The 230,686-nt window shown below is 51.1% G+C and carries 183 protein-coding genes, 3 tRNA genes and 1 pseudogene (1 of these 187 running past the window's edge); 77 read left to right on the top strand and 110 right to left on the bottom strand.

The features are described from left to right. Positions 1–6: 6 nt before the first annotated feature. A complete protein-coding gene (locus tag D4L85_RS01240) occupies positions 7–1,056 on the bottom strand; it encodes an aminopeptidase (RefSeq protein WP_119752609.1) in 1,050 nt (349 codons plus the stop codon). Positions 1,057–1,449: 393 nt separating this feature from the next. Between D4L85_RS01240 and recA the strand changes: the two genes are divergently transcribed. Further along, positions 1,450–2,496: a recombinase RecA gene (recA, locus tag D4L85_RS01245; protein ID WP_119752610.1), complete on the top strand. Its 1,047-nt coding sequence runs from the start codon at positions 1,450–1,452 to the stop codon at positions 2,494–2,496. Between the two features lie 65 nt (positions 2,497–2,561). Here recA and D4L85_RS01250 read toward each other — a convergent pair whose 3' ends face one another. Together D4L85_RS01250 and D4L85_RS01255 are read right to left on the bottom strand one after the other, a co-directional pair. Then, entirely contained in the window at positions 2,562–5,846 is a 3,285-nt protein-coding gene (locus tag D4L85_RS01250; RefSeq protein WP_119752611.1) for an amidohydrolase family protein, read from the bottom strand. Between the two features lie 155 nt (positions 5,847–6,001). Continuing rightward, a complete protein-coding gene (locus tag D4L85_RS01255; protein ID WP_119752612.1) occupies positions 6,002–7,267 on the bottom strand; it encodes an ABC transporter permease in 1,266 nt (421 codons plus the stop codon). A 202-nt stretch (positions 7,268–7,469) separates the two neighbouring features. On the opposite strand from D4L85_RS01255, the gene queA reads away from it, so the two are divergent. Both queA and D4L85_RS01265 read left to right on the top strand, forming a co-directional pair. Beyond that, complete coding sequence (gene queA, locus D4L85_RS01260; RefSeq protein WP_119752613.1) at positions 7,470–8,516, top strand: tRNA preQ1(34) S-adenosylmethionine ribosyltransferase-isomerase QueA; 1,047 nt, start codon at positions 7,470–7,472, stop codon at positions 8,514–8,516. Between the two features lie 81 nt (positions 8,517–8,597). Next, a complete protein-coding gene (locus tag D4L85_RS01265) occupies positions 8,598–9,278 on the top strand; it encodes a 2-C-methyl-D-erythritol 4-phosphate cytidylyltransferase (protein ID WP_119752614.1) in 681 nt (226 codons plus the stop codon). A 59-nt stretch (positions 9,279–9,337) separates the two neighbouring features. Here D4L85_RS01265 and D4L85_RS01270 read toward each other — a convergent pair whose 3' ends face one another. Continuing rightward, on the bottom strand, positions 9,338–9,559 hold the full coding sequence (locus D4L85_RS01270; RefSeq protein ID WP_039751840.1) for a DUF2795 domain-containing protein: 222 nt from the start codon (positions 9,557–9,559) through the stop codon (positions 9,338–9,340). A gap of 404 nt (positions 9,560–9,963) precedes the next feature. Here D4L85_RS01270 and ettA point away from each other — a divergent pair, with 404 nt between their 5' ends. Together ettA and D4L85_RS01280 are read left to right on the top strand one after the other, a co-directional pair. After that, positions 9,964–11,646: an energy-dependent translational throttle protein EttA gene (ettA, locus tag D4L85_RS01275; RefSeq protein WP_119752615.1), complete on the top strand. Its 1,683-nt coding sequence runs from the start codon at positions 9,964–9,966 to the stop codon at positions 11,644–11,646. Between the two features lie 117 nt (positions 11,647–11,763). Continuing rightward, the gene (locus D4L85_RS01280) at positions 11,764–12,132 is read left to right on the top strand and encodes a DMT family protein (RefSeq protein WP_119752616.1); all 369 of its coding nucleotides are present in this window, start codon (positions 11,764–11,766) and stop codon (positions 12,130–12,132) included. A 21-nt stretch (positions 12,133–12,153) separates the two neighbouring features. Here the strand turns inward: D4L85_RS01280 and D4L85_RS01285 are convergent, their stop codons facing one another. Continuing rightward, a complete protein-coding gene (locus D4L85_RS01285; RefSeq protein ID WP_236849096.1) occupies positions 12,154–13,011 on the bottom strand; it encodes a lysophospholipid acyltransferase family protein in 858 nt (285 codons plus the stop codon). Between the two features lie 112 nt (positions 13,012–13,123). On the opposite strand from D4L85_RS01285, the gene D4L85_RS01290 reads away from it, so the two are divergent. After that, a complete protein-coding gene (locus D4L85_RS01290; protein ID WP_119752618.1) occupies positions 13,124–13,627 on the top strand; it encodes a SixA phosphatase family protein in 504 nt (167 codons plus the stop codon). On the opposite strand, the gene D4L85_RS01295 is transcribed toward D4L85_RS01290, so the two are convergent. From D4L85_RS01295 to lon, 4 genes are all read right to left on the bottom strand, one after another. After that, positions 13,624–14,691 carry a DUF4421 family protein gene (locus tag D4L85_RS01295; protein WP_119752619.1) on the bottom strand — a complete coding sequence of 356 codons (1,068 nt, stop codon included), beginning with the start codon at positions 14,689–14,691 and terminating at the stop codon, positions 13,624–13,626. The genes D4L85_RS01290 and D4L85_RS01295 overlap by 4 nt on opposite strands. Positions 14,692–14,772: 81 nt before the next feature. After that, positions 14,773–16,179, bottom strand: a complete 1,407-nt coding sequence (gene hslU, locus D4L85_RS01300) for an ATP-dependent protease ATPase subunit HslU (RefSeq protein WP_119752620.1) — start codon at positions 16,177–16,179, stop codon at positions 14,773–14,775. Beyond that, positions 16,176–17,180, bottom strand: a complete 1,005-nt coding sequence (porQ, locus tag D4L85_RS01305; protein WP_160143470.1) for a type IX secretion system protein PorQ — start codon at positions 17,178–17,180, stop codon at positions 16,176–16,178. Before porQ ends, hslU begins: the two co-directional genes overlap by 4 nt. A 56-nt stretch (positions 17,181–17,236) precedes the next feature. Beyond that, on the bottom strand, positions 17,237–19,696 hold the full coding sequence (gene lon / locus D4L85_RS01310; protein WP_119752622.1) for an endopeptidase La: 2,460 nt from the start codon (positions 19,694–19,696) through the stop codon (positions 17,237–17,239). A 159-nt stretch (positions 19,697–19,855) separates the two neighbouring features. On the opposite strand from lon, the gene D4L85_RS01315 reads away from it, so the two are divergent. Further along, the gene (locus D4L85_RS01315) at positions 19,856–21,826 is read left to right on the top strand and encodes an OmpA family protein (RefSeq protein WP_228450737.1); all 1,971 of its coding nucleotides are present in this window, start codon (positions 19,856–19,858) and stop codon (positions 21,824–21,826) included. A gap of 102 nt (positions 21,827–21,928) precedes the next feature. Here D4L85_RS01315 and D4L85_RS01320 read toward each other — a convergent pair whose 3' ends face one another. The 4 genes from D4L85_RS01320 to D4L85_RS01335 form a co-directional block, all read right to left on the bottom strand. Further along, complete coding sequence (locus tag D4L85_RS01320; protein ID WP_119752623.1) at positions 21,929–22,759, bottom strand: DUF4097 family beta strand repeat-containing protein; 831 nt, start codon at positions 22,757–22,759, stop codon at positions 21,929–21,931. Between the two features lie 174 nt (positions 22,760–22,933). Further along, on the bottom strand, positions 22,934–23,821 hold the full coding sequence (locus D4L85_RS01325; RefSeq protein ID WP_119752624.1) for a hypothetical protein: 888 nt from the start codon (positions 23,819–23,821) through the stop codon (positions 22,934–22,936). A gap of 31 nt (positions 23,822–23,852) precedes the next feature. After that, complete coding sequence (locus D4L85_RS01330; protein WP_119752625.1) at positions 23,853–24,638, bottom strand: HEAT repeat domain-containing protein; 786 nt, start codon at positions 24,636–24,638, stop codon at positions 23,853–23,855. Positions 24,639–24,640: 2 nt separating this feature from the next. Then, a complete protein-coding gene (locus D4L85_RS01335; RefSeq protein ID WP_228450738.1) occupies positions 24,641–25,216 on the bottom strand; it encodes an RNA polymerase sigma factor in 576 nt (191 codons plus the stop codon). A gap of 366 nt (positions 25,217–25,582) precedes the next feature. Here D4L85_RS01335 and D4L85_RS01340 point away from each other — a divergent pair, with 366 nt between their 5' ends. Then, positions 25,583–27,490: a CHASE3 domain-containing protein gene (locus D4L85_RS01340; RefSeq protein ID WP_119752627.1), complete on the top strand. Its 1,908-nt coding sequence runs from the start codon at positions 25,583–25,585 to the stop codon at positions 27,488–27,490. Between the two features lie 52 nt (positions 27,491–27,542). Here the strand turns inward: D4L85_RS01340 and D4L85_RS01345 are convergent, their stop codons facing one another. The 6 genes from D4L85_RS01345 to D4L85_RS01370 all read right to left on the bottom strand — a co-directional run bounded on the left by D4L85_RS01345 (position 27,543) and on the right by D4L85_RS01370 (position 39,793). Beyond that, positions 27,543–28,139 (bottom strand): hypothetical protein, encoded by a 597-nt coding sequence (locus D4L85_RS01345; RefSeq protein WP_119752628.1) that lies wholly within the window; start codon positions 28,137–28,139, stop codon positions 27,543–27,545. 132 nt (positions 28,140–28,271) lie between these two features. Beyond that, positions 28,272–30,233 (bottom strand): DUF3857 domain-containing protein, encoded by a 1,962-nt coding sequence (locus D4L85_RS01350; protein ID WP_119752629.1) that lies wholly within the window; start codon positions 30,231–30,233, stop codon positions 28,272–28,274. 52 nt (positions 30,234–30,285) lie between these two features. Continuing rightward, a complete protein-coding gene (locus D4L85_RS01355) occupies positions 30,286–31,362 on the bottom strand; it encodes an amidohydrolase family protein (protein WP_228450739.1) in 1,077 nt (358 codons plus the stop codon). A gap of 69 nt (positions 31,363–31,431) precedes the next feature. After that, entirely contained in the window at positions 31,432–34,914 is a 3,483-nt protein-coding gene (locus D4L85_RS01360; RefSeq protein WP_119752630.1) for a VCBS repeat-containing protein, read from the bottom strand. Between the two features lie 187 nt (positions 34,915–35,101). Next, on the bottom strand, positions 35,102–36,676 hold the full coding sequence (locus D4L85_RS01365; RefSeq protein ID WP_119752631.1) for a RagB/SusD family nutrient uptake outer membrane protein: 1,575 nt from the start codon (positions 36,674–36,676) through the stop codon (positions 35,102–35,104). 18 nt (positions 36,677–36,694) lie between these two features. After that, positions 36,695–39,793, bottom strand: a complete 3,099-nt coding sequence (locus tag D4L85_RS01370; RefSeq protein ID WP_119752632.1) for a SusC/RagA family TonB-linked outer membrane protein — start codon at positions 39,791–39,793, stop codon at positions 36,695–36,697. Between the two features lie 197 nt (positions 39,794–39,990). Here D4L85_RS01370 and D4L85_RS01375 point away from each other — a divergent pair, with 197 nt between their 5' ends. From D4L85_RS01375 to D4L85_RS01385, 3 genes are all read left to right on the top strand, one after another. After that, entirely contained in the window at positions 39,991–41,094 is a 1,104-nt protein-coding gene (locus tag D4L85_RS01375; RefSeq protein ID WP_174236140.1) for an acyltransferase family protein, read from the top strand. 440 nt (positions 41,095–41,534) lie between these two features. Then, positions 41,535–41,981, top strand: coding sequence for a transposase (locus D4L85_RS01380; protein WP_119752633.1), 447 nt, complete (start codon positions 41,535–41,537; stop codon positions 41,979–41,981). A 369-nt stretch (positions 41,982–42,350) separates the two neighbouring features. Then, positions 42,351–42,998 carry an NADPH-dependent F420 reductase gene (locus D4L85_RS01385; protein ID WP_119752634.1) on the top strand — a complete coding sequence of 216 codons (648 nt, stop codon included), beginning with the start codon at positions 42,351–42,353 and terminating at the stop codon, positions 42,996–42,998. A 34-nt stretch (positions 42,999–43,032) separates the two neighbouring features. Here the strand turns inward: D4L85_RS01385 and D4L85_RS01390 are convergent, their stop codons facing one another. The 4 genes from D4L85_RS01390 to D4L85_RS01405 all read right to left on the bottom strand — a co-directional run bounded on the left by D4L85_RS01390 (position 43,033) and on the right by D4L85_RS01405 (position 46,244). Beyond that, entirely contained in the window at positions 43,033–43,419 is a 387-nt protein-coding gene (locus D4L85_RS01390) for a hypothetical protein (protein WP_160143471.1), read from the bottom strand. 18 nt (positions 43,420–43,437) lie between these two features. Continuing rightward, entirely contained in the window at positions 43,438–43,977 is a 540-nt protein-coding gene (locus D4L85_RS01395; RefSeq protein WP_119752636.1) for a hypothetical protein, read from the bottom strand. A gap of 6 nt (positions 43,978–43,983) precedes the next feature. Further along, complete coding sequence (locus tag D4L85_RS01400) at positions 43,984–44,520, bottom strand: hypothetical protein (protein WP_119752637.1); 537 nt, start codon at positions 44,518–44,520, stop codon at positions 43,984–43,986. A 341-nt stretch (positions 44,521–44,861) separates the two neighbouring features. Further along, positions 44,862–46,244: a Gfo/Idh/MocA family protein gene (locus D4L85_RS01405; RefSeq protein WP_228450740.1), complete on the bottom strand. Its 1,383-nt coding sequence runs from the start codon at positions 46,242–46,244 to the stop codon at positions 44,862–44,864. Positions 46,245–46,686: 442 nt separating this feature from the next. Between D4L85_RS01405 and D4L85_RS01410 the strand changes: the two genes are divergently transcribed. From D4L85_RS01410 to D4L85_RS01440, 7 genes are all read left to right on the top strand, one after another. Continuing rightward, on the top strand, positions 46,687–47,703 hold the full coding sequence (locus D4L85_RS01410) for a LacI family DNA-binding transcriptional regulator (RefSeq protein ID WP_119752638.1): 1,017 nt from the start codon (positions 46,687–46,689) through the stop codon (positions 47,701–47,703). A 28-nt stretch (positions 47,704–47,731) separates the two neighbouring features. After that, positions 47,732–48,814 carry a phosphotransferase enzyme family protein gene (locus tag D4L85_RS01415; RefSeq protein ID WP_119752639.1) on the top strand — a complete coding sequence of 361 codons (1,083 nt, stop codon included), beginning with the start codon at positions 47,732–47,734 and terminating at the stop codon, positions 48,812–48,814. Further along, the gene (locus D4L85_RS01420; protein ID WP_119752640.1) at positions 48,811–49,902 is read left to right on the top strand and encodes an aldose epimerase family protein; all 1,092 of its coding nucleotides are present in this window, start codon (positions 48,811–48,813) and stop codon (positions 49,900–49,902) included. The genes D4L85_RS01415 and D4L85_RS01420 overlap by 4 nt, the downstream gene beginning before the upstream one ends. A gap of 90 nt (positions 49,903–49,992) precedes the next feature. Next, positions 49,993–50,394, top strand: coding sequence for a DUF3592 domain-containing protein (locus D4L85_RS01425; RefSeq protein WP_119752641.1), 402 nt, complete (start codon positions 49,993–49,995; stop codon positions 50,392–50,394). 168 nt (positions 50,395–50,562) lie between these two features. Beyond that, entirely contained in the window at positions 50,563–50,970 is a 408-nt protein-coding gene (locus D4L85_RS01430; protein ID WP_160143472.1) for a DUF3592 domain-containing protein, read from the top strand. Positions 50,971–51,026: 56 nt separating this feature from the next. After that, the gene (locus tag D4L85_RS01435; RefSeq protein WP_119752643.1) at positions 51,027–51,641 is read left to right on the top strand and encodes an RDD family protein; all 615 of its coding nucleotides are present in this window, start codon (positions 51,027–51,029) and stop codon (positions 51,639–51,641) included. A 221-nt stretch (positions 51,642–51,862) separates the two neighbouring features. Further along, a complete protein-coding gene (locus D4L85_RS01440) occupies positions 51,863–52,276 on the top strand; it encodes a DUF3592 domain-containing protein (protein ID WP_160143473.1) in 414 nt (137 codons plus the stop codon). A 52-nt stretch (positions 52,277–52,328) separates the two neighbouring features. Here the strand turns inward: D4L85_RS01440 and D4L85_RS01445 are convergent, their stop codons facing one another. Together D4L85_RS01445 and D4L85_RS01450 are read right to left on the bottom strand one after the other, a co-directional pair. Continuing rightward, positions 52,329–53,012 carry a hypothetical protein gene (locus tag D4L85_RS01445; protein WP_160143474.1) on the bottom strand — a complete coding sequence of 228 codons (684 nt, stop codon included), beginning with the start codon at positions 53,010–53,012 and terminating at the stop codon, positions 52,329–52,331. A 71-nt stretch (positions 53,013–53,083) separates the two neighbouring features. Beyond that, complete coding sequence (locus D4L85_RS01450) at positions 53,084–53,539, bottom strand: hypothetical protein (protein ID WP_160143475.1); 456 nt, start codon at positions 53,537–53,539, stop codon at positions 53,084–53,086. A gap of 198 nt (positions 53,540–53,737) precedes the next feature. Here D4L85_RS01450 and D4L85_RS01455 point away from each other — a divergent pair, with 198 nt between their 5' ends. Beyond that, positions 53,738–54,034: a DUF1330 domain-containing protein gene (locus D4L85_RS01455; RefSeq protein WP_119752647.1), complete on the top strand. Its 297-nt coding sequence runs from the start codon at positions 53,738–53,740 to the stop codon at positions 54,032–54,034. A gap of 19 nt (positions 54,035–54,053) precedes the next feature. Here D4L85_RS01455 and D4L85_RS01460 read toward each other — a convergent pair whose 3' ends face one another. The 4 genes from D4L85_RS01460 to D4L85_RS01475 form a co-directional block, all read right to left on the bottom strand. Beyond that, entirely contained in the window at positions 54,054–54,584 is a 531-nt protein-coding gene (locus D4L85_RS01460) for a hypothetical protein (RefSeq protein ID WP_119752648.1), read from the bottom strand. A 12-nt stretch (positions 54,585–54,596) separates the two neighbouring features. Then, the gene (locus D4L85_RS01465; RefSeq protein ID WP_119752649.1) at positions 54,597–55,331 is read right to left on the bottom strand and encodes a hypothetical protein; all 735 of its coding nucleotides are present in this window, start codon (positions 55,329–55,331) and stop codon (positions 54,597–54,599) included. Between the two features lie 56 nt (positions 55,332–55,387). Further along, positions 55,388–56,350 (bottom strand): rod shape-determining protein, encoded by a 963-nt coding sequence (locus D4L85_RS01470; protein WP_119752650.1) that lies wholly within the window; start codon positions 56,348–56,350, stop codon positions 55,388–55,390. A 329-nt stretch (positions 56,351–56,679) separates the two neighbouring features. Continuing rightward, positions 56,680–56,898, bottom strand: coding sequence for a hypothetical protein (locus D4L85_RS01475; RefSeq protein ID WP_119752651.1), 219 nt, complete (start codon positions 56,896–56,898; stop codon positions 56,680–56,682). A gap of 274 nt (positions 56,899–57,172) precedes the next feature. Between D4L85_RS01475 and D4L85_RS01480 the strand changes: the two genes are divergently transcribed. After that, positions 57,173–57,793: a hypothetical protein gene (locus tag D4L85_RS01480; protein ID WP_119752652.1), complete on the top strand. Its 621-nt coding sequence runs from the start codon at positions 57,173–57,175 to the stop codon at positions 57,791–57,793. Between the two features lie 131 nt (positions 57,794–57,924). Next, positions 57,925–58,617 carry a hypothetical protein gene (locus D4L85_RS01485; RefSeq protein WP_119752653.1) on the top strand — a complete coding sequence of 231 codons (693 nt, stop codon included), beginning with the start codon at positions 57,925–57,927 and terminating at the stop codon, positions 58,615–58,617. Positions 58,618–58,779: 162 nt separating this feature from the next. Here the strand turns inward: D4L85_RS01485 and D4L85_RS01490 are convergent, their stop codons facing one another. After that, positions 58,780–59,715, bottom strand: coding sequence for a hypothetical protein (locus D4L85_RS01490; protein ID WP_119752654.1), 936 nt, complete (start codon positions 59,713–59,715; stop codon positions 58,780–58,782). A 713-nt stretch (positions 59,716–60,428) separates the two neighbouring features. Here D4L85_RS01490 and D4L85_RS01495 point away from each other — a divergent pair. Continuing rightward, complete coding sequence (locus tag D4L85_RS01495) at positions 60,429–61,013, top strand: hypothetical protein (RefSeq protein WP_119752655.1); 585 nt, start codon at positions 60,429–60,431, stop codon at positions 61,011–61,013. Beyond that, the gene (locus tag D4L85_RS01500) at positions 61,013–61,264 is read left to right on the top strand and encodes an MBT domain-containing protein (protein WP_119752656.1); all 252 of its coding nucleotides are present in this window, start codon (positions 61,013–61,015) and stop codon (positions 61,262–61,264) included. Before D4L85_RS01495 ends, D4L85_RS01500 begins: the two co-directional genes overlap by 1 nt. A gap of 107 nt (positions 61,265–61,371) precedes the next feature. On the opposite strand, the gene D4L85_RS01505 is transcribed toward D4L85_RS01500, so the two are convergent. Next, a complete protein-coding gene (locus tag D4L85_RS01505) occupies positions 61,372–61,971 on the bottom strand; it encodes a CDP-alcohol phosphatidyltransferase family protein (RefSeq protein ID WP_119752657.1) in 600 nt (199 codons plus the stop codon). 590 nt (positions 61,972–62,561) lie between these two features. Between D4L85_RS01505 and D4L85_RS01510 the strand changes: the two genes are divergently transcribed. The 7 genes from D4L85_RS01510 (at position 62,562) to D4L85_RS01545 (ending at position 71,893) form a co-directional block, all read left to right on the top strand. Then, positions 62,562–63,209: a hypothetical protein gene (locus D4L85_RS01510; protein ID WP_119752658.1), complete on the top strand. Its 648-nt coding sequence runs from the start codon at positions 62,562–62,564 to the stop codon at positions 63,207–63,209. 712 nt (positions 63,210–63,921) lie between these two features. Further along, positions 63,922–65,328: an alpha/beta hydrolase-fold protein gene (locus D4L85_RS01520; protein ID WP_119752660.1), complete on the top strand. Its 1,407-nt coding sequence runs from the start codon at positions 63,922–63,924 to the stop codon at positions 65,326–65,328. Positions 65,329–65,461: 133 nt separating this feature from the next. After that, positions 65,462–66,154: a hypothetical protein gene (locus D4L85_RS01525; protein ID WP_160143476.1), complete on the top strand. Its 693-nt coding sequence runs from the start codon at positions 65,462–65,464 to the stop codon at positions 66,152–66,154. Between the two features lie 514 nt (positions 66,155–66,668). Continuing rightward, the gene (locus D4L85_RS01530) at positions 66,669–69,659 is read left to right on the top strand and encodes a PVC-type heme-binding CxxCH protein (protein WP_119752662.1); all 2,991 of its coding nucleotides are present in this window, start codon (positions 66,669–66,671) and stop codon (positions 69,657–69,659) included. Positions 69,660–69,759: 100 nt separating this feature from the next. Next, on the top strand, positions 69,760–70,302 hold the full coding sequence (locus D4L85_RS01535) for a Panacea domain-containing protein (protein WP_119752663.1): 543 nt from the start codon (positions 69,760–69,762) through the stop codon (positions 70,300–70,302). Between the two features lie 564 nt (positions 70,303–70,866). Further along, the gene (locus D4L85_RS01540; protein WP_119752664.1) at positions 70,867–71,184 is read left to right on the top strand and encodes an SdpI family protein; all 318 of its coding nucleotides are present in this window, start codon (positions 70,867–70,869) and stop codon (positions 71,182–71,184) included. Positions 71,185–71,314: 130 nt separating this feature from the next. After that, a complete protein-coding gene (locus D4L85_RS01545; protein WP_119752665.1) occupies positions 71,315–71,893 on the top strand; it encodes a dihydrofolate reductase family protein in 579 nt (192 codons plus the stop codon). Between the two features lie 53 nt (positions 71,894–71,946). Here the strand turns inward: D4L85_RS01545 and D4L85_RS01550 are convergent, their stop codons facing one another. Beyond that, positions 71,947–72,792 carry a helix-turn-helix domain-containing protein gene (locus D4L85_RS01550; protein ID WP_119752666.1) on the bottom strand — a complete coding sequence of 282 codons (846 nt, stop codon included), beginning with the start codon at positions 72,790–72,792 and terminating at the stop codon, positions 71,947–71,949. 94 nt (positions 72,793–72,886) lie between these two features. Continuing rightward, positions 72,887–73,783, bottom strand: coding sequence for an oxidoreductase (locus D4L85_RS01555; protein ID WP_119752667.1), 897 nt, complete (start codon positions 73,781–73,783; stop codon positions 72,887–72,889). A gap of 154 nt (positions 73,784–73,937) precedes the next feature. On the opposite strand from D4L85_RS01555, the gene D4L85_RS01560 reads away from it, so the two are divergent. Further along, on the top strand, positions 73,938–74,447 hold the full coding sequence (locus tag D4L85_RS01560; protein ID WP_119752668.1) for a metallophosphoesterase family protein: 510 nt from the start codon (positions 73,938–73,940) through the stop codon (positions 74,445–74,447). Between the two features lie 75 nt (positions 74,448–74,522). Here the strand turns inward: D4L85_RS01560 and D4L85_RS01565 are convergent, their stop codons facing one another. The 6 genes from D4L85_RS01565 to gldA form a co-directional block, all read right to left on the bottom strand. Then, positions 74,523–74,981, bottom strand: coding sequence for a hypothetical protein (locus tag D4L85_RS01565; RefSeq protein WP_119752669.1), 459 nt, complete (start codon positions 74,979–74,981; stop codon positions 74,523–74,525). Positions 74,982–75,017: 36 nt separating this feature from the next. After that, positions 75,018–76,142 (bottom strand): DNA polymerase III subunit beta, encoded by a 1,125-nt coding sequence (gene dnaN / locus D4L85_RS01570; RefSeq protein ID WP_119752670.1) that lies wholly within the window; start codon positions 76,140–76,142, stop codon positions 75,018–75,020. 99 nt (positions 76,143–76,241) lie between these two features. Next, the gene (locus D4L85_RS01575) at positions 76,242–77,171 is read right to left on the bottom strand and encodes a DUF4340 domain-containing protein (protein WP_119752671.1); all 930 of its coding nucleotides are present in this window, start codon (positions 77,169–77,171) and stop codon (positions 76,242–76,244) included. Between the two features lie 2 nt (positions 77,172–77,173). Continuing rightward, positions 77,174–78,859 (bottom strand): gliding motility-associated ABC transporter substrate-binding protein GldG, encoded by a 1,686-nt coding sequence (gene gldG / locus D4L85_RS01580; RefSeq protein ID WP_119752672.1) that lies wholly within the window; start codon positions 78,857–78,859, stop codon positions 77,174–77,176. Beyond that, positions 78,853–79,581, bottom strand: a complete 729-nt coding sequence (gene gldF / locus D4L85_RS01585; protein WP_119752673.1) for a gliding motility-associated ABC transporter permease subunit GldF — start codon at positions 79,579–79,581, stop codon at positions 78,853–78,855. The genes gldG and gldF overlap by 7 nt, the downstream gene beginning before the upstream one ends. Before the next feature lie 38 nt (positions 79,582–79,619). Then, positions 79,620–80,549 (bottom strand): gliding motility-associated ABC transporter ATP-binding subunit GldA, encoded by a 930-nt coding sequence (gene gldA / locus D4L85_RS01590; protein ID WP_119752674.1) that lies wholly within the window; start codon positions 80,547–80,549, stop codon positions 79,620–79,622. Positions 80,550–80,903: 354 nt separating this feature from the next. On the opposite strand from gldA, the gene D4L85_RS01600 reads away from it, so the two are divergent. Further along, on the top strand, positions 80,904–82,349 hold the full coding sequence (locus tag D4L85_RS01600; protein WP_119752676.1) for a redoxin domain-containing protein: 1,446 nt from the start codon (positions 80,904–80,906) through the stop codon (positions 82,347–82,349). A 185-nt stretch (positions 82,350–82,534) separates the two neighbouring features. Next, complete coding sequence (locus tag D4L85_RS01605) at positions 82,535–83,005, top strand: hypothetical protein (protein WP_119752677.1); 471 nt, start codon at positions 82,535–82,537, stop codon at positions 83,003–83,005. A gap of 142 nt (positions 83,006–83,147) precedes the next feature. On the opposite strand, the gene D4L85_RS01610 is transcribed toward D4L85_RS01605, so the two are convergent. Continuing rightward, positions 83,148–83,498 (bottom strand): winged helix-turn-helix transcriptional regulator, encoded by a 351-nt coding sequence (locus D4L85_RS01610; RefSeq protein WP_119752678.1) that lies wholly within the window; start codon positions 83,496–83,498, stop codon positions 83,148–83,150. Between the two features lie 107 nt (positions 83,499–83,605). Here D4L85_RS01610 and D4L85_RS01615 point away from each other — a divergent pair, with 107 nt between their 5' ends. Continuing rightward, complete coding sequence (locus D4L85_RS01615) at positions 83,606–84,289, top strand: VOC family protein (RefSeq protein ID WP_160143477.1); 684 nt, start codon at positions 83,606–83,608, stop codon at positions 84,287–84,289. Positions 84,290–84,351: 62 nt separating this feature from the next. On the opposite strand, the gene D4L85_RS01620 is transcribed toward D4L85_RS01615, so the two are convergent. Then, positions 84,352–84,786 carry a DUF6194 family protein gene (locus tag D4L85_RS01620; protein WP_119752680.1) on the bottom strand — a complete coding sequence of 145 codons (435 nt, stop codon included), beginning with the start codon at positions 84,784–84,786 and terminating at the stop codon, positions 84,352–84,354. A 239-nt stretch (positions 84,787–85,025) separates the two neighbouring features. On the opposite strand from D4L85_RS01620, the gene D4L85_RS01625 reads away from it, so the two are divergent. From D4L85_RS01625 to tamL, 3 genes are all read left to right on the top strand, one after another. After that, entirely contained in the window at positions 85,026–85,655 is a 630-nt protein-coding gene (locus D4L85_RS01625) for an endonuclease III domain-containing protein (protein WP_119752681.1), read from the top strand. Between the two features lie 224 nt (positions 85,656–85,879). After that, the gene (locus D4L85_RS01630; RefSeq protein WP_160143478.1) at positions 85,880–90,430 is read left to right on the top strand and encodes a translocation/assembly module TamB domain-containing protein; all 4,551 of its coding nucleotides are present in this window, start codon (positions 85,880–85,882) and stop codon (positions 90,428–90,430) included. Between the two features lie 62 nt (positions 90,431–90,492). After that, complete coding sequence (gene tamL / locus D4L85_RS01635) at positions 90,493–92,655, top strand: translocation and assembly module lipoprotein TamL (RefSeq protein ID WP_160143479.1); 2,163 nt, start codon at positions 90,493–90,495, stop codon at positions 92,653–92,655. 5 nt (positions 92,656–92,660) lie between these two features. On the opposite strand, the gene D4L85_RS01640 is transcribed toward tamL, so the two are convergent. The 7 genes from D4L85_RS01640 to D4L85_RS01670 form a co-directional block, all read right to left on the bottom strand. Continuing rightward, positions 92,661–93,143 (bottom strand): cytochrome P460 family protein, encoded by a 483-nt coding sequence (locus D4L85_RS01640; RefSeq protein ID WP_119752684.1) that lies wholly within the window; start codon positions 93,141–93,143, stop codon positions 92,661–92,663. A 291-nt stretch (positions 93,144–93,434) separates the two neighbouring features. Then, positions 93,435–95,231 carry a PQQ-dependent sugar dehydrogenase gene (locus tag D4L85_RS01645; protein WP_228450741.1) on the bottom strand — a complete coding sequence of 599 codons (1,797 nt, stop codon included), beginning with the start codon at positions 95,229–95,231 and terminating at the stop codon, positions 93,435–93,437. A gap of 16 nt (positions 95,232–95,247) precedes the next feature. Continuing rightward, the gene (locus tag D4L85_RS01650) at positions 95,248–96,459 is read right to left on the bottom strand and encodes an aminotransferase class V-fold PLP-dependent enzyme (RefSeq protein ID WP_119752685.1); all 1,212 of its coding nucleotides are present in this window, start codon (positions 96,457–96,459) and stop codon (positions 95,248–95,250) included. A 24-nt stretch (positions 96,460–96,483) separates the two neighbouring features. Further along, a complete protein-coding gene (locus D4L85_RS01655) occupies positions 96,484–96,663 on the bottom strand; it encodes a hypothetical protein (protein WP_119752686.1) in 180 nt (59 codons plus the stop codon). Between the two features lie 245 nt (positions 96,664–96,908). Further along, positions 96,909–97,115, bottom strand: coding sequence for an exodeoxyribonuclease VII small subunit (xseB, locus tag D4L85_RS01660; protein WP_119752687.1), 207 nt, complete (start codon positions 97,113–97,115; stop codon positions 96,909–96,911). Continuing rightward, entirely contained in the window at positions 97,112–98,518 is a 1,407-nt protein-coding gene (gene xseA / locus D4L85_RS01665; protein ID WP_119752688.1) for an exodeoxyribonuclease VII large subunit, read from the bottom strand. The genes xseB and xseA overlap by 4 nt, the downstream gene beginning before the upstream one ends. A gap of 255 nt (positions 98,519–98,773) precedes the next feature. Next, positions 98,774–99,748 (bottom strand): polyprenyl synthetase family protein, encoded by a 975-nt coding sequence (locus tag D4L85_RS01670; RefSeq protein ID WP_119752689.1) that lies wholly within the window; start codon positions 99,746–99,748, stop codon positions 98,774–98,776. 193 nt (positions 99,749–99,941) lie between these two features. On the opposite strand from D4L85_RS01670, the gene corA reads away from it, so the two are divergent. Beyond that, the gene (gene corA, locus D4L85_RS01675; protein WP_119752690.1) at positions 99,942–100,958 is read left to right on the top strand and encodes a magnesium/cobalt transporter CorA; all 1,017 of its coding nucleotides are present in this window, start codon (positions 99,942–99,944) and stop codon (positions 100,956–100,958) included. On the opposite strand, the gene D4L85_RS01680 is transcribed toward corA, so the two are convergent. Both D4L85_RS01680 and D4L85_RS01685 read right to left on the bottom strand, forming a co-directional pair. Continuing rightward, the gene (locus D4L85_RS01680) at positions 100,955–102,196 is read right to left on the bottom strand and encodes a hemolysin family protein (protein WP_236849097.1); all 1,242 of its coding nucleotides are present in this window, start codon (positions 102,194–102,196) and stop codon (positions 100,955–100,957) included. The two genes, corA and D4L85_RS01680, sit on opposite strands and share 4 nt — an antisense overlap. A 191-nt stretch (positions 102,197–102,387) precedes the next feature. After that, on the bottom strand, positions 102,388–103,134 hold the full coding sequence (locus tag D4L85_RS01685) for a GumC domain-containing protein (protein WP_119752692.1): 747 nt from the start codon (positions 103,132–103,134) through the stop codon (positions 102,388–102,390). Between the two features lie 478 nt (positions 103,135–103,612). Here D4L85_RS01685 and D4L85_RS01690 point away from each other — a divergent pair, with 478 nt between their 5' ends. The 4 genes from D4L85_RS01690 to D4L85_RS01705 all read left to right on the top strand — a co-directional run bounded on the left by D4L85_RS01690 (position 103,613) and on the right by D4L85_RS01705 (position 111,038). After that, a complete protein-coding gene (locus D4L85_RS01690) occupies positions 103,613–105,568 on the top strand; it encodes a KUP/HAK/KT family potassium transporter (protein WP_119752693.1) in 1,956 nt (651 codons plus the stop codon). A gap of 150 nt (positions 105,569–105,718) precedes the next feature. After that, the gene (locus D4L85_RS01695; RefSeq protein ID WP_119752694.1) at positions 105,719–106,090 is read left to right on the top strand and encodes a VOC family protein; all 372 of its coding nucleotides are present in this window, start codon (positions 105,719–105,721) and stop codon (positions 106,088–106,090) included. A 135-nt stretch (positions 106,091–106,225) separates the two neighbouring features. After that, positions 106,226–108,649 (top strand): ABC transporter permease, encoded by a 2,424-nt coding sequence (locus D4L85_RS01700; protein WP_119752695.1) that lies wholly within the window; start codon positions 106,226–106,228, stop codon positions 108,647–108,649. Between the two features lie 31 nt (positions 108,650–108,680). Then, positions 108,681–111,038, top strand: a complete 2,358-nt coding sequence (locus D4L85_RS01705; RefSeq protein WP_160143480.1) for an ABC transporter permease — start codon at positions 108,681–108,683, stop codon at positions 111,036–111,038. A gap of 37 nt (positions 111,039–111,075) precedes the next feature. On the opposite strand, the gene D4L85_RS01710 is transcribed toward D4L85_RS01705, so the two are convergent. Together D4L85_RS01710 and D4L85_RS01715 are read right to left on the bottom strand one after the other, a co-directional pair. Then, complete coding sequence (locus tag D4L85_RS01710) at positions 111,076–111,684, bottom strand: hypothetical protein (protein WP_119752697.1); 609 nt, start codon at positions 111,682–111,684, stop codon at positions 111,076–111,078. 339 nt (positions 111,685–112,023) lie between these two features. Continuing rightward, positions 112,024–112,584: a nuclear transport factor 2 family protein gene (locus tag D4L85_RS01715; RefSeq protein ID WP_160143481.1), complete on the bottom strand. Its 561-nt coding sequence runs from the start codon at positions 112,582–112,584 to the stop codon at positions 112,024–112,026. Positions 112,585–112,909: 325 nt separating this feature from the next. Between D4L85_RS01715 and D4L85_RS01720 the strand changes: the two genes are divergently transcribed. From D4L85_RS01720 to D4L85_RS01730, 3 genes are all read left to right on the top strand, one after another. Continuing rightward, on the top strand, positions 112,910–115,297 hold the full coding sequence (locus tag D4L85_RS01720; protein ID WP_119752699.1) for an ABC transporter permease: 2,388 nt from the start codon (positions 112,910–112,912) through the stop codon (positions 115,295–115,297). 423 nt (positions 115,298–115,720) lie between these two features. Continuing rightward, positions 115,721–118,669: a hypothetical protein gene (locus D4L85_RS01725; protein WP_119752700.1), complete on the top strand. Its 2,949-nt coding sequence runs from the start codon at positions 115,721–115,723 to the stop codon at positions 118,667–118,669. Beyond that, positions 118,669–119,742 (top strand): hypothetical protein, encoded by a 1,074-nt coding sequence (locus tag D4L85_RS01730; RefSeq protein WP_119752701.1) that lies wholly within the window; start codon positions 118,669–118,671, stop codon positions 119,740–119,742. Before D4L85_RS01725 ends, D4L85_RS01730 begins: the two co-directional genes overlap by 1 nt. Positions 119,743–119,822: 80 nt before the next feature. Here D4L85_RS01730 and D4L85_RS01735 read toward each other — a convergent pair whose 3' ends face one another. After that, the gene (locus D4L85_RS01735; protein ID WP_228450742.1) at positions 119,823–122,102 is read right to left on the bottom strand and encodes a patatin-like phospholipase family protein; all 2,280 of its coding nucleotides are present in this window, start codon (positions 122,100–122,102) and stop codon (positions 119,823–119,825) included. Positions 122,103–122,243: 141 nt separating this feature from the next. Here D4L85_RS01735 and D4L85_RS01740 point away from each other — a divergent pair, with 141 nt between their 5' ends. Continuing rightward, positions 122,244–125,522, top strand: a complete 3,279-nt coding sequence (locus D4L85_RS01740; RefSeq protein WP_160143482.1) for a UvrD-helicase domain-containing protein — start codon at positions 122,244–122,246, stop codon at positions 125,520–125,522. Positions 125,523–125,587: 65 nt separating this feature from the next. Here D4L85_RS01740 and D4L85_RS01745 read toward each other — a convergent pair whose 3' ends face one another. The 4 genes from D4L85_RS01745 to D4L85_RS01760 all read right to left on the bottom strand — a co-directional run bounded on the left by D4L85_RS01745 (position 125,588) and on the right by D4L85_RS01760 (position 131,125). Further along, positions 125,588–126,337, bottom strand: coding sequence for a GIN domain-containing protein (locus tag D4L85_RS01745; protein ID WP_119752703.1), 750 nt, complete (start codon positions 126,335–126,337; stop codon positions 125,588–125,590). A 152-nt stretch (positions 126,338–126,489) separates the two neighbouring features. Further along, a complete protein-coding gene (locus D4L85_RS01750) occupies positions 126,490–128,910 on the bottom strand; it encodes an ABC transporter permease (RefSeq protein WP_119752704.1) in 2,421 nt (806 codons plus the stop codon). A 102-nt stretch (positions 128,911–129,012) separates the two neighbouring features. Beyond that, positions 129,013–129,447, bottom strand: coding sequence for a PH domain-containing protein (locus D4L85_RS01755; protein ID WP_119752705.1), 435 nt, complete (start codon positions 129,445–129,447; stop codon positions 129,013–129,015). A 91-nt stretch (positions 129,448–129,538) separates the two neighbouring features. Next, positions 129,539–131,125, bottom strand: coding sequence for an N-acyl-D-amino-acid deacylase family protein (locus D4L85_RS01760; RefSeq protein ID WP_119752706.1), 1,587 nt, complete (start codon positions 131,123–131,125; stop codon positions 129,539–129,541). Between the two features lie 81 nt (positions 131,126–131,206). On the opposite strand from D4L85_RS01760, the gene D4L85_RS01765 reads away from it, so the two are divergent. The 3 genes from D4L85_RS01765 (at position 131,207) to D4L85_RS01775 (ending at position 135,596) form a co-directional block, all read left to right on the top strand. Next, positions 131,207–133,132, top strand: coding sequence for an AAA domain-containing protein (locus D4L85_RS01765; RefSeq protein WP_119752707.1), 1,926 nt, complete (start codon positions 131,207–131,209; stop codon positions 133,130–133,132). Positions 133,133–133,230: 98 nt separating this feature from the next. Beyond that, complete coding sequence (locus D4L85_RS01770) at positions 133,231–134,880, top strand: M28 family metallopeptidase (protein WP_228450743.1); 1,650 nt, start codon at positions 133,231–133,233, stop codon at positions 134,878–134,880. Positions 134,881–134,927: 47 nt separating this feature from the next. Continuing rightward, entirely contained in the window at positions 134,928–135,596 is a 669-nt protein-coding gene (locus D4L85_RS01775) for a uracil-DNA glycosylase family protein (RefSeq protein ID WP_119752708.1), read from the top strand. An 11-nt stretch (positions 135,597–135,607) separates the two neighbouring features. On the opposite strand, the gene hrpB is transcribed toward D4L85_RS01775, so the two are convergent. From hrpB to D4L85_RS01790, 3 genes are all read right to left on the bottom strand, one after another. Further along, positions 135,608–138,085 (bottom strand): ATP-dependent helicase HrpB, encoded by a 2,478-nt coding sequence (gene hrpB / locus D4L85_RS01780; protein ID WP_119752709.1) that lies wholly within the window; start codon positions 138,083–138,085, stop codon positions 135,608–135,610. Between the two features lie 75 nt (positions 138,086–138,160). Further along, positions 138,161–138,556 (bottom strand): hypothetical protein, encoded by a 396-nt coding sequence (locus tag D4L85_RS01785; RefSeq protein WP_119752710.1) that lies wholly within the window; start codon positions 138,554–138,556, stop codon positions 138,161–138,163. A gap of 256 nt (positions 138,557–138,812) precedes the next feature. After that, complete coding sequence (locus D4L85_RS01790) at positions 138,813–139,190, bottom strand: SRPBCC domain-containing protein (RefSeq protein WP_119752711.1); 378 nt, start codon at positions 139,188–139,190, stop codon at positions 138,813–138,815. 101 nt (positions 139,191–139,291) lie between these two features. On the opposite strand from D4L85_RS01790, the gene D4L85_RS01795 reads away from it, so the two are divergent. After that, positions 139,292–139,945: a rhomboid family intramembrane serine protease gene (locus D4L85_RS01795; protein ID WP_119752712.1), complete on the top strand. Its 654-nt coding sequence runs from the start codon at positions 139,292–139,294 to the stop codon at positions 139,943–139,945. Positions 139,946–139,962: 17 nt separating this feature from the next. Here D4L85_RS01795 and D4L85_RS01800 read toward each other — a convergent pair whose 3' ends face one another. The 5 genes from D4L85_RS01800 to D4L85_RS01820 form a co-directional block, all read right to left on the bottom strand. Then, complete coding sequence (locus D4L85_RS01800) at positions 139,963–140,715, bottom strand: class I SAM-dependent methyltransferase (protein ID WP_119752713.1); 753 nt, start codon at positions 140,713–140,715, stop codon at positions 139,963–139,965. A 99-nt stretch (positions 140,716–140,814) separates the two neighbouring features. Beyond that, positions 140,815–141,036 (bottom strand): VF530 family protein, encoded by a 222-nt coding sequence (locus D4L85_RS01805; protein ID WP_119752714.1) that lies wholly within the window; start codon positions 141,034–141,036, stop codon positions 140,815–140,817. Continuing rightward, the gene (locus tag D4L85_RS01810) at positions 141,014–141,511 is read right to left on the bottom strand and encodes a hypothetical protein (protein WP_119752715.1); all 498 of its coding nucleotides are present in this window, start codon (positions 141,509–141,511) and stop codon (positions 141,014–141,016) included. The genes D4L85_RS01805 and D4L85_RS01810 overlap by 23 nt, the downstream gene beginning before the upstream one ends. 97 nt (positions 141,512–141,608) lie before the next feature. Beyond that, positions 141,609–143,762 carry a TonB-dependent receptor plug domain-containing protein gene (locus D4L85_RS01815; RefSeq protein ID WP_160143483.1) on the bottom strand — a complete coding sequence of 718 codons (2,154 nt, stop codon included), beginning with the start codon at positions 143,760–143,762 and terminating at the stop codon, positions 141,609–141,611. Between the two features lie 14 nt (positions 143,763–143,776). Continuing rightward, positions 143,777–144,316, bottom strand: coding sequence for a YfiR family protein (locus D4L85_RS01820; RefSeq protein WP_119752717.1), 540 nt, complete (start codon positions 144,314–144,316; stop codon positions 143,777–143,779). A gap of 441 nt (positions 144,317–144,757) precedes the next feature. On the opposite strand from D4L85_RS01820, the gene D4L85_RS01825 reads away from it, so the two are divergent. After that, positions 144,758–145,630, top strand: a complete 873-nt coding sequence (locus tag D4L85_RS01825) for a DMT family transporter (protein ID WP_119752718.1) — start codon at positions 144,758–144,760, stop codon at positions 145,628–145,630. Between the two features lie 5 nt (positions 145,631–145,635). On the opposite strand, the gene D4L85_RS01830 is transcribed toward D4L85_RS01825, so the two are convergent. Further along, a complete protein-coding gene (locus D4L85_RS01830) occupies positions 145,636–146,985 on the bottom strand; it encodes a neutral/alkaline non-lysosomal ceramidase N-terminal domain-containing protein (protein WP_119752719.1) in 1,350 nt (449 codons plus the stop codon). A gap of 151 nt (positions 146,986–147,136) precedes the next feature. On the opposite strand from D4L85_RS01830, the gene D4L85_RS01835 reads away from it, so the two are divergent. Further along, positions 147,137–150,544 carry a methylmalonyl-CoA mutase family protein gene (locus D4L85_RS01835; protein ID WP_119758616.1) on the top strand — a complete coding sequence of 1,136 codons (3,408 nt, stop codon included), beginning with the start codon at positions 147,137–147,139 and terminating at the stop codon, positions 150,542–150,544. Between the two features lie 82 nt (positions 150,545–150,626). Here the strand turns inward: D4L85_RS01835 and D4L85_RS01840 are convergent, their stop codons facing one another. The 6 genes from D4L85_RS01840 to D4L85_RS01860 form a co-directional block, all read right to left on the bottom strand. Beyond that, positions 150,627–151,460 (bottom strand): universal stress protein, encoded by an 834-nt coding sequence (locus D4L85_RS01840; RefSeq protein ID WP_119752720.1) that lies wholly within the window; start codon positions 151,458–151,460, stop codon positions 150,627–150,629. A 109-nt stretch (positions 151,461–151,569) separates the two neighbouring features. Further along, complete coding sequence (locus D4L85_RS01845; RefSeq protein WP_160143484.1) at positions 151,570–152,424, bottom strand: tetratricopeptide repeat protein; 855 nt, start codon at positions 152,422–152,424, stop codon at positions 151,570–151,572. A gap of 11 nt (positions 152,425–152,435) precedes the next feature. Next, positions 152,436–154,241, bottom strand: coding sequence for a translational GTPase TypA (gene typA / locus D4L85_RS01850; protein WP_119752722.1), 1,806 nt, complete (start codon positions 154,239–154,241; stop codon positions 152,436–152,438). 107 nt (positions 154,242–154,348) lie between these two features. After that, a complete protein-coding gene (locus D4L85_RS01855; RefSeq protein ID WP_228450972.1) occupies positions 154,349–154,627 on the bottom strand; it encodes a Uma2 family endonuclease in 279 nt (92 codons plus the stop codon). Between the two features lie 82 nt (positions 154,628–154,709). Beyond that, positions 154,710–154,877, bottom strand: a complete 168-nt coding sequence (locus D4L85_RS34300) for a hypothetical protein (protein ID WP_160143486.1) — start codon at positions 154,875–154,877, stop codon at positions 154,710–154,712. A 38-nt stretch (positions 154,878–154,915) separates the two neighbouring features. Beyond that, positions 154,916–155,812 carry a class I SAM-dependent methyltransferase gene (locus D4L85_RS01860; protein WP_119752724.1) on the bottom strand — a complete coding sequence of 299 codons (897 nt, stop codon included), beginning with the start codon at positions 155,810–155,812 and terminating at the stop codon, positions 154,916–154,918. A 366-nt stretch (positions 155,813–156,178) separates the two neighbouring features. Between D4L85_RS01860 and D4L85_RS01865 the strand changes: the two genes are divergently transcribed. Both D4L85_RS01865 and D4L85_RS01870 read left to right on the top strand, forming a co-directional pair. Then, entirely contained in the window at positions 156,179–156,973 is a 795-nt protein-coding gene (locus D4L85_RS01865) for a TrmH family RNA methyltransferase (RefSeq protein ID WP_119752725.1), read from the top strand. A 78-nt stretch (positions 156,974–157,051) separates the two neighbouring features. After that, positions 157,052–159,376, top strand: a complete 2,325-nt coding sequence (locus tag D4L85_RS01870) for a PAS domain-containing sensor histidine kinase (protein WP_119752726.1) — start codon at positions 157,052–157,054, stop codon at positions 159,374–159,376. A 482-nt stretch (positions 159,377–159,858) separates the two neighbouring features. On the opposite strand, the gene D4L85_RS01875 is transcribed toward D4L85_RS01870, so the two are convergent. The 8 genes from D4L85_RS01875 to D4L85_RS01910 form a co-directional block, all read right to left on the bottom strand. After that, on the bottom strand, positions 159,859–160,227 hold the full coding sequence (locus tag D4L85_RS01875; RefSeq protein ID WP_119752727.1) for a VOC family protein: 369 nt from the start codon (positions 160,225–160,227) through the stop codon (positions 159,859–159,861). Next, the gene (locus D4L85_RS01880) at positions 160,224–160,589 is read right to left on the bottom strand and encodes a hypothetical protein (RefSeq protein WP_119752728.1); all 366 of its coding nucleotides are present in this window, start codon (positions 160,587–160,589) and stop codon (positions 160,224–160,226) included. Before D4L85_RS01880 ends, D4L85_RS01875 begins: the two co-directional genes overlap by 4 nt. A gap of 4 nt (positions 160,590–160,593) precedes the next feature. Beyond that, complete coding sequence (locus D4L85_RS01885; RefSeq protein ID WP_119752729.1) at positions 160,594–161,130, bottom strand: DUF4199 domain-containing protein; 537 nt, start codon at positions 161,128–161,130, stop codon at positions 160,594–160,596. Positions 161,131–161,268: 138 nt separating this feature from the next. After that, positions 161,269–161,700, bottom strand: coding sequence for a response regulator transcription factor (locus D4L85_RS01890; RefSeq protein ID WP_174236142.1), 432 nt, complete (start codon positions 161,698–161,700; stop codon positions 161,269–161,271). 52 nt (positions 161,701–161,752) lie between these two features. After that, on the bottom strand, positions 161,753–163,291 hold the full coding sequence (locus tag D4L85_RS01895) for a YifB family Mg chelatase-like AAA ATPase (RefSeq protein ID WP_119752730.1): 1,539 nt from the start codon (positions 163,289–163,291) through the stop codon (positions 161,753–161,755). 34 nt (positions 163,292–163,325) lie between these two features. Then, on the bottom strand, positions 163,326–163,640 hold the full coding sequence (locus D4L85_RS01900) for a hypothetical protein (RefSeq protein WP_119752731.1): 315 nt from the start codon (positions 163,638–163,640) through the stop codon (positions 163,326–163,328). Between the two features lie 136 nt (positions 163,641–163,776). Beyond that, a complete protein-coding gene (locus D4L85_RS01905) occupies positions 163,777–165,603 on the bottom strand; it encodes an ABC transporter ATP-binding protein (protein ID WP_119752732.1) in 1,827 nt (608 codons plus the stop codon). An 8-nt stretch (positions 165,604–165,611) separates the two neighbouring features. Further along, the gene (locus D4L85_RS01910) at positions 165,612–167,303 is read right to left on the bottom strand and encodes a hypothetical protein (RefSeq protein ID WP_228450744.1); all 1,692 of its coding nucleotides are present in this window, start codon (positions 167,301–167,303) and stop codon (positions 165,612–165,614) included. Positions 167,304–167,523: 220 nt separating this feature from the next. On the opposite strand from D4L85_RS01910, the gene D4L85_RS01915 reads away from it, so the two are divergent. The 6 genes from D4L85_RS01915 to D4L85_RS01940 all read left to right on the top strand — a co-directional run bounded on the left by D4L85_RS01915 (position 167,524) and on the right by D4L85_RS01940 (position 172,994). Next, on the top strand, positions 167,524–167,772 hold the full coding sequence (locus D4L85_RS01915) for a type B 50S ribosomal protein L31 (RefSeq protein ID WP_073136631.1): 249 nt from the start codon (positions 167,524–167,526) through the stop codon (positions 167,770–167,772). 131 nt (positions 167,773–167,903) lie between these two features. After that, complete coding sequence (locus D4L85_RS01920; RefSeq protein WP_119752733.1) at positions 167,904–169,082, top strand: GlmU family protein; 1,179 nt, start codon at positions 167,904–167,906, stop codon at positions 169,080–169,082. A gap of 1 nt (position 169,083) precedes the next feature. Further along, complete coding sequence (locus D4L85_RS01925; RefSeq protein ID WP_119752734.1) at positions 169,084–170,202, top strand: DNA polymerase III subunit; 1,119 nt, start codon at positions 169,084–169,086, stop codon at positions 170,200–170,202. 3 nt (positions 170,203–170,205) lie between these two features. Beyond that, positions 170,206–171,135: a hydroxymethylbilane synthase gene (gene hemC / locus D4L85_RS01930; protein WP_119752735.1), complete on the top strand. Its 930-nt coding sequence runs from the start codon at positions 170,206–170,208 to the stop codon at positions 171,133–171,135. Positions 171,136–171,186: 51 nt separating this feature from the next. Beyond that, positions 171,187–172,050 (top strand): peptidylprolyl isomerase, encoded by an 864-nt coding sequence (locus tag D4L85_RS01935; RefSeq protein WP_119752736.1) that lies wholly within the window; start codon positions 171,187–171,189, stop codon positions 172,048–172,050. Between the two features lie 47 nt (positions 172,051–172,097). After that, positions 172,098–172,994, top strand: a complete 897-nt coding sequence (locus D4L85_RS01940; protein WP_119752737.1) for an SDR family oxidoreductase — start codon at positions 172,098–172,100, stop codon at positions 172,992–172,994. A gap of 2 nt (positions 172,995–172,996) precedes the next feature. Here the strand turns inward: D4L85_RS01940 and D4L85_RS01945 are convergent, their stop codons facing one another. From D4L85_RS01945 to D4L85_RS01970, 6 genes are all read right to left on the bottom strand, one after another. Next, on the bottom strand, positions 172,997–174,400 hold the full coding sequence (locus tag D4L85_RS01945) for an APC family permease (protein WP_119752738.1): 1,404 nt from the start codon (positions 174,398–174,400) through the stop codon (positions 172,997–172,999). Positions 174,401–174,535: 135 nt separating this feature from the next. Next, complete coding sequence (locus D4L85_RS01950; protein WP_119752739.1) at positions 174,536–175,672, bottom strand: sensor histidine kinase; 1,137 nt, start codon at positions 175,670–175,672, stop codon at positions 174,536–174,538. A 53-nt stretch (positions 175,673–175,725) separates the two neighbouring features. Next, positions 175,726–176,148 carry a response regulator gene (locus D4L85_RS01955; protein WP_221408738.1) on the bottom strand — a complete coding sequence of 141 codons (423 nt, stop codon included), beginning with the start codon at positions 176,146–176,148 and terminating at the stop codon, positions 175,726–175,728. Then, entirely contained in the window at positions 176,126–177,874 is a 1,749-nt protein-coding gene (locus tag D4L85_RS01960) for a sensor histidine kinase (RefSeq protein WP_160143487.1), read from the bottom strand. The genes D4L85_RS01955 and D4L85_RS01960 overlap by 23 nt, the downstream gene beginning before the upstream one ends. A 291-nt stretch (positions 177,875–178,165) precedes the next feature. Further along, positions 178,166–179,830 carry an alkaline phosphatase PafA gene (gene pafA, locus D4L85_RS01965; protein WP_119752741.1) on the bottom strand — a complete coding sequence of 555 codons (1,665 nt, stop codon included), beginning with the start codon at positions 179,828–179,830 and terminating at the stop codon, positions 178,166–178,168. A gap of 68 nt (positions 179,831–179,898) precedes the next feature. Next, the gene (locus D4L85_RS01970; RefSeq protein ID WP_119752742.1) at positions 179,899–182,478 is read right to left on the bottom strand and encodes a WG repeat-containing protein; all 2,580 of its coding nucleotides are present in this window, start codon (positions 182,476–182,478) and stop codon (positions 179,899–179,901) included. 118 nt (positions 182,479–182,596) lie between these two features. Between D4L85_RS01970 and D4L85_RS01975 the strand changes: the two genes are divergently transcribed. Next, positions 182,597–184,042: a hypothetical protein gene (locus D4L85_RS01975; protein WP_119752743.1), complete on the top strand. Its 1,446-nt coding sequence runs from the start codon at positions 182,597–182,599 to the stop codon at positions 184,040–184,042. Between the two features lie 64 nt (positions 184,043–184,106). On the opposite strand, the gene D4L85_RS01980 is transcribed toward D4L85_RS01975, so the two are convergent. The 5 genes from D4L85_RS01980 to D4L85_RS02000 form a co-directional block, all read right to left on the bottom strand. Then, positions 184,107–184,514 carry a response regulator gene (locus tag D4L85_RS01980; protein ID WP_073136657.1) on the bottom strand — a complete coding sequence of 136 codons (408 nt, stop codon included), beginning with the start codon at positions 184,512–184,514 and terminating at the stop codon, positions 184,107–184,109. Positions 184,515–184,574: 60 nt separating this feature from the next. Beyond that, on the bottom strand, positions 184,575–186,116 hold the full coding sequence (gene amaB / locus D4L85_RS01985) for an L-piperidine-6-carboxylate dehydrogenase (RefSeq protein ID WP_119758619.1): 1,542 nt from the start codon (positions 186,114–186,116) through the stop codon (positions 184,575–184,577). An 88-nt stretch (positions 186,117–186,204) separates the two neighbouring features. Beyond that, entirely contained in the window at positions 186,205–187,638 is a 1,434-nt protein-coding gene (locus D4L85_RS01990) for a S1C family serine protease (protein ID WP_174236143.1), read from the bottom strand. Between the two features lie 253 nt (positions 187,639–187,891). After that, positions 187,892–188,329 carry an Hsp20/alpha crystallin family protein gene (locus tag D4L85_RS01995; RefSeq protein ID WP_119752745.1) on the bottom strand — a complete coding sequence of 146 codons (438 nt, stop codon included), beginning with the start codon at positions 188,327–188,329 and terminating at the stop codon, positions 187,892–187,894. A gap of 361 nt (positions 188,330–188,690) precedes the next feature. Next, positions 188,691–188,764, bottom strand: a tRNA-Asn gene (locus tag D4L85_RS02000). A gap of 167 nt (positions 188,765–188,931) precedes the next feature. Between D4L85_RS02000 and D4L85_RS02005 the strand changes: the two genes are divergently transcribed. Genes D4L85_RS02005 through creD form a run of 5 tightly spaced genes read left to right on the top strand, consistent with a single transcriptional unit; the run spans position 188,932 to position 193,742 of the window. Then, a complete protein-coding gene (locus tag D4L85_RS02005) occupies positions 188,932–189,555 on the top strand; it encodes a hypothetical protein (RefSeq protein WP_119752746.1) in 624 nt (207 codons plus the stop codon). Then, positions 189,552–189,851, top strand: coding sequence for a winged helix-turn-helix domain-containing protein (locus tag D4L85_RS02010; RefSeq protein WP_119752747.1), 300 nt, complete (start codon positions 189,552–189,554; stop codon positions 189,849–189,851). Before D4L85_RS02005 ends, D4L85_RS02010 begins: the two co-directional genes overlap by 4 nt. 43 nt (positions 189,852–189,894) lie before the next feature. Further along, positions 189,895–190,728, top strand: coding sequence for a hypothetical protein (locus D4L85_RS02015; protein ID WP_119752748.1), 834 nt, complete (start codon positions 189,895–189,897; stop codon positions 190,726–190,728). Between the two features lie 28 nt (positions 190,729–190,756). Continuing rightward, positions 190,757–192,265: a B12-binding domain-containing radical SAM protein gene (locus D4L85_RS02020; RefSeq protein WP_119752749.1), complete on the top strand. Its 1,509-nt coding sequence runs from the start codon at positions 190,757–190,759 to the stop codon at positions 192,263–192,265. A gap of 43 nt (positions 192,266–192,308) precedes the next feature. Further along, positions 192,309–193,742 (top strand): cell envelope integrity protein CreD, encoded by a 1,434-nt coding sequence (gene creD, locus D4L85_RS02025; RefSeq protein ID WP_119752750.1) that lies wholly within the window; start codon positions 192,309–192,311, stop codon positions 193,740–193,742. 98 nt (positions 193,743–193,840) lie between these two features. Here the strand turns inward: creD and pruA are convergent, their stop codons facing one another. The 3 genes from pruA to D4L85_RS02040 form a co-directional block, all read right to left on the bottom strand. Then, a complete protein-coding gene (gene pruA / locus D4L85_RS02030) occupies positions 193,841–195,472 on the bottom strand; it encodes an L-glutamate gamma-semialdehyde dehydrogenase (RefSeq protein WP_119752751.1) in 1,632 nt (543 codons plus the stop codon). Between the two features lie 84 nt (positions 195,473–195,556). After that, positions 195,557–196,276, bottom strand: coding sequence for a YjjG family noncanonical pyrimidine nucleotidase (locus D4L85_RS02035; RefSeq protein WP_119752752.1), 720 nt, complete (start codon positions 196,274–196,276; stop codon positions 195,557–195,559). Positions 196,277–196,280: 4 nt separating this feature from the next. Continuing rightward, the gene (locus D4L85_RS02040) at positions 196,281–196,691 is read right to left on the bottom strand and encodes an ArsR/SmtB family transcription factor (protein WP_119752753.1); all 411 of its coding nucleotides are present in this window, start codon (positions 196,689–196,691) and stop codon (positions 196,281–196,283) included. Between the two features lie 92 nt (positions 196,692–196,783). Between D4L85_RS02040 and D4L85_RS02045 the strand changes: the two genes are divergently transcribed. Then, positions 196,784–197,440: a carboxypeptidase-like regulatory domain-containing protein gene (locus tag D4L85_RS02045; RefSeq protein WP_160143488.1), complete on the top strand. Its 657-nt coding sequence runs from the start codon at positions 196,784–196,786 to the stop codon at positions 197,438–197,440. A 4-nt stretch (positions 197,441–197,444) separates the two neighbouring features. On the opposite strand, the gene D4L85_RS02050 is transcribed toward D4L85_RS02045, so the two are convergent. The 5 genes from D4L85_RS02050 to D4L85_RS02070 form a co-directional block, all read right to left on the bottom strand. Continuing rightward, complete coding sequence (locus D4L85_RS02050; RefSeq protein WP_119752755.1) at positions 197,445–197,864, bottom strand: carboxypeptidase-like regulatory domain-containing protein; 420 nt, start codon at positions 197,862–197,864, stop codon at positions 197,445–197,447. A 268-nt stretch (positions 197,865–198,132) separates the two neighbouring features. Then, the gene (locus tag D4L85_RS02055) at positions 198,133–198,846 is read right to left on the bottom strand and encodes a LytR/AlgR family response regulator transcription factor (protein ID WP_335621957.1); all 714 of its coding nucleotides are present in this window, start codon (positions 198,844–198,846) and stop codon (positions 198,133–198,135) included. Further along, positions 198,843–199,937, bottom strand: coding sequence for a sensor histidine kinase (locus D4L85_RS02060; RefSeq protein WP_119752756.1), 1,095 nt, complete (start codon positions 199,935–199,937; stop codon positions 198,843–198,845). The genes D4L85_RS02055 and D4L85_RS02060 overlap by 4 nt, the downstream gene beginning before the upstream one ends. Before the next feature lie 41 nt (positions 199,938–199,978). Continuing rightward, positions 199,979–201,034, bottom strand: coding sequence for a Kelch repeat-containing protein (locus tag D4L85_RS02065; RefSeq protein ID WP_228450745.1), 1,056 nt, complete (start codon positions 201,032–201,034; stop codon positions 199,979–199,981). A gap of 22 nt (positions 201,035–201,056) precedes the next feature. Beyond that, entirely contained in the window at positions 201,057–202,427 is a 1,371-nt protein-coding gene (locus D4L85_RS02070) for a DUF4270 family protein (protein WP_119752757.1), read from the bottom strand. 186 nt (positions 202,428–202,613) lie between these two features. Between D4L85_RS02070 and D4L85_RS02075 the strand changes: the two genes are divergently transcribed. The 3 genes from D4L85_RS02075 to D4L85_RS02090 all read left to right on the top strand — a co-directional run bounded on the left by D4L85_RS02075 (position 202,614) and on the right by D4L85_RS02090 (position 205,156). After that, a tRNA-Pro gene (locus D4L85_RS02075) sits at positions 202,614–202,688 on the top strand. Positions 202,689–203,375: 687 nt separating this feature from the next. Further along, the gene (locus D4L85_RS02080) at positions 203,376–203,735 is read left to right on the top strand and encodes a hypothetical protein (RefSeq protein WP_160143489.1); all 360 of its coding nucleotides are present in this window, start codon (positions 203,376–203,378) and stop codon (positions 203,733–203,735) included. An 878-nt stretch (positions 203,736–204,613) separates the two neighbouring features. Next, positions 204,614–205,156, top strand: coding sequence for a DinB family protein (locus tag D4L85_RS02090; protein ID WP_119752760.1), 543 nt, complete (start codon positions 204,614–204,616; stop codon positions 205,154–205,156). 653 nt (positions 205,157–205,809) lie between these two features. Here D4L85_RS02090 and D4L85_RS02095 read toward each other — a convergent pair. From D4L85_RS02095 to D4L85_RS02100, 3 genes and pseudogenes are all read right to left on the bottom strand, one after another. After that, positions 205,810–208,194, bottom strand: a complete 2,385-nt coding sequence (locus tag D4L85_RS02095; RefSeq protein WP_160143490.1) for an ABC transporter permease — start codon at positions 208,192–208,194, stop codon at positions 205,810–205,812. Positions 208,195–208,287: 93 nt separating this feature from the next. Further along, positions 208,288–208,419 (bottom strand): annotated as a pseudogene (locus D4L85_RS35080) (hypothetical protein); the annotation flags it as partial. Positions 208,420–208,421: 2 nt separating this feature from the next. After that, a complete protein-coding gene (locus D4L85_RS02100; protein ID WP_119752762.1) occupies positions 208,422–208,763 on the bottom strand; it encodes a PadR family transcriptional regulator in 342 nt (113 codons plus the stop codon). A gap of 1,627 nt (positions 208,764–210,390) precedes the next feature. Between D4L85_RS02100 and D4L85_RS02110 the strand changes: the two genes are divergently transcribed. Beyond that, complete coding sequence (locus tag D4L85_RS02110) at positions 210,391–210,915, top strand: hypothetical protein (RefSeq protein ID WP_119752764.1); 525 nt, start codon at positions 210,391–210,393, stop codon at positions 210,913–210,915. Positions 210,916–210,951: 36 nt separating this feature from the next. Here the strand turns inward: D4L85_RS02110 and D4L85_RS02115 are convergent, their stop codons facing one another. From D4L85_RS02115 to D4L85_RS02125, 3 genes are all read right to left on the bottom strand, one after another. Continuing rightward, positions 210,952–211,770, bottom strand: a complete 819-nt coding sequence (locus D4L85_RS02115) for a hypothetical protein (protein ID WP_119752765.1) — start codon at positions 211,768–211,770, stop codon at positions 210,952–210,954. Positions 211,771–211,777: 7 nt separating this feature from the next. Then, positions 211,778–212,662: a DUF488 domain-containing protein gene (locus D4L85_RS02120; protein WP_119752766.1), complete on the bottom strand. Its 885-nt coding sequence runs from the start codon at positions 212,660–212,662 to the stop codon at positions 211,778–211,780. A gap of 100 nt (positions 212,663–212,762) precedes the next feature. Next, positions 212,763–213,164 carry a hypothetical protein gene (locus D4L85_RS02125; RefSeq protein WP_119752767.1) on the bottom strand — a complete coding sequence of 134 codons (402 nt, stop codon included), beginning with the start codon at positions 213,162–213,164 and terminating at the stop codon, positions 212,763–212,765. 49 nt (positions 213,165–213,213) lie between these two features. Between D4L85_RS02125 and D4L85_RS02130 the strand changes: the two genes are divergently transcribed. Together D4L85_RS02130 and D4L85_RS02135 are read left to right on the top strand one after the other, a co-directional pair. Beyond that, on the top strand, positions 213,214–213,978 hold the full coding sequence (locus tag D4L85_RS02130; protein WP_119752768.1) for a hypothetical protein: 765 nt from the start codon (positions 213,214–213,216) through the stop codon (positions 213,976–213,978). Between the two features lie 483 nt (positions 213,979–214,461). After that, positions 214,462–216,849 carry an ABC transporter permease gene (locus D4L85_RS02135; RefSeq protein WP_119752769.1) on the top strand — a complete coding sequence of 796 codons (2,388 nt, stop codon included), beginning with the start codon at positions 214,462–214,464 and terminating at the stop codon, positions 216,847–216,849. A gap of 448 nt (positions 216,850–217,297) precedes the next feature. On the opposite strand, the gene D4L85_RS02140 is transcribed toward D4L85_RS02135, so the two are convergent. Continuing rightward, the gene (locus tag D4L85_RS02140) at positions 217,298–218,431 is read right to left on the bottom strand and encodes a DUF6563 family protein (RefSeq protein WP_119752770.1); all 1,134 of its coding nucleotides are present in this window, start codon (positions 218,429–218,431) and stop codon (positions 217,298–217,300) included. A 356-nt stretch (positions 218,432–218,787) separates the two neighbouring features. On the opposite strand from D4L85_RS02140, the gene D4L85_RS02145 reads away from it, so the two are divergent. Both D4L85_RS02145 and D4L85_RS02150 read left to right on the top strand, forming a co-directional pair. Beyond that, a complete protein-coding gene (locus D4L85_RS02145) occupies positions 218,788–221,115 on the top strand; it encodes a T9SS type B sorting domain-containing protein (RefSeq protein ID WP_160143491.1) in 2,328 nt (775 codons plus the stop codon). Positions 221,116–221,496: 381 nt separating this feature from the next. After that, the gene (locus D4L85_RS02150; protein WP_119752772.1) at positions 221,497–222,111 is read left to right on the top strand and encodes a hypothetical protein; all 615 of its coding nucleotides are present in this window, start codon (positions 221,497–221,499) and stop codon (positions 222,109–222,111) included. 525 nt (positions 222,112–222,636) lie between these two features. On the opposite strand, the gene D4L85_RS02155 is transcribed toward D4L85_RS02150, so the two are convergent. Beyond that, positions 222,637–224,361 (bottom strand): DEAD/DEAH box helicase, encoded by a 1,725-nt coding sequence (locus tag D4L85_RS02155; protein ID WP_119752773.1) that lies wholly within the window; start codon positions 224,359–224,361, stop codon positions 222,637–222,639. Positions 224,362–224,545: 184 nt separating this feature from the next. Between D4L85_RS02155 and D4L85_RS02160 the strand changes: the two genes are divergently transcribed. Further along, positions 224,546–224,619: transfer RNA gene (locus tag D4L85_RS02160), tRNA-Ala, on the top strand. A 577-nt stretch (positions 224,620–225,196) separates the two neighbouring features. Here D4L85_RS02160 and D4L85_RS02175 read toward each other — a convergent pair. The 3 genes from D4L85_RS02175 to D4L85_RS02185 all read right to left on the bottom strand — a co-directional run bounded on the left by D4L85_RS02175 (position 225,197) and on the right by D4L85_RS02185 (position 227,596). Beyond that, complete coding sequence (locus D4L85_RS02175) at positions 225,197–225,664, bottom strand: peroxiredoxin (protein ID WP_119752776.1); 468 nt, start codon at positions 225,662–225,664, stop codon at positions 225,197–225,199. 163 nt (positions 225,665–225,827) lie between these two features. Continuing rightward, positions 225,828–226,559, bottom strand: a complete 732-nt coding sequence (locus tag D4L85_RS02180) for a LytR/AlgR family response regulator transcription factor (protein ID WP_119752777.1) — start codon at positions 226,557–226,559, stop codon at positions 225,828–225,830. Then, a complete protein-coding gene (locus D4L85_RS02185) occupies positions 226,556–227,596 on the bottom strand; it encodes a sensor histidine kinase (protein WP_119752778.1) in 1,041 nt (346 codons plus the stop codon). The genes D4L85_RS02180 and D4L85_RS02185 overlap by 4 nt, the downstream gene beginning before the upstream one ends. A 285-nt stretch (positions 227,597–227,881) precedes the next feature. On the opposite strand from D4L85_RS02185, the gene D4L85_RS02190 reads away from it, so the two are divergent. After that, a protein-coding gene (locus D4L85_RS02190; protein WP_160143492.1) for a TonB-dependent receptor crosses the window boundary here: on the top strand, positions 227,882–230,686 show its 5' portion. Its footprint extends 123 nt past the window's final position; only the first 2,805 of its 2,928 coding nucleotides appear in the window; it begins with the start codon at positions 227,882–227,884; the stop codon falls past the right edge of the window.

Below are 230,686 nucleotides of genomic sequence, written 5' to 3' on the forward strand. Positions count from 1 at the left end.
TGATTTCTACAGAAACGGATACTTTTCAGAGAGAAATTTGATGTAGGCCTTCAAATCGCTATGGAATCGTGTGCGCCATTCATCGCCAAAGATGTCTTGTTTGGCCTGGTATTGTCTGAAATTCATGAAATAGGCATTATTGGGCAACCGGTCCTTGTAGCGCTGGCTGGGCCGGGACGTCAACGCCAGCGAAAGCGTGTCCAGGTTGAAGACGATGCGGCGGATCTCGTTTTCCTTCATCATCCGTTTATAGGCCAGCGAATCGGTTTTTTGAAAGGTGCTGTAGAGACTATCCAGTGCGAGTGCGCCGCGCAGCATGTGGTCGACAAACTTGAGATAGTCTTCGTCTTCGTCCATGTAGGTGCGGTATTCCTTCCCCTCGACGCCGTATTTGTCGATGAGGAATTTCTCTGTGCCGCGGTCGCCGATGAACGTGGCCAGGTTTTCATTGAATTCGATGCTGTCTTTCACAAAAATGGTGGCGTGCGACATTTCGTGAATGATGAGGTTGGCCAGGTCGCCTTCCGAACGGTTCAGCATTTTACTGAGGATGGGGTCGGTGAACCACCCCAGCGTTGACCATCCACCCGGATTCCGAATGATGACATCATACCCTTCTGCCTCCAGTTCCTTTTTCAGGGCCAGCGCTTTTGCCTTGTCGAAGAATCCTTTGTAGGGCACCGCGCCTACCACGGGAAATGTCCATTCCTTGGGCTTCAGCTGGAACGGTTCGCAGGCCAGCACCACCCACATCACCTCCTCACCTTTTTGGTCGTAGAGGGTTTTGTAGTTTTTGGTGTCTTTCAATCCCAGCGAATCGATCGCGTATTTGCGCACCTCTTCGATGAGGTGAAGCTGTGCTTTGAGCGAATCGGGGAACTGAGGGTCGGTCAGAAATTCCTCCACCGGCCGGGCATTCCACACGATGTGCCACTGGCCATAGCCTTGTTCGGCGCCATAGCGCACCAGGTCCCAGAAGACTACCGCCAACACGGTGATCACGGCCAACAGACTCAGGAGAGTCCACTTGATTATTTTACCAACGCGCTTTCGCATTTATTCGGAATTTAGTCCTTCGTCATGAGTCTTTAGTCCTTCGTCCAACCATTGATCTCAGGACTAAAGACTCAGGACTCACTACTATCCTATCGGATCAACCCTGCAATATAAAGGGTTTGGAGAATTATTACGGCATTCCTGAAAAACGTCAACTCATTGAAACAAATTTGCTTAGCTCCATCGCCTTAAAGCAAAGCAAACATCAGCGCATTTTTTCTGTTGATATACTTGTGCATGACGTTTTTAAATTAGGGTCAGAGTCGTAATTTCACCCATCTGTAAACGTTTGGCAAGTTGGTCGTAACCCTGAGGGAGTTATCTGAGTTTAACTCCACGTTTATCCTGCTACCCCAAATCATTTTTTGTAACTATTAAACACGAACGAATAGAATGAGTGATGCAAAAGAAAAATTGAAGGCGCTTCAATTGACCCTCGACAAATTGGATAAGACCTACGGCAAAGGAACGGTCATGAAACTGAGCGACGACAAGATTGCCGACGTCGCTGCCATTTCCACCGGCTCCCTGGGGCTGGACATTGCCCTGGGTATCGGTGGAATTCCCCGCGGAAGAGTGACGGAGATTTACGGCCCGGAATCGTCTGGTAAAACTACGCTAACCCTGCATTGTATCGCCGAAGCCCAAAAAGCCGGCGGTTTGGCGGCCTTCATCGACGCCGAGCACGCTTTCGATAAAGCCTACGCCGAAAAGCTGGGCATCGATACCGAAAATTTATTGATCTCCCAGCCCGACAACGGCGAGCAAGCCCTGGAGATCGCCGACCACCTGATCCGCTCCGGTGCCATCGACATTATTGTGATCGACTCCGTAGCGGCCTTGGTACCCAAAGGTGAATTGGAAGGCGAAATGGGCGAAAGCAAAATGGGTCTTCAGGCCCGCCTGATGTCTCAAGCCCTGCGCAAGCTCACCGGTACCATCAGCAAAACCGGCTGTGCCTGCGTTTTCATCAACCAGTTGCGCGAAAAGATCGGCGTGATGTTCGGAAACCCCGAAACCACCACCGGTGGTAATGCCCTGAAATTCTATGCTTCGGTGCGCCTCGACATTCGCCGCATTGGTCAAATCAAGGAAGCTGCCGACGATATCACCGGTAACCGTGTAAAGGTGAAAGTGGTGAAGAATAAAGTTGCGCCCCCCTTCAAAGTGGTAGAGTTCGACATTATGTATGGCCGCGGCATTTCCAAGTCGGGCGAGATCGTCGACCTTGGCGTTGAATTGAATGTGATCCAGAAATCCGGTTCATGGTTTTCCTACAGCGGCAATAAACTCGGCCAGGGCCGCGACGCCGTGAAGCAATTGATCGAAGACAATCCAGAACTGATGGAAGATTTGGAAAAGCGGATCAAAGAGAAACTTGCAGGTCCGGAAGCCGCGAAGGTTTTGGAGGGCAAGGAATTGAAGGAAGTGAAGGATTAATTATTATACTATCCCAAATAAAAAACCTCCAGGAAATCCTGGAGGTTTTTTGTTGACTTTGAATTTTAGTGCATGGTCTGACAACTGCAGTGCAACGACTGGAAGCTGTGCGTCTCTTCATGCCAGGGGAAATTCTGGCTGTATTTGTTTTGCTCCCAATAGAATTTCTTCCGCGGCGTGGTGTAGTTGCCCGTTTCGTTCAGGGTGTTAGCGTCATAAACCCGGCCGTTGATCACGGTGTACACCAGCGTGTTTGAATTCGCGATGTCGTCGAGGGGATTTTTGTCCAGCACGATGAGGTCGGCGAGTTTGCCGGCTTTGAGCGAGCCGATCTGGTCGTCCATGCCCAGGTAGGCAGCCCCGTTGATGGTGGCGGAGTGCAAGGCTTCGAGCGGTTTCATACCTCCCTGCACCAGCATCCACAATTCCCAATGCGCACCCATGCCTTGCAACTGGCCGTGCGCGCCAAGATTGATCTTTACACCGGCATCGCTCAGCGTCTTGCAGGCGCGCGACGTGAGCATGTGGCCGTTCTCATATTCCTTGGGAGGCACCATGGTGCGGTGACGCGAGCGCGCATCGATGATGCCGCGGGGCGTAAAGGTGAGCAGCTTGGTGTTTTCCCACACGTTGTTGTTTTGATAGAAATAATATTCACCCGTGAGGCCCGCATAGTTCACAATGAGCGTGGGCGTGTAGCCGGTCTTGCTGTTTTTCCAAAGGGTGATCACATCGTTGTAGAGCGGCGCCACAGGAATGTTGTGCTCGATGCCCGTGTGGCCGTCCATGATCATGCTGATGTTGTGATAGAAAGTAGATCCTCCCTCAGGAACCACTTCGATACCTAATTCACGCGACGCCTGGATGATCTGTTGGCGTTGCTCGCGGCGGGGTTGGTTATAGCTTTTCACCGAGAAGGCACCAAAGGCTTTGGTTCTGCGGATGGCGCTGCGGGCATCGTCGAGGCTGTTCACCACGGCTTTGAAGTCGCCATCGGCGCCATAGAGGATCACACCCGTGGAAAATACGCGCGGGCCCATCATGTTGCCGGCCTTGATCATTTCGCTTTGGCTGAAGATCATTTCCGTGTTCGACGACGGATCGTGCGCTGTGGTCACGCCGTAGGCGAGGTTGGCAAAATACTCCCACTGCTGTTGCGGGCTCAGGCCATAGCGAAAGTTGCCCAGGTGAGCATGCACATCGATGATGCCGGGCATGATGGTCTTGCCTTTGGCGTCGATCACCTTTGTCCCTGCTGGAATAGAGACCTCACCGCTCTTACCGAGGGCTTCGATCTTGTTTTTGTTGATGACGATGGTGCCGTCCTCGATCACGCCGTCGCCTTCCATGGTGATGAGGCGCGCGCCGGTGAAGGCCACGCGGCCGTCGGGTGTGTTCGATTTTATTTTGAGACCGATCTTAATACCGGTGGTGTCCACGGGAGGCAACGTGTCGGGAGCGCCGGCCAGGAACTTGAAGCGCTTGTTCAGGTCGTTGCCAAAGTATTCTTCACCCAGTGTCCAGAAAACTTTTTTACTGTCGCGCGACCAATGCAGGCTGATGCCGGCGTCGCGGGAAAGCTGTGTCACCGGGAAGCCGGTGGACTTGGAGTCGAGGTCGATCGTTTGGCCCACGGCCGGCATGGCGGCCACAAACGCTTTGTGGAGTTGCGTGAAGGCAATCCACTTTTCGTCGGGACTGGGCACCAGGCGGTTGGCATATTTGGAAGTGACCAGCGTGCGCTCGTCACCGCCGTCGAGACGAACGCTCTTCAACGTTTTGGTGAGGTCTCCGAAGAGGTATCCGCCGGTTTGGTAGAAGATGCGCGTACCGTTGGCGTTGAACTGCGGGTATTCTCCCTGCGACACGATCCGTTTCATCTCCCCTCCTCCTGCGGGCATCCAATAGAGGCCCGGATTTTTTGTGAAGGTATAGCCTTGATGATCGTTGCCTTCTTCTTTGGCAAAAACAAGCTTACTGCCGTCGGGCGAGAAAGCAGGTGTGCGGTAGATCCCCTTTTCGGTGGTGACCTTTTTCGGGGCGGCACCTTTTGTTTTCAGGTTCAGGGTGTAGATGGCGCCCGATGTTTCGTCGCCCCAGGTCACGTAGGCGATGTCGTTGCCATTCGCGGAGAAGGCCGGCTCGAATTCAAAGTCTTTGGAGGCCGTGAGGCGTTGGGGTGTTCCGTTGGGAAGTTCCTTGCGCCAGAGGTAACCTACGGCATTGAAGAGCAAAGTTTTTCCATCGGATGATGTCACCGCGTGGCGGATAGCCTTGCTTGTAAATTCATCCGCGAAAGCGGCGTTCTTGAAATGTAAGGCTTCTGAGATCTTCAAGGTGGCCTCCACATGGAAAGGGATGTCGGTCACTTTCTGAGAGGCTACGTCGATGTTTTTGATCTTTCCTTTCGACCAGATCACAATAGCGGCATCGTTGGGTGTCCAGCTAAAGCCTGGATACACACCGTAGATGGCCCACGCTTCCTGTTGATCTTTGTTGAGGTCGTCATAGATGGGCCACTCCTCTCCCGTTTTCAGGTCGTGGATGTAGAGCACTGATTTCTCGCGCACGCGTTTCACAAAGGCCAGCTTCGATCCATCGCGCGACACCTGCGGGCGGGCCGCGCCGCCGGGGCCACCCGTTAGCACTTCCGTTTCGCCTTTCTGAAAATCGTAGCGCTTGATGACATAGATCTGGCTGTTGGGGTCCTTGTTGTATTGGAAGAATCCCCCGGGGTACATGTCCTCGCTGAAATACAGATAATGGCCATCGGGAGAAACGGAAGGTTCGTTCACGTCCTGCTGATCGTTCTTGCGTTTTGTCAGTTGAAGCCCTGTGCCCCCGGCGATGTGATACATCCACATTTCGCCGGCGCCCAGCGAGCGTTGCGAGGTGAAGTGCTTGCGGGCCACGAGATAGTTTCCATCGGGTGTCCACGCCACATTGTTGAGCAAGCGAAAGTCTTCTTTGGTCACCTGGTGGGCGTCGCTGCCGTCGCGTTTCATCACCCAGATGTTGTCGCCACCGCCGGCGTCGCTGGTGAAGGCGATGAATTTTCCATCGGGGCTAAAGCGGGGTTGCACTTCCATGGGCAAGCCGCTGCGCAGGGCTTTGGCGGTGCCGCCCTGGATAGGGAGCGTGTAAATGTCGCCCAGCAAGTCGAATACGATCTCTTTTCCGTCGGGGCTCACGTCAACGTTCAGCCAGGTGCCTTCGTCGGTGGTGAGCTTGATCTCTTTGGTGTGGGCGGCGGCGGGTGGTGTGGCCACGTCCCATTTTTTGTCTTTGTCCTGTGCCCATAACGGCAAACATCCTCCGAGGAGGACGAGGAGGGTAAACCATACTTTCATTCGGATAGGGTTAATGAGTTACTAGGCTTGAAGATAGAAAAGGTTGGGGAGGATTCAAGTGGGGCATGCATCCCGCGAAGCCCATAAAAAAAGAAATCCCGAAAGGTTCTTGCCTTCCGGGATTTAAAAGTTTTATACCTGCCGGTTTTACTTTTCTAGTTTGCACGAATGGCCAACACGGGATCCAACCGCGCAGCCAGGGCGGCCGGTATGATCCCCGAGATCAACCCGATGGCGGATGACACGCCAAGGCCGAGGGCAATATTCTTGATCGTGAGCGTCACCACCAGAGTTCCCATCGGGATGAAGGTGATGAGGAAGACGAGGAACAATCCCGCGAGCCCTCCGATCAAGCTCAGAAAGATAGCCTCGAACAAAAACTGGAAGAGAATGAAATAGTTTTTTGCACCCAATGATTTTTGTAGTCCAATAATGCTGGTGCGTTCCTTCACCGACACAAACATGATGTTGGCGATACCGAATCCGCCCACCAAAATCGAGAAGCCCCCGATGATCCAGCCGGCGACGCCCACGATATCGAAGAGTTGGCCGATCACGCTGGCAATGGCTTCGGGGCGGTTCATGGCAAAGTTATCTTTCTCGCTGGGCTTCAGCCCGCGGCGTGTGCGCAGAATACCCCGGGCTTCGTTCTCCAGTTCCACCAGGCCCACATCGGACTCGTAGCCTTTCAAGCCGATGCGCGAGGTAATTTCTTGGGGGAGACCGGTGCCGGTTTGGTATAGTCTCCGAAAGGACTGATAAGGAACGAAGGCCATGTAGTCTTTGCTGGGCGTGCCCAGGAAGCTCTGGCCCTCCTTGCGAACAACACCGATCACGGTGTATTTCAGGTCCTTGATCTTGACCAACTCGCCGACCGGATCCTTGCCGTTGGTAAATAGTGCTGCGGCAACTTCATTGCCGAGGATGACAACGTTGCGCCCTGATTCAATCTCTTCAAGGGTAAAATATCGGCCCTTTTCGATGTTTACTTCCTGGACCGCATCATAGCCTTCGCTGCCACCCAGCAGACGGATCTGGCTAATGCTGTTGCTGCCGTATTTCAGGACGACGTTACCCTTAATGGCAAAGATGGCCATGCCGCTCTCGTGCTTGAGGTTGGCTTGCAAAAATTTGAATTCGGCATAAGAGGAGTTGGGCCGGTTCCAGAAATCCCACCACCGGTATTCGCCATCGGCGTCGGCTACGAACGGCCATTTTTCGATATAAATAACCCCTGTACCGAGGAAATTGAGGCTGTCTTTGATGTTTTTCTCCAGCGAATCCACGATGGTGAGCACGGCAATGATGGCAAAGATGCCGACGGTTACCCCCAGCAAAGAAAGGATGGTGCGCAGCACGTTGGATTTGAGCGCTCTCCAGGCGAAGCGAAAACTTTCGTAAATCTGGGCTAAGGTCTTCATTCAGGAACTATTAACGCGGTTGATAGACTTTGGGTTTGTCGGCAGTTTTGTGCTCGAATTACGCCTTATAGACTTAAAAACCGCTTTTTTGTTACAGCCCCGAAAAAAGAGGGGTCTTTTGTCGAAAAGGCCAATTCTTGACTTATTTTTGCCCCTCATAAAAAAAATTACCCTTTATTGGGCTCCTTTTGCTTTCACGAATATGAAGTTATCAGAATTCAAGTTTGAACTCCCGAACAATCTTATCGCCCTCGACCCTGCCGAAAACAGGGATGAATCGCGCCTGATGGTGGTGCATAAGGATACTGGCAAAATCGAGCACAAGATCTTCAAAGATGTGGTAGACTACTTCAAAGAAGGCGATGTGATGGTCGGCAACGACACCATGGTGTTCCCCGCACGCCTTTATGGACGCAAGGAAAAGACCGGCGCCAAGATCGAAGTATTCCTCCTTCGCGAGCTCAACGCCGAAATGCATTTGTGGGATGTGCTGGTAGACCCTGCCCGCAAGATCCGCGTAGGCAACAAACTCTATTTTGGCAACGGCGACCTGGTGGCCGAAGTGATCGACAACACTACTTCCCGCGGCCGCACCATCCGCTTCCTGTTCGATGGCGACTCTGCCGCGTTCGACAAAGTGGTGGAAACTTTGGGCGAAACGCCGCTCCCCAAATACATCAAACGCAAGATCAAACCCGAAGATAAAGAGCGTTTCCAAACCATCTTCGCCAAACATAAGGGCGCGGTTTCGGCGCCGACGGCCGGCATGCACTTTACACGTCAGTTGCTGAAACGCCTCCAGATCAAAGGTGTGGATATGACATACGTGACGCTGCACATCGGCTTGGGAACATTCCGTCCCGTAGATGTTGAAGATCTCACCAAACACAAAATGGATTCCGAGAACTTCATCGTCGGCCAGGAGGCAGTAGACATCGTGAACAAGGCACTCGACAACAAAAATCACGTGTGCGCCATTGGCACGACCACGATGCGGGCATTGGAATCGGCCGTGTCGGCCACGAACCGCCTGAAGGCCCGCGAAGGCTGGACGGACAAGTTCATTTTCCCGCCCTATGACTTCAAGATCTGCAACGCCATGATCACCAACTTCCACATGCCCGAGTCGACGCTGCTCATGATGGCTTCCGCTTTCGCGGGATACGACCTGGCGATGGAAGCCTACAAAGTGGCCAAGAAGGAGAAGTATAAGTTCCTCACGTATGGCGATGCCATGCTGATCATCTAACTACGGTTTTGTTTGTTTGTTCATAATTCGGGGATCGTGCTCAGTCACGATCCTTTTTTGTTTTCTTATTTTTAGGAGATCATGAAAGAATACGCCCTCATCGTAGCCGGTGGCAAAGGCACGCGCATAAAAAGTAACACGCCAAAGCAATTCCTGGAATTGGATGGGATGCCGGTGCTGATGCATACGCTCGAGGCGTTCTACCGCTACAGCAAAAACATCCAAATCATCCTCGTGCTCCCCGCCGACGATTTTGCCACGTGGGAGATGCTGTGCACCCGCCACAAGTTCCATAAGCCCTTACTTCTCCAGCGCGGGGGTGATTCCCGTTTTCAGTCGGTGAAGAATGGGCTGGATAAAATCGAGGGCGACGGGTTGGTGGCCATCCACGACGGGGTGAGGCCGTTGATCCATGAAGACATTATCGGCGCCTCGTTCCGGCTGGCGGCCGTTCATAAGTCGGCGGTGGCGGCGGTGAGATTGAAAGAATCCATCCGGATGACCGACCAGGACACGACCAAGGCGATGGACCGGTCGCGGTTCCGGCTCATCCAGACGCCGCAGACTTTCCAGGTGGACCTCATCAAAAAAGCATACGCCCTGAAAGAAGACGACACCCTCACCGACGACGCCAGCGTGGCCGAACGGGCGGGACATGCCATTTCCTTGTTTGAGGGAAGCTACGAGAACATCAAGATCACTACGCCGGAAGACCTGGTGGTGGCCGAGGCGCTGCTGCTGTCCCGCAAAGGGCGGGGCTAGAAAAGACAAAAGCCGGCTATCGCCGGCTTTCTTGTTATGGTTGTCTCCCGTGGAGCGGATCAGTATTCGTCTTCGTTAAAGAAAAAGTCTTCTTTCGTCGGATAGTCGGGCCAAATCTCTTCGATGCTTTCGTAGGGTTGTCCGTCATCTTCAAGTTCCTGGAGGTTTTCGACAACTTCCAGTGGCGCGCCGGAGCGGATGGAATAATCTATCAACTCATCTTTTGTAGCCGGCCAAGGCGCATCTTCTAAGTAAGAGGCAAGTTCAAGCGTCCAATACATAGTTTTAGTCCTCCGTTAATTTCCCGCAAAAATAGAATTTAATTGATCAAAACAAACTTTATTTCCCTTATCGTTATCCAGGCCCCAAAAGTTCAATTTTAAATCGATTTCTTCTTCCATAGGTAACCTCCTCCGCTGAAGCTCCCGCCTTCGCTAAAGCTCCCGCCTTCGCTAAAGCTACGGCGGGCAAGACGGCGGGCAAGACGGCGGGCAAGACGGCGGGCCCACCTTCATTAAAGCTATGGCGGGCAAGCGAGAGGCGCATTTCCTGCCGCCTGTGTTACACCTGAGAATGTTTTTTTGCCATATTTGCGCCCACCAAGGCATATGCTGGTTGAACGTTTGAGACCTCGCGCGTATTGCCCTGCGCTCTCCCTGCAATCATTTTCAACAACCCGATAACAATGGCCGACGAAAAAATTATCTTTTCTATGGCGGGGGTCAACAAGATCTATCCGCCCAGTAAACAAGTACTTAAGAACATTTACCTCTCTTTTTTCTATGGCGCCAAGATCGGCGTGCTGGGGTTGAACGGCTCCGGTAAGTCGTCGTTGCTGCGCATCATTGCGGGCATCGACAAGGAATTCCAGGGCGAAGTGGTGTCCGACCTCAGCTTTAGCGTGGGCCTGCTGGAGCAGGAGCCACTGCTCGATAAGACCAAGACCGTGAAGGAGATCGTGGAAGAAGGTGTGAAGGATGTTGTGGCGCTGCTGAAAGAATTCGAAGCGATCAACGAAAAATTTGCCGACCCTGCCGTCATGGACGATCCCGACGCCATGGACAAGCTCATCACCAAACAAGGCGAGATCCAGGAAAAGCTCGATGCCACCAACGCCTGGGAACTGGACAACAAGCTGGAACGCGCCATGGATGCCCTCCGTTGCCCGCCTCCCGATTCGAAAGTGGAATTTCTTTCGGGTGGTGAAAAACGCCGTGTAGCCCTGTGCCGCCTGTTGCTGCAGGAACCCGACGTGCTCCTCCTCGACGAACCCACCAACCACCTGGACGCCGAATCGGTCTACTGGCTGGAACAACACTTGAAACAATACAAAGGCACCGTCATCGCCGTGACCCACGACCGCTACTTCCTCGACAACGTGGCCGGCTGGATCCTTGAACTGGACCGCGGCGAAGGCATTCCCTGGAAAGGAAATTACTCGTCGTGGCTGGAACAAAAACAGAAACGCCTCGCTCAGGAAGAGAAATCGGAGTCTAAACGCCAAAAAGCGTTGGAACGCGAATTGGAGTGGGTGCGCATGAATCCAAAAGGACGGCAAGCCAAAGGAAAGGCCCGCCTCAGCGCCTATGAAAAATTATTGAGCCAGGAAACGCGCGAGAAAGAAGAGAAACTGGAACTCTTCATCCCGCCCGGACCGCGCTTGGGTAACAAAGTGATCGAAGCCAACGGAGTGGCCAAAGGCTATGGCGACAAGCTGCTCTACGAAAACCTCACCTTCTCCCTGCCCCCGGCGGGCATTGTGGGCATCATCGGCCCCAACGGTGCGGGTAAGACCACGTTGTTCAAGATGATCATCGGCAAGGAGAAACCGGATGCCGGTTCGTTCACAGTGGGCGAAACTGTGAAGATCGCCTACGTGGACCAGGAGCACGACGACCTGAAACCGGACGACACCGTTTGGCAGGCCATCACCGGGGGCAACGAGTTGATGGAGCTTGGCGGCAAACAAACGAACTCCCGCGCGTATGTGGGTAAGTTCAACTTCAACGGCACGGATCAGCAGAAGAAGGTGAAGGAGCTTTCAGGGGGCATGCGCAACCGCGTGCACCTGGCCATTGCGTTGAAGCAGGGCGGCAACCTGCTTTTGTTGGATGAGCCTACCAACGATCTTGACGTGAACACGCTGCGTGCGTTGGAAGAAGCATTGGACAACTTTGGCGGTTGTGCAGTGATCATTTCTCACGACCGGTGGTTTTTGGATCGCGTTTGCACGCACATCCTCGCTTTTGAAGGCGACTCTCAGGTGTTTTGGTTTGAGGGTGGGTTCAGCGAATACGAAGAGAATAAGCGGAAGCGGCTTGGCGATGAGCAGCCGCACCGGATCAAGTATAAGAAGCTGGTGAAGTAATTTTTCACCGCCTGACCTCCGCTAAAGCTTCGGCGAGCAAAGAAAGGCGCAAAGTCGGCGCAAAGAACATTGCGTTTAACTTTGCGCCTTAGCGTCTTTGCGGTTTAATATGATTTTATGCGAAGTATCTACACCATCATCCTTCTCGTCCTCTCCAACACGTTTATGACGTTGGCCTGGTATGGTCACCTTAAATTCAAGGAGATGAAATGGAGCCAGCATCTGCCCATCATCACGGTGATCCTCATCAGCTGGGGCATCGCGTTCTTTGAGTACATGCTGCAGGTGCCGGCGAACCGGTTGGGATTCAAGGAATATGGCGGGCCTTTCACGTTGTTGCAACTCAAGATTATCCAGGAGGTGATCACACTGGTAGTGTTTGTAGGCTTCTCGTTGCTGTTGTTTAAAACGGAGACTTTCCGGCTCAACCACCTCATCGGGTTTGTGTTCCTGATCCTGGCGGTGTATTTTATTTTCAAGAAGTGACCGGTTGAATCAACCGATCCATCAGGCAATTTCTTCTCCCGGTTTTGTTTTCCACCGCTCGTGCATCCACACCCATTGGTCGGGATGTTTGCGTATGGTGGCTTCGATGAAGTTGGTGAGCACTTGCGTGTTGTAGACCATGTCCACTTCGTCGTCGCCGGTGATGACCATGGGGACTTCCGGGAGGATGTGCATGTGCTGCAGTTTGTCCTCGCCCAGATAAACGTAGGTGGGCACGACGGCCGCGCCGGTCTTTAGTGCTAACACGGTGGCACCTACCGGGGTGGCTGCCGGTTTTCCAAAGAAATTCACAAAACGGCTTTTCACTTTTGTGTCCTGATCGATCAGCAGGGCCACGGAACCACCCGACTTCAGGACTTTGATCAGCCGAAAGGTTTCCCTCCCTCTTTCGATGGCGATCGCGCCATATTTATTGCGATAGTCCCACAACAGGGCGTTGAGCCGTTCGTCTTTTAGGGGTGTGCCGATGATGTTCGGGTTAAGGCCGCGCAAGGCCATGTTGCTCACTTGCAGATCGAATGCGCCCAGGTGGAGGGTGAGGAAGATGACGCCTTTTCCTTTTTTGATGGCCTTTTCATAGTGCTCCAGACCTTCGGTTTTTAAGAATTCTTCCAGGCCGGCGAGGTCTTTTACGCGGGTGGCGCGGAGCATTTCACCGGTATTGGTGCCGAGCATTTTAAAAACGCTCCACGACAGCTTCTTTACCTCTTTCGGGGTCATTTCGGGGCCGTAGGCGAAGGCAAGATGGTCCAGTACCTGGTTGCGGGTTTTGGTGGCGAAAACGCGGGCCAGTTTCCCCAGGCCACCGCAGAATGCCAGCCACCAGGTGCGGGGCATGGCCCGGGAGAGGGAGATCAAAAACTTAACAAATCGGTAAACGATGGCATACCGGATTTTCCTTCTTATTTCTTTAGCATTCGCCATGAAGCCGCTAAGATAAGATTAAGATTTTTGGAAGTAAATTTACCCGGTGAAAACACTGTACATAATCCGTCATGCCAAGTCCAGTTGGGAGAACCCGATGATGAGCGACCTGGACCGCCCGTTGAACGAGCGCGGCAAACGCGATGCGCCCCGCATGGGTAAACGCCTCAAAGAAAAAGCCATCCACCCCAGCGTGATGATCTCCAGCCCGGCCAAACGCGCTTTCGGCACCGCCAAACGCATCGCCGAAGCGCTGGACTACCCCAAGGAAAAGATCAAAAAAGAGAAATCGCTGTATCACGGCGACGAAGTAGGCATGCTCTCGGCCGTACAAGACATCAACGACAAACACGACGTAGCGATCGTGTTTGGTCACAATCCCGGCCTGACCGATTTTGTGAACTCCCTCATGGATGGCGAGATGGACATCGACAATGTGCCCACCTGTGGTGTGGTGGCCTTTGAACTCGATCTCGATCATTGGAAAGATGCCGCATGGGGCAAAGGCAAGATGCTTTTCTTTGATTATCCCAAAAGCAAGGAAGACTAGTTGCCGAAGCCAAGCGCTTTGGGCAGATCACGCACGCGCTTCGTCAAAATGCCGAACTCCCTGAAGCGGTAGCCAAAAAGAATTTTGAACGTGCCCGTAGAGCTCGTCAGCTTTACGTGGTCGAACTGCGCCGTGCTGTTTTGTGTCACAAAGCTAAGCCCTCCAAAAAAACGATCGCCGCTGTAGCCCATGGCGATACGCCCCACGATGAAGGCCGAGAACTTGATATCGTTCTTTGTGCCGCCGTTCTCCAACCGGTAGTATAACCAGTTGTGTGCGGGCCCCACGGCAAGCGTTCCGTTCAAAAAGAAACCGCGCTGGATGAAGCTGTAGGTGTAGCCCGGTGCAATGGCAAACGTGGTGGACTTGATCTGTTGGATGCCCGAGTCTCCACCAAATTCAGACGCGTAGTGTTTGCCGAGAATGGCCGAGTCGCCTTGCGCCTTGAAGGAACTGATGGAAGTGAACAACAGGAACGATCCCGCGCTGTGCAGTTGCCGGTCGGCAAAGTTGTAGGCCGAGCGAAAAGAGAATTTCTTGTTGTTGAAAACATAGTTCCCGGTGAAGCCGAGGTTGCGCGTCGTGATGTCGGGACGTTGGGGATAGGGCTTGCCGGCGGGCACTTTCGCTGAAGGGTCGTCGATGTAGAAGCCGTCGTAACGCTGGTGATAGACATCCAATCCCCATTGTTTACCCAGCATGTTCAACTGGAGGTCGCGGGCTTTCGATTCGCCGTAAAGGTCTTTTTGTTTTTCATCTACCGGGATGGAGAAGGCCAGCTCGGCCGCCACTTCAAAAAGATAAACGCCAAATCCAAACCCATAGGGCCGGTTGGAGCGGTAGGCAATTTTCCGGTCACGTGCCGGCAGGTCTTCCATTTCGAAATCGAGACGGCGCTGCTTCAGTACGGGCCATACAAAAAAATGATCGGGATAGGGTTTGATGTTGATCGCCCGTATGGAATCGTATTTGCGCTGTGGAGGCACCACGGAAACTTCAGCGTCGGTTTGCGCGAAAGTGCCGTAGGCCAGACAGCAAAATAATATTCCAATCCAAAGTTTCATCTGCACACCAGGCTACCGTTCAGAAGAGAAAAAGGCTTCCTGTAGCAAACATCTGGAAAGTGATCAATGGAAGTCATGACATCAGAGAATATATTGGCTCAGGTCTTTGTTCTTCACCAGGTCGTTCAACTTGGTGCGCACCATGTCGGCATTGATGCTGATATGCGCGTTCGTGGAGATCTTGTCGGGCACGTCGAAGAGGAATTCGTTCAGCAATTTGCTCATCACCGTGTGCAGGCGTCGCGCGCCGATGTTTTCCATTTCGGTGTTGATGGCAAAGGCCGTGCTGGCAATCTCTTCGATGGCGTCGTCGGTGAACGTGACGTCTACGTCTTCTGCAGCGAAGAGCGCCTGGTATTGTTTGGTCAGTGCGTTGCGGGGTTCTTTCAGGATCCGGATGAAATCCTCTTTGGTCAGGTTATTCAATTCCACGCGGATGGGGAACCGTCCTTGCAACTCAGGGATGAGGTCCGATGGTTTTGAAATGTGGAATGCCCCTGCGGCGATGAACAGCACGTGGTCGGTTTTGATGACGCCGTGTTTGGTGTTCACCGTGCTGCCTTCCACGATGGGCAGCAGGTCGCGTTGCACGCCTTCGCGGCTCACGTCGGGTCCGCCGCCACCACCCTTTTTGCCAGAAGCGATCTTGTCGATCTCGTCGATGAAGATGATGCCGGCGTCTTCGGCGCGGTGGATAGCTTCCTCTTTCACTTCGTCCATGTCGATGAGCTTGGCGGCCTCTTCTTCCAGCAGAATGCGACGGGCTTCGGCCACGGTCACTTTCCGTTTCTTGCTTTTCTTGGGCATCATGCCGTTGATCATCTCCTGCAAGTTCATCATCGACACCTCGTCTACCATGCCGCCGCCCACCATGCCAATGTTGGGACCGGACGCGCCCTTGATGTTGATGTCGATCTTGCGGTCTTCCAATTCACCGTTTCTGATCTTCTCCCGAAAGTGCTGGCGCGTGCGCTCGTTCAACTCCACATCGCTCGTCGGTTCGCCATCGGTCACGTCGTGATTGCCCGTAGCAAATCCGGCCGACTTCGGCGACGACGATCGCATGGGCGGGATAAGTGCATCCAGGATTATTTCTTCGACGGCATTGGCCGCCTTTTCTTTCACTTCTTCTTTCTTCTTGGCTTTCACCAGGTTCACGGATTGCTCCACCAGGTCGCGCACCATGCTTTCGACGTCGCGGCCCACGTAGCCCACTTCCGTAAATTTCGAAGCCTCCACTTTCACAAAGGGAGCATCGGCGATCTTCGCCAGGCGTCGCGCAATTTCAGTTTTACCCACGCCGGTGGCTCCGATCATGAGAATATTGTTGGGAACAATTTCACCCTGGATGTCGCTCTTCACATTCATGCGGCGCCAGCGGTTGCGCAGCGCGATGGCCACGTTTCGTTTGGCCTCGTATTGGCCGATGATATATTTATCAAGTTCCTCTACGATCTGTTTCGGTGTCAAATACTTCGGATCCATCATAACTGTCTTCGCTTCATCAGTGTATCGATATTTTTGGAAAGGGTAAACGTGTACCCTGCATTGCCCACGACATAGCCGCCACGGCTAAACACAAATTCGAACGACTTTATGCGGGCAGAAAAGCCGAATGTTATCCCCGCGCCTCCGCCGGCGTTGGCCAGTTTCAGCTCCTGGTGAACGAGATAGTTATATCCCACGAGCACATTCACATTCCGGTGCAGCAGCACCTCGGCCCCAAAGGTAAGACGCCGCATGACCTTATCAAATGCACCGGGGGCCGGATCGGGAGGAACGGCATAGTCAACGTTTGTGCGGGCCAGATTGTAGCCGGTAATGGAAAAGCGCAACGGCATGTGCTCCGGTTTGAACGTTACACCCAACTGCACATCAAAGGGAAGTTTGGCGCGGCTGGTCTCCGTGTATTGCGACAGCACGGCGCCGAGGTTCTTCACCACCATGCCCACGCGCAGATCCTGTGTGGGGTGAACAAATAATCCACCGATGTCGACCATCAGCGCGCTGGCGCGATAGCCGGCAATGTTGGAGAAAGCCATTTTCAGGTTCACACCAATTCTGAAATGCGATACCTGGTGACTTTTGCTCACGGCCAGCACCGTTTCTCCCGATTTAAAATCCTGCGTAGCCTGCCCGGTAGCGTCATAGCCCTTGATGGTGCCGTAGCTCAGATGCTGCAGACCGAACGTCAGCGTTCCCCATTTTTTGAATTGGTGGGAATAGGCTGCCGACGCCTGGCCAACGCTGGCCACATAAAACTGGTAGGAGGCCGAAGCCGTTCCTGCCAGCGAATCGCTGTTCAATGCCGGGTTGCTGAAAAAGAAATTGACGTCGCGGTCGGCCAGGGATGTATTCACTCCCCCCAGGCCACCCAACCGGGCATGGCCAGGCATGTTGAGAAATTCAAAGGATTGTCGAACACCGTTCTGCGCGAAGGCCGTTGCAGGAACGGCCATCAAGAAATAAAGCAAAAGTTTTCTCCGCACGGGTATGCCTTGATTTTACGATGAGTGAGGGGTTATCACCTTCAAAAATAGGCATTTCAGGCGTGAATCTTTTGCTCGGCAAAAACAAACTTCATGGGCTTGTCCACCTGGTCTTTGAGCAGTGCGATCTTCATCACTTCTTCCACCGAATCGACGTAGTGGAACACCAGTCCTTTCAGATAATGCTTTTCGATTTCTTCAATATCGCGGCGGTTCTTGGAGCTCAGCACCAATTCTTTTATGCCACTGCGCTTAGCCGCCAGTATTTTTTCCTTGATGCCTCCCACCGGCAGCACTTTTCCGCGGAGCGTGATTTCGCCCGTCATGGCCAGCTTGGCTTTTACTTTCCGCTGCGTGTAGATCGAGGCCAGCGACGTGAACATGGTGATGCCCGCCGAGGGTCCGTCTTTGGGAACGGCACCGGCCGGCACGTGGATATGGAGATCGTATTGCTGAAACACGCGGTGATCGATCTGCAACGCGTCGGCATTGGACTTGAGATAAGAAAGCGCAGCCATGGCCGACTCTTTCATCACATCGCCCAACTGTCCGGAGATCGTGAGGCCGCCTTTACCTTTGCTGAGGCTCGATTCCACAAAAAGAATTTCGCCACCCACTTGCGTCCATGCCAGGCCGGTCACTACGCCGGCGATGTCGTTGCCTTGATATAATTCTTCGTCAAAAATTTCGGCGCCCAGCACCTTCGTTACGGTTTCCTCGGTCACCGTTTTGTCGAACGGCTCTTCCATGGCCACCGACTTGGCAATGCTTCTCACCAAGGTGCCGATCTTGCGTTCGAGGTTGCGCACACCCGACTCGCGCGTGTAGCTATTCACCACCTTCGCGATGGCAGCCCGCGATATTTTCACATCGGACGTTTTCAAGCCGTGTTCCTTCAGTTGTTTGGGAACAAGGTGTTTGAGCGCGATCTCTACTTTTTCTTCAAGCGTATAGCCCGACACTTCGATCACTTCCATGCGATCGCGCAGCGCGGGATGGATGGTGTCGAGTGCGTTGGCGGTGGCGATGAACAATACTTTCGAGAGATCGTATTCCACTTCCAGGTAGTTGTCGCCGAAGGTATTGTTTTGTTCGGGATCCAATACTTCCAGCATGGCCGATGAAGGATCGCCACGAAAATCGGCTTTCACTTTGTCGATCTCATCGAGAATAAATACAGGATTCGATGATTGTGCTTTCTTTAAATTTTGCAGGATCTTACCGGGCATAGCGCCGACATAGGTCTTGCGATGGCCGCGGATCTCCGCTTCATCATGCACACCGCCCAGCGACATGCGCACATACTTGCGCTGCAACGCTTTGGCTATAGAGCGTCCCAAGGAGGTCTTGCCCACACCGGGAGGGCCATAGAGACACAAGATGGGGCCGCGCATGTCTTGTTTCAATTTCAGCACGGCCAGATATTCCAGGATGCGCGTCTTCACTTTTTCCAAACCGAAATGATCCTGGTCCAGAATTTTCTTGGCGCGTTTCAAATCAAAATCGTCCAGCGTATACTCGCCCCAGGGCAGGTCGAGCATGAACTCCACATAGTTCATGGCCACGGGATATTCGGCGGCCATTGGGTTGATGCGCAAAAGTTTGTCGAGTTCTTTGCTGAAGTGGTCGGCCACGGGTTGCGGCCACGATTTGTTCTCGGCGCGCTTGCGCAGCTTTTCTACTTCCTTATCCGGACCGTCGTAACCCAATTCGTCTTGCAGCACTTTGATCTGCTGACGCAGGAAATAGTCGCGTTGTTGCTGATCGATGTCGGTGTGCACCTTCTTTTGGATCTCATGCTTGATCTCCAGCATCTGGATGTCTTTCAGCATGTACTGCAACAGCAGCGTGCCCCGGTCGACGAGGTTTTGTGTTTCTAAGATCTTTTGCTTCTCGGCGACCTCCACGTTGAGGTTCGATGCCAGGAAGTGGACCAGGAAGGCCATGCTGGAAATGTTGTCCAATGCCACCTGCGCCTCGATGGGAATTTCGGGATTGAGCTTTAATATTTTTGTGGCCGCATCCTTCAGCGACTGCACCAGCGCTTTGGTTTCCTTGCCGTTGGCGTTGAGCTTGGGTTCGGATTGAAGCTGAATGCGGGCCGTGAGGTACGGTTCTTCCTGTACAAATTCCTTGATAGCAAAACGATTCTTTCCCTGGATGATGATCGTTGTGTTTCCATCGGGCAGCACGAGCATTTTGATGATGCGGGCCACGGTGCCGGCGCGATAAAGGTCTTCAACGGTCGGTTCTTCGGCCTGGGAATTCTTTTGGGCCACCACACCAATGATCCGGTTGCCCTGGTAAGCCTTTTTCACCAGTTTGATGGATTTCTGACGCCCTACCGTGATGGGAATCACCACGCCCGGGAACAATACGGTGTTTTTGATGGGAAGTATGGAAAGTTCTTCGGGCAGGTCTTCGGGTTTGAGGTCCGAATCCTGTTCCGGATTGATCATTTGAATAAGGTCGTCCGATTCTTCTTGTACGAGTTGTATGGGCAAACTTTTAAACATGGTCTCCTTCTTATGTCAAACTGACGCAACTTACACGGGGCTGCCGGGTGTTTGACAGGCGTGGGTAAAGGACAATAGTAGTGCCAACAGAGTTGTAAAAGAAGCAAAATTGTCTCAACTTTATCCGGTTGGCGTGAATTTTTTACCAAACGAGGTTACGTGAAAACCTACTTTTTGATCTTTGTCACAGCCTTTTGGCTGTTGGCGCACGCCCCCCTGATGGCCCAAAAGCCAAAGAAAAAATTCAAGAAGGGCGGGGTTGTTCAGTTGGAGGATAGCCTGACAAGCTACAGCCAATCTGACATCTTCCTATTCCCCAACCTCACTACGGTCAGATACTACAAAAACGACGAGAAGTTACAGCACATCAAGCAATTAGCGGCCGTGGGGGCCTACGAAGAGGAGTACGCCGAATTGAAGGCTTTTGTCAAGAATTTCGGCCCCGACAATTTTTCCCGCGACGCCCAATTGCTCTGGGACCTGGCCCGCCTCTCCCAAAAAATGGGTCCTCCCGGCGAATCGGTATTGCTCTACAAACTCGTGCTCAAACACCTCCCTCAAACCCTCGACGGCAAGGAGGTGAAAAGGGAATTCGACACGCTGACGCGAAATGAGAAGGATCTTTACGTACCACTCAAAGAATATTATGAGCTTGTGGCGTATCGAAAAGAGATCGACACGCTCCGCCCGCCGCAGGGTGTGCTGCTCAACATGGGCGAAGCGATCAACTCCGACAAGGAAGATTACGGCCCCACCATCGGCAACGTCGACAATGTGCTGCTGTTCACGTCCAAGCGCAACGTGAACGCCGACCCGATGAACAAATCCTATAACGAAGACTTGTTCTACACCCTCAAGAGCGACAGCACGTGGGGATTTGCCGAGCCTTTCAAAAACGTGAACACGCCCTACAATGAGGGGTCTGCTTGTCTTAGCCAGGATGGCAAGCTCCTCTACTTCGCCCGCTGCAACTCGCCCGATTCTTATGGCAGTTGCGACCTGTTTGTCGCCGTGCTCCGGTCCGACAGTACGTGGGGCAACGTAAAAAACCTCGGGCCCGCCGTCAACAGCAATGCCTGGGATTCGCAACCCTCGCTTTCACACAGCGGCGACACATTGTTCTTTGCCTCCGACCGCATTGGAGGCTTTGGCTATTCGGATATTTATTTTTCCGTAAAAGATAAAAAAACGGGCCTCTGGCAAAAAGCAGAAAACCTGGGACCGATCATCAACACACGCGGCTTTGAAGTGAGTCCTTTCTTTCACCATGCTTTCAACGTGCTCTACTTCAGCTCCAATGGCCAGCCCCTCACCTTTGGCGACTTCGACATCTACAAGTCGCGCAAACTGGGTCCAGCCTGGGAAGAACCGAAGAACATTGGGCCGCTGGTGAACGGACCGGGCAGCGAATATTATTTCACCATCGATTCGGAATCGCACTATCTATACTACGCGCGGTCGGCAGAAGAGAGCATCAACAATCTCGATCTTCACTCCTTCCCCGTGCCCATGGAGGCACAACCCAATGCCACGGCGCACCTCAAGGGATCGCTCATCAATTCGGAAACCAAAAAGCCTTTCAAAGGCATCGTGTCTGTGATCGATTTGGATAAAGGTGTGGAGGTAGCGCCAAAATTTTTACGCGAAGACGGCTCGTTTGATTTTAACCTCATCAACAAACGGAACTATTTGCTCATCATCCAGGGCGACGACTTCTTCCGCATCGAGGAGCTTTTCTTCATGGACGGCGACACGGAGATGAACCGGGAAGCCGAACCGATCGAAAGCAAGATCGCCTTCAAGTCGCTGGAGTTCGAGAACGGCAAGGCCGATATTCTCCCGTCGATGCACCAGGACCTCGACAAGCTGGCCAACTTCCTCATCGACCATCCTAAATTCAAGCTCGACATTTCCGGTCACACCGATTCGCAGGGAAAAGAAGAAGCCAATCTCCGGTTGTCGCAGGCGCGGGCCGATGCCATCAAAGCTTATCTGATTTACCAATTCAAGATCGAATCGCGGCGAATCGAAGCCCATGGCTTCGGCAGCGCGAAACCGATCGTGAACGAAAAAGACGAGGAAGACCGGAAGGTGAACCGCCGCGTAGAATTCGGCATCTCACGGGAATAAAAAAACTTTGCGCCTTTCCTTGCGCCTCTGCGCCTTTGCGGTAGAAGTTGAACCGCGGAGACGAAAAGGCGCAAGGAAAGGCGCAAAGCTTAAAGGCTGATGCTATTTCCGGCGGACGTAGATGTCACCGTTGTAGTTCTTCATGGTGATCTCAGGGCCGCCACCATTCACGTCACCGCGTTTCCATTCGTCGACGATCACTTTGTAGACACCCGACTTCGAGTCGCTCTTTTGCACCGGGCCGGTGCTCTTGAAATCCACTTCGAAGTTGGAGTAAATGTCGCCCTGTTCTGTTTTCATTTTTAGCGTGGCCTTCAGCGCGGCGGGGAAAGTCAGGTCGATGTCGCCGTTGTAGGTAGAGTATGACATCGGTGTTCCGTCCGTCACTTTGTCGAAGGTCACCTTAACGTCGCCGTTGTAGGTGGTGGCCACCACGGAGCCCGAGATGTTCAGCGCCGTGATCTCGCCGTTGTAGTTGGTCAGCTCCAATTCGCCCTGCACGTTGGTCACCATGAGGTCGCCGTCGTTGTAGGTTTTCACTTCCAGGTCCATGTTGGAGGGGATCTCGATCTCCAGATTCAGTTTGTTGTTCCAGGAGTCGGAGCCCACCTTCACGGTGTTGCCGCTCACCGACACTTCCAGGTCCATGCCCCCACCACCGATGCGGCGCATGCCGTCTTTGGTGGAACTCTTCTTGTCCTGCTCCTCATTGTTGGGGGCGGTGTATTTCACCAGGATGTCCTTTCGTGCCGTGCCCTTCACCGTGATGGAGCCGAAGTTGATCTGGGCTTTCAATTTTCCTTTTTTGCCGGGCTCACCCAACGGCACCGTGAATTCGTTCGAGGCTTGCGTTTGCGCCGATGTGATCGATGTGGTGATGAGCAGGAGCCCGAGACTTACGAGGGTGATCGCGATTATCAATTGCTTTTTCATAGTACGTTCTATCTTAAAAATGTTGTCGTTTCTTTACCAGTGTCCTCTTTGCCATCCACCGAAGGGCGAAAGACAAGCGAGGTCATTTTTTTGTGTTAAAAATATTTTTTGATGTGTGCCTTCTTGTTGTTCATCCGCCGAAAGGCGAGCATGATAGGAAGCACGATGATTCAATCAATTTGTTTTTTCCTTGAGATACACGTTGCCGTTAAACGTTTCGAAGTCCAGCAGGGCGCCGCCTGCGCCTACTTTGAAGCGGTTGTCGTTCACTTTGTATTTCATGCCTTTGTTGGATTCTTTTTTCTCCACCGTAACGGGCATCGACTCGAGTTTGTCGATGTTGGTGTAGAAGCTGCCGTTGAAGCTTTCAAAGCTCAGGTCGGCGGCAAGACCTTTTTGGAACCAGGCATTGATGTCGCCGTTCAGCGTGTAGAAGCGGCAATCCTGCGGGGGATTTTTGGCGTACTCAATGTCCACGTCACCGTTGATGGTGCTGGCTTCGGTTCCGCGCACCAGGTTCTTCATGCGGATGCTGCCGTTCACGTTGTTGGCGATGACCACGCCGTTCACATTTTCCACTTGCACGTCGCCATCGTTCACGGTGCTCACGGTAAGGTTCACGCCGTTGGGGATCTTCACCGTGAAATCCATTTTGTAGCTGTATTCCTGGTGACAGTCCTGGCAGCCGTTGTTCCAGCTATAGCCCCAGTATCTCCGGTTGTGGTGGCCGTTGCGGGAGGTTTGTTTTGTGAAATTTCCGCACTCACCGCTCACGTAGAGGATCAGCGAATCGGCCAGGTCGATCACGCCAAGCTGAATGTCGGTCTTTCCTTTCTCCAGCCGGGCCTGCGTTTTCGCGTTGATGGTTTTGGTGACTTCCACCATGATCTTGTCGCCCTCGTAGCCCTGCACGGAGATGTTGCCGTTGATGTTGGCGATCATCAGTGCATTGTCGGCACTTTTCTTTTCGAACGTGAAATCCCTCACGATCTTTTCCGAAAAACTCTGTGCGACCAGCTGTGCTGCAACGAACAGGAAGGCTATGGTCAAATACTTTTTCATTTTCTTTCTGGTTTACGTTTTAAAGCCATTACTATATGATCACCTGGATGCTTTCGCGGATCTTCTTCTTCACATCGGTCGGTGTGTTCTCGTTGCGAAGGATCTTCTCCAATTCTTTCACCGATGACTTCGCCTGCAATTCGACCATCAACTCTGCCAGCGAGATCTGCACGAGGGGCGAGTCCTGTTTGCTGATGGAGCGGATCAGTTCTTCGCGCACCTTGCTGTCTTTGCTGTAGGCCTTCAAGACATCGAGGGCGGCGAGGCGCACGTTCACGTTGTCGTCGTGGTTGAGCGTTTGCAACAAGGCGCTGGTCACTTTCTGACTGGCTTGTCCCATGTCTTCGCTCAGGCTCACGGCCTTGAGACGATCGGTGGCCGATTCTTTTTCCAGAAGCGACAACATCATCATCTCTTTGAGGTCACTTACTTCTTGTGTCAGTACTCCAATCTGTTGGTCCTTTTGTGGTTGAGGAGCTCGCAGGAAAAATCCGGCGGCCAATCCCAACAACAAGGTCACCGATGCAAAGGCAAGGCGTGGTGCAAACTCCGGCCAGGCAAAGAAAGCCTTCCACGAAAAGCCGCTACTCTTTCTTTTTTCTTCCGCCAGCATGTGATAGAAGGCGTCGTCCAACTTCAGGGAAGGCTGGGGAAGGTCCATACGCACCAGCTGATCTTCCATTTCCTGCAACCCGTGCAACTCGGCAATGTCGACGAGTCCTTCCTCGATGAGCTTTTCGATGAGCTTCATCTCGGCGGGGTCGGCCTGTTGGGCGTTGTATTTTTCGATCAGTTCTTGTATTCTTTCCGTACTCATAATCACATGTGTTTTTCCAGTTCTTTATAAACCGCCTTCAGATCCTGCAGGGCCCTGAAGACCTTTACTTTGACGGCGCCCTCGGAACATCCCAGGATCTCGCCGATCTCTTTGTACTTCTTGTCCTGAAACTTGCTGAGCAGCAAGATCTCCCGTTTGTCGTCCGGCAATCTGTCCATGGCCATGGAGAGAAGTTGCAATTCTTCATCTTTCTGATACTCGGTCGACCGGTTCTCGTCGCTGCCCAGCCGTTCCTGCCAGTGTTCCAGGGAATCCTTTGCCTTCAGTTTGTTCTTGCGGAAGTGGTCGTGGTTCACATTGCGCGCGATGTGATACATCCATGTTCTGAAGTCGCCCTCGCCGCGAAAGAGGTAACGATACTTCAGGATCCGCAGGAAGACGTTCTGCACGAGGTCCTCGCTGAGGTCCGCATCTTTGTTCATGCCATAGAAAAAACCGTATAAAGGCTTCTTATAGCGCTCAAAAAGCAGTCCCAGCTTGTCGAGGTCGTTGTCCTTGACCTTGAGCATCAAGGCGTTGTCGGTCAGTGCTTCCAATTCCGGAGGTAAAGTTTTCAAGATGGGAAACTTCGGGTTTTCGAGATGGTTACAGGATAAAGGTAAGGTTTCCTGAAATTCTGCGGACAGGGGGTGTTTTTGGTATTTCCCTGGCAGAAGAGCGAATAGGCAGGAGCCTTTTTTCACGGTCCCTACTTTTTGCTAAAGCTTCATCGGGCACCAGAAAGGCGCCCTCCTTCGCTGAAGCGTCTGCGGGCAGACGAAATTGACGCAAAGAAATACCTGGAGACAGGGATTAACCTTTGAGTGTAAGGTTATCGGCCAAAACCTGAAAACCCGTTCAAGCCAGATGGCCGGGCGCGAAACGGCACGGTTTTATAGCATGGGGTCTGTAAATTTCTTAACTTAATAAAAGGAGCCCATTGTATGAAAACACCGCATCGTGTTGCCAACTATTTGGTAGTATCGATCCTACTCACCCTGCTGAGTGGTGCCATTAAATACTATAATGTCTCGGAGAAAAAAGAGACGACATACTTGCTGATGCACGAGCAAAACATCATCCGCGAATCTTATTCCCTGCTCACCAGCATGCTCGATGCCGAAACCGGGCAGCGCGGCTTTATCCTCACCAACGATTCGGCCTATTTGCATCCGTATCAAAACTCCATCGCCGTCGTCGATCAAAAGCTAAAGGCGCTCACGTTGCTGGCTTCCGACAATGCATCTCAACGCGCACTGGTGAATGATAAAATCGCCCCCGTCGTCAACGAAAAGCTGGAGGAGCTGAAGCGATCGCTCGAGATCTATGCCCGCGAAGGGCAGGTCCCCGCGACTGTCTTTGTTAAGAAAGGCACGGGGCGTTTGAGCATGGAGCATTTGCGCAGCCTGCTGGAGGAATTCCGTCAGTATCATGAAGCCATGCTGCAAAAACGCGACGCAAGGTTGCGCACCATCTATGTCATTAATGATACGATCCACTACATAAGTTTCGCCCTGATCTGTCTCGTATCGGGCTATGCGTTGTATGTGCTGCTTCAACAAAGCAAACGAAACAACGAACTGGTGGCCAGCCTGCAAGACGTCAACCGGACCCTCGAACAAAAAGTACAGGACCGCACGCTGGAGTTGGAACGAAAAACCCAACAGACCGAGAAACTGAACCAGGACCTGCAGGATAATTTTGAAGAGCTACAATCTTTTTACGACGTGCTCCAAACCAACAGCGCCAGCGCCGAAGAAGCGCTCCTGGAGATCCGCGACCTATACGACAACGCGCCGTGCGGCTATCACTCCGTCGCACCCGACACCACCATCACGCGCATCAACTCCACCGAACTGCGCTGGCTAGGCTACACCCGCGAGGAAGTAGTGGGCAAGTTGAAGGTCAGGGACATCATTGGCGAGCAGAGCGTCGGCATCTTCGCGGAGAACTTTCCCCGGTTTGTGAAGGAGGGTCATCTAAACAACCTGGAGTTTGACATGAAACGCAAAGACGGCACGACCTTTCCCGCATTGCTCAACTCCACGGCCATCTACAACACGCGGGGAGAATTCGTATCAAGCCGCAGCATCGTCGTCGATAACAGCGAGCGAAAAACGCTGGAGCAACAGCTGCGCGATGTCAATGCGCGGCTGCTTCGCCTCAACGAAGAAAAGAACCATTTCCTGGGCATCGCCACCCACGACCTGAAGAGTCCCCTCAACGGTGTGTTGGGATTGGTCAACCTGATGAAGCTTCAGCACTCGAACCTCACGCCCGACCAATTGCAATACCTCAACCTCATGGAGGGCTCGTGTGTGAACATGCATATGCTGATCCAAAATCTGTTGGATGTGAACCGTATCGAGCAGGGCAAAAACGGCATCAATAAAGAATATATCGCCATCAACAGTTTACTGAAAAAACAGTATCACGTGTTCAAGCAAACGGCGGAGAAGAAAAATATTTCGCTGATCCTGGAAGACCACGTACCCGATTTCAATATCCACACCGACCCCGCGATGTTGAGCCGCATCCTGGAGAACCTGATCTCGAACGCCATCAAATTTTCGCCCGCCCACAAAGAAGTCGCCATCAACGTGGTGCGCACGGAGACGCACATCCGCTTTGAAGTGCTGGACCAGGGTCCTGGCCTTTCGGCCGCCGACAAACAAAAGCTCTTTGGGAAATTTCAACGGCTCAGCGCCCGCCCCACCGGTGGCGAAACTTCATCCGGTTTGGGACTGTCGATTGTAAAAGAATTGGTGCTCGCGCTGAACGGCAGCATCGTGGTGGAAAGCGAGGAAAACGGCGGCGCCAAATTCATTGTCCAACTCCCGCTCCAGGAATAGAAATCCGGCACTTGAATGTATATAGATGCCCTTTTGGGGCCTGAAAGGCCTCTCAGGAATGGCGCATCGACGCCAGCTTGTTCCGCTCGTCTTGCAATTCGCGCGAAAGTTTGGTTTGCTTGTCCATGGCGCGGTGCTTATACTCCTCAAATTCGTTGGTGAGGGCGCTCACGGCCAGGTTTCGCTCGCTCAGGGACTTGCTTTGCAGTTGCATACGGCCAAAAATAACGGCCACAAAGGCGATCAGGCCGCCCAACAGGCAGGTGATCACCGTCAGGAACACGCCTTTTGTGAAATCGATGCCCAGCACGGTAATGTGGGTGCTGGCGTATAGAATATCGGCCATGGATTTTTCCTTGGCTTTCAGGGCGTCTTCCGTCTTGGCCAACTGGCCTTTCAGACCATTAATATTGGCCTGGGCACCCCGGATAGCGGCATTTTTGGCGCTCAGGGAGTCATTGATAATCTTCCATACTCCATCCAAAACCGTCTCCTTGATCACCTTATAGTCATTATAGTTCTGCGATTTGCTCTTCATCAGCAGATAGCGATCCCTCAGGGTATAGTTTCCCTGAATTTCAGTGGCTTGCTGAGCGAAGGTTATGGAGGAGGCCAGCAAGCATACCCACAACACCAATGACTTTTTCATAGCTGAGCGTTTATACGTAAGTTAACAATATATCAAAGGTAAGGCAAGCCCCCGGGAAAGGTCTACGATTCCTATATTAATCTCAAAATTATTCGGTTAACGTCCGTTTGCGGGGATTAAAGGCAAAACCCTTCAGGTCTTTTTCTTGAACACGAGATCGGTTTTCTGGACGGCTACCACCCGGTCGTAGAGTTCTCTCAGGTAGTGATATTCCAGCGAGCTGAACACGGTCTTATTGATGGTGAACGAGCTGTTCATGGTCACAGTATGGCCCACATTCTGGACGCTATACATGTAGCGACCCCCTGCATCCGGCAATGTCAGTCCAACCTTGGCCGGGATTTCGGTGATTTCGTATTCTTCGGGGTACTCCAGGATCATCACCACGGTCTGTTCCAACGGCGCCCCGAAATCGACCGGGTACAACCGCTCCTGTGACTTAAAGTGATTTTTTATCTCCTCGTCCAGGAAGAAGGGATTGAACAGAAAATTCTCTGCCGTGGCTTGATCAAACAGTTCGGCTTCCGTTTCAAACTTTATGCTCAATGGTTTTTTCAGATCGTCTAAATTGTCGATGTGCGGTTGAGTCATGGTGACGCCGGGATACTCGCTGCTCAGATACTTTTTCTCATCGCCTTCATTGGCCACATTCTTGCGTTCGTTCAACGCGCTGTAGCCAAAGTGGGAGACCTGCACGGTACCCGACAGGAGCCCTTCCTTGTTGAGCTTCAAATTGAAAATAGAAACTCTGCGGTTCTTCTCGGAAGGTTTGAGGTCGTACCAGAACGACTGTTTCTCACCCAACACGCGTCCCTTTCCATTCAGACAGCGCTCGGGGAGCATGCCGAACGACAGAAACGGGTCCGTGGCATCCAGCAAATAGACCTTGTCCTTTATGGATAAGTAGGCCGCCACATAATCAAATTCGGTGATAACAGGGTAGAGCTCGTTCACCAATCCATTGGAACGCGTGGAGAGGATGATGGGATCGGCATTGAGGCCGGCATATTTCAGCGCCGCCACCAACGACAAATTGATGTCGCCGATGTTACCCGTTTTGGCGTCGAAGGCTTTCTTTATGCCCAGGTCACTCCAGAGACCGTAGACGTGGTTCCAATGATACCAACCCTTGATGAAATCGTAGATCTTGCGCGCCTTGACGAGCTCGTCGGTTTCACCGGCAATAATTTGTTTCACCTCCCGGTCAACGATGTCCTCTCCTCTCCGGAGTTGCACGCCGAAATTGGTCTGCTTTTTCATTTCATCTTCGACGTCCTTCCATTCCTTGGTGATCTTATCTTTTCGCCCGTCGAAATAGAGGTACTCCGAGAGTTCAAAATACACAGCCGATAAAAAGTTGGAACGCGCCGTCATGTACTCCTCTTCCTTGAAAGCGGGAACATCCTTCATCATAAAATCCATCACGGTGCACTCGGCCGAATAGCCTCTCGGTCTGTAGCAATCACGTTCGATCTTGCTCTCGTTTTTGGCAAGCTTCAAATAGCCGCGAAGGGAAATATTGTACCGGTAGTTCGCCGGGATCGTGGCCTTATAAGCGCTGGAAATTTTTGGTATGTCCGACTGAAACTCCCACGAGCGGAAAGTGAATTTGAATGGCGACTCCAAGGTATACTCGACTTCGATCACACTTCCCACGCGCACATTGGGCACGGCGAATTTCCGGTAGTCGCGATACTTGCTGGAGTTTTCAGTGAACTGGTCTTTGGTGTTCAACTTGGTCTCCTTCATCGTTCCGTTCTCGAAGTTGAAGGAAGAGGCGGTCACCGAACGCATAGCTTCCTTGTATATGCCATCGCCCTTTCTCAACGGGATGACAAAGTCTGCCAGCGCCTGACCGGCTTTTTTCAGGATCTTTATTTTAACATGATAGTGAAACACGAGGTAGTTCGGGTCGGCATCCTCGATGTGGGTATCACCTTCTTCCCGCAACACCACGGCAATGGCGGCTGTGTCTTTGGCGTAAGTCTTCATGTCCAGATCGCGGTAGGTGACCTGGCCGAAAGGAAATGAGTCGGATTGGGCTGTGGCAAGGAAATGAATAGCGACAAAAGCTATCCCGAAAACGGTTCGCATGGAGATATCAAAATTACAGGGCGTAATTTAAATAAAAACCGCCAAACCATCTCTAGCCCGGCATCTTGAACCATCGGACGGCATTGTCGTGAAAGATCTTATTCACCACCGTGCGCGGCAACTTCATCCCTTTGAATTCACCATTCACTTCCGGCGAGGTCATCTGGTTGTCGGTTACAAAATATTCCCAGTCGTGCAGCCAGATGTCATGCACGTGTTTTCGCACAGCCTCGGCATCGTAGCTATCTCTTATCTCGGAGTCGGTGGCGTAGATGAGGCGGTCTTGATATTTGATGATAAAATTGCGCACCTTATCATAGTCGGTGAGTGATTGGTGTTGCAAGTGCGAAATGCGCTCGGCCATGTCGACGGCCATGTTGGGAAATTTATCAAGACGTTTCGCGAGTTCGTCCACACTCCACTCCAGGCTGCCGAGGTGGGCGCCGACGAAACGCATGTCGGGATGTTTTTCGATGAAGTGGTCGCGGGCGTTGATCTGGTCTTCGTAGGAGGGATATTCGGGGTGGAGGAACATGTGGTATTCGGGATGTTCCTTGAAGTAATGACGGTCGTTGTTCACCGTCATTTGCTCGATGGGGAGCCAGCAGTTTTTGGGTTCGCCCAGGTGCCCCATGATGGTCTTGTCCTGGTCGATGATGTACTGAACGACGGAGTCGAATTTAGGATCATCCACCATGATGAAGTTACCGGTCGCGTCCTTGTAGGTCATGCCGATGTTCTTCCAGATCTTGATGCCCAGCGCTCCTTGGTCAAATCCTTCTTTCAGCCAGGGAATGGTGCGCTTCGTCCATGCCGAATCCCAGCCCTGCAACGTGAAGGCGGTGAGAAAGCTCACCGTGTTGGGTACGGATTTAATTTGATGCAGGGCGAAGCTTCGTTGTTCCTGCACCGTGGGATAGTCGGGCACATCCACGTTTACGGCCAGCAACGTGAAATTGTCGGCTTTGGCCTGCTCGCCGATGGCGGCGTTGTTGGCGTTGAGGTGCGTGTGCGTGTCGATCTTTTTTACCGAAGCAAAATCGTCGACGGTATAGTATTCCTTTTCGCAGGCTGTCATGCCCAGACCGATAACGAACGCCGCATACCACGCGGCAGCATATTTTTTCATAATCACGATTTTTTAAAGACGAATATCCTCAAGCCGTTTTACTCTCCAGAGCCCGGGACCTTATCCACCTCATCGCTTTTCACCCCGGAAATTATAAACTTCTATATGTTCGGCATCTCCGGTGTACAAGAGGACACGCGACGACTGCGAGAGGTACGTCGAGCCGTAGTAAAACTCGTGTTTGTATTTCCGGCCGTCCTTTAACGTGATGATCGCATAGGCATCGTCGGCACGCGGCGCGTAGTGCTTATCTTGTTTTATGGCAAACGCCTTTAGCCGCGACGAATTGTTGGCCACGATCATCAACGTATTGCCCGAAGGTTGCTGAAGCAAAGCCGCGCCTTTGGCATCGCCGTCGGCATAGAAGCCGCTTTCGCGGGCGTTCACCAACTTGAAATGGCCCTGCCCATCGCCGCGGAGAAACACACCCACAGAGGCGTCGTAGCGGCCGCTGGAGACTTCGGCGGAGAACATATTCCCCGTCATCAGCACATCTGTAAAGCCGTCGCCATCAACGTCGGCGGTGGTCATGCCATACGTTGGGGCGAACTGTGCTTCCATGGGAAGGGCCTTGACCGCGAATTTGCCGTTGCCTTGATTTTCGATGTAGCTGGTTTGAAAATTTTCGGCGCACACCGTATAAGCATTTTCTATTTCCGATTTCAAGAATGAATCGTCAAACGTGGCCTCGGCATATTCGGCATAGTGGACAAACCGGTGGCGCATGGCCGTGATCTGGCTGATGAGTTCATCGCGGGTGTGCACGATGTATTTCCGGCCTTGCAAATAATAGGTCATCACCGGATCGATGGAACCATTTTTGTCATAATCATTGGCGTAGATACAAAGCGGTTCCTGCGGGGTTCCGTGATAGCGCGAATTGAGCCCGAGATTTCCCGCGATGTAATCCATGTCGCCGTCCTGGTCGAAGTCGGCAGCCACAAGGCTGTTCCACCATCCGCTGGTGTGCTGGAAAGCATCGGCTGCAAAGGATGTAAACGATTTTCCATTCTGGTTCTTTAAACACGTGATGGGCATGAACTCGCCGGCGATGAGCAAGTCAACCCAGCCATCATTGTCCACGTCTGTCCATAGCGCGGAGGTGACGAGACCGGCTTTTAACAAGCCCGGTGCCAGTTCTTGTGTGGCATCTGTGAAGTGACATTCACCCGGCTTTGATTCGTTCCGGAAAATATAGCTGGCGGCCGGCAAAGGGTATTCTCCCGGCACCACCCGTCCACCTACAAACAGGTCGAGGTCGCCATCGCGATCGTAGTCGGAGGCGATTACGCTGGAGCCACTTTGAAGATGTTCGGGCAATGCGTCTTTCGCGAGGGTGAACTTTCCTTTGCCATCGTTCAGGTATAAGTAGTCTTTGTAGGCAGGCGAATCTTTTGGTTTCTCCGACCCTCCCGTGGCGATGTATAGATCATCATCTTTGTCGCCATCGGCGTCAAAAAACAAAACACCTAATTCTTCGCCCAAGCTGTCGACGCCCGGTGCCATCCGCTTGAATTTTCGATCTTTCCCTTGCCTGAAAAGTGCACCGGCATGACTGGAAGCACCTCCCACATAAAAATCTTCCAGCCCATCGCCATTCACATCCGCCACGGCAACTCCCGGCCCGTTTCGCGAATGCATGTGCGGCAACAGGGGTTGTACTTTAAAATCGATGAAATCATTTTCCTGGTGTACAAAATCGATTCCCAGTGCGCGCGATACTTCATTGAACAAGGTTGCTTGCTTGGCAACGAGCAGCTCCGTGGTTTTCGCTTTCGCGGCAGCATAATCCAGCGTGAGCAATTGATTGACTTTTACCTGAGTTAAAGTCTCGTGCTTTCCATCGGGCCAGATCACCTTCAGCGAATCGACAACCTCTGCCGAATCTAATCCCACGTGCATCACTCCATCCATGGTGGACTCATAGCCACGGTTCAGGAAGTTTTCCATGTACTGTTCCTGTCCTTTGCAAAACACCCACACCTTGGTGCCGATACCTTCTCCATTTTTTTCGCTGCCGCGGAATTTTATCCGGAGATAGTTCCGGTGAAAAAGTGCCTCGCTGTGGTTGCGATAGACGCGGGCTTCTTCGTTCATCGTGTTCACGACCAGGTCGAGATCGCCATCGTTGTCCAGGTCGGCGTAGGCTGCTCCGTGCGAAAATCCTTCTTCCTGCAAGCCCCAGGCCTGGGTTTGGTTGGTGAAGGTGAGGTCGCCGTTGTTGGAGTAGATATAATTTTTTAGTGCTGCGCCCTTCAATGCTTTGATGGCTTCCAGTTTTTTATCCGTTTTGGCCTGCACGGTTCCCAGCGGCGTGTTGTAAATATTTTGATACGTGATGTAGTCCATGTTGCCCAGGTCGCGCAGAAAGCCGTTCGTGGCAAAAAGATCTTTATCGCCGTCGTTGTCATAATCGGCGAGTAGCGGACTCCAGCTCCAGTCGGTGCTGCTCACACCGGAAAGGAAACTGATCTCGCTAAACGTGTTGTTGCCCCTATTCAGCTGCAAGGTGTTGCGCGTGAATTGGGGGAGATATCCCAGGCGCAACGACAGTTGATACTTGTCGTAGCCCGTGGGTGGAATGATCAGCTTTAATCGTTTGTTGTCTTCCGGACGCATGTCCAGCTCCACGATGTCCACCAACCCGTCGTTGTTCAGGTCGGCCACGTCGTTGCCCATGCCGGCAAAGCTGGTGTGTCTCAAATATTCGGCCGCGCGATCGGTGAAGGTGCCGTCTTGATTGTTGACGTAGAGAATGTCGCTGCCGATAAAATCGTTGGAGATGTATATGTCCGGCCAGCCGTCGTTGTTGATGTCGCTGATGGCGAGGCCGAGGCTATAGCCTTCCACCAAGATGCCGGCTTCTTTTGAAACGTCTGTAAACGTGTGGTCACCGTTGTTCCGGTAGAGCACATCCGTGCTCACACCTGTGCCGTCGAGTTTGCGCGGCTGAATGTGATTCACCATGTTTTCGTACGATGCCGGGTTGGTGATGATGAACACATCGAGGTCGCCATCGCCGTCATAATCAAAAAAGGAAGCATGCATGGCTTGCCGCTTATCGGCCAGCCCGTAGGACCGGGATGATTCGGTGAAGGTTTTGTTTTGATTGTTGATGAACAGCAGGTTTCCCCGCTCCGATTCCGGTCCACCGCCCGAAACGCATTGGTAAATGTCCAACCAGCCGTCGTTGTTCACATCGGCCATGACGGCGCCGGTAGCCCACCGGTGGTTGAGCACGCCCGATGATTCGGTGATGTCTTCAAACGTGAGATCGCCCTTGTTCAAATACAGCCGGCTGCTGGTGGTATTTCCACTAAAGAACAAATCGGTGAGGCCATCGTTGTTGATGTCCCCGGCTGCCACGCCCGCGCCGGTGTAGATGTTCATGTAGTTGTTCACGTTCACCTGCTCGTCTTCCTCCAGCACATTGTTGAAATGAATGCCCGTATGACGCGACGACATCATTTCAAACACGGCGTCGGCTTTGCGTCCGCAGGAACAAACGATCATCAAAAGTAAAATTCCACCTATCGCATCATAGCGCTTCATGAGAACTTTCGTTTACCGGAAAACTATACAAACAAAAAAATGAATGCCTGCATGATCCGCGGGCATTTCACTTCCTGTGCAAAGTCGATCGCTTTGCCTTTCAGCAAGGTAATGGATAACCCTGAAAATAAACAGCGAAGGGTGATCGCCCTTCGCTGTTTTTATTTCACTATAGACACCGGGTATCCTAGTAGTTGGGATTTTGCTTGATCTCGCCTGCAGTTCCCCGGGTACGGTCAATTTCGCTTTGCGGGAAAGGATAGACAACATACTTGTCGTCCCAATCGGTAGGGAAGATCGTGGGACCGAGGCCCCAGCGTACGAGGTCATACCAGCGATGTCCTTCAAAGCAAAGCTCCACGCGTTTCTCGTGTTGCAGGTCCGCCAGTGTTGCCACGCCACCTAGGGGTGCAAGCCCTGCGCGGTCACGGATGTCGTTGATCTGGGTGGTGGCTTCTGCTGCACGGCCTTGGGCCAGCAAGGCTTCAGCATAGAGCAGCTTCAATTCGGCAAAGCGGAACGTGCGCTCGTTGTTGAAGTTACCCTGGTTGTTGCCCGAGAAATCTCCACCCACGGAGTTGCGTTGGCCGGCATATTTTTTCACCACATAGCCCGTCTCCGACCATTGCGGATCGTAAGGAAGCGATTCCACACCACTGTTCCAGATGTAATAGGTGTCACCGTCCTGGTAGATGAAGGCATTGAGTCGTGCGTCGCCGGTTTCAAATTGGTCCACCAGGTCTTGCGTGGGCACCCACCATCCGTTCTTTCCACCGGGAGCGGTTTCCGCGGCGGTGTAGTTCCCGGCATCCCAATACATCGAACGGCCTGTTCCTTGCGATGCTTTGAAACTTTCCGAGTGGGTATCATCAAACACCCAAACGTTGTCGTCGGAGTGTGGTCCGCCAAATTGTACTTCGAAGATCGATTCTTTGTTGTTCTCGTTGTCGAACGCAAAAACATCTTCCAGGTCTTTGGCAGGATCGTCGGTGTCGATCAGTCCGTATTTACCGGCATGGCCTACGCCGTTGTTGATCACATCTTCAAACGCGGTGATCGCGGCCGGCATATCGCCTTTCCAAATGTTCACTTTGCCGATGTAGGCCATGGCAGCCCACTTGGTGGCACGGCCCGTGTTCTCGTCGCCCCATACCTCGGGAAGGTTGGCAAACGCATCGTTGAAATCGCCGAGGATCTGTGCAAACAGCTGATCCTTGGTGGCATTAGGCACCGAGAGTTGTGTGAGGTCCTTGAACGTTTTGGTCACGATGGGCGGTGTGCCGAAAAGTTTTAACGCTTCAAAGTGAAAGAAGGCCCGCAGGAATTTTGCTTCGCTGGTATAGAGTTTCTTCTCGTCGGCCGTCAGATCGTTCTCCAGGTCGATGTGTTCCAGCACCGTGTTGGCGCGATAGATGCCTTCGTACAGCTGTGTGTAGATGGCTGCGAAAGGTTTGTCGCTGGCGCGGATGTTGAGGTTGTCGGCATCCTTGGAGATGTTGTCGGCGTCCGGTTGGGCGCGCACATCGTCGGTGACCACGTCGGTGATCTTCCAGAACTCGCCCGACTCACCGAGGGTTTCCGTACTCGTTCCCCAGAAATCCTGGATCGAAGAGTAGGCAGCAAACATGGCACCATCAAACTCGGCCGCCGTCTTGTAATACGCATCGGCCGTCAATTTGTCGAGGGGCTTTAAGTCCAGATTGTTACAGGAGTTACAAATCAGGAAAGCCGCCACCAGGTATAGTATTTTAATTGGTTTCATACTTTTTTCTTTACGGGGTTAGAACGATACCTGCCATCCGAATTGCACGATGCGAGGCTGGGGTGAGCTACCACCGTCTTGTCCGGTAGCCAACGGTGTTTCACCTTTCTGGAAGCTCTGACCACGGGTCACTTCCGGATCGAAGCCTGTGTACTTCGTGAAGGTGTACAGGTTTTGCGCTGCAACGTAAACGCGGAAACGGGTGATCAAGCCACCGGTCCAGTTCTTCAGTTGCACAGCCGGAATGGCATAGCCGATCTGGATGTTACGGATCCGCATAAAGCTTCCGCTCTCGATCCAACGATCGGAATACCGGTTGTTCTGATTGTCGTCGTTCAAAGAAAGACGCGGCATGGAGTTGCTCGTACCTTCACCCGTCCAGTGGTTCAATGTCGACGCATAGAAGTTGGTCGCGCTCCGCAGATCTTCGCCTTGCGATCTTGCCTGGTTGTATACCTTTTGTCCGGATACACCGGCCAGCAGCAACGAGAAGTCGAAGTTGTGGAAGCGCGCCGAGGCATTGATACCGTAATAAAATTTCGGGATGTAGCTGCCCAGGTTGGTGCGATCGTTGGCATCGATCTGGCCGTCGCCGTTCACGTCCTTGAAACGGATGTCGCCGGGTTTGCGATCGGAAGAGATCCGGTCGGGCACAGCCGCGTCGATTTCGGCCTGGTTTTGAAAAATACCGTCGGTCTTGTAGCCGTAGAAGCTACCGATGGCCTCGCCCACCTTCGTGCGGTGCGTGGAAGCTCCACCTACACCGGCGATGATCTCGGGAATGGTTCCCAGGTCGAGCACTTCGTTGTGCACCGTGGTGATGTTACCGCCTATGCTATATTTCATTTGGCCCACTTGACCATTGTAGGTCACCGCCGCTTCGATGCCGCGGTTCACCATCTTGCCGATGTTGTTGTCGGTGGGAAGGAAGAAACCGGACGTGTATGGCAGCGGGAATCCCAGCAAGATGCCGTTGGATGTTTTATTATAGTAGTCGAACGTGAAATCTACTTTGCCGCTCAGCAATGCGATGTCGGTACCGATATCGAACTGTGTACCGGTCTCCCATTTCACATCGGGGTTGGCCAGGTTGATGGGGGCCGGTCCGCGCACCACCGTTTGATTTCCGGTGCCCACAACATAGAATATAGTGGGTTGCAGGGTGGTGAGGTACGGGAAGTTGGTTCCGGTGAATTGGTTACCGGATTGTCCCCAACCGGCACGGATCTTCACATCGTCGAAGATGCCGCCTTTCGGGAAGAAGTTTTCCTGGCTGATGCGCCATCCTGCCGAGAACGAAGGGAACGCTTGTGAACGCTTGCTCTCTGCAAAACGTGAAGAGAAGTCTTTCCGAATGTTGAACGTGAACAGATATTTGTCGGCGAAGGCATAGTTGATCCGTCCCAAATAGCCGCGCAACGCCCAATGGTCCGCTTCATTGGCGCCGGCCACTTGCACACCGGTCGATGCGAATTTGATCGCCGTGTTGAAGAGGTCGTTACCTTGCAAACGCAATTTGTCATAGCGGAAGTTGGTTTCTTCATGACCTACCAGCACGGTGAGATCGTGTTTGCCAAAGTTCTTTATATAGGTCAGCGTGTTGTTAAAGTTCGTGGTCATTTCGATGGGCCGCTCTTGCACGAGCAGCGATGACTTGGGCAAGCCGTTGAAGCCCACATCGCCCTGGAAGAAGTTACCATCGCCCACGTTGTAGTCCACACCACCGCTGATGCGGTATTTCAATCCTTTGATGATCTCGAGTTCACCGTACACGTTGGCCAACACCTTACGGCTCAACACCGTCGTGTAGCTGTAGGTGGGATCGGTGCGCATGACATAGTTGTTACTGTTACCTGCCGAACCCCGATTCTCCACCGTTTCGGCATTGTAGCCGCCGGGTCCCTTGGGATCGTATACTTTAAAGAAGGGTTGGTTAAGCGCGGAGTTGAAGGCCGCATAGATTGCGTCTTCGGACTGGATCATGCGATCGACCGAACTCAACAGCAAGGACTCCCCTATCTTAATACGGTCGCCCACTTTCACATCCGTGTTGGCTTTGATTGAGTAGCGCTTGAAGCCCTGACCCAATTCAAGGCCTTGTTGATTCATGTAGCCCACGCCCACAAAATAGTTGGCGTTGGGTGTGCCACCGCTCACGCCGATGTTGTGGCTCTGCACCTTGGAAGTGCGGAACACCTGGTCTTGCCAGTTCACATCGGGCATGCCTTTGAATTTACTAAAGTCGCGATTGACCGGATCCAGTTGCGCCTGCATGTCGATATACTGATTCGTGTTGAGGACATCGAGTTTTTTCCAGGGCGTGCCGGCACCGGTGTAGCCATCATACGTTAATGTGGCTTTGCCATCCTTACCGCGTTTTGTGGTAACGATGATCACACCGTTGGCAGCGCGCGCACCATAGATGGCGGCAGCGGATGCATCCTTCAACACGTCGATGGATTCAATGTCGGCGGGGTTGATGCCGGCCAAGGGGTTCGATTCGGTGGTGGAGGATGTGTTTACGGTGATGTTAGACGTTTGCACGATCGGCACACCGTCGATCACCCAAAGGGGAGAGTTCACACCGGCCGTGCCCACACCGCGGATGCGCACATCGATCGGGGCGCCGGGGTCACCGCTGCGGTTGGTGATTTGCACCCCCGCTACACGTCCAGCCAAAAGCTGGTCGGGACTGGTGATGGGTTTGGATCCAATGTCAATGTCTGAGGCACGGAGCGATCCCACCGCACCGGTGAGATCAACTTTGCGTTGGGTTCCATAACCCACCACAACCACTTCTTCCAAAGCTTTTGTGTCTGAAGCCAGGGAGGGGTTGATCACCGTTTGCGTTCCCACCGGCATTTCAATAGTTTGAAAGCCAATGAAGCTGAAGACGAGCACGGCATCGTTGCCTGGTACTGCAAGCGAATACTTACCGTCGGCATCGGCTGTCGTGCCGACGGAGCTTCCCTTGATAACAATGTTTACGCCGGGTAATGCATCTCCCGTGTCAGCATCGGTAACTTTTCCAGTGATGGTTTTTTCCTGCGCAAACGCAGCGGTAGCCACCACCATAAAAAATAGCCAAAGCCATTTTTGAGGGGTAAAATGTTTCATTAAAATGAGGGTTAGAGTGATTCAAAATGACGGACTTTTATTTTCAGTCAATTGAAGTTAGGTAAAGATCAGCGCGAACATCGAAATCAATCGATCTATTTATCCACAAAATGCAGTGCAAACGTTTCGCTAACACTGCCGGGATTTGTCGAAGCTTGTACTTCTGCTTACCATCGTATTCTAAATACCCGCTATAAATGACCTTGCCCCAGACACCTTCCCGCTTGCTTTCGCTCGACTTCATGCGCGGTTTGATCATGATTTTCCTCATGGGCGAAAGCATCGGCCTCTATGAACATTTGTTTGAAGCCACCGAGGGCACCGCACTGTCGCACGTGTTTATTCAATTCTTCCACCACCCTTGGAACGGCTTGCGCTTCTGGGACCTCATCCAACCCGGCTTTATGTTCATGGCCGGCACGGCACTGGCCTATTCGTTGCACCGCCAGCAACAACAAGGCATGGCGTGGAGCGAATCGTTCAAAAAGACATTGAAGCGGTCAGCATGGCTCTTCTTCTGGGGCGTCCTGGACTATGCTGTTCGCAAGGAAGGATTGGCGTTCGAGCTTTGGGATGTGCTCACGCAACTCTCGTTCACTACACTAGTGGCATTTTTAATTTTTAGGTGGTCGATGTCGGCACAACTGGTGTTCAGTTTCGGATTGTTGTTGCTGACGGAGATACTCTATCGCTACACCAACGTGCCCAATTTCGACCAACCGTTCACCGACCAACACAACTTCGGCAACTATGTCGACCTCCTGTTGATGAACAAAATAAACGACGGCGGCTGGGTAGCCATCAATTGCTTGCCCACCGCTGCCCACACCATCTGGGGCGCCATCGCCGGAAAATTATTGCTTTCGGACAAATCTGAAGAACAAAAATTGAAATGGCTTGTTACCGCAGGCGTTGTTGCACTCGTGCTGGGATTCGCGATGGACTTCACGATCACCCCCATCATAAAACGCATCGCCACCAGTTCATTCGTGCTCGCCTCCGGCGGATGGTGCCTGCTCGCATTGGCATTGTTCTATTGGTGGATCGACATCAAAGGCCATCGCAACCACCTCCAATTCTTCACCATCGTGGGCATGAACTCCCTCTTCATCTACCTCTTCATGGAAATCGTCGCCAGCCGCTGGTTCAACGGCTACATCAGCGCCATCACCAACGGACTGATGAGCTTCGTAAACACGCCCGTGTTGTTGATGGGATTCATCACGTCGTTGGTGTTGTTTGCGCTGGAGTGGGGGATGTGTTATTGGCTTTTTAAGAAGAAGATATTTTTTAAGGTCTAGGGCAGCACCAAGGAAAATTTACTTCCGTCAACGCCTGACCTATACATAGCGACAACTTAAAATCGCCCTTTGTTTATAGACAAAGAATAGCACATACTTTTTCTATCGATATTCAGCTCATGCTAAGTCGGATGGCGGATTGATTGATCAGGTATAGTATGACCCTACCGCGAATTTCTGAGGTTGTTCCCGCAAACCAATGCGCGGTTTTAAGATAATTGCATTTTACACATATCGGAAGTAGATTTCACCCTAGAGGTTCGATCTGCTCTCGCGGGCCACAAAGGCAGCGTAGCGTATGATGGGCGGCACGCTGATCTTGTCAGCATTGCATGTCTGAAAATATTTTTGTACTTTTTTAGTGTCGTACGTTTCGGTTTTTTCAATTCAGAGTATTCGTTCTCTAAACGCTATTACCTGTTACATTAAAAACCGTTTCCATGAGCAGCTACCGTCGCGTAATCTATCACATTGTATTTGCCACGATCAATCGACAACCAACAATTAGTGAACAACATTGTCAAGAGTTGTACCGCTACATTGGCGGAGTAATCGCAAAGAGGAATTCCATACCTTATGAAATCAACGGAGTGGGTGATCATATCCACATTCTGTCGGACCTAAATCCCTCCATTTCACTCGCCAACTTTGTCAAAGAGATAAAAATCGCCAGCAATGCCTGGATGAAAGAGAGTGGCAAGTTTCCGCTCTTTGATGGATGGCAAGAAGGTTATAGTGCTTTCACCTATTCGTTACGCGAAAAATCCACGTTGGTCCGCTATGTTCTAAATCAAAAGGTCCACCACAACACCGAGTCTTTAGAAGAAGAATATAAGCGGCTATTAAAAGAGCATCAAATACGTTACGATGACCGATATTTGTTCTAAATGACTTAAGCCCAAAGGGCTTCCCTACCATAGCGCCCGGTGTAAACCGGGCGTGAAGAAATGCATTGTCACAACTCCGAAGGAGTTACCTTTTCGGGCGGTGAACTTTGACGCAACCGAAAGTGTCGCGTCAATGATTTCTTGGGATTCCGTCCAAAAACGTGCCCCTAAGGTAACCCCGTTGGGGTTGTCGTCAATCGTCAATCTACCCCCAGCTGCGCTGGGGGCTATGGTAGGGAAGCCCTTTGGGCTTATTGGTTCTGTGCGGACGAATAGATAAGCTAAAATTAATACTCGTTTCAAAACTTATCCTCCTTCTTTCTAGTTTCACTAGAGAAATTCAATTTTCTCAATTATAAACCTTTCTCTATGAACTCAAAAAAAATCGGCATCCTCGGCTCTGGCGAAGTGGCGCAGTCGCTTGCGGAAGGATTTCTGAAACACGGATTTCAAGTTACGCTGGGTACACGCGACCCGAAAAAACTTGCAGATTTTAAAAGCGAGCACGCTGCCGTCAAAGTGGAGAGCTTTGAAGAGGCGGCCAGGTTTGGGGAGTTGATCGTGTTGGCCGTGAAAGGTACCGGCGCCGAACCGTTGGTGAAATCTGTGGCGCAGGCACTGAGTGGCAAAACCGTGCTGGACACCACCAACCCCATCGCTGACGCTCCTCCTGTGAACGGCGTCTTGAAATGCTTCACTACCCTGGATGAGTCGCTGATGGAGCGGTTGCAAAGACTCGCGCCGGCAGCAAACTTTGTGAAAGCCTTCAATAGTGTGGGTAATACGTTGATGGTGAATCCTGTTTTGCCGGGTGGCAAGCCTTCTATGTTCATTGCTGGGAATAGTGAAGCTGCAAAGAAGGAAGCCAAAGAGATCCTGGACCTGTTTGGCTGGGAGACGGTGGATATGGGTGCCATTGAAGGCACGCGGGCGATTGAACCGTTGTGTGTGTTGTGGTGCATTCCGGGATTCTTGCGGAATGAGTGGTCGCATGCTTTTAAGTTGGTGAAGGCTTGAAAAGCCCGGATGAGTGAGCAGCGGTCTTATTTGTCTAGGGTGATTTGAGCGTCATTCTCCAAATCCCATCGGAATCGGTCATCTCGAAGACTAATTCTTTTTCAGTTAACTTAATAACTTTGGACTTTTCGATTCCATCCCTGTCATTCGTTGTCAGTGTTTGGGTGGCCGGATCAAAGGTCCATTTTCCCGAGTAGGCTTCGCCCTGCTCGACTGCTTTGTAGGTTCCATTGGCTTCGAATGCTGTGGTGTTTTCTCCAAGTTCCGATGACGGAACTTTCATACTGCCAAGTTGCATCTCCGTCATTGTCCATTTTCTACAGATCAGGCGGCTAAATTCTTCATTCGTCAATTTGGTTTGTGCGCAAAGCAGCGACCCCGGCCAAATCGATATTAGAAGAAGGATAGTTGATAATTTCATTGGTGTGGGTTTATAAGTTCAGGACATGATCCTTGGGCTGTGGCGCATCATAAAAAAAAGATCGCGTTCAATTTCATACTTCGCCGTCCGCACGCTCCTGCGGAGTAGTAAGTAGGGTATGCCCAACATGAACGCTGCGTGGAGTATGAGAAATGGCAGGGCGATGACATCCATTTTTCCGGGGCCTCCGGAAAGGAAAAAAGAAGAAAAGGCAATGCCGTAGATGATGACAAAACAAATGAGAAATGGGATCATGACATTATGAAAACCAATCACCTCGATGTCGATGATCAACTTGTCGCCGGTTTGGCTGAAGCTGCCGTTTGTTCTGGCGTTGTTGAAATTGGTTTCAAAGAAACGCACTCTCCGGGCCATCTCGAACCGGTCATTTTTTATCTTTCCTTTGTACCGGTTCTTGCTGCTCGAAAACACTTCAAAGAAACTATATCCCGGTTCGTCCAGGTTGGCGGCGAGGGTGTTGACAAAGTCGGTCTTGTCGATGGGGAGCTCCATTTGAAAGCTATCGGCCAAGCCGATTTTTTTGAGAAATGCGGTCATGGTTTATTAATTGCCTGATGTAAACTTATCTTTCATCATGAAATGCAGATCGCGTTCAAGGTCATATTTTGTTTTGCGCATGCCCCGCCTTATACGGAAATAAGGGACTACGAGCATAAGCGCGGCATGAACTGACAGAAACAGCAATCCAATCATGCGGAATTCCTCCGCGGCGCTTGCGAAAAAGAAAAAGCCAAAAGCAAAAAAATAGACGATCAGCAGAATAATGTAGTACGGAATCATGAGCCAATGAAAACCATTCAACGTGACCTCTGCGATCAAGTTCTTTCCGACCTGTTGAAATTTGCCACGGATGGATAGCGACGTTGCTCTGGCAGTGAGTTTTCGTTTTTGTCTCATTTCGAATCCGTCGTTTTTCACCGTCCCTTTGTAGGCCTTGTTGTTCGTGGAGAACGCTTCAAAAAAGCCGGGGCCCGGTTCGTCCAGGTTTACGATCAGTGTTTCTACAAAGTCGGACTTATCCATGGGCAACTCGATCTGAAAGCTGTCGATTAACCCGATCTTCCTGAGAAATTCGTTCATGCTGAATTCTTGCTAAATGCCTCACAACGTGTAACGGTAGGGGCTCGCCATGCTAATATATAAATAAGGGCATCATAAGGCAAAGCAGGACAGGGACAAATCCTTGCCTGTCGCGAGAGATCATTAAACCGGCAAAGCTTTGGTTCCAGGAAACCTCAATCTCCAATCCGCTCGAAGGATGCAAAGAAGGCAAAAAAAAGGAAATGCGCTGTCCTTTGCGCGGGCGTTGAATTCATTTTAAACCACAAAGACGCAAAGGACGCAAAGAAGACGCAAAGGAGGTTTATATTTCTTTGCGTTTACTTTGCGCTCTTTGCGCCTTTGCGGTGAAATGTATTTTGTCAATACTCGCTCTCCAACCCAAACACAGGCTTCCGCGTCTTCCACGCACCTTTCGTGAAGTCGGGGATGTCCTGCACTTGTCCTTTCTCTGCGATAGATTTTTCGCTCAGTGGTGTGATGGCATACCATGTCGCCAAATCATACACGTCTAGCGGGAAAGGGATGTCGCGTTTGATGCATTCGATGAAGGCGTTGTCGACGAAGAAGTCCATGCCGCCGTGGCCGCTGTCGGCGGCGTTGGTTTCGTATTTTTTCCAGAGCGGGTGGTCGTATTCTTCCATGTACTTCTTGGGGTTCTCCCATTCGTGGTGGGGACTCTTGTCTTCGAAGTGGATGAAGCCTGACTCGGGTTCGCCTGCGCTAAAGTCTTGCCAGATGCCGTTGGTACCTTGCACGCGGAAGCCCAGGTTGTAGGGACGCGGACTCGAGGTGTCGTGCGTGAGCAGGATGGTTTCTTCGTTGGCGGTTTGGATTTGGGTGGTCACAATGTCGCCCAACTTGAAGGTGGCCTTGGCGTTGGGATGGTTGGGGCCGCCTTTGGGATTGTTGACGATGAAGCGGTGCAAGCCCCGCGACTTGGTGGCGATGGACGACAAACGCGTGAGCCGGTTACCGCGGTTGATATCGATCATGTTCGCCACCGGGCCGAGGCCGTGGGTGGGATACAACTCTCCGTTGCGAGCCTGGTGTTGCAGTGTTCTCCACTTGGCTTCGCTAAATCCTTTCTCTCCAAACTCGACGCCTTCGGTGTGGGGTGCGCCGCCGTTGAAGAGCACTTCGCGCAGGTCGTGTTCGTAGCCGCCCTGCACGTGGAGCAGTTCGCCGAAGAGGCCTTTCTTCGCCATGTTGAACACCGCCATGATGTCGCGGCGGTAGCAAACATTTTCGAGGGCCATGAGGGGCACCTTGGTTTTTTCATAGGCGTTCACAAAGTCCCAGCTGTCCTGGAGTTTCATGCCGCCGCACACTTCCATGGCCACGATCTTGCCGGCGTTCATGGCGTCGACACCGTGGGGTAAGTGCCAGTCCCAGGGGGAGGCCACGAAGACGGCGTCGATGTCGTCGCGTTTGAGGAGATTTTTGTAGTCGTTGGGGCCGTTGGTGTATTCCACCGGGGCTTTCCGGTTGTATTTGGCGACCAGGGCCTGGGCCATGGCCATCATTTGTTTGTCGGGGTCGGCCATCGCGATGATTTCCACGTCGGTGCGCTTGAGCATTTCGTGGAGGTGGGTTTGGCCGCGGAGGCCTACGGCGATGAAGCCGAGGCGTACTTTGGTTTTCTTTTCTTCGGCGTAGGCTTTGAGGTCGGCAGCACTAAGGGTGAGGGCGGCGCCGGCCATGAGCGTTTGCTTGATAAATCTTCGGCGGTCTACGGTCATCATAGGAGTAAGATAGGTGTATTTCTATTCGATTTCTATTCAATTTCTTTTCGATTTCTGGCATTTTGCCTGTGAATCAAAATCGTGCAAACGTTTCGCTAGATTTTTGTTGATAAAATAATTCGGTATTGCCGTAACATTGTCCCATAAATGGCAGTCGATTTTGGTGATCTAAAAGGGCCATAGTTTTTCTTCAATTACGGAGTTGCAGCGTTGACCATGCGGGGGATTTATTAACTTTAAGTTATTGCGTGTTTCGAAGGCGATGAGAACGCGTGTTTGTGTGCCTCTATTCGGTTAGGGATAGAAGTGGAAAGCCCGAAGCGCGCTGGACGGCAGCGGCTGGCGGACTTGAAACGGATAGCCCGGCCCGAGGAACGAGGGAACCGCCAAACACACACGGGCACACCACCTTTCCTTACCCCCCAACGTAATCAACGCTTCCATGAAGAAGGCCCCCACCATCAAGGAAATTGCCCGGATGTTAAATTTATCTATCTCGACGGTGTCGCGAGCCTTACACAATAGCGAAGACATTAGTCCGGCCACCACCAAACGCGTGAAGGAGGTAGCCGATGAGCTGGGCTATGAGCCCAACCAAACGGCGCTCTTCCTGAAATCGGGGAAGACCCTCACGCTCGGCGTGATCCTCCCCCACCTGTCGGAAGCCTTTTTCTCGGAAGCCATCAGCGGCATCGAAGACTTTGCCAGCGAGCACAACTACAACGTGCTCATGGGCCAAAGCCACGACGACACCGAGCGCGAAAAAAAGATCGTCGAAGCCATGAAGAACCACCGCGTGGACGGCATCCTGGTTTCCATCGCCAAGAACACAAAAGACTTTACCCATTTTGATAACCTGAAAAAATACGACATCCCCGTCGTGTTCTTCGACCGCGTGCCCGACCGGAAGGAAGCCAACACGGTGACGTGTAAAATGGAAGCCGCCATGCAGGAAGCCGTCGAGTTCCTGGTGAAGAACGGCCACACCCGGATCGCGTTCATCAACGGTCCCAAAGACCTGCTGGCTACCCGCGAACGTTTGCGCGGCTATGAAAACGCACTCAAGAGTTTGCACGTGTCCATGAACAACCAGTTTGTGGTGCATAGCGACTTGTCGGCTGACGCCACCTGCCGCGCCATGCAACACCTGCTCACGCTCAAGCCCGGGCCCAGCGCCGTGATCGCCTTCAACGATTATGTGGCACTCGACGCGATGCAGTATGCGAGAAAAATGAATATTAAAATAAACAAAGACATTAGCTTTGTGAGCTTTGCCAACCTGCCCGTGTGGAGCTACATGGAAAATCCGCCGCTGGCATCGGTGGAACAGTTTCCTTACCGGCAGGGACAGCGCGCCACAGAAATGTTACTCGACATCCTGAACGCGCCACGCACAGCAAAACAGCACGAGAAGTTCAACAAGATCATTCTAGAACCCCGGCTTTTTATACATACATGAAGACGTTAATCTTTCGGCAGCAAACAACATGATCAATTCCATTCTGAGAGCCTATGGCATTGCCGATGAGCAAAGTGTGGTGGAACCCCTGGTGAGCGGACTCATCAACAAGACCTGGAAGGTGACCAGCGCGGGACAGGATTATATCCTGCAGCGCATCAATCATTTTGTTTTCAAGAAGCCCTATGAAGTGGCCACCAACATTCGCCTCGTAGACGAATACCTGGCCCAACACCATCCCGACTATCTATTCGTGGCGCCCGTGAAGACGCTGAGCAACGAGGACATGGTCTATGACAAAAACGATGGCTACTTCCGCATGTTCCCCTACATCAAAGGGTCGCACACCATCAACGTCGTGTCCAGTCCCGACGAGGCCTATGAGGCCGCGTTGCAGTTCGGAACCTTTGCGCGCCTGCTGTCGAACTTCGACGCCGGCAAGCTGCACGACACCATCCCCGACTTCCACAACCTGACGCTGCGCTATTACCAGTTTGACGACTCGTCAAAATACGGCAACGCCAAACGCATCAAGCGCGCCAAGGCCATCATTGAAGATGCGCGCAAACACCTGCACATCGTGGAGCAGTTCGAGACCGTGCGCCTGAACAAGCGCATCAAACGCCGCGTGATGCACCACGACACCAAGATCAGCAACGTGTTGTTCGACGAAAAAGGCAAAGGCCTCTGCATCATCGACCTCGACACGGTGATGCCCGGCTATTTCATCAGCGACGTGGGCGACATGATGCGCACCTACCTCTCGCCCGCCAACGAAGAAGAAACCGACTTCACCAAAATTGAAGTGCGCGACGACTTCTTCCGCGCCATCGTGCACGGCTATGTGAGCAGCATGGGCAACGAACTGATGCCCGAAGAACGCGAACTCATTCTCTACAGTGGATGGTTTCTCATCTACATGCAGGCCATCCGTTTCCTGGCCGACTATTGCAATAACGACGCCTACTACGGCGCCAAATATGAAGACCACAACTTTGTGCGCGCCAGCAACCAATTGATCTTGTTGAAACGCCTCGAAGAAAAAACCGACGTGTTCGAAAAGATCATCGCCGACGAACTGAAACGCAACAACCTCTTCACCCTTTCATGAGCGCCCCCGCAGCAACTCCCACACAACGACACACGATCGAAAAAAGCTACTGGGGCGATGTGGGCGGAAAAGCCATCTGGCTCTACAAGCTTTCGCTCGCCGACGGCTTCCAGGTGTGGGTGACCAACTATGGGGCGATCATTCAATCGCTGCTGGTGCCACGAGCAAACAGCACGACGGTTGACGTTGTGCTCGGCTACGACACGTTGCAGGAATATATCGATGACCCGTTCTATATGGGTTGTGTGGTAGGCCGCGTAGCCAATCGCATCGAGACGGGGAAGGTTTCCATTGAAGGAAGGGATTATCAATTGGCGGTGACCGCCGGAGGCTTTCATCATCATGGAGGTCATATTGGATTTGGGAAAAAGGTGTGGGAGGCGCAAACTTTTAGCACGGCCACTACAGTGGGCATAACGCTTCAATACATGAGCGCCCATTTGGAAGAAGGTTTTCCCGGCAACCTGACTACGCGTGTGAAGTATACGCTGCATCCTGACAACCGTTTGAGTGTTGAGTTCTTTGCCACCACCGATCGCGCTACTTTGGTGAATCTGACGCAGCACAGTTATTTTAACCTGGGTGGTCACGATCATGGAAACATCGGCGGCCATTTATTAGAAGCCCATGCTGATTGGTATCTGCCGGCAACGAATAGACTTGTTCCTACCGGAGAAATTGCGTCTGTGCGTGGCACGCCATTCGACTTCAGGGAAGCCCGTTTCATCGACGAGCAAATCGATGCGGATCACAGTCAGCTTCGGGCAGCGAGTGGATATGATCACTTTTTTGTGTTGGAGAAAAAACATACGAAGGCCCTCAAACCGGCCGTGACCGTCATCGAGCCACGTTCGCGTATGCGGATGGACATTGAGACCACCGAGCCGGGATTTCATTTTTATGCAGGGAATTTTTTGGCGGAGGCGTTTGATGGAAAAAATAAGAGGCAATATCACCACCGGGGTGGGTTGTGTATTGAGACGCATCATTTTCCGGATACGCCGAATCATTCGCATTTTCCTACGACGACGTTGTTGCCTGGGGATGAGTTTAGCAGCAGGACGGAGTTTAGTTTTAAGGAGGCCTAGTCCATTCCTTGCGCCCGGCATTATATTTTGCCATTTTTACAAAACCTGATATGTCCTCACCATTCTTGATGACTTTAAAGATTTTTAACGGTGTTCATTGAAGTTGCCTATCTGCTCCTCTTATCCTCGGGGGTCTGTCTTCTTGTTGGCACATACCTCTTGCGGAAAGGAAATCATTTCCTGAAAAATGGAAAGCGGGCCGAGGCTGTCATCATCTCAAATTATTATGACGGCGACGTGTACTACCCCGTGATTCGTTTTCTCACCGACAAGCAAGAATGGATCACCTATCAATTTGACACTGGCTATCTTCCCAAAAGACGCGAAGGAAAAAAACTCCAGGTCATCTACGACCCCGAAGATCCAACCGATGTTGAAATCTACTCTGTTTTTATGCTGGGAGTGCTGCCCCGGCTTTTCATAGCACTCGCCGTGACGGGGGTTGTGTTTGTTGTTTTAGCTGTTTTGGGCGTTATTAATCCTTGGGCGTAAAATCCCGGTCTCTCTTTGCCTGCGTCAAACTTTCCCATCATGATCGTTTCTGGCATCAGCCGGGTGAGTTCACGTTTTTAAGAAGCAACCCTTGCGTCTTGCATAATCTTTCGACATTTTTGAGCGACCCTTGTTCGTATTGGTAATTCATTGTTAAAAACTGTAGCAGTGTCACCTGAATTGATAATTCTTTTCGTCTCCACGGTTCTTCTTATTATGGGGGTCTATTTCTGGCAAAAGGGAAGTCATTTACTAAAACATGGAAAGAAGGCGCAGGCTGTTGTTTTCTCGAATAATTTTGAAGCCTCCGACAACGGCGGCGTGTATTATCCCGTGGTTCGTTTTCTCACCGACAAGCAAGAATGGATCACACAGGAGCTCAACTTTGGAACCAACCCCAAAAAACCCGAAGGAACAAAACTCCAGGTGATCTACGACCCCGAAAATCCAACCGAGGTACAGATCGACTCTACCTTTATGCTCGAAATACTCCCCCGAATTTTCGCTGCGCTTGGCGTGATGGGTTTGGTGTTCGTTACTTTGGAGGTCTTAGAGATCATAAATACGATACCGTAAGTTGACGGCCACAAAACATTCCTCGAAAATTTAACCGCTAAGAAGCCATTCGCCCCATGTCCACTATTGAGCAAACACCGTTGTCGCCCAAAGAAATTTATGGAGGCTTTTGGATCAGGTTAGGTTCTTTCGCTCTCGACTTCCTGGTGATTATACCTGTGGCCAGTCTTAGCCTTTATTTTTTAAGCGTGAGCAAGATATTGTACTACGCGTTCGTGCTGCCGAATCTTGCCTTTGTCCTGTTCTTCCATGTTTATTGCGTGAAGCAGTGGGGCGGCAGTCCTGGAAAGCTAGCGCTAGGATTGAAGATCGTAAAAGAAAACGGGGAGGATGTTGGCTGGGACGAGGCCGTGACGAGACATGTGGTGATGCTCGCCCTCACGTTGATCACTGCCGTAGTGACGATAATTTCCATTTACCAGGTTCCCAACGACGTTTATTACGCGTCAAATCTCATGAAACGCAGTCAGGCCATTTCGGGAGTTTATCCGAAGTTCTCCTTTTTTCTGTCTGTTTGTACGAATATCTGGATGTATAGCGAATTCCTGGTTTTGCTGACGAATCGTAAAAGAAAAGCCATACATGATTATATGGCGGGGACGGTTGTGATCAGAGCGAAGTATCAGCGGCTTGTAAAGGACAGCGCAAAGGTCGAGACGGTTGGAGTTTAGGTTTATATTTTAAAATCCGGAATATCAGGCCTTCATTCAACTTAGGGCATAAGTCAACGCTACTAATCTTTGGACGTAAAAATCCACGCATGTCGTATATATAAATATCAACGCTGTGTAACACACTAGCTATTTCGTATCTTTAAAAGGCTCCGTCAAAGAATTTAGATCTTTGAACTGCAAATCGCCGGGGTGGATGACCACTGTTAATGCCTTCGATTTTGGATTTCGAGTTATTTATCGTCATTCTATCTTCTGTTCTCCTCATTGTTGGCGCGAAGCTCTGGCAAGACGGAAATCATTTGGTGAAAAATGGAAAGACGGCAACGGCGGTCGTCTTTAGAAACAATTTCAAAACCTACCTGGAGGGCGGCAGCGGACTTTACTATCCCGTGGTCCGTTTTCTTACCGATAAACAAGAATGGATCACGGAGGAGCTGAGTGTAGGATACAATCCCAAAAAACGCGAGGGCGCGAAACTCCGGGTGATCTATGATCCTGAAAATCCTACTGAAGTGGAAATTCACTCCATCCTTCAACTTAGAATATTGCCTTTGCTTTTTATCGTTGCTGGGGTTGCTGGGATGGGGCTCTCTTCTCTGGAGTATTTGGGAATCACGGACATTGTGAAGTGACAAGGACAAAATGCATAACCAAAAATTTGACTCTCCAGGGTTATTCAATTATCTATTTACGCAAAGGCACTTGTGCAATCATATATAAATTAAATCCCTCACCAAAATTGTGATACAGGACCGGTGGATCGACCACCCGGTCTGAAAATCCAAAATTCCAAGTGCGGAAGTCATTAGATCCATCTCCCGGGATCGGAATATCCTCTATTTTCGCCAGACTGGAATCAAAGCATAGGCCCTCACTGAACGAGCCATTTTTTTTAAGGTCGGCTATCTTTGCGCAGCTTACAAGCAAAGTAATCTTAAAGGACTGTTTTTTAATAAAGTTGATTAAGTCTTGGTTTCTCGAGACTACTTCCACTACAAAAGTATCCTTCGGGACAAGTTTTTTCATGCAGACACCATCCATCTCGCCTTCAATAGACGAATAGTATTCTTCACCCGAAAGCTGCTCCATTGGATTGATCGATTTTTCCGAAAAAACCATAAAATTTACATGCTTGCTCATATAAGGAAAGCCCCTGAGTTTTGCCTTCAGGTCCTTCAATATTGCTAATCGCCAATTTTGAATCCAGAAAACGAGCGTATCCGAGGAAGGATTTAGGTATTGGATGGTAAATACCACTTCCTTTTCCAATAATTGATATTCGATGGAGACCTTTAGCTTCTCAGCGTTAGCATTAGACATGCTTAGCGTGATAACAAACAAAATCGCCAAAAACTTTCCTGCTTTCATATTGTTCCTGTTTCGCACCCTTTATTCCTCACATTTCGCCTTACTATTCCAACCCATCCCTATCACTTCCTTCACCTCTTCTCGCATTTTAAAATCGATTCCTGGTTGATTGATTTTAGCTTCTCGTGATACGAAAATTCAATTTCAAATTCCCCTTTTTCATTTTTACCCGCCAACCCAAAATTATCTCCAATCGCCAAAATGTCGCCCTCCTTAACGAATATTTTAAAAAGCCTTCTATAAGCAACGACGGTGGTGTCGTTGACCTTGATTAAAACGCTAATCTGACTATCATATTTATAGGTAAAAATTCTAAATACTTTACCCGTTAAAATCGATCGAACGGAGTCGGTGTCACGCGAATTAATTACAGCGCTGTACTCAGGACTATGATGTGAACTTTGCGCATTAAAATCTTTAAAACGCCCTCCCTTTATGGGGCATTCGCAGGTTTGCGCTAGTGCAGTCTGGGGAAAAGCTAGACCAATCCCAATGGTCAATAAAACTTCAAATATCTGTTTCATCATTCCTTTATAGGTATAGGGAGATCGGTTTAGGATATTTAGCTCAAAACTAAATGGCTCCTGAAATAAAACTAACGCAAAGCGCGGCAAAAACAAACCAGGCGTTTCAAACAATTAAAAAACCAAAGAACAAATCCTCATTCCCACCGTTTTGAATTATATCGGCCTGATCAATAGAGCATAAGTAACCAATACAAAAAAATGGCAGTATACATTGTAAACGCTTACGACATCCACGACTTTGAAACGTTTAGTAAATATCCGCCTCAAGTAGGGCCGTTGCTCGTAAAGCATGGCGCAAAACTTCTTGCCATGGAAACAAACCCAAGAGCATTAGAGGGCACACCCAAAACCATGAATGCCATCGTTGAATTCCCATCGGAAGATGCCGTGAATAATTTTTACAACGATCCGGAATACCAGGCCTTCATCGACTTAAGGCATAAGTCAACGTCAAATTGCACGATGGTGATGCTTCATCAGTTTGAAAGGAGGTGATTGACTCCGTGCTTCAAATCTAAGGATTGGATGAAGTGTTGCGTGCTTTTTCCTTTTTCTCCATTATTTCAAGATAATACTTCTCATCAAATATTATCTTTTCTCCTTTGTTCCTTTTAAACTCATTGAATATGGTTAAGAGCGCTGTGTAATCCCAATTCAAGGAACGATTTATGTCGACTTTTTTGCCGCCTGATACCATTCTTAAAAAGTAATTCACCCTGCCCGGCCCTCTACCCTGTGATTTAATTTGAACAACGGTTGTCCTGATATCGAATTGTTTCTCCCATCGGGTATTATAATGCGATCCGGCGACTAGCAAATTACCATCCAGGAACCGCACCTCATAAATAAACGTCCTTGCACGGACAACGGCAAAGAAACCTATTACTAAACCAATGACGGCGATCGCCCATGCCGTTATTTCAAGGTTGCTTTGTGCTTTTGAAAAATGGGAGATTACCCCCGCAGCTGTTAATAGCAGGAACCGCGGCAAAAACGCTTCCCAAAATCTGGTTCCAAACTTCACGTAATCGGTCGTTAACGTCATAAACTATGCAAATTAAAATCTGATTCCCTGTCCCAGCGTCAAACAAAAGATCAGGTACAAGATCCCAACAACGAGGCCGTAACCATAATGTATGTCGTCATTCCGCTTTATGGGGGAATAGTTGAGTTGTAAAAACAAAATGGGAACTGAAGCCGTCATTTCAAGCAGCCCCTCCACTCCTGCTTGCCATCGGGCTTGCTGAAAGAAGAGGCCGGCCGCAAATGCGGAAAGAGCCGCAAACAAAAATGGCATCACAAGATCCTGCCTTGAAAGGCCGCTTTCTTTCGCCATCGGCGCCAAGGTCCTGCTGAAGAGGCGCACGATGAGAAGATAGCATAAAACTCCAGCCACGATCAGAATAAATCCTTGATAGGCTTCCACATTCAATTCTTTGATGGCAAAGGTCCAATCTCCGTTTAGACCTACCGACGATTGCAGAACCGTCCCGGCAAACCAAAACAAATTGTAGATTGAGATGTGCACGAAAAGCAAAATCGCAAACCGCTGCTTTCTGTTTTTCAGCATCGCGAGTGCCAAAACACCGGTCAGTAGGCTGGCCATTGGTCCACCGAGGTCAACAAAGATGTTTCCCGGAACGCTTTTGAAATAGACGGACGTGAGCAGCGTGATCTTGCTTCCCAAGAGCAGGGCAGTTCCGCCATGGCCTATTACTTCGTGCGCGACATCAGAAACCATGTAGGCCAAAACACCAACGGCAGCCCATAAGGTAAGTTTGCTTTTCGTCATTCGTTTTTCGATGGCCTGTTTTTAGTGTCGTGAATAATTGGAGCGACCCGAATGGGTCACGTCATGAGGTAACTCTTAAACTTCTCCTTATCTGCCATGACCTGCGCAACACCATTGATGCAGTCTAATTGCGGTGTTGAACTCACGGTGGTTTTGATCCTTCCGCCAAGCTCGATCTGTCGTCGCAGGTAAGGAATGGCCGAACCCCCGCCTGTAAAATACACGCCATTGGCGAGGGCTTTTCCCACTTCCGTTTGGTTGGTCACACGCTCGATGGTTTCGCGGATCTCGTCGTTGACAAAAGTGAAATAAGGGCGGAGCACCTCGTGAATTTCGCCTGGGCTAAGCGTGATATGTTGCACCCGGATGCTCTCGTGCGTTGCATCTTTGCCTAGTGTTTCAAAAATATCGGCAACTTCCTGGTCGCTCACATTAATTTTATGCTGGCGAAGCAGGTAGCTTTTCACCATGTGGAAGATCTTTTTGGTACCCGTTTTAAACACACCGACAGAAATGGGTCGGCTCTCTACAAAAACTGCTATCTCCGCTTTGCTTCCGCCAAAGTCTATTAAAATGAAGTCTCTCACCTCAAAGAGGATGTTCAACCCGATGGCGGCGCAACAACTTTGGTGCATCATGTAGACTTCCACAGCGCCGGCGTGTTCACCCGAGTCCCGGTAGGCCCTCATGTCTACCGTCGTTGCGCTTGACGGGATGCAAAAAAATATTTTGAGCGATCTTTGAAGAAACGACCGCTGCTTGAGGCCCTTCTTAATGGCACCACGAAGCAGCATTTCGAACGCGTTAAAATCGCCAATCACAAAATCTACTGGCTCAAAAAGCAAATCGCGTTCAGTCCTCGAAACGGAGTCCCCAATTCCCGAAACGGCATTGGCGGATTGGTCTATGGAAATTTGTGTTCTTTCATTAAACACCAATCCGTCCTTCGCGGCAATTCTTAAAGCGTAGCTGCCGGGGTCAACAGCGATGGTTTCAGTAAAAAAGGTAAGTAAGGCCATAAAGCGTGGTTACACACAACGGCCGAATATACGCAATTGCAGCAATTCGCACGAAAGGTAAGGCCCTCCCTACTGAAAGATTTTGCAGTATCAGTCCAACATTGAAACTTTTGATGGACCAATTTGGAATTTCACACTGCAGATCACATGCTGCTCAAATCCAGGCTCACAAAAATTTCACTGCTATTCTAACGTTCATTCAGAAAAAGATACGCGCTATACTGAAATGGCATTGCAGTATTGTTCATGCATTCCGTTGCAGCGCATGTAAGTTTTGATTTGCAGTCCGTCGACGAGGCTTCATTGTTCATAAGCAATGCGCCATTGTTTTAATAATGTCCGGCGTCGGCAACAAACAATGGGTGTTTTGCATTGACTTTGCGATCGTCTGCCATGAGGTTTGATACCAACTTTGTCGTGAGCGGGGCACCGTCAACAAACAGCTGGGCATTGTTCATGAACTTTGTTCCTCCGTTCGTGCTCGATTGGGAATTGTTAGGGAACCACACGGCGAAGTTTGTTTCAAAGCAAGTAAAAGTGCGTTGCATTTGCTATGGAGTTATAATGCTTTGCTATAAAATGAATTCGTGATCCTGCGTTATTTTATGTGTTTGCTGTCTTTTCAGTATACATTACTACAGTGCATTATGCATTTACAGTGGTCATCGAATGTTGATGGACCATGCACATACTGTCAACACAGAAATTGCTTATTTTTTTTGGCGTTTTAATACATAGCGTATTGCCGTTGCGCAACAACGGGTGAATACGACGGCATTGCAGTTGCCGTTTTGGATGGCATAAACCAAAACTTAAAATGTTATGACCATTCAAAAAGTTATCACCGGGTTTGCTCGTCTGAGAGATGAAGACCTCAACACGTTCACACAAAACATTCTGAACAAGATGACCGGCAACACAAACTTTGTCACCCCCGCGCCGGCGCTGGCCGACGTTGAAACATCACTCAAAGACTACCAGGCTGCCCTGGCACACGCCAAGGGAGGCACCAAAGAAGCCACTTCACTGAAACGCGAAAAGCGCGCAGCATTGGAAGCCCTGTTGCGCGACCTGGCGGCCTATGTGCAGGTGACGGGCAAGAACAACAGCACCGTTTTGTTGAGCTCGGGGTTCGATCTCCGAAAAGCCAGCACACCCATCGGCATCCTGGCCAAGCCGGTGGCGGTGAAGATCGTGCCCGGTCCCAACCCGGGTTCGGTGCGCATCTCGGTGGAGCGCATCGCGGGTGCCGACAGCTACATCTTTCAATATGTGGAAGCCCCCGCATTACCCACGTCGCTGTGGCACACCAAGGCGGCCACCGCCCGCACGATCACAATCGACAACCTGACAATTGGCAAAGAATATGCCTTCCGCATCGGCGCGGTGGGGTCTGATCCTACGATTGTCTATTCGGAGGTATTGACAAAGTTTATCGCTTAACGGCGTACGACACTGGAGCGGTGAAGGCGCAAGGGGGGTAACACCCTTTGCGCCTTTTTTGTATAGTTATCCTTCGACAGGCATTTCATAGTTATTTTCATTAACTTAAGTCACCTCAATAGGCAAACCGAATGGAGTCTCCTTCAGACGATAGCAGTGACCCAAAAAAATACTGGGAAGACGACTTCGAAGGCCTGGGTATTGATAAAATCGTGAAATTCTTTCGAACTATTATTTTCTACTTTTATCCTAAAGAAAACCAGGATCCTGAAATTTGGTACAAAATAAGAGATCATTCCTATTCAGGTATAAGCAAACCGATGACATTTATTACCCTTGCTTTTGCCCTTGCTCTCCTTACCATTACTCTCGGCGAAGACGGATTCAAATTAGAGGGATTTTTGAAATTAGATGTCCCCAAAGAATCATATCTCATTGTTCTTGGCATGGTCTTTCTCGGCGTTGTACCTTATGGATTCATACTCAACAAGTTTCTAAGGGATAAAAATGTGAAACCCATTGAGACTATTAAAGTTTGCGCATATAACGTGGGCGGCGTTTTTGTTCTGCTCAGTATTCTGTTATTTTCGAGACTACTTTTAAATAAGCATTGGGCGCTTGACTTACTTATTTCGCTCCACGCAATTTATTTAGCAATTATGCTACTTAGTCAATTTTTCATGTCGGCTAGAATAGTGCATGATCGAAGTTTATCGGATCCACCATGGGCAGTGATCCTCAGTTTCATTGCCTATTACGTTTCTTTCTACCTCGTTATTTTTCTCTGGGCAGGGCTAATTTTATTAAAGAACTATTTATTTTAATCCTTTTTCACTTGACGCCACGAGCCCATTTAGGTCCTCACGTGAAGCCAGCATCTCTGGCCACAGAGATTCAGCGAAAGTGAGTATTAATAGGTAGACAATATTAGATAGGAATCTCCTCGTCACCCTTACTTAGACATTCCCGCATCCTTATGACAAATCTCACAATTCCCCGATAAAATCTCTACCTTGAATCATCCTCAAGTTCTCGTATTCCGCTAAAAGCTTTGCGTTTTCATGTACATTTTTTTCATCAATTATCTTCTTTGGCAGAACCTTAAGACCAATTAAACTATCTGCCCTTGTTTTAATGATATGCATATATTGCTTCCCCTCATCTTCAGTTATTACCCCCTCTTTAATTTTCTTATCTATCTCGGTCCTAATAACTAGGCTATTTAAGAGAGTCTTACTGTTCTGTTCAAATCTATAATGTCTGTTACTGATAATAAAATCCCAGATCTCCTTAAAGATCATAAAAAGGGACTTAGCTGTCTCTATGCCGGTCTTAACGCCTAAGTTTGTATCGCTTCCACTATCAAATAAAATCACTTCCGTCTTGTTCTGTTCTTCACTCAGGATTTTTTCGACAATTGCAATAAGCTCTTGGAGAGCCGTCAATATGTTGATATATTTTTCAGGTTCTAGTCCCTCCCCTTCGATGGCTATTCGAAAAATAATAACCCCGTCGTTTATATCGCCACGTGATTCCCTTAAAATCTCATCAGAGATCAACATCTCCTTAGATAGCTGTAAGGTCGACAAAAGACTCTTATGAAAATTATAAAGGTTAATCACAGCAGGAAATATCAAAATATCCTTAGCCAGTTGACTCCTTAAATGTACCGTCAATAAGTGCAAATTCTTCTCAGAAAAGATTTCGTCAGCGCTTAAAAGCATTAGCATTGCGCTGTATCTTGAGTTCTGCTTTAGTCTGTCATAATTGCTCTTCGAACGAAACAAAATAGGCACCAGTTGGCCAAAATCGAAAGCCACTCCAGGTTTTGCAAACGAACTGTCAAATTTCTCCACTAAAGATTTTGACTCCAGCTCATTTGCTATGTCCAACAATCCGTTAACAAAATCCAGTTTTTGCATTTACAGTCAGGTTTATAAGTATTAACTCTGATTAAAGAACTCCGACTAATCCTAATCGGAAATTGTGGTACTTGCAAATCTCCAAAATATCAACGAATTCAAAGACTTGACTTCCAAATGAACTCCAGAGCAGCTCTGCGGGTTAAAGACATCATATTTAAGAATTTGATTGGGTAAGGTTAGCAAGGTCTTGATTGCCTCGTCTGTTTGAATTTGAGGAAGCATTTAGCAACACGATCGCCTAGTTGCTTGATCTGATCTTTGAAATCCATAAACTGTCTGGTTAAGGTATAATAGGATAGAATTCTCCTGGGGCAGGAAATTTGAAGCACAGTTCGACGATGCGAATAATTGATTATACAAGCCCACTCCTAAAAAATTAATATCTGGTTCTTTCCAGATTCCGAGTGGGCTGATGCGCAAGAGGACCTTACACATCCAGGGAATCGAGTTTACGAATATATAAATTCGGATTTAAAATGCAAATACACTTATCCCAACCGGGTTACAACCAATTTCTCAAAAATCGACATTTTATACATCTGGAAATTTAAAAAAATCATATCGGAAGCCCTTTCGGCATACTTGAAAATCAATTGGGGTTATTAAATTTACCGACTTGGGTGGATCCAACTCCCGTTTAGCATGTTGCAAAAGATAGCAGAAAAACCGCCTCAGAATAATCCTCAAATATTTTCTCAAATCATAAACCTATGAACTTCGACCTCCAAGATGAATTAAAAGATCTCATCAGCCTTGACAAACTAGACGACGCCATCATCCTGGCAGAACGCAAACTTCAGGCCCAACCATCAACCGCCTTTCATTCGATATTAGGCAAAAACCTCCTGCACCTCGCCACTCCCCTGGCCGATTTCATGGAAGACTTCTACAAGAGCTTAAAACCCACTTTGAAGATCAAGGCCCTCTATGGCGAAATGAACGGCTTCACCATCAACCCCGACCTCTGGTTCCTCCTTATGTTCGCGTACGACACCTACGAAGGCCTCGACGACCTGGACTGGCTCGCCGACTATGAACACTACTCGGAAGACGCCTTCGTCCTCACCGGCTTCGAAGACCTGCAAAACGCCTATAAAGATTACCATAAGAAAAAAAAATACAAAGACGAACACCAACGAGACGCTAACGAGACGTGCGAGCTCATCATCATCCTTCGGCTCCAAGAACTTCTGAGAGCAGCCGTAAAGACCGGGAAGGCAAAAGGCATGAAGTGGGTGAAGGTGCCCGTGCTGGTGACGGCACACGACTATGATCTGATTTACAAAGCATCGTGATGGACAACGCGAGAGAGAAAGAATTACTATACAAACTACTTTACCAGGTTTTGATAGAGATTCGCGAAGAAGCGCACCTAAAAGAGAATAAGAAAATATTCTATTTGAGCGATTTAGTGCATAACGTCCCTTTGCAGCTACGCAACGCGAAGAATGAAAGTGATTATGAACGGATTCTTAAAAAAATTGAGGAACGAGCAGAGAACCGCAACATGGAGAAGTGGTTGAAAAATGCTTTGTCTCAGCTTTGATTTTTTTGGATATATTGAAGTCATTGTGAGGGCGGTCACAAATGATCCCAAGTCAATTTGCAATCCCAAGCTGCTGTTGTTGGTGAAGAACACCAACAACGGCGGGGTTATCCATTCAGGTATTCGTTCCTTTTAAATTTCACACCCTTCCTGATCAGGTAAGCATGATAGGTACTAGGAATATCATGTGTCCATTCAGGCAATATCAAAGTGATGAGAATGCGGTCCACATGCGAGATGAGTCCCATTGTTATCGCCGCAAAAAAAGGAATGCCGGCATGGTTGAAGCCGATGAGGGAGGTGAAGGCGATTAGAAGTGTGATGCCCCAAAGTTTGGAGAGAAAGGCGTGGGTGCAGGTTTCGCGTTTGAATTTCAGGAGGCTGATGGCATAGACCGCGACCTCCATCGCCAAAATGGTGTAGATCGCCAGGGCGTTGTCGCGGATCAACTGGGGATAGAGCATCCAGGTGGCAAAACCGATGGAGAGCCAAAAGATCATATCGGTCTGGCTATCCAACCTTCGCAGCGCCGCCGAAGACACGTTCGTCTTCCTCGCCACAATGCCGTCTAAGATGTCGGAGATCAGGCCTAAATACATCAACACCAAAATGAGGGGCTTGGCCTCTTCTCCTACAAAATAAGCTGCCCCTAAAATGACCGGGGCACAGAGGAAGCGGAAGAGGATGAGGGATTGGGGGATGTTCATGAGTCGGCGGCTCTTCTATTGGTGTTCGTTTTGAACAGATGTCCAACGAAATGAATGAGGGCCGAAAGTGGCTTAAAATACGATTTTAAAGCATCCTTGGCCATTTCATTTGTGACCGACATCAGTGTCGAAATTGTTGGGGGGGTTATATTGTTTTTATCGCTTTCCATAAAGATTTTAGAAAGAACCAGATAAATAGGATAACGTCGCCGATAAACAAAACATATTCAACAACTACTAAAGTCCGCTCCTTGAAAGTAGAAATTTGAAGCTGTCTTTCGATGTAGGCGAATAATGACAAGTCAAAGCACTTCAAGGAATCAGGTATACGAATATATAAATTCGAATCTAAGCGGCAAATCCGCGATCACAAACCGGCCAAGCGCATTCAACCTAAACAAACAACGGCCCTATCCATTCAGGTGCTCATTCCGCCTCTTGAACCGGCACGTCACTGAAAACTGGTTGTATTTTCTTTTCCTGTCTCATTGCAGGCCAGGTGCGAATGAATTAAATTAGGTTAGCCATAATTTGACGATTTTTTACAACGACCAGTTGACCGTGAATTAACAACTTAGCTATTCCTAAGCATGAAGAAGTACTATTTTTTACTCGCCAGCATCGTGCTTCTTTTCCTATCGCTGTGGGGCTTTTCCGACAACCTGGTGACCGATGTGGGTCAGAAAAGTAATAGCGATCCAAAGTTCATCATACACGGCCTATTCTGTTTTGCCTGGTTTATTATCCTGGTCATTCAAACCACCTACATCACGAAAGGGAGCTATCGCGCACACATCAGCCTGGGCGTTGCCGGTATGGTGGCCGCCATCGGCGTGTTGATCACAACGGTTTACATTTTTATTGTTATTTATGACGGGTGGCACAAGCTGGACTACACCGCCCGGTGCAACAGGTTTCTTTTGCCGAGCTTTGCCTTACTGGTATGGCTGGGCTACCGCCATAGAAAGCATGCCGAAACACACAAACGGCTCATGTATGTTGCATCGCTGTACATGCTGGCTCCGATCTTGGGCAGGGCCATGGGCCACTCGATCCTGGACACATTGATCCCCGTAACGGCCCCGATCACTTGGGATGTTACGCTCTTCGGGATCTGGAGTCTTTTTTTCATTTCTCTTTTCCTGTACGACTGGATTACCGCCAGAAAATTTCATAGGGTTAGCAGCTTGGGATTTGTGTGGTTTCTCCTGGTGTGGACCGTTGCCATTCTAACCTGACGGTGGTCGCCACGTCGCTCAAAAAATCATCTCAAAGTCGCCTACGAATTGAAAATTTATTAAATTTATCCATCTCCACGCCCAAAAACCAAAAGGCATACGTTTTCCCTCATGCTTTTTGTTTTATTAATCGAAAACATGCAGGCTAGCCGTTGCCAGAACAAGCCAAACGAGCAGCGCCGTTAGATTCATGGAACGATACCCTTTTAACAAAATAACCGTTATATGGAAGAGAAGGAAATAGACTATTTACTAAACGTTGGGCAATCTCTGTACCACCGTTGCACTGGCCATCGGGGCCTCGGTTTACTTTGACTATCAGCAAATGGGTCACGTCATGCGACCCATCACGTTTTGGGGTGCAGTGTCAATCACTACAGGCATGGGAAGTGTGGCTTGTTACCTTTTTACGACCGCAAATCAACTCATTCAAAAAGGAAAAAAATGAACGCAAACTATCTATTTCTGTTTCCTGTCATCTACATGGCTATGTTTGTCTACTTGGCCATCCTGGTGGCTGTTACCCAAAAAAGAGCTGCGAAAAAAAGACGTTCAAATGTCGCCGCATCAAAAAAGAAAAGCCACTGCGCATATGGCGACGGTGTCCGATCCTAGACATTTTTGGAGTTGAGTGACATTAATCCGGGCGTTAGCCCCGAGCCTCATCGAAGAAATTAATACATTCACAAAACCATACTTCAACCGATACTTTATGCGCCTTCGTTTTTCCGCGATGGTTATACTGACCATTCTTTGCAGTCCCCTGCACGCCCAGTTTGCCACACCACTGAAAGATTCGATTCAATCCACAGTCCTGGACGAACGACGAGACATCGAGATCATCCTGCCCGCGAACTACGGCAACGACACAACACACTACGACGTGTGGTACGTGCTGGACGGCGAGTGGAACACCCATACCTTTACGAATATTTTCAGCTTCCTGGTGGCCATTCAGTTCGCGCCGCCCGCCATCCTTGTGAGCGTACCCAACCGTTACGAGAATGGTTTCAATCTGCGCGACCGCGACTTGACGCCCACTCCCATTGCCTACGTGGATCGTTCCGGTGGTGCCAAAAACTTTCTATCATTTTTTGAGCGGGAGCTGATGCCCTACATCAACGGCAAGTACCGCGTCAGCGGCGAGAGTGGGATCTTCGGATCGTCCTTTGGCGGCCTGTTCACGATCTACGCGATGCTCGAAAGACCTTCACTGTTTCGTTTTTATACAACGGCCGACCCGGCGCTGCATAATGATGGACAGCTGATTCCCCGGCTGGCGGCGCAGCGGTTTCCCGGCATGACGTTCTCCAACACCGTGCTCAATATCGGCGGACGCGAAGGGATCTCTTATCCTGAAATGGCCCGGGACCTCATGGACAGTGTGCTAACGACCTCGGCGCCTGCCGGACTACACTGGCAATCGATGCTCTACCCGAATGAAACACACGGCTCCAGTGTATTCAAATCCAACTACGACGGCCTTAAATATAGTTACCTCGGATACTTTGTCCGCAACGCGCGATGCTATCCCAACCACGGGATCGTATTGAAGGATCGGCCCGTGCGACTTTTCGTGCCGACCGATAATTCCGACATCCGCTACACGATGGATGGAACTGCGCCGAGCCGGTCGAGTAAAAAAATGGATGATCACCTGCAGATCAGCGAACCGGAAAAACTAAAACTCTACTCCTTTTCACCGAGCGGACGCTATGACCACGAAATCCCGGTGGAACTTCGGTCGGGCGACTACCTGCGTCCCAAAAAAGCGGCCGCGAAATTTAAAGCCGATCGCCGGTTGGCCGGAACTTTCAAAGCAAATGCGTCCGGCCTGATGGACGGGTGGGTGCAGATCGACAAAGACGGATACTACGTATTTCAACTCACGCCACCGGCAGGCACAAAGCTTTTCTTCAACGATTCACTGCTGCTTCAAATCGATGAAAAAACGGCGCACACGCGGCAGGCCATCATATTGCCGCTCCGCAGCGGAAAGTATGCGCTGCGAGTCGAACGTCCTGCTGATCCGCGCGACAATTCACCTCTGTATTTCGGCTTGTATTACAGTGAAAACGGTCAGGATGATTGGTGGGCAAACCCGATCGTGAAATGGTAGCGACTATAAACCTTTGCCTATACAAAATCTTCTCAAAGTGTCAATAGTTTAGAATCGCCAAGTGGGCATTTAAATGATTTTTCTGTGACTTTCAGCATCGCGTTGCATTCCTCGATAAGGAACACTTTGCCGTATGCCCATAAAACCAAACCCAATTGCCACGCATTGCTTCATCGGTCTTTGTACTTTAACATTGTTCGCCACTTGCCAGACCGAAAAAATAAAGCAACAACCTGCCACCTTCTACGACGCCATCCTCGGGCAAATCGTTTATGACCGGTACTATTCCTGTCTTGACACCTTCTTAAGAGACAAAAACTTAATGAAAATTGATTCGGCCTATTGGAAAGGATCCGTTTCGGTGTCAACGTTCTCCAGGCTTGTAGCTGCCCTTAAAAGGGAGCGAAAGAATATGAACCAAAAATGCAAGATCACGTTCCATCCCGACCTGGGCCGCTCCTACAGCGCACACACCATACCCGACGTAGCAAAAAAAGAACTGCAACAGATACTAGTGACGGACACCGCGTTCCAACAAACCTTCCCGGGCGATCAAGCACTCGACTCCCTTTTTATCCCTTGCGGTCTTCACGCATCCGATTTTAATATTGATTTTCTTCAAATCGAGCCTCCGCCCCAAAAAAGGCGCGTGCTCTATAGCTCGATAAGTCTTTCCATGCCTGTCTTCAATTCTAACAAAACGCGAGCTGTGCTTTATTGCGAATATCATGGTGATAGTCCGTATGGAGAGGGGGTCTTTGTGTTTGTGGAGAAGCAGGAAGGCGAATGGAAAGTGTATAAGTATTTGGTGAACTGGCAAAGCTAATCCTTCTGAACCCACAAGCCCAAAGGGCTTCTCTGTCATAGCCCCCAGCGAAGCTGGGGGAAGTAGATCAAAATGATTTCCAACCTCGAAGAGGTTACCCCTTAGGCCGGTAGCTCTATTTGCAACCTCAGGTCTATTCGAGTTGAAGGGTATTAAAGCATTTATTGAGATTTAATCATAAACATAATGCATTGCCGAATCCGTGGTGGTCATCCCCAAAAAGGTAACCCTTACAGGGTTGAAATGCACAAATGCCGTTTCGCCCGGTTGCACCGGGCGTTATGATGGGGAAGCCCTACGGGCTTAAATCCAGTTTGAGTTTCATTTGTATCGGCTTGAAATGCAGCTTGAGTTTTTTTGTGCGAGGAGTAACTGTCGTTTGTTGTAGGAATGACAAGATTTTTTTGGGGGAATCATCCGGGGTGCCGATAGTTCGTTTGGGTTTTTATCGCAGAACAAGGACGGCTAAAAATGCAAAACTTTATGGGTATATTGGTTTCAACCCACCGCTCCTATGAAACCTGTTTTCCCCGCACTCATTTTTCTCCTCTTCAGTTGCAACACCGATAAAACCAATTCAGGCCTTTCTCCCCAAGACGCGCTCAAAACCTTTACCCTGGCCGACGGCTTCACGATCGAACTTGTCGCCGCCGAACCCATGATTGCCGACCCCGTGGCGATGGACGTTGACGAACACGGCAACCTTTATGTGGCCGAGATGCATGGCTACCCGCTCGACACCCACGGCTCGGGTGTCATCAAATTGTTGACCGACACCAACGGCGACGGCTTTCCCGACAAGAGCACCGTGTATGCCGACAGTCTCGTGTTGCCCATGGGCGTGATGTGTTGGAAGAAGGGCATCATCGTGGTGGATTCTCCTGATGTGATCTACCTGGAAGATACGGATCGCGATGGAGAAGCCGATCACAAAGAAATTCTTCTGACAGGCTTTGCCTTGTCCAACCCACAACACAACGCCAACACCCCGGTATTTGGCCTCGACAATTGGATCTACATCGCCCACCAGGGAGAAGTGACACCCAAAGTGTATATAAAAGAATTTGGCGACATCGGGGCGGCCATACGGTTCCCTCAATTTTCCAGTGCGCCAACTTTGCCACAGAATGCCAACGGACGAAGCATCCGGTTCAAACCCGATGCAAAAGAAATCGAAATGCTGTCGGGCGAATCGCAATATGGACAAGCGTTTGATCCTTGGGGGCATTTGCTGGGTACCGCCAATGCCAATCATTTATTTCACGAGGTGATTGCCGCCCGTTACCTGAATCGAAACCCCAACTTGCGCCTGGCAACTTCCCTTCAAATGCTTCCCGACCACGGCGACGCCTGCGAAGTTTTTCCCACGACCTTGAATCCCGAACATCAGTTGCTCACCGATGTGGGTGTGATCACGTCGTCGTGCGGTGTCACCTGGTCTGAAGGAGGATTATTTCCCAAACCATTCGACGAGATCACCTTCATCGCCGAGCCGGTTCACAACCTGGTGCACACAGACAAGCTCGCCGACAAAGGAGCAACCTTCACAGCAAGCCGGGTGTATGAAAGAAAAGAATTTCTCACCTCCACGGATGCCTGGTGCCGGCCCGTGAATTTTTATATAGGGCCTGACGGCGCGCTCTACATCATCGACTACTACCGAAAGATCATCGAACATCCCGAATGGATGAGCGAGGAAGTGGCCGCTTCCGGGAAATTATATGAGGGGTCTGACAAAGGAAGGATCTATCGTGTGACGCCGACGGGAACATCGCCGCTTAGTTGGTGCGGTCAAATTAAATTGGGCGACGCATCGACGTCGGAATTGGTGAAACAGCTGGCGAGTCATAACATCTGGTGGCGAAGGACGGCCCAGCGGTTGTTGATGGACCGGCATGATGTGTCGGCCGTTCCTTTTTTGAAGCAAGTCATCGATACAACCAAGTTTGCTCCGGCTGTCGTTCATGCCTTGTGGGCTATGGAAGGACTTGGGGCGACCGATGTGGGTTATTTGCAAAAAGCGTTGAAGCATTCCGTTGGCGGTGTTCGTGAAAATGCCATCAAGATCGCGGAGCTTCATTTGAAAGACATGCCTTCGCTTGAAAATGATTTGCTACCGCTACAAAACGATGCGGACGCCAAGGTGAGGTTTCAACTGCTCTGCACCTTGGGGGATCTGAACACCAAACCCTCGGCGAGCGCACGTCAAAACATTTTACGTCATGACATCGAAGACGAATGGGTGCAAGTGGCCGCGCTCAGTGCGACCCGTGGTCATGAATTGGAAATGCTCGAGGGAGCTGTCAAAGATCTGGCGGGCAAAGAAACTCCGGGCAGGAAGTCCTTCATCGTGAATTGTGCATCGGTTGCCGCATTGTCTAAAGATGAAAACAACATCCGGAAAATGATTTCCCTGGCTACACAAACCAACGCCGCCGCCGATGTGTGGTGGCAAGCCGCCATCCTCCAGGGCGTGGCCGGCGCGGGAGGAGAAGTTGAAATTCCCACCGCCGGGTTGGCAACGTCGCTGTTGACATCGTTCAAAGATCCTGCACCCTCCGAACGCAGAAAAGCAGAAGTCGCACTTCTTTGCAAAAAAGGAATTGAAGATCAAACCCTGAAAAAGAAAATCATCCAGGCCGCTCGCGGCATTGCCGTGGATGAAACAAAAGACATTTCCCTCCGCGAAGATGCCCTTGGCATTTTAGTCCTGGACGCCGACGCTGATTCGCTTTTATATCAAAAGGTCATATCGCCTTCTACTCCCGAAAGTCTCCAGAAAATTGCCGTCAAGGTCTACGCAAAATTTAACGCGACAGCGGCAGGAAAGTATTTCGTTGCCCACTGGAAGACACTGACACCCGCCCTTCGCGACGTGGCGATGGACGCCTTTCTTTCCTCCTCGCAAAGCGCGGTCATTTTGTTGGATGCCATTCAAAGCAAACAAATCCAACCCGCCACGATCGGCTGGCCGCGCATGGTCGAGTTGATGAACAACGACGATGCGGAAATCAAAAAACGTGCGCGCGCATTATTGGCGAATGAACAAACGGATCGAAATGAGATCTTTAAAAAATACGAGCCCGCGCTTTCACTACAAGGCGACGCCGCGAAGGGAGCCATTGTCTTTAAAAATGTTTGTTCGCTTTGCCACCAGATCAACGGCGCAAACGGCCGCGCCTTCGGTCCGGACCTGGCCACGATCAGAAACCGCGACAAACAATTCATCATGGCCGACATCCTCGATCCCAACCGTTCCATCGCCGACGGCTACGAACTCTGGAAAATAGAACGCACCAACGGCGAATCCTTGACCGGAATTATATCTTCCGAAACATCAACGACGCTCACCGTACGCTTCGCCAGCGGGCACGAAACAACCGTTCCCCGCAACGAGATCACCAAACTTGAAGCCATCGAAACCTCCGCCATGCCCAGAGGCCTTGAGAGCGCTGTTTCGATGGAGGAGATGGCGGATCTTATGGCGTTTATCAAGAGTAATTGAAAGTGCTTTTTCGTTTTGTTCGGTAACGAACCATCATCAGCCGAACCTCTTTGGCTTTTCTCCGTTTGATAAAATTGCCTCTTATTTGTAAATTGTCAGTATGTTAGGTTCAACGCAATCCCGAAAAACCAAAGAGCTTATTCTTTACATTGCCAATCGGCTTTCATCAAAGAATAACTATGGCCTCACGCTCCTGAATAAAAGCCTATACTTTATCGATAGCATATCTTATTTAAAAAGGGGAAAGGGCATTTCCAATTTCACCTATGTTAAACAAACTTTTGGCCCCACTCCCGAGCCCCGACAATTTTTGTTCCTAAGAGACACCATGGTCGCGTCGGGAGACATTGAAATAACCGAATCCGAATTCTTTGGTCGGCTTCAGAAAAGATTTGTAGCCAGAAGAGAACCAGAAGTCGACGTATTCAATGTCGAGGAGATTATTATCATCGACGACGTGCTGTCTAACATCGAAGATTTTACTGGCGCCCAAATAAGCGAGATGTCTCACGAGTTTCCGGCCTGGAAAGCAGCTGCCGACCGGGAAGAACTACCCCTCTTCACGTTTCTGTTATCTTCAAAAACCCCAACGGAAAGCGATATCGAATGGGCTAAAGCAGCGATCGAGGAGTGTATCGAATAGCGCAAACTAAAAAAGTTTACTCAACAGTTAGATCTGCTGTATCGTTCTCATTCCAGAATGGAGGAGTTCAACAACGCCATAACCTGGTTTTTAAGCAGGACGCCCGATCCCCATTGTGCTTCGATATCGAACGCGTTGTAAAGTCGATTTCGATTGGCGAGCATATTGATCAGCCTTAACAAATTATGAAACCTACACCCTGAAATGAAAAGAGCAATCGGTACCATAGTCTATTATGCGCTTCTTTATGCTCTGGTCGTCTATCTCCTGAATCATTCCCATTCGTTGGATCTCTCTTTGAATCATATGGTGCTTATGGCCCTTTGCATCGTGGCAATCTCCATTGTTGCCTTTATCCATTCTTGCACCATGGTCGTAAAAGGCAACCGATCACACATTTTCCCATTGATCATTCACTTTTGCGCGGTCTTGGTTGTGGTGTTCGTTCTACGGACCGTATTCTAAAGTGTTACGCCCTGTTTTCCGGGCATCTATCAAACTGCAAAAACATTTCAGTACGCAAGATTACATTGAAGCATAGTCGCCCACCAATCTATCACCACTATGCTACCCTACATTATCGCCTTCTCCTGCCTCATCCCCCTGGGCATCTGGCTCCGCTTCTTCACGCCCCGGCGAAATTTCTGGTTTGGCTACCGGACCGAACGAACCTTGCAAAATGAAGAGGATTGGAAAATGGCGAATAAGCTCTTGGGAATTTGCTCCATCTACTCGGGGTTGGTGCTCACGGCGTCATCCATTAGTGCTATATTCTTTCCCGAACTGCGGGTCGAGTACATTATCCTCATGTTCATTGTCTTTGCAATGGCTTCCATTTTTATTGTGGAATATTTTATGGATTCAAATATCCACTCCGACTGACCCCCTCAGCTCCCCCTACTAGTGTCACAAGGCTCCTGCTTGACACAATCCCCCCTTCACAAAGTCGGAATAACACCCTAAAAAAATAAGATTGGTCGCCTACGTTTGTCTGAAACAACAAAGCGACATCATGCGAAAATTAAAATTGCAAGTACAAATCTCCATCGACGGCTACATCGCCGCCACAAAAGATATTGGCAACTGGATGATCTGGAGCTGGGGTCCGGAATGGACCTGGGATGAGGAGCTCCGCGCCTATTTCAAAGACCTGCATGCCTCCATCGACACCGTGCTGCTCAGCAAAAACATGGCCGAAGAAGGTTTTGTCAACCATTGGGCTAATGTAGCTTCGAACCCGAATGACCCTCAATACGCTTTTGCAAAAAGCATCACCGATGCTGCCAAAGTCGTATTCACAAAAACTTTGAAAAAATCGGAATGGCCCAACACCACGTTGGCCAAAGGCAACTTGATCACCGAAGTGAACAAACTCAAGAACATGCCAGGAAAAGATATTATTGCTTATGGCGGGGCCTCCTTTGTCTCTGCGCTCATCAAAGCAAACCTCATCGACGAGTTCCTGCTCTTTGTGAACCCCACGGCCGTCGGCGAAGGGCTCGCAATCTTTCACGAGCGTCGCGATTTGAAACTGGTCAGCAGCCAAGGCTATGCCTGTGGCGTGACCGTTATGCACTATGCCGCGAAATAAACAGAAACAGAATACGCTGAGCGAACAGCGCGGCGTTCACCGTCAAATTGAGATCAGTTCGCCAATGCGTTCACGGGGATTGCGTTCGGTTCGCTGGCCACCTTTGACGGTGCCACACCGAAGGCTTTCTTGAACGCAAACGAAAAGTGCGAAAGATCTTTGAAGCCCACATCGAGATAGACGTCGCTCACGCGCTGTCCTTTTTCTTTGATGAGATAATAGGCATCCTTGAGGCGTTGTTGTTGCAGCCAACGGTTGGGTGAGGTGTGGAAGATGCGTTCGAAGTCGCGCTTAAAGGTAGCCAGGCTGCGGCCCGTGAGATAGGCAAACCGGCTGAGGTCGACATTGAATTTATAATGTTCGTTCATGTAGGCTTCGAGGTCCACTTTGCCCGGCGTGGAGAAGTCGAACAGTGCGTCTTTCAACTGCGGATTCGTTTGCAGGAGGAGCATGACGGCTTCTTTCACTTTCAACACGGTGATGCTCTTGTTCAGATCGCTCGTGGCGTTCAGATAGGGCGTCAACGAGTCGATAAAGTTTTTGAAAAGCGGGCTGGGGTCCAGCTTCAGCACGTTCTCGCCTTCATAGGGTTTGCTGGCGTGCAGGTCGTGTTCCATGCTGATGGCGCGCAGGGTTTCCTGGTCAATGGCGATGGAGATCGACCGGTATTCGCCGCCGGCCGGTGGGCGCTTCGTGTACTTGGCCAGTTGGTTCCGTCGCAGGAACCTGAAGTCGCCTTCGTTAAAGTTATAAGTCTTTCCTTCCTGGTACAGGTCCGAGCTTCCCGACAAAGTGTAGCCGAAAATATGGTCGGGTACAAATTGTTCGCCTTCACTGCTTTTGTGGGAGTAGCACGAATAGAGGATGTGCGGGAGAGATGTTGATTTTTTTTCAGCCATGGGTCTTCAAATGTTTTGAACCACAGAGGCGCTGAGGGCGCAAAGTCTGGAAGTTTAGTCCTAGCGATCTTGGCGCCTCTGCGGTATAAAGTCCCTAACGTTTATCGATGGCCTTTAAGTTCATCAATGTCCTACCAGCTTCTGTTTCCAGGAAGTTCACCGCGTCGTCGGCATCGGTGGAAACGGTTACGGGAAGCCATTTTTCAAATTCCGCCCTGCGCAATTCCTCGCCGGACTTTACAATGCCGGCCGCTTCACTTCCCAACACCAAGTGCACGGGAGGTTCGGGATGGTCGACAAGGTCGATCAAGGCTTGGGCGGCTTTGTCGGGGTCGCCCATGGGTACGAAGCTACCGCTCGTCAAAAAGCTACGCGCCCGGTCCACTGTATTTTCATAGCCTTCTATGGATGGAGCAAAGCTCATGGAGGCTCCAGCCCAATCCGTCCGGAAGCCACCCGGTTCCACGCTGGTGACCCGGATGCCGAGCGGCGCCACTTCCTTGGCCAACGCTTCGCTAAATCCTCCTAAGCCAAACTTGGCGGTCTGGTACATGCTCAATCCCGAACCGGCCACACGTCCGCCAACCGAACTGATCTGCAAAATTCTTCCCGACCGTTGCTTGCGCATGTGCGGCAGTATGGCACGCGACACTTCGATGGGCGCGTATAGATTTATATCCAGTTGACTGCGCACCTGTTCGTCGGTAAACGCTTCTGTGGCGCCGACAATGCCCACACCGGCGTTGTTCACCAGCACATCGATCCGTCCGAAAAGCCCGATGGTTTCGGCTACGGCATTGCGGATCTCTTCGCGCCTGGTCACGTCCAGCTTTAGGGCGATGATCTTTCCCGGATATTTTTCGACCAGGTCGTTCAATTGCTTCGGGTCTCTGGCGGTGGCGGCCACTTTGTCGCCGTGGGCCAGTACGGCTTCTGTCAGGCTGCGTCCCAATCCACGGGCGCTGCCGGTGATAAACCAAACTTTTGTCATGATTTTGTTTTTTTGTTGAGACAAAGGTATGGCCGGGGGTCGCCCTCTTGTTTTGTTGAATAGCTCAAGTTGCTTTGTTAAAAAGATCATGGTCCAACGACCAAGACGACTCACACCGCTGCGGCATTTATCGGGCAAATATTATTTTAGCGACATGAAAATCGGTCTGCTCTCGGACACACACAATTATCTCGACCCCAAGGTCTTTTCGTATTTCAAGGATTGTGATGAAGTCTGGCATGCCGGCGACATCGGCGATCGTGCGGTGATCGAGCAACTGGAGGCGTTCAAACCCGTGCGCGCCGTTTTTGGCAATGTCGACGACAAAGTTTTGCAGGCCGACTATCCCGAAGACATGCGCACCACCATCGAAGGTGTAAAAGTTTGGATGACACACATCGGCGGCGCGCCACCGAATTATAATCCACGCGTCAAGAAATTTCTAAACGCCGATCCACCCGATGTCTTCATCTGCGGCCACTCCCACATCCTGCGCATCAAACGCGACCCCAAATACAACAACATGCTTTATGTCAACCCGGGGGCTGCGGGCCAGCATGGATTTCATTTGGTGAAAACTATTGTGCGGTTTGAGATCACTGCCGGGAAAGTGCAGAACATGGAAGTGATCGAGTTGGGCAAACGCGGCGCCATCGTCGCATAACAAAAAAAACTCGCCGAACATTTTCGACGAGGCTTTCAGCATTTCAAATCAAATGTTTCTGATTGACAGGACGTACTAGAATCGATACGTCAACCCCACGCCGTTCTTTGTAAAGTTAAATGCAGTTTGCGTTTCGAGGTAGCGTTGGTATTTCTTGTTTCCTTTGGTCCAGAGGATCACACCGGGAACCGTGAGACCTACTCCGGCCACGATACCGAGCACGCCCATCGCTTGATCCACTTCGCCGTCGGTGTAGGTCGATCCGTTGGAATTTACATAGGTTTGACCTGAATTGGGATCTGCGTTGGCCGCGATGATCGCTCCGGCAATGATGAGGCCGCCGCCGCAAATGGTCATGATCGTTCCGGCGCCGCGCATGCGCAAGCCCGGAGGCTTGCTCGCTTCATAGAGGATGCGCTTCGTATTTTTTTGAACCAGGGGACTTACTACAGCTGTGCTCTGGGCCGCGCCGAGGGCGCGGTAATACTGAGCCTGTGCGGTGGCACATACGCTGAGCAGGACAATCAAAGCCATGCAACGTTTCATAACTATAGCAAGCAGGTTAGGTGCTTATACGTACTGGTTCAGCATCACCGGCATCACCAGCATGAGGATGTCTTCGCTGGCGTCTTTTTCTGCCGGAAGGATCACACCTGCTTTGTTCGGGGCCGACATGGTCAGTTTGATCTTGTCGGAATCCATATTGGTGAGCATTTCGATGAGGAACTTGGCGTTGAAGCCGATCTCGATGTCTTCGCCTTCGTGTTCGCAGCTAAGGCGTTCGTTGGCTTCGTTAGAGAAGTCCAAATCCTCTGCGGAGATCTGCAGTTCGCTGCCGGTTATTTTCAAACGCACCTGGTGCGTGGTCTTATTGGCGTAGATGGAAATACGTTTCAAGGCACCCAACAGGTCGCTGCGCTCGATGGTCATCTTAATGTTGTTCACCGTAGGGATCACGTTGTCGTAGTCCGGGAAACGCTCGTCGATGAGGCGGCAGATCATTTTGATGTTGCCAAACTTGAAGTAGGCATTCGACATGTTGAAGTTGAGGCTCACTTCCGTGTTCTCCGATGGCAACGTGGCTTTCAACAAGTTCAAGGCCTTGCGGGGAATGATGATGGAGTTGCCATTCTCGGATTTAACATCCGTTCTTCTGTAGCGCACCAGGCGGTGGCCGTCGGTGGCTACGAAGGTTGTATTCTTTTCGCCGAGGTTCACATACACGCCGGTCATGGCGGGGCGGAGCTCGTCGTTGCTGGTAGCAAAGATGGTGTTGTTCACCGCGCGCGCCAGCACTTCGGTGCTGATCTCGGCCGTGAAGTCGTTCGACACGGAGGGCACTTTGGGGAAGTCGGTGGCGTTTTCGCCGGAAAGTTTATAGCGGCCGTTGTCGGAGATGATCTCTACGCTGTAGGTAGACTCATCGATCGAGAACGTAACGGGCTGTTCGGGGAGGTTTTTGAGGGTATCCAGCAAGATGCGGGCGGGCACGGCAATGCTGCCTTTTTCTTTGGATTCAACCTGAAGTTCGGTGATCATAGACGTCTGCAAGTCCGAAGCCGTCACCGTCAGGCCGCCTTTCTCCAGCTCGAAAAGGAAATTTTCAAGGATCGGCACTACGGGGTTGGTGGTGATCACGCCGTTAATATTGGAGAGTTGCTTAAGCAGGTAAGCAGAGTTTACAATAAACTTCATTCGAAAGAGTGGTTGGTTTTTAAAGCGGGGTAAAGTTAGAAAGAAAACCGAAAAATAAAACCGCCCTTTTGGGTCAAAAAGGGTGCTTCGAAATCGGTACTATTTCCCAAAGAAATGGCGGGGTAGGAAAATGGGAATCACCTTATCCTCAGCGATTAACGCCCACTGTTGCCCATCGATCAACCCCCGGAACGGCCCGCGTGCAGTACGTGGCGCATAGAGGCTCAAAACGTATTCCTTCTTGCCAATGTCCTTCACCCGCACGGTCATCGCCGCCGGCGTTTGCGCAAGACTGTTCAGCGCACTGGTAGCGGGCACAAACTCGTCGACGGTCAAAAGCGAAACGGCGTCCAGATAGTTGTTCAGTTTCGTGGTATCGGCCTGCGAAAGGCCCTGGACCGTAAAAAAGCGGTCTTGTAACGCCACGGCAAAATTATCGGAAGGCTTCGAAGGGAACTCCGTTTCCAGGCGCTGGAAATTGCGCCAGTTAAAGCCAAACACAAACTTGTTGCGCCAGCCACCTTCGGGCAATTCAAAAATTCCCGCCACATAAACGCGGTAGCCTGGAATGGTCACCAGGTAAGGCTCGCCGTTCTCCTTGCTGAAATAGGTTTGATTTTTGGCTTGGATGCCACCCGAATAAAACGTCTCCACCGGTTTTCCCCCGGCCTGTAACGCGATCTTCACCCCCCGGTCTTTCACCAAAGCGCTCACGGAATCTTTCAATGCTGCTGCCACCGGTCGTTTGGGTTCCGCTTGCAACAGCGTGGCCAGCAGCACTTCGATCATGTTGCGGTCGGCATCGTAGCGATCGTTCACTTTCCAGCGGCTGCCATTGTATTTCAATTGTACCGTGCCGGTTTTAGACGTGAGCGTCACCTCATCGATGGTCTTCAGGTCGTAGCCTTTGAAGAGATTCTTGTCCACCTCGAACGTGCGCTCTTCTCTGGTCAGCCATGCGGTGGCTGCGGTGGTCGCCACAAGCACCACCAACAGGATCAACAGCCGTTTATTTCTTTTTTCCTGCATCGCTAGAACTTGGCAAATTTCTTCTTTCTCCAATACGCCCGAAAAACGCCATAGGCGATCAAAAGCAAGATGGGAACCACGAGGTTCACCATCTGCCACTTTGTGCGCTCCGCGGTCACTTTTGTTTTATCCAAAGGCCGGATCGTCACCCGCTTGTTGCGGGCCTGGATCAAGCCGTCGTCCTCGGCCAGGTAGGTCACGGCGTTCATCAGAAAGTCGCGGTTGGCGAAGGTTTGGTTTGTGAACGGGTCGAATCCCAACGCCTGGAGCTGGCGCGTGCGTGGGTTGATGTCGTTGCGCGCCAGGTCGCCGTCGCCAATCACTATCAGTTTCGTGGGCACGCCATCGGCTTTGAATCCCTGTTCCGAAGCACCCTCGGGGAGCAAACGGTTTTTGTAGAGGGAGGTAAATTTTCCTTCCAGCAAATAACCAACGGCAACATCGCCGTCCGAGAAATCTTCCGGTCTCACATTCTTTCGCAGTTCGTTCACGCTCACTTTCACCGGCGCGGTGAACTTTCTCGAATAGGGCGAGGTGGTCATCAACGAAGTTTTCCGGATGCCGGAGGCTTTCACCGTGTCGATGCTGCTCACGAACTTCGTTACGACCGCGTCAAGGTTGCGTGTAACCGGATGCGTCGCATAGCGGTTCAACAACGGAAAGAAGGGCCACTCCATCAATTGCACCTGTGGTTTCCCCCCTACTTGTCCGGTAATGATCGGGTACAAGCCGCACGTGCGGTCCAGTACGAGATCGGGATTGATGCGAACGCCGTATTTGAACAATTGGTCATCCAGCCCCAGATCATAAGGCAACGCAAAATAATTTTCGCTCGAAGCGCTGTCCATGCTGGCGTTCAGCCGGTCGATGAGAAACATCACCTTGCCGCCCCGCATGATGTATTGATCCAGCGCAAATTTATCCAGGGTTGAAAAGGTTGATGTCGGTTTGGCGATCACCAACACGTCTATATTTTGCAACGACTGTGATTGATCAAGTCTCACCCGTCCCACATCATACGCTTCACGCAATGCGCTCTTCAGGCTGGCCACGTGCACAGAGTCCAGCTCACCGTGACCCGTCACAAAACCAATTCGCTTTCTATCTTCGTTGGTAAGCTCGTGGATGGCGCTGGCCACTTCATACTCAATGCCTTCAATCGACTGATTGATCTCCTCCTCCGGCGTTGCCGCCTTGTTTCCCTTCAACAACATCACGCCCTTCTCGCGTCCGCCATAGGAGATCACCACGCCGGGGAAAATGATCTTCTCCACGCGCTGGCCATTCTTATTGTCGATCACATTGGTGGGTTGTATGCCGCGGGCGGCCAGGTCGGCCATGTATTCCTGCCGGGCCTTGTCGCTCAACGCCACACCAGGATCGGTGACGCGGTATTTTATTTTATTGTGCGAGTAGATCCGGAACTCTTCTAATGTTTCCTGTATCGCTTTCTGAAAACGCGTAAAGCCCGCATTCAAATCCCCCGACAAAAAGATCTCCACATACACTTCGTCTTCCAGCGTGTTCAGGATCTCCCTGGTCTGCGGTTTTATACTGTAGCGTTTCTCCTCGGTCAGATCCAAGCGAAAAAAATATTGCGACACCAGGAGGTTGATCAGCACCAATGCCACCACGCCGTTGGCAAACCACAGCACATCGCCCAGCTTTCTACTTTTCCAGTTCACCATTGTCTGCTGCCCAGGATTAGTTTGGTAACGGACAGCATGAGGAAGATCACGCTGATAAAATACACGACATCGCGCGCGTCGATCAACCCGCGGCTCAGGGAGTCGTAATGAAACAGCAACCCCAGTTGCTTTACCCGCAAGGCATTGGCCGACCAAAACTCCAACGTCGACAACGAGTCAAAACCCGAAAACAACAGGAAGCTGAGGAAGGCCGCCACGATAAACGCAACGATCTGGTTAGGCGTAATGCAGGAAGCAAAAATACCCACCGCACAAAACACGGCCGCCAGCAAGGCCAGCCCGATATAGGAACCCATCACCCCCGCCGTGTCGACGTTGCCCACGGGATTGCCCAGGCGATAAATAGAATAGTAATACACCAGCGTCGGGATCAACGCGAACCATACCAGCAGCAGGCTGGCAAAATATTTCCCCAACAGAATATCCCAATCGGTCAGTGGTTTGGTGAACAACAGCTCCATCGTGCCGGCTTTCTTTTCTTCCGCAAAACTGCGCATAGTAATGGCCGGCACCAGGAACACAAACACATAGGGGCCCACGCTGAACAGCGTTTCCATATCGGCATAGCCATAGTCAAGCACCGACGTTTCGGGGAACACCCACACGAGCAATCCCATGCTCAGCAAAAACACACCGATCACCACGTAGGCGATGAGCGAATTGAGAAAGCTGTTAAATTCCTTTGAGAGTACCTGAAGCATACCGCGGGGGTCGTGGCGCAAAAATAGATTTTATTTCCTTATGGCATAGTAGGATCCTGGGCCGTCAGCTCCCGGAAGATGTTCTCCAGCGAGCTTTCCTCCTGCTTCAACCCGATGAGCGATAAATTATTGTCTGCCGCAAAACGGAATATTTCCGGGCGCAGGTCGGTCTCGCCGTCGGTGGCGATCCTGAATTTGAAACCTTCCACCACGGTCACCTGGCGCACGCCTTTGAGCGCGCTCAATTGCTCAGCCGTCACATTCCCTTCAAATTCGGCCAGCAGCATGGTGCCCTTGCCGTCGCGGCGCAGCAGGTTGGTCAGCGTGTCGTCGGCCACCAGTTCGCCTTTGTTGATCACCACCACGCGGTCGCAGAGGGCCTGCACTTCCTGCATGATGTGGGTGGAGAAGATCACGGTCTTGTTGCGGCTAATGTCTTTGATCAGCTTGCGGATCTCCACCAGTTGGTTGGGGTCCAGTCCCGACGTGGGCTCATCCAGGATCAGCACCTTGGGGTCGTGCAACAACGCCTGGGCCAGTCCTACCCGCTGGCGATAGCCTTTCGACAGGGTTTCTATTCTTTTGTTTTGCTCGTTGGTGAGGCCGCAAAGTTCGATCATCTCTCTCGTGCGGTCCTTCAGTCGCGCGCCGCGCAGTCCATACAGACCGCCGATGAAGGACAGATACTCGTGCACGTAGAGGTCCAGGTACAGCGGGTTGTGTTCGGGCAAATAACCCGTGATCTGCTTCACCTGCATGGGTTGTTCCACCACGTCGAATCCCCCCACCAGCACACGTCCCGAGGTTGGAGGCAGGTAGCAGGTGGCGATTTTCATGGTCGACGACTTTCCGGCTCCGTTTGGTCCCAAAAAACCCACGATCTCGCCCGTTTGCACCGTGAACGAGATGTTGTTGATGGCTTTCTGTTCGCCATAAATTTTCGTGAGGTTTTGTATGACAAGCGACATGGAGATCGTTTAAACTGAGGCCTTGGGTTCCGACTTCAAGTTTAGAGGATTGCGCCCGGAAACGCGAATGATCACGGCCGAAACTTTGAATTTTACCACCAAAAGCGATCCGGCCCGACCGAAAAGCGACGACCCCAAAAGCTTTGGCGGCCCCCCTCGTACCTCGGGTCGGGCTCTCCGCTACAAGTCCGTCCGCGCTCCAGACCTGCGCACTTCGGGCTTTCCACTACGATCCCTGGCCGGGATGGGCCTGTTAAAAAGTTGTTAACAGGGATTACTTGCGGTGGTCATTGGGCATGAATGCATTGAATGGTATCCATAAATTATTGAAATTTGGCACCGAAACACACGATTATGCGCCTCACCGTTTTCATTACCTGTCTTTTCTTGTCCACGCTGGCCCTGGGCCAGGGCGGCTACCAGATAAAATTCCAGGTCGCCGGCCTCAAGGACACGACCATGTACCTGGGCAACTATTTTGGCGAAAGCACCTATATCAAGGACACCGCCAAAGTGAACAGCAAGGGCGAGTTCGTGTTCGAAGGCAAAAAGAAACTCGAACGCGGCGTCTACTTCCTGGTCCTCAATAAAATGAAGGTCATGGAATTGGCCATCGGCAAAGACCAGCACTTCAGCATGGTCACCAGCACGGACGACTACGTGAAGAACATGAAGGTGACGGGCGATGTGGACAACAAGCTCTTCTTCGAGAACATGCTCTTCAACATGGACCGCCATCACGAAGCCGAGCCCTTCCTCAAAGTGCTCCAGGACAGCACACTGGCCCCCGACAAGAAGACCACCGCCCGTGAAGCGTTCAACAAAGTGAACGACAAGGTGACGGCCTATCAAATGGATGTCATCAAAAAATACCCCGGCACCATCACGGCCACCGTCCTCAAAACCAGCCAAATCCTCAAAGTGCCCGACGCCCCCAAGAAGTCCGACGGCACCATCGACTCCACCTTCCAACTGCGCTGGTATCGCCAGCACTTCTTCGACAACTTCGACCTGGCCGACAGTGCCCTGCTCCGCATGCCGCGACCGTTGTATCGCGACAAAGTATACGAATACCTCGAAAAACTCTACGCTCCCAACCCCGACACCCTCACCAAGGCCATCGGCCCGATGGTAGACAAGGCCAAGAGCAACAAGGAAACCTACAAATACATCAGCTTCATCCTCCTCATGAAATATCAGCAACCCGAGATCATGGGCCTCGACGAAGTGTATGTGAACGTGTTTGACAAATATTTTGGCTCCGGCGAAATGGACTTCTGGATCAACGCCAAGACCAAGAAAGACCTGAAAGACCACGCCGACCGGCTGCGCAAAAGCCTCGTGGGCCGCAAAGCGCCTAACCTCATCATGCAGGACAGCAACTTCAAGCCGAAGTCGATGTATGACATCAAGAACAAATACACTATCCTCTTCATCTTCGATCCCGACTGTGGCCACTGCCGCGAAGAAACGCCCAAGCTGGTGGACTTCTATAAACTAAAAAAATACAACCTTGAAGTATATGCCGTGAGCGCCGACACGTCTATGGCAAAAATGCGCGACTACATCAAAGAAATGAAAATGCCCTGGATCACCGTCAACGGACCGCGTACGTACGTGGGACCTTACGGCGACCTCTACGACGCCATCACTACGCCCTCGTTGTATGTGATCGACGATAAGAAAATGATCATCGGCAAAAAGATCCCGGTCGAAAAACTGGACGAATTCCTCACGCAATACGAGAAATTCCACAAGACCAAACCGGCAGAAAAGGCGAAACCCACAACGAAGTCATAACCGGACATCGCTGCGTACAGAATCGTACAGTGCGCCTGATTTTGGAGAGCGAGAGGGCCCAAATTAGGCCAAAAATCGCCTTTTGTAACATTTTATAAGAATTATCAGTCTAATATGCAACTATTCACCCCTCGGTGAGTATCTATTGGAAAGAAACGTGAACCGAAACTAAACGAATATAAGTTATGGCATTCCTGGATAAACTTCTCGGCAAAAAGAAAAAGACGACACTAAAGGCGAAGTGTCCCATCACCAAAGAACCCATCGAAGAGGGCTTTGGCTTCATGCTCACAACGGCCCAGGTAGTGACTTCAAAGAAATACTGGGATATGGTGATGACCGAACCCGAAACCATGTCGTACACGGTGTCGCACTTCAAGAACCAGTCCAGCGGCACCCAAATGCGCAACATGATCTTCGAAAAATATAGCAGCATCGAAAAACCCTGGATGATCTCCGATTCCTGCATCAACCTTTTCGAACAAGTAGACAAAAGCTCGGCGCGCGAAAACGCCAAAAAATGGTGGGCCAACGAAGGCAACTTCAACCCCGAAAATTCCGGTCCCGCCACGCTGGCGCTAGACCCCAAGACATATCAGGATCTCAAAGACTACGCCGTGCTCGAAGCCGGCCGGTCAAGAATAGTTTTACAGTAGTTTTAGGTTTAGGTTAGGTAAAGAAGCCGCTCCACAAGAGCGGCTTCTTTTATTTTGGTGGGGCGAATCGCTGAAGACGAATCCGGAAGTTTAGCCAAAACAGTAGTGTAGAGCGATCGTTACGGCTACTTTCCGACGTTCACTATTTTGGCACCGTTATAGACTTCTGTTTTATCAAGTGCTTGCCAAACCTATGCAATGAATCGATTACTTTTAATGATCGCTTCCCCAGTGGGGTAAGTTTGTAGACGACACGTGGCGGCTTCTCTTTATAAATTTTCCGGTCAATCATTCCCGTTTCTTCCAACGCCCTCAATTGGGAGAATAACATTTTATCCGTGATATGCGGAATCGCTTTTTTTAACTCACCGTATCGGAGCGCACCTTTGCGCAGCGACAATATGATGGGCATTTTCCAAGTGCCTCCGATAAACGTCATGGTTAACTCTATTGGAGTATAATAGATACGCCCTTGATATTTGAAGTCTGCCATCCCTAAATGTATTCATAAGTTTTCGTTGCCGTGCTTTACATACAAAGAAGTATGTAAAACGAAATTGACTTTACCCTGCGCTATGTTTGCAAAAAAAGATCATGCAAATGAAGCCAAGGGAATGGTTACCCATTCCTGTTCTTAATTGTGGCCCCCTGGAGCAAACATTTCTATTTTGGGAGAACCTTGGGTTTACAAAAACCTATTCACAAAAGAGTCCCTACCAGTATGGCGTTATGAAGCGAGGCGACTATGAGATTCATTTCCAAGGCGCAAAAGACTCGGCAACCGGTGTTACCTGCCTGATGATCGTTACCGACGTAGAATCGATACATGCAGCGTTTACGCAACGGCTAAAGCAATTCTATGGCAAAGTGCTTTCCGCCGGCGTTCCGCGCATTTCACGTATGAAGCCCGGCCAGACTCGGTTTACGGTCATCGACCCATCCCACAATGCCGTGATCTTTATCAAACGTGGTGGCGAGGACCATGAAGTTTATACGAATGCTGACCGGAAAGAATTGACTCCCCTGCAGAAGTCCCTGGCCCTGGCGATCCGGCTCAGGGATTTAAAACTTGATTACCCGGCGTCGTTCAAAGTAATAAATAATGGACTGCGCAAAGCTCAGGATGAAAAGTCAACTGATTTTGCCAGGGCACTTCATGTAAAAGCGGACCTGGCATTCCTGATGAATGACGTCGATCTCCAGCAAAGGACGCTCGTCGACCTTGCGAAAGTTCAGTTAACCATTGAAGAACAGGAGCTCATTAAAAAGGAATTCCCCCGATGAATGACGCGTTGCCCCCCCTTTTTGCTCGAACGGCACGCTGTCCTTCATGGGTTTCATCCCGTCTAGACTTCCCGCTGGCGGCCCACAGCCTTTTGATAGGAATGGGAAAGCAGGGCGTTCAATTGCGCATACGTCTCCCTTTCCGGATTGATGATGCTGACCCAATACATACTTCCATATACCGGATGAGGAAACAATTTGTTCTTTTCTGTAAAGTCGATCCCAGAATCGAGATACCCACCGATACCGGCCTTAGCCGGTATCGATCCAAACATCGCGGCAAATGTGCCTTTGTCAATACCGATGTTCAGACGAAAGAGTCCTCCCCGATTCAGGTTGGAGACATGGTCGTATTCGTTATCACTGGTAACAATGGTCGCAAAAGGAAATTTCTCTTCCGACCCATAGAAAAAGAAGTAATCCCCGTCCTTTTCCTGAACACGTGTCTTTTCAAAGCCTGCGGTGATCGTGTCTATTAATTCTGTCAGTTGCATCATGCGTTGTTTTGTTCTGTAGATTTACAAGTAGCGATCCGTTTAGTAACGGAACAAAAAGCAAAAGCGTTACTGACGATCAGAGAATTGTGGCAAAAGAAAGTTAGAAATAGCGACGGTTGAGCATCTCCCGCTCCAGATCCGGGGCTAGACGCAAAAAGTATCTTTTCGCAGAAACTCCCGATTCCTTTCACCCGCCTCTTAAAATCCCTATCTTTATTTCACCAAAAAGAAAAAAAGACATGGCAGCCGTCGATTGGCAAAAAGAAATCCAACCCCTGTTAAAAAAATACAAAGGAAAGAAACACCCCCTGGAGTATCACAACACGTATGAGCTACTCGTGATGGTGGTGCTTTCCGCGCAAGACTCCGACGCGCACATAAACAAAATTGCGCCCGATTTTTTCAAAGCCTTTCCCGACATGAAAGCGCTGTCCAAAGCCGACGACACCTCGCTGTATCCCCTCATCGGCAAAGTGCGCAACTTTGGAAACAAGACAAAATGGTTGCTGGCCATTGCGGCCCAGCTCAAAGAAGATAAAAACATTCCCAGAACATTGGACGAGCTGACCGCCCTCCCGGGCATTGGCAGGAAGTCGGCCAACGTGATCATGCGCGAGTCGGGTTTGAAAGCAGAAGGGATCATTGTCGACCTTCACGTGGTGAGAGTAGCTCCGCGCCTGGGCATTGCTACGGGCACCGATCCGAAAAAAATAGAAAAACAAATGATGGAGGTGTTGGATCCCAAAACCTGGGGCGAAGTAGGCATGGCCATCTCCTTCCTGGGAAGAGAAACCTGCCGCCCCACCAATCCCAAACATGCAGATTGTGTAATGAAAACCGCATGTGCTTATTATAAGGGATTGAAATAGTTTTTAAACAGGCCGGCTTGGGTGAAGCCGGCGTTTAGGGAACCGTTTATTCGCACTTCCGCGAGCGCAGATACCACAGTGGGGTCGGATATACATTCGACACCAAAAATGGTTACGGTAACTTGAAATACGATGACGCGTCAAAAAAATCAAAATGCAAATTGATGCTTGCGCGGAGCACGCTTTTACGAGCTTTAAAATTCTCAGCAAAAGCGATATCCGGCTTGCTCGCATTCCTATTGATCGCCATCGTCCTTCTTCACCTTCCCCCTATACAACGTCTCGTCACTCCTTTCATCTCCGACTATTTATCTTCCAAGCTTCACACCCGTGTAGAGATTGAGCGCCTTGAATTTTCGCTGCTGGGCGATATTGGTGTAGAGGACCTCACGGTATGGGGAGCGGACAACGATAAGATCCTCATTGCCAAAAAAATTCAGATCACATCCAATAGCATTGACCTTCTTTTAGGTCATTACATTTTTGAAACGATACGCCTATCCGGTGTGCGCGGTCAATTCGTTGAGCGCGAAGACGGCTGGAATATTCAGGCCATACTGGATGCCTTTCAACCGACGAACAAAAGCGATAGTCCAAAACATCTTGAGCTTCAATTTAATAGTATTACCCTGGAGAACATTTCTGTTTTCTATTCATCTATCGTTAACGGCACAACGGTTACCACGGACCTCGGAACATTTACCATCAGGCATCTCGTATTCACTAATGATCCAAATGCGATCACGGCCGATCATGCTTTGCTTCAACACACGGCGGTGAGCGTGCTGTCCACTGCACAACAAGCTATCGCTAGCCCGCACGATACGACCGGGCAAGTCTTTTCGCTCGCTCCGGGCCTTGGACTAAATATAAATTTGGCCATCACAGCGATCGAGATGAAGGACAATGATTTCTCCTTTCACAAAGGTCAACTCGTGCATACCCCAAAATTTGATCCCGCGCATATTGAGTTAACGCACATCACGGGCGACCTCGCAAACATTCTCGTTCGTGAAGACACCCTCGCGGCGGTTATTACATCGGTCGCTTCCCAGTTCCCTGGGTTTTCGCTCACGCAGGCCAGCTCAACCGTGCGACTGAATCACAACACATTGGCGCTCTCCGGTCTTCATGTGGGCTCGAACGATAATGATCTCCAGGCAGAATTTAAAGGATGGTCTGATAGCTCGCTTCGTGATGATCATTTAGAATGCAAGGCACGGGCACGAGTGGATCCTAATGCGCTGCGCTATTTTATGAGCGATTCGCTCTTGAATCATTTTGCCCACTGGGGTGCCGTTGAGTTGATGCTTGAAGGAAATTATGTCAACGGAAAAGGCGACGTCAAAATGATCGGCTTGAAAACAAAAGACAGTCAGCTTCAGGCAAAAGGCATGGCACACAATGTCCGGGATTATAAAAAGCTGCGCTGGAACGATGTTACGATCAATGCCTCCATAGGTCCGGACCTAGAGAAAACACTAGTTCCTTTTCTTCCGTCCATGAAACTGCCGCCGCGCATCGATGTCAACGTGGCAAGCTCTGGGAACGCGGAGAAAATGTTTGTAGACGGAAAGCTCTACTCGTCATGGGGCAATGTAAACACAGAAGGTTTCGCATCGCTTCGGACGAACGATGTAAAAGTCGACATGAACCTCACGGGGCGAAGGGTGATCGGTGGAAATTTTATAGACATGCCGTGGCTTGGTGCCACCAGTTTATCGATGCATGCCGGCGGGGTGGTGGGCCGCGATCCGGATATCGATGTAAAGGGATTGGTCGACTATGTTGAAATTGAGGAAGAGCCTATTCACAAAATAGCCTTTCAGAGCAAACTCAAACGATCGGGAGCCGTCACCTTCCTCACCGTCGCCGACACAAGCTACCGCGCAAAAATTACTTCCGAAATTTTATATGCCGGTCCGTTGACTACCGTAAATCATATTCAACTGGATAGTTTTCGTCTCGGCAGGCTCTTGCACGGCGACAGCACGCTGTCGGTTTCAGGAGACTTCAACGCCAAGCTAAAAATCGATCAATCGATCCTGGAAGGAGAGCTGAAAGGCAACCGGATCTTATTTAAAAATCACACCCTGGACTATTCGTTAGACACGTTGGCCACCCAGGTGATGATTTCACCAACGGCTAGTCGCGTCGAATATTTTTCAGACGACGGCAAGGGCAGCCTGGCTGCAAACTACGATATCCGCAAATCGTCCGATATCCTGCAGGTCTGGTCAAAGACCATTTTAAATTCTGACACTTCAAACTATCGTCCCACGAAAGACAGGATGGTCCGCTTTGATCTTCAGCTACAAAAAGCCAGTCTCCTTTCACTCCTGGGCATCGCTATCGACGATTTTTCGTCGCTGACCGTGGCCGGGGAATATGATGAGCAAAAACAAGCCACCACACTCCAAGCCTCCTCGGGAAAATTTAAAGGCTATGGCGCATCGATCGACACGTTGTCTACCACGCTTCACTTTCTTCGCGACAACCAAACCCTCCATTTGAATGCCCGGAACTTGTATTATGAAAACGCAGCGATCGGTGATGTGGATTTTGACATGCTCGCAAAACAGGACACCGCCATCACCCAACTGCGTCTATCAAACGACTCTTCCGTGACACTGGCATTCCGTTCGCGGGTTTCGCGATCCGGCCACGGCATTGTTTTGTATCCCGACAACCTTTGGGCATTTGGCAACGACTACTCCATGGACCACAGAAATCCCGTTTACATTGAAAACGGAAATGTGGTGTTTCAGAATTTCATGATCAGTCGCAACACCATGCAGATCCGGGGCGACGGAAATCTCCAGGCTTTTAATCTCGCGCTTACTAATCTGGATCTTAAAACCCTAAACACCATACTCGCTGGAGATTCCACCATCATCAACCAAGGTCGTCTGAATGCCACTATTTCATACATCCAAGGCCAGCAAATAAACCTAAAGGCCAACGTGGACAGCCTTCGCCTTTTCAATTCCAAGCCCTTGACGATCGAGGCAACGGCCGTCAGCGACAAAACGCATGTTCCCTTCGAATTCCTGCTCACCAATGAAGCCAACAAGATCGACATCCGCGGGCAATACCAGTTCGGAAGCGATAAGGTGAATGCCTCCATGTTGGTAGACATTCATAACCTTGAAATATTTGGCTTCCTGTTGTCGGGCATCATCGACCAAATGCGGGGCGCTGTGAAAGGTGAAGCAACGATCGGTGGCTCGATTCAAAAACCGGACATCGACGGGCATCTTCGGTTCCCGGATGCGGTCTTCACCACGTCCAATCCGAGGCTCACGTTCCTGGTTCAGGACGACGTCATCGCGCTGGATGATTCGGTGATCGTATTTAAAGATTTTAAAGTCTATGACCAGCAACATCATCCCCTCACCGTCAACGGTTCGATCGTTTCAAAAGATTATCGATCGCTTCGATACGACCTGCAACTGCATACGGACGACTACGCCCTTCTTAACAACCGTGATTCTGTCGACCGCCCGTTAAGGGGGTTGTTGGTCGTTGCCAGCGACATGAAATTGACGGGTACTGAAAAAGATACGTATGTGAAAGCGGATGTTACGATCAAGGACAAAACATCTCTCATTTTTCAATCCACGACAAACGAAATCAAGCTGCTCACCAGCAACGGCATTGTCGACTTTATTGATCCCGCCCTGCTCACCGACGGCACCTCCAGCGGACAATCTCCAGCTTTTTATGATTCACTCATCGCCACGCTCCCCGACTTCAATTTAAATTCAACGGTCAAGATCGAGGATAACGCCACCCTCCGCGTGGTTATCGACCCGCAGTCGGGCGATTTCATTGAAGCTTCGGGAGGAGGAAATCTGGAAATGGACTATGACCGAACCGGCAACATTCGTCTCTCGGGAAGTTATGCTATAAAAAAAGGTGTTTATCGTGTGTCCTTTTATGAGCTGGCAAAAAAGAATTTTAGCCTGGTTCCGGGATCTACCATCACCTGGAGCGGAAGCCCGGAGAATGGGGACTTGGATATAAGGGCCGTGCACACGATCCGATCGTCTTCCATCGGTCTCATCGGAAATGAAATTGGCGAAAGCGAACAATCGATCTACAAAAGGCCTTTGCCTTACGAAGTTGGCATCACCATAAAAGGGACGATCAAAAAACCATTGGTATCCTTTTCCTTAGATCTGCCCCAAGAAGATAAAGTCAATTATCCGGTGTTGGCTACGAAGCTGGACCGTTTGAAGCAGCCCGAATTTCAATCGGAACTGAACAAACAAGTTTTTGGGATCCTGGTCTTGGGTGGATTCATACCCGAAACCAGCGGTGCCGACATCAGTCAAAATGTGGCCACCACCGCTTTATCCAACAGTGTAAACAGTTTGCTTTCCAACCAGCTCAACCGTTTTGCCAGTCGCTATATCAAGGGGGTCGACATTGATGTCGGCATACAATCGTATAGCGACTACACCGCACCGGGCGGTAAGACACAAACCGCGATGGATTTCCGGGTAACGAAGCGTATGATGAATGAGCGGTTGTCGTTTGAGATCGGTGGCGATTTTAATATCAACCAGGATCAATCCGGTGCCAACACCGGCGATAAAAATTTCAGAGGTGATATTGCGATCATCTACGACCTCACCGGAAACGGAAATAAGAAGTTAAAACTCTTTAACAACGAAACATTCGATATCATTTATCAGGAAGTGAAGAACACGGGGATATCCTTGATTTTCATTCGGGAATTCAATAAGAAGCCTAAGGACGAGGATAAATGACCAGGCCAACAACATATCGATGGATCCTGATTCTTGTGCCCGCTTTGGCAAGTTGCAGCGGGATGAAAAATATTTCGCCACATGATCCGCTCTATACCGGGCATAGCATAAAAGTTGTCGGCCCCGCATCCGAGCGAAAAAAAATGCTGCCCCGCGTTGCCGATGTGCCGAGACCCGAACCCAACACGAAATTCCTGTGGATGCGACCGGCGTTGGCCCGGTACAATATGCTGTCGGATTCCGGGAGAACCCGGAAGTTTTGGAAGAATAAAATCACGGCACCCGTACTGCTCTCACAAACAAAACCCGGCCAGGTTTCCGCGGCCCTTCAAAACAGGATCTTCCACAATGGATACTTCAACAACACCGTTACATTCGATACCTTAATGATAGGTCAACGAAAAGCAGCGTATCAATATACCATCACGCTCCATACACCCTACCGGTTTGATTCCATTGCCTTTCCAAAACCGGTCAATGATCTCACACAAAAAATACAAGCCTCACGCACCGCTTCGTTGCTGAAGAGAGGAGACATCTACTCCTTAGAAACGGCAAAAAATGAAAGACTCCGGATTGATGAAAGCTTAAAGGAAAATGGCTACATCTTTTTTAACGCCGATTTTATTTCCATAAAAGCCGACACGGTAACAGGCGATCACGACATTCGTGCCGAGGTGACCGTGAAGCCTGAAACACCACCCGAATCCAGAATACCCTATACGATCCGGAACGTCTATATCCATGCCGACCATGTGCGCGAGAATGCCGCCACGGATACACTTCAAGTCGGAAACTATTTTTTGATCTCTCAAAACAACGACCTTACTTTTAAAGCGCTTCAAAACGGGATCTTCCTCAAGCCGGGCGAGCTTTATACCAGCTCCAACTACTTGCACTCCGTACGCTACCTGAATGAACTCCCCATCATCCGGAATGCCAATATGAAGTTCGTGCCGCGTGGCCGGAAAGGCGAACTCGATGCTACCGTCTATCTCACGCAACGAAAACGATTGGCTTACAGCGCGGAATTTAATACCGTCTTCCGCTCCACCAATTACTTTGGCCCCGGGATCATCTTCAGTTACACCGACCGCAACCTGAACAAGGGCGCCGAAATGTTGAAGATAAATCTGAGGGGCCGGTTCGAAGTGCAGATCTCACAGGGCAACGTTAATCCCGCCTATGAGCTAGGGCTGGAGTTCAACTATATCGTACCCCGATTTTATCCCGGATTTTTATTTGGCCTGGGCGAAAAACGTTTGCCCAAAACCAACGCCTCCGCCGGATACAATCTCTTTAACCGGCTGGATCTTTATCGCATGAATTCCGTTTTCATAAACTTTGGCTACTTGTGGAGCCAGAAGGATCGCATCACCCATTCCCTTCATCCGCTCGAAGTTATTTTTACTACCGTTCCGGAGTCTTCAAAATCGGAGGCGTTCATGGACTACCTGGCCGAAAATCCCGGCGTGCAAAGAAGCTTTGATGAACAATTTATGGTGGGGTCCGGATATGAATTCACCTACAACCCTTCCCACGGACGCAACAATCTCTTTTTAAGAGCCGGCATCGACATGGCCGGCAACCTGCTCAATGGCATCTACTCCGCATCAAAGGCCTCCAAGGATTCCTTGGGGAGATATATATTATTAGGCGTACCCTTTTCCCAATATATCCGCACGCGCGTCGACTTGCGCTATAGCTTTAATTTCAATCAACGCTCAAAACTTGTTACGCGCTTTATTGTGGGCGTGGGGGTGCCCGTAGGCAATTCAACCACCATGCCGTATATCAAACAATTTTATGTGGGGGGAACCAACAGCTTGCGCTCGTTTGTGGCGCGATCGGTGGGACCCGGAAGCGAAGCACCACCCACCGGATACACTGATTTGACAGGCGACATCCGGCTGGAAGGAAACTTAGAATACAGGTTTGATCTTTCCGGAAAACTCAAGGGCGCACTCTTCATGGATGCAGGCAACATTTGGTTATTCAACGACGACGAGGCACGGCCCCACGGTGCTTTTCACCTCGACACTTTTCTGCAAGACATTGCCGTTAGTTCAGGATGGGGATTGCGATGGGACTTCGATTTCATCGTGGCCCGTCTTGATTTTGCCTACACCTTGCGTACGCCTTACCTGCCGGCGGGAGAACGGTGGGCCACCAACATTCAATTCTGGGATCCAACGATCAACATTGCCATTGGCTATCCTTTCTGAGGCTTTCACTTTCTAAACTCGCTGAACACGTGATCGCTTTGCTTCAGGTGACACTGGTAGCATTTTGTTGTCGTCTCGGCCGTTAGTATTCTTGCCGAACCGTCTGCTTCAAACTGAGCGTAGCCCCAGCCCCCGGTGGTCGCAAATTTAGCAGCATCTTTCACCATGACATCAATATGATTTCGCTTTGTTTCGGCAGTGTAGTGGTCGTTTGTAGCCGCTTCGATCACATCAAAAACAATTACCGATCCTTCCGGAAAAATTCCGGACTCATACCCTTGAAAGGCTTTGTCGTTTGCATACACGTGATTGAAACCGCGATATTTTACGTTGGGATGTTCCGGGCCAACAATGCCTGATTTAATGTGCGTCCACCTTCTATATCCTTCCGGATAAGGTATCGCATTGTCGATGGGCTCATCGTACGTAAAACTGGTAACACCGATAAAGGCAACCGTAGCCAAGCTGATGACAGAATACCATTTCATATCCGTAGAATTTAATATTTAGGAATTGTCTCTTCTTTTTTTTTACAAACCAGATCTACTCTGAACAGCAGATCTAAACGTGATCAAAACGAAAGTAAAATACAGTTTAATACGAGAATAACAGACAACAAGATGCTGATCAGGTCTGCATTTGAGAAGTTTGCCGCAAATCGGGTTACTGAAGATTCAAAAATCTTGCCGTGTGATGCGAAACATCACCGTAACCAGATCGCAGCAAAAAAAGAAAAAACAGGAATTAGTTTTTCAACATCGCCTAACGCAATGGTCCGGTCATTGTTGCGAGCGCACGGTCCGCACTTCTTCGGCGGAAACCGGTGCTCCCCCGTGTGTCATTCTTGTTCTGACATACGAGAGGATCTCCGCGACTTGCTCATCGCTGAGGAAGGCATGCGATGGCATCACACCATCGTACGATTTGCCTCTTATCGTTATCGGGCCCGACATCCCTTTCAGCACCACTTCAATCAGTCGCTGGTTTGGACCGCTCACCCAAGGTGAACCGAACAACGGAGGATACCGGTTCCCATCGCCTTGTCCTCCCGGGAGGTGACAAGAAGAACAATAGCGCGTGTAGGCTACAGACCCTGTAGATTCCTTGCCCTCGAAGAGGTTGTCCTTCACCTGGTCGGGATCCTTGACGTTGGTGCGCATCTTTCGCTGCTCCATTCCGGCAAGCTGTTTGGCTCCAAACTCCTCCTTGTTGCCCTTGAACATGATCCTCCAGATCTTTCCCTTCACACTTTCTGTGACGTACAACGAACCATCCGGTCCCACCGAAAGTCCCATGGGGCGTGCCTTTGCGTCGGAGGTATTGACGATGGTGTCCTGCTGCGCGAATCCGTCTGCAAATACTTCCCAGGGGCCAGAGGGTTTTCCCTCCTTGAAGGGTACAAAGGCCACAAAATATCCTGCTTGCGGGTAGGGCGCGCGTATAGTCGATCCGTGAAACGCTATGAATGCGCCATTCTTATAGCGCGCGGGAAATTGGTCGCCTTTATAGAAAAGGAGATCATTGGGCGAAAAGTGTCCGGGAAAACCAATGAGGGGCATGGCGACCGTATCGGCGCCGACGTTCTTCTTGCCGTCGCCGCCATACTCCGGGTTCAGAACTTTTTTGTTCTGCATCTGGTCAAAATAGAAGTAGGGCCAGCCACCATTGGTGCCTTCGGTGATCCGGAAGAACTCTTCGGCGGGCAGCAAGGCGCTTTGGTAGGCGGTGTAAAGGTCAGGCCAGGTGCGAAAAAAATCATCGCGTCCGTGTTGAACGGCGAACAGGTTTCCGTCTTCGAAATTCCAGGCCATCGCCACCAGACTGCGTATACCCGTAGCGTAGCGCTTTCCATCGGACTGGATCTGGCCGGGCTTGTTGGCATCAAACTGCCATACACCCGCGTGAAGATCGAGTTGGGGACAAGGAAGCATGCCGGGAGATCCGGGCGTTCTGTTTTCAACCTGGCACACGTCGCCGGGCGCACCAAAGGGCACGTAGATATGTCCTTTGTCATCGAAGGTGATAGGCTTGGTGATGTGTTCTGTTCCACGGGGATTTTGGCGGTATGCATCATCGATCACGATGGCCTCGGCTGCCGTATCGGGTAAGAGTTGTCCTGGAATGAGTTTGCTCCTGTACACCACACCCGTCGTGCTATAATAGATGTAGCCGTTGTATATGCGCATCGCGGTGCCGTATGAGCCCCGGTCCTGGTACGTGCCAAAATATTTTATGATATCGGCTTTGCCGTCGCCGGTGGTATCGCGAAGGGCCACTGCGCCGCCCTGTGGTGTCACGCCGCGGAGCTTCACGTAGATGTCGCCATTTTCGTTTACGGCAAGGTGCCTGGACCTTCCCACGCTGTCTACTACGACAACGGCCTCGAAGCCGTCGGCCAGCGTGAGCTTTCCATTGTCGGGATCGCCTTTCGGAAGCGGGGCCAGGGCATCGCTTTGTTTACATTGGCTGCACAGCAGCAGCAGGGTCATGCCGGCGCCTGCGTAGGCTATACGCCGGAGGTTTGAAAAAAAGAATCGCTTCATATAATAGGTCTGGAAGTATTTTGGATTCAGCATTACATTAAAACTCGTATTACGCTTTACTCGCTTTTTCGAGCTCTTCTCTGAGCCTCTTCGCCACAATTTCATCTTCTCCTGTCTTCAACATAAACACCGTCACCTTCACGCTGTCCTTGTCTTCCCACGAAACGATCTCTATCGACGGTGATCCCGTGCGCAGTTGTTTACCCAGTGCTTCGCTGGTGAGCTTGGTGACATTCGGGTCCCAGGTGATCTTCAGCGACGGCGTGTGGTTGGCAACCGGCGGCACGATCACTTCCGTCTTTACCCCCTTCACTTTCTTCACCGCCGTGTCGATAACACCGATCTTTTGTTCCCACGCTTTCCACTCCTTTGTGTGATCCAGTTTCACGTAGCGGTCAAGGGCGGCATACATGCCGATGATCTCTTCTTTGTTTACTTTATGGCCCCTCGCGATGCCCGAACGCGGCGGAGCGCTCAACCGGGCAGCGGCGATCAACTGTTTTTTACCCATCAACACGCCCGCACTTTGCGGTCCCTGCAGCGCCTTGCCGCCGGAAATACAAACGAGATCAAATCCCATTTCATTGAACCGCCACAAATTTTCAACCGGTGGCACATCGGCCGCAATATCGATCATGGTAGGAATGCCAAATTCTTTGGCCAGGCTTAACCACTCTTCATGCTTAATGGCGCCCACCGGGGCTTCGCGGTTGAGAAACCAGAGGCATGCTGTTTTTTCATTCACAGCCTTTCGTAGTTCTTCACGCGTTTCCACGGTCACGATCTTCACGCCCGTGTGGGTCAAAGCCATGTGATATCCGTTTGCGTGTGATTTCTGTACGATCACTTCCGACTTCATGCCCGATCCTTCGAGGAAGGGCAGCAGGGCTACTTTCTTGTCGTCCACACCTGTGAGGATACCGGCCATGCCGAGAACCAAGGCCGACCAGCATCCGGCGGTGACCATGGCGGCTTCGGCTTTGCAGAGCTTTGCGATCTGTTCTCCGACCTTGTCCTGAACATCATCGAGGATGGCGAATTGTTTCGCGCTTACGCGGATGGCTTCGACCACTTCCGGTGGCATCAGCGAGGCGGTCATGAAAGTATAAGTACCCGCTGCGTTTATAAATACCCGAATGCCAAGCTCTTTAAAAAAATCGCGCTCCGGTGGCGGCGTGGCCGTTGAAGCGGCGAGCGATACCGTCGATCCACCCACGAGGGGGAACAGGGTAATGCCTTTAACTAAATCTCTTCTGTTCATAGGGTTGATTGGATGGTTTCATGATCATGGATGCCGGAAGCGATGGTTCTCGATCTTTATAGACTCGACTTTTTTCCAGGCGGGCTTGTCCCATTTTCCATCGATCGTGATCGCTTCATGGGTGACCATCACCCGGTACGTTAGTTGAGCGTGCCCCGCATCGCACACGCACACCGTCAGCAGTAAGAAGCAAAGTCTAAACATCAAAAGCTGATATTACGAATATGATATATTCGAAAAAGATAAGCAACCCATGCCAAAATTCATTGCACTTTTGTTCTGCATGGTTAGAAGTAAGGATTGAGTGGCAAATGCCCGAAAGCACATCACACACATCGATACGGTGCAATAACGTGCGCAGTCGATAACGACCAAATCCGTTTGGATCGTCAGGTTCTACCCATAATAAATTGTTTCGAGCCAGCTGGAAATACAGAGAAGGCCATTCTCTATTCTTCCGTCCCCTCCAGGTCTTTCAGGATCTTGTTCACGTTTTCTTCCGTGGTGGTGAGCTTGGTCTTGCAGATGCGGATCAATTCGGTGGCCCGTTTTACTTTGTCCGACAGTTCGTCGACAGAGATCTCGCCGCTTTCAATTTCGGTGACGATGACTTGCAGTTCATCAAAGGCGTCGGTATAGCTGGTGTTGTTGCTCATGGGTTCGCGTTGGGTTGAGTTGAGCTGGTCGTCGTGCTGGTAATTTGGCCTTCCGCCAGTTGCGTGGTGATGACGTCGCCGGGTCTGACGTCGGCAGCGTTCTTCAAGGCTTTGCCATCTTTCAAGGTGATGGTGAAGCCACGACGCAAGATATGAATCGGGTCCAATATGCGCACTTGCGCTTCCAGGTGTTGAAGCGACACTTTGTTTTTATTCAGACTGGCTTGGGTTTGCCGCACCAGGTTGGCTGCTGTCCGCGCTAAGGCTTCGCCGCTTTCGTGCAAGCCATTCAAGGCGTCGCCTTGCATCCGGCTCGCAGCTGCGCTGAGTGTGCGGGCTTCCTGCTTCATGAGAAACCTTGATTGTTGCACCAGCGATTTCGTTTGGCCTTCAATATCGTGGTGGCTGCGAAGCAACCGGTTGTGCGTCACCGACTGAAAATATCGCACCGCATGATGCAACCGCTGGTTTTCATCCTTCACGATCCGGATGGCCCGTTCGCTGATCAGCTTCTCCGCTTCGCGCACCGGCACCGAAAAATTGTGAAAGGCCTGGATCAAAAAATCGGCAAGCTCTGTCGGGGTGATGGCATTCCGGTGCGACACCATCTCTGCTACGGTCTCGTTGGTGGAGTGGCCGATGCCCGTGATCACCGGAATGGGAAACAAAGCGATCTCCCGCGCCAGGATGTAGTTGTTAAACGACGACAACCCCACATCGCCCCCACCGCCGCGAATGATGGCCACCACATCAAAATGGTGGAGCACTTTTTTTATCCTCCTCAACTGATAGATGATAGACGAAACCGATTTATCGCCCTGCAGCAACGATGGAAAGAGCAGGTTAAAAAACGCATAGCCCCAGGGGTTGTGATCGATGATCTTGAGATAATCGGAATACCCCTTGCTGGTTTCTACAGAGATCACGGCAATGCGTTGTGGAAGGCGTGGAAAATTGAGCCGCTTGTTCTGGTGGAAGATGCCTTCGCGGGTTAGCTTTTCGATGGTCTCTTGTTTCTCCCTTTCCAGTTCGCCCAGCGAGAACACGGGGTCAATGTCGAGGATGTTCAGGCTCAGTCCATGCGAGGGATCAAAGATGATCGAAGCGCAAAACAAGATCTTGATGCCGTCTTTGATGGGCTCTTTCAGGGTCTCTAAAAAAGCAGCGTTCACGCGCAGGTAGTCCGTTCGCCACAAGATGGATTTCATCTGGGCGATCACCTTGCCGTCTTTCTTCTCCACCAACTCCGGGTAGCAATGGCCGGAGTGCGAGTAATGATTGAGCTTGTTCATTTCGGCTTTCACCCAGAACGTGCTTTTGTAGCGCTCGGCCAACGTCTTCTGGATGCTTTGAGCAACTTCCAGGAGCGAGAACACTTGTTTTTGGCTGATGATTTCCGGCATGATTTCGAGGATCTAAAAGCCTGCGGCGGAGGTAAAGTTATCGAGATATTCGAAATATCCGAGAAGGGTGTGGTGATACTTGGGGGATAGTGTTGGGGTGGGTTGTGTGAATCTTTGTTAGTGGGACACCAACAAAGGGTGGGCAGGTGTCCTTGGTGTGCGTGTATGTGAATGGGTGGCGAGTCACCAATGGGCAGTACTAGTGTAGTGTGTGGTGTCTGAATCTTGTTGGTGAAGAATACCAACACGGGCGGGTCAGTTGCTGCGGTCGATCGTGAATTGGACCAGTTGGATGAGCGACGTTTTGTAGGGCGATTCGGGGAAGTCTTTCAGAAGGTTGAGGGCGTCCTGGTGATAGCGGTCCATGACCTGTTGGGCGTAATCGATGCCGCCTGATTTTTTTACAAAGGCGATGACCTCTTTTACTTTTTTTGGTTTGTCGCCATCGTTTTTTACGATCCCGATGATGCGGCGCTTCGTGAGCCAATCGGCTTTGCTGAGGGCGTGGATGAGGGGCAAAGTCATCTTCTTTTCCTTGATGTCGATACCCAGCGGTTTGCCGATCTCGTCTTCGCCATAATCGAATAAATCGTCTTTGATCTGGAAGGCCATGCCGATGTTTTCGCCAAAGCGGTGCATCCTTTTCACCACATCGTCGGGGGCGCCGCTGGAGCTAGCGCCCACAGCGCAACAGGAGGCAATAAGGGAGGCCGTCTTCTGGCGAATGATGTCGTAGTAGACGGCTTCGTTGATGTCAAGACGACGCGACTTTTCCATTTGCAGAAGCTCTCCTTCGCTCATCTCGCGTACGGCTTCCGTGACAATGCTCAGCAGGTTAAAATCTTTGTTTTCCAGGGAAAGGATCATGCCTCGGGAGAGCAGGAAATCGCCAACCAATACAGCGATCTTGTTTTTCCAAAGGGCATTTACGGAAAAGAACCCCCGGCGGTAGTTGGCCTCGTCCACCACGTCGTCGTGCACCAGTGTGGCCGTGTGGAGGAGCTCGATCAGGGAGGCGCCGCGATAGGTGGAGTCGTTTATGGTACCGCTCACGCCGGCGCTGAGAAACACGAACATGGGGCGCATTTGCTTGCCCTTGCGTTTCACGATATAGCCCATGATCTTATCCAGCAGGAGAACACGGGTTTTCATGGAGGCCCGGAATTTTTGTTCGAATTCTTCCATCTCACGGGCGATGGGAATCTTAATATCATCCAGGCGTAAAGGCATCGCCGCAATAATACGCATTGATTTCAAAGCGTTGAAGTATTTTAGTGTATTAAGTATCGCCCAACCTAACCCCGGCGGAAACCCAAAACAAAGAATACCACGCCGTGCCTATATTTACTATTTTAGAAGAACTTTTACCCCCCGGCCCCCATAAAACAACCCTCATAGATACCTGTTTTAAAGCATAAGACCCATGGTGACCAAAGCAATCGACATGTCTCCCACGACCAAGCCCGGAGTGATCCTTGAACTGATCTCCTACAATCGCGAAAAATATAACAAGATCGACAGCACCGATCCCGACGAGCTGCTCACCCACCTCCAACCCGACCAGGTGAACTGGGTCAACCTCGACGGCCTGGGCAACATCGATATCATCGAAAAGCTCCAGGCCTACTTCTGCCTGCACCCCCTTTTGGTGGACGATGTGCTGGCCGACCAGCGCCCCAAAGCCGAGGAATATGACGACTACCTGTTCTTTACCCTGAAGATGCTCTACAAGATCGATGGCACCTCCATCGACTACGAACAGATCAGCTTTGTGCTGGGCAGCAACTTCCTGGTTTCCTTCCAGGAAAAAGAGGGCGACCTCTTTGAAGGCTTCCGCGAACGGATCCGGCTGGACCTGGGCAAAGTGAGAAAGAAACACGCCGACTACCTGCTCTACCGCCTCATCGATATCATTGTCGACAACTACTACAACGTGCTGGACCGCGTGGGCGACATCATCGACGAGATCGAAGAGACCGTCTACGAGAATCCCAGCAACGAAACCTTCTACAAGATCCAATCCCTCAAAAAGGAATTGATCTACCTCCGCAAGGCCCTCTACCCGCTGCGCGACGCACTGAGCAAGATCGTGAAGGGTGAATCGGAATACGTGAAAGAGGAGAACATCCGCTACTTCAGCGACGTCTATGATCACGTTTCTCACATCATCGATTCCATGGACACCTTCAAGGACCTTACCTCCAGCCTCATGGACATTCACATCAACGCCATGAACACCAAGATGAACGAGGTCATGAAAGTGCTCACGGTGATCTCCACCATCTTCATGCCGTTGACCTTCATCGTGGGCGTGTACGGGATGAACTTCAAATTTATGCCGGAGCTGGATTGGAAGTATGGCTACTATGTTGTGTGGGGCATCATGGGCCTTATTTTTATTTCCATGATGATCTACTTCCGAAAAAAGAAATGGTTCTAGTCGACGGGGCTTTCACCTTCCCAGGTGGCTTCCACCAACTCGGGCAGGGTCTTGTTCAATTTCAGGATCTTGAATTTATAACCGAAAAGAACAAACGTATCGCCTTCTTTCAACGACGGCTTGTGAAAGGTTAACAAGCCCGACAGGGTCTCGTATTCTTCGGATTCCGGGAATGGATCTTCGACAAATTTATTGATATCGTGCAACGACGACTGGGCCACGATCTGGTACACGCCCTTGTCCTGGGGGGTCACGATCTGTGCCTCGTGATCGTGTTCGTCCTGGATCTCGCCCACCAATTCTTCGATGATATCTTCCAAGGTCACAATGCCGATGGTGCCGCCAAATTCGCTCACCACGATGGCCATTTGTGTTTTGCGCCGCTGGAATTCGCGGAGCAACACGTCGATCGGCTTGGCTTCCGGGATGAAGTGCGCCGGACGCATCACATCCTTCAGGCCCTTGCTGCCTTTTTGCACATACACCGCAATGATGTCTTTGGCGTGTACGATACCAATGATCTCGTCCAATGAGCTTTCGTAGACGGGGTAACGCGAATAGCCTTCTTTCAGCACGTGGTCCATGGCTTCCTGGATGGACAGGCTGGCGTGCATGCCGGTGATCTTCACGCGGGGCACCATCACCTGGCGCACGACGCGGTCGTCGAAGTCGAACACATTTTGGATCAGTTCGCGTTCGTTGGGTTCGATGGCACCGCCTTCCTCGCTTTCGGCAATGATCAGTTTCAATTCATCTTCGGAGTGGATCTCCTGTTCGGTGATCGGCTTCACGCCAAACACTTTCAGGATGATGTTCGCCATGCCGTTCAACAACCAAATGAAGGGGCGGAACACGTAATAGAAAATGCGCAAAGGAACCGATACCCGCAGCGTGGTGGAGGTGGAATAGCGAATGGCCAGCGACTTGGGTGCCAGCTCTCCAAACACGATGTGCAAAATGGTGAGCATAGCAAACGCAACGGGCAACGCTATGCGATGGGCCAACGCTTCGCTGAGTGTCAATCCAAGCCCCGACATGGCATTTAAAATGATTTGCGACATCACGTCCTCTCCTACCCAGCCCAAACCGAGGCTGGCCAGGGTGATGCCCAGCTGCGTGGCCGCCAGGTAGCCATCGAGGTTGTTGATGATGTTTTGAGCGGCCCGTTTAGACAAGTTTCCTTTCTCCAGCGCGATCTGCGAAGAGCGCACCTTCACGATGGCGAATTCGGCTGCCACGAAGAAACCATTTAATAAAACGAGGAGTAAGGTTACAATAACATCAAAGGCCATACAGGGATTGAGAATTGCAAAGGTAGTAAGAAACTGAGGGTTGTATTGCGATATTTTTTATGAAGGGATCTTTGGGGAGTAGAAACAAAAAAGACCCCTGCAACATCGCAGGGGTCTTTTTTTGGGGTTGGGGGTGATTATAATTTCGCCTCCAGCGTGGTGATCTTTTCCTGTGCTTCGGCTTTGCCGAGCGACAGGGCTTTCTTATAAAGCTCGATCGCTTCTCTGTAGGTATCTTTTTTCTTGCGGGGAGCCAGTTTGGTGCGGGCGGCAGCTTCTTCCACAGCCTGTCCACGGGCGTAGTAGGCGTCGGCTTCCGTCATTTTGCTTTGGATCATCAACTCTTGCACGCGGGCTTCGATGAGGGCAAGCTCCTGCGTTTTGGTTTCGATCTGGGTCTGTTTGTCGGTCAGCTCAGCTTCCTGCATCCCTACCGTGGTGATGAGGTTCGCGTTCTCGTTGCGATATTTATCTACCTGCTCCTGGAGGCCGGCAATTTCCTGTGTTTTTGCTTCCAGGTCGGCTTTCAACTTCTTGATGGTCTTGGAGAAGGCGTTGGCGTTAGACTTGGAGGTCTTCAATGATTTTTCGAGGTCGTCGATCTTCTTTTGGGTATCGCGCACATAACCGTTGATGTCCTTCATGCGGGTCTTGTAGTCATCGTAGGTTGTTCCTTCCACCATGTTCACCCTTAGCAGTTGACGGCTGGCATCGATAGAATCCATCATGGCGCCGACTTCGGTCAACGTTTGCGCCATCTTTTGACTGGTTTCCAGTTCAATTTTCAGGGAATCTACCTGCGATTGCAGTTGTTCCTTTTCTTTGGCTCCACAGCCAGCAAGAAGGGCAGCTACAGGTATAATAAAAGCAAGCTTTCTAGTCATAAAGGATTGGTTTTGGGGTTATTGAACAAAAATACCATTGATTTCGATGCTAAAAGAGGCGGTCTGGCAAATTATTTTTTTTAACGGTTAAGGTGCGTATTGAGCCGTTAACCCACCCCAGCGGGCGAGAACAAGCCCAACATTATCTTGTTTTACTTTTGGTATTATTTAAAGGAAGTTAAATTTGCGACGTTTAGAACGATACTTAGAGCCATTTCATGCCCCCACTAAATAACCACGCGTATGCGTATTGCTGACCCGGGCAAACCCCATATGCTTCACGGGGAAAGTTCCTTAAGCCTGGCACTGGCACCCGGCTTTTCCCTCATCGTGTTTCTAGTCCGGCCCCTTCTCGAACTTCTCGCTATACCTCACACTTCTTCAACGCAACTCGAAAAGCGATTAAGCTCCGCTTTCTTTTTTAAGCAACGCAACTCCTTCTACATGACAACCCCCTCGAAAGGCGGGGTATAAAAGCATGGCCATATCAAACGAAAAATATCAGACCCCACTATCGTTCGGGGGGGTCCTCGTTTCCCTGGGAATCATTTACGGTGACATCGGCACCTCGCCGCTATACGTTTTCAAGGCCATCGTCGGCACGCAGGTGATCAACGAGGAACTGATCCTCGGTGGCCTCTCCTGCGTCGTGTGGACCCTGACGTTGATCACCACCCTCAAGTACGTCTACCTCGCCCTCAACGCCGATAACAAAGGTGAAGGTGGAATTTTCGCACTCTATGCTTTGGTGCGCCGCTACAAGGCAGCGTGGGTGATCTTCCCCGCCGTCATTGGGTGCTGCACGCTGATCGCCGACGGGTTCATCACACCCGCCATCAGCGTGTCGTCGGCCATTGAAGGATTGCGCATTTTGAATCCGTCCATTCCCACCGTCACCATTGTTATCGTGATCATGGTGGCGCTGTTCATCTTTCAGCAGTTCGGCACCAGTGTGGTGGGCAAAACATTCGGACCGATCATGCTGGTGTGGTTCGCGGCCATCGCCGCCGTGGGCATACACGAATTCTACGATCATCCCTATATCTTCAAAGCCTTCAACCCGCTTTACGCATTTAATCTCGTCACCAAATACCCTGGCGGCTTCTGGTTGCTGGGCGCTGTCTTCCTGTGTACCACGGGAGCAGAGGCATTGTATTCCGACCTCGGTCACTGTGGCAAAGAGAACATCCGCTTCGGATGGGGTTTTATCAAAGTGTCGTTGCTTTGCAACTATTTCGGACAAGGCGCATGGTTGCTGGAGCATCAGGGCCTTCCGCTGGGTGACCAGATCCCTTTCTACGCCATCATCCCCGAGCCCTTCCTCATCTTTGGGATCATCATCGCCACCATGGCGGCAATCATTGCCAGCCAGGCGTTGATCTCCGGCACGTTCACGCTGGTGAACGAAGCCATGAAACTGAAGCTGTGGCCCAGTACGCGCGTCCGCTACCCCAGCAAACTGAAGGGACAAATCTATGTGCCGGCCATCAACTGGATCCTGCTGGTCGGTTGCATCGCCGTGGTGCTCATCTTCCAGGAGTCGTCGGCCATGGAAGGCGCCTATGGCCTGGCCATCACCGTGAACATGTTGATGACCACATCGCTGCTGGTATTTTATTTCATGACGGCAAAAAAATCGACGTTCCGCTCCGGCGCATTGGCATTTTTGTTCTTCTCGCTCGAGGGCATGTTCCTCATCTCCAACCTCAACAAGTTCCAGCACGGCGGCTGGTTCACCTTCTCCATTGCGTTCCTGTTCTTCATCATGATGTACATCCTCCTCCACGCCCGCGGCCTGCGCGACCGGCATACGGAGTTTGTGGATTTGAAACATTATGTGGGCATGCTCCAGGATCTGCAGGCCGATGTTTCGGTGCCCAAGGAATCTACCAACCTGGTGTATCTCGCCATGGCCGACAGCAAGCGCTACATCGACTCGAACATCATCTATTCCATCTTCAAGAAAAGACCCAAGCGAGCGGATGTGTTTTGGTTCCTGCATGTTGAAACGGTCGACAGTCCGTTCAGCAGTAAGTATGTGGTGGACACCATCATTCCCAAGAAGTGCTTCTTTGTGCGCATCAAGCTGGGATTCAAGACTGACCACCGGGTGAATCTTTTGTTCAACAAGATCATTCACGAGATGGCCGATTCGGGAGAGATCGATCTCACCAGTCCGTATCCTTCGCTGCATAAGTACAGCATGATGTCGGACTTTAAGTTTATCATCTTGCATTCGTGGGCCTCGTCGGATAGCGAGATCTCGAGCTTTGACCGGGTGGTGATCCAGGGGTACCGTCTGTTGAAGGAACATAGTCTTTCGACGGAGGAGCTTTATGGAATAGAAGCCGCCAACCTGGAGGTGGAGAAGGTTCCGATTCAGGTGGGACCCATGGCGAAGGTGAAGATCAAGCGGGAGCGGACCGACGTTTAATTCAGTTTTAATCGCCTCGCCTCTGCTAGAGCCTCGGCGAGCACAAAAAAATTTGTAAAGAGCCCTCCTTCGCTGAAGCTTTGGCGAAGGAGGGCTCTTTGCTTTCCTGGCGTTTTACTTCGATCTTCATCCCCCATAACCTCTCACATCATGAAGACTCCCGGCTATTATCTTCCGATCATGCCCTATCTTATCGTTGACAACGCTGGGGCATTCATCGACTACATCAAGAACGTGTTCAATGCCAAGGAGGAATCTCTCCACAAGCACGACGATGGCAGCGTGATGCATGCTGAGTTCAGCATTGGCAAAGCTGTGATCATGTTCACCGATTCGACAAAAGACTACAAGGCCTTCCCGGGCGGAATGTTCCTAGTGACGTCTCAGGTGGACGACTTGTATGCCAAGGGCCTGGCGCATGGCGGAACATCTTCGCAAGAGCCGGGCGACCGCGACTACGGCCGCAGCGCCGGATTCAAGGACCCTTTCGGCAACCAATGGTGGCTCTGCAAGACGGAATAAGCTTATCCGATTGCGGACACCTTCGTTCGGTTATGGCCGGAGATTTAATCAAAATCGCACTTTAAGCCTCTAAAAGCCGCTTTTGCCGTACTGGCATTGATATTGGGTACAACGTTTCCAATCTATCTAATCGCTATGCTCAAAAATTATATCACGATCGCCCTGCGCAACATCAGCCGGAATAAAGCCTACTCGGCCATCAACATTTTTGGATTGTCGCTGGGTGTGGCTTGTTGTTTATTGCTGGCGTTCTATATCCAGGACGAATTCAGCGTCGACAAGCACCTGGCCGATAGCGACAACCTCTATCGCATTGTCACCCATTTCGACAGCGAGATGGTCATCGACGAAAGCGGCACGGCCTCACCCCCCATCGCTATGACGGCGAACGACGAAATTCCGGAGGTGGTGTCGGCCGCGCGGCTGGTCAGTCCTCCCGGTGTGGGCGAAAGCCTTATCAAATACGAAGACAATATCTTTTACGAAGCCGGAGGCTTCCTGGCGGACTCGACGCTGTTCGACGTGCTGACCTATACGCTCACGGAAGGCAATCCGAAGAAAGCGTTGGCAGACGCCAACAGTGTGGTGATCTCCCAAACGATGGCCAAAAAATTATTTGGGAACAGCGAAGCCTTGAACAAGATCATTAGCATCAGCCAGGGAGGTCCGGCCGCCGATTTCAGGGTCACGGGCGTATTCATGGACAACCACAAGAGTCATGTGATGCCACACTTCTTCACCTCCATGACCAGCACCGGTTGGGCTGAATACATGCGCTCGGATGATGCGCAAGGCGAATGGGCGGGGCAGAATTTTGTGCCTTCCTATCTCAAACTCGCCCCCGGTCACCGTCTGAAGGACGTCGAAAAGAAGTTGAATGAAATGCTGCAGCGTCACGGCGCCGAGGACATGAAGGCACTGGGTATCCCGAAGACGCTTTCGCTCGAGCTGGTGAAGGACATTTACTTGTATTCGGATGTACACCAAAGCCCGCGCATCGTCTATATCTACATCATCGCTTCGATCGCGGTGTTCATCCTGTTGATCGCCTGTATCAATTTCATGAATCTCTCCACAGCCAAAGCTACCAAACGCGCGGGCGAGATCGGGTTGCGCAAGGCGATGGGTGCAGTTCGCAGTTCGCTGATCGGACAGATCCTGGGCGAAGCCATGATCATCGTGGTCATCTCCATTTTGATCAGCCTGGTGATGGTGCAGCTTGCCCTTCCGCTCTTCAATGCCCTGACGGAAAAAAATATCTCGTTCAATTCCGGCAACGCCACCTATGTGATCGGCGCGTTGGCGGCGCTTACGGTCGTCACCGGTTTGCTGGCCGGCAGCTATCCCGCGTTCTATCTCTCCTCGTTCCAACCGGCACAGGTGTTGAAAGGAAAGGCCGTCGTGAGTGGAGGCTCCGGGCTCTTGCGCCAATCGCTGGTCGTGTTCCAGTTCATGATCGCCATTGCGTTGGTCTGTGGCATGCTCGTTATCGGAAGTCAGCTGCGGTATATTGAAAACAAAAATCTCGGTTTCAATTCCGACGCGCTCATCGTGCTGCCGATGCGCAGTGGCAACGCGTTGAAGAATGCCAAGGCTCTGCAACTTGAATTGCAGCGTGTGGCGCATGTGAAAAAAGTTTCTTCGGCCGCCTATGTACCGGGCTCGCAAGTCTGGAGCGATTTCTCGCTGTATGCCCAGGGCGGCAACATGGACAACGCGGTCGATCACCTGAACATTCACGTGGGCCCGGGCTACACCGAAATCCTCGACCTTAAGATTCTCGCCGGCCGCACCTTCTCCGAAGATACGGCACAGGAAAAAGAAGGCAATCTTGTCATCAACCGCACCGGCGCCAAAACCCTGGGCTTCGAACCCGAAAAGGCCGTAGGCCAGGAGTTGTACACCGAGTGGCAGGGGGTTAAATACACCTTCCATGTTATTGGAGTGATGGAAGACTACCATCAGAGTACGCTGAAAGAAAAAATCAGACCGACGCTTTTTCAATTGTTTGAGACCCGGAGTCCCGACTATGTACTGCTGAAAACGGATACCAAGCATTTCAAAGAAACGATCGCCGACGTAGAAAAAGTCTGGAAGACCATGATCGACGACACCCCCTTTGAATACACCTTCCTCGACGAAAACATTCGCAAGAACTATGCGCAAGATCGCAAAGTGTCGGCCATCATTACCACCTTCACGCTGTTGGCCATGCTGATTTCGTGTTTGGGCTTGTATGGCCTGTCCACCTTCATGGCCGAGCGCCGCTTCAAAGAGATCGGCGTGCGCAAAGTGCTGGGCGCCGATGTGCGCCAGATCGTGGCCCTGATGTCGAAGGAGTTTGTGAAGTTGGTGCTCATCGCCTTTGTCATTGCCGTGCCGCTGGCGTGGTATGCCATGTCGCGGTGGCTGGAAGGATTTGAATACAAGACCACCATCGACGTACTCATCTTTGTGTATAGCGGCCTGGCGGCGCTCGCCATCGCGCTGGCAACCGTGAGCTTTGAGTCAATCAGAGCGGCGATCGCCAACCCGGTCAATGCCTTGCGAAACGAATAACCCCGACAACCTTCACCCTAAACCTACCGATATGCTGCGCAACTATTTTGTCATCGCCTGGAGAAGCCTGCTGAAAAGCAGAGTGTATTCCTTCATCAACATCGCAGGCCTATCCATTGGGTTGGCGTGCAGCATTTTTATTTTTTTGTGGGTGGCCGACGAGCGATCGTGGGATAATTTTCATGAAAAGAAAAATGAGCTGAACCGCGTCTACATCAACGCGCTCGGCGACCACGGCGTGCAAACGCAGATGGCCGTGAACTTGCCCCTGTGGGAAGAGCTTAAGCATGAACGCGACATCGTCCATGTGGCCCCTACCGATTGGGGCCGGGAGTTTTTGTTAACCTATGGTGAAAAGCGATTGTACAAGGCTGGGTATTACGTGGGCGACGATTTCCTGAAGATGTTTTCATTTCCGGTAGTGCAGGGATCGGTCGAAAACCAATTGACGGACCCATCCACCATGGTCATCACCGAAAGCACGGCGAAAGCGTTGTTTGGCAACGAAGACCCTATGGGTAAGGTGATCCGCATAGACAACACCGTAGACCTCACCGTGACCGGCATAATCAAAGATGTTCCCTCCAACTCGACATTTCAATTCCAGTGCCTGTTGCCCTTCAGCACCTACACCACCCGCGAGCCCTGGACAAAGGAAGCCTTGACGCAGTGGTCCAATAACTCCTTTAACCTTTATGTAGAATTTGCAAAAGGCGCCGATGCGCAGGCCATCGAAAGCCGCGCAAAGAACATCATCAAAAAACACCGCGAGAATACCACCCAGGAAGTAACCTTCCTGCCCATGGAGCGCTGGCGCCTCTTTGGCGAATTTGAAAACGGCAAGAGCACCACGGGCACCATCGTGTATGTGCGCATGTTCACCATCATCGCCCTCTTCATCCTGGTGATCGCCTGCATAAACTTCATGAACCTGGCCACAGCCCGCTCCGAACGACGTGCCCGCGAGGTGGGCATCCGCAAAAGCATCGGCTCCAAACGCAAAGATCTGGTGATGCAATTTCTTGGTGAAACCTTTTTCATAACGATCCTTGCTTTCATGCTTGCGCTGGGATTGGTGGAAGGCCTGCTGCCGCTGTACAACGACCTGGTGGACAAAAAACTGTTCATCGACTATGCCAACCCCTTGTTGTGGCTGGTTTCGGTTGGCGTTATTGCGATGACCGGTTTTATTTCCGGCAGTTATCCCGCGCTCTACCTCTCTTCCTTCCAGCCGGCCGCTGTGCTGAAAGGAAAAATGCAGACGGGCAAGAGCGGCACCACGCCCCGCCGGATGATGGTGACCCTCCAGTTTTTCTTTTCCATCGTCCTGATCTTTTCCACGATGGTGATCTACAAACAACTCAACCACCTCAGAAACCGTCCCACCGGCTACGACGGCGAACGCCTGGTCACTATTGGTTCCGTAGGCGACATTCCCAAGAATTACAACACCATCAAACAAGAGCTGCTGGCTTCTGGCCTGGCCGAAAGCGTCATGCGATCGTCGAGTCCCATCACGGCCATCTATGGGTTCATGGAATTGAACTGGGCCGGCAAGCGCGAAGATCAACGATCGTCGTTTGCCGTCATCGGGACGGATTATGACTATACGAAAACCCTTGGAGTGAACATGCTCCAGGGCCGCGACTTTTCCAATGCCTACAACGACTCTTCCTCGATCATCCTAAACCAGACGGCCGTGGACTATATTGGCCTCAAGAATCCCATCGGGGAAACCGTGACCCTGAACGATCGCCAGTACACCGTCATCGGCGTAACCGGGAATGTGATCATGAATTCGCCACAGCGGCAGATCGATCCCACCCTACTCCTCTTCGACCCCAATTGGATGAGCGACGTGACACTCCGGTTGCCGGAAAATAAAAATACACAGGAAGCCTTGGCCGGGGTGGAAGCGATCTTCAAGAAATACAACCCTTCGTATCCATTCACCTTCCGCTTCACGGAAGACGAGTTCAATCGCAAGTTCACCAACATTCAACGCATCGGCCGCCTGGCCAATCTGTTTGCCGGCTTGGCCATCCTGATTTCCTGTCTCGGGCTCTTTGGACTCGCCGCCTTCACGGCCGAGCAGCGCACGAAAGAGATCGGCATTCGCAAAGTACTGGGCGCAACGGTGTCGAGTGTGGTGGTGTTGCTCTCTAAAGAATTCACGAGGCTTATTATTGTGGCTTTTGTGCTCGCAGCACCGCTGGCCTGGTGGGCCATGAACCAGTGGCTGCAGGGATATTATTACCGGATCTCCATTCCGTGGTGGATCGTGGTGGGTGCTGGGGGTGTGGCCTTTATGCTGGCGATTGCCACCGTAAGCTTTCAGGCCATTAAGGCTGCCGTTGCCAACCCTGTGAAATCGCTGCGCAACGAATAGCGCGGCGATTGAGTGGATGTTAAGAAGCGTCCGGTTTCTATTTCACTTCATAATATAATTTGTTCAGGTCCTGTAACTGACCTGGGAAGATCTCCACGGTTTCTGCACAGCGCAGGATCATCCGTTTTATGTCCGCTTCATCTTTTCCCTTTTCTACCGGCGCGTTGAAAGTAAGCATCTGGTCGAAACAGATGGCAAAAACGTAAAATTGCTTGCTGATCGTTTGATTATCCTTCGGCATATTCAAAGTCCAGAGCAGCATCGGTTTGTTGTTGATGTTCAGGTATTCCGCTTTGCCTTTTAAGGGGCCTGCGTTCAATTCTTTCTCGATGTAAGTTTGTTCATACTTCCGATAGGCTTCGAGGAGGCGCTTTTGTTCGGCTTCGTCGGGGGCCTTTGGGTTTTGGAGGAAAGGAATGATCGTCGCCTGGAGAAGCCTGCCGTCGACCCAGAGGAAGTCGGGGTTCTCGGTGTTTCTCACCGAATCGGCCTCGATGCGGAACGTAAAGGAGTTGGTGTGGCCATTGTAGACGACCATCACACCGTAACGGGCTTTAAGCTTGGCCGTTTGGAATTCCTCGGCCTGATATTGGGCTTGGGTGCTCAGTGATGCGAGGAGAAGGAAAATGAGGAAGAAGTTTTTCATGGTGTAAGTTTAGTCGCAAAGGCGCAAACACGCAACTTCCACGCTCACGCTTTGATGGTGTTTTCGCCGGTCCTTAGGGATGTTTCTCTTCACCAAAAAGTTGACGGCGGGAACATGTTTTATGTTCCACCACCTGTTGCCCACGAATTCCTCAAATTCACCCGCCCCTGTTGGTGTTCTTCACCAACAAGAATTAAGGCGATAGATCATTGACGGATCGAATACATACTGCAAGGGAAATGCCCATGTTGTTAATGCTATTCACATCAAGCGCTTGCGGCCTGAATGATTAGCACCCGATGCTTGTTGGTGAAGAACACCACAAGGGCGAGGCGGGACTCAATTGATCACCCGCTCTTTCACTTTGTCTTCCACCGGCACAAACGTATAGCCTTGTTGCTTCAGGGCATCGGCTTCGTTGTAATACGATGATGCGTAGGTGATCTTTCCATCGATGACCTTGTACACCACGTGGATCTTGATCGACACTGGCGGGCGTCCATTTTTATACGTCACACCGAGCGAGCCCCACTCCAGCACCCAGTCACCTTTGAGCGGGCCCTCCGCTTCGGTGTGTGACAGCGCGGTGATGCGGTCGTATTTCATGGAACCGTAGACATTTTCCCAGTTCTTGCGTGTCCTTTCCAGGTAAGCGGCACGTCTGGTGGTATCGCCCTTCACAGGACCGTGGTCTTTGAAATTGGGGGCCATAAACATTTCCATGGTGGCAACGTCGCCGACCAGGCTGGCCTGGATGTATTGATTCACGATGGCTTTGTTCCGTTCACCCACTTCTGCCGCATTAACCGTTTCGTCTTTTTGGGGGGCAGCGGTGGGTTTGTCGCACGAGGTCACGCTCATCACTATGATGATCATGGCCATTAAAGCTAAACCTTTCATATTCTGAGTTGGTCAGTATTCAAAGCAATACAAACACTCCTCATCATGGTTCGCCGACGATGAATAACATGGCAGGAAAATATGTGCTTTTTATTACCGGCTAACGCGGTCTGGTGTCTATCTAAATTTACGCAGAACGCGCCGAAAAGTAACGGCTTCGGCACTGAATTTTAGCGAAGTGTTTAACCCCTTGTCGCCCGGTGGCGGACGATTCTGCACGTCTTCGTCCAACCTAATTTCGCGCCAACGGCTCAAATCACCTGCATTCAACGTTTTACGCATGGCATTGGAATTGACTTAGCGTGAACGACTAATCTGCTACCTTATGTTCAAAAGCTACTTCATCACCGGCCTGCGCAACCTGACGAAACAGAAGGCCTATTCCTTCATCAAAATCATCGGACTCGCGTTTGGACTCGCCGCCAGCATGATGATCTATCTCTACATCGAAGAAGACCTGAGTTACGACACGTTTCACCACAACTACGATCGCATCGTGCGCCTCCTCACCATCGATAGCGCCGAAGGGGTGAGCAGCAAGCACGTCGGCGTGACCCAACCCATGCTAGCGCCCACCGCCGAAGCGGAACTGCCTGAAGTGACGGAAAGCGTGCGCTTCACGGGCGGCGGCCGCTACGACCTCCGCTATGGCGACAACATCCTGAAATGCGAAGCCGCGTTCCGTGTGGACCCTTCCGTGTTCGACGTATTCGACTTTCCCATCCTGGAAGGCGAGAAAAAAGGCGCGCTCGACAAACCGGGTTCCATCGTGATCACCAAGACCCTGGCAAAAAAAATCTTTGGTACCGAAGAAGCGGTGGGCAAGACCGTGAAACTCAATCAAACCACCGACCTGTTTGTGACGGCCGTCATCGCCGACGTCCCTAAAACATCGCATTTGCAATTCGACCTTCTTCACTCGCTGGTACCCGGCCAAAATGAGGACGGTCTGCGCCAGGCATTGGAAACCTGGCAAGGGATTTTCACTTTTTCTTATCTCCTGCTGGACAAACCTGCCAATGTTCCCGACCTGAACGCAAAGCTCCAGGCCATCACCAAAAAGAACAACGCTTACCAGTTTTTTACCCCCGATGTGCAGCCACTGCGCGATGTTCATTTGAAGTCAAAGGAGATCCTGTTCGAAACAAACGCAAACAAATCGGATATTCTCAATGTGTATGTGCTCTCTACCATTGCCGCCCTCATCCTGATTTTGGCGGCCGTGAATTTTATGAACCTTGTCACAGCAAAATCGGCTGGACGGGCGAAGGAAGTGGGCATGCGCAAAGTGATTGGTGCGGTGAAATATCAACTCGTCGGACAACACCTGATCGAGTCTATCGTCGTAACAGCCGTGGCCGCTATTCTGGCGGTGGCGATCGTATTTGCGGCAGTGCCCGTGCTGAATAGTACCTATCAACGCTTTGCCGACGTCATGATCCTGTTGCGTCCATCAAGCCTCCTGCTGCTGGGCGGATTGGTGTTGGTAGTGGGTGTTTTGGCCGGAATCTACCCGGCATTTGTATTATCGGCCTTCAAGCCCATCCTGGTGCTGAAAGGATCGTTCAAAAATTCGACGCGGGGCATACAACTGCGCAAGGCCCTGGTGGTGCTGCAATTCACCATCTCCATCGCGCTGATGGTGGGCACGGGCATTGTCTACCAGCAAATGCGCTTCATCTACAGCGCCGACCTGGGCTATAGCCGCGACCAGGTGATCACCATTCAACAAAACGGCGACGCCGTGAATCGCGCCACCGCGTTGAAGACCGAGTTGATGCGCAATGAAAATATTATTTCCGCAGGCACCTCCTCCGCACGCGTCGGACAACAATTGGGACGCACCAATATTTTCCCCGAAGGTTCCACCAGCGAAACCAACATCATCACCAGCGTCATGGTGGCCGACGAAAATTTCATTCCCACCATGGACATGAAAATGGCCGCCGGCCGCAACTTCTCCGTCGACTTCGCCGACTCCCTGTCGATGATCGTGAACGAAGAAATGCTCCGGCTTTTGAAGTGGAATGATGCGATTGGCAAAAAGATCGGTTTGCAATCCGGCGCCACTGTCGCCGACCAAACCCAATACACCGTCGTCGGCGTCGTAAAGGATTTTCATTTTGCTACCATCCGCCACAAGCTGGAGCCCATGTTCATGCTCTATAACAAAGACAACAACGCCTTGTCGATCAAAATAAAAGCCGGCGACATCCAGAACACGCTGGCTTATGTGGAAGCCACTTGGAAAAAAGTGAATCCTGGCACCACCTACGAGTATGCCTTCCTTGATGAACAATTCGCGAACCTCTATCGCAACGAGCAGGCTTTCGCCAATATGTTTACACACTTCACTGTGCTGGCACTCGTCATCGCCGGTTTGGGATTGTTCGCACTGTCGGCCTTTACGGCGGAGCAGCGCAAGAAGGAGATCGGTATCCGGAAAGTGTTGGGAGCAAGTAATGCTACGATATTCTATAAGCTATCGGCCGAGTTCATCGTGCTGATCCTGGTGGCGTTTGTGCTCGCCAGTGGCGTAGCCTATTTTGTGATGACACAATGGTTGAAAGATTTTCAATACAGCATCCAAATCGGCGTGGGCATCTTTGCGCTGGCTGGAGCGGCCTCAGTGATGATCGCCTTGTTAACGATCAGCTTCCAGGCGTTGAAGGCTGCGTTCAGCAATCCGGCGGATGCTTTGCGGACGGAGTGAGCAGCGCTTAACAGCTCTGATCGCTCGACTGTCCCACCGCCGCCCGCCGCCCTTGTTGGTGTTCTTCACCAACAAGCATCGGGTGACGATCATTCAAGCATCCACGCACTTCATGTGAACATGATTTTGTGGCACAGGAATGTTGCGCCAATTTTACCAACGACATTTCGTCGAAAACCACGAAATGTCGTTGGTGTTTTAACACTAGACTCCGTGACATCGGTATCCGTTATCGTTTTTCTATTCTTCATGATTTACTTTTCAACTTCGTTAAACTATCTTTCATTCAGTCATTGAAAGTGACAGTTGTTATGTAAGTAACAAGACCCCTCTATTCTCACCCTCGGCTTTTTCTGATTATTTGATTTGAACGCATTCGCTAGAAGCGCGTGCCGTATATCATTTCCATTTAATCATTTTTTTATGAGAACAAAGACGAACCGTTATCTATCCAACACCACGTTCTTTCCCCACGCATTACACTTCCTGCTTTGGGTGTTCACCCTACCTTGCTTCGCATCTCCGCCCGAGGAGGCCATGGTCAATCAAGCGCTCTTCAAGTACAATGTGCTCGAGAAATACAATGCTTCCAATGAGCGACTCGGGCGGGAGTCCAAAAATGAATACATCATTTTACTAGAGCCCGATTGGCATCTCAGTCCCGACTGGATCGAAGAGCAGGGCAAGACTCAAAAAGTGCTCGCCGGCCGCTACGAGGCACTCAGCAAGATGCTGAAAGATTTCAATGACCTGCGCAAAGACGATCTGCGATTCTATGTCGTCGTCGTGAACGACTACCAGATGCTGTTGAACGAAACCATCGACATCAGCAAGCTGCCCGCGCGCGTCACCAACCTCAGTCAACTGGTACAGCTGCCCGATGTCAACGCTCAATACGACCGGTGCAAAAAAGAGATCGCCCGCATTCCGGCCGGTATTGCCAACGCCATGCTCAAAGCCGGGTACACCAACCGCGTCATCTATTTCTTCAGCCTCATCCGTCTCTTCAAGCTGGACAAAAAAGAAAGGACCTACCGCTACGACAATCTGACCCTTCTAGGCGACGACCTCAAGTCGGCAGAGTCCAAGCTGAGGGAGAGCGCCAAGAAAACCTTCACAAAGACCAGCAACTCCGGCGAATTTGTGCAAGGCGCCGTGACCAGCCTCATCAACGCCATTCACGTGGTCGTTGATGAGGCCGACGACAGCCAACCCGCCGTGGACTGCAGCAACAGCACGGAAGATCTGGTAAACAAGACCAAAGACCTTCGCACAAAACACTACGCCACCGCCGTCACCGAAACGGCCACCCTATTGGACGTAAAAGCAACGGCCCATCAAAAAGGATCAAAGTATCTTCTGGTGGACGAACCGGCCGGGTTTGCCGCCGAAGACCTCTTCACCACCACCATCCTCCCCGACAAACTCACCCTGCTGGCCAACGGCAACTCCGACTACAAAGTCTACGTCGTCTTCAAGGCCATCGACTTCCTCATGCCTGGTGCCGACTGGAAAACCTTCGCGCTGGACGTGGCCGCCAAATCCGTCACCACCAAAACGCCGAACACGATCGTGGTCGTGGTGCCCTACTACAAACTTTCTTGTCTCGCCAAAACTTGGATCGTCACCAGCCAGAGCACCGGTCTTTTTATGCCTGGTGTGTTTTGTGCCGACCAAAGTCTGCAGGCCTTAATGAATGCTGCTATGATCGGGCCGGGCAATACTTGGGAAGCGAATTTTAACCAGGCGTTTAGCTACATACCGAAGAAGTATTATCTGTTCAAATACGCCGTCTCCTATGATTTCATCGTCAAGCGTTTTGAGCCAGTCGTAAGCACGGGCGCCGGTCATAAGGAAATATGCGATCTGCAGATCCTAGTGGATAACCGGCTGCGGAAAAACATCGAGGCCAAGGCGGCGATTAAAAAACAGTTCGACGCCAAAGAACAGCTGCCGGATGTGCTGAAAGAAAACTACGCGATCCTTAGAACCCTGCCCTCCGAGCCCGGCACCGCCTACTTGCTGAAACACGGTATAAAAGAGAGTGCACTGATCAAAACACGGGGATCGGGGTCTACTTTGAACAGCATCGCGGGCGAACAATTTGTGAAATGGTTCGTTGCTGGTCAGGCTGCTCAAGCAGAAGGCACCGCGTGGGCCAGCGCAGCCAACAATCTCGACGCCAGCGTAGACTCACCGGCAGACGCCGTGTTCATTACGGGTGTCAATCCTGTTAAGCTCGAAAAATACTACGACGCGCTCGACAACCTGGGCATGGCTTTGAACTTTGCCGAGTTGGATTGGATAACAGATGGTGCTGGTTTTCTAGTAGCATCGTATTACCAGGATACCAATAGTAAAGTTGTTTATGCCAGCAGCCTAGCCATACCCGTTGGCGCGATAGTCATTCGGACGGTGGTCAAGCGGTTGAAAATTTTGAAGAAAACAGCTCAGGGTTGGGAGTTGGTCGAAGATGCCGTTTCCGTTCTCGAAAATTTGAAAAGCCGGTTGCACACGAAAGGGTGGAGCGACGGTCTGGTGAGCGAATTTGAAAAGGACTTTGTAGGAAATGCAGAAATGCTCGCTAAATTTGATCAGCGTGAGGGGTTGCTTGACGCCTGGGAATTCACCAGCACGCATGTCAATATTCGGAGGCACGTCCCTTCGTTAGAGAAAGTATCAGATCTATTAAACGATGCTGATTTCATTGGCAAGCTCCCCAACGGAAGGAGTGATTTGGATGAAATTATTGACGCTGTTAAGAATCCACTAGATGGAGGTACGGCATCAAAACTGGCAAAACTCTCTGATCACTTAGAAAATGTAAGGCAAGTAGTCAAGAAGCACGCTGGTGTAGATGGCTTTGACAGACTAATGACTGATTTAAAAAACCCGTCATTTGCCATGCAGGATGGTGTTACCCACATGCTCGGCCATGTAAAGAATTTTCCCGAGGGCAAAATCAAGAAATTCGATTATGAATTTGACGGGAATGAGGTGGCCTGCGTCAAGTGTAGATTTGATGTAGAGCTTAGTCCAGGAAATACCCCAAAGCTGATCGAGTACAAAAGTTGGAGCTTAGAAAATATTCCTAACCTTTCGATAAGGCAGTTGACGGAGTATTTTAGAAGTGCCAATACCATAACGGACATTAAGTATGTTTTCAACAAACTTAAGACATCTGATATTAGTGCCATCAAAAGCCAGATGAAGAACCTCTTGTCAGACAACCTGGATGATATTTTCGAAGCAATGCCATCAAGTCTTAGAGAGAACCTATTAGGTGCCGGAAATGATGATAGACTTGATCTATTTGAAGACTTAGTGAGTGATACCGGTTCGAAATTTTATGATTTTATTGAGATCAAATAATGTTCAAGAAAGATCAACAAATAGATAATGTAAAAGCGTTCCAAGCTGGAGAGTACCTCTGTTATTTACACACGGGGAAGGGTATTGTTTGCTCTAATGGATTTGAATATAGTGCAAATACAAAAGGCTCCCTTTATCTGCTTCAGAATAAATTATTTAGACAAAGTTATCGAGGGGAGTTACAAGTGTTTGATGTCGAGCAGAAGGAATGTATTTTTGAGAATGACAAAAATGAATTTCAATTATTTATTGATCCTCGCACCTCTCTAGAGAATGGCATTGCTATTTACGCAACTCAAAAGATTGACAAAAATGAAGAGTATGGCTTATTTGACTTTAAGTCTAAATCCTTTCAAAGAAAAGGAAAGGGAATAAGCACTGCGATTCCAGAATTGCAATTAGGCCTAAACTGGGGGGGCACGCTATCATCCGTAAATGCGATATCTCTTAATAGCGGAGAAATATTATGGTCATTCGAGGATTTCGGGAAATACAATAACGCGAGTGGCGATCAATTTAGTGACGGTGTGAAAAATCTACTGGGTGTTTACGGGTCCAGATTGTGGTTTGGTCTTTTATCTGGAAAAATCCTAGGGCTAAATATCAAAACGGGTGCCTTAGAGCACCAAGTGGGCTTCAAGGAAAGCGATCTTACCCCATTTTCTTACAATATAAAGGAGGGAGATTATCTGCCTTTTGGAGATATGATGCAGTTGGATAAAAATAAAGGAGAGATCATAGGGCTAAGAGACAAATACCTCATGAAAGTTAATTTGGATCAGTCGAATCCCGCGCGAGAGTACCTAAATGTGGGCCAAAGTATGGCGACTCATAAAATCATTTCAAGTTACCGGAACAACGATTTCCCTCTAAACGCAAATTTTATTTACTTCTGCGACGATCGCCAAGGAAAAATCGGCGTGTTTGATCGAAAGAGACAAGAAGTTGTTTGGAGCCATGAATTGGAAATAGAAAAAAGCGGGATCGCACAAATTCTTGAAATGAAATATGCAAACAATCGATGGTATGTACTTGATCGGAATGATACCCTTCACATTCTCGAAAGGTGCTGACATGATCAACAACAGATCGAGTCACCCGTTGCCTTAACAAATTCCGCAGGTCCTCAACCCACCAAGAGTCTTCGGAACCATCACTTCAACAACTCCCCCAACCGCTTCAACTCCGCCTTGTTATCATCAGAATTAATCGAAGAAATAATCCCATACTTCTCCCGCGTCGTCAACCGCCAACTCAGCGAAGCGCGAGAGTTGTTCTGCCGGATGCTGTCCATCTTTTGTAGTATCGGGGTGTAGGACTCGGACTGGTACTGGATGTCGACCCGGTCGATCTTATTATGAAACCAGTACTTCGCCTGGTTGATGAACATATCGCTATTGATGTCCTGGAAATTCTCAAAGTTATTATACACGCTGCTGATGGGCTGTGTCATGTCGTCGATGATGGTTTGCCCGACCTTGGGGGCAATGGCGCCGAGCTTGGGTGAATCGCGAATGGATACGAAGACTATGCCGGATGTGTTCTCGGCGATCCAGTCTTTATAGGCATAGACAAAACGTACCGCGTCGGTCAGTCCGAAGTTATCGGAGATGCCGGCGTCCATGATCTTGATGGCGGGTTCCGTGGGCAGGGTTGTGTTGGGCGTTATGTAGGGGAACGTGGCACTCATGCGCAGGGCAGAAAGAAATCGGAGATCGCCCGCATTTTGATCCTTGAACAACGTGAAGAAATCGATGCCCGCATATTTAGAAAGGTCATAGTTGGGATAGCTCATAATGTCGTAGTTCATGAACGACACGGGCCGGGCGGCGATGTAGAGTTTGCGGCCGTCGTTTACAATGGTGGGCGCCAGGATCACCATGGGGATGATGCCTTGTTGCTCCACGCTGTCGTAGGCTTTGATGGGCTTGTCCATCATGCGCTCGGTGATCTGGTTCAATTGTTCCTCGAAGGTGTAGCCCCGGTCGCGATAATAATAGTTGCCGTTGTATTCAAACTTGGTGAAGCCTACGAACAGGTCGTTGGCCATCAGGCTAAAGATAAGTGGATTGAGGTTGTCGGTTGAGATGCGTTGGCGATGAACTTCAGAATAAGGGTGTGGGTTCTCGCCTTGTTTCTCGCGGAGTTTGAGCTCGCGGAAATAGCTCGCACCGATGAGGCCGCCGGATGCACCCGTGATGAGGATGCTTTGTTCCATGAGCGCACCGTGGGAAAGACTGTCGGCCGTTTGCAGCGCGGTGAGGGTCCAGAGAGCTGCACGCTTGCCGCCGCCGCTGGCGCAGAGGAACACCATCTTTGGTTTTTTGTCGGCCGGGAATTTCTTGCGCCAGTTTTCCAGCATGGGATAGTTCGCGCGCCAGTCGCGTTGCAGATGCGCCGTGTCGTTAAGCACTCTTAGCGAGTTCACGGAGTATTCGGAAGCGGGTTTGAGATAGTCCAACCCAAACGCCTCATAGCGCCGGGTGAGATACTCCTCCCCCACCAGGTGATTCAGCACCAGGAAAAGAATGAGGGCGGTCGTGGCCGACCATCCGCCAAACCAGTATGAAAAGGCGCCGGCCATCATCACGAAGATGGTAAGGAAGATGATGAAGCTCGCGGCGGCGGGAAGCTGGAACGCCGGGTAATCTTTGAACAGGCCCAATACCAGCACGAGCCCGAAGATGAACAGCTCGATGATGACGAGGTTGAAATGGTTTTGGTCGAACACTTGCAAAATGGTCGCCTTGTCATAGAAGCCCGAGTCCTCCACGGGCCTCACTTTCAAATTGAAATCTAAATAGTTGTCGACGCGGATCTGTTTCTTGCGGGCGATGTCCAGCTTCTTCATGGCGCTGGCACGTGTCACTTTCACGTTTTGTTTGATCTTCTCGTCGATGCGGCAAACCACATAGCGGAAGATGTCTTTGTTCGTAAGCCAGAAATACACAAAGAATATGCCCGACATAAACAGGTAGCCCGCAATGAGACCACCCAAGTTCCACGCCAGATCGCCGGCGCGACTGTATTCGTTGTTGATTTGAAACTGGATGATCTCCGTCACATAGACCACCAGGAAGAGCACGGGAATGATGCTGTTGTTGATCACGAACTTTGAAAAAGGCCGGCTCAATGCACCCACAAACGAAAAGCGATGGCCGTCGGTGATGTAGCAGGTAATGTGAAAGGCCGTGATGAACCCCGCCGACACCATGCCAATGATGAAAAAGCTGCGGAAGTTTACTTTGTTGAGATATTCAGGGTCCAGGAAAAGGTAGGGGATGCCCAGGTATTTGCCAAAGCTGCCGGTGACCATGGCAAACAGGATGATCCAGCACAAGATCAACACATGGTTGCGTTTGATGTTGTTCAAGAGCAACTGCGCCGGAAAAGAGTAAACAAGCCTTGGAACTAAAAAATACAGTTTTCTCATAGACCGCTTCAAGGTATGGAATTTTGCTATCATTTAATACGACACGGCATTCCCAGGTAATACCTCCCCACTGGCGGCGTTGCGATGATAAAAAAACCGCTTTCGCGGAATATCCATTCGGTTCGTTGCGTTTGTCGCGGATTGTTCCGTAAGTTTCAGGTTCATTTTTTAGCCTTTCGTCACTTTAACCTTTCGCATTTTCTGGATAAGCTTTTCTCGATATATCGTTCTTCCGCCGGCTCCGGCAAAACGCGTACGCTAGCCAAGGCGTATCTGCTGCTGGCGCTGCGCTACCGGGCCGACTACTTCAAGCACATCCTGGCGGTGACCTTCACCAACAAGGCCACGCAGGAAATGAAAGACCGCATCCTGGCCTACCTCGACGACTTCGCCAATGGTCGTGCCAACGAATTGGCCGAAGAAATAAAAAAAGAACTCGAACTCGACGACAACACGTTTCAACAATACGCCCAGGAAGCACAGGCTGCCATCCTTCACAAATACGCCCAGTTTTCCATCAGCACCATCGACGCCTTTTTCCAGAAAGTGATCCGCTCCTTCACCCGCGAGGCTGGGTTGGTCGGCGACTACCGCCTGGAGATCGAGCAGGATGCCGTGCTGGAGGAAGTGATCGACAACCTCATCGACGAACTGGGTGCCAACAAAGAACTAACGGACTGGGTGGTCGAGTTTGCCAAGGAGAACCTGGAAAACGAGCGGGCCTGGGATGTGCGACAAAGTCTCCTGGAATTCAGCAATGAGATCTTTCGCGAGGAATTCAAAGACATCGAGGATCAGGTGATCAAAACCACCGGCGACCGGAAGTTCTTCAACACCTTGCGCGCCACCTTGTGGCAACAGCGAAATTTCTTCACCAACAAAGTGACGGGCCCGGCGCGGGAAGCGGTGGCGATCCTGTCGGAGTGGGATCCTTCCGATATCCACTATGGTAAAGGCTCCGGCATCTATGGGTTCCTGGAGCAATTTGCGTCCGAGAAAAAACTAAAAGAGATCCGGCCTCCCGGCGACCGTCTGCCCACGTACCTGACAGCCGAAAACTGGCCGAGCAAAAAATGCCGCGACCGGCGCGGACTGATCGCCGTGGCCGAGCAAAAGCTCATCCCAATCCTGCGCCAGCTCATGGAAGATTATGAGCTGAACTATAAAAAGAGTCTCAGCGCCGAAGTGGCGTTGCAAAATCTATACGTCTTTGGCCTCCTCTCCGACATTTCACGCAAGCTGCGCGAATACAAGGACGAGAACAACCTCATGCTGCTGGCCGACGCTCCAAAATTTCTCAATGGCGTTATCCAGGACAGCGACACGCCTTTTATCTACGAGAAAGTTGGCTCGTTTTACCGGAACTATCTCATCGACGAATTCCAAGATACATCGGCGATGCAGTGGAAAAATTTTCTACCCCTCCTGGTAAACAGTCTCGACCAAGGTTACACCAGCCTGGTGGTGGGCGATGTGAAACAAGCGATCTACCGCTGGCGTGGTGGCGACCTCAAGCTGCTGCAACAAGAGATCGAACAACATATTGGACCGGCGCGCGTCTCGGTGAAAGAACTGAGCAGCAATTTCAGGAGTGCGCTGGTGGTGGTGGATTTCAACAACAAAGTATTTGAAAAAGCCTCGGCCATGGTGGCGCTGGAAACCGGCCAGTCCATCCCGAAGGAAGCCTATCACGACATCACCCAAAAAATTTCGCGGACGGAAGAAGGGTTTGTACAGGTAAAATTCCTGCAGGAAGAGGCCGATGTAAGCTGGAAAGACCAGGCCTTGGAGGAAGTGCCCCGCTACCTGGAGAAGCTCCAGGAAATGGGCGTGCCGCTAAAGGACATTGCCTTCCTGGTGCGAAAGAACGAAGAAGGCCAGGAGATCGTGGCACACCTGCTGCAATACAAAAACTCCGGCCACGCCAAGCCGGGATGCTCCTACGACGTGGTGTCAAACGAGTCGTTGCGTTTGGATGGTGCGGCGTCGGTGAACTTGTTGCTGGGAGCCATGCGATATCTGCTCAACCCTGACGATGCCATCGCGCGCGCGCAGCTGGGCTATGAGTTTGCAAAACTGCACGAACCGGAACGTTCGCTCACCGATGTGTTTGCCGTGACCAACCAGGTGTTCTTTGAGGGCAATCTTCCCGACGCCTTCAAAAAAGAAAAGGCGGCGTTGAAAAAACTTCCGCTCTTCGAATTGACAGAAACGCTCGTCGACATTTTTAAGATCGGCAACATCAGCGGTGAGATCGCCTACTTGCTGGCCTTTCAAAATCTGGTGTTGGAATTTTATACCCGCGAAAAGAACGACCTCGGCGCGTTCCTGGAGTGGTGGGAAGCCAACAAACAAAAAAAATCGGTGCAGGTTTCGGGTGACGTGGATGCGGCACAGATCCTCACCGTACACAAATCGAAGGGGTTGCAATTTAAATACGTGATCATCCCCTTCTGTTCCTGGAATCTCGACCACGACAGCTTGCGGGCGCCGCATCTCTGGGTGACGGCTCCCGAACAACCTTTTGCCGATGCAGGGTTCATGCCCGTAAAATATTCGAGCACGCTGCAACAAACCTATTTCGCCGGCTATTATGAAACCGAGCGCACGCGAAGCTACCTCGACAACCTCAACCTTTTGTACGTCGCCCTCACCCGCGCGGAAGCGGGGCTCATGGTGATGGCTCCACATCCCGACGTGCGCAAGAAAAATGTAGCGCAGCTCTTATACAATAGCTTACCCAAAGAAGACGAAAAGCAATGGAACGAGGCGCACCAGGAATTTAACGCCGGCACCTGGACCACCTCCTCCACCCCAACCCGACACGACGACAGTGCGCTGGGGCTGCCTGTCTACACTTCATTTCGCTGGCGCGATAAACTGGTGATGCGCCAGTCGGCGAAAACGTTTTTTGAAGACACGCCCTCCGAGCAACAAGAGAAGATTTCGTACGGCATTTATCTTCATACGGTCCTTTCACGCATCGCGTATGCGCAAGACATTCCCGATACCCTCGATCGCATTGTGCTTGAAGGCCTGATCACCCATGAACAAAAAGAAGTGCTCTACGAACAACTGCAAGAGTTGATGCGCAACGACCAGATCGCCTCCTGGTTTAGCGAAGCCTGGGACGTGCGCACAGAAATTCCCATCCTCATGCCCGGCGGCGCGGAGAATCGCATCGACCGCCTGCTCATCAAAGACAAGAAAGCCGTGGTCATCGATTTCAAAACGGGCGAGCCGGCCAAGGCCGATCAGCAACAAGTTTCGGAATACATGGAGATCCTCCGGCAAATGAATTTCACCGACATCTCCGGACATTTGCTCTATATCAAGAAAGGCGAAGTCATTTCCGTGCCGCGCGGCAAACCAAAGGCCGTGCGCAAAATAGACGACAAGCAGTTGGGGCTCGGTTTCTAAGACACTCAAAAAAATAGCCCTTGCCGCATCGCAGCAAAGGCTACTCTCCTCACGACAATGAGTCGTTAATTCAGTTTGTTGATCTCGGCGTGGCCAAAGATGAGGCCTCGGTTTACGCTGGCATCGCCCTGATAGGAAACTTGAGACTCGCCAAAGGCATTCACCTTCAGTTGGTCTTGGGTGTTCAGTTTGATGTTGCTTTCGCCAAAAATGTTGGCGGTGGTGGAGTAGCTCTTCAGTTCCTGGGTGTCGATCTTGTTCTCTCCAAAGAGTTTATATTTCTGATATTCGGCTTTACCACCTTTGATCCGGAGCTTGTTCTCACCATACAGACTGGTCTTCATATATTCGGCTTTTACAGAGGCGAGGGTGATCTCATTTTCGCCGTAAGCTTTCAAAACAAATTTCTCGGCGCGCAGCGGGGTGGTACAGGTCAGTTCCTGGTTGCCTCGGATCTCGAGATGTTCCAATTCTTTATAGGTCACATAGGCCGTGATGCTCACATCGCGGTAGATGCTGCGTTTGTGGTGAGGGTTCACATATTCGTTCGGCTCGGTCACTTTGGCCTCGTCCAGGTAAACGCGAAGGGTGTGGTGTTGTACGGTGATGTTGATTTTGTCGGCGCTCACGTTGTTGTAGACCAGGCGGATGCCTTCGTGGTCGCCTTGTTCCAGGATCAGGTTCACGCGGGGCGATACCACCACTTTGCGGAAGGGCTTCAGATCTTTGGTGATTTCTTTGGCTTCCTGGGCGCAGGCCACCTGCACAGCGGCAGCAAACAACACGAGGGAGAGGAGGTTTTTCGGAAATTTCATAAAGCTTGTATTAATGCGTTTTCAATTTTGTTTCGAAGGGGTTTGCTCTTAGACAACCCTCCCCTGACTTACCCCTATTGGCTATCCGGATTTTTTCCGGCCGGCCTGGATACTATGTAGACTAAAAAAGAAAAAGAAAGGTTGCACCAACCCTATTCATTTCTCAGGGATTTTACCGGATTGCCCGAAGCCGCTTTCACGGCCTGGAAGCTCACCGACGCAAAGGCGATGACCAATGTGATCCCCCCGGCAATGAGGAAGGCTGTCCAGGGAAAAGCGATGCGGAAGGCAAACTGGTCCAACCACCGGTGCATGACCCACCCGGCCACGGGCCAGGCCAACAGGTTCGCCGTGACGACCAACTTGAGGAAATCCTTGTTGATCATCAACACCATGTCGCCCACCGTGGCGCCCATCACCTTGCGGATGCCGATTTCCTTGGTGGCCTGTTCGGCTTTGAAGGTGGCCAGCCCCAGCAAACCCAGGCAGGCGATAAAAATTGCCAGCGAGGTGAACACCGTGAAGATCATACCGAGGCGTTTCTCGGCTTGTTGTTTGGCCTCGAAGTTCCAATCCAGGAACTCGTATTCAAACGGGGCGTCCGGTGCATATTTTTTCCAGAACGACCGGATGAGGGCCAGCTTTTCCTCGGTGTTTCCCTTTGTTATGCGGATCGCCATTTCCCAGTTGGGCTCCGGTCCCAGCACCACGGCCAGGGGCTGCAGCGGTTCCTTGAGCGACTGAAAATTAAAATCCTGTATGATGCCGATCACTTCGCGCTGCCGCCCGTCGTGATCGTAGTTAGTAACGAGCTTCTTGCCGTTAAATTCTTCCCACCCCAATTTTTTTGCCGCCGTTTGGTTTAGGATGACTGCATTGCTGTCGCCGGGGATCTGCGCAGAGAAGAACCGGCCCTTGACCATCTTGTAACGCATGGTTTCCAGGTGGTCGGCATCCATTTCGTAAAGGGCCAGCAGGTATTCATTGTCGGAGTCCACCGGTTTGAACACCGATTGCCAGTCCACCTGCGGCGGCAGACGGTTGGCATAGCTGGCCGAACTGATCTCGGGGTATTCCATCAGCGCCCGTTTAAAAGCGACACCGTTTGCCCGAAGGTTCTTCGTATGCAGGAGATTGATCACATTGGCCTTGTCGAACCCCAGGTTGGCGCCTTGTATGAACCGCAGTTGCTGGTATACCACAATGGTGGAAACGATGAGCACGGTCGAAATAAAAAACTGGAAGATCACTAACAGGTTCCGCAGGCTGAAATGCTTCCGCGGCAACCGCATTTTCCCGGTGAGCACCTCCACGGGGTTGAACCGCGCCAGGTAGTAGGCCGGGTAACTTCCGGCCAGCAGCCCCACCATCGCCACAGAAATGGCCAATCCCCCAAAGAACGCCGGCGTGAAAAGCGTATCCAAGGTCAGCCCTTTGCCAGTAAAATAATTGAACACCGGTAAGGCGACCATCACCAAAAAAAGCGAAATGAACACCGCCACGATCACATAACTATACGACTCCACCAGGAACTGCCCGACCAGGTTTCGGTAGGGCGCCCCGATCACTTTGCGCACACCCACCTCGCGGGCACGTGTGGCGGAGCGGGCGGTGGACAGGTTCATAAAATTGATACACGCCAGCACGGTCACCAGCAAAGCCACCGACCCGAAGATATAGATGTATTGAATGTCGCTGTTGGGCTCGATCTCGTCGCCGAGTTGCGAGTGAAGGTGAATGTCCAGCATGGGCTGGGCAAAGAAATGCAGGCGGTTGCCCCGCGATGTGAAAGCAACCCAATCCGAATGATTCTGGTGACCCAGTTCATGGCCCACTTTCTTTTCCGTCAAGGCATTCAGGCGGCGCATGGCCTCTTCGGCCGGAACTCCCGGGTTGAGTTTGAAATAGGTCACAAGCCGGCGCGTCAGCCAGTCGCGGGCATGGGCTTCGTCCCACGACGACAGGGAGAGCAGCATCGTGAAGCGGAAATGCGAATTGAGCGGCGGGTCTTCGGCGATGCCACTCACTCGGGCATTGTAGCCCTGGGCCAGCGCGAGCGTCTTCCCAAGCGGTGTTTTATCGCCCCGACCTTTGTAGTCAAAATAACGACGGGCCGTGGATTCAGTGATGACGATCTTGCGCTCGCCCCTCAACACAGAGTCCGGGTGACCTTCGATCAAATTAAAATGAAAGAAGCGGAAAAAATTGTCGTCTACCAGCAGCAGCTTGGGTTCCGTGAACGCCCGGTCCTTGTAGCGGACCGGAAAAGTAGCCCAGCACGCCATGCGCAAGGTGCCGGCCACACCCGGGATCTCCTTACGCAACACGTCCGCCACCGGGCTGCCGGTTTGGGTTGAGCTGAACGAGCGTCCCTCCAATGCGCCCGAAAACCCCAGCCGGTAGGTATCGGCCGCGTCGGGATGGAAGGTGTCGTAGCGCAGTTCGTCACGAATGTAAAGGATGATGAGTAGCGTGCTGGTGATCCCGATGGTAAGGCCCGCGATGTTGATAAGGGAAAATCCCTTATGCCGCAGCATGAAGCGGATCACTATTTTCAGATAATTCTTTACCATGGAGTCTTGCAATATAGCAGTTTCAACGGCGCGCTCCGACAGAGTTTACACGACGGTGTCAGAAATACGGAGACGTTCTCTTCGTGTCTGCTAACGCATCGCTCAAAGGATGCTGGAGGCCTGGTCGCTTACACCGGAAACCGTGATACGATCATTGATCGCTTTCAGTGAATGGACGAATCCCATCTTATCCTTCGGGGAAATGATGACGTGACGCAATCCATTCCCATAGATGATCTCCATCCTGTCCAACGACAAGGCAGGAGCGCTTATCGGATTCCGTGTCTTGCTCACCCTGGTGATTCTTAAGATGTCGACGTCGATACGGATAATAAACGCACATCGTATTTCAAGAACATGACCCTGAATTCTATAATGCGTACCAAAAAGAAAGGGAAGAGCAATGACCGAGGCGAGAATCAATCCCACGATAAGCCCATTCGGGTCGAACGGTGTTATGATCAAAGGCAGGAGAATGGGGAGGGCGATCGCTGCACATAGGATCAATCCAACTTTTGATTGGTAAGTTTTTCTCATCTGTAAATGTGTTCAGGGCTCCAATATAAACAAGAGCGTCAAATCAAATAGGCCGCTCGATATTAAATATTTCTTTACGTTCAATGATGTTTTATCGCGCCATCACAAAGCCCGGCCCATGCAGCACCACACCACTTCGTGTTCCCGTATGTTTTCCTTCGTCCACTACCAGTTGACCGTTCACGATCACATAACGAAACCCGGTTGAATAAACGTGTGGCATACTAAATGTGCTTTCATCGCCCACAGTCTTCTCATCAAACACCACCAGGTCGGCAGCCATGCCTTCGCGCAAGAGACCGCGGTCGCGAAGTTGAAATTTCTGGGCGGGCAGCGAGGTCATGCGGCGCACCGCTTCTTCCAGGGGGATCACCTTTTGGTCGCGGACATAGCGTCCCAACACGCGCGCGTTTGTGCCATATCCACGGGGGTGGGGCACGCCCGAACCAAAACGAATAATGCCGGCGTCGGAAGCAAACATGTTGAAGGGATACTTCATGATGTTCCTCAGATCGTCTTCGTTCATGCTAAAGAACACCATTTGTGCGCCGCCTTTGTCGATCATCTCCAGGATGGTCTCCGCTTCTTCCACGGCTTTGGCTTTGCGTCCCTTTGCGAGATTTACTTCCGAAATGTTTTTACCATTCATCAAGGTGTCGGCGCTGTAGCGCGCCACCACGGCATAGCTATAACTTTTCAATTGTTTGCCTTTCAAGGTTGCCAGCATTTCAGTTTTTATTTTCTGATGGATCGTCGCATTGTTCAATCGAAAATGAAGTGAGTCGGTGCCACCGGAAAAAGCCCACGTAGGCAAAACGGTGTTCAACGAAGTGCTACTGGCCACATACGGATATTGATCCACTGTAACATCAATGCCTTCACGCCGCGCTTGCTCCACCTGTGCCAGTGTGTTTGCCGAGCGTCCCCAATTGGGTTTGTAGGTAACTTTGAAGTGCGAGATCTCCACGGGCATATGCGCTTGTCGTCCGATATTGATAGCTTCCTCGATGGCCTGTGTCACATGGTCGCCTTCATCGCGAATGTGCGACGCATACACGCCGTTATACAACGACGCAGCCTTCGCCAAGCCAATCACCTCGGGTGTTTTGGAATAGGTGCCGGGCACATAAATGAGACCCGTGGAAAAACCAACGGCGCCATCTTTCATGGCCTGCTCCACCAAGGCTTCCATCTTCTTTTGTTCTTCGGGCGAAGGGTCGCGTTGGGTATCGCCCATCACGGCACGCCGCACGCTGTTGTGACCAATGAGCGTGGCTACGTTCACAGACGTTTTCACACTATCGAGTTGCCCGAAGTAGCGGGCCAGCTCGGTGTTGGATGAGCCACAATTGCCGGTCACCACCGACGTGACACCATCATAAATGAAGTTGCCCGCAGTGGGCACCGTCAGGTCATTGCCTTCGATGTGGGTGTGCACATCGATGAAACCCGGCGCCACGACCAGCCCTTTCACGTCCAGCACCTTGCGGGCCTGAGCGGCATTGAGCTTACCCACAGCCACGATCTTCCCATCGCGGATGGCCACATCGCCATAGAACCAGGAGTTGCCGGAACCGTCGATGATCTTGCCGCCCATGAGCAGCAGATCATACGTTTGCGCGGCCAGCGGGGCAACGGACAGAACAAAAGCAGAAAGAAACAGGAAGAGCGAGCGCATGGCGTTTAGGTTTTGTACGCATTGAAAATAAGGGATGACCGGCAGTTATGCCAACATAAATGCCTCTATCTTTGCCGGCTCATGACGTCATCGCGCGAACAACTGCAGAAAACCCTGGAGCTCATCAAACTCGAGCGCCAGGCCGACCTGGAATATTACCGGCAGAAAGTATTACTCCGGTCGCTCCACCAACGTACCCAGGATGGCACCACCTGGTATCCCCTGCGTTTGAAGCGCGACTACATCGGCACGGGCGAACGCCTCATCATCGAAGTAGAGCGCACCACTCACCGTGAACAACCCCACGCCTTCCAAAGCGGAAAATCGGTGAATGTTTTCTCCAACGGCTCCGGCAAACCGGACCGCGACCACGTCAGCGGTGTCATCAACTATGTGCGCGACGACAACATGGTCATCACTCTCAATGCCGAAGAGTTGCCCGATTGGATTGGCGACACACTGCTCGGCGTGGACGTGATGTTCGAGGAAATGACCTATCGCGAAATGGAGTTCGCCTTGAAAGAGGTGATGAAGGCCGAAGAAGATCGCGTGGCCGGACTGCGCGAGATCCTTTTGGGAACGGCTACGGCCCAGCGCGAAAAAGAACGCCCTGAAAAGCCCGCGCCCACGCCCGGGCTGAATGCCAGCCAGCAGCAAGCCCTCGACCGCATCGATGGCATGGATGTCGGCTTTATTCATGGACCACCCGGAACCGGCAAAACAACAACCCTCGTGCAGGCCATCGCGCGCACGGTCAGGGAAGAGCAACAAGTGTTGGTCTGCGCACCCAGCAACGCCGCCGTGGATCTGCTCACCGACAAATTGAGCGAACAGCAACTGAGTGTCCTCCGCATCGGCCACCCTGCCCGCGTGACCGAACAAACGCTCAGCAAAACGCTCGACGTACGCATCTCCGAGCATGCCCACTACCAGGAACTTCGCGCCCTGCGAAAAAAAATGGAGCAACTCCGCAGCTCGGCCTTAAAATTCAAGCGCGACTTCGGCTACCAGGAACGTCAACAACGCAAGATGCTGCTCCAGGAATCCAAAGCGTTGAAAGCCGACGCTGACTTACTGGAATTCTATATTGTGAACGACTTACTGCAAAACACGCAAGTGATCTGCTGCACGCTGGTAGGCTCGTCGCACCCTGTGCTGCGGGGCAAGAAGTTCAAGACCGTATTCATCGACGAAGCGGCCCAGGCATTGGAACCGGCGTGTTGGATCCCCATCCTGCGGAGTCGACGCGTGATCTTTGCGGGCGACCATCAACAGCTTCCGCCCACCATCAAATCCAACGAGGCGGCGAAGCAAGGCCTTGCCAAAACGCTTTTCGAAAAAGGCATGGGCCGCCAGCCGCAAACATCCACCATGCTCACCGTGCAATATCGCATGCACGAATCCATCATGAAGTTCTCGTCAACCTATTTCTACCAGGACGAACTCGTTGCCGACGACAGCGTGAAACACGAATTGCTACGACCCAATGAGGCTCCCATCGATTTCATCGACACCGCCGGCTGTGGCTTCACGGAAGAACAAGACGAAGAAACCCTGAGCCGCTTTAACGAAGAGGAAGGACGTTTACTGATGAGCCAGGTGGAGGCGCTGGTCGAAGGGATTGGCCAGGATCAATGGATGGACCGCGGCCTTACGCTGGGAATCATCACGCCCTATCGCGCACAAGTTGACTACCTGCATAAACTAGCCGAAAGCTCTGCGACACTGGAGCCGTTGCACCGACTCGTTACGATCAACACGGTCGATGCCTTTCAAGGACAAGAACGCGACGTGATCGCTATCAGCTTTGTTCGCAGCAATGACAAAAGCGAAGTGGGATTTCTAGGAGACATCCGCCGCACGAATGTGGCGATGACCCGTGCGAGAAAGAAACTGATCATGATCGGCGACAGCGCTACTTTGGGATCACACCCGTTCTATTTGGATTTGATCGAATATGTTCAAGAGGGTGGGTTTTATAAAAGTGCGTTTGAAATTATGGGTTGAGGGGTTTAGGAGCCGGTAGCTAGTTGGTCGTGGATTATTTTGTCCGGTCTGTGGGCGAGGGGAAAAAATATTTATTTTCACGTTCAAAACCTGTTTGTATGAAGACTATGTTTCGGTGGATGGCGCTGCTAGCTTTGCTGGTGGTTGGCGCTTGTACAAATAACGCTGATGATGCGGATGACGGGGTGGCCACGATCACGGCGGATGGCATTTCTCAATACATCAAGTCGTTGGCTTCGGATGAACTGGAGGGACGGCGGCCTTTTACGAGTGGGGAGAAGAAAACATTGGACTATCTGGAGGGGCAATTCAAAGCCCTTGGGTTAGAGTCTGGAAACGGTACAAGTTATCTTCAGGAAGTGCCCATGGTGGAGATCGTGCCCGATGCTGACACGGTCATGACCGTAAAGGGTGCGAAGAAAAATATCAAGCTTTCGGGATTTAAGGATTACGTATTGTGGTCGCAGCGTACCGATACATTGTTAAACTGGAAGGATGAGGAGCTTGTGTTTGCCGGGTTTGGGGTGGTGGCTCCTGAATATAGTTGGAACGACTACAAAGACTTGGATGTGAAAGGCAAGATCGTGTTGGTGCTGGTGAATGATCCGGGCTTTGGCGGCAACGACACAACCTTCTTCAAGGGCAACACGATGACCTACTATGGCCGCTGGACCTACAAATTTGAGGAGGCTGCGCGGCAAGGGGCGAAGGGTTGTCTGGTTATTCACAACACGGTGCCGGCCGGGTATGGCTTTTGGGTGGTGCAGAACAGTTGGAATGCGCCACATTTATATCTCGATCCGCGTGGCAAAAATGACTACTTCTGTGAAGGTGTCGGATGGACGTCTATGCCGGCCACGGAGAAACTCTTCGAGGCTTCGGGATTCGACTTCAACGAATGGCAGTCCAAGGCCCGGCAGCCGGGCTTCAAGGGTTTCAGTCTCAAGTCGAGGATCAGCACGAAGATCAAATTCAAATCTACTTACAACAAATCGTATAACGCCGTGGCAAAGATCACAGGGAGCGAGAAGCCCGATGAGTTCGTCATCTATTCTGCGCATTGGGACCATTTCGGCATTGCCAAACCCAACGCAGCCGGTGACTCCATCTACAATGGCGCCGTAGACAATGCCGGTGGTGTGGCCACGATGCTTGAGATCGCCAAAGGTTTTAAGAGCATGAAGCAAAAGCCGAAGCGCTCCATCCTGTTCCTGGCCGTCACGGCCGAAGAGCAAGGACTTTGGGGCTCGGCCTATTATGCGCGAAATCCCCTTTATCCTATAGACAAGACCGTGGCGAACATCAACATCGACTTTACCAATGTGATCGGTAAGATGAAAGACGTCACCGTGATTGGCCTGGGCCAATCGGAACTTGACGACTACCTCAAGACCGAAGCCACCAAACAAGGCCGCTATTTAGCGCCCGACCCAAATCCAGTGGCCGGCATGTATTTCCGGTCCGATCATTTCAACTTTGCCAAGGTGGGCATCCCCGCGCTGTTTGTCGGCAATGGCGTGGATCACATCGAGAAAGGAAAAGAGTTTGGCAACGCACAGGAAGCCGAATACACCAAGAACCGTTATCATCAACCCACGGATGAATTCAATCCCAACTGGGATTTGAGTGGCGCGGTGGAAAATGCACAGCTCCTGTTCCAGATCGGAAAGCGCCTCTCCTTTGAAGATGCCTGGCCGCAATGGAAACCCTCATCCGAATTCAAGTCCCTTCGTCAGCCAAAAAAATAAAACCGTGATAAGCGCCCGTAATTCGCGGGCGCTTTCCTTTTAACCTCATGACGTTCGCCGACAACATCCTCCGCTTCTACGCCACTTTAAAAATAAAAAGCGCCCTGCCCGAAGGCGTCGAGATCCTCGATCCCTATCGCAACAAAGAGACCATGGCGTTGTGCCACTTGTTCTATCACAAATACTACGGCGACGAAAAAGAAAGAACCGTCATCATCGGCATCAACCCCGGGCGAAATGGCGCCGGGCTCACGGGCATTCCTTTCACTGATCCGATCAAGCTGGAAATTCAATGCGGCATCCCCAACGCGTTTCCCAAAAAAGCTGAGCTATCGGCGGACTTTATCTACACCATGATCAACGCCTACGGAGGCCCTGCTACGTTTTACAAAAAATTTTTCTTCAGCGCTGTAAGCCCCCTGGGATTTATCAAAGACGGGAAAAATCTGAATTACTACGACATCCGCGAACTACAAGAAAGCCTGCGCGACTACATCATTGCTTCGCTAAAAAAACAACTCAAATTCGGCATCAACACCCGGATAGCGTTCTGTCTCGGAGAAGGTGAGAATTTCAAATATATAAGCCGCTTGAACGACGAACTTAAGATCTTCAACGAGATCGTACCCTTGGCGCATCCCCGGTTCATTATGCAGTATAAACGCAAACTCGTAAACGACTATGTCGAGAAATACCTGCAAGCCCTAAGCCGCTAAACACAACTCACTCAACTGCCGGAATGTCTCCGCTTTGCACCTCGCACAGCCTCCGCTGTCCAAGGATCTTCCGGCCAATGATGACGCGGATAACGCATACGCATTTCCTTTCGCACTTCATGATACGTTGTCTGCCAAAAGCTTTTCAGGTCTTGTGTCACCTGCACGGGCTTAAATCCCGGTGAGAGCAAGTGAAGGATGATCTTGTTTCTACCTTCATTTACTGCGGGCGTCTCCGTCAAACCAAATACTTCCTGGAGGCGCACCTCCATGTAGGGCGGTCTTCCGTCCGCGCCGTAGTGTAATTTGATCATCGAGCCACTGGGCACCAAAAGTTTCGCGGGGGCAAGAACGTCGAGGCGATTACTCAGGTTCCATGGGATAAGTCCTGCGAGGATCGCATCGAGGTCGAGCTTGTTGAAATCCTGCTGGCGCGTCACCGCAGTCAGATACGGTGCCAGCCATTCGTGTGTGGTCTGCAGCAAATGTGCCTCGCTCACGTCGGGCCATTCTTCATCGGGACGCCAGGTACGCAAGCTCATCACACGGGCTTGCCAGGCGTCGTGCACGTCGGTCCAGGGCAGCATCTTTATACCTTCCTGCTGCACGGCGTCGCAGAGAATTTCGATGCGCAGGTCGTCAGGTACTTTAGCCAAGGGTTTGCTGGACAGCATCACGTTACCCACGCGCTTTTCCAATGCTGCGGTGATCATTCCCTTTTCACGATTCCAGGTCACCACTTCTGTCTCTTCTGCGCGGTGCACGAGGTCTTCTTCGTCCAATGGTGCGGCAAGAAATATTTTACCTTCGCCGCTGCCGCTGTCGAGCTGGGCCACGGCGAGCCAGGTTTCGCGCATCAGAGGATCGTGATCCGGCAGCCGCACCACACGGCCATTGGCCAGTTTGAAGCGTACACTGTGTTTCTCCATTTGCCGTGCAATCCGCTCCGGGTAGGCTTCGGCCAAAAGCTTGCCCACATCTGAGTCTATCGGTCCTGCATTGTCCACCCCAATCTTAAAGATCTTTCGCCACGATGAGGCCACACGCTCAATCCGTTCTAACGCGGACCGTTCTGCATTCACCCGTTCTCCGGCCCGCCACTTGCGCAGCACTTCCACGCGCAGGGAAAGATCGGCACCCGCCGTCTTCGCCAGTGGATCGCGTTCTTCCAGCAGCGCGGCTATATCCGTAGCCAATGCCGTTAAATTTCTTCCTTCCAACAACATGTGTGCTATGCGAGGATGCGTTGGCAACCGGAGCATCTCTTTTCCCCGGGCCGTAATCACATTCCCTTCGATGGCACCCAACTGTTCCAATAGTTCTTTGGCCTGGTTGATCGCGCCAACGGGCGGCGGTGTGATCCAGGTGAGGTCATAAATATTTTGCACCCCCCAATTCATCAGCTCCAGCAGCAACGGTGCCAGGTCAGCTTCCAGAATCTCCGGCTGGCGGTGGGGTTGCAATTGGTGGTGCACATTCTCCGCCCACATGCGATAGGCAACGCCCGGCCCAAGCCTGCCCGCGCGGCCCGAACGCTGGTCGGCAGCATCACGGGGAACGCGAATGGTTTCCAACCGGGTGAGACCGCTCCGTGGATCGAATTTCGGAACACGCGCATAGCCGCTGTCCACGACGGTGGTGATGCCCTCGATGGTCAGCGAGGTCTCGGCAATGGAAGTGGCCAACACCACTTTCCGTTTTCCATAGGGATGTGGAAGGATCGCTTCTTGTTGTTTCTTGAAAGGAAGCTCACCGTACAGGGGATGAATGCTGGCTTCCATAGCGCCGGTCTCCAGCAATTCTGCGACACGGTGAATATCCGCCGTACCCGGCAGAAAGGTGAGTATATCCCCTTGCTGTTCTATCAGCGCTTTGCGAATAACGCGCGCGGTAGAAGGCGCGAGGTACACATCTTTATCCGGCGCAGTATAGTTCAACGTCACCGGATATTGACGGCCCAGGCTCGTGATGATGGGCGCATTGTTCAGAAGGCTTGAAATCTTCTCGCCATCCAGCGTAGCCGACATAATCAAAATGCGCAAATCCTCCCGCAACACCTGCTGCGCCTGGAGACACAACGCCAGCGCCAGATCTGCATGAAGGCTGCGTTCGTGAAATTCATCGAAGATGACCAGGTTCACACCTTCGAGTGCGTTGTCGTTCTGCAACATGCGCGTAAGAATTCCCTCGGTCACCACTTCGCAGCGGGTGCGATTACTTACCACGGCTTCAAAGCGCACGCGATACCCGATGGTGTTGCCAGGTTCTTCGTCGCGCAAGAAGGCTATGCGCTGGGCTACCGATCGGGCAGCCAATCGTCGCGGTTCCAGCATGATCATTTTGCTGCCCTGCAACCACGGCTCATCCAATAGCATCAACGGCAGGACTGTACTTTTTCCCGCACCGGGCGGCGCTTGCAAGATCACCACGGGGTGCTTTAGCAAGGCTTCCTTCAGTTGCGGGACAATCTCCTCTACGGGATACGACATGGGCGCAAAATACGCATTCTGTATCACCGGATCATAACCCTCCGGTGTTGTCGGCGCGGAAGAAAAAATTTCAGTTTAGAGATCGATGTGATAAACGTCCTGCTGGTTGCGCGGAATGTCTTGCACATGAAATCCACCGGGCTGGGGAATTTCTTCGATCAGGTCGAACAGCGTACACGATTTGGGCAAGCCGGCGAAGATCAATAAGAAGGAGTGAACGTGATTATCGGGAATGGCTGTCCACAGGGGCGCGATGGAAATGTTTTCAACGTGAAGTAATCCGGCCTTGGCACCGGTCGAGTGGTCTACCAGGAAAGTGGTCTTCCAGATCCTGACCAACGCATCGCTCCACTGATTTTGAAAATAGCAGTGAACATAAACACAGGAGTCATTGAGCGTTTCCGGCGCAATCGACAACATCACTTCCGGGTCGACCGTGGGCCGGGCAATGGCCGGGGCAGGTTTGCTCATGGTCTTCGACCGGTTAAATGGGGCAGGATGGAATCGGAATGCTGTCATAGCATAAGTTCACCACCACAAAGTTCGGTTACTTCGGGAAGTATTTCAACAGGGAATATGCTGTTTGGATCGTTGGCCCAGGGTGAACCCGCTCCCCTGACCACCCTAATTCAACGCGAAAAGGCCGGTTTTCAAGGCAAACTTCGCGGTTTAAAGGGACCCCAGGATATTCAACAAACGGAAAAAAATATTTTCGTGCGGTAGCGCTTTACGAGTAGAAGTCCTCCAGGGAAGCAAAATATACATTGTCCCAACCGTCCACAATGTCATCGTAATCGTTGTCGGGAATATGGGTGTGCCGCAGCTCTACCGAGGTTCCTTGCGCATGGAGATGGAGCTTTAGGGTGACGATGGACGGCTCTTCCTGTTCGCCAAAATACCATTGCTGCACGATCTTCTTCCCGGGCTCAAATTCCAGGTTCTTGCCCACAATGCTGCCGTCCCACAACGAAAATTCGGCGCCCACTTCTTCCGACATCTCCGCCGGTTCGCCAGACCAAAGGTGGATCGTCGAGGGCGTGATCAGCGCCAGGTATACCTCTTCGGGTGCGGCAGCGAGGGTATAATACTTTTTATAGTCTTTCATTTTCAGCGGGCAGATAAAATTTCCTGTATACTTGTGTTTTGTTCGGGTGCGGGTACCTCACAAAGGTATGAAGCGCCGCGCATGTATCGTTAAAAATCTTTATGACTCACATCGAGCCCTACATCACCTACGCCATCATCGGCTTTACTTGTCTCCTCAGCTACTATGCTTTCAGCCGGCCACAAGTGACGACCGACCTGATGATGACGCCCTATCTGATCCGTCAACGGCAGCAATATTTTCGTTTTATTTCCTCCGGTTTCATTCATAATGGTACTGCCCATTTGTTGCTGAACATGTTCTCCTTCTATTTTTTTGGCGGCAGCGTGGAGATCATGCTCAAGAGCATTTTTGGTAGCCGCGGCAGTCTCTACTTTATCTTGTTATACATCATGGGCATCGTAGTGTCCGATCTGCCTACCTACTTTAAACAAAGAAACAATCCCTCCTATCATGCCCTGGGCGCTTCCGGTGGCGTGTCGGCCGTTATTTTTGCCTCCATCCTTTTGCGCCCCATGTCCGACATTTGCCTCTATGCGGTACTCTGTCTACACGGTTTTATTTTGGGGACATTGTACATCGTGTTTTCTTATTATCAAGGCCGCAAAGCCAACGACGGCATCAATCACGATGCGCATTTGTATGGTGCATTATTCGGGCTTGTGTTCCTGGCCGTCCTCTATCCGGAATCTCTTCCACATTTCCTCGAGCAGATCAAGGTCTGGCTACAGTCTCCTACGTTGAATAACTTATGAGCCCCTGCGCCAGGGCATTATCTTTTCTTCAACTCAATCAGCCAGTCCCAGGGATAGGGTGCCTTCATCCACGACGGTGGTGATGTAAATTCCGTATCCCACTCATACTCCAGTTTTTCCAGCGCTGTGATGTCGAGACGCGTTTGCTGGAAGATCATCTCCAATTCAGGCGCTGTGTAATGTTTTGTAGGAACTTTGTCGATGTACACGATACCTTGAATAAACTCGCGTTTATTATTTTTGAAATAGTCGATGTCGGAAGGCGGGATATTTTCTACACTGACGCCTTCTGTTTTGTACCAGTCGATCAGTCGCAAAGAAGAGAACAATGCCGAATCCAGCGAAGGCACCACAATGAGCGCCGTACCGCCCGGCTTCAACGCCCGATCGATGTTCTGGAACATCTTCACATTCTTTTCCCGCTCGGGAAGCATGATCACATTGCAACAAAAAACAAAATCCACCTCGGGGAATTTCACACTCCGTTGAGAAAGATCGGCACGCTTGAACACAATGTTGGTGAAGGGTCGCTGCCGCGCGGTGACCAGGCACTCACCGGAAATATCCATGGCCAAAACCTCTTTAAAGATGGGCGACAAATACGGAAAGGCCTTTCCCGTGCCACAGCCAAAATCAATAGCGCGATGGTTTAGGTTGGCGTGTTTCGTAAAATAGCGGGGGAGTTTTTTGTCTTTGTCACTTTTAAACACATCAAAGATCTCGTCGTTGTATTTGCTGGCGATGGTATTCCAGTGTGCTTCTTCATTCATGGGCGAGTTTTTTTGTAAGCATTAAGCATAAGCGATCCTAAAATAGCAATTTATCGGCCATATCAATAATGGTCGCCTGTCTCGCGCACTTAAAAAGCGTTAGCCGTGGAATGTCTCGATGTAAAACGTCTCCACTTTTTGCCTCGCCCACGGCGTCTTGCGTAAAAAGGTGAGACTCGACTTAATGCTCGGATTGTTCAGGAAGCAGTTCACGGGAATGACCTCACCCAAGGTCTGCCAGCCATAGTGCGCCACCAGTTCGTTCAGGATCATCTCCAGGGTTTTGCCGTGAAGGGGATTATTTTTTTGCGTTTCCGCCATATTGCCGTAAGGGTTCGATCTCGTGTTCATAGTCGTATTGCAGGTCTTCCGGAAGTTTGCCAAGGGCGGCATCGATCTTCTTCAGCTGACCCACAAACAAATTCACCAGCACCTGGCTGTTTTGTAATTTGATGCCGGACTGCTTTATGCCGGCACAAAAATAAATGCGCAGCTCCAGCTCCGTTTGGGCGATACCGGAATATTTGATGTGTTTGTTGGCGATGCGCAGGATCTTGCGCAGCACCTTCTTGGCCAGGTAGAGGTTGGTTTTCGGCAACGTTTCGAAGTGGTCGTCCATCTCCGTTTTTGCCTGCGACACATAGGCCGCTTCGTCGTGTGCTTCAAACAAAAGATAGGAAAGAAGTTCTTTGTTCTCCTTCTTATATTTTGCCAGGCGAAGACAAATGTCCTGCAGTTGTTTGGGTTCCAGGTAGGCCAGTTCTTTTTTTATGTCGCTGAGCGAAGCGGTTGTCATGGTAGTTTTGGATACACCGTTCTATGGGTATGGTGATCCAAAGAAAGCATAAAAGTCCGGAAGTTTAAATGCTTCCGGACTTTATTGCTTTCAGCTCCTAGAGTCTGAACGTGACATCCAACATGAGCCTCCGACCGTTGATCCGGTAATCGTACGGCGATGCATAGGTCTTGAACAACGCACCCTTCGTATCGAAAAGGTTGTTGCCTTGCAACCCGATGTCGACGTGGCCTGATAAGGCGTAAGAGATCTTAAGATCGGCGGTCGTCCAGGGTTTAACATTCGCGCCACGCAATTGATCAAGCTCCGCCGTGCGATCGGATTCTCTCCGCTTCACCATCCCCTGATAGTGCGCTTGCGCGGAAACCAACAGCTTGTCTGTGACGGAATAGCGCAGTCCGGCATTGGCGATGTGTTGCGGGTACCAGACCATGTCTTTTCTACTCACGCTGATCGCAGCGTCAGTACTCTCCTCATCTATCCGCTTCGTATAGGAATAATTCGCAAAGCCATCGAGTTTCGAAAATGAAAGCAAGAGTTCGTTCTCGACGCCTGCCGATTTTACAGAGAAAAGATTGATCAATACGGTTGCGCTGTTGTAGGCTGTCGCGTTTCTGAAATCGGTATAGAACACGTTGGACCTCCAGGTAATGTGCTTATGCAATTTTGCATCACCGGCAAACTCGTAGGTTCGGATGGTCTCGGGTTTCAACTGCACGGGGTTCGCGACAGCGACATAAGTGCTGCCCATAAACAATTCCACTGCCGACGGCGCGCGGAAAGCAGTTCCACCCATAAGCTTGAAGGTGACCCGGTCGTTAAGCGCATATACAAGGCTTATCCTCGGGTTGAATTTGGTGAACCGCTTTCCGACCACCGGCGTTCCTTCGGAAGTGAGGTCGTTGTATTGGTATGCCGTATGATCGAGCCGGGCACCCAACGTAGCGGTAAATCCATTGACGGTTGGCGTATTATACTGAGTATAGATACCAAAGGAACCAAATCCTTTTCCATGAAGCCACGGCAGCGACGTGCCGGCATCCACCAGTTCATTGTCAGCCGTGGGCGTGAAGTCCGTATTCAAGTTGACATTGGAGAGGTGAATAGCATCTCCGCCATAATGAAAGCGTGATACCTCCACACCGCCGAGCAAGTTCGAATTGCCCTGCAGGTTATAGCTGTATTGTGCACGGCCAAAATAGTCGGTAAAATTGGTCTTCAATATTTCCGTCAAGCCATAGGGATACGCAGCATCGTTGTTCCGGACGAAGCGGATGTTATAGTCTTCCGCGTGATTTTGGTACTTCAGCACATACTCCTGGTTGAATCGCTTTTCCGGGTTGGGTGTTTTATACTTCAACACAAAGATGCGTCTCCGTTCGTTCATGCTTTCGGGCTTGTCGGGAACGTTGATGTACCAGCCATGCCCTGTGTCGAAACTCCAGGCCTGTTCATGATGTTGCAACGACCATCCTGCGAATTTTCCCTGACCCTCGATCTTGTTAAAGAGATAGAAGTTGTTCTGTCCTTGCTTGATGTCAAAATATTGCGTGTTGCTGCCATCGAGGCCCTTGTAGGTGAACCCCTTGGTGTTGTATATGCTGAACGACGAAACCAGGGAAACATCTTTCCCCGACAACCCGGTGGTGATGTCGGCAATGTTCGTGTTCCAACTGGCTCTCCTGTATCTTACTTCTACGGGTGATGCGAGATCTTTGACAGACGCAGAATTGAAGCTGACCACGCCGTTTGTGGCATTGGAACCATACAACGCCGATCCCGGTCCTCGAATGATCTCGAGCGATTTGGTGAAGGCCAGCGGTGTCGCTTCATAGGTCATGGCCGATCCGGTGAATGTCACGTTCATGGGTACACCGTCCACCAAAGTGAGCATGTGGTTGCTGTTCCAGGATTCAAATACGCCGCGGGAACTCACCGTCGGGCGATCGTAGTCCTGCGACGGTGCAAAGCCGGGCTGACGATTGAGAACATCCTGGGCACTGACCCAACCGTAGTTCTGGATTTGTTTCCGCGTAATGACCGAGATGGTGCTGGGCGCTTCGCTGATACTTTGACTGAATTTTGATGCGCTCACAATTTTAACGTTCATCAGTTCTTCCAACGACATCGTAAACAAGCTATCGCTGTTCGCTTCGACAACCTTTTCAGGCGTTTGCTCCTGGGCATCCGATCGAAAGCAAGGCAGGAGCACGGCACTGCTGATCGCAAAAATCAAAAATATAGTTCTCATTTTTTTGTTTGTTTTCACTTGATGATGGTGGCCATGGAGAGCAATGCACCCGACACTTTGAATCCGCTTTCTTTGATGACCGGCTCGTTGATCTCGATGACCATCTTGCCATTGACGATCACAAAATTCAACGCCGATCCTTTTTTGGCATAGGATTCCTTGCTGGTCACGAACAGGGTTGGCTTCGCCTTGAACAGGTCCCTCGCTTTTTCAAACGACGTCATGGCGTCATTGCCCAGAAAGAATAAGTCACAGGCCGTAGCATCGACCTTCTGCACATCGAGCTTACTGACGGTTATTTTCTTTCCGTCTTTTTGTTTGCTTTGAACGGCCTGTTCGAGGGCGGCAAATAAATTGTCGTCGCCCGATATGGTCATGACAAAGCGTTCGCTGCTACGGCCGTCGGGCCAGTCAATGTATTTGATGGCATTCAGTAGTATCGCCGCTTGCAAGTCGCTAAGACTTCTTTGTTGTGCCCGCAGATCATTCAACGGGAGGTTGCTCGCAAGTAGGATTAGGATGGAGCATTGGGTGATCTTGAATTTAAAAAGCATGTAGTTCGTCCTCGGTTTGATGGGCGCAAACCTATCGGCACGTACTGCAAATGATTTTCAGTCGTAAGATTTTTGTGATGATTGTTTCTTTTTCAAGTCGTGGCATGATCAGAAGTGTAAAACACGCCGGCTCGTCAAAGTGCTCACGATGCATCATGTAAGGTGCTAAGACAAGACCAGTGAACGTTGAAAATTATCAAGAGCGGAGGGAACGGAGGAAGCCTTTTATCGTCAGGTTTTGCTTTTGTGTTAGCGTATAAAAAAATCAACTCCCGTTGGGAAGCTGACACAGCAGATCAACATGAAAAAAAAACATACTCCGAAGTCGATTGCATGGCCCTCAAAACTAAAGATGCGCGGAATAAGATTTGTTTACGTTTACTGTGCTTAATTTACAGTCATTAAAACGTGGTCCGAAGCCTTCGGATCGATCCTCTTTGTATGCACAAATTCTCAGCCCGCGACATTTTTATAGGGTTACTTTTTTCGATGCTGTGGTCATCGGCTTCGGTAGCCGGGAAATTCGGTTTGCGCGTGGCCGAACCGCTGGTATTGTTCACGGTTCGCTTCCTGCTGGCCGGCGTGCTGCTGCTGGCCTACGTTTATGGTTTCCAGAAAAATCCTCTACCCCGCGCACGCGAATGGAAACAGATCACCATCTTCGGCACATTCAACACAGCCCTCTACCTGGGTCTGTTCATCATCGCCCTGCAGTACATCACCCCGGGTATCACCACGCTGGCCATTGCCCTCAATCCGCTTTTCATCAGCGTTATGACGGCCGTGTGGATGAAGCGCAGGATCCCGGCAAATGAATGGATCAGCATCGGGCTGGGCATTTTGGGTGTTTTTGTGGCGGCCTATCCCCTGCTGCAAACCAGTTACGCTACACCCGGTGGCTTGGCGCTGCTGGCGTTGAGCATGCTCACGTATTCGTTCGGGGCGGTCTATTATGCGGCGGTCCGATGGGAATTGTCGCGCATCACCATCAATGCCTGGCAGGTTTTTATCGGAGGATTGCTTATCCTACCGCTGGCTCTGTTCATGCACAAGGCCGAGAATTCTTTTAATCTCACGTTCTGGCTGTCACTCGCCTGGCTGATCATCCCCGTGTCGGTGGTGGCGGTCAACTTGTGGCTGAGGCTGCTCAAGTCAGATGCCGTGCGAGCCTCCCTGTGGCTGTACCTATGCCCGATCTTTGGCTTTTTATATTCGTCTGTTTTCCTGGGAGAGCCGCTCACGGTCTATACGCTGGGAGGAACCGTGTTAGTGATGACAGCCCTCTATATCGGGCAGCGAAAAGACAAAGTCTAATTCCTCTATTTGCTGAGTGCCAGGATCAATTGCTCCATACATTGTGTCATGTATTCGCCGTTGCCCTTTCCATACCAGTTCATCAACTGGGTTTCATAGTGATCGTTGTCGTAATATTTTCCTGGCGTGACATAGCCAATATAGCCGCCGTTGAAGCTGGTCACCATCGCGCGCAGGCCCTGGTGGTGAGCCACCGAATCCAGCGTGGCATCGAACTGTCCTGAAAAATCACAAGGCGTTCCCAGCATCACCAAGTCGCCGATGCGGAGGGCCGTCAGGTACTCGGGATACTCTCCAAAAGCCGACTCGAAGACCCTGGGGCGGAGACACCAGTTCTTCAAAACTTTTACTTGCGGGTCGCTCAACAACAGCGGCACCCGATGCATGGCCAACGCGCCGCCTCTTAGCGGTGTGAGCGCGGCAGAATGATTTGCAAAATTTTGCGCGATCTCATCGGCCATCCAGTTCACACAAGCCTGCCCCGACTCCGGCGCTTTGCCCGAATGGCTTCCGACCGCACCGGCCATGAACATGGCAAACGTGTACTTATTTTTTTCCAGGGCATCGACCAGTTGCCCCGGGTAGTCGCGAGACAAGTGAAGATCCTCATCAGGCAAGCACGTGGCATGCGCCGTATAGCTCAACAACACCAGCTTGCTGCTGTCGTTGCGCTGCACTTCCAGGACGCGAAGCAGCGAATCTACCGGGCCGTTGTCGATCAACCGGTTGGCTACCGCCGGCACGGGAATGAAGCCGGCCCTTATTTTGGAGGGAAGCATGTTTTCGGATGCTTCTTGAATGCTGGCTTTGATCTTGTCGGCCAGGAAATGCACGATCGAATCGTTGTAGGGTCCATACAACAAAGCCGTGGCTCCCTTGGCCCAGTTGCCAATGCTGTTGTGTGAATGGATGGCGCCCAGGTAGGTATTGTTCAAGGTGAAGCCTATTTCCGGAAGCTCTTTTTCCAGCAGGGTAGTAACCGCGGGCGGCACGATCAAAAGATCGGCGCTCACAATGGCGACACGCCGCTTGCCGTTGCTCACCACGAGCGTGCGCACATAAATGGAGTCGTGCACCGATTCGAACAATTTTCCCCGCCGTGTGCCATAGCCCGCCGTGGCCGTGCGATGTCGCGGCGTGATGTTCGCTTTGGCATAGCCAACAAAAAAGGTAAGGGTGTCTTCATTGCCAACGGCACGCAAGGTATCGATGCGCGCCAGCATGGCTTCGTATAATGAACGACGGTCGATGGTACGGTCTACGGGGGCGATGCTAATGGCCAGGAACACAACGATCACCCCGATAAAAACAGCAAGGGAGATAAGCACAAAACGAAAGACTTTTTTAAGTCGCATAGAGGCGCAAGATAAGGGCCTGGGTGTCCGAAAGCGATACCGGCTATCAATAATTGAACACCCCAACCGAATCCTAATAAGTGTTAGCTAAATCCTGCCCTTCTCCGTATTTTTGGGCTTTAAAACGAATGAATTCATGAGCACGGAAACGATGCAGGCAGCTCCCTCGGATAAGAAACAGACTTTGGCCGGACACCAGGCCCCAGCTCCCTATAAGCCCAAAAACAAAGTAAGGATCGTAACCGCTGCCAGCCTCTTCGACGGTCACGACGCGGCCATCAACATTATGCGCCGCATCATTCAAGCCACCGGCGTGGAGGTGATCCACCTGGGCCACGACCGCAGTGTAGAAGAAGTGGTGAACACCGCCATACAAGAAGATGCCCAAGCCATCGCCCTCACCAGCTATCAGGGCGGGCACACGGAATATTTCAAGTTCATGTACGACCTGCTTCAACAAAAAGGCGCAGGCCACATCAAGATCTTTGGCGGTGGCGGAGGCGTTATTCTCCCGGAAGAAATAAAGGAGCTGATGGACTATGGTGTCACCCGCATCTATTCCCCCGACGACGGTCGGGCCATGGGCCTGCAAGGTATGATCAACGACCTGGTGGAACAAAGTGATTTCCCCACCGGAGAAACCCTCAGCGATGAAGCCCGTCAGTTGGCCTCTAAAAATCCCGTAGCCATCGCACGGCTTATTTCCGCTGCAGAGAATTTCCACGATCGTCATCAGGATGTATTGAACACCCTAAAAACGATGGCGGAAAAATCGCAGGCTCCCGTGCTCGGCATCACCGGGACCGGAGGCGCGGGTAAGTCTTCTATGGTGGATGAGATCGTGCGTCGCTTCCTCATCGATTTCAAGGACAAGACCATTGGCCTCATTTCTGTTGATCCTTCAAAACGCAAGACCGGGGGCGCCCTGTTGGGTGACCGCATCCGCATGAACGCCATCAACAACCCGCGCGTGTTCATGCGCTCGCTGGCTACACGCCAAAGCAACCTGGCACTTTCTGTTTATGTGAAGGAAGCCATTCAAATTCTGAAGGCCGCAAACTATGACCTCATCATCCTGGAAACGTCAGGCATCGGTCAAAGTGATACGGAGATCCTGGATCACAGCAACGTGTCGCTCTATGTGATGACGCCCGAGTACGGCGCCGCCACCCAGCTCGAAAAGATCGACATGCTGGACTTTGCCGACATCATTGCGCTAAACAAATTCGACAAGCGCGGAGCACTGGACGCCTTGCGCGATGTGAAGAAACAATACCAACGCAACCACCAGCTTTGGGACAAGAAAGCCGACGACATGCCCGTGTTCGGCACCATCGCCTCCCAGTTCAACGACCCCGGTACCAATCAGCTCTACAAAAAAGTGATGGATACCATCACCGAAAAAACAGGCGCCCCTCTCCAATCTTCCTTCCACATCACACCGGAGATGTCGGAAAAAATATTTGTCATTCCGCCACACCGCACGCGCTACCTGAGCGAGATCTCCGAAAGCAATCGCGCCTATGACGCCTGGGTGACCCAACAAGCCGACGTCGCCGAAAAACTTTATGCTCTTCAAAAAACGCGCGATACACTCGGCAAAGAGCACGAAGACATCAAAAAAATATTGCTCGCCGAATTCGACCATATCAAACTGAACCTCGATCCCCGCAACTGGAAAGTGTTGGAGACGTGGGCGGGGAAAGTGCAACAATACAAAGCACCGCTTTTCAAATTCCAGGTGCGCGACAAAGAGATCGCCATTCAAACCCACACGGAATCCCTGTCGCACACCCAAGTGCCCAAGGTATCGCTGCCCCGCTACACGGGTTGGGGCGATTTGTTGCGCTGGAACTTACAAGAAAATGTTCCCGGAGAATTCCCGTACACGGCAGGCATCTATCCCTTCAAACGCGAAGGCGAAGATCCCACCCGCATGTTCGCCGGCGAAGGCGGACCAGAGCGCACCAACCGCCGCTTCCATTATGTGAGCCAAACCATGCCGGCCAAACGTCTGTCTACCGCGTTTGACTCCGTGACGCTGTATGGCAACGACCCCGACTATCGTCCGGATATTTATGGCAAGATCGGCAACTCGGGCGTGAGCATTTGTTGCCTGGACGACGCCAAGAAATTGTACAGCGGCTTCAACCTGGCCGATCCCAAAACATCGGTCTCCATGACCATCAACGGTCCTGCCCCGATGTTGTTGGCCTATTTCATGAATGCCGCCATCGATCAGCAATGTGAACTCTACATCCACCAGAACAACCTGGAAGAAGAAGTCAAACTAAAGATCGCCGCCCTCTACAAAGGGCACGAGTCGCAACGGCCGGCCTACCAGGGACCGCTGCCAAAAGGAAACGATGGTTTAGGATTGATGCTCTTGGGGGTTACGGGCGACCAAGTGCTTCCCGCCGAGGTCTATCAAAAAATAAAAGACTACACGCTCAAACAAGTACGCGGCACCGTACAAGCCGATATTCTAAAAGAGGACCAGGCCCAAAACACCTGCATCTTCTCCACCGAGTTTGCGTTGCGCCTGATGGGTGACGTTCAACAATATTTCATCGATCACCAGGTGCGTAACTTTTATTCGGTGTCTATCTCCGGCTATCACATCGCAGAAGCCGGTGCAAATCCCATTACGCAGCTGGCGTTCACGCTGGCCAATGGTTTCACCTACGTGGAGTATTATCTGAGCCGGGGCATGGACATCAATGAGTTTGCGCCCAACCTTTCCTTCTTTTTCAGCAACGGCATCGACCCTGAGTATGCTGTCATCGGCCGCGTGGCCCGGCGCATCTGGGCCAAGGCCCTGAAGAACAAGTATGGCGCCAATGCCCGCGCTCAAATGTTGAAATACCACATCCAAACCTCGGGCCGTTCCCTCCACGCCCAAGAGATCGACTTCAACGACATCCGTACCACGCTGCAAGCGCTGTATGCGATCTATGACAATTGCAATTCGCTTCACACGAATGCGTATGATGAGGCCATCACCACGCCTACCGAAGAATCGGTTCGTCGCGCCATGGCCATCCAATTGATCATCAACAAAGAACTGGGCCTCGCCAAAAATGAGAACCCGATACAAGGATCCTTCGTCATCGAGGAACTCACGGACCTCGTGGAAGAAGCGGTGCTCACCGAATTTGACCGCATCACCGAACGCGGCGGTGTGCTGGGTGCCATGGAAACCATGTATCAGCGCGGCAAGATCCAGGAAGAAAGTTTATACTATGAAACATTGAAACACACGGGAGAATATCCCATCATCGGCGTAAACACCTTCCTCAGCTCAAAAGGATCACCCACCATCATCCCCCGCGAAGTGATCCGCGCCACCTCGGAAGAAAAAGAATATCAAATCAACATGCTTCGCGCCCTGCACGCCCAGCAGAAAGAAGGATCCCGAGCCTTGCATGACGTGCAAGACGCCGCCATCCAAAACAAAAACATCTTCGAAGCCCTCATGGAAGCCGGCAAAACCTGCTCCCTGGGCCAAATCACCAAAGCCCTCTTCGAAGTAGGCGGCCAATACAGAAGAAATATGTAATCGAAAAAGAAGACACTGGATTCTGAATACTAACTCCCAACTCCCAACTCCTGGCTCCTGGATTCTGGCTCCCGGCTCCTGATTACTTCCGCTTAATGGTATACGTCCACACCGGACAATCCACGTGATTCACCACATCTTCCGCCACGCTGCCACTCAGCATGTGCTGGATCCCATGGCGTCCGTGCGTGCCCATGGCGATCATACCTCCATGAATGCTGTGTGTAAAGTTGATCACGCCCGAAGCTTCGTCCTTGTCGTTATAGACATGAAGCGAGAAATTTTTCAACATGTGGTAACGGGCAAAGTCCTGTAGCTGAACCTGTGTCACATCGTCGCTGATGAAACGTTCCGGGGTGTTGATCCAGACCACGTGAAGGGTGGCGTCGAGAAAATGCTGGAGGGCTTTCACATGCAGCAGGAGATCCTCCTGGCCATCTTCCAGGGCGTTGGGAAAAACGATGTCGCGAAGGGATGCCAGGGTTTCATTTTTCTTCACGGCAATAACGGGACACGAAGCATTGCGCACGATCTTCTCCGCATTCGATCCAATAAAAAATTCTTTCAAACCGCTCGCTCCCTTTGTGCCGGCGACCACCAGGTCGATGTCGTGATCGGTGATGTAGTTCATCATCACGCCCACCGGCGGACCGAAGTCAGTTTGTGTAATGAGTTTGTCGTCGCCGTACCGGGCCGTCAGTTGAGCAAAGCGTTCTTCGGATTGTTCGCCCAGGTCGCTCAGCAACGTGCTCTCAAACGTCAGCGAGGTGGCGATCAGGGTGTCGTGCATCACCGGCGGGTCCACTACATGCAAGAGGTATATCCGGCCGCCGGAGTGATGGGCTATATCAAGCGCCAGGGTCAACGCCTGGTAGGTCTGATCGGAAAAATCGCAAGGCACAAGAATTTTTTGCATACACTGATCCTTTTAGTTGCGAATGCGCGTATTGCTTTCTTCTGTGAACTTCCTTCTCCGAAGTTACGTCATCCTTTTCAAAAAAAACAGGAAAAAACGCGGTTTGCGATCAGTTGTCGCCGTAGCAGTATTGCTTCAGATAGGCGGCCGCATCATCCTCCCCGGCCTCAAACGCTTTGGTGAGCCAGCGGCAGCCCTCGGTGGTGTTTTTCTTTTCTACGAGGGCGATGCCTTTGTAGAAGATCAACGTGCGGTTGGTGGGTTCTTGTTTCAAGCCCTTGTCGATATAGAACAGGGCGGCATCATATTGGTCTTCGTCCAAACACAGCGAGCCGGCATACAAATAGGTTTGTATAAACGCCGGGTCTGACGCGATCACCTCGTCGAAGATCACCAACGCGCTGTCGAGGTCGTCTTCATAAAAATAACACAGACCCAGATAAGATTTCACTTCCGGGCCGGGTTCATACACCAGCAATTGACGGATGTCTTTCTTTGCTGCCGCATAACGATCGGCTTGCATCAAAACGGATGCGCGCCACCGCAGCAACTGGGTGCTGGCCGGGTTGGCCGCCATAAAAATATCGAGATCTTCCAACTGGGCAGCCGTGTCTCCCAATTCCTGGTTGATATAGAGCCTCAAGAGCCGGGCTTGTTCGTCGGGGACCTTATCGAGGTATTGATTTACATCTTTCAACGCATCCGCATATTGCGCCAGTCCATATTTGCAATAGGCGCGATTGTAAAACACCGCGTAGTCTTCGGGCGCTTTGAATTTGGTGGCTTGAATGATCTTATCATACAACACCAGGGCTCCGGCATAATCTTCGTGCGCCATCAGCGTGTCGGCCTGTGCCTTGAGCGACGGCCCTTTGTCTGTTTTGAGTTGGGCTGAAGCAAAAAAAGAACTCATCGCCAAAATGACGATGAGCCCTGTAGAATATGCGCGAAAATGCTTTGGCATTGCGCCGCGATTTATTTGCTGTTTCTCTTCCGATCGGTTTCGTTGAGGTAGATCTTCCGCAAGCGGATGGATTTGGGGGTAACCTCTACGTATTCGTCCGACTGAATGTATTCCAATGCCTCTTCCAAAGAGAAGATGATGGGGGGTGCGATCCTCATTTTTTCGTCAGAACCGGAAGCCCGCATGTTGGTGAGCTTTTTGGTTTTGGTGACGTTGATCACGAGGTCGCCGCTGCGGCTGTGTTCGCCGATCACTTGTCCTTCGTATACGGCCTCGCCTTCGTTGATAAAGAACTTGCCGCGATCTTGCAGGTTGTGCAAGCTGTAGGCAATGGCTTCGCCTTGTTCCATCACGATCAGTGAACCGTTGATCCGTCCGGGGATCTCGCCACGGAAGGCTTGATATTCTTTGAAGCGGTGGGTCACGATGGCTTCACCGGCTGTTACGTTCAATAAGTAATTTCTCAAACCGATGATACCGCGTGAAGGGATCATGAACTTCAGGATCATGCGATCGCCTTTCGGCTCCATGTTCAACATTTCACCCTTGCGTTGTGATACGGTCTCGATAGCCTTGCCGGCATCTGTTTCCGGAAGGTCGATGGTGAGCTCTTCCATAGGTTCGGATTTCACGCCGTCGATCTCCTTGAAGATCACCTGGGGTTGGCCGATCTGGAGTTCATAGCCTTCGCGGCGCATGGTCTCGATCAAAACCGACAAGTGGAGTACACCACGACCAAACACCATGAAGCTATCGGCAGAGCCGGTTTCTCCCAGGCGCAGGGCGAGGTTCTTTTCAAGTTCTTTCTCCAAACGGTCTTTGATGTGGCGCGAGGTCACAAACTTGCCTTCCTTACCATAGAAAGGCGAGTTGTTGATGGTGAAGAGCATACTCATGGTCGGCTCGTCGATCGAGATGGCTTTCATGCCTTCGGGCTTCTCGATGTCAGCAACGGTGTCGCCGATATCGAAACCTTCCAAACCTACCAGCGCGCAGATCTCGCCGGCCTTTACTTCTTCAACTTTCAGTTTATCGAAACCTTCGAATACGTACAGGTCTTTGATGCGGGACTTCACCACGGCGCGTGATTCACGTTTCACCAGGGCGATGGGTTGACCGGTCTTGATCGAGCCTCTGTGTACACGGCCAATAGCCACGCGGCCGATGTAGGCTGAATATTCCAGGGAGGTAATCAACATTTGGGTCGATCCTTCCTCCACCGCGGGGGCAGGTATGTATTGGATGATGCCGTCCAATAACGGGGTGATGCTGTCGGTAGGCGTTTTCCAGTCGGTGCTCATCCAGCCTTGTTTAGCAGAGCCATAGAAGGTGGGGAAGTCCAATTGTTCTTCGGTACCGTCGAGTTGGAACATGAGGTCGAAAACCTGTTCGTGTACTTCGTCGGGGGTACAGTTCTTTTTGTCAACTTTATTGATCACCACGATGGGCTTCAGTCCCAGTTGAAGGGCTTTTTGAAGCACGAAACGGGTTTGGGGCATGGGGCCTTCAAAAGCGTCCACCAGCAGCAAACAGCCGTCGGCCATGTTCAATACGCGCTCTACTTCACCGCCAAAGTCGCTGTGGCCGGGGGTGTCGATGACGTTGATCTTATAGTCTTTGTATCGTACCGATACGTTTTTTGCCAAAATGGTGATGCCGCGTTCGCGTTCCAGGTCATTGCTGTCCATGATGAGCTCACCAGGGGTTTCGTGGTCCTTGAAAAGCTTACCGGCCATGAGTAATTTGTCTACCAGGGTAGTTTTACCGTGATCGACGTGGGCAATGATAGCGATGTTCCTGATCTTGTTAACCTCCATAAATCCTCAAAATCCTCTGTTTTTTTCTGAATTGAGCCGCAAAGATACGACTTTTCGCCGGGTAATGGTTATCCCATTGTAAAGGTTTCTGTGGTCGGGGATGAATCTTAGAATTCAAACGTGTGATTCCCCAGGAAGGCCGAATGAAGTTTGCCGTGGGCATATGCTGACATGGTATATTTTCCGTCTTTCAGGATAAAACTTACGGTTTCTTTGGTTTTTGGTGAGACCATGTGATACTCCGGAATCTGAAACCGTTGATAAAGGACCCGTTTCCGGGCCTCATGAAAAGATTCGCGCGGAGAAAAAATCTCGATAATCATATCCGGCCGGCCATGGATTGCATCCTCTTTAATAATAGTCCGGTTGGCTTTGGCGATCACCATCAGGTCGGGAAGCAACACATTCGCTTTTCATCCAAAATAGATCAAGAGGAAGCATAAAGAGCAAATCCGCGTTTGTGCTCTCTTAATAAAGAGATTCAACGTCGTAAGCAGACGACCCCACGTGCTGACGATCAAGGGTTCGCGACGCAAATGGAAAGAGTTTTCCTTCCATGAGCTCCACCAATGTTCCTTCCATCAGGTTTTTGAAGACCTTCATGCCCAGCGATACGGATGCATTTTCGGGGTGCATGCCTGAATATACAACTAAACCCCTAGAGCAAAATGAGGCTACGAGCGAAATCTCAAAAACGTCCCCATTGGCAGATCTTTTCCCTGGGCGGATTTCAGAAAAAATTCTCCGTATTCGGGCTCTCTCATCTCGGGAAAATGCGACTTCGCCACGTTCAATCCCACGATCGGGGAAAGCCCGGCAGCGTACATGCTCAGAATGTGGAAATGATTTTTCTTTTCCAACAGCGCACTGCTAAGCGCCAGGAGCTCGTCCAATTGTTCCTGCAACGTCCACTTCTCGCCTTCCGGTCCGCGACCGTACGGTGGCGGGTCCATGATCACACCGTTGTATTTGTTGCCACGTTTCACCTCACGCTTCACAAATTTAAAGGCATCCTCATACACCCAACGGATGTCCTGGAGGCCATTCATCTGCATGTTCTGGCTGGCCCAATTTAAACCGGGGCGCGACGCATCGCAGTGCGTGACATCGGCGCCAGCCGAACGCGCCACCACGGAAGCGGCACCCGTGTAGGCAAACAAATTCAGCACACGGGGGCGCTGCAATTGCCATTGCGTGAGGGTGTCGTAAATAAAATTCCAGTTGCTGCCTTGTTCCGGAAAAACGCCTACATGACCAAAGCCCGTCAATGCCAGGCGCAGCGTCAGGCGGAGGCCATTATAATTGTATTGCACGTTCCAACTTTCCGGCATGGCGGGGTCTTTGGACCAGCCCCCTTTCACATCGTCGGTAAACCTGAACTTGTCCGTTTGCTCGCGCACAAATTTGGCGTGGGCTGTTTTCTTCCACACCTCGTCCGCCAGCGAGCGGCTCCAGAGCGCCTGGGGCTCGGGACGAATGAGCACGTACTTCCCAAAACGCTCCAGCTTTTCAAAGTTGCCGGAATCGAGGAGTTCATAGTCGTGCCAGGAGGCGGGGTGGAGCAGTTTCATGGATGTGGGCTTTTATGCAATACGCAGCCTTATGCAGCCGCAAAACTATTAAAATTATCGGGGATCTTTTAGGAGCCAGAATCCAGGAGCCAGGAGCCAGAATCCAGTAGTCAGTAGCCATTGTTTAGATGTTAGCTGTCAGGAGGTCATTGTTGGCCGACGGGAAATCAATGGCTTGACAAGTCGATTGCTTCTGATATTGATTTTGGACAACATAATACTACAAATCCCTTCACTCACACTCACCCCCACTCCCGCACTCTACTGGCTACTGGCTACTAGCTACTGATTCCCGCCTCCCAAATTCTGGCTCCTGGCTCCTGGATTCTGGCTCCTGATTGCTTAACATTACGCTTTCATTTTTCCATGCATCCCCTCATCACGAGCCCTCAGAATCCGAAAATAAAAAACGTGCTGGCCCTGGAGAAGGCCCGCGAGCGACGGGAGCAGAACGTTTTTATCATCGAGGGTTTGAAAGAGCTTTCCCTGGCTGTGACCGGCGGATACGTGCTTAACAGTGTGTTCTTTTGTCCGGATATTATTGACACCGAAAAGGTCTTGTCCCTGGTTGGCGACGAGCACCTGCTCATTCCCGTTCAAAAAGCCGTATTCGAAAAAATTGCCTATCGTGAAAGCACCGGGGGTGTGCTGGCCGTTGCCCGGCAAAAGACCCATTTTCTGGGAGACCTCCAGCTTCGTCCAACGCCTTTGGTGTTGGTGCTGGAATCGGTTGAAAAGCCCGGTAACCTCGGGGCTGTCTTGCGCACAGCCGATGCTGCCGGGGTAGATGCCGTGATCATCTGCGACCCGCAAACCGATTTCTATAACGCCAATGTTATCCGCTCCAGCGTAGGCTGTGTGTTTACCACCCCCGTGGCGTCGGCTACTTCTGCCGAAACCATTGCCTGGCTCAAAAAAAATAACATCGCCATTCTGGCTACCTATCTTCAGGCATCCCGCCCCTATTACGACGTCGATTTCCGGAAGCCGTCCGCCATCGTTATGGGCACAGAATCTACCGGATTATCAGACCTTTGGGTGAAGCAGGCCGACCAAAACATTATTATTCCCATGCAGGGGGCCATCGATTCCATGAACGTTTCCACGGCAGCGGCAGTTGTGGTGTTCGAAGCGGTGCGGCAGCGTGGTTTCCGGCGGTGAGAAACACAATTTTTTACAAACGTCCAACCTAACCTAAAGGCAAATCCCGTAACTTAGCCGCAGAGCCTAAGAGTGCAAATGGAAAAAATTCCATTGAAAAAGAAACCTGCGTCAGACGATACCTTCCTAAACGCGCTAGCCGATGCTTATCGGCTCCAGGAGTCTATTATCAGCACTACCGAACTGGCCGTCATTTCCACCACCCCCGAAGGCCTCATCACCAGCTTTAACAAAGCCGCGGAAACGCTTTCAGGCTACTCGGCCGACGAGATGATCGGCAAGGCAACGCCCGTGTTGCTGCACGACAACATCCAGCTTATTGAACGCGCCGACGAATTATCGAACGAACTCCACCAGGAGATCGAACCGAACTTTGAAGTACTGGCCACTAAAACGCGGCTGAAAAAAATTGCCGATCGCAAAGAGTGGACCTATATCCGCAAAGACGGCACCCGTTTCCCCGTGCTCGTTTCGTTCACGGGTCTGTGGGACGATAAAGGCACCCTCACCGGTTTTGCCAGCATCGCCACCGACATCACCGAAAGCAAACTGGCCGAAAAGAAACTCCGCGACTCCGAAGCCCATCTGCAGGCCCTCCTCAACTCCATCGACGACGTTGCTTTCGAGATCGGCCGCGATGGCGAGTACACCAACATCTGGACACGGAAAGATTATATGCTGTTCGCCAGCCCGCGCGAACAATACGTGGGCAAAAAAATAACGGACGTGCTAAGCGGCGACCTGCTCAAGCAATACCAGGACGCCATCGAAAAAGTGTTGCGCACGCAAAATTCCGAATCGCTGGAATATCCCGTGCCCCATCAAAAACGTTGGAGCTCTTGCAAGATCTCTTATATCAACGAGAATAAAGTGCTCATCCTCGTGCGCGATATCACCGCCAAGAAAAAAGCGGAGTTGTTGCTCGCACAAAGTGAACAAAAATTCAGGGCCCTCACGGAAAATATCCCCGGCGCCGTCTACCTCTGCAAAAAAGATGCACGCCACGAGATGCTTTACATCAACCACCAGGTGAAAGAGATCGTGGGCTACGATCCCGCCGATTTTATTTCGGGTAAAGTGAGCATGACCGACCTCTATCATCCCGAAGACCGCGAGCGCATTTTCGCCGTGGTGGAAAAGGCCGTGCAAACACACGAAAAGTTTCACCTCCGCTATCGCCTGCAAGATCGCAATGCCGAGTGGCGCTGGGTGGAAGAGATCGGAAGCGTGATCCTGCAACCCGGCGAACCTGCTATGATTGAGGGGTTCATCAGCGACATCACGTTCCAAAAGATCGCCGAAGAAGCGCTTGAAAAGATCGCCGAAGAAAACCACCGCATTTTCGCCAATGCCCTCAACCTGATCGCTATTGCCAGTTTCGATGGTTATTTTCTGAAACTGAACCCCTACTGGACCCAACTGTTGGGCTGGACCGAAGAGGAATTGATGAATCATCGCTTCATTGAATTTGTTCACCCCGACGATATTGTCCCGACCAAAAATGCGGTGGGACACCTGCAAGTGGGGCGTCATATTCCGACCTTCGAAAACCGCTACCGCCACAAAGACGGAACCTACCGCTGGCTGTTGTGGACGTCGGCCAGCGATGTGAAGAACCAGTTGATCTATGCCAGCGCGGTGGACATCACCGAACGCAAAAAATCAGAAGACGAATTGCTCCGCTCCAAGCAAAGCATGGAGTCGTTTGCCGTGAAATTACAAGAGCAGAACCGGCAACTCGACGAATTTGCCCACATCATCTCTCACAACCTGCGCTCGCCCATCGGCAACATCAAAGCGCTCATCGGACTGTTGAGTCCTTCCAGCTCCATCACCGAGTATCAGCAGATCTTCGAAAAGCTCAAGAACGTAGCGCACAACCTGGGGGAAACCATGAACGAGCTGATGGAGACGTTGAAGGCCAAAAAAGAAACCGACATCGAACGGGTGGATATCCGTTTTCACGAGATCTTCGACAAAGTGGTGCAGTCCCTGCAAGGAGAACTCATTCAGACCGGCGCCTCCATCACCTTTGACTTTAACGCCGCCCCGGTCATTCACTACTCGCGCACCTACCTGGAAAGTATTTTTCAAAATTTGCTCAGCAACGCCGTCAAATACCGTTCGCCTGACCGGGCGCCGGAAATTCATGTGCTCACCCGCATGCGCGATCATTCCGTGGAGCTGATCGTGCGCGATAACGGACTGGGTATTGAAATGGATAAATTCGGCGATAAGCTATTTGGTCTTCACAAGACCTTTCACGATCACAAAGACGCGCGGGGCGTTGGGTTGTTTCTCATCAAAACCCAGATCGAAGCGTTGGGTGGAACCATTCATGCGGAAAGCAAGGTGGGCGAAGGCACGACATTCACCGTCGCGTTTGGTATTTCTCAGGAGTAAAAAAATCAATCAATTTTGCGAACGACCCGAAAGGGCATAAAAAAGGGTTCAACCGAAACCTTAACCTAAACCTATGAGTTAAAAAGCTGGCTGAACCCCAAGGATCGGAAATGAAGAACCGTCTGTTCAGCATTTCCGGTATAAAAATGAGTTCAAACATCATGTTTATTAAGTCCTTTTACACGAATGGTGCCAGACCGTGATATGCTAACGTGTGTTGGCTCATTCTCTTGAACACCGGGGTCGATACCCGGGTGCACCGGTTCGGCTTTCTCTTTCCTCCATCAAAAACATATTCGTGCCGTTTGACCTCATTGAGGTGAAAACAACGGTAACCTATACGCCCGTTTATTTTAGCAAGTGTTACAAAAACATTTATGCGTCGCAAATTTTCGCTGGCGGTTATGAATGGTAAACAAGTTGCAACACCGGGGCTGAAGTTTTTCTTCATCAGCCCCACGCTGAAAGTTGCGAATGTCTCTCTAATCTTTGGGTTCCCAGAGTTCGATCTTGTTTCCTTCGGGATCGAGTATCCACCCGAATTTCCCATAGGGAAACTCCTGTACCTCGCCCACAATGGTTACGCCTTCCTCGCGAAGCACCGCCAGCAGGGCGTCCAGGTCGTGTACGCGGTAGTTGAACATGAACGGCTTTTCGCTGGGGGCAAAATAGGTGGTGTCTTTTTTAAAGGGACTCCAGACGGTTTGGGCTGGTTCTTTGGCATCGGGTTGGTTTGGGTCGATCCATTGGAATATTTCGCCTACCTCCAGGTGCTTTTGATACCATTCTTTCAGTTGCTTCGGATCTTCGGACTTGAAGAACACGCCGCCAATACCGGTGACTCGTTTCATTTCGATCTTTTTTTATAGGTGACAAAAAATAATTTGGTCCCTTGCGGGGAATGAAAGGCTGCCGGACGCGCTCCGGCCAGGTCAAGATTGTAGCAGATGATCAACGTGACGGCATCGGGTTGTTGATAGATGGCCTTTAGCGTATTGCCCTTGCCCGGTCCTTCTGTGCTGGTGATGTCCAGTGCATCGCCATTCCCGTTCGCAAACAAAAGATTGCCGGCATCCACGCGTTTTTGCTGAACATAGACAACAAACCCGTTGCCGTCGTGGATCTCCAGGATGTAGTCGTGTAACGATGCCGTAATATCAGCACCTCCAAGTTCCGCTTTCTCGATCGACCATTGTCCGTAGGGCTGTGGCATGGCGTCAGGCGTTTTGGGGAAGAATTTCTTTCCTGCGCAGCAGCGCGGCACAGATCAGCGTGATGAGGAGGCCCACCGGGAAGATCTCCAGGAGGGTCATGCCAAACCGGATCACGGGATTCTTGTATAGCTCGGTAAAATCGGCCATTTCTTTTTGGGTGGCCTTGATCATTTCCTCCGTGGCACCGCCCTCTCGCTGTTTCTTTATTTGGTAGCTGGTGTACTGCTCCATAAAATCGCCGCCCGCGGTATTATAATAGATCTCCCAACTCACGGCATACATCAGCGAAGCGATCAGCGTGATGAGAATTCCAATTTTGAAGGCCACTCCAAACGATATTTTTCCCTTGCCCTCCTGGTCGCGAAAGGTCTTGATGCCAAAGAACACCAATGACAAAGCGATGACCATGGACGTGTACCCGACAATCATGCTGTTGTCGTAGGTGATAATTCCCTGGCTCAGCAGGGGCTGAGAGATCACCAGCATGCCCGAAACAATGGCGCCGGCGATGAGACCGTAGATGAGGATGATTCTTTGCATAGTGTTTGATTTTTTTCGAAATGACGGTCCGGAACGGCAAAATGCCTTCACCCGAAAGTATGATTCTGATGGAAAATAGGAAAATCACCCGAAAGAAGTACGAAGAATTGTCGGCTGGTGGAGATTTCCTTTCCGCCGCTAGGGGATCAGCCCGAGCGCTTTTGCTTTTTGGATCGCCTGGGTACGGCGGCGGGCTTCGAGCTTGAGAAAAAGATTGGAGGTGTGGGTCTTTACCGTGTTGATCGACAGGAAAAGTTTATCGGCAATTTCCTGGTTGGAGAAGCCTTGCGCCATGCCCTCCAGCACTTCATACTCGCGGGGACTGATGCCGAATTGTTGCAGGGCGGATTCATTCGGGACGAAATTTCCACCCGCCGGTGGTGGAATGGGATTCTTTTTTCTGGTGAGCTTTAATCCAACCCAAATGCCGAGGCCTGTGAAAAGCAGGGAGACGACCCCGAGGTAAAATTCCAGAGAAAGGTCGCGGACGAAGAATTTGTATTCCAGCACTTTAAGCAGGAAGATCAGGAACGCAAGGAGCAGGGCATATAGGAGAATGGTTTTACGCACGGGTCAAATCTAACCGCTAAGGCGCTAAGGCGCAAAGGAAACGCCAGGGTATTCACCCTGTCCACCCTTCGCGGTCAAGGCTCCTGTATTGAATAGCCTCGGCGAGGTGTTCTGTTTTTATGGTGTCGGAAGCGGCGAGGTCGGCGATGGTGCGCGACACTTTGAGGATGCGGTCGTAGGCGCGGGCCGAGAGGCCGATGCGTTCCATGGCCGATTTGAGCAAGGTTTTGCCGGCGTCGTCGATGGCGCAGATTCGTTTCACCATGTTGGAGGGCATCATGGCGTTGCAGTAGATCGACGGGTGGTCGGTGAAACGGTGGGCCTGGCGCTCGCGGGCTTTCACCACGCGTTCGCGGATGGCTTCGCTGGTTTCGGAGCGGCGGTTGGCCGTCATTTCGTCAAAGCTCACGGGCACCACTTCCACGTGCAGGTCGATGCGGTCCAGCAGCGGGCCGCTGATCTTGCTGAGATAGCGCTGCACAACGCCCGGGCCACACACGCATTCTTTTTCGGGGTGATTGAAATAACCACAGGGACAAGGATTCATGCTGGCGATGAGCATAAAGTTGGCGGGATACTCCATCGAAACTTTCGCCCGCGATATGGTGACGCGACGCTCTTCCATCGGTTGACGCATCACCTCCAGCACCGAGCGTTTGAACTCGGGCAATTCATCCAGGAACAAGACGCCGTTGTTGGCCAGCGATATTTCGCCCGGCTGGGGAATGCCACCTCCGCCAACGAGCGCGATGTCGGAAATGGTGTGGTGGGGCGCACGAAACGGGCGCGTGGTCAGCAGCGAAGCTTGCCGCGTCAACCTCCCGGCTACGGAATGGATCTTGGTGGTCTCCAAAGCTTCCTGTAGCGTGAGCGGTGGCAGGATCGTGGGCAAGCGTTTTGCCAACATCGTTTTTCCCGCGCCGGGCGGACCGATCATGATCACGTTGTGACCACCGGCCGCGGCAATTTCCAATGCGCGTTTGATATTCTCCTGGCCTTGCACATCGCGGAAGTCGGTATCGTATCGATCCAACTGTGCGGCGAACGCTTCGCGGGCGTCGATGTGGACGGAGGGGATTTGTATTTTTTCTTCCAGGAAATCCACGGCCTCGCGCAGGTTGGCGACGGGATACACTTCGAGGTTGTTCACGATGGCCGCCTCGCCGGCGTTGTCGGTGGGCAGGATGAAACCTTTGAACCCTTCCTTGCGGGCCTGGATGGCGATGGGGAGCACACCGCGGATGGGACGCAACGTTCCGTCCAGGGCGAGCTCTCCCATGATCACGTACTGGTCCAGTTTGTCGGTGGTCAATTGGCCTGAAGCCTTCATCACGCAGAGGGCGATGGACAGGTCATAGGCGGCGCCTTCCTTGCGCAGGTCGGCCGGGGCGAGGTTGACAACGGTTTTGTTGCGGGGCATGAAGAAGCGTGCATGCTTCAACGCCGATTCAACACGGTGCTGGCTTTCTTTCACGGCGTTGTCGGGCAAGCCGCTCATGAAAAATTTTGTACCCTGACCCACGTTCACTTCGATCATGATCGTGCGGGCATCCACACCGTGTACGGCACCGCCAAATGTTTTAGCGACCATACAGGTAACGGGTTAATGACTTCTGAACTCTTGTCTAGTTCTTGGGCGTGGTCTTTGCCGCGTTCGAATCTTTGGCGGTTTCCTGGAGATCAAAAAGCTTTGCCTTCAACATGTTCAGCTCGTGGGTGAGCGCGTCTTTTTCTTTTTTACCATCCCGGCTAACGATCCATGACCAAATAACGTCGGCTACAATGAGCACGATGCCAAAAAAAGTAATGTACTTAAACAAACCAATATAACTGAATATCTTGGTCAGAAAGCTAAAATCCTGAATAAGGAGGGTGAAAATGAAAGCGCCGATATGAAACGCGCCAAAAACCAAATAAAAAATAATCCTCTTCTTATTCATGCGGGGTCTGGTTAAAACGAGCCGGCTACAACGGGTTCGTTAATTAAAGGTAAATGAAAAAATCTGAAATGGACAATCCATGCATGGTAATTCCATAAAACGCAATATCTCAGCGGTTCAATCCGGGAGGTGAGCGCTAGTTCACTTTCTGTATCTCGATGAGCTTTTTGTAAAGTCCGTTACCCTGGATGAGCACGTCGTGAGGGCCCCGCTCCAGGATCTGTCCTTGCTGTATCACCACGATCTCGTCGGCATGCTGAATGGTGCTGAGGCGGTGGGCGATGACGATGGAAGTCCGGTTCTTCATCAAGTTGGTGAGCGCATCCTGCACCAGGCGTTCCGACTCCGAGTCGAGCGCGGAGGTGGCTTCGTCCAGGATGAGGATCGGGGGATTCTTAAGCACGGCGCGGGCAATGCTCAGGCGCTGCCGCTGTCCGCCGGAAAGTTTGGAGCCGCGTTCGCCGATCACGGTGCGGTAGCCGTGTTCGGTCTGTGTAATAAATTCATGCGCGTTGGCCACCTTGGCCGCGTTGATCACATCTTCTTCTCGCGCGTCGTCCATGCCAAACGCAATGTTGTTGAAGATGGTGTCGTTGAAAAGAATAGATTCCTGAGTGACCACGCCAATCTGTTTCCGGAGCGATTCAAGATCGTAGTCCCGCAAGGAAACGCCATCCAATTGTATGTCGCCACCGGTGGGGTCGTAAAAACGCGGGACGAGATCGGCCAGCGTCGACTTTCCTCCCCCCGAAGAACCGACCAATGCAATGGTCTTTCCTTTGGCGATGGTGAGGTTTATATTTTTTAATACAGGCTCGCGGTCATAGGCAAACGTTACGTCGCGAAACACGATGTCGCGCTCAAAGGACGAAAGCATTTGAGCACCGGGTTTGTTCTTCACTGCAGGTTCTTCATCGATCAGCGCAAAAATTCTTTGGGCCGATACCGTGCCCTTTTGCAGCGATGTTATACCGTTGGAGAAATTCTTTGCAGGCTGAATGATGTTGGCAAAAATACCTATGAAGACCAAAAAGCTGCCGGCGTCCAGATCATACTCGCCCGACAACACCAGGGAACCACCAAAGTAAAGAATGGCCGCAACGATCATCACGCCCAGGATCTCCGACACGGGTGAGGCCAATTCGTTCTTCCGCGAGATGGAGAGATTCACCTTGCGATGGTGCGCCGTTTCGGCGTCGATCTTTTTTAAGATAAAATTGCGCGCATTAAAAGCCTGCACCACGCGCATGCCACCCAGCGTTTCATCCAAAATATTGACGATCCTGCCTAAAGACTCCTGGCTTTGGACAGCTTTGCGCTTCAAGCGCTTTACGATCTCTGCCAGCAATCCACCCATGACGGGGAGCAGCAACAATGAAAAGAATGTCAACTGTGGCGATATGGCAAAAAGAGCAACAAACGAAAGGACAATGGTGATGGGTTCTTTCAAAACGAATTTGAGACTGTTCACCACGGAGTTCTCTACCTCTGCCACATCGTTTGTAAAGCGTGATATCAGATCGCCTTTGCGCTGATCGTTAAAGTAGCCGATGTGCAACAGCGTGGCGTTTCTGAAAATGTGCATCCGCATGTTTCGTACTACATCCACTTTGATGCGCGATGCCGCCATGCGCTCCATATAAACAAAAAGGTTCCCGAGAAACCGGGTCGTCACGATGGCAACACAAACAAACAAAAGCGCCCGTGTGGGGCCCTGCTCATGAACAATGCTCAAAAAATAATAATTGAACACATCCGTAGCATAGTCGATGGTGAGCGAAAACGCCGGCATGGCCGTCACTTTAGCACTCTCTGCCTTGCCAAAGAGCGCATTCAACAGGGGCGCCATCAGCGCCACACTCACCAGGTTCAAGATGCTTCCGGGTATGGAGTAAAGAAAAAATTCAATCAGTCGTCGCACGAGGTGCGGCGCATAATGAAGTATGCGGAAATAAATTTTCATTTAACTGGTTAAAACTCGTAAAGTCGTTTCGGTATGTTCCATCGCAAAGCTAAGGAAGTTACGTTCGTATTGTTATTATAAAAAGCAACGTCCGATTTGCTCCTGCGCACCACCACCGACGCATCGATAAATATGTTGTGCCGCAGCATCCACGTCGCCGTGAACGTGCCGTAAACGAGATCGTTGGCGATGCCCTGCCCGATCTTGTTGCCATATTCCTGCTGGCGTGTAGAGTTGTTCTTCAGCAAGTTGCTTCCCCAGTTCACGCCCGTAGTGTCGCGGCCGATCTTTGCCACGATGAGTTTGCCCACCAGGTTCAGCCGGCGCAGCGGCTGGTAGCGCAAGATGCCTACCACCTCGTTAAAGTTAGCCCCCAGGGGGTGTGCAATGGGCTGCCGGTAGCTGGTGTAGTTGCCATAGGTGGTGTTGTGCGAATAAGTATAGGGCCGCACAATGTTCACTTCCCCTTGCAGGTCAAGATTAGGGACGCCAAACGCGTCAATATATTTTGCGCCACCCTGGATGGCAAACTTGTTGGCCCACCAGCCATCGCCGGACTTGATGTGGTCCAGCACAAACTCATCCAGCACAAACTGGCCATAGAACGACAGCTTCCGCACCGCATTCCACTTGAAATCGAATCCCAACAACACGTTGTCGCTGCTGCCATTCTGCTGCTCGATGGCGCGGTAGAAGATGATCGGGTTGAGGTAGTCGAGGCGGAAATTATCCGTGCCCACCGAATCGTCGACGCTAAACATGACCGACTCAAAAACGCCGATGTTCAGCTTCTTGCCAATGTTCAGGCTTAGGTGGTGCATGGCATTGAATTTATTGGGATAGCCCCCGGTCGCGGCCGTGAGTCCGCCCAGCGATCCGTTCACATCGGCGGTCATTTGGTTTAGCAAGAACATATAATTCAGTTTCCACACCTTCACTGTGCCTTTGAGGAACCAAGTGGGTGGCGAGAAATCCGAAAAAATGAGCGAGCGATAGCCGTTCCCGATAAAAATGCGGTCGTGGCCAAATTGTATGTTGATGTGCTTGGTAGCTTCGAAGGTGATGTAGCCCCGCGCCTGGAGAAAATCCACGCCCTTGCCATTTTTGTAGTCCTTCCAAAAACCCTCGTGGGGGATGACCGGGTTTTGCGACATCTGATCCCACACATAGGAAGGAAGCACCATTTGGTTGTCGGTGAGATAGGCATAGAAGCCCACCTTTTTATCCACCATCCCCCTGATCTCGGCCCCGCGGGTGTTGATGAACAACCGCTCGTCGCGACGCGAATCGCTGCCCGCGCCAAGGTATGCCACCGGGTTCACGTGCAGATCGAAGGCCTCCTCGTCCACGTAGAACAGATCCGATTTCTTTTTGTAAAGTCCCTTCAAAATGGGCTTGCGGCTGTTGCTGCTTTCGGCCCGTGAGAACTCCCAGCTGTCGTTTTGAAGGTATTCGTAGTTAAACGCATCGGCCTTGGAGACAAACTGGCCCTGCGCATGGAGGGTATCGATAAAAGCCACGATGTCGGACCGTTTGTAGGGTTTCACGGCCGTGAAAATGTTGGGGAGCACTTTGCCGGCCTTTACCTCATAGCGGTCGATGCTGTGGTAGTAATCTTCGTTGAGAGGGGCATAGCTGCTTTGGGCAAAAGCCGAGAGTTGTAAACCGGTGAGAAATAGAGCCAGTAGCCTTATTTTCATGCGTTGGGGAAGTTAAGGGGGTAAAAATACGGGATTTGGGGCAAACGCGTTTGCGGGGCATATTTTGGGGGACGCCAAGCTGCTATCCTGTCGGGTATATTTTGGCAATTCCGGCACCCTGCTCTTGTTTCTGTGCCAAATTTTGTTTCTCCAAGTTTGCTTATCCGTTCTATCCCCGTATATTTGCAGTCCTTTTTAGAGGAAAAAACGCATAATTGATATGAAAAAAGGCATTCATCCGGAGTACAGAGAAGTTGTTTTCTGGGACACTTCCAGCGACACCAAATTCATAAGCCGCTCGACTTCCAATACCAAAGAAACCATCAAAATGGAAAATGGTAAGGAATATCCTGTGATCAAGGTCGAAGTGAGCTCGGCATCTCATCCATTTTTCACCGGCAAAAAGCTGTTTGTCGACACCGCAGGCCGCGTGGAAAAATTCAAGAACAAGTATCAGAAGAAAGCTTAATACTTCTTTTTTCAAATGGGAGAGAAAAGCCTTTGGTAACAAAGGCTTTTTTTATGCCTTTTTTTTGGGGCGGGCCATCATAAATACCGCAATACCCTTTATCATTAGCCATACGCCACTATTTTTGGAACATGAATTTGATCCTCTTCGATGACCCCTCCATCCGCATAGAACTCCTCCCCTTCACTTTCACACGCCCCATTGGCGCCCTGCGCGTGGGAATCCTCACAATCGCCGAAAAATGGGAGAAATACCTGGGGACCACCGCCTCTTTCAAGACCGAACCGTACCTCCAAAAAAAATATCCCACCGTTTCCACGGCCGACAACCTGCTGGTGAACGGTGCCCTTTGCCCGGACGAGCTCCTGGCAGCCACCGTAAAATCGCTTCCCGAAGGGTATTTCCTCGTGAAAGGCTCCCTGCTCCTGGCCGCGCGGAATCCGGTGCAGGAAATGAACCAGCAGAACACCATCGAATACCGCGAACCGCTCACGATCATCGACACGCCCTGGAAGATCTTTCGCGAGAATGGGGCACAGATCCGCGCCGACTTTAAAAAGGTCACGGCCGGCAGAACATCGGCGGGTATTGCCGACCGGCACACGATCGTGTATGGCGCGGAGAATATTTTTGTGGAGGAAGGTGTTTCCATCCGTGCCGCAACCCTCAATGCCGAAAACGGACCTATCTACTTGGGAAAGAACAGCCAGCTTCATGAAGGCGCGCTCATTCGCGGGGCCTTTGCGCTGTGCGAAGGTTCCCAGATCAACATGGGCGCCAAGGTGCGGGGCGATGTAACGGTAGGCCCTTATTCCAAAGTGGGTGGCGAGATCAGCAACTCGGTCATCATCGCCTACAGCAACAAGGCCCACGACGGCTTCCTGGGCAATTCAGTGGTGGGCGAGTGGTGCAACATCGGGGCAGACTCCAACACCTCGAACCTCAAGAACAACTACGATCTCATCAAACTGTGGCGGCACAAAGAACAGGACTATGTGCAGACAGAATTATATTTTTGCGGGCTGATGATGGGCGACCACAGCAAGTGCTCCATCAACACCATGTTCAACACGGCCACGGTGGTCGATGTGAGCGCCAGCGTGTTTGGCGAGGGCTTTCCCCCCAATTATGTTCCATCCTTTTCCTGGGGTGGCGCTGCGGGACTCACCACCTACCAGCTTGACAAAGCCCTGGAGACCGCCGCACGCGTGGTGGGACGCCGGGACCAGGTGCTGAGCGACCTCGACAGAGAGATTCTTCTTCATGTGTACAACACCACGGCGCACAGTCGCACGTGGGAAAAAAAATGATATGCAGTTTTCATCCATCCCAGGCCTGCACGATGTAAAGGCGATGCTCACCGCGGCAGTGAAGAGCAATCACATTGCCCACGCCCAGCTTTTTGTGGGCAGCGCCGGCGCGTTGAATCTCCCCATGGCGCTGGCCTACGCCACCTACCTGCACTGCGAAAACCGCGGCGACGACTCCTGCGGTGTGTGTCCGGCCTGCTCCAAGAACAGCAAATTCATCCACCCCGATACGCATTTCGTTTTCCCCCTCAGCAACGTGAAGGGCGACAAAGACGAAGAACGTTTCAAGGCCGACATCATGAAATCATGGCGCGCCTTCCTGCTGGAGCAGCCCTACGGAAATCTCAATGACTGGACCAACTATTATGGCGGCGAAGACAAGCAGGCGCTCATTTCGCGCGAAGAAAGCCGCGAGATCATCAAAACGCTTTCGTTAAAGCCCTTTGAAAGCGCCAACAAAGTCATGATCATCTGGCAGCCGGAACTGATGCACCCCTCGGCAGCCAATGGCATTTTGAAAATATTGGAAGAGCCTGCGCCGCACACGTTCTTTATCCTGGTGACCAATGCCGCCGATAAATTGTTGCCCACCATCATTTCGCGTACGCAGATCGTCACCGTGCCGCTGCTGCAGGATGAGGAGGTCGAATCGTATCTCACGGCACATAACGTGGAGGCTGCCCGTGCGAAGAAGATCACCCCGCTGGCCGAGGGCGATCTGAACTATGCACTGAAGCTCACCGAAAACGAAGAAGACGACAACACCAAACAATTCAGGGATTGGATGGGCCAGTGCTGGCAAAAAAGATACGGCTTGTTGGTAGCCACGGCTGAGCAATTTCATGCCAAGGACAAACTGAGTCAAAAGAATTTATTGGCCTACAGCATGCTCGTGATGCGCGAAGCCCTCCTCTTCATCTCGGGCGCCACCGCGATGAACCGGTCGAGGGGCGAAGAACTTGAATTTATTGGCCGTTTCAGCAAGCAGATGACGGTGGAGAAAATCGAAAAATCGTTTACCTTGATCAACGACGCCAGTTATCACCTCGAGCGCAATGGAAGCGCCAAGATGATTTTCCTGGACCTTTCTTTAAAACTGGCAAAGATCATCAACCCGTAACCTATGAATAAAGTCATTCGCATTGGTACCCGCGGAAGCAAATTGGCCTTGTGGCAGGCGGAACATGTCGCCAGCCTGATCAAACCATCGGGTTATCAAACCGAGATTGTTCCCATCGAAACCCGGGGTGACAAGATCCTGAACGTTTCCATCGCCAAGATCGGCAGCAAGGGCGTGTTCACGGAAGAGATCGAAGCCAAACTGCTGGACGGCTCCATCGACATTGCGGTGCACAGCGCCAAAGACCTGGCCTCCGAAATTCCGGACGAGTTGGAGCTGGTGGCTTTCACCGAGCGGGAGCTGGCCAACGATGTGATCGTGAGTCATAAAAAGAATATCAACCTGGCCACAGACACACTGCGGATTGGCACCTCGGCCACGCGGCGGGTGGCGTTCCTCAAACATTTTTATCCACACCAGGAAGCGTTGACCATCCGTGGCAACCTCCAGACGCGCTTTGCCAAACTGGAGGCCGGCGACTACGATGCGTTGTTGCTCGCCTACGCCGGCGTTCACCGCATGGGATTCGATCATCTGATCGTGGAGAAGATCGAGACCAGCTATTTTGTTCCCGCCGTCGGGCAGGGAAGCATTGCCGTGGAGTGTCACAAGAAGCTGCCTTTCGACAAAAAAGATATCATCGAACGCTGGGTCAATCACCCCGAGACAGAAGATTGCATTCGCGCCGAGCGATCGTTCCTGAAAACCCTGCAAGGCGGCTGTAGCATTCCAGCGTTTGGCTATGCCCATCACGAAGGGGGAGCGATCACCTTGAAAGGAGGCATCATCTCGCTCGACGGCCAACGCATCATCAAAGCAAAGCACTCCGCTTCACCCGCGGACGTGAAAGCCCTGGGCGAACGCGTAGCCAACGAGGTGCTCATCAACGGCGGCGCTACGCTGCTGAGCGAAATAAAGAATCTTGTTGCCTAAAAGGATATCGAGGCACAGCCATTTTCCATTTACTTTTTTTTAACGCCAGTTATGAAACGAATTTCCATTCTTGTTACGCTGATTCTTTTAGTCATGGTTTCCGGGTGTGCTCAAAAGAAAGACTACGTGGTCACCATTAAGACGCGCTATGGAAATATGGTCGCGATCTTATACGATGAAACGCCGCTTCACAAAGCCAACTTCATCAAGCTGGCGAAAGAGCATTACTATGACAGCACCTTGTTTCACCGCGTCATCCAGGGGTTCATGATCCAGGGGGGCGATCCGGATTCGAAAAAAGCAACGCCTGGCCAGCACTTGGGTTTGGGTGGACCGGGTTATACCGTCAATGCAGAGTTCAACCCGAAGTTCTTCCACGAAAGGGGTGCGTTGTCGGCAGCACGGCTCGCAGACGCACAGAATCCATCCAAGGCCTCCAGCGGCAGCCAGTTCTATGTCGTGCAGGGCACGAAAATGACGGAGGGTGAATTGAAGACCGATTTCGAAAAGATGAATAACATGTTAGGGCAATTCTTTCAAAACCCCGCCAACCGGGGTGCCTACGATTCGCTGGCTGCAGCGTTCCAGGTGCAGGACATGAAACTGCTTCAGGAGCTGATGGTACAATTGAAACCCCGTGTAGAGAAAGAGTTGAATGTGAACCTCAGCAAGGAGATCTCGCCGGAGCGCCTGAAGGTCTACACCACGGTGGGCGGCACGCCGACTTTGGATGGAGGGTATACGGTGTTTGGCAAAGTCATCCAAGGGTTGGATGTGCTGGACAAGATCGCTGCCGTAACAAAAGATCCCGCGGACAGACCGACAGAAGACATCCGGATGACCGTGACCGTAGAAGAGTTGCCGGTAAAGAAGATCGAGAAATTGTATGGGTATCATTACCCCGAGAAAAAATAAGTACAACAAAGTCGCCACACGACGTTTATATAAAATTCTGATTCCTCATGAAAATTCTGGTTACCGGGGCGAATGGATTGTTGGGCACCAAACTGGTGGAGTTGTTCCAACGCGACGCGTCAATTGAATTATACGCCACGGCCCGGCGGGCGGCGATCGTTCCATTGCCTGCAGACCGATTCTTCCTGGCGGATCTAACCGACGCCGAAGCCGTCTTGAAGATGGTGGCGGCGGTGCGACCGGACGTGATCATCCACACGGCGGCGATGACCCAGGTTGATCAATGCGAGCAGGATAAGGATGGATGCTGGAAAGCCAATGTGGATGCGGTGGGCTACCTGCTGGTGGCCTGTGAAAAATACAACATCCATTTCATCCACCTCTCTACCGATTTTATTTTCGACGGCAGCCATGGCCCATTAGATGAAACGGCTCAGCCTAATCCCGTGAATTTTTACGGCGAAAGTAAACTGGCAGCCGAACGATTGGTGCAGGAAAGCAACGTGGCGTGGACCATTATCCGCACCGTACTCGTCTACGGCATCACGCCCGACATGAGCCGCTCTAACATTATCGTTTGGGTAAAGAAGAATCTGGAAGAGGGCAAGACCCTGCAGGTGGTGAACGATCAATGGCGCACCCCCACGTTGGCCGAAGATCTGGCGCAAGGCTGTTATCTCGCGGCCGTTAAAAAAGCTACGGGCATTTTTCATGTGTCCGGTAAAGACGGGCTCACACCCTATCAGATGGCGTTGCACACGGTAGCCTTTTTTCAATTAGATGCTTCGCTGATCAAAGAGACCAATGCGAGCCAATTTACACAGCCTGCCCGCCGTCCGCAGCGCACGGGCTTCATCATCGACAAAGCACGCACGGTATTGGGCTATGAGCCCCACTCCTTCCAGGAGGGATTGGCCGTGGTGGCGGGTCAGTTAAAAAGATAAGCTTATACCTTTTTCCGCTGCATAGCGAAATAATAGAGGGGCACGCCGCTCAGAGCAATGATCAGCCCAGGCCAGGTGTAAAGCGGTTTGTAGTAGATCAGCAGCGTGCAGAAGGTCGTCCCCATCAGGATGTAGATGAGGGGCAACACGGGATAACCAAAAGCTTTGTAGGGTCTCGGTGCGTCGGGTTGTTTCTTTCGCAAAATGAAGATACCGATGATGGTAAGCATATAAAACAAGACCACCACAAAAGAGACCATATCCAGCAAGTCGCCATATTTTCCACTGAGACACCACAGGGAGGCGAGAATGCATTGCACCCACAACGCGCGCTGAGGAACGGCAAAGCGATTCAGTTCGCCGGCTTGTTTGAAGAAGACCCCGTCCTTGGCCATCGTGTAGTACACACGGGCTCCCGCCAGGATCAACCCATTGTTGCAACCAAACGTCGACACCATGATCATGAGCGCGATGATGGTCGTGCCTTCGGCACCGAAGATGGCATGCGAGGCGGCCACCCCAACCCTGTCTTTTTCCGCGAAAGCAATGTCATGTAACGGCAACACGGCGGTATACATCACGTTGGCACTCACATAAATAATGGTAACGATGAGCGTTCCAAGAAACAAGCTGAGCCCGATGTTGCGCTGTGGATTTTTCATTTCCCCGGCAATAAACGTCACATTGTTCCAGGCATCGCTGCTGAAGATCGAGCCCACCATGGCAGCGGCAATGGCACCAACGGCGGCGATGGTGGTGTACGTTTCAATGGTGTTATCGGCGTTGAGCTTGTGCAGATCCCAGGCGTCGGCGCTCCAATTGGCTTCCCACACGGAGCCATTCATCATGAAAAATCCAAAAACGATAAGCCCAAAGAGGCTGAGCAATTTGGTCACGGTGAACGTGGTCTGAATGGCTTTGCCTCCTTTCACCCCGCGGCTGTTAATGTAGGTCAACAACACGATGATGAAAATAGAAACCAGTTGCGCCGGTGAAATGCGAAGGAAGCCCAGGTCCAGCAACACAATGTCTTCGCTGACGGCCGGAACTTTGTAGGCCATGAACTTTGAAAACGCGACCCCCACGGCAGCGATGGTCCCCGTTTGAATGACGGCAAAGAAACTCCATCCGTACAGGAAAGCGATGAGGGGATTGTAGGCTTCTTTCAGATAAACGTACTGGCCGCCCGCTTTGGGGAACATTCCGCTAAGTTCGCCGTAGCTAACCGCCGCCGTGATGGTCATAAAGCCGGTGATCAGCCAGACAGCGACTAGCCATCCCGATCCTCCCACATTGCGAAGAATGTCGGAGCTTACGATAAAAATTCCCGAACCAATCATTGAACCGGCCACCAGCATGGTGCCGTCCCATAAGCCCAGCACGGGCTTGAACTTTGTCTCACTCATTCAGCGATTCCATTACGAATAAGTTTTCAAGATATGGAAAAATCCGGGAAAAGAGGTGCCCGGCAAAGGGCTCAAAAGCCCCCGGAAAGTTCCCCGTGGATTTGCCTCATAACGCCGGCGATGTTTAAGATCCGTTTAGTCCAATTCGGCTGGTAAATGAATATTGGGGATTTCAAATTTGAAGGAAGTGCCCTGACCATACGTGGACTCGACGACGATGGTTCCTCTTAATTTCTCCACCGTCTCCTTCACGATATACAAACCCAACCCTGCGCCCTCACTCCGTTCGGTGGCCCGGAAGAACATATCGAATACCCTGGGAAGAAGATGTTCGGAAATACCGATGCCGTTGTCACGGAAATAAAAGGAGGCCTTGCGCTCGTCCACCGTGATCGCGAAGCGTACATAGGACTCATCTTTCTGGAGGTCGCGGTATTTAATGGCGTTGGAGAGGAGGTTATTAAAGATAACGGAAAGCCTGTACCCATCGGAGTACAGCGGCACCGTCTCATTGATCTGGATCTCTTTGATGATCTGGTCAGAACCCTCCATATAACGCAAGCGTTCGATGCTGTCGTTGACGATCTCGTGGAGGCTGACGCGTTTTATGTTGAGGTTGTTGCGGGCATTGCGCGAATAGTCCAGGATCTCTTTCAGGGTTTCGTCGAGCTTCTGGATGCTGTGTTCCATCATGGTGAAATATCGCTCCAGGACATTTTCGTTGTCCTGGTCGTTCATCTTGGCGAGGTTCAACAAACCGAGCACCGACATGAGAGGAGCCCTCAGGTTGTGCGACACGCTGTAGACAAAGCTGTCCAGTTCTTTATTGATCTTGACCAGCTCTTCATTTTGTTTGCGCAGCTCACCGTCGGATTTTTTTCGTTCCCGTTCCAGCGCTTTTTGTTTCAAAGCGTTGATGATCGCCGTGGGCAGGCGGATGAGATTCGATTTCAACACGTAGTCGTCGGCCCCTTGTTTGAGACAGCTCACGGCAAATTCTTCGGAGACCGATCCGGTCACCAGGATAAACGGGATTTGCACTCCGGCGCGCCGGCAAAGCTTGAGCGCGTCGAAGGAGTTGAACTGTGGCAAGCGGTGATCGGAAAGGATCACATCGGCTTCATACGATCGCAGGGCCTCGACAAATTCCTGCCGGGTGTCTACGCGATTCGTTTCAAACAAAATGCCTTCCTTTTGCAGCACCCGGGCGATCAATCCCACGTCATCCTCAACATCCTCCAGCACAAGAATTCTCAACGGTTTTGTCTCCATACTCACATCAGTTTTACGATTGTCACTTCTCCATTTTCTTTGCTCACTTCATCTCACTTCGGAGACTGGTTCAGCAACAGCCAAAACAATCCGAGTTGCGCCACGGCTTCCATAAATTTGTCAAACTCCACGGGCTTCACCACGTAGGCATTCACACCCAATTTATACGATTCAATAATGTCGCGGTCCTCCTTGGAGGAGGTGAGCACGATCACCGGGATGATCTTCCGCGCCTCGTCCATTTTGATCTTCCGCAACACTTCGATGCCATCCACTTTCGGCATCTTGAGGTCCAGCAAGATGATCTTAGGGATGTTCATGTCATTTTCGAACAGGAACTTCAGGGCCTCTTCGCCATCGTGAAGGTGGACGAGGTTGTTGGCCAGGTTGTGTTTTTTCAACACCCGTATGGTCAGCTCCGCGTCATCCGGATTATCTTCTACTAAAAGGATCTCAACCGCTGATTTGTTTGTCATGACGTACATTATTTGTTTCTGCAGGTATATAAAATGAAAAAGTTGCCCCTTTATTCACCTCCGACTCGGCCCAGATCTTGCCACCGTGACGGGAAATGATGCGATGCACCAACGCCAGCCCTACCCCGGTGCCGTCAAATTCCTCGATCTTGTGAAGGCGTTGAAACACCCCAAAGAGCTTGTTGGCATACTTCATATCAAAACCGACGCCATTGTCACGGATGGAGTAGACGACTTTGCCGTTTTCGTGGCGACTGTCGATGGTGATCTCGGTCAGCAGATTTTTGCTGGTATATTTTAAAGCGTTCGAGATCAGGTTTGTCCATACCTGTCGCATCAGGTTGTTATCGGCCTCCACGCTGGCCAGGGGCTGGATGTCAAAACGGATGTCGCGACCTTTCTCCTGGTCCACCAACTCCCGCCGGATACTGTCGACCATGATGTCCACATCGATGCGGTTGCGCGACAAATCCTTGCGGCCGACGCGGGAAAAATCCAACATATCGTCGATGAGCTTCCCCATGCGCCGGGCATTGCGCATGACCACATCCATCAGACGGTTGGCCTCTTTGTCCATGCCCGGCCCGAAATCTTCTTTCAGGATGCGGGCGTAGCCGTCGATGGAACGCAACGGCGCCCGCAGATCGTGAGACACCGAATACGTGAAGGCCTCCATCTCGTTGTTGAGAAGTTTTACTTTTTCCTCTGCTTTTTTCCTTTCGGTAATATCGAACACCGTGGAGCGGCTTCGGATGAACTGACCTTTCTCGTTTTTCATAGCCGCGGCGTTTACGATCACGGGGAATATTTCACCGTTTTTCCGGATCATATCAAATTCCACGTTGTTGACATATCCCAGCACTTTGAATCGCGGAAATTCCTGTTGAAAAACAACCTGGCTTTGGGGCGTGAGCAATTCGGTAAAAGGCTTCACGTTCACGATCTCCTCGCGCGTATACCCCAGCCATTGCAAACCTGTGTTGTTCATTTCCGTGATCATGCCTTTGTGATCCAACGAATGATATCCGCACGGTGCGTTGTTATACAGATCGCGGACTTCGGCGGAGGCTTCCTGCAATGACTGCTCAGCCAACATCCGCTTGCGGAACGAAAAGTTGATGGCAAAGAATCCCAGGATCAGGAGAATGCCGGACGCGAACTGCAGCAACGTGAACGTCGTCATCGCTTTGGATTCGTCTTCCCGGCTGGCTTCCACGTGCTGTTGACGTAATATTTTTTCACGGTCCTTCATCCGGGCGATCACGCCCGCGAGGAGATTACTGATGCGGGTGTTCTCTTCGGAGGGGATGAGCGTGCGCCGTTCCGCGACCGAGACCGTTCCCGCGGCGATCACTTTCTTGATGAGTCCCACTTTTTCGCGACCCAGCAGCCGCACGCTGTCCAGGCCCGAAAGCTGTGCCGGGTTGTCGTCGATGAGTTTTGCCAACATGCCGGCGTGGTGCGCAGCCGTTAGCAATTCCTTTTTATAAATAGAATTAAATGCGGTGTCGCCGGTAAGGGCGAATTCATGCAGCTCTTTTTCGAGCCGCAACGCGGTGGAGTTAAGTTGTTCAATGTGGTACAACACTTCATTAGTGTGGGCAACCAGCAGTGTGGTAACCCGTGATTCTCTGTCATAACGATAGGTATACACTCCCAACAGGGCCAGGATGGCAAACGCAACGATAAAACCGACCAGTATTCTCCTTTCGAAATATACTTTCATGTACTTCCAGATGGTTATAACCATTCACCGATGCCTAACGACATTCAGCTATTATTTCGGAATACATTACAAAATCAATGTATCCTTACCTGACTTAATTTTAGACGAAGTGCGATGGTCAGGACTCCTTCAGCACTTCATGGATGGGCTCCGTAAAATTAAATATACGATGTAGAATCGAACGCCGGATTGTCGCGAACAAGATTTTTTTAGAATGGCGTTTTCAAGGTTAAACGGCGAATGCATGCATTCAGCATCCATCCTAATCCAATACACCCGGTTCCGGGGGGCCTATTCGAAGATTTCCACTACCGGCTGTCCTGTGGCACCACTGGGAAATTTTATTTTTAACAAGGCTGAAATGGTCGGCGCAATATCGGTTATCGGATGATAGCGCATGGAGGATCCTTTTTTAATGCCATAGCCATAAAACAAAATCGGCACATGCGTATCATATTTATAAGGCGACCCGTGCGTTGTACCCACCACCGCACCGGACTCCAGCCACGCGGGTTCTAATGAAATCAGAATATCGCCAGAGCGCTTGGGATGAAAACCGCGGACGTACAATCCCCGGAGACCGCCTTCATCATAGCTGGCCTGGCGCAGTATGGATTCCGTATAGTAGTTGGCCACGCCATCCACGGTCATCAAATATTTTCCGATCAACTCCGTAACAATCAACATATCGATACCCGACGTTTTCGGATCGCGTTGAAAGGCCTGCTGGTTGAGAAAAATTTGTTGGTTGCTAATGTTCTCGATGAAATCACGGCCGGGATAGTAAGTCGCCAAAAATTCGGTGAGTTTTGCTTTCACAAACTCTTCGTTAAAATAACCCGCCGGCATTTTGCTGTCTTTCATATACTGCGGCACATCGGCCACCGCGTGATCGGCCGTGAGAAACACGGTGTAGTTTCCTGCACCGGCTTGTTGATCGAGATGCTTCAACAGGTCTTCCAGGTCGCGATCGAGACGAAGGTAAATGTCTTCAAGCTCAACAGCGTTGGGGCCCATCATGTGCCCTACTACATCGGGAGTGGAGAAAGAAATACAGAGGAAATCAGGGTCGTCGTGCTTGCCCATCTGTTCATTAGTGAGCGTAGCTTTGGCCATCTCGGTGAGATAGTCGTTGGCAAATGGCGTGGCCGGCAGCAATTCGAAGTTGTTGTTCTTGCCGCGTAGCTGACTGAGCGCATAGGGAAACACCGGTCGATCTTTGCCGTTGATCTTGCGTTCATACGGGCTGTTGTCCGGACCACTCTCGGTATACTGTTCAATCGGAAGAAGTGTTTTCCATTCCTCGTTCAGGTATTGATTGGGCAGATTTTGTGCGTTGAATTTGACCAGCCAATCCGGAAGCTTGGACATGTAGTAGGTGCTGGAAATAAATTTTCCGGAGAGCGCGTCATACCAATAGGCTGCATCGGCCATGTGTCCCGCAGGCAAAGCGGCACCGCGATCTTTGAAAGATATGCCGATCACTTTGGATCGCTTTTGTGTAAACAACTTCAACTCGTCGGTCACCGTGGAAGACAGCAGCCGCCATGGCGAAACATCACCATTACCGGCGTCGTTGCCGACCGGTTTTTGACGGGGATCCATCACACAGTTCACAATCTGCCTGGCCTGCTTGTCATAAAAATCATTTCCGATGATGCCGTGTATCGCAGGCGTAGAGCCGGTATAAACGGAAGCGTGTCCGGGGCCCGTAACCGTTGGCGCATAGTTGTAGTGCGCGTTGCGCAGCATGAAGCCGTCGTTCATGAGGCGCTTGAACCCGCCGGCGCCAAACTTGGAATAGTAGCGGTAAAGATACTCTTGCCGCATCTGGTCCACCACGATACCCACTACCAGTTTAGGGCGGTCGGGTGCTGCCGATTGCGCGCTTACCGCGGTCGATAACAGGGCAGCAAAAAAGATAAGCAATATTCCAGAGATGTGACGCACTTGCATAGTCCAGTGTTTGAGCCGCAAGTTACGGATTAGGGTGAATAGAAAATGAATTCTTGCTGAACGGTATGTTAATTATCTGAGCAATAGATCCGGTCGTAGTCGTCTTGCTCATACACCTCTTTCCGGAGCATTTTGCCGTCGGCGGTGTAATAGATCACCACAAAAATAGACGCCTCCTCGACATGCTTTTCCGTGAAATAGAGGGGCTCCCCGGGCGATCCCACATTGATGATATCACTGAACGTCATCGGGATCACCGTCCCCTTCCGGCTGTTGATCACCCCGTAGCGGCGGTCCCGCTGCACGATGGCAAGCTTTTCGCCGGGGTTGTCCTGTATCAATTTATACGCACTGACCTTATCCAAAAGGACTTGCTTACTGCCGATCTCATAGACCATCCATAGTCCGCCCTTTTTTACAAAAGCCGCCGTGTCGTTCCAATAGCGCACTTCCGTGAACTCGAGGGGATCGAGCGGTTTACCATCCCAAGCCACAAATCCGTACGCTCCATTTTTATAGGCCACCACCACCTTGTCATTGTACGGCACCAGGTTTTTGCTGTACCCTGGGGCGATCAGCTTCTTGCGCTTGCAATCGAACAGTCCAAATTTCATGGCCTTTAACAGCGATACCACGCCCCGGCTCACCGAGCCAATGGCGTCGTACTCCACGGGCAAGACGGGCTTGCCATCGATGCTCAGCAGTCCTTTTTTATCGCGCTTGTGCACCACAAAAAAACCTTCGCCCGCATATTGGATCTTTTCCAGGGGCGTGGTGAAAAGCTTTTGGCCCAACCGGTTATAAATGGTTTTTTTATCGCCCTGCTCCACCATTAAAAAACTGGAGGAGTCCTGGCCGGGAACAAACTCGGTACGCAAAGGCTGAGGCAACGTGATGTAACGGCGAGGTGAAAAATAAATGCGAAGACTGTCCTTCTTCATGCCCAGGGCAAAGGGTCCGGCGAAGGCGATCGAATCAAATGCCGGACTTTGGTGGGTCATTGTTGCAGGGGCAAACAACTGCCACGCCGTCCCGTCGTGTACCGCCGTCCAGGGATCCTGCATGATCACCCGGCGAAACGGGGCTGAGACCTCGCCGGAAGCGTTAACGGTACGGGTACCGGCCTCGTTTGCAAGGGTGGCACCAAAGTAGGCCGGTGTCAATACCTGTCTGGCAGGTCGTATATAATTATGGAGCGACTGATCAACGACCCCCGGCCCCTCCGTGGTGGTGACGGCGATCTTGTCGCCGGGCCAGGGCTTCACCTCCTGGTATTCGTTTCCGGCAACCGGCTGTTGTTGCTCAGCGCATGTAGCGATATGGTCGATGGTCACCAGCGTAAAAGTGGCTTGCTTCTTCAGGACGATCACGTCTTTCAGGGCATGGATCTCGTCCCACGCATAGGGCATCAGTCTCCGCCCTGTCAACGTCCATGTTGACCACTGATTATCCTGCTGTAGGGCCAGTAACTTTCCATTGAGAATTTTCGCGTCGTCAAGGCAGCCGTCGCCCACGGTAAACCCGGTTTTGTGGATCACCCGGGAGCAGCCTTCCTGTTCCATCAACAAGAAGCCCACACCGATGTCTTCGACTGAAACCACTGTTTCGTTGGCAATGATCGCGCCGTTCAGGGCCACCACGTTGTGAGGAAGCACCAGCACGTCGTCGGTCACGTTGCCACAGCGGTAGTCGTTGGCCAATTCATCCATGGCGGCGGAAATGATCTCGCGGCCATCCTTGTCCATGAACCCGAACTGACCGGCGTGCAAAAACGGCACCAGGTAATTATGTTCCAGGTCGATCACAGCGCGAAGGGAATCGCTCTTGAATTTTCCCTGGCGTTGTTCTTCGGGGAGCAGGTGAAAAAGTATGTTCCGGGCCCTTCCGGCAAAGGTGCTCTCGGGGTAATTCCGGAGAAAGTTTTCATAGCTTTCGACCGATCCGGCGGCGGTGCTTAACTGAAAAATATTTTGTTCGGCCTCCCTCCGGTGGGGCGTGTCGGGGTGCTCTTTGAGAAAGGTTTCGTAGCTGGCCAGGCGTTGGTCTTGCGTGGCGCTTTCGAAGAACAAACGGTCATACCGGGCGCGGGCCTCGCGGGCCCTGGACGACTCGGGATACCGGTCGAGATAGGCGGCAAACGCCTGATGTGTATTCAGTAAAAGCGCATCCTGATAGGCCACTTCATCGCGAAGGCCCGCGGCTTGGTCGCGTTGTTGGGCCGTGGTGAAATGAGCAATGAATTCCACATAGGCCCGCTCGGTGTGAAGGGTCCTGGCCCGCACAAAGGCGGCGCTGTCGATCTGCTGCCGCAGGCGGATCAGGACCAGGCTGTCCAGGGGAAAACGTTTCAATCGTTCCCGCTGCTTGACGGTAGTCTTCTGAAAATCAACGAGTGAGTGCTGAACATACTCGTAGGCCGAGTCGAGTTGGTGTGCGGGATTGGAGGGGGTGAAAAAGTACTGTGCCATCACATAGGCGGCAGCGGTGTTGAGACTGTCCTTGGTCATCGCCTTTCGAAGCTGCCCGTAAGCTTTATCCCACTTTTGCTTTCGGATATTGCTCTTCGCCTGGTCCACGCCCTGTGCCACAACCCCGGCGGTGATGAGAAGCGCTGTGATGCATGGTAAAAATTTGTAGATCGACCGCATTACCTTTGGGTGGCTGTAAAACTACAAACTTCACAATAAGATTTAGCCTTAACTATGGCTAAGCCTGTTGGATGATGTAATAAATTTTGTAAATTTTCAGATTGTTAACAGCGTACACATGGCAAAGCTTAAGAACATTATAAAGCAACTTTCGGAAAAAGATTTCAAGGCTATCTACGACTCGCTGATCGAGAGCAACGCCGAGAAATCCGCTTATCTGCTCCGTTCCTTGCGGGAACGCCAGCTTTCGGACAACAAAATCATGACCGAACTGGACGTCAACGCCAACGCTTACTACACCCTCCGGTCGCGCCTCAACCTCAAGATCGAGGAGTACCTGATGGGTCAATTGGAGAGCCCCCGCACCGATGTACTGCGTAAAGTGGCCAACATTAATGAGGTACTTTTTACCAAAAAGAAAGCAATTTCCGTGGCCACCCTCAAGAAGCTCGAGAAGGAGCTGCTGGACTACGACCTGGCCAACGAGCTGACCATCATCTACAAATCGCTCAAGAAGCTCAATATCAACTCCCCGGATTATTTCCAATACTCCCAGCTCTATAACCGCCACGTGGCCTACATGCTGGCCGTGGACAAGGCCGAAGACCTGCTGGCCGACTATTTCAAAAAATACGGCGACTACCTCCTCAACGGCGGCGAAGTGGAAAAACTCGGCCTGGGCCTCCTCATGAAGGAGATGCTGAATGTGGCCAAGCTCTACGAGTCACACCGCCTCTACGTATACCAAAGCTGTATGTACATCTTCCACCGCCTCTTCGTGGAAGTGGACGATAACATGCAACAGGATGGCGAGTCCATCGAAGACATCTTCGACAAGGTGCAGAAGATCTTCGAAAGCTATCACCTCGACTCCATCTACTATCACATGAACCTGGTGTTCGAGTTCCTGAAACTCGAATATTATAATCACTACAAAGTGTACCGCCAGGCCGAAAAATATTTCGAGGAAGTGAACGACGCTTGCGCGAATTTGCTGGTGAACTATTCCACCTTCACCTTCCCCACGCAGTTCCTCATCTCCAAGATCGAACGCCACCTGCGCAACGGGACCGAAGTCGAATTGTATGCCGAAAATGAAAGCATCTTCTTGGACTATGAAGTCGACATGATGGACGTGCCCAAGCACATCGTCTACGTCATCTACCGCGCCATCTCCTGCTACTACAGCGGGAAGTTTGAAGAGGCGGCCAAGCTCATCAACGGCCTGCTGAACGATGTGAGCCTGAAGAAGTATCCCTACGCCCAGTTGGAAATCAAATCATTGCTGGCCCTGCAATACACGCTCCTGCGCGACTTCGAATTGTTCAACCAACTTTCCAACAGCATCCAACGCCAGATCCGCTTGTCGGGAAAAGACAACTGCGAGAACATCCAGCTCTTCCTGAAGATCCTGAAGATCGCCACCAGCGAAGCCAAGAAAGAAAAAGCCAAAAAGATCCAGAGCGTGATCCCGCGCCTGTCCGGCATGAAAATGGACTACTTCGCCCCTACCATGCTCATTAAATTGGATGAGAAGTTTGTAGATCTGCTGACAGACTTTTAGCAGCGTCCTGATCTGACAGAACAGATCAGGAATTTCAAATCACGATTATTATTCGATTGTCCGCTCAGACTTCCAGCTTCACGATGCTCTCGTGCGACAGCGGTTTGTTGAGGTAAAGCCGCACGTTCTCGTATTTCTTCGAACGGTTGAAATCCTGGGGATTGATGGAAGACGTGAGCATCACGATCTTGCATTTTTTCTTGGCGATGTTGGTGAGTTTTTCGAATTCGTCCAGGAACTGAAAACCGTCCATCAACGGCATGTCGATATCGAGGAAGATCACGTCCGGCAATACCTGGTCAGCCACATCCAGCTTTTCCATGTTCTTCAAAAATTCGATCGCGCTCTTTGCGCCGGTGTGCGTGTAGATGTTGTCGGTAACGGCAGCCGCTTCGATCATCTTCTGGTTGATAAGGTTGTCAATTTCATTGTCGTCAATGAGCATGACAGTTCTGTACTTTCTTGCGGCCATAGTTAAATTTTGGTATGAATGCTGTATAAAAATAAGCCTTTGATCCTTATTTGCAAATCCCTAAATATCAAATTTTATCCCTTGCGCCAACGGCAGGTTGTCGCCGAAGTTGATGGTGTTTGTCTGACGCCGCATATATGCCTTCCAAGCATCCGAACCCGACTCGCGTCCACCGCCGGTCTCTTTCTCACCGCCAAACGCACCACCGATCTCCGCACCCGACGTGCCGATGTTCACGTTCGCAATGCCGCAGTCCGATCCGGCCGCCGACAAGAAACGCTCCATCTCCTGCATGTTCGTGGTCATGATCGATGACGACAGGCCTTGCTTCACGCCATTTTGTTTTTGTATCGCTTCGGCCAGGCTCTTATAACGGATCAGGTACAAGATCGGCGCGAAGGTTTCTTGCTGCACGATCTCGTATTCATTTTCCACGACGGCTACGGCCGGTTTCACATAACATTCCGATTCATAACCTTTCCCCTGCAACACACCACCCTTTACAACAAATTCTCCGCCGGCTTGTTTTACTTTCCGCAACGCATCCTGGTATTGCTTCACCGCCGTCTTGTCGATGAGCGGGCCCACATGATTTCCGGTATCCAACGGGTTGCCGATGCTCAGGTGGGCATAGGCATTTTTCAACCGGTCTTTCACTTCATCAAAAATACTGTCGTGAATGATGAGCCTTCGGGTGGTCGTACAACGCTGGCCCGCCGTGCCCACCGCACCAAACAGCGCGCCGCGGATCGCCATGTCGAGGTTGGCGTGCTCGGTGATGATGATGGCATTGTTTCCCCCCAATTCCAGCAACGCCCGGCCCAACCGCTCGCTCACCGTCCGCGCCACAGCCTTGCCCATGCGCGTGGATCCCGTGGCCGACACCAGCGGTATGCGCTCATCCCGGGCCATCAGTTGTCCAATCGTTGCATCGCCGTTCACCAGGCACGATACGCCCTCGGGGACGCCGTTCTTTTCAAAAACTCTTGTCGTGATCAATTGACAGGCAACACTGCACAAAGGCGTCTTTTCGGAGGGCTTCCACACACAAACATCCCCGCATACCCAGGCCAGCATGGAATTCCATGACCACACGGCTACCGGAAAATTGAAAGCCGAAATAATACCGATCGTGCCGATGGGATGCCACTGCTCGTACATGCGGTGGTTGGGACGCTCCGAGTGCATGGTGAGACCGTGCAATTGCCGGGAAAGGCCCACGGCAAAATCGCAAATGTCGATCATCTCCTGCACCTCGCCGAGCCCTTCCTGGAGGGACTTGCCCATCTCATAGGAAACCAGCTTGCCCAGCGGTTCTTTATATTTTCGCAAGGCCACACCCACCTGGCGCACCACTTCGCCGCGCTTTGGCGCCGGCCACGTACGCCATTCCTGGAAAGCTGCCTCCGATTGCTTTACTACTTTGTCAAAAGTCTTCTCGTCAGCGCCATGCACCGAGCCGATCAGTTTTCCGTCGGCCGGCGAATAGGACTCGATGAGACCGCCGGTGGAGCGATACCATTTCGAGCCTGTGGAAACACCCGGATTGTTTTTCTTGAGGCCCAATTCGGCCAACGCTTCTTTTATACCAAAGTTTTTCATGCGAAAGAGATCGTTTAAGGACCCCGCAAAGGGTCCAAAGTCCAAAAGTGCGTAAAGCTAAGAAAATGTTAGGACGTTATCGCGCGGCTCACCAGTCTACGCCATAGGTGCCCTTTTGGCCTCCCGGATAGAAGCCCTCGATGAGAATACCGCCTTTTTTAAAATCGAGAATGCGGTTGAGGTCCTCCACGTTGTCGACGGGTATTTTGTCGATGTAGGCAATGACAAAACCTTTTTTGATGCCCGTATCTTTCCATTTATCAGTGGCGACGGACGTAACGCGCACACCACCTTCCAACTGCAGGGCTGCCAATTCTTTATAGGGAACGTCCTCGATCTGCACGCCGCTGAGGTCGAACTTCACTTCTTTTTTCTTCACCGTTTCGTTGCCCTCGTTGTTGCGCAGACGGGCCTTCACTTCGCGGCGATCGCCTTCGCGCAAAAAAGCCACCTTTATTTCTTTACCCGGGCGGTTGCGAGCAACCCATTCCTGCAGTTCGGAGACTGAGTTCACCGAGTGGTCGTCGATGCCCACAATAACATCACCGTTGGACAAACCGGATTGTTCGGCGGCGCTGCCGCTGTTCACACGGTTGATCAGCACACCCTGGTTCACTTTCAGATGAAGGTCCTCAGCAATCGAGGCGTTCACGTCGGTGATCTGAATGCCCAACAACCCGCGCTGCACTTGCCCGAATTCCAGCAGATCGTCCATCACCTTTTTCACGAGGCTCACGGGAATGGCAAACGAATATCCCTGATAACTGCCAGACGACGTGGCAATGGCCGAGTTGATGCCAATGAGTTCACCCTGCAAATTCACCAACGCACCTCCGCTATTGCCGGGATTTACGGCAGCATCGGTTTGAATAAAAGCTTCCACCTGCAAATTGTTACGGTCTCTCAGGATGCCGATGTTGCGGGCCTTCGCACTGACAATGCCGGCCGTCACGGTGGAGTTGAGATCAAACGGATTGCCCACCGCCAGCACCCACTCGCCGGGGGTGATACGGTCGGAATTGCCATAACGCAAAAAGGGCAGATGACTGGCGTGGATCTTCAGCAACGCCAGGTCTGTGGTGGGGTCGGTGCCGACAAGCTTTGCATAGAAGCGCTGGTTGTTGTTCATCACCACTTCGATGTTGTTAGCATCCTCCACGACGTGATTGTTGGTCACGATGTAGCCGTCGTCGGAAATGATCACGCCCGAGCCGGACGATCGCGCGGGGGCATCCATATAAAACTCCAAAGGATTGACACTGAAGTCGCCGGGGCCATACGAGGTCCGGATGTGCACCACCCCGGCAGTAACCTGCTTGGCAGTGCTGAGAAAATCCATTCCCTCGGGGACTTTGTAAGAAGTGTCCGGCGCGTAAGCGGCCAGCACCGATTGCTGCCTGTCGGCAATGGAAGGATAGGCCGGTCCGGCAAGGTTGAAAAATTTTAGCGTGAAGATGGAACCGAGGACGCCCCCGATACACGCCGTCAACATGACGATAAGGATTAGAATTGATCGCTTCATACCGGGCCCTTTTTTCTGTCTCTGAAAACTTCTGCGGAGAGAGTAAGAAAGTTAACGTTTCTTTTTCAAAAACGATGGGAACGTCCATCCTTAACCAAAGATTTTCTTTGAGCTGAATTTTTCCCCCGTTAATCACTCAACCCAGGTTACCGGCGGTAAAAGGTGACGGCCTCACGAAAGTGGTACAACTGTCCGGAAACAAAAAAAGGCGCTCCTTTCGGAGCGCCTAACCACCTAACCTAAACCCTTACCCTTAGTTAACCTTGATGGTTGTCTTCACGGCCTTTTTCTCGTCCTTGGGGATAGCGATCTCGAGGATGCCGTTGTTATATTTTGCTTCGATCTTCGCAGCGTCGATGTTTTCAGGCAAAGAGAACGAGCGGCGGAAATTGCCATACTGGGTTTCTACCACGTGAACGTTGGCTTCTTTTCTCTCCTTGGAAAACTTGCGCTCTCCGCTGATGGTTAAATGATTCTCGTTCAAATCGATCTTGAAGTCTTCCTTGGCAAGACCGGGAACGGCCACTTGCACTTCATATGCCTTATCGGTTTCCACGATGTCGACCTTGGGCACGAAAGAATAAGAAGAGCCACCACTGCGGGCCACAGAATCGCCGAAGAAACGGTCGATCAAATTGCTGAATGATGTCGGTGTGTAATCATTAGCGGTGCTATAGCGTACGATACTCATAGAATTATTTTTTTTGGTTTGACATTCGTTTTTGAATCACTGACCTGGTATTAGGGAAAAGTGTGCCGGAGCGATTTTAGGGCATTTTTAATGCCATTATGTCTATTTTAGGCGTTTTTAAGCAATAAAAACAAGTCATAATGACACAAATCCACCTTAGGAGAATGCTTAAAAGGTGGGAATGACGTCAAATCCCATGTGATGCAAAATGTCGGGAGGGGCGCAAATACGGGTTGGTGGGTTTTAACCGTGAAGAAAGGAGGAAAAGGAGCGTCTCTGAGCGATCAATAGGCATACCGTTGCGGGAACGGAAGTCCATAAAAAAAGCCACCTGCTGTTGGCGCGGGTGGCTGACCTTTTGCTCCTCCTCTTGGACTTGAACCAAGGACCCTCTGATTAACAGTCAGATGCTCTAACCAGCTGAGCTAAGGAGGAATGCTTAAAAAGGAGTGCAATATTAAGGACTTGTGTGGGAAACTTCCAACCCCGGTGTGAAAATATTTTGCCAGGGTTCCTTCAAGGCAAAAATACTTGTTCCTGAGGGTGCGAAACCTTGTAGAAGTGGTTCCGTTCATTAACTTTGTAACTCAAAGTACTTTTAGATGAAAGAGATCCAGGAATACGAAAAAGACATCGCCTCCATCCGTGACATGATGGAGCGATCGGCCAAATTCATCTCCCTCACCGGCCTTTCCGGTGTTTTAGCCGGTCTGTACGCGCTGGCAGGGGCCACGGCGGCCTATTTCACGGTACATTACCCGATTTCGCCCCTCAAATTCCGGATCTACTCCGTCCGCGAGCCCGACACCCTGCTGAGACTCATCCTCATCGCCACCCTGGTGATCATCGCCTCGCTGGCCACCGGCCTTTTCCTGAGCTCCAAAAAAGCAAAAAAACAAGGCGTCAAACTCTGGTCGGCCGCCAGCCAGCGGATGCTGCTCAATGTGTCTGTCCCGCTCGTTTCGGGGGGCATTTTTATACTCATCATGTTGGCCACCGATCACTTCGGATTGGCAGCTCCGGCCAGCCTCATCTTCTATGGCCTGGCCCTCATCCAGGGAAGCGCCAACACCTTCGATGAGATCCGTTACCTGGGGTATTCCCAGATCATCCTCGGTCTCGTTTCGGCGATGCTCCCGGGCTATGGATTAATTTTCTGGTCGCTGGGCTTCGGGGTGCTGCACATCGTGTACGGCGCCATCATGCATAACAAGTACGACAAGTGAAGAACCCTTTCGAAAATCTGGATAAAGCTTTAGAACACCGCGTCCGCCTGCAGATCATGTCGGTGCTGGTCACGCACGACGGCTATGAATTCAACGCACTGAAAGAAGTGCTGAGCATAACCGATGGCAACCTGGCCTCGCACATCAAGGCTCTGGAGCGCGAAAAATACCTGACCGTGTCTAAGTCCTTTGTCGAGAAAAAGCCCAACACCAAATACAAGATCACCGAGCGCGGCCGAACGGCCTTTAAGAAACACCTCGATGCCCTGGAGGCCGTGGTGAAACAACAGAAATAAAATTTTTTTAGGTAGTTACTTTGAAATTGAAAGTACTTTTAAAATGACAAAGAAATTAAACACTCGCCTGCACGCCCTAAAGGCTTTGTTGTTCTGGAGCATCCGGCTCCTGGCGATACACTTCCTGTTGCTGTGGATGAAGGTCATGGACAGCCTGGCCGCACTGAAAGATCGTGTCCTTGCCATCGCTTCTGAGTTTTTCGTCCGTGTAAAAAGCAAACTTCCCAGTGTCAGCCTCTTCGCGATAAAAGCGCTGTTGGTCTGGATGAAATTCAAGAGCCGTGTGACTACACTAAAGGAACGTCCACACACCATGGTTTCTCAACTTCTCTCAAAAGTAAAAACCAAACTCCCCAGTGCCCGCCTCGCCGGCATGAAGGCTTTGTTGATGTGGATGAAATTCACACAAAAAATGAGGGGATTGAAAGCTTACTTATCTTCAATCTTCCCCCGGCTTCTTGCAAGGCTCAAACGCATTTCTCTCCGCGGTTTTTTTAAAAGCCTGCTCTCCCGCTACTTGTTGTATTTGATACTCATCAACGCCGTCCCGCTTTTCGCCCTGGGTTGGATTTACTTTGGCACCCTCGTCGTTCCGGCCAGTGTTCACTCCATTCATTCCTCTTCGTGGTGGATTATTTTTCAATGGGTGGTGATCGTTTTGTCGGTCGTGCACGGCGTGTTCTCGGTGGTTCTTTTGCGGATGAAAAAAATTACACAAGGCTACTTCTTTTCCCTGCTCGTCACAGTTTCTCCTTTCCTGTATGCCTACGTAGGATATGCCCGGCACGTGAATGGCTTTAGCGTCTCCGGCACGCTGCAGGCCTTCATCCCTTTTCTGATTGCCTATTCTAAAATTATTCTCGGCATGATCTCCTGAAATAACGTCCTCCTTAATCCGTATCACGATGAAAGTAAAAATGATCTTACCCGCACTCACCGAAGCCGAAAGTCCTTTCTGGCGGCCGATAAAATATTCCCTTTTCCCTCCGCTGGGTCTGGCCACGCTGGCGGCCTATCTCTCGCCCGACGATGAGATCGATCTGCAAGATCAGCATGTCGAAAAAGTCAACCTCAACGACACGCCCGACCTGGTGGTGATACAGGTGTACATCACCAATGCCTATCGCGCGTATTCATTTGCCGATCACTACCGGTCCCGCGGCATTTATGTCGTGCTCGGTGGGCTGCACGTTACTTCTTTGCCGGAAGAAGCCGCGCCACATGCCGATACCATTTTTCTGGGACCTGGTGAAGAAACTTTTCCAGCGTTTCTCAAAGACTTCAAAGCAAAGCGACCAAAGAAACAATACGCCTCTGCTGTCCGGTCGCTGGTGAACATACCGCCGATCCGCAGGGACCTGATCAAGCGCCACCTCTACCTCGTGCCCAATTCCATTGTAGTCACGCGCGGTTGCCCGCATCACTGTGACTTTTGTTATAAGGATGCTTTTTTCGAAGGGGGCAAAACATTCTATACGCAAGTGGTCGACGATGCCCTGGCGGAGATCGACCGCTTGCCGGGGCGTCACCTGTATTTTCTCGACGATCATTTGCTGGGCAACGCCAAATTCGCGTCGGCCCTTTTCGAAGGAATGAAGGGCATGAACCGCGTCTTTCAATCCGCCGCCACGGTCGATTCCATTTTGCGCGGCGATCTCATCGAAAAAGCCGCCGACGCGGGGATGCGCAGCTTGTTTGTGGGGTTTGAAACCTTCTCGCCTCAAAACCTGAAGCAAAGCAACAAGAAACAGAATCTTCAAAAAGACTATCGCAAGGCCGTGGACCGCCTCCATGCGCTGGGCATCATGATCAACGGCTCGTTTGTTTTTGGTTTGGATGATGATGACCGCGACGTGTTCAAGCGCACCGTGGAATGGGGTGTTCAAAATGGGATCACCACCTCGACCTATCACATCCTCACACCCTATCCCGGCACGGCACTCTACGCCAACATGAAACGGGAAGACCGGATCGCCTCCGATAATTGGGATCTGTACGACACACGCCATGTCGTCTACAAAACAAAAAAATTATCCGCCGAAGAATTGGAGGAAGGCTACCACTGGGCCTATAAAGAATTTTACACCTGGTCCAACATTGCGAGCGCCAGCCTCACACACGATTCGGCCAAGCATATGCTGAAACATTTCCTGTATAGCGGGGGTTGGAAAAAATTTGAGCCCGTCTGGAATTTTGTCATCAAATCAAAAAACCTCGGCGCGATGTTGCCGCTGCTGGAGTCGATCTTGTCGAAGGTGAAGAAGTCGGGAGCGAGGAGTCAGGAGCCGGGAGCCAGAATCCAGGAGCCAGGAGCCATACGGGAAAGAACTGAAGCAACTGGTGAGATGCGGGAGGCCACTCCCGAGGTTGCTTCGCCTTTAGCCCGCGCGGGTGAGATCCTTTCTTTCAAATAATAAACAACAGGTCTTCTTATCCTTTAACCAAAATCATAATACCATGGACACACTACCCACAACCGTGACCCTTAACATTTTCGAACGCATCAACCGGTGGATCCAGGAATCCATCATGGTGAAACTTTTCTCGATTGGCTTTCTCATCCTGGTGCTGCTCCTCCCCTCGCATTTGATCGAGGAAATGATCTATGAACGCGAACAGCGTGCCGACAGGGTGATCGACGAAGTGTCAGACAAATGGTCAGGGCCGCAAACCGTATACGGCCCGCTGCTGGTCATCCCCTACCGTTGGATCGAAACTTTCGATGTTGGAAAAGACGGCAAAGAGGCCAAGGAGATCGTGGAACATGTCGACAAAGCATTCTTCTTACCCGAGCAACTCAAGATCGACGGCAAAGTATCGCCCGAGGTCCGGAACCGTGGCATATTCGATGTGAGTGTCTACAAATCCGACATGTCGATCAAGTCCACCTTTGCCAAACCCGATTTCAAGAGTCTGGCCATTGCCGACGACATGGTGTTGTGGGATCAGGCCTACCTGGTCTTCGGCCTGTCTGACTTGCGCGGCATCAGCGACAATCCTGTATTTTCAGTAGGCGGCGTTTCTTTGGCCGCCGAGCCCTCCGACAACATCGGCGTTTACCATCGCGCCACACGCAAATCCGCAGACACAGAGCGCTACGTCCCCGACAACGAAAACGAGGGCTCCAAGACCTTGGGCGTCACCACGAAGCTGAACTGGACATCGGCCGAGTCGTTCAACGGCGATGTGGATATCAAGCTTCACCTGAACGGCAGTTCACACCTCGATTTTCTTCCTGTTGGAAAAACTACCCATGTGACGCTGAGCAGTACCTGGAAAGATCCCAGCTTTGAAGGCGAATTTTTACCGGAACCGCGCACGGTCACAGAAGATGGTTTTACTGCGAATTGGAAAATATTACACTTCAACCGCGCCTTCGCCCAACAATGGAAAGGCACCGACCAGCAGCTAAAAGGCGGTAGCTTCGGAGTGAAGTTGCTGATTCCGGTGGACCAATATCAGAAGAGCATGCGCACGTCGAAATATAGTATACTCATCATCCTGCTCACGTTCGTGGCGTTGTTCCTGGTGGAGATCACACAAAAAATCCGCATCCATCCGTTTCAATATATTTTGATCGGGTCGGCACTCATCATTTATTACACGTTGTTGTTAAGTTTCTCGGAGCACATTGGGTACAACATGGCCTATGGCGTATCCTCTGTGCTCACGGTTGTGTTGATCACGTTGTATTCGACTTCCTTCTTGCAGAGCCGGAAGCTGAGCGTGTTGTTGTCGCTCGTGTTGGCGATTTTCTATACGTTTATTTTTGTGATCATTTTGCAACAGGATTTCTCGTTGCTGTTGGGTAGCCTGGGGCTCTTCTGTATCGTGGGTGTGTTGATGTACTTCTCGCGTAACGTGAATTGGTATAAGAAGGCTGTGGAGTAGTGTCTGCGCTGGTGCGCCTTTGCGGAAATATTTCACCGCAAAGGCGCTAAGGCGCCCTCCTTCGCTAAAGCTTCGGCGGGCAGGCGCAAAAGAAAATGCTATTCTTTGTCGAGGAAGGGATAGCGATAGTCGGTTGGGGTGACGAAGGTTTCTTTGATGGTGCGCAGGGACGTCCAACGGAGGAGGTTCACTTTTGCACCGGCCTTGTCGTTGGTTCCGGAGCCGCGGGCGCCACCAAAGGGTTGTTGGCCTACAACGGCCCCCGTAGGTTTGTCGTTGATGTAGAAGTTGCCGGCGGAGTTCGTCAGCTTCTTCGTGGCGAGTTCTATAGCGTAGCGGTCCTTGGAGAAAATGGAACCGGTGAGCGCATACGGTGATGTGCTGTCTACCAGCTCCAGGGTTTGTTCAAAGTTCTCTTCGTGATAAACATAGATCGTGATCACCGGTCCGAAAATTTCTTCACACATGGTGATGGACAGCGGGTCTTTTGAAACGATCACGGTGGGCTCGATAAAATAGCCTTTCGATTTATCGGATTTGCCTCCGGCAATGATCTCGTTCAACGGATTCTGGCGTGCCTTTTCGATATAGCCCGTGATGGAGTTGAACGCTTTTTCGTCGATCACGGCATTGACGAAGTTGCCGAAATCTTCGGTGCCTCCCATTTTGAAGGTCTTCAGATCCTCCAACAAATATTTCTTTACGTCTTCCCACAAATTGGAGGGAATATAGCAGCGCGATGCAGCAGAACACTTCTGTCCTTGAAACTCAAACGCCCCGCGTGAAATGGCGGTCGACACTTCTTTGGCGTTGGCGCTTTTGTGCACCATGATAAAATCCTTGCCTCCGGTTTCGCCGACGATGCGTGGATACGATTTGTATTTATGTATGTTCTGTCCAATGGTCTTCCACATACCCTGGAACACGGCCGTGCTTCCGGTGAAATGCAATCCGCCGAAATCGCGGTGGTTGAAGATGATGTTGCCCACGGTGGGGCCATCGGCATAGATCAGGTTGATGACGCCGTCGGGCAGACCGGCTTCTTTCAATACTTGCATGATCACGTTGGCGGCATAGATCTGCGTGTAGGCGGGCTTCCACACCACCGTGTTGCCCATCATGGCCATACAGGTGGGCAAGTTGCCGGCAATGGCGGTGAAGTTGAACGGCGTCAAGGCAAAGGTGAAGCCTTCCAGCGGGCGATACTCCATCCGGTTCCAGACGCCGGGCGAAGAGGCGGGTTGTTCGCGGTAGATCTCCGTCATGAAATAGACATTGAACCGCAGGAAGTCGATCAGCTCACAAGCCGAATCAATTTCCGCCTGGTAAGCATTCTTGGATTGCCCCAACATGGTTGCCGCGTTGATCACGGGGCGATACGGTCCCGCCAACAGGTCGGCGGCCCTCAGGAAGATGCTCGCGCGGTATTCCCAGCTCAACTCCGACCACAGGGCCTTGGCGCCCATGGCGGCATTGATGGCCTGTTCTACGTGGGTGGCATCGCCTTCATGGAAATTGGCGAGCAGGTGTTTATGATCGTGTGGGGGTGTCAGGGGGCGGGTGTTCCCGGTCCGCACTTCGTCGCCGCCGATGTACATGGGGATGTCCAGTACTTTGCTGCGGGCGTCTTCGAGGGCACGCTTCAAGACAGCGCGCTCTTTGCTGCCAGGGGCATAGCTCAGCACGGGCTCGTTGCGCGGGTGGGGAACGTCGAAAAATCCATTTGACATATAGCTGTTTGGTTAATGAGTTTCCAGATTTAAACTAAAAAGCAAAGATAACGGTTCGTCTTCTCTTCAATCAAGGGTTTGATATCAGAGAATGTCGTACAATTCGTGCAGGTCCTCGATCTCGAAGTCCAGCGTCTGGTCGTGGGGGATCTTTTCGGGATTGAAAAAAACGGCGTCGATAGCCGCATTGCGCGCCCCGCCGATGTCGGTCACCAGGTTGTCGCCGATCATGATGGCTTCGTGGCTATCGATGCCGTTGAGGCCCAGCGCATAATGGAAAATCTCCGGGGCAGGTTTCTTGTGCCCTGCCTTTTGCGAGGTGACGATGTGATCGAAAAAACCCTGCAGGTTGCCCGAAGCGAGTTTCAGGTGTTGGATCTCTTCAAAACCGTTGGTGATCACGCTGAGGGCATAGTGTTCTTTCAAATAGGCCAACACCTCGTAGGCATTCGGCATCAGGTTTCCTTTTTTGGGGCAGGTGTTCAGGTATTCGTGCGAGATCTCGTAGCAAAGTTTTTCCTCGTAGGCGCCAAACGGCGTCAGCACTTTCTTGAAACGTTCTTTGCGAATGACTTCGCTGTCGATCAGCCCCTGGTCGTAGAGCACCCACAACGCGGCGTTGACTTCGCGAAATTCTTTCAGGAAATGCTCGTGGCTGGTCACCCCCTTGGCCTGGAGGTCGTATTGCGTGTAGAGTTCTTTCAACGTTTCGCTGCTGTTGGTCTCATAATCCCACAGCGTGTGGTCGAGGTCGAAAAAAATAACTTTGTATTTTTTGTTCGGTAAAACTTTTTCCGGCGTCATCGCATCAAGGTCTTTTAGGGTCGCTAAGTCTTTCTCTTTGCCATTCCTGGATCTGCAATTTGTTTACGGCCAGCTCGCGGTTGGTGAACAGCGTTTGGTAGGTCTGCTGGTCGCTTTGCAATTGCGGATCCTTGCGGAGAAATTGAAAGACTTGTTTGATGATGTCCTCCACGCCGTCTTTGATCTGGTAGAACACCCAGTGATTGTAGCGGCGGGTGTTGAGAATACCTGAGTTTTTCAGGTAGATCAGGTGGCGTGAGGTTTTGGCTTGGGTGAAATCCAGGATTTTTTCCAGATCAGAAATACACATTTCGCCATTCATCACAATCAGGCTCAGGATGCGCAGTCGAGATTCGTCGGCGCAAGCCTTGAAAATCTGCGAACCCAGCGTTAGATTAAAATTTTTCAGCCGCATCGGGGCACGATTTGTGTCGGCCCAAAGGTATGGAAATTAGGCTGGTAAATGCCTTATCTTTATATTTGAAAGTGACTATTAAACCTATTTTAGTGAAGTTGACAATTAAGAACGCCGCCGGAATTGCCCTCGTCATCGCATGTGTATTCGGGGCCCTGGACACCGCTTTTGCCCAGGCGCAGAAGAGGCGTGTGATACAGCTTTCGGGCGTTGTTTTGGAAGAAGATTCAGCCGCTAATAATAGCCGCCCCCTGGCGGGTGTGCACGTGTATGTGCCCAAAGCCGGTCGCGGTACCACCACCAACAACATGGGCTTTTTCTCGATGCCCGTGCTGGAGAAGGACGAGATCGTGGTGAGCATCGTGGGTTTTGAAAAACACACCTTCACGGTGCCGGAAGGCTCTCCCGAATATCAAACCCTCGTGATCACGATGACCTTGGACACGACGTATTTGCCAGAAGTGGTCTTTATGCCCTTTCCCACCGAAGAAGTCTTCAAACAAGCCGTGCTGGCCATGAACATGCCCGTGGACAACAACGGCATCGACAAACGGAATTTTAACCAGGAATTGATGGCCCTCATGCTGAAAACCACCCCCATGGATGGCTATCAGAACCAGCGCTATTACCTGGACCAATGGGCAGGATCGGCCAACAACCGCTTTCAACCCGTTTCAAACCCCTTCCTGAACCCTTTCAACTGGGCCAAGTTCTTCAGTTCCCTGAAGAAGGATAAGAAAAAGAAATAAGCTTTTAGAGGTACATGCTGGCCACTTTGCGCTTGCGCCACAGCGCAGCGCCAAACAGGCGGCGGGGGATCTTATTGAGATTGAGCTGCCCCAGGCTGGTCGACGACGTGTGCACCTGGAACATGGGCGTCACCTCGGTTTGATAGCCAATGAGCTTCACATGGACCGAATACATGCCCTGTGGCACATGGTCGAGCTTGAAATGCCCCGCGCTGTCGCTGGCCACGCCGCCCAGCAACGTGGAATCGTTGTATAGCAGCACATAGGCCTTAACAGGCTTTCCCGATTGAAAATCACTGATTTGACCGATTATAGCGCCCTGCGATTGGGCTTTCACAGTCGATAGCGATGCTATCACCATACCAACGAGCAACCCCACATTCCGTAATTTGCCCGTCTTGTGTTGAATTTTTTTTGCCTTCATTATTTTTTTTAAACGCAATGGTCGGAGCACTACCGGCTGTTCTTGCTTCTTTCAGTTGTGATGGCGGTAACCGAAAAAAGAAAAACAGGTCCGGCGGTGTCCGTTAAACCAAATACCAAAACTTAAAATATAAGGGAGTTACCGCTCCCATGACCCAAAAGTAGGTACTCGAAGCTGGTTTTAAAAAAAAGTTAGACCAAGCCGGGAGATTGTGAGATGAAACCGGGACCAAAAAAGATGAATGCGGGCTCCAAACGGCCAAAACTTATCAGATCAGATTTTTCGGATCGATGAACCGGTGAAGATTTTCCTTGTAGTGCTCGCTGATGGGCACCTGCACGTTGCCAATGCTGATCTTTCCCTTCCGGATCGACACCATTTTGTCGATCGACACGATAAAAGACTTATGCACACGAATGAACTTATCCCCCGGCAGCTTTTCGTCGATGGACTTCAGGCTCATGCGCGTGATGATGGGGCGCGACACATTGACGAGGAAGATCTTGATATAATCCTTCAACCCTTCGATGTAGACAATGTCGCGGATATTGACTTTCACCAGGTTGTATTCCGCGTTCACAAATAGATATTCGGCCACAGAAACCGCAGCGGGCGGTTGATTCTTCAGGTTGAAAAGCTCGTGCGCTTTGTTGGCAGCCTTCAGGAAGCGCTCAAACGAGACGGGTTTCAACAAATAGTCCACCACATCCAGGTTAAAGCCTTCCAGCGCAAAATGCTCATAGGCTGTGATGAAGATGACCATGGGCGGCGCCTTCACGGTCTGGAGGAATTGTATGCCGCTGATGCCCGGCATCTGCACGTCCAGGAAAATAAGGTCCACCTGTTCCTTCATCAGGACTTCGTGGGCCTCGAAGGCGTTTTTGCAACGCTTCACCAGGGTGAGGAAGGGCACTTTCGAAATGTTGTCTTCCAAAAGGTCGAGAGCCAGGGGCTCGTCATCTACGGCAATACAGCGCATCATTGTAAGATCAGTTTCAACTCCACCACATACCAGGGATCCGATTCATAGATATGCAATTCGTGCAAATCCTTATACAAAAGATCCAGCCGGCGGCGCACGTTCTGTATGCCGATGCCCGAGCTGGCGTCTTTAGTTTCCGATACCGTTCCATTGAATTTATTCCGCACACTAAACAGTAAGTTCTCGCCTTCGGTGGTCAGCGTGATCAGGATCATGGGATCTTTCATCATGCCGATGCCGTGCTTGAAGGCGTTCTCTACGAACGGGATCAGCAACATGGGCTCCACCGGCAGGTCGCCGCGTGTCGTCTTCACCTCGAAGCTCACGGGAAAATCCTTGCCGAAGCGCAGGCGTTGCAAATCGATATAGCTTTCCAGGTATTCGATCTCCTTGTCGAGCGTCACGCGCTTTTCGCTGCTCTCATAGAGCATATAACGCATGAGGTGCGAGAGTTGGATGATCACCGACTCCAGTTGGTCCGATTTCTTCCGCGCCAACGACGCCAGGTTGTTCAACACGTTGAACATAAAATGCGGGCTCACCTGCGAACGGAGCAAGCTCAATTCCGACTTCAGCGTTTCATTCTCGCGTTCTTTGCGCTCGCGCTCAAACTGCACACGGTCGCTGGTCAGCCGCAGCGCGGTGCTCAGGCCAAACACCAGCAGGAAATTCAACAATGTAAAATAAAAAGGCCGGCCGGGCCGGAAGGCATTGCCCAACACAAAATCGTTCACCAATTCGCTGGCCATGATCACCCCGACAAAACACAACACGATCGAAATCATGTAATGCACCCAGCTCTTGCGGGTGAGCACCCGGGGAATGAGCACGTACATGTTGAGGTAAAAGAAGGCCACCAAAAACACATTGAACACCAGCGTGTGTAGCCGCATGCTGTGCATATCGAACTCCCCGGGTAGAGGTCCGCCGCTGCCCGGTGTGTGGAGCCTGATGCGTTCAGGGTGCCGCAAGCGATTGCCGCGGGGGGCGCCCATAAAAAGAAACGGCAACAGGACAAACGTGACCCATCCCACCACGTGAAGGGAGATGATGAGCAAGCGGTTGAGCACTTGATTTTTCACGTTTACCATGCTGCCATTTCGCACAAAGTACTAATTTTTTAGCCGCCGGCTCAGTCCACATCGACGGCCGTGGGATCGAACATCCACAGGTCATCGAAACGGAGACTGGAGCTGCGGCCCGTGGCTACGTAGCCATAGTCGCCCAAGGCAAATCCTACGGCCGAATCGCGCACGGAACCTTCAAAGGAATTCTTTTGCGTCCAGGTGTCGGTCGAGGGGTTGTATTCCCACACACCGGCATCCAGTGTAGCGCGTGTGCCCAGCAGCACATAGCCTTTGCCGTTGATGACGAAGGTGACGCCCAACTGCCGTGCGATGGTGTAGCCCGAGTCGTTGGTGTCGGTGTCTACTGCATCATCCTGCAAGTCGTTCTTCACATTCCAGATGTCGTTCAGGGGATCGTATTCCCAGAACTGCTGGTTCAACACGCCGTTGTTCATACCGCCGCCCACATAACCCTTGCCGTCGATGGCAAAAGCAAAGGCGTTCACGAGCTTGTCGCCGCTGTAGCTGGCTTTCTGCGACCATTCGCCCGAGACGGCATTGTAGGCATACATATCTTTCAAATAGTTTCCGCTGGTACCTGCATCGGCACCGCCGTAGCCGGAGGTGACGTAGCCCACGTTGTCGATCGCGAAGGCGGCGGCTTCATAACGCGGCAAACCGGGGAAGTCGGCGATCTGTGTCCAGGTGTCGCCAACCGGATCGTACTCATAAAAATCTTTCAGGAAGGTCGTGCCATCGGAGCCGGTGCCCACATAGCCCTTGCCATTCGCGGCGAAGGCCACGGCCGCATTTCGCGCAACACCGGGGAAGTCAGCACGCTTGAACCAGTTGTTCTTGTCGGCGTCGTACATATAAAAATCTTTCAGCCACTTGTCGCCATCATAGCCCGTGCCCACATAAGCCTTGCCATCGATCACGAACGACACGGCGCCACTCCGTGCCACTCCTTCATAAGAAGATTTTTTGTACCACTCCCCCAGGTAAGTGGTGTCGGTTGAGGAGCTGCCGCACCCCATCAGGGACATACAGATGCGCAGGACCACGAGCAACGTAGCCCCCGTTTTCAGCACTCTTGGAAATTCTACACGTTTACGATTCATGATATGAAAAATTTGGATTTGGTTATTGTTCTGTACTCTTGCGCGTATACCATATCTTGAGCTTGACGCGGTACTTCGTACCGCTGTTGTTCACACCGAGATAGATCTTGTTCACTTTGGTGGTGAGTTCCGTTCCGGGAGGCATGAGCAGCAAACCGTTGTCGGTATTGCCTTCCGTGCCCACCAGGTTTTGCACGTACTGCGTGATGTTGAAGGTGTAGCCGCTGGAAGTCTGATATTCTTTATCCTCTGTGTAAGATGCCGACTGTCCCGCGCTCGGATTGTAGTCGGCCGAGAGTTGTGCAAGCGGCAAGTTGCTGCGATCGGTTTTAAAGATGGTCAGCGTTTTCGGATAGGGACGGTTTTTATCAAACGAATCTTTCACCGGCTCGATCAACAGCTGGGCCTGGTTCACCAACAAGGTCCCTTTGCCGTCGATGGTTTTGTGCACGTGGGGAAACCGGATCTTGGTCACTAAACCCGTGCCCGCCTGCACATACACCTGATCGTCGGAGGCGGTCGAGATCACCTCACCGGTAGTGGCAATGTCTTTCAATTTGGTGGCCGACCGGTCGGCCGTGATGCTCGAGTAGTTGAACAGCGACGAACTGAAAGCAAAGTCCTGGTATTTCTGCGTGAGCTTGTCCGCCGAATATTCTTTATAGTACAACCGGATCTTCATCCCATCGGTATTCAACCCTACCACGACCGCTGGCTGAGCCGAGGCGTTCTCGATAGAGACACCCTTGAAGTAGGTCAGGAACCGGGCGGTTTCCACTAAATCCGGAGCTTGCGCTTGCGCGCTCGTGAGCCATTCCTTGCCCAAGGCGTCGCTGAGGCGAATGGTGAGTGTGTCTTTTGCGTTGGGCCGAAAGATCACCTGGCGGCTTCCCAAGGGGGTAGATTCCACCGGCGTCTTCGTGGTGTTGTATAAGCTGGCTGCCTTATATAAAGCAGAGTACTGTCCTTCGTTGTACCAGTAGAAGGGCAAAGCATAGGTCTTGAAATCTTTCGTCACACGGTGCACCTCGATGGTCTGGGCCTGTGTGGTGTCGCCATAGTAGTAGCCGGAATGCGCTATCCTCAAGACCAGTGAATCGAAGAAGGCCACGGTGGCCGGCGTCCAGGTGGGATTCGTTACCTGGATGTATCCTTTGGCCGTGAGGTTGCCCAGTTTCGGATCGGAGTAGCCTCCCATCAACAGGGAACCGGTAGAGGAGGTGGGAATGGAATCCAGCAACACGGTCGATACCTGGACGGTCGTGGTGTCAACCACCATCATTCCAAAATCGCTGCTGAAATTGCTGCCTAAACCAAGCACACCCGGATCGTGGTCGCACCCAAGGCAAATGACCAGCAAACCGATAAAGAAAATATGAAGTCGCCACCGCATAATACAGATTGAACCACGAACTTGGGGGTTTCAGGGTAACCGACGAAAAGGAATAGATAACGGGACCGGATGTGTAGACCAAGGTAGAAAATGACACGACCGAAATTTTTCTGTTGCCCTACCCTTTTGGCGGTTAAAATCTTATTCCCTATTATTGCAGCCCTGATTTGAAGATCAGGAAAAATTCGGGGCGTAGCGCAGCCCGGTTAGCGCACCACGTTAGGGACGTGGGGGTCGGAAGTTCGAATCTTCTCGCCCCGACTTCGCCCGCTTTTCCTTAAAGGGATGAGCGGGCGTTTTTTTTATATACCCTTTCTGGCCAGCCTCTTGCCACGACGGCTTCGTCGGGCAAGCCCGACTTTAATCCCAAAAAAATTGTACGGAGACGACCTCGTCAGCCAATCTCACTTTCTTAGATGTATAGGCGGGCTCGCCCGCCAAAGCTCCGCTTCGGAGCGACGGCGGGCTTAAATCCCAAAAATTGTAATGAGACGACCTCGTCACTCGGTCCAGCCTTCTTAAATGTATAGGCGCACTCGCCATTATAGCTCCGATTCGGAGGACGGTAAGACCAACAAAATTTTTCTATTCCCACCCCACCCAAAATATTCGTCGACACATTTCGCTCATTCATCCATTTATCACAACCATGCGCCGATTATACAGAATAAAAACCGTCCTGATTTGAGAGCGAGTGATTTAAGCCATCCCGAATTGCTTTTTTTTAACCCCGATCAACCCAATCCTAATTTTCTGCGGCATTTGCCGGCATGGGCAAAACTTTATAGGAGTCCGGATGACTATATGCTGTACATGTTACAACAATCACTTTTCTCAAAATAAGAATTTGGCTCAACATGGAACTGCTGAAACAGCCTAAATAAGGCATTTTGACCGTTGGCATTGGTTTGGCAATACTGCAACTCAGAAAACAGTAACAAAACAAAAATGAAAACGCTTAAAACTCTTGTCCTTCTTGTAGCCCTGATCACCGGTTCGCAACTCGTTCAAGCCAAAGATAACACGTGTTCCTGCATCGAGGTGCTCTCCATAAAACGCGACATCTTCTATTTCAAATCCACCGAAGATTTCACGGGCGCCACCATCGAAGTATACTCCTTCGGCAAACTGATCTTCACCGACACGTTAGTGCATCGCAAAACCCTGATCGACTTTTATTTCGAAAAACCCGGCGAATACACCATCAAGATCATTAAAGGATCGAAGGTTGAAGAATTTAATTATCTAAAGCACTCTCCCTCACCTTACCCTGATTCCGAAACCGAGCACCACGTACAAATTGGATAATAATATTTCGTGAAGTAGCCCATCCACCATACCCGGACCACACACGGTCCACCCAAAAGCGTAAAATCCTTTACGCTTTTTCCCGTTAGCAAAAACCACCAAGCCTCTCACACTTCATCCCCCACTGGCAATACCTCCCATCGTCCAATCCGGTCATGATGCAGGCCCTTGATAAAAGTTTATACAGCACCGAATCAATGCCCATTTGGCGGCCCCCCTCGGAGACCTCGGGGCCGGGCTATCCGTTCCAAGTCCGTCCACGCGCACAACCCCACGACGAAAAGCCACTCCTTCATCAAGCATCACCCCCACCGACAAAATCCCCCCATGTTCCCCACCCACTTCGGGCTTTCCACTCCTATCCCTGGCCGAAGCCCCATTGATGCCCACCGCCACTGTTGTTGGTGTCCCACCAACAACATCATTCCCTTTACCAACCCTCTATCATACCTCCACCAAGAATTGACTTGCCGCGATTGTTTAATATTTCACCAACGAGAAGATCAAAAAGAAGCACGACAAAGCAACACACTATCATCACAGAGAGACCTGCTGCCAAATACAACAAGAGAAAGTCCACCAGCTGAAAACACAACAACGAAAAAAAGAGAAACACCAAGCGTAGAAAGCCAGACAAACACCACCGAAAAAAAGAATCAAAAGTCCGTAAAGCCATTCGAAAAAAACGCGTTCGCAAAGCAGTCCTCAAGGGTAAAAAGCGACTCTAAAAACGACCTGTTTCTTCCCGCTTCCCGGGGGAAAATGAAAAAAAAGTAAATTATTTTATCGTCATAAAAATCCACTGTCATAGGGTTGTCAGTACGTGTGAGTTTCTTTGTATAACAAACAACAAAAACCGAAATTAACCCCTAACGCATATGACAACCGAAATGGAAACTCCCACGCAAACCAAGATCCTGTCAACGCTCGTGCACGACATGGCCGTCTACAACCAATGGGCCAACCAAACCCTGGTAGACTATCTGCGTCAAAAGCCTGAGGAACTTCTTTATCAGGAAGTAGCCTCCAGCTTCCCCGGTCTCAAGGCAACGATAGAGCACATCTGGGACACCCAACGTTTCTGGCTCTGCGTGATCCAAAAAACCACCCCTCCCACCTCGTTCCGCTTCGAGCCCTTCCAAGGCACGGCAGAAGAAGCATTCGAAGGCCTCATGGAAAACTCCAAAGCACTCACCACGTTCATCCAATCGCTCGATGATGCAGGTCTGCAGGAAGCGGTCAACTTCGACTCTCCCTGGGTGAAGGGCACCCAAGCCCGCTTCGAATTCATCCACCAGGTTCTCAACCACAGCACATATCACAGAGGCCAAGTCGTGACCATCGGGCGCCAACTCGGCTTCACAGATGCGCCGATGACGGATTTTAACTTCTACTTGATGATGGTGAAAGGGAAGCACTGAGAAGCGTTTTTGCTTCCCGGATGGTACTCACACAAAAAGGTGTGCACTTCGGGACTTCGTTTTGAACGGTTTCGCGCCATGAGCGCGTGCACTTTGTAGATAGCCCGAGCTTGGCGCGAGCGCGCGTTGTGATCTTAAACCCCAGGCTAAAGCCTGGGGTTATTCGTTTGCGGCCTAGTGCAGAAGTTAAGGGCCATGGCCCGAGGGTTTCGATAATAACCAAGGCTCGACGCTAAAATCAAACAAGAAAATCCTCGACATCAAACGAATCGGTAATTCGCCGTCAAGTAGAATATCCGAGGGGTTAACTTTATGTTGATTTTGCATTTCATACTAACCCCAGGCTTTAGCCTGGGGTAAAGCAAACCGCCAACACAACGTGCCGCGCTCGCACGGACTACAACGTGCGAACGCGCACGGCACGAAACGCTCCAACTGCTTTCCAACGTGCGCACCCTCGCACGACCGGTCCCTGCTTGGGAAACCCTTTCAGGGTTCAACGCCGTGCGGGTCCAATGTCCCGTCAGTTTCACTGACGGCCATTGTTCGAAAAGCCTTTCAGGCTTCAATACAAAAAAATCCCCGATTGTGAATTCATCCACTCGAGACTCAATGGCAATGTTCATCCGATGGGATCGCGTTGGCCAGCGTTCCTACTCACTCCTCAACGACTCGACCGGATTGGCCAACGCTGCTTTCACCGCCCGGAACCCTGTGGTGAGTACAACGATAAACGCAGCCAACGTCGTCGCCAGAATAAAAGGCATGGTACCGATGGATGTTCTGTAGGTAAACTCCTGGATCCAGCCATTCAGGAAGTAGTAGGTAACAGGCCATGCCACCGCACTGGCAATAAGGAGTAACACGACAAACTCCCGGATGAGCAGGAAAGAAACATGGCCCACGGACGCTCCCAACACTTTTCGAATTCCGATTTCCTTTGATTTGCGTTCGGCCGAGAACGAGATCAATCCAAAAGTGCCGAGGCACGCGATGATGATGGCGAGACCCGTGAATACGCTAAACACTTCTGTGAATTTCTGTTCGGCCACATACTGTTTTTCAATATCATCATTGAGGAAGGTGAAGGAAAATTCGCGATTGGTAACATACTTCCCATAGATCTTCTCAACATGTGCCAGTGCCGACGTCAGGTCTGCTTTATCTACCTTCAGATAGATCCAATTAAACGCTCTTGGATTAAACACGAAGATGATCGGCGGTATCTTGCGATGGAGCGACTCGAAGTGAAAATCATTCACTACACCCACCACCGTATACTTGGTATTGCCGAGCTGCATCCACTTGCCAACGGCCCCTTTCCATCCCAACTGCGTCACGGCCGATTCATTCAGAATGATCGAAGAAAGGGTGTCGGACGGAAAGTTTCTTGAAAAGTTTCGGCCTTCCACGATCTTTGCTTCTATGGTCGTCAGAAAATCATAGTCGATGCGAATGATCTTCATGGACTTGTTCACCTCTTCGTCGGCATTCACATCCTGGGCCGTGTAGCCGGTGCTGTTTCCGATCCACCCGGGCATTCTCATGTTGGAGAGTCCTGCCTTCCTGATCGCCGGGTTCGCGAGAAGCTCTTGGGTGAACACATCGATCCGGCGTCTATCCATCGTTTGTAAGGGGACGGATATCAGCATGTCATCATTAATGCCCAACGATTTGTTTTTCATAAACGTCCACTGCTTGAGCACGATGGCAGACGAGGCGATGAGGCCAATCGAGATCACAAATTGCAACAATACAAGCCCCTTCCTGAACACCAGGCCAAAGTTTCCGCCACCACCACTGTTCTTCATATTGTTCAAGGGCTTGAAGGAAGACAAGACCAGGGCGGGATAGAATCCGGAAACCAACGCGATGATCGCGAGGGAAATCAAAAGACCTGAAATTATCCCGGGGCTAAACAAGACATTCCGGGATATTTCCTTCCCGGCAAACTGGTTGAACTGCGGCAGGAGCAGGAACGAAAACAAGATGGCGAGCAAGATCGCGATGGCCGTCATCACAAAAGATTCTGCGAAAAACTGACCCATAAGATCCGGTCTTTTTGCACCGAGCACTTTGCGCATCCCCACTTCTTTTGCTCTGCGCATCGACCTTGCCGTAGTGAGGTTCATGTAATTGACACACGCGATGATCAGGATGAATACCGCCACCACCGAGAAGGTATAGATGCGGGTGAGACTTCCGTTGGCTTCGAATTCGCGCCCGATGTTCGATTGAAGGTGAATCGATCGAAGGGGCTGGAGAAACATCTTGAAGGTCGTTGACTTCCAGAAGTCGAGGTTCTTGTTGATGAACTCCGGAAAAGTAGCCTCTATCCTCGCGGGATCGGCACCGGGTGCCAGCCGGGCGTAGAGGTATTGAGAGTCCCAGCCGACGTTGGTGAAAAGTCCCTCGCCAACCACCTGCCTCAGCGTTTCGCCGGAGATCAGAAAGTCGAAATGAAAATGTGCGTTGGAAGGCATATCCTTCATCACCCCGCTCACCTGCAACTCGATGGGGTAATCGCTTAGTTTAAAGATCTTGCCCATGGGATTTTCGGTCCCAAAGTATTTGCCCGCGATCGACTCCGAGATCACCACTTTATTGGGGCCTTTCAAGGCTTCCGCTGTATTTCCCTGGATCAGGGGGAAGCTGAACAGTTTGAAAAAATTATCATCCACCCAGGCCAACCGCTCTTCTACAATTTTTTTGTCGCCATACTCGAATAAGGTATTATTATCCGGCATGATCCGGACGAGCTCTTCCACTTCGCCATAGTTATTCTTGATGAGCTCGGCGGTCTTCCAGGCATTGGAGGCGTAAGGCTCCCATACGCCCTGTCGCATGTAGGCGGCAGAAACCCGGTAGATGCGATCGCCATCGCTGTGGAACCTGTCGTAACTCAGCTCATCGGAAATAAAAAGATAGATCAGGAGACAGCAGGTGAACCCCAAGGCCAGCCCCGAGACATTGATGAGGCTATAGAGTCGCTCCCGGTTGAAGACCCTGAAGGTTATGGTCAGATAATTTTTATACATACCCATTCGGTTTAAATCTTGAAACCCCTGCGGCTGACGGACGATACCCGGTCTGAAAAGCAGCAGTATGTCGACGAGAAATTTGAAGTCTGCTTTTCGCTTTGACATTCTCGTCAAACGCTTTCGATAGACTTCAATCAGATCGCCTTCGATCGTATCCACCAGGGCGGGACGGCAATAGCCCCGGAAAAAACTCAGGAAGACGCGCGGCGGCAGTGGTTTCATTTTCAAAAAAGACCGCTGAGTTCAAACACCACCTTTGGAATTGCCTTCCACATTTTCTCGCGGCTTTCCTTGGCGTATGCGATCGCCTTTTTTCCCATGGCCGTGATCTCGTAATATTTCCGGGGTCGACCCGCCCGTTCCTCGGTGGCCTCTCCGTTCGCGGACCGGATATAACCTTTTTCCTCCAACCGCAGGAGCGCCGCATGCAGCGCGCCCATACTCACCTCGCGATCGAGTTGCGCCTCAATCTCCTCCTTGATGGAAACACCATAGGCGGACTTGTGCAGTATGGCGGTAGCCAGCAAAACGATCTCCTCAAACTCGCCGAGAAAGTATTTCCGCATAAACAGGAATAATATTTTCTAAAAGAAGGAATAATAATGATGCCAAATCTAAAGCATGAGAATTTGAGGGCAGGAAGGCGGTTTATCAACCCCGCTGCTGTTCAGAACTGAACGATTCTTTATCGGAAATGAAACGATGTCTGCAACGTCGGGATAGGACGCGGGCCTTACGATCAGAAATCTTGAATAACCCCGGACTTTAGTCCAGGGTACAGACACCTACTTATGACGGGCTTTAGCCCTGACTTTCCTCTCCGTATGTATCGCCGTCAGCCCAATCATCGGCGTGGTCAGTCCGCCAGTTGGCGGACCTTGATAGGATCTGGCTTATGTACCCCGGACTAAAGTCCGGGTTTTTCTTTTCATTTATGCTATCATCTTCGAAAGAGGCGTACATAGACTAAGGCTTTAGACCCGGGGTTAACCGACTCATCGACGAGCGTGCGCCGCGAACCGATATTTATTGAGCGTATGGCGATGTTCATCAATAACCATGAAAAGGTTTCCCTGTACGCTATCGTAGACCACCACACTGCGATCTTGTTGATACACGATCGAAACCGAAAACAAAATTCTGTACATTTGAAAACTATCCCACAATTACCGATGAATGTCAAACTGAGGTGTCGGATCATTTCATCGTTACGGAGAAGGGTTATGTGAGTTTTGCGAATGAAAACTGTGAATTATCCCGAGTTTTAAATCATGTATTGGATTAAAATTGTTGTCTGCCTATTTTCCATAGTCTGGGGTACCGTACATCTCGTAGATGGGGTTAGGAATAAAAAGTTTAGAGGCATCGCCAGGCCAGGACCACTGAAGTTAATCATGGGGGCCGGGCCTTATTATGAAAAAGCCTTAAACTTTTCTGTTGGTGGTATTTTGGTGCTTGTGGGGATAGTCTTATCACTCGAATTATTAAGAATAATTTGAATTTTCCACCAACCCTAATATCCTCTGTGAGAATATCTTGCGGCCTTTCGATGAAAAAAGCAAAGAAATTTGCTCATTATCAAATTAGTCATACATTGGTCTGTTTCTGATTTTCACTAAGAAAGGAATGCATATGGTAGATGAAAACAATGCTATAAACCTTACAGCAAATGAAGTCATGACCCTTCAATCTGATCGATATAATGGATATATATATCGTACTATACCCGGAGAAGATGTTTTACGCGGAGGACGAATGTATACTCCTATAGGCACTCCTCTAGAGATACAATATGAGAGATTCAAAAGCATCTATAAAATAACATTAGCAACAGGTACGTATAAACAAACCACTGAAATTTAATTCCTAAAAGATCAGCCTGATAATCGGGTTGTGCGATAGAATCCATTCTCTCATCTACTGAATATTCAAAAAAGTTCTAATTGAGGATGCCGTAAGGCAAACCCCTTATTGTGCATTTCCAGCAATTGAAATGTTGGCTCGCGAAATGAAGTGATCAACGATGCCTGAATTTTCAATTTAGGGAACTTCAATTCGAATTAATCTCCAAATTTTAAAAGTAAAGCGAATCGCTCGATATCGACAAAGATCGAGGAGATGAATGGTACAATTGTACTACGTCGGAATCCCGGTCTATGTAGATTTTTGTTCATAGTTTAACAAAAAAAACTTATGAAGAAAGCCATACTCATTACCGGATTTAATAACTGGGGAAAAACAAGAATTATCAATCATGCAAATCTATTCAATGGAAGAAACTATAAATGGGGTCAGACCTGCCGCATCAACGGTATAAACTCAGAATTTATCGTGGAGAATCACTCTAATGACGACTATGTTGGGAAGAATTGGATTAAACAATTGCAAGCCAGAATTAAGGAGGTAGAGAAAAACCAACACAATGAAAATTGGAATTTGTTCACAGCCTTATGTCCATCTCTGGAAAACAACAATAATTTCATCCATTTACTAAATGATGAAATGTTTGCTGACTATGAAAAGCATTTATTTCTCATCAAGTATAAATGGGAAAATCACGCAGAACTTATCATCAAAAACATTCAAAGCAAACTACATCTCATACCCAATGCCTCTAGTTATGTAATAGATCAAGATGCCAATATTGCCAATCCGGATGACAGGACGGACGCCAAAACCCTTGCGATATACAATATCCTTCGAACAATATTTCCATAAAACACTAATTTGAACTACAGGCCACAAACAATTGCATCAAAACAATTCTAGCTGTGAAATTGCCTTAGGATGAAAAGTTCCAATGATAACGAACGGATTTGGCATGTTCCTAGCGTGAAACTCAAGAGTAGTTCCCAGAAATAGGTGCAAATCTTTGGTCCTGGCAAAGTCATCAAGATACTTTGCCCTAACATCCGCCTTTGCCAACGCCTCGTCACCGTGATGATGATCCAATTGACGCCAGTACAAGGCTCCTATTTCCCAGTCCTCTATCATCAAGGTACTTTCTCTACCGTCGTTATCTTCAAATGTATACGAAAACTTATAGGGAAGTTTCTTCACAACTTCGGCCTCGGTGGTCGTTGCTGTAGCAAAAATATTGAGCTGCCGGAGGCTTGCCAATTTATCTCCATCCCAATTGCGCTCGACTTCCTCAATGAGAAAATCTTTGATGATCGCAGGTTTGAATACGGCCAGCGATGTACTGATGCCTTTTATTTTAGCCTCCGCAATTAGTTCAGTGAGATTGTAATAAACTTTACGAAGCACCAATTTCCTTCGCTCCATCCAAGCGCCACCGTCAGCTGGCACTTTGACGATTGGTTTTACCTCGGTTTCAAGAGATTGTGGCCTGAAGCTCTCGGGGCGAAAATCCTTTTCGTTCTTCACCAAGTCCAGCTCTATCCATTGATATTTCTTGTACTGCTGAGCGTATGGCCGTTGACGAAATTGAATGGGGTAAATTCTAATCCAAGTGCCATCTTCACGGAAACCCGCAGTGCAGACGAGCTCTTCGTATTTTGTTGATAGGGTTGGATATGTTTTAACGGCAATAAGAACCCGGGTAACGGCCATATGTTTTTTAAATATGTTTCAATTCATATTCAAAGCCAGAACGTTTTGCAATGGCCTCCGCCAACGGTTTACGATGACACTGACAAATATTGGCTTCAAAACATGTGAGGGCTATTCGCTTATGTTGTTTTAAAAGTTCGAGAATGTTGTCCTGGAATTTGCCGGTTTGTGGAAGGTCGTCGCATCTATAGGCAGCAAACAGCTTATCATAATCGGCTTGCGAATTGAGCGTCTGCCTTTTGGCGGATTTAATGCCGACTTCCGGCACATGGACATATAGAATACCCAGATTCTCACAACTCCTCTTCAATTGGCTTTTGGAAAACCCGAACTTCATGCTGATGGGATTGTTTCGCACGTCTACCAACACCTTCACATCGTTTTGCACCAGGCGCATGAGGTAATTTTCAAATGAAATCCCTTCGTACCCAATCGTGAATAGCGTGGTGCCATGTCCCATGGGGCGGGACGATTCAACCCGGCCATATTCTTGCTTCGTTAAAAGCTCCGGGGCCTTTGTGCTGTTGATGGCATAAAGGGGATGCGTAAGGTATATGTGCCGCATGAGGTCATCGCTATTGAAATGACCATAAGCATTTTTGACACGCATCAAAAACGCTTTGTCGTCGGCTTTGAGCTCACTTAGATAATCTATTTCATCAATCTTTGAAATATGCGTCTTGTCTTCGGCCACCTGTCCACGTCTTGCCATGGCGGCGATGTCGGCGGTGAGGGAGTATGAATAGCAGCCGTATTTAAAGGGAACAAATTCAAATACGGGGTTCTTCTGCTCCAGCGTGACGAGGAACACCAGCTTCTGAACGCTGATCTTGTCTAACCGGTTCTTATACAACTGGAGTAACCCTAAAACGATCTTTCTCCGATAAAACATGTCACAAAGTTAATCAAGTTTTTCCCTATCCAAAAAGGATCATCGCCGCAGGAGGTCCTTATGCTGGCCTGTATCCTATTCAAGAAAGACCACTAAGGCTCTACCATACGACAGTAACCGTCACTACTGCAACAGCAACACTTTCAGTCACACCAGCGCGCCCTACCATGACAGTAGCAACCGCTGCAGAAACGATAGCAACGTTCTCGGTAGCCACAACAATGCCTGCAGTCGCGTCGGCAATTCTTTCCATCGTGCCAGCAATTCCCTCGGTCGCGTCAGCAATGCCTTCAATCACGCCGGCAATTCTTTCAGTAAGCGCAGCAACCGCTACACAGACGTCAGCAACACTTTCACCTTCAGCTTGATATTTTTTCTGGCACGATTCCATCCCCAGCCAACGATATATCGTCGCTGCGACGAAATATCGTTGGCTGGGTAGGGATGAGTAGGCCTTGCTGGGGGTAAAAAGGCGGTTTTGTTTTGGCCTGGACCTTGCCATAGGGATTTGAAATTTTCTAAATCATTACCAAAACAAAAACAAGGTCGTTATGAAAAATTCCAAAGAATACGGTCACGAAAAGAACGTTGCCAATTTCAATCTGCTCATCTCCGAATGCAAAAGCCTGGGAGCACTCTATGTTCCCTCCAACGGCGACCTCACCGTGGACAAGCTCACCGAACTTGCCACACGCGCCAAGTCCACACTGTTGGCGCAAGGCACGGCCAAGTCGGAGCTTGACATGGCGGTCAACATGAGGACCACACTGTTTGAGGGTCTGCCCAAGCTCATCACCCGCATTTTCAGAGCGGCGCGTTCGGCTAAATTTTCGGACAAAGATCTGAAGGATATGCAGGAGCATATTCGCAAGATCAGGGGTACGCGGGCCAACAGCAAAGTGACCAAAGCAAAAAAAGAAGCCAAGCTTTCCACCACCCCGCCCGACGGCGAACCGGTGGCCGCACCGGCGACGGTCTCTGTTTCTCAAAAGGGTTTCGACAACCAAATCAAACACTTCCGCGAACTGGTGGACGGTCTCAAGATCAATCCCCTCTATAAACCCAACGAAGAAAAACTAAAGGTCGAGACCCTCACCAAGCTGGTCGACGACATGGACGCTCAAAACCAAAGATCGAAAGAAGCCTACGTCACGCTCTCTAACCTGCGCCAGCAGCGCGATGCGTTGCTGTATAAAAACGGTGCGGGTTTGTATGATATCGTGATGGCTGTAAAGGATTATATCATGTCGACTGAAGACACTCCGCAGAGCGCGATCACGCGCATAAGGAACATTTCATTCAGGCGATTGGACTAAGGATTGGGATTCAGGTTTGTTTCGTTGATTTAGGAGCCGCAGGCTGCGCAGGTTTGTTTGATAGCACTTCGCGTGGGCCGGGCTCCTTCGTCATGCGTCATGTCGCAGGCACGAGTGCTGTAAAAACCTACGCCAGAAGTTCAAGACATCCCGAACTTCGAGAGCACGAAAAGAGGCGATGCTTCGCATCTGATAAAACGAAAACCGGCAAACCTGATAGACCCGTCGCCCCATCTCAAATACATCACACGGATTCAGTGAGCTATCCACGGGGTTCCTTGAACTCGGGCGAAGCCAGAGGAAGGGCGCGCCTGCGGAACGACGAGTTTTGTTGAACGTGCAGAAGTACTTCCTCATGCCCTCCAATCCTTGTTCGCCTCCGACCGCCTTCGTTCACCCGCGGGCGAAAAAATGCCGATAAGGATTGCAAATCACCCCATTTAGCTGTTTGTTGCCTGGCATACTTATTGGAACGCTACCGGCATGATCAAAAATTACTTTCTCATTACGTTCCGCAGCATGATGAAGAACAGCCTCTTCGTCACCATCAACATCTTTGGTATGGGCGTGGCCATTGCGTGCTGTATTGTTGGATACTTTGCTTACGACTATGATGTGACCTTTGATGGCGTGCATCAGAACGGGGAGCAGATCTACCGGGTCAGCGCGGTGCGTGAGTTTGAAGGGGCGCTCACCCGTTTTGGGTATGCTGCGTTGCCGTTGGGCGATGTGGTGGACAAGACTCTCCCGGATGTGGAGCAGTCGTCGCGCTATCTTTTTTCGACGTCGAACTTTAAACGGGGGGACGATCTGTTTGCGTCCAACCTCAGCTATGTGGACCCCGACTTCTTCCAGATGTTCTCGTTCGATTTTATTGCGGGCGGGGCTTCGGATCTGTCTGACAAAAGCAGTGTCTTTATCAGCGAGACGATGGCCGTCCGCTTGTTCCGCACGCCGGAAGAGGCGCTTGGCAAAACCATGACGCAGGTGTATGGCCGCGAGGAAAAGGAAGTGAAGATTGCCGGCGTGTTCCGCGAGCAGCCCATGAACTCGAGCTTCTACAAAAACGAAGGTTCGGCCTTCATGCATGCAGACAACTATAAAGATGAATTTCCCGCGATTCACGAAGACGATTGGCGGCGTGAGAGCACGTTGTTTGTGCGGGTCAACAATCCTGTGCGGGTGAGCACGGTGCACCAACAACTGCAGGCCTACATCGCGAACAATAATAAAGTGCGGGAAGATTTCCAGGTGAAAGAATTTGCACTCGACCCTTTCGCCACGATGGCGCATCGCGACCGCGCGGAAAACGTGCAGGCCTATACGTGGGCCGCTCCTCCGCAGGCTGCCATTGTGGGCTCTATGATCATGAGCGTGTTGATCTTGCTTATTGCGTGCTTTAATCTTACGAATACGGCGATTGCCATTTCTTCCAGGAGACTGAAAGAGATCGGCATCCGGAAGGTGATGGGGTCCATGCGGGCGCAATTGGTCTTCCAGTTTCTCGGAGAGACCACTTTCATTTGTCTCCTGGCGCTGGTGGTGGGCCTGGGTTTTGCCGACTTGCTCATCGCGGGGTGGAACATCATGACGGCAAACCACATTCATCTTGAACCGCATTATTTCAGTAGCCCTGGGTTCCTGGCTTTTCTTTTTGGCGTGTTGTTCTTCACCGGCCTGCTGGCCGGAAGCTATCCCGCGCTTTATATCAGCCGCTTCAAGCCGGTGACCATTTTGAAAGGCAAGCTCAAGTTTGGGGGCACCAACTATTTTACACGCACGTTGCTGGGGCTGCAATTTGCCATTTCGCTCATCACCATCGTGAGTGCGTTCGGGATTCTCCAAAATGCGCGCTACCAACAAAAATATGATCTTGGTTTTGACGTGCACGGTTCGGTCATCGCCACGGTGAATGATCAAAGCGAGTTCGATACATATCGCGATGCGTTGCAAAAAAATCCTGAAATACTTTCCCTTGCCGGCGCACGCAGCGGCATCTTCTCGAATCGCGCACACGAACCGGTGAAATACCAATCGCTGCAAGCCGAAGTCGACATCATCGAAGTGGGCGACAACTACCTGAACACCCTCGGCCTGAAACTTCTGGAGGGCCGCGACTTTATGAAAGACTCCGAGACCGACCAGCGCGAGTCCATCATCATCACCCAAAGGATGGCCAACCTCTTCAAGTGGGATAAGCCTTTGGGAAAGGAAATTATCTGGAAGGACACGCTGAAGTTGTATGTCGTGGGCGTGGTGAAGGATGTTTATACGCAGGGGCTGTGGCGAGAGATGGAGCCGATGATGATCCGCTATGTGTTGCCGGCGGAATACAACCAGGTGGTGGTGAGCACGAAGGCGGAGAAGGTGTCGTCGGTCAATGCCTATATGCGGGAGCAGTGGGGTAAGGTTTTTCCGAACCGGTTGTATAACGGCTACATGTTGTCGGCTGAATTGGAACAGACGATTGCATTGAACATGAGCATCGTTTATGGCTATGCGTTCCTGGGCGCGATCGCGATGTTGTTTTCAGCTACGGGGTTGTATACGTTGGTGTCGCTGAATATGATCCGGCGCATGAAGGAGATCGGCATTCGCAAAATTGTGGGTGCGTCGGTGTCGAGCATTATGCGAACAGTCAATAGAGAATTTATCATCATTCTCGCGCTGGCCTCGGTCGTAGGATCGTGGGCGGGATTCAATTGGTGCAATACGATTATGGGTAGCATCTGGAAATACTACCAGGGCGTGACTGTGTGGACATTTGTTGTTTCAGTCGGGTTGTTGTTTGTGATCGCTGTCGGCACCATTGGGTACAAGGTGTTCAGTGTGGCTACGATGAACCCGGTGAAGAGTTTGCGGGATGAGTAGTGTGTCGCAGGCATCGTCATGTCGCAGGCACGAGTGCTCTAAAAACCTACGCCAGAAGTTCAAGACATCCCGAACTTCGAGAGCACAAAAACTGGATAACCCGCACACAGACTAAAACGAACACCGGCAAACACCGATAGTCGCAGGCCCGATTGAAAATACACCACACCGATCTAATGCGCTATCCTCTGGATTCCTTGGGCCACATACGAAGCTGTCGCCGTTGTTGGTGTTCTTCACCAACAACATCGCGTGGAGAACTCAATATCCATTCACAACATTTTCCCGCGTTCCATCAAAACGGATGGCTCACATTATACATCTTCACATACGATAACATCACCGCCCGATCCCGCTTATTCCGGTCCTGTCGCCGTTGTTGGTGTTCTTCACCAACAACATCGCGTGGGGAACTCAATATCCATCCACAGCACTTTCCCGCGTTCCATCAAAACGGATGACTCGCATTATACATCTTCACATACGACAACATCACCGCCGGATCCCGCTTATTCCGGTCCTGTTGAAATTTCGCCAGCAACTCCGGATCATCCTTAAACAACTCATCCACCGTATACAACTTCACCGGGCTGATCACCCCTGTCTTCAGATCCAAAACAATAAGATCGAGGTCTGCCGAGGCGGCGGCCCCACCGATGGCACCAAACCCTCCGGCCCACAGCCCTTTTTCGGTGGCGGTCATGTAGTGATCGAACCAAGCCATGTACCGGCCTTCCTCGGTGACGCGGGCAAAGACGCCTTTACCCGAATTGACATTATAGAAAAAGGTGTTGATGAATACAGAAGTGCCGTCACTCACACCAAAGGGTTCACGCAGTTTCTTTTCCGTGACCTTGTCCCGTACCAGGAACAAATCGCCTTCCAGCCGCTGTATGATCGGTATCGCGTTTTGACTCACCGGACTGTTGGAACGTAACTGTGTGAACTTCTCGTAGATGCCCGCGTTGCGTACCATGCTGCGCACGATGTTGTGGGCATTGTCGGTGCCGTTCCATTCGGCAGCGGCTTCGTAGAGGGTGCCGGGGTTGTTGGGCCAGTCGGAGGCGTTGAATTTTGTGATGCAGGTGTTCAATGCCGTGGCCAGTCGTTTGGGGTGCGCGGCGGTCACGTCCATGCCGCCGGATTCTTGCATGTCGCTGTAAGTACCTACGGCGCGCAACCTGCCGCTGTCGAGGCGGCAGAAGGTGATCTCTACGTCGGCGGTGCCGCGTTCTTTCATTTTATAGGTGCGCTCGCCGATGCGGAGTTCGTTCACCACGGCGACGATGCGCTGTTGGTTGGCTTGCAGGGGCGTCACTTGTTTGAAGTAGGTGAGCAACGCGGCGTCGAAGGGTTTGTCGAACGAGGCATCGACCTGGCGGTTGTTCATACCCACTTGCGCCATGCCGATGCTGCCTTTCACGGCGCGCGCGTCTACTACGCTGTCGATGTAGAACATGCGGTTGGGGAGTACTAGTGGCTCAGGTTTGAGGGTGACGGTGAAATCTTTCTGGGCTTGGGTTTGGAGGGTGATGAAAAGGGTGAAGAGGGCCAGGAGGTGGTTCAGAGGTTTGAAGGTCATGGCTGAGGCGGATTTAGTGTAGAAAATATAGTAGGGAAATGGGAGGTGGGCAAGGGTTGGGTATGGAAATTGTGTGAGTGGCTAGATGGGCGGGCGCATTGAATTTCGGGTAGCTATGGGGTGTGGAGCTTAAAATTTTTGTTGGTGGGACACCAACAAAAGGGTTTAACGTGGCGCATCGTGATAAGCGTGCAAGTTGTGTGGGCGCATTTTGGTTTGGGTTGCACGGTGGTGTGGGGTTCAAAACTTGTTGGTGAAGAACACCAACAAGGGCGGGCGGGACGAGGGTTTGTAAAACGGACGTATGAAATTATCATGCGCATACGCTATCTTTGAATCGTTCATAACCGAAAGTTTTGCGACATTTTCTTTTCATCGCCGTTGTTGTGTGCTTGTTTGGTGCTTGCCGTGCCCAGGCGCAAATTTTAACTGGCGTTCAGACGATCACGGACCGTCTAACCGAACTCTACCATACACATCTTCGAGACGCGGAAGGCAATATTTACATAAGCTTCTCAACCACTAACAGCGTCGTCGTAGGAAGCTCCACCTTACTTATTGCCAACGATACGCTTGTGGGATATGGCTCAGGCTCGTTTGTGGCCAAGATCGATCCAGGAGGCAAATTGGTCTGGACATCGGGCTTCGATAGTAACATAGAAGCCATGGCCTTTACCCCCGATGGCAATATTATGATGACCGGCGGCTATAATTTTTCGTTTTATCTCTACAAGGTCGACCCGGATGGCAAGGTGTTGTGGAGCTATACCGAAGGCACTATGGGTGGCGCCTGGGGTATTGATGTGATCGTCGACGCTGAGGGGAACAGTTACGTTACCGGCACGGCCCGATCATCGGGATTGTTTGGCATCCTCCTGGAAGATGTTTGCTGCCCCGATCATGATTTCCTTGTAAAATTCGATCGCAACGGAAAGCTATTGTGGTGCCGTGCCTCCTCGCTCAATCAGTACACCTACGGCCGGGCGTTGGCCTTCGACCCCCAGGGAAACATCGTGCTGGCCGGTCAATATGTTTACGACATGAAGATCGGCAATTTCACGATGCCGTCGCATCTCGGCTGGACCTCGGCATATCTCGCCAGCTTTTCACCCGCGGGAGACGTGCAATGGGCGCGCGAATACGGTGGTAACGCCGGCCACTGCCAGCTGGCAGACCTTGTGATTGATACCGACGGATCGATGTACATCACGGGAGGCTTCAACCATACAGCAACGCTCGATGGTCATGTTTTAACCACCCAGGACGACTATGATTTTTATGTGGCCAAGCTCTCTCCCACAGGAGACGTAACCTGGATTAAAAACAGTGGCAGCGCAGGCCAGGACAAAGGTGACTACCTGTTACTGACCTCCGATGGCCTGGTGGTAACGGCCATGATCATGGGCGACTTTACATTGGACGGCTCACAACTCACCAACGTCACAGAGACACGGGCCATCGCCGCAAAGCTCACAAAAGATGGTGACGTGGTTTGGCTCCACGATTTTGGTCCGGTGGACTTCTTCTATACTGACATTTACTATCGCAAGGGCTACCAGCTACTGAAGATCTCCGACCATTGTTTTTCGGCGGGTGGCGAATTCAATGGCACACTCCTTCCTGCTGACAGTCCGCCTATACTATCAAAGGACAACGATGTCTTTATCGGCACGATCTCCGATGCACTTTTCGATCAACCCAATGCCGGCGACGACGTTGTCGTTGAGCTTTGCGAGACGGGCGAGACTACGATAGCACTACCGGCTACGACCGCTATTGAAAAATTATGGTCGCTTACAAAAGGCACCCAACCCACCCTTACTCCTGCCGGGGCCAACGCTGTCAATATCTCCAACATTGCCTATGGTGAAACGGTTTTGGAATGGATTGTGAGCAACTGTGCCGTGAGCGACAGCAAACGCATTACCATCCATCGCACACCCCAGCCAGAACAGCCGGCTATCAGTGGCCTCACGAACTATTGCTCTAACTCCGTTGACCATGCACCAGCGATCGTCAGCAACGGCAGCGATGTAACCTGGTACGCCGATCCCTCCCTGCAAACCATCGTTGCCACGGGCAACACCTACCCACCGAAGGCAACGACCACCCTGTATGTCACTCAAAAAAACGATGGATGCGAAAGCGCCTCCAAGCGCGTTGACATTACCGTGAACCCGCAACCGCCACCTCCCGTTGTCGAACCGGCGGCGGGCTGCGCATCGATACCCCTGCAACTTCAGGCTACGGGCGATGACATAAAATGGTATCGCGATGAAAACACATGGTCCGAAGCGAGCGGCAACACCTACACCGTACAATTTCCAGATGCAGGACGTTACATTTTTTCTGCGACGCAATCACAAAAAGGTTGTGAGAGCGATAAAACAACCATCGCCGTTGACATCCGTCTCTTCTCACCCGACGACATCCAGCTCAGCAACATCGTGACACCCAACAACGACGGCAAGAACGACACCTTCCTTATCCCCACCTTTGGTTCCGAGAACTGCCTGGGCAACTTCCGCCAGGTGACCGTAGTCAACCGCTGGGGTGAAGTGTTGTACAAAAATTCAAACCGCGACTTCCAGTGGGCACCCGGTGACGCATCGGTGGGCACATACTTTTTCAAAGTAGAGTTCGAGAAACAAAAATTTCAAGGTTGGATCTCGGTAATTCGTTAGTCACAAAATACACCATCGTGGGTGATGATCGCCACGCGTGATACTTCACGAAGTAAAAAAGGTTACAGCACACATCAAGAAAAAAATCTTTTATTCATGTTGATGTATATCACTGAACGAATTTGATCAGTTGTATACGAATTCCGGACAGTACAATTTCGGACACTGCCTTGTTGCAACTTTTTTTTACGCTTTTTTGCAACCTTCTTCACTCTTCCTCCATCATTGTATCGATTGGCAGCATTTTCGCTAGTGCCCTTTCACCTACCTGAACGCTATCGCTCTATTTCGTTTTTAACAATGTGCTCATGTAACCATTTCATGAGTCGTGAGTAATCTATGCACTTGAGCAAACTATCCACTTAACACAAATAAAAAAGTATGATGAGCAAATTCAAATTTCTATTGTGCGTTGTCGGCCTCTTCAGTGTCATGATGGCAACCGGTCAGGCGACGACTGCTGTTACCGTGAAAGGTACCCCCTACCTGCATGAAGCTTACCAGGATGGTGTGGTTTATTATGGCGACAAGAGTTTGACGGTTCCGGTGCGCTATAATGCTTTCCAGGATTTGATCGAATATCAGCAAAATGGAAAAGCCCTGGTGCTGGATCCCAAACTCACCATTAAAAAAGTACAATTCGGCAGCGCTGTCTTCGTTCCCCAGGCCTTTGACAAGAAGCTTGGCTACTTTATGCTGTTAGACAGCGGCAAGATGTCTTTGTACGTCAAGAAGAAGATCACGCTTCTCCCCGGCAGAAAGGGCGGCGCCCTGGACGGCAGCGACCAAGCTCCGGAATACAAACCTTCACCGGATGAATTCTTTGTCAAGATCGGCGATGGTCAACTGCAGGAAGTGGGCACCATAAAATCGTTTGTTTCGGGCCTCCCTGACAAACAAGAAGAGATAGCTGCATTTGCGAAGAAGGAGAAGATCTCGCCGAAGAAGGAGAAGGAGATGCTGCAGCTGGTGCAGTATTATAATTCGTTGCAGTAGTTTAATGACTGGCAGCTGAACTTGTTGGTGAAGAACACCAACAAGGGCGGGTCAGTTGGTGCAGCATTATAATTCGTTGCAGTAGTTTAATCGCTGGCAGCTGACTTGTTGGTGAAGAACACCAACAAGGGCGGGTCATATAATTCGTTGCAATAGTTTAATAACTGACAGCTGAACTTGTTGGTGAAGAACACCAACAAGGACGAGTGAGCGGGTCATATAATGCATTGCAATACTAAATGCGATGCCTGGCAACCAAGGGTGGGAGCTTTTTTTGTGACCACCAATAAAATCGCCAGTCGCCGTTGTTGGTGTTCTTCACCAACAACATTTTGGGCGTGTGTCTATCAATCGACGGTGCCACTAATTTAGTGGTGATCCAACAAGCACGGTATTCATATAAACAAAAAGCCACCTGCTAAAACAGGTGGCTTTTTGTTTGTCAATGATATTCCAACGACCATCAACTGCCGTTGTTGGCGTTCCGCCAACAACATCTTTCAGCTGCGTGTCGTTACAGGTCAATCAATACCGCTTGCGCTTTTGCTCGGCGTATTTATTGTTGCTCTTCTTTGCATACCCACCCGTCGACGGCTTTCCGCGTTTGTAATCGCGGGTGCCGCCTTCGCGGCCACCACCGTCTTTGCGTTCGGTTACTTCTACGCGGACCTGGCGTCCTTTGTATTCGATGCCTTGGAAGCCGTTGACGATGTCGTTTACTTTTTCTTTTTCTACTTCAAAGAAAGAGTAAGCGCCTTTCAGTTCGATGCGGCCGATGTGTTGTTTGCTCACACCGCTGGTTTCGTCGATCAGGGAGAGCATGTCGCCCTTTTCCATGCCGTCCATTTTGCCGAGGTTGATGAAGAAGCGGCTGCCGGTGATGTAGCGCTCGCCTTCGCCATCGCTGCTGCTACGGCCGCGATCGTCCTGGTTCAGGTCGGGCGCGTTGCGGTAGTAGTCGAGGAAGCGGTTGAATTCTATGGAAGCAAAACGTTTGATCAGTTCGGGCTTGGTCAGGTCTTTCAGCTCTTCGTATACGGCGGGTAAAAATTCGGCGATCTCTTCTTCGTTCACCTTTACTTCGCGCACTTTGTGCATGAGGGCCAGCAATTGTTTCTGGCATACGTTGGCACCTGTGGGCACCATCATGCGCTTGAAAGGCGACTTCAATGTCTTCTCGATCTGCTTCACTTTGCCCAGCTCGCGGCGGCTGATCATGGCGATGCTGATACCCTTCTTACCGGCGCGGGCTGTGCGGCCGCTGCGGTGGGTGTAGAACTCCATTTCGTCGGGGATGTTCATGTGGATCACGTGTGTGATGTCTTCCACGTCGATGCCGCGGGCGGCTACGTCGGTGGCCACCAGGATCTGGAGGGTGCGTGAGCGGAACTTCATCATCACGCGGTCGCGCTGCTGTTGGGTGAGGTCACCGTGCAGGGCGTCGGCGTTGTAGCTGTCCTTCATCAACATTTCGGCGATGCGCTGGGTGTCGATGCGGGTGCGGCAGAAGATGAGGCCGAAGATGTCGGGGTTGTCGTCGAGGATGCGTTTCAGGGCGGGGTATTTGTCGCGCTCCTGCACCATCACATAGTTGTGCTCGATGTTGACGTTGCCGGTGTTTTGCTCGCCAACGGTCAGCTCGAAGGGGTCGCTCATGTAGTTCTTCATGATCGACTTCACTTCGCGGGGCATGGTGGCCGAGAACAACCAGGTGTTCTTGGTTTCGGGGGTGAAGGAAAGGATCTTGTCGAGGTCTTCCTTAAAGCCCATGTTCAACATTTCGTCGGCCTCGTCCAGCACCACGTATTGAATGGTGCCGAGGTTGATGGCCTTGCGGTCGATAAGGTCGATGAGGCGACCGGGGGTGGCCACGATGATCTGGGCTCCTTTTTTCACTTTCCGTATTTGCTCACTGATGCTGGAGCCACCGTATACGGCTACGATATTAAAGGCCTTGAATTTTTCGGAGAAATTTTCGAGGTCATTAGCAATCTGCAAGCCCAACTCACGGGTGGGTGCCAGTACTAAAGCCTGTGTATCGCGACGGGCATCGTCCACTAAATCGAGCAGGGGCAGACCAAACGCGGCGGTCTTGCCGGTTCCGGTTTGTGCGAGACCTACAAAATCACGGTTTCCTTTTAATAAGACAGGGATAGCTTTTTCCTGTATGGGAGTGGGGGTTTCAAAGCCGATTTGCAGCACCGACTCTACCAGTCCCTTGGACAGGCCCAAGGATTCAAAAGATTTCATTAAAGATTAATTAAGGGGCAAAGGTACGCTAATTTAACCAGATAACCCGTCCGCACCGCAAACGGGAGGCTTTGGGGGGTGAGGGCGCAATAATATAGGGTGGAGTCTATTTTCTTCGATAGAAAGCCGTGCTAAATTTATGTTGACAATTAAGAGAACTCAATTATCTTTGCCGTCCTATTTAGGGGGATTAGCTCAGCTGGCTAGAGCGTGACGCTGGCAGTGTCAAGGTCATCGGTTCGACTCCGATATTCTCCACTAAATATGTAAAGCCGGACTTGGGGTCCGGCTTTTTTATTTTGGGGTCATTCGGAAATCAGTATACGTGTGCATAGAGTCTGAATGCGTATTGGAATGTTTGTAGCCCGATTCATTTTAAACCGCCTCACCTTCGCTAAAGCTTCGGCGGGCAGGCAAGTTGAACGCAAAGGGCTTCGCCTTTTTAGAAAAATTAAAGTCGCGGGTGCGTGCATGGAGCGGGTCAACATTTGGGTAACGTGCGGCTTTTGTCGCCAGGATTGGGGGATTGAATGCGCGCCAAAATTGTCCGAGGCCCAATCCGAGTGTTCCCAATGGCGCTCTTGTTTTACAATGACTTGTTTCCCCCAGTTTCACTGGGGGCTATGATGGGAAACCCCTTCGGGGTTTATGTACTGGGGTCCTTTATGGCGTTGCGCACAAAACCTTATTTCATATTTTATTTGAGTGCAATCGCCTTTGTTGGTGTCCCACCAACAAAGTTTTTCGGATACCATCCGCTCTAATAATCCCCCTCGCCCTTGTTGGTGTTCTTCACCAACAAAGCTTCTCGGATACCCATCGGCACGAATGATCCCTATTTCACAACTACGCCACCCGAAGCCTTCGCCGCCATTTCTTTAATGTGCTTGCGCGCAGAGAAAACGTTTTCGTACGCCGCCTGGATCACGTGGTCGGCGTCCAGCAGGTAGGTGGTGCGTTTGGTGAAGAAGTCCATGAAGGGTGGGGTGGTGTCGTAGAGTTTGGAGATTTTTCCGTCGGGGTCTGAGAGGAGGTCGAAGGGGAGTTTGAGGGCTTCTTTGAAGCGGTGGTGGGTGGGAATGTCGTCGCGGCTGATGCCGAGGATGGTGATGTTGAGGCCTTCGAAGAGATCGAAGGTGTCGCGGAAGCCGCAGGCTTCGTTGGTGCAGCCGGTGGAGAAGTCTTTGGGATAGAAATAGAGGATACAGGGTTTTCGGATTAGGTCGGTGCTGAGGGAGAAGGTTTTTCCGGTGGTGGAAGCGAGGGTGAAATCGGGGGCTTTTTGGCCGGGTAATAGTGCCATGGGTTTGCTTTTATGATGTGTTTCAATTTACGTAGAAAGGTGGGGACGTGGATTGCGCTTGGCGGCGAATCATATTGAACCGCAAAGGCGCAAAGGGCGCCCTCCTTCGCTAAAGCTTCGGCGGGCAAGCAAGCAAAGTTGGCGCAAAGGGCTTCGCCTTTGGCTACTGCATTTGATTTCGGTCGATGAATTCCTTGAAGGCTTTTTTGTAGGTCTCTCCTATCGGCAATACGGCTTGGCCGATTTGGACGTCGCCTTTGTGGATGACTTCGATGGCGTCGAGGGCTACGATGTAGGAGTTGTGGATGCGGATGAATTTGTCGGCGGGGAGTTGTTCTTCGAGGGCTTTGAGGCGTTGGAGGCTGATCACTTTTTGGGTGCGGGTGTGGATGGTGACGTAGTCTTTCAGGCCTTCGACGTAGAGGATGTCGTCGAGGCGGACCTTGACGAGTTTGGTGCCGTCTTTCACGAAGACGAAGGCGGGGCTGGGTTCGGATGGAGCGCGCTCCGGTACTGCCGCGGGTGTTGTTCTGGCTTCGAGGCGTTGGATGAGTTTGTCGACAGTGCGGAGGAAACGTTCGAAGGTGATGGGTTTCAATAAATAATCGGCTACGTCGAGTTCGTAGCCTTCCAGGGCGTATTCGGAGTAGGCGGTGGTGAGGACGACGAGGGGCTTTTTTTGGAGCACCTTTAGCAACGAGATGCCGGTGATCTCGGGCATCTGCACGTCGAGGAAGAGGATATCAACATTGTTGTTGCGCAGCACTTCCAGGGCGGCCAGGGGACTGGAGCAGGCTTCCACCAGGTTCAGGAGGGTGGGCACTTTGCGTACGTATTCCGTCATCAGGTTGCGGGCCAGGGGCTCGTCGTCCACGATCACGCAGTTGTATTTCACGCCAGGGTAAGTTTTAGTTGTATCCGATATTGTTCTGCATTCTCCGTAACATCCAGCGAATATTGTCCGGGATAGCTCAACTCCAATCGCCGTTGCACATTCTGCAACCCGATGCCCGACTTCTCATTGCCTTGGGGCACGCTGGGTTTGCTGTTCTCTACGGTGTAGATGCATTCTTTTCCCGCGATGTCGATCGTCAGGTTCACCCAGGCTTTGGGATCGCTGTTGTTCACGCCGTGTTTGAATGCATTCTCCAGAAAAGTAACGAAAATAAGGGGAGCAATCCAGATGTTTTCCGGGTTGCCCTGGATGTTGAAGTTGATGGGGATCTGGTTGTTCAACCGCAGCCGCTCCAGGCTGATGTAGCTCTGCATGTATTCGATCTCTTTGCTGAGCAACACTTTTGCGTGATTGGATTCGTAGATCATGTAGCGCATCATCTGCGAAAGTTTGGCGATCACTTCGGTGGTATTCTCCGATTTGGTGTAGGCCAGGTAATACAAGTTGTTCAGCGTGTTGAACAAAAAGTGGGGGTTGATCTGGGCTTTGAGGAAGTTCAGTTCGGCCGTGAGCTTTTCGTTTTCGATCGCCTTCTTCTTGGCTTCGAATTCAAACCAATCCACAGCAAAGCGAAGCAGTCCCACAAAGAAGACGATGAGCAAGGTGACCGCGGTGATCTGAACGATAAAGAAATCGGAATAAAAGAAATCAACATGACGCTGAAAAAAGCGTTCCACGAGATAACGCTGGAGGTATACCCGTGCAGCGATGATCAACGCAAATGGAATGAGGAACTCCAGCAGGTAGCGCCAGATATTTTTGGTTTTCAGGAACCGGGGCCAGGTAATGAAATAGTTAAAATAGGCGATGAATAAAGTAAACACCAGTTGCACCAGCAGCGACGAGATCAGCTCACCCCAGTCCAGGCCGCGCTCATGTTGGAAAAAGTTGATCTGGTATACATTGAACGACAGGTATACACACCAGAACGACAAGTGCAACAGCAACACCCTATTTCTATTGATAAACGAGGACATGATGAGCGGTATTTTTACGGGACTAAATGTAGTCCTTCCAAAAGAAACGAACCGGCATTCTCACGGATTTTCTACCGTTTGCACAATTTGATCGATGGCTGCCCCCGAAAACGCCTACCTTGCGGGCCGGTCGATAAAACGCCCTATCGGTCGAGAGAATGAAGCCGATGGTATAATTCCCGCCGCTTATGCCAACAAAAGAATTTCTTTTGCAGTTACAATACCATAGCCCTTGCCCCCGTCACTGACCCTTGTGTAGTTGAATCTTATATGTATATCCTAAACATGAAAAAAACAGTACTTCTTTTTGCGTCTTTTATTTTTTCTGCCGGCGCCTGGGCCCAAACCCCTGGTGGCGCAGCCCCGACAACGCCCCACGGTAATGCCAAAATAAGCGGCACCGTCATGGATGCCGACGACAACACCCCGGTGGAGTTCGCCAACGTGGCGCTGCTCGACCCCGCCACCGGCAAGCCCGTCGATGGCAGCGTGTGTGACGACAAAGGTGCTTTCTCCATAAACAAAGTTGCAGAAGGAACATACAATGTGGCCGTGTCCTTTATCGGCTATGAAACACAGACCATCAATAACATCAAGATAGATAAGAAATCGGACGTGAACCTGGGCATTATCAAATTGAGCACAGGTGCAAAGATATTGAACGAAGTTGTCGTAGAAGGTCAGAAGCAAATGGTGGAAGAACGCGTTGACCGCACCATCTACAACGCCGAGAACGACGCCACTACCCGCGGCGGCGATGCTACCGATGTGTTAAAGCGCGTGCCGATGCTTTCGGTAGACATGGATGGAAACGTGACCTTGCGCGGAAGCTCCAACATCAAGGTGCTCATCAACAACAAGCCCTCCACCATCATGGCCAGCAGCATCTCCGATGCCTTGAAACAAATTCCGGCCGACCAGATCAAGACGGTGGAAGTGATCACATCGCCTTCGGCTAAGTATGATGCAGAAGGTAGTGGGGGTATCATCAACATTGTACTCAAGAAAAATACATTACAAGGCGCTACGCTGAACGTCGACACCGGTGTTGGTCTTCGCGGATCGAACCTGGGATTGAACGGCAGCTATCGCAAAGGAAAGATGGGTTTCAATTTGGGCGGCTTCGGACGCGCGATGTATAACGTGACGGGAAGCTTTGACAATTCGCAGATTACGAAAACGCCTGATCCTGACAGCAAGGTTATTTCAACCAACCAACAAACCGCCGACACGCGCTCGCACGGGTTGTTCGGTAACTACACACTAGGCTGGGATTATGACATCGACAAGAAAAATTCGCTGGCTGCGTCGGTCCGTTTCGGCGTCCGCAACAACAACAGCTACCAGGATAATCTGCTGACGGGGGTTCGACGTGATGGAGTGCCTGACTCTACCTCGTTGAGCCAGATCTTTACGAAAGACGTTTCGAACACGGTCGATATGAACTTGTCTTACACGCACCTGTACGACAAGCCGCAACGCGAGCTCAGCTTCCTGGCCTTGTACAGCAAGAACAACCGGACGAACAACTTCGACAGACGCATTGACGAAATAAACACCGCACCGGCACCCAGCGGCACACGCAACTTCAATGACAGCTACAACCAAGAAGTGACTTTCCAGGGCGACTATCAAACACCCATCGGCACGACGCAAATGTTGGAAGCCGGCGCCAAGGACATTATGCGCAAAGTGTATAGCAACTACACCTACTATAACGACGTCGACGGCGACTACAACTACGAGTTGGACACCAATCCTTTGAAGAACAACAACCTGAACTATGATCAGAACATCGCGTCGGGCTATCTTTCTTATACCTATTCCGCCAAGAGTGGCTATAGCTTAAAGGCCGGCTCGCGTTATGAGTACACGACCATCACCGCCCATACAAAAGAAAATAACATCACGATCCCCTCCTATGGCGTGTTGGTACCCAGCGTAAACCTTTCGAAAAAATTGAAAAATGGCGGCATGGTCAAGATTGCCTACAACCGTCGCATTCAACGGCCCTCCATTCAATACCTCAATCCCAACATTCAAGGCGGTAACCCGCTAAGCATTACACAGGGTAATCCTACCTTGAATCCGGAATACACCAACAACTATGAATTGGGATATAACACCTTCATTGGTGGAACGTCGCTCAATTTCACATCGTTTATGCGCAACACCACCGGTTCGATACAGGCCGTCCGTGTGCCCACAGGCAATCCTGACGTGCCGGGCCAGATCCTTACCACGTACCAGAACATCGGTACTGAAAATGCCTACGGTCTCAGCATCTTTGCGAATGTGAACATCGGCAAGCTGTCGCTGAATGGTGGCTCGGACATCTACTATACCAAGCTGGACAACCATGTGGACACACGCAACGAAGGTTGGGTGGCCAGTGGTCGCGTGTTTGGTAGCTACAACCTGACCAAAGGCTGGGGCTTCCAGTTCTTCAGTTTCTATCGCGGCCGCCAGGTGCAGTTGCAAGGATCGCAGGGAGGCTTTGGTATCTATAGCCTGGGTCTCAAGAAAGACTTCAACGAGAAGAAAGGAAGCATTGGCTTTGGTGCAGAAAACTTCTTCACACCCAATTTCAGAATTCACAGCAACATCACTTCACCTACCATCGAGCAGAAGAGCCTGAACATCATGCACACGACGAGCCTCCGCATCACGTTCAGCTATCGCATCGGCAAGATGTCGGTGGATGCACCGAAACGCAGAAAGTCCATCAACAACGACGACTTGAAAGAAGGTGGTGACAACGGCACACAAGACAACGGCGGTGGACAAGGTGGCGGCGGTGGACAACGCGGTGGCGGACAACGCAGTGGTGGATTTACTCCTGGCGCTGGAGCTGCCACGGGTGCAACGGCAACGAAAGCCCCTGCATTACCTCCGGCCGATGCTACGAAAACTGTAGATGCTACCGGTACCTGGAACTATAAAGTTGAGTCGCCTCAAGGCGGCGAAGGAAACATCGTGATCCTGAAAGATGGTGACAGATACACCGGCACCATCACCAGCCGTCGCGGTACCAGCCAATTGTCGGATGTGAAAGTGAACGGCAACGAGCTCAGCTTCCACTACGACTTC

It is taken from the genome of Chryseolinea soli (genome assembly GCF_003589925.1).
GTDB classification, from domain to species: Bacteria; Bacteroidota; Bacteroidia; order Cytophagales; family Cyclobacteriaceae; genus Chryseolinea; species Chryseolinea soli.

Coding starts and splice junctions, on each gene's coding strand:
- D4L85_RS01620 (WP_119752680.1), bottom strand. CDS start 84,786: ATGATGCAACTGACAGAATTAATAGACACGATCACCGCAGGCTTTGAA.
- ettA (WP_119752615.1), top strand. CDS start 9,964: ATGGCCGACGAAAAAATTATCTTTTCTATGGCGGGGGTCAACAAGATC.
- xseA (WP_119752688.1), bottom strand. CDS start 98,518: ATGCCGGAAATCATCAGCCAAAAACAAGTGTTCTCGCTCCTGGAAGTT.
- D4L85_RS01900 (WP_119752731.1), bottom strand. CDS start 163,640: ATGAATAAGAAGAGGATTATTTTTTATTTGGTTTTTGGCGCGTTTCAT.
- D4L85_RS01240 (WP_119752609.1), bottom strand. CDS start 1,056: ATGCGAAAGCGCGTTGGTAAAATAATCAAGTGGACTCTCCTGAGTCTG.
- D4L85_RS01910 (WP_228450744.1), bottom strand. CDS start 167,303: ATGAAAATAAGGCTACTGGCTCTATTTCTCACCGGTTTACAACTCTCG.
- D4L85_RS02100 (WP_119752762.1), bottom strand. CDS start 208,763: ATGCGGAAATACTTTCTCGGCGAGTTTGAGGAGATCGTTTTGCTGGCT.
- D4L85_RS02060 (WP_119752756.1), bottom strand. CDS start 199,937: ATGGTAAACGTGAAAAATCAAGTGCTCAACCGCTTGCTCATCATCTCC.
- D4L85_RS02130 (WP_119752768.1), top strand. CDS start 213,214: ATGAAAAATTCCAAAGAATACGGTCACGAAAAGAACGTTGCCAATTTC.
- D4L85_RS01760 (WP_119752706.1), bottom strand. CDS start 131,125: ATGCGCTCGCTCTTCCTGTTTCTTTCTGCTTTTGTTCTGTCCGTTGCC.
- D4L85_RS01880 (WP_119752728.1), bottom strand. CDS start 160,589: ATGCCACAGCCCTACGGACAATGGTCGATCGAGAAAGCGGAACTTGGA.
- D4L85_RS01685 (WP_119752692.1), bottom strand. CDS start 103,134: ATGACTAGAAAGCTTGCTTTTATTATACCTGTAGCTGCCCTTCTTGCT.
- D4L85_RS01810 (WP_119752715.1), bottom strand. CDS start 141,511: ATGACAACCGCTTCGCTCAGCGACATAAAAAAAGAACTGGCCTACCTG.
- D4L85_RS01395 (WP_119752636.1), bottom strand. CDS start 43,977: ATGACCGCATTTCTCAAAAAAATCGGCTTGGCCGATAGCTTTCAAATG.
- D4L85_RS01550 (WP_119752666.1), bottom strand. CDS start 72,792: ATGGCTGAAAAAAAATCAACATCTCTCCCGCACATCCTCTATTCGTGC.
- D4L85_RS01250 (WP_119752611.1), bottom strand. CDS start 5,846: ATGAAAGTATGGTTTACCCTCCTCGTCCTCCTCGGAGGATGTTTGCCG.
- D4L85_RS01790 (WP_119752711.1), bottom strand. CDS start 139,190: ATGAAAGACTATAAAAAGTATTATACCCTCGCTGCCGCACCCGAAGAG.
- D4L85_RS01990 (WP_174236143.1), bottom strand. CDS start 187,638: ATGAAGCGATCAATTCTAATCCTTATCGTCATGTTGACGGCGTGTATC.
- D4L85_RS01950 (WP_119752739.1), bottom strand. CDS start 175,672: ATGGAGACAAAACCGTTGAGAATTCTTGTGCTGGAGGATGTTGAGGAT.
- D4L85_RS01745 (WP_119752703.1), bottom strand. CDS start 126,337: ATGAAATTTCCGAAAAACCTCCTCTCCCTCGTGTTGTTTGCTGCCGCT.
- D4L85_RS01265 (WP_119752614.1), top strand. CDS start 8,598: ATGAAAGAATACGCCCTCATCGTAGCCGGTGGCAAAGGCACGCGCATA.
- D4L85_RS01955 (WP_221408738.1), bottom strand. CDS start 176,148: ATGACAAACAAATCAGCGGTTGAGATCCTTTTAGTAGAAGATAATCCG.
- D4L85_RS02065 (WP_228450745.1), bottom strand. CDS start 201,034: ATGAATCGTAAACGTGTAGAATTTCCAAGAGTGCTGAAAACGGGGGCT.
- D4L85_RS02035 (WP_119752752.1), bottom strand. CDS start 196,276: ATGACGCCGGAAAAAGTTTTACCGAACAAAAAATACAAAGTTATTTTT.
- D4L85_RS02155 (WP_119752773.1), bottom strand. CDS start 224,361: ATGAAATCTTTTGAATCCTTGGGCCTGTCCAAGGGACTGGTAGAGTCG.
- D4L85_RS01415 (WP_119752639.1), top strand. CDS start 47,732: ATGATCAATTCCATTCTGAGAGCCTATGGCATTGCCGATGAGCAAAGT.
- D4L85_RS01370 (WP_119752632.1), bottom strand. CDS start 39,793: ATGAAACATTTTACCCCTCAAAAATGGCTTTGGCTATTTTTTATGGTG.
- tamL (WP_160143479.1), top strand. CDS start 90,493: ATGAAAAATATTTCGCCACATGATCCGCTCTATACCGGGCATAGCATA.
- hrpB (WP_119752709.1), bottom strand. CDS start 138,085: ATGTCGTATCCCGTAGAGGAGATTGTCCCGCAACTGAAGGAAGCCTTG.
- D4L85_RS01455 (WP_119752647.1), top strand. CDS start 53,738: ATGGCAGTATACATTGTAAACGCTTACGACATCCACGACTTTGAAACG.
- D4L85_RS01560 (WP_119752668.1), top strand. CDS start 73,938: ATGAAAATCGGTCTGCTCTCGGACACACACAATTATCTCGACCCCAAG.
- D4L85_RS01480 (WP_119752652.1), top strand. CDS start 57,173: ATGACCATTCAAAAAGTTATCACCGGGTTTGCTCGTCTGAGAGATGAA.
- D4L85_RS02115 (WP_119752765.1), bottom strand. CDS start 211,770: ATGGCCGTTACCCGGGTTCTTATTGCCGTTAAAACATATCCAACCCTA.
- hemC (WP_119752735.1), top strand. CDS start 170,206: ATGAATAAAGTCATTCGCATTGGTACCCGCGGAAGCAAATTGGCCTTG.
- D4L85_RS01800 (WP_119752713.1), bottom strand. CDS start 140,715: ATGAATGAAGAAGCACACTGGAATACCATCGCCAGCAAATACAACGAC.
- D4L85_RS01490 (WP_119752654.1), bottom strand. CDS start 59,715: ATGCAAAAACTGGATTTTGTTAACGGATTGTTGGACATAGCAAATGAG.
- D4L85_RS01710 (WP_119752697.1), bottom strand. CDS start 111,684: ATGAAAAACTTCTTCCTCATTTTCCTTCTCCTCGCATCACTGAGCACC.
- D4L85_RS02150 (WP_119752772.1), top strand. CDS start 221,497: ATGATGAGCAAATTCAAATTTCTATTGTGCGTTGTCGGCCTCTTCAGT.
- D4L85_RS02185 (WP_119752778.1), bottom strand. CDS start 227,596: ATGTCCTCGTTTATCAATAGAAATAGGGTGTTGCTGTTGCACTTGTCG.
- D4L85_RS01845 (WP_160143484.1), bottom strand. CDS start 152,424: ATGCCAAAGCATTTTCGCGCATATTCTACAGGGCTCATCGTCATTTTG.
- D4L85_RS01435 (WP_119752643.1), top strand. CDS start 51,027: ATGTCCACTATTGAGCAAACACCGTTGTCGCCCAAAGAAATTTATGGA.
- D4L85_RS02020 (WP_119752749.1), top strand. CDS start 190,757: ATGAAAGTAAAAATGATCTTACCCGCACTCACCGAAGCCGAAAGTCCT.
- typA (WP_119752722.1), bottom strand. CDS start 154,241: ATGGAGGTTAACAAGATCAGGAACATCGCTATCATTGCCCACGTCGAT.
- D4L85_RS01975 (WP_119752743.1), top strand. CDS start 182,597: ATGGCAAAGCTTAAGAACATTATAAAGCAACTTTCGGAAAAAGATTTC.
- D4L85_RS01860 (WP_119752724.1), bottom strand. CDS start 155,812: ATGAAACTGCTCCACCCCGCCTCCTGGCACGACTATGAACTCCTCGAT.
- D4L85_RS01925 (WP_119752734.1), top strand. CDS start 169,084: ATGCAGTTTTCATCCATCCCAGGCCTGCACGATGTAAAGGCGATGCTC.
- D4L85_RS01600 (WP_119752676.1), top strand. CDS start 80,904: ATGCGCCTCACCGTTTTCATTACCTGTCTTTTCTTGTCCACGCTGGCC.
- D4L85_RS02080 (WP_160143489.1), top strand. CDS start 203,376: ATGAAAACGCTTAAAACTCTTGTCCTTCTTGTAGCCCTGATCACCGGT.
- D4L85_RS01520 (WP_119752660.1), top strand. CDS start 63,922: ATGCGCCTTCGTTTTTCCGCGATGGTTATACTGACCATTCTTTGCAGT.
- D4L85_RS01670 (WP_119752689.1), bottom strand. CDS start 99,748: ATGCCTTTACGCCTGGATGATATTAAGATTCCCATCGCCCGTGAGATG.
- D4L85_RS01650 (WP_119752685.1), bottom strand. CDS start 96,459: ATGAACAGAAGAGATTTAGTTAAAGGCATTACCCTGTTCCCCCTCGTG.
- D4L85_RS01645 (WP_228450741.1), bottom strand. CDS start 95,231: ATGCTGAATCCAAAATACTTCCAGACCTATTATATGAAGCGATTCTTT.
- D4L85_RS01540 (WP_119752664.1), top strand. CDS start 70,867: ATGCTACCCTACATTATCGCCTTCTCCTGCCTCATCCCCCTGGGCATC.
- D4L85_RS01445 (WP_160143474.1), bottom strand. CDS start 53,012: ATGAAAGCAGGAAAGTTTTTGGCGATTTTGTTTGTTATCACGCTAAGC.
- D4L85_RS01785 (WP_119752710.1), bottom strand. CDS start 138,556: ATGAGCAAACCTGCCCCGGCCATTGCCCGGCCCACGGTCGACCCGGAA.
- D4L85_RS01945 (WP_119752738.1), bottom strand. CDS start 174,400: ATGAGTGAGACAAAGTTCAAGCCCGTGCTGGGCTTATGGGACGGCACC.
- gldG (WP_119752672.1), bottom strand. CDS start 78,859: ATGGTGAACTGGAAAAGTAGAAAGCTGGGCGATGTGCTGTGGTTTGCC.
- D4L85_RS01505 (WP_119752657.1), bottom strand. CDS start 61,971: ATGAACATCCCCCAATCCCTCATCCTCTTCCGCTTCCTCTGTGCCCCG.
- D4L85_RS01475 (WP_119752651.1), bottom strand. CDS start 56,898: ATGCAACGCACTTTTACTTGCTTTGAAACAAACTTCGCCGTGTGGTTC.
- D4L85_RS01940 (WP_119752737.1), top strand. CDS start 172,098: ATGAAAATTCTGGTTACCGGGGCGAATGGATTGTTGGGCACCAAACTG.
- D4L85_RS01695 (WP_119752694.1), top strand. CDS start 105,719: ATGAAGACTCCCGGCTATTATCTTCCGATCATGCCCTATCTTATCGTT.
- D4L85_RS01255 (WP_119752612.1), bottom strand. CDS start 7,267: ATGAAGACCTTAGCCCAGATTTACGAAAGTTTTCGCTTCGCCTGGAGA.
- D4L85_RS01510 (WP_119752658.1), top strand. CDS start 62,562: ATGAAGAAGTACTATTTTTTACTCGCCAGCATCGTGCTTCTTTTCCTA.
- D4L85_RS02120 (WP_119752766.1), bottom strand. CDS start 212,662: ATGTTTTATCGGAGAAAGATCGTTTTAGGGTTACTCCAGTTGTATAAG.
- D4L85_RS01960 (WP_160143487.1), bottom strand. CDS start 177,874: ATGAAAGTATATTTCGAAAGGAGAATACTGGTCGGTTTTATCGTTGCG.
- D4L85_RS01565 (WP_119752669.1), bottom strand. CDS start 74,981: ATGGCTTTGATTGTCCTGCTCAGCGTATGTGCCACCGCACAGGCTCAG.
- D4L85_RS01835 (WP_119758616.1), top strand. CDS start 147,137: ATGCAGGCAGCTCCCTCGGATAAGAAACAGACTTTGGCCGGACACCAG.
- D4L85_RS01605 (WP_119752677.1), top strand. CDS start 82,535: ATGGCATTCCTGGATAAACTTCTCGGCAAAAAGAAAAAGACGACACTA.
- D4L85_RS01855 (WP_228450972.1), bottom strand. CDS start 154,627: ATGGTGATCGCCAAAGCCAACCGGACTATTATTAAAGAGGATGCAATC.
- hslU (WP_119752620.1), bottom strand. CDS start 16,179: ATGATGGATCCGAAGTATTTGACACCGAAACAGATCGTAGAGGAACTT.
- D4L85_RS01360 (WP_119752630.1), bottom strand. CDS start 34,914: ATGAAGCGCTATGATGCGATAGGTGGAATTTTACTTTTGATGATCGTT.
- D4L85_RS02125 (WP_119752767.1), bottom strand. CDS start 213,164: ATGGCAAGGTCCAGGCCAAAACAAAACCGCCTTTTTACCCCCAGCAAG.
- D4L85_RS01355 (WP_228450739.1), bottom strand. CDS start 31,362: ATGAAAAAATATGCTGCCGCGTGGTATGCGGCGTTCGTTATCGGTCTG.
- D4L85_RS01640 (WP_119752684.1), bottom strand. CDS start 93,143: ATGAAATGGTATTCTGTCATCAGCTTGGCTACGGTTGCCTTTATCGGT.
- queA (WP_119752613.1), top strand. CDS start 7,470: ATGAAGTTATCAGAATTCAAGTTTGAACTCCCGAACAATCTTATCGCC.
- D4L85_RS01935 (WP_119752736.1), top strand. CDS start 171,187: ATGAAACGAATTTCCATTCTTGTTACGCTGATTCTTTTAGTCATGGTT.
- D4L85_RS02140 (WP_119752770.1), bottom strand. CDS start 218,431: ATGACCTTCAAACCTCTGAACCACCTCCTGGCCCTCTTCACCCTTTTC.
- D4L85_RS01730 (WP_119752701.1), top strand. CDS start 118,669: ATGTTCAAGAAAGATCAACAAATAGATAATGTAAAAGCGTTCCAAGCT.
- D4L85_RS01555 (WP_119752667.1), bottom strand. CDS start 73,783: ATGACAAAAGTTTGGTTTATCACCGGCAGCGCCCGTGGATTGGGACGC.
- D4L85_RS01410 (WP_119752638.1), top strand. CDS start 46,687: ATGAAGAAGGCCCCCACCATCAAGGAAATTGCCCGGATGTTAAATTTA.
- D4L85_RS01735 (WP_228450742.1), bottom strand. CDS start 122,102: ATGAGAAAACTGTATTTTTTAGTTCCAAGGCTTGTTTACTCTTTTCCG.
- D4L85_RS01865 (WP_119752725.1), top strand. CDS start 156,179: ATGCATCCCCTCATCACGAGCCCTCAGAATCCGAAAATAAAAAACGTG.
- D4L85_RS01755 (WP_119752705.1), bottom strand. CDS start 129,447: ATGAGAAAAACTTACCAATCAAAAGTTGGATTGATCCTATGTGCAGCG.
- D4L85_RS01770 (WP_228450743.1), top strand. CDS start 133,231: ATGAAGACTATGTTTCGGTGGATGGCGCTGCTAGCTTTGCTGGTGGTT.
- D4L85_RS01575 (WP_119752671.1), bottom strand. CDS start 77,171: ATGCAGGAAAAAAGAAATAAACGGCTGTTGATCCTGTTGGTGGTGCTT.
- D4L85_RS01320 (WP_119752623.1), bottom strand. CDS start 22,759: ATGAAAAAGCAATTGATAATCGCGATCACCCTCGTAAGTCTCGGGCTC.
- D4L85_RS02070 (WP_119752757.1), bottom strand. CDS start 202,427: ATGCGGTGGCGACTTCATATTTTCTTTATCGGTTTGCTGGTCATTTGC.
- D4L85_RS01980 (WP_073136657.1), bottom strand. CDS start 184,514: ATGGCCGCAAGAAAGTACAGAACTGTCATGCTCATTGACGACAATGAA.
- D4L85_RS02040 (WP_119752753.1), bottom strand. CDS start 196,691: ATGCGGCTGAAAAATTTTAATCTAACGCTGGGTTCGCAGATTTTCAAG.
- D4L85_RS01870 (WP_119752726.1), top strand. CDS start 157,052: ATGGAAAAAATTCCATTGAAAAAGAAACCTGCGTCAGACGATACCTTC.
- D4L85_RS01375 (WP_174236140.1), top strand. CDS start 39,991: ATGACCTTGCCCCAGACACCTTCCCGCTTGCTTTCGCTCGACTTCATG.
- D4L85_RS01875 (WP_119752727.1), bottom strand. CDS start 160,227: ATGAAACGAGTCACCGGTATTGGCGGCGTGTTCTTCAAGTCCGAAGAT.
- D4L85_RS01720 (WP_119752699.1), top strand. CDS start 112,910: ATGTTCAAAAGCTACTTCATCACCGGCCTGCGCAACCTGACGAAACAG.
- D4L85_RS01535 (WP_119752663.1), top strand. CDS start 69,760: ATGTTAGGTTCAACGCAATCCCGAAAAACCAAAGAGCTTATTCTTTAC.
- D4L85_RS01840 (WP_119752720.1), bottom strand. CDS start 151,460: ATGCAAAAAATTCTTGTGCCTTGCGATTTTTCCGATCAGACCTACCAG.
- D4L85_RS01390 (WP_160143471.1), bottom strand. CDS start 43,419: ATGAAATTATCAACTATCCTTCTTCTAATATCGATTTGGCCGGGGTCG.
- D4L85_RS01815 (WP_160143483.1), bottom strand. CDS start 143,762: ATGAGAACTATATTTTTGATTTTTGCGATCAGCAGTGCCGTGCTCCTG.
- D4L85_RS01345 (WP_119752628.1), bottom strand. CDS start 28,139: ATGAAAAAGTCATTGGTGTTGTGGGTATGCTTGCTGGCCTCCTCCATA.
- pruA (WP_119752751.1), bottom strand. CDS start 195,472: ATGTCAAATGGATTTTTCGACGTTCCCCACCCGCGCAACGAGCCCGTG.
- D4L85_RS01525 (WP_160143476.1), top strand. CDS start 65,462: ATGCCCATAAAACCAAACCCAATTGCCACGCATTGCTTCATCGGTCTT.
- D4L85_RS01270 (WP_039751840.1), bottom strand. CDS start 9,559: ATGTATTGGACGCTTGAACTTGCCTCTTACTTAGAAGATGCGCCTTGG.
- D4L85_RS01690 (WP_119752693.1), top strand. CDS start 103,613: ATGGCCATATCAAACGAAAAATATCAGACCCCACTATCGTTCGGGGGG.
- corA (WP_119752690.1), top strand. CDS start 99,942: ATGGTGACCAAAGCAATCGACATGTCTCCCACGACCAAGCCCGGAGTG.
- D4L85_RS01655 (WP_119752686.1), bottom strand. CDS start 96,663: ATGTTTAGACTTTGCTTCTTACTGCTGACGGTGTGCGTGTGCGATGCG.
- pafA (WP_119752741.1), bottom strand. CDS start 179,830: ATGCAAGTGCGTCACATCTCTGGAATATTGCTTATCTTTTTTGCTGCC.
- D4L85_RS02110 (WP_119752764.1), top strand. CDS start 210,391: ATGAAGAAAGCCATACTCATTACCGGATTTAATAACTGGGGAAAAACA.
- D4L85_RS01805 (WP_119752714.1), bottom strand. CDS start 141,036: ATGGCGGAAACGCAAAAAAATAATCCCCTTCACGGCAAAACCCTGGAG.
- D4L85_RS02095 (WP_160143490.1), bottom strand. CDS start 208,194: ATGTATAAAAATTATCTGACCATAACCTTCAGGGTCTTCAACCGGGAG.
- D4L85_RS02050 (WP_119752755.1), bottom strand. CDS start 197,864: ATGAAGGCAAAAAAAATTCAACACAAGACGGGCAAATTACGGAATGTG.
- D4L85_RS02135 (WP_119752769.1), top strand. CDS start 214,462: ATGATCAAAAATTACTTTCTCATTACGTTCCGCAGCATGATGAAGAAC.
- gldF (WP_119752673.1), bottom strand. CDS start 79,581: ATGCTTCAGGTACTCTCAAAGGAATTTAACAGCTTTCTCAATTCGCTC.
- D4L85_RS01830 (WP_119752719.1), bottom strand. CDS start 146,985: ATGCGACTTAAAAAAGTCTTTCGTTTTGTGCTTATCTCCCTTGCTGTT.
- D4L85_RS01895 (WP_119752730.1), bottom strand. CDS start 163,291: ATGGTCGCTAAAACATTTGGCGGTGCCGTACACGGTGTGGATGCCCGC.
- D4L85_RS01750 (WP_119752704.1), bottom strand. CDS start 128,910: ATGGTAAAGAATTATCTGAAAATAGTGATCCGCTTCATGCTGCGGCAT.
- D4L85_RS01380 (WP_119752633.1), top strand. CDS start 41,535: ATGAGCAGCTACCGTCGCGTAATCTATCACATTGTATTTGCCACGATC.
- D4L85_RS01970 (WP_119752742.1), bottom strand. CDS start 182,478: ATGCGGTCGATCTACAAATTTTTACCATGCATCACAGCGCTTCTCATC.
- D4L85_RS01340 (WP_119752627.1), top strand. CDS start 25,583: ATGAAAACACCGCATCGTGTTGCCAACTATTTGGTAGTATCGATCCTA.
- recA (WP_119752610.1), top strand. CDS start 1,450: ATGAGTGATGCAAAAGAAAAATTGAAGGCGCTTCAATTGACCCTCGAC.
- D4L85_RS01530 (WP_119752662.1), top strand. CDS start 66,669: ATGAAACCTGTTTTCCCCGCACTCATTTTTCTCCTCTTCAGTTGCAAC.
- D4L85_RS01920 (WP_119752733.1), top strand. CDS start 167,904: ATGAATTTGATCCTCTTCGATGACCCCTCCATCCGCATAGAACTCCTC.
- D4L85_RS01715 (WP_160143481.1), bottom strand. CDS start 112,584: ATGAAAGGTTTAGCTTTAATGGCCATGATCATCATAGTGATGAGCGTG.
- D4L85_RS01825 (WP_119752718.1), top strand. CDS start 144,758: ATGCACAAATTCTCAGCCCGCGACATTTTTATAGGGTTACTTTTTTCG.
- D4L85_RS01405 (WP_228450740.1), bottom strand. CDS start 46,244: ATGATGACCGTAGACCGCCGAAGATTTATCAAGCAAACGCTCATGGCC.
- D4L85_RS01915 (WP_073136631.1), top strand. CDS start 167,524: ATGAAAAAAGGCATTCATCCGGAGTACAGAGAAGTTGTTTTCTGGGAC.
- D4L85_RS02175 (WP_119752776.1), bottom strand. CDS start 225,664: ATGGCACTATTACCCGGCCAAAAAGCCCCCGATTTCACCCTCGCTTCC.
- D4L85_RS01450 (WP_160143475.1), bottom strand. CDS start 53,539: ATGATGAAACAGATATTTGAAGTTTTATTGACCATTGGGATTGGTCTA.
- gldA (WP_119752674.1), bottom strand. CDS start 80,549: ATGTCGCTTGTCATACAAAACCTCACGAAAATTTATGGCGAACAGAAA.
- D4L85_RS01365 (WP_119752631.1), bottom strand. CDS start 36,676: ATGAAACCAATTAAAATACTATACCTGGTGGCGGCTTTCCTGATTTGT.
- lon (WP_119752622.1), bottom strand. CDS start 19,696: ATGTTTAAAAGTTTGCCCATACAACTCGTACAAGAAGAATCGGACGAC.
- D4L85_RS02015 (WP_119752748.1), top strand. CDS start 189,895: ATGACAAAGAAATTAAACACTCGCCTGCACGCCCTAAAGGCTTTGTTG.
- D4L85_RS01705 (WP_160143480.1), top strand. CDS start 108,681: ATGCTGCGCAACTATTTTGTCATCGCCTGGAGAAGCCTGCTGAAAAGC.
- D4L85_RS01905 (WP_119752732.1), bottom strand. CDS start 165,603: ATGAAAATTTATTTCCGCATACTTCATTATGCGCCGCACCTCGTGCGA.
- D4L85_RS01500 (WP_119752656.1), top strand. CDS start 61,013: ATGGACAACGCGAGAGAGAAAGAATTACTATACAAACTACTTTACCAG.
- D4L85_RS01470 (WP_119752650.1), bottom strand. CDS start 56,350: ATGGCCTTACTTACCTTTTTTACTGAAACCATCGCTGTTGACCCCGGC.
- D4L85_RS01330 (WP_119752625.1), bottom strand. CDS start 24,638: ATGAGTACGGAAAGAATACAAGAACTGATCGAAAAATACAACGCCCAA.
- D4L85_RS01610 (WP_119752678.1), bottom strand. CDS start 83,498: ATGGCAGACTTCAAATATCAAGGGCGTATCTATTATACTCCAATAGAG.
- dnaN (WP_119752670.1), bottom strand. CDS start 76,142: ATGAAGTTTATTGTAAACTCTGCTTACCTGCTTAAGCAACTCTCCAAT.
- creD (WP_119752750.1), top strand. CDS start 192,309: ATGGACACACTACCCACAACCGTGACCCTTAACATTTTCGAACGCATC.
- D4L85_RS01615 (WP_160143477.1), top strand. CDS start 83,606: ATGAAGCCAAGGGAATGGTTACCCATTCCTGTTCTTAATTGTGGCCCC.
- D4L85_RS01885 (WP_119752729.1), bottom strand. CDS start 161,130: ATGCAAAGAATCATCCTCATCTACGGTCTCATCGCCGGCGCCATTGTT.
- D4L85_RS01725 (WP_119752700.1), top strand. CDS start 115,721: ATGAGAACAAAGACGAACCGTTATCTATCCAACACCACGTTCTTTCCC.
- D4L85_RS34300 (WP_160143486.1), bottom strand. CDS start 154,877: ATGCACCCCGAAAATGCATCCGTATCGCTGGGCATGAAGGTCTTCAAA.
- amaB (WP_119758619.1), bottom strand. CDS start 186,116: ATGAAAAACTTTGGTATAAAAGAAGCGTTGGCCGAATTGGGCCTCAAG.
- xseB (WP_119752687.1), bottom strand. CDS start 97,115: ATGAGCAACAACACCAGCTATACCGACGCCTTTGATGAACTGCAAGTC.
- D4L85_RS01420 (WP_119752640.1), top strand. CDS start 48,811: ATGAGCGCCCCCGCAGCAACTCCCACACAACGACACACGATCGAAAAA.
- D4L85_RS01625 (WP_119752681.1), top strand. CDS start 85,026: ATGGCAGCCGTCGATTGGCAAAAAGAAATCCAACCCCTGTTAAAAAAA.
- D4L85_RS01280 (WP_119752616.1), top strand. CDS start 11,764: ATGCGAAGTATCTACACCATCATCCTTCTCGTCCTCTCCAACACGTTT.
- D4L85_RS01350 (WP_119752629.1), bottom strand. CDS start 30,233: ATGCGAACCGTTTTCGGGATAGCTTTTGTCGCTATTCATTTCCTTGCC.
- D4L85_RS02055 (WP_335621957.1), bottom strand. CDS start 198,846: ATGATGCGCTGTATTGCCGTAGATGACGAGCCCCTGGCTCTCGACCTT.
- D4L85_RS01700 (WP_119752695.1), top strand. CDS start 106,226: ATGCTCAAAAATTATATCACGATCGCCCTGCGCAACATCAGCCGGAAT.
- D4L85_RS01495 (WP_119752655.1), top strand. CDS start 60,429: ATGAACTTCGACCTCCAAGATGAATTAAAAGATCTCATCAGCCTTGAC.
- D4L85_RS01795 (WP_119752712.1), top strand. CDS start 139,292: ATGACTCACATCGAGCCCTACATCACCTACGCCATCATCGGCTTTACT.
- D4L85_RS01775 (WP_119752708.1), top strand. CDS start 134,928: ATGACGTTCGCCGACAACATCCTCCGCTTCTACGCCACTTTAAAAATA.
- D4L85_RS01295 (WP_119752619.1), bottom strand. CDS start 14,691: ATGAAACTTTGGATTGGAATATTATTTTGCTGTCTGGCCTACGGCACT.
- D4L85_RS01995 (WP_119752745.1), bottom strand. CDS start 188,329: ATGAGTATCGTACGCTATAGCACCGCTAATGATTACACACCGACATCA.
- D4L85_RS01325 (WP_119752624.1), bottom strand. CDS start 23,821: ATGAAAAAGTATTTGACCATAGCCTTCCTGTTCGTTGCAGCACAGCTG.
- D4L85_RS01400 (WP_119752637.1), bottom strand. CDS start 44,520: ATGAACGAATTTCTCAGGAAGATCGGGTTAATCGACAGCTTTCAGATC.
- D4L85_RS02005 (WP_119752746.1), top strand. CDS start 188,932: ATGAAAGAGATCCAGGAATACGAAAAAGACATCGCCTCCATCCGTGAC.
- D4L85_RS01460 (WP_119752648.1), bottom strand. CDS start 54,584: ATGACGTTAACGACCGATTACGTGAAGTTTGGAACCAGATTTTGGGAA.
- D4L85_RS01485 (WP_119752653.1), top strand. CDS start 57,925: ATGGAGTCTCCTTCAGACGATAGCAGTGACCCAAAAAAATACTGGGAA.
- D4L85_RS01385 (WP_119752634.1), top strand. CDS start 42,351: ATGAACTCAAAAAAAATCGGCATCCTCGGCTCTGGCGAAGTGGCGCAG.
- D4L85_RS01465 (WP_119752649.1), bottom strand. CDS start 55,331: ATGACGAAAAGCAAACTTACCTTATGGGCTGCCGTTGGTGTTTTGGCC.
- D4L85_RS01545 (WP_119752665.1), top strand. CDS start 71,315: ATGCGAAAATTAAAATTGCAAGTACAAATCTCCATCGACGGCTACATC.
- D4L85_RS01820 (WP_119752717.1), bottom strand. CDS start 144,316: ATGCTTTTTAAATTCAAGATCACCCAATGCTCCATCCTAATCCTACTT.
- D4L85_RS02090 (WP_119752760.1), top strand. CDS start 204,614: ATGACAACCGAAATGGAAACTCCCACGCAAACCAAGATCCTGTCAACG.
- D4L85_RS01765 (WP_119752707.1), top strand. CDS start 131,207: ATGACGTCATCGCGCGAACAACTGCAGAAAACCCTGGAGCTCATCAAA.